Below are 230,686 nucleotides of genomic sequence, written 5' to 3'. Positions count from 1 at the left end.
CGGCTTTGCGGCAAACCTGAACCTGCAGACCAACGGCTCCAAGCAGGTGGTGCAGATCGACTCCAAGGGCGAGATCCGCGGCGTCACGATCACGATGACGAAGACCTGACATTCCCGACCGATTTCGCCGGCCAATAAAAAGGCCCGGTTCCGAACGCTTCGGAACCGGGCCTTTTGTTTTCGATCAATCAAGCCTTCTCGATCGGCGCCGGTTGCCCGCCCTTGCCGCGGAGCCTTTGCGACAGGTTGATCAGGAACATCGAGGTCGGCCGCAGGATGAAGAGGTCCGCGACCAAGGCCGCGACCATCGAGAACGCGCTGAGCCAGCCGAACAGCCGCAGCGACGGCAGGTCGGAGAACACGGTGACGACGAGGCCGCAGGCCAGCACCACCGTAGTCAGGATCAGCGCCGGGCCGACCAGCACCGTGGCGCGCTCCACCGCAAGCTCCGGCGTGACACCGGGCTTGGTCTCCAGCCGCAGGCGATTGAGGAAGTGGATGGTGGCGCTGAGGCCGAGGCCGAACGACACGGTCAACGCCACGACGCTGGCGAATTGCAGCCCCTCCCCGAGCAGCCACAGCACCGTGCCTGACAGCACCACCGGGAAGATACCGGGCAGGATGCAGGAGAACATCACCACGACCGAGCGGAACGCGAGCCCGATGAAGATCGCGACCAGCGCGAACTCCACGGTGAGGCCGCGGTTGAGCTTCTCGATCATGTTGGCGCTGTTGCGCGCGGCAATCACCGACAGGCCGGTCACCGCGATCTCGTAGCCGGGATGCTCCGCGCGGACCTTGTCCAGCGAATGATCGAGCTTGTTCACCACCGGAAGCAACTGGCTCGAATCGAGATCCGGGACGCGGCCCGACACCACGACGGCATCCTGATCCTTCGAGATGAAGCGGCGCACGAGATGCTCGGGAATCACGCTGACATATTCCTTCAGCGTCGCGACATCGTTGCTGCCGGCCTTCTCGGCGAGCCAGCGCCGCAGGGTTTCCAGCGACCAGACGTTGCCGACGCCGGCGCTGTCCTCGACCATCGCGTGAACGTCGGCGATCGTCTTCAGCGTCTCCGGCGAGTAGAGCGATTGGCCCTTGGGGAATTCGATCAGCACATCGACTGGATTGGCGCCGGTCAGCTTGGCGTCGAGCCGGCTCGACGCCTCCACCGCCTGCCGCTTGTCCGGCACCTGGTCGGCGAGCCGGTAGCGCGGCTCGAGATTGGCGTAGATGATGCCGAGGCCGCCGACGACGATCAGCGCGAGCAGGCTGAACAGCCCGGGACGGCCGACCATCCGCACCGCGATCCAGTAGCAGAAATTGCGCAGCGCCTGCACCCCGGCGTCCGCGCTCTGGAACTTGACCGCAAAGACCTTCTCGTTGCGCACCAGCAGGATGCCGAACACCGGCACCAGCGACAGCACCGCGACCAGCGCGATGATGGTCGCCGCAAGCCCGGCCTCGCCGAATTTGCGGATCAGATCGGAATCCGAGAACTGTAGCGCGATGAACGAAATGCCCGCCGTGCCGTGCGTCAGCACGCAGGCCGGGCCGACCACCAGCACCGCGTTCTTGAATGCGGTGAACTTGTCCTGGCCCGCGATCAGCCGGTCGCGCGCCGCGAATGTCAGCTGCATCGAGTCGGAGAAGCTGATCACCATGATGAGCGGCGTCATCACGTTGAGGAACATGTTGAGATTGAAATTGGCCCAGCCGAGGCCGCCGAGCGCGAGCAGGATCGCGATCATCGGCGGGAACGCCGCCGCCACCATGAAGGATATCTTGCGGAAGAAGATGATGGCGATGACGCAGCCGGCGAGGATGCCGAGAATGTTGTAGGTCAGGCCGTCGCGCTCGACCGCATTGCGGATCTCGAGCTGCATGACCGGCACGCCGGACAGCTGGGCGTTGAGCCCGCTGCCGCTGAGATCGTCGGCCATGATCTTCCTGATGTCGCCGACCACCTTGCTGAGCTTGTTGCTGCCAACCACCTCCGGCTCGAGCGACAGCACGACCAGCGCTAGCGTGCCGTCCTCCGACAGCAGCTTGCCGCGGATGATTTCGTTGCTTTTGACGGTCTCGACGAACTTGTCGTAGGCCGCGCCCTCGGGGAGTTCATTGGGGAACAGCGCCGCCGGCAGCTTGCCGGGCTCCGGCGCCTGGCGCGCGGAGAACAGCGACACCAGACCGCGCACACCCTCGACGAGCTGCAGGTCTGTGACCATGTCACGGAGCTTGCCGAGATTGTCGCGCTCGAGCAGCGTCTTGCCTTCGACCACGACGAGGACGTCGAACTCGGTCGCCGGGAAGCGCTTGGTCACCGCCTCATATTGCTTGTAGTCCTTGGATTCGGAACGGAACAGCTGCGACAGCGAGTCGTCGATCTTGATCCGATGCACGCCGAACACCGCGCCGATCAACAACAGGACGAGCACGATGCAGGACAGGATCGGCGCCCGCATCGGGATCAGGCCGAGACGCTCGATCCCGAACGCGATGCTGGGGCCCGACCGCGGCTCTTCGACCTTCTCGACGTGGACCTGACTTTCGGAGTTCTTTTCGAGCATGCCCTGTCCAGTTCTGAAAACGGCTCAATCTGTCTAGCTTGGGTCTAGGGGCGCGAATGAGGCGGGTGAGCGCGGCTTATCGGCGCTAGTCCTTGAAAACACGCGAATATTGACCGGCGCGTGTTTTACCTGTCCGTCCCTTTGCTCGCAAGCGCGAGGGTAGAATCAAATGCGCGGGGAACCGTTGATCCCCACCATTAAGTATCTGATTTGTCACACCCCGGTAGCGCATTCTGTGACGATCCACCGCCGCTTTCATCTTTCAACGCGACCCCCGTCACCCGGCGTGCCAGTCCCTCGCGCACAAGCCACGAGATCCTGAATGCGGCTTCCGGATAACTCAGCCCGGCGCGCTGGATGTTGGAGATGCAGTTGCGGTCGGCATCGGTGAGGCCGATCCGCGGCGCGAAGGTGAGATAGGCGCCAAGGCTGTCGGGCGCGGACAGGCCGGGCCGTTCGCCGATCAACATCACCAGCATGCGCGCGCCGATGATGGCGCCGATCTCGTCACCGAGCGCGACGCGCGCGCCTGACGCGACGATCACCGCACCAGTGTCGACTCCGTCGGCCGCAAGCCGCGGCACGAGGTGCCGGATCAATTCGACGGCGTGCACATTGACCGCGGTCGGCGACAGGCCGTCCCCGATCACGAGGGCGCAGGAGCATGCGGTGATGCCGCACCCCTCCAGCGACCGTCGCGATGCGGAGTCCAGCATGCGTCCGAGATCGGGCCGGCGCAGATAGTCGCGCCGGCCGGGCGCCTGGCTCGACACCTCGTGCGGCGTGATGCCAAGGCCGGCAAGACCGGCCGTAATGCCGCTGACATCGAAGGCCGCGTGAACGGCGTCGCGGGCCCGAGCGTGGTCGAGCGTGAACGAGAGCAGCGCATCAGTCGGCAGGCTGGCTCCGGACCGGCCGAGACCGACACGCGCCGGCGTGAGGTCGCGAAAATCGGGAAGCGACGGGGGCGATGGCGCCGGCGGTGTGGTCATGGTGTCATTCGGCGGGTACGGAAGCCTCGCGCAGCCGGATCGAGTAGTTCGAGGCGTTCTGCCGGCCGCTGGAGGCTGCACGCGCAAACGTGATCAGATGATGCGCAACCAGCGTCGCCGAGATCAGCCCCTCGATGTCGCCACGCTTGAGCCGGCCGAGCGCAAACTTCCAGAACACGCGCTTGTAGTCGCCGAGCACGCCGACCTTCCAGAAGATGTTGCGAAGCATGATCAGGCCGCGCCGGATGTTGGCCCAGCTCTTCATCTCCGGGCTGACCGGCAGCTTGATGCGGTTGGCATAGGTGTAGTTGCATTGATGCAAGTAGCGCTCGAACAGCTTCTCGGGCTGGTAGGCGATCTCCATGCATTTGCGCCAGGAACTGACCACGTCCTCGTAGGGCAGCAGGAACTCGACATTGGAGTCGCGGCCGTCGTCATGGACCAGCCTTCCTGCCTTTTCGAGGCGATCCCACAGCGGCGTCTTCGGCAGCGCCTGCAGCAGGTTGATGGTGAGGAGCGGAATCCGTGACTCCTCGACGAACGAGAGCAGCGCGTCAGCGGTCTGGGGCTTGTCGGTATCGAGCCCCATGATGATGCCGGAGACGACCTCCATGCCGAACGAGTTGATGGTGCGCACGCCCTCCAGGATCGGAACCATCATGTTCTGATCCTTGTGCATCGCCTTCAGCGCGTCGGGATCGGGCGTCTCGATGCCGACGAAGATCGTCACGAAGAAGGCCTCGCGCATCTTCTCCAGGATCTCGGGCCGCTTGGCGATGTTGAGCGTCGCCTCGCACGCGAGGCGCGTGACATAGCCGGTCCGCTTCTGCCACTCGATCAGATGCGGCAGTAGCTCGCTCGCCGCCTTGCGGTTGCCGATGAAGTTGTCGTCGACGAAATAGACGGTGTCGGTCGCGCCGCAGGCGCGCAGCTTGTCGAGCTCGGCGATGATCTGCTGCGGCGACTTCAGGCGCGGATTGCGGCCATAGAGCCCGGGGATGTCGCAGAACTCGCACTGATAGGGGCAGCCCGAGGAAAACTGGATGCTCCCGAGGAAGTACTTCTTGGTTTCGGCGAGCTCATAGGCCGGCAGCGGAAAATCCGTCATCGGCAGGCGGTCGATGGTCTTGAGCACCACCTGCTCGTCCGGACGCCTGGTGTCCTGCTCCAGACGCTTGATCAGCTCATTCGTCGCATCGCCGAGCTCGCCGACATGAAGGTAGTCGAATGAGGGGTAGTAGTCCGGACAGGCACTGACCGACGGGCCGCCGATCGCGACCACCAGATCATGGTCATGCGCGCGGCGGCAGATATCGTTCATCTGCTGGCGCTGGATGTGCATACCGCTGACGAACACCGCGTCCGCCCACTCGAAATCCTCCGTCGTGGCCGGACGCAGATTCTCGTCGACGAAACGGACCGGCCAGTTCTCGGGGAGGTATGCGGCGATCAGCAGCAAGCCCTGCGGCGGCATGAACGCCTTGACGCCGTCGGTCAGGGGGTAGGCGTGCTCGAAGGTCCCAAAGGACGACGTATAGCGCGGAAAGACGCAGAGGATACGCCGTGCTGTCTTTATGCCCTCAGCTCTCATCAATCGACCCCGAAGCACCCGCAAATCTAACCACGGCGCGGAACGCTGGGCCAGAAATTCTTCAACATTGTGGCGCTTACCAACGTCACAACGGTGAGATAGTTGCTCTGCAGAATTTAGCTATCCCGTCAGGTCAAGAGCCTGGCGGCGAGGTCGGGCAGCTGCCCCGCATCGGCAACGAGGCGGAAGTCCTGCCCGGCAAGGCCCACGCTCGCCAGCCAGTCGTCGAATTCGGGCGCCCGCTTCAGGCCGAACAGGTCGCGGACGTAGAGCGCATCGTGAAACGATGTCGACTGATAGTTCAGCATCACGTCATCGGCGCCCGGCACGCCCATGATGAAGTTCACGCCGGCGGCCGCAAGCAGCGTCAGGAGATTGTCCATGTCGTCCTGATCGGCCTCGGCGTGGTTGGTGTAGCAGACGTCGATCCCGAGCGGCAGGCCGAGCAGCTTGCCGCAGAAATGATCCTCGAGCCCGGCGCGGATGATTTCCTTGCCGTCATAGAGGTATTCGGGACCGATGAAGCCGACCACGCTGTTGACGAGCAGCGGATCGAACGCCCGCGCCACCGCGTAGGCCCGCGCCTCGCAGGTCTGCTGGTCGACCTGGTGATGGGCGTTGGCCGACAGGGCCGAGCCCTGCCCGGTCTCGAAATACATGACATTGTCGCCGACCGTGCTGCGGCGGAGCGACAGCCCGGCTTCCCGTGCCTCCCGGAGGAGCGAGAGGTCGACGCCGAAACTGCGGTTGGCCGCCTCGGTGCCAGCGATCGACTGGAACACGAGATCGACCGGCAGCCCCTGTCCGATCAGGCCGAGCGTGGTCGTGACATGGGTCAGCACGCAGCCTTGCGTCGGAATCCCGAGCCGGGTGATGACGTCGTCCAGCAGCCGCAGCAGGGTGCCGATGACGTTCGGATCGTCGCTCGCCGGATTGATGCCGATGCAGGCGTCGCCGGATCCGAGCAGCAGCCCGTCGAGGATCGATGCGGTGATGCCCTTGGCATCGTCGAACGGATGGTTCGGCTGCAGCCGCGTGCTCATTCGCCCGCGCAAGCCGATGGTGTTGCGGAAGCGGGTCGTCACCTCGCATTTCTTCGCGACCAGGATCAGATCCTGGTTGCGCATCAGCTTCGACACTGCCGCCACCATCTCCGGCGTGATGCCGCGCGAGATCCTGTTGATCGCGTCTCCAGTGGCGGCATCCGACAGCAGCCAGTCGCGGAAGCCGCCGACGGTGAGCGACGACACCGGCAGGAAGCCGGCAACGTCGTGGCTGTCGAGGATCAGGCGGGTGACTTCGTCGTCCTCATAGGGGATGACCGGCTCATCGAGGAATTGCTTCAGCGGAACGTTGGCAAGCGCCAGCCGCGCGGCGATCATCTCCGCGGCGCTGTCGGCCGCGATGCCGGCCAAACGGTCGCCGGACCGCGGCGGGGAGGCCTTGGCAAGCAGGATGCGCAGATCGTCGAATGCATAATTGGTGGCGTCGATGGTGTGACGATAGAGCATGGGGATTCGCGTCGAGGCTGGGGACGGCGTAACCTAGCACCTCTTAGCGAAAGTCGTGCCATCAGCTTCTCCCGGTGCGCCGGGGGATGTTGATGAATGATGATGATGGCGGTCCGTCATTCAACACGGCGGCAGACTGAGGGAACCAGACCGCCTCGGCGTGTCTCATAAGACATTGGTATTATTTAGAGATTTTAACGGTTGCGACCGCTACGAAACGCACGCGTTAAGAAATTGTCCATGAAGATTTTGCATAAGCTTTGATTGGCCGAAGGTACTCCCCGGCCTCTTGGAGTGCCCGCAATGCCGTCCCCCGTCACATCCCCCATCTCCACATCCCGGCCTCCAATGGCATCCCGATTCTCGCTTGCTGCCAGGCTGTACTCGACGTTTGCGCTGATTGCGGCGCTGACCGCAGCCATCACCGTCCTGTCCGACTACAACGCGCGGCGCAATGCCGAGCTGACCGCGGCCGTCGACCTCGCAAGCCGCGCCGCGCTCAATGTCGAGCGGGTCAACTCGCTGGTTTACGCGGTGGTGATGGAATCCCGCGGCATCTACATGTCGACCGAACCTCCGGCGGTGAAGAAATACGGCGACGGGCTGCTGGCGTTCAACGACCGCATCCTAGGCGTGGTGAGGAACTGGGAGACCCTGGTGCAGGCCGACGACGCCGCGCAGTTCGCGGTGTTCAAGAAGCGCATCGAGCAATTCATCGAGTTCCGGAAAGAGCTGGTCCGCCGCGGCATCGAAATCGGCGCCGCTGCCGGGCGTGAGTGGGGCGACAACGACGCCAACCGCGACGTGCGCACCGCACTGAACAAGGACCTCGAGGCGCTGTCAAAGGTCTACGCGGAGCGCAGCAAGAAGCTGGCACAACAGACCGACACCAACCGCGAGCTGGCGCTGCTGCTGACCGGGCTCGGCGCGGCGGCCCTGATCGTGGTGGTGCTCGGCGTGCTGATCATCGCCCGCTCGGTGGCGCGGCCACTGTCGCAGATCACCACGACCATCAAGCACGTCGCCGAGGGCGCCGACCATGTCGACGTGCCGCATGTCGGGCGCAGCGACGAAATCGGCGCACTGGCCCGCGCCATCAAGGTCTTCCAGGAGGCGATGAACCGCAATCGCAGCCTGAACGCGCAAGTCGTGCAGGACTCCGAGGCTCGCGACGCCCGCGGCCGGCATATCGAAAGCTTCGTCGAGACATTCCGCGGCACCATCGGTGAGGTGCTCCGCGCGGTGCACGACAACGCTGCTACGATGCGTCAAACCGCGCAGACCATCGCAACCGTCGCGGCGGACGCCAGCGGCCGGACCGTTGCGGCGGCAGGTGCGACCGAACAGGCCTCGAGCAACGTGTCTGCGGTGGCAAGCGCAGCCGAAGAGCTCTCCGCCTCGGTCGAGGAGATCGGCCGCCAGGTCAAGCAGTCGTCGGGGGCGGTCGATCAGGCAGGTGCGCGCACCGACCGGTCGATCACCGAGATCGAGAGCCTTGCCGCCACCACGCAGCGCATCGACGGTGTGCTGAACCTGATCCAGGCGATCGCCGAGCAGACCAACCTGCTCGCGCTCAACGCTACCATCGAAGCCGCCCGCGCCGGCGACGCCGGCCGCGGCTTCGCGGTCGTTGCGCACGAAGTGAAGGCGCTGGCCGGGCAGACCGCCAAGGCAACCGCCGAGATCAGCGAGAATGTCGGCCTGATCCAGGCCTCGACCCGCAACTCGGTGGCCGCCGTGCGCGAGATCGGCCAGGCGGTGCGCGAGATCAGCAACGTCACCGCCAGCATCGCCAGCGCGATCGGCCAGCAGGACGCAGCCACGCGCGAAATCTCCGCCAACGCACAGATGGCCGCTCAGGGCAACGAAACCCTGGTGACGAATGTCGGCTCGCTTCGCGACGACATGGACCAGACCAGCAAGGCTGCGGAATCGGTGCTCGCGGCATCGAACGATCTGACCGCAACCGCCGAGACGCTGTCGCGCGAGGTCGAGCAGTTCTTCCGCAACTTGCGCAGCGATGCCGCCGAGGACCTGCGACGGACCGGAACCTGAACGGATCAGGCGATCCGTCCGGGCCCGGCGTCAGGTTCCGACCAACCTGGAATGGTTAAGACTATCGCAACGCGCGGGCGCAAATTGCCGGTGCTTGCGGTCGCCTTTCTCAATTTGATGCCCCTATAGAAAGTCAAAGTGCGCGGGGGCGCGGGGAAGTGGAAGCGAGCAATGAACGGACTGTTGCCAAAGCCGAGGGCCGTGCCGACCAAACGGCTCCTCGCGCTCGGGGTCGGTCTCGTCTTGTGCTTTTCGGCGATCTGCGCGTCCATTCTCTGGGAGATGGCCGGCAAGGACTATCAGCATGCGAAGGAAGGCGCGACCAACCTCGTCGCCTCCATCGCCAGCGAGATCGACCGCAACATCGAGCTCTATGACCTGTCGCTGCAGGCCGTCGCCGACGGCGTCAAGCTGCCGGAGCTCGGCAAGATCAGCCCGGAGCTTCGCCAGGTCGTGCTGTTCGACCGCGCCGCCACCGCCAAGGATCTCGGCTCGATCCTCGTGCTGAATACGGCGGGAGACGTCACGCTCGATTCCCGGACATTGACGCCGCGGACCGCAAATTTCGCCGATCGGGACTTCTTCCGGGTGCATCAGGCGCGAGCCGACAGCGGACTGTTCATCAGCGCTCCCTGGGTGACTTCAGACGGCGAATATCTGATCAGGCTGAGCCGCCGCATCAGCAATGCCGACGGGTCCTTTGCCGGCGTCGTCGCGGGCAGCATGCGGCTCAGCTATTTCCACAATCTGTTTCGCAAGCTGAGCTTCGGCCTCGGCGATAGCATGGCGTTGTTCAACACCGATGGCGTCATGCTGATGCGAGCACCGTTCGATATCGGCAAGATCGGGCAAAGCATCAAGGACTCACAGGTCTTCAAGCAGTTCCCGGCACGGCAATCCGGCTCGTACATGACGAAATCGATCGTCGATCACGTCAGCCGGCTCTATGTCTTTCAGGCGGTCGGACACCATCCCCTGCTGATCGCCGAGGGCCTCGCGCTCGACGGCATCTATGCCGATTGGTGGCAACAGCTCTGGCTGATCGGAAGCGTGGTGGCGGCGCTCTGTGGCTTCTCGATCGTCCTGATGTTCTACCTGCTGGCCGCTCTCAAACGCCGAGCCGCCGCGGAAAGCCGGCTCGCGCACCTCGCGAACACCGATGCGCTGACAGGCCTCGCCAACCGCCGCCGCCTCGACGATACGCTTGACGTCGAATGGCGGCGTGGCATGCGCGCAAAGTCGCCGGTATCGCTTCTGATGATCGACGTCGATCATTTCAAGACCTTCAATGACACGTACGGCCATCAGGCCGGCGACGCTGTGCTCGCCACTGTGGGACGGTGCATCGCCACCAGCACCAAGCGTGCAACCGATCTCGGCGCGCGCTACGGCGGCGAGGAGTTTTCGGTGTTGCTGCCTGGCATCGGCAAGTCGGGCGCATTGGAAGTTGCCGAGCAGATTCGCGCGAAGCTGACCGCGGCGCGCGAATCCGAGCATGAGTTGCCGACCATCAGCATCGGACTGTCTTGCCTCGTCCCGGATCACGAGCGCACGTCGCGCGATCTGCTCAAGGCCGCGGACCTCGCGCTCTATCAAGCCAAGCATGAAGGCCGCGACCGCGTCATCATCAGCCCGATCGGGTGGGACAAATCGGGCAAGCGGCAGGTCGCCTGATCGAGATCGCGGCGGCGCGGCCGAACGCGCGCCTGTCCCCTCGGCTCACTCCACCGGCAGCACGTCGACGGCGACGCTGAGCTTCTGCTTGCGCGCACCGACGATGACGCCGTCGACCGGCGAGACATCGGCGAAGTCGCGGCCGATGGCGAGAATGATGTGGTCGTTGGCGACCATGAGATCGTTGGTCGGATCGAACCCGACCCAGCCGAGCTCGCTACCGCACCAGACCGACACCCAGGCGTGGGTTGCGTCCGCGCCCTGCAACCGCGGCTGACCCGGCGGCGGAATGGTGCGCAGATAACCGCTGACATAGGCCGCCGGCAGACCGAGGCCGCGAAGCCCCGCGATCATCACATGGGCAAAATCCTGGCAGACGCCGTGGCGCTTCTCGAATACGTCGCGAAGCGGCGTCGATATCACGGTCGCCTTCGGATCGTATTTGAAGTCGCCGCGGATGCGACGCATCAGGTCGGCCGCACCGGCAAGGATGCCACCGCCGGGCGAAAAGCTCGCGGAAGCGTAGGCCGTCACCGGCCGCAGCACCGGCACCAGCGCGCTGGCGAAGACGTAGCCGACCGGCGAGCCCGCATCGAGGCTCAATGCCTCGAACGCGTTGTCGCGCACGCACTCCCAGGGCGGGCTCGCCGCGTCACGCGCCGGCGGCTGCCGCGTTACGGTGACCCGCGAGCGGGAATCGATGCGAAGGCTGCGATGCGCGGTCTCGATCAGGACGCTTTCGGTCAGCGTGCCGAAAAAGTCGCGCCGCGCGGTGCGCTCCGCGGGCTTCGGACGAATCTCGACCGAATGGGAAACCAGTTCCTGCCCGTCGCCGGTGATCGGCTCCAGCCGCAGCGCGCAGCGCGCGAAGCTGACCTGGGTCTCGTAGCTGTAGGTCGTGACGTGACGGATGTCGTAGATCACGCCAGCCCCGTGAGCTTCTCCGGCCGGCTGGCGTTCGGTCCGTGTGGGAAATAATGCAGCCCGACCGAATCGGCGAGGTTGAGCAGATCCTGCTCCAGCGCAAACAGCGTCTTGACGTCGAGGTTGCCGGCTTCGGCCGTCGTCAACATCGCCTCGACCGTAACCGCAAGCCGCTGCGGCCGCTCGATCAGGCCGTGCTCCTTCAGGCTCGGCAGCGCGGCGATATGCTCGTTCAGCGCCTCGACCTGGAATGCGACCGAGCGAGGATTGTAGGGATCGAGCACGGCGAGATCGCGCACCGGCGTGAGCAGCGGCTGCACCAGATAGCGCGAGCGATAGGTGATCTGGCAGTCGACCAGCGTGAGCAGGACGTCGAGATCCTCGTCACCGGCTTCGTCATAGGCGAACTGGCGGGCAAAGCGCGTGGTGTTGATAGCGCGCTCGGCGCGGCGGCCCATCTCGAGGAAGCGCCAGCCCGCCGCGCGGTTCATGTTCTCCTGCGCGAGGCCTGCGAAGCTTGCGAGCTCCTGCAAGGTCAGCTCGGCGGCGCTGACGACGCCGTCATCGTCGTGAACCTCGATCGCGAGCCGATCCGCCATCTCGGTGATGACCTGCCAGGCGTCCGGCGAGAGCCGCTCGCGCAGCGAGGTGGCCGTGCGCTGCGCCGATCGCACCAGCGACAGCGCCGAGCCGAACTTCTCCTCGCTCTGCAACGCTTCGAGCGCGACCTTGGCGGGATTGGCGCGCGCGGTCTGCGAGGCCGCGCTCCAGGTAACCAGCATGCGCTGGATGCGCTCGGCCGAATGCATCGCCGGCGTCGAGCCGGTCGCATTGGCCCGCGCCGGATCGCGCAGCGGCGTGCACAGCGCGCGGATCAAGCGAATGGTCGCTTCGGCGCGCTCGAGATAGCGGCCGAGCCAGAACAGATTGTCGGCGGCGCGGCTCGGCAGCACGCCCGCGATGCGGCGGATGCGGACGGTGTCGACCGCTGGCAGCAAGGTCGAGGTCGCAACCGCCTTGTCGGAGACCACCCAGACGTCGGCGGACACCGCGCCATCGCCCATCGACACCGCGCGCGCATCCGCCCGATCGGCAATCCGGCAGAAGCCGCCAGGCAACACGGTCCAGCCGTTCGGCGTCGCCGCCGCGAACACCCGCAGCACGAACGGACGCGGCGCAATGCGGCCGTTCTCCCACACCGGCGTGGTCGACAGCCGCACCAGCTCCTGTCCGACATAGTCGATGCCGCGATGGCTGATCGCATCCTTCAGGCGGTCGCGGTCCGCAGCCGACAGTTCGCCCGGAAGCACCGGCCCGTGGCCTAGAAAATCCGCAACGCCGCGGCCATAGGCGCCTTCGATTGCGAATTCGTCGAACCGCGACAGCACCTGCTCGCGGGCGGACTTCTGGCCGCACCACCAGGTCGCGATGTTCGGCATCATCAGGTCTTCAGAGAGCAGACGCCGGCACAGGCTGGGCAGGAAGCCGAGCAGCGCCCTTGCCTCCATCACGCCCGAGCCCGGCATGTTGGCGACCACGACGCCGCTCTTGCGCAGCACCTCGACGAGCCCGGGCACGCCGAGATAGGAGGAGGCGTCGAGCTCGAGCGGATCGAGCATGTTGGAATCGACCCGGCGCAGCAGCACGTCGAGCCGCTTCAGCCCGGCAACGGTGCGGATATGGATGCGGTCGCCGGAGACCGCGAGGTCGTCGCCCTCGACCAGCAGGAAGCCGAGATAGCGCGCGAGCGTGGCATGCTCGAAATAGGTCTCGCTGAACGCCCCTGGCGTCAGCAGGCCGATCCGCGGCTCGTCGCGGTCGGCACTGGCCCGCAGCGAATCGCGGAACGCTTCGAAGAACGGCGCGACGCGCTCGACATTCATCGACTTATAGAGGTTGGAGAAGGCGCGCGACAGCACCAGGCGGTTTTCCAGCGCATAGCCGGCGCCCGACGGTGCCTGCGTGCGATCGCCGAGCACCCACCAGCGGCCGTCAGGCCCCCGGCCGATGTCGGCGGCATAGAGATGCAGATAGCGGCCGCCCGGCGGCTTGATGCCGCTGACCGCACGCAGATACTCGCTGCTGCCGGCGATCGCTGCCGCGGGGATGGCACCGTCAGCAACGAGACGGCCCTCGCCGTAGAGATCGGCCAGCACCATTTCCAAGAGCTGCGCGCGCTGCGCGACGCCGGCGGCGAGTTGCCGCCAATCGGCCGCATCGATGATCAGCGGCAGATGGCTGAGCGGCCAGATCCTGTCCGAGGTATCGCCGGGCGCGCGATAGGTGACGCCGGCCTCGCGCAGATGGCGGTCGGCGGAGGCGAAGCGGCGTTCGATATCGGCCGGCGACAGCCCGGCAAAGGCATCGAAGAAGCGCGCCCAGACCGGCCGCGCCGCGCCGTTCTCGGCAATATATTCATCGGGAATGCCGGGCAGACGGACATAGTCGCGGGTCCACTGCGCCATCCGGCGCTGACCGGGACGGGCCCTGCTCTCCTGACTGCTTCCTTGACTGCTTCCTTGGCCACCCGATGCGGTCATTGCACTTCCCCTGCATCCAATTACTGCAGGAGCGGCGTCCGCAAGTCGAGGGTCAACGGAAACTCAATTGTGCGTTCCTCCGGCGGCGGTTCGATCCTGCCGGGGGTATGACCGTGCTCCTGGAAGCGCGCCAGCCGCCGCGCCTCGGCCTCGTAGGAATTGACCGGCTTGGTCTCGTAGTTGCGGCCGCCGGGATGGGCGACATGATAGACGCAGCCGCCGAGCGAGCGGCCGTTCCAGGTATCGATCAGGTCAAACGTCAGCGGCGCGTGCACGGGAATGGTCGGATGCAGGCCGGAGGCCGGCTGCCAGGCCTTGAAGCGCACCCCGGCGACCGCCTCGCCGGCGCGGCCGGTCTCGGTCATCGGCATCCGCCTGCCGTTGCAGGTGATGACGTGGCGGCCCTCGACGAATCCCGTCGCCTTCACCTGCAACCGCTCGACCGAGGAATCGACGTAGCGCACGGTGCCGCCAGCGGTGCCCTCCTCGCCCAGCACGTGCCAGGGCTCGAGCGCCTGCCGCAGCTCGAGGCCGACGCCGCCGTGATGGATGCGGCCGAACGCGGGGAAGCGGAATTCGAGCTGGGCCTGATACCACTCTGGCTCGACGTCATAACCGGATTGCTTGAGCTCGGCGAGCACGCCCACAAAATCCTGCCAGAGGAAATGCGGCAGCATGAAGCGGTCGTGCAGCGCGGTGCCCCAGCGCACGAACTTGCCCTGCTGCGGCTCGCGCCACAGCTTTGCGATCAGTGCGCGGATCAGGAGCTGCTGCGCCAGCGACATCCGCGGGTCGGGCGGCATTTCGAGCGCGCGGAATTCGACCAGGCCGAGCCGGCCGGTCGGACCGTCGGGCGAATAGAGCTTGTCGATACAGATTTCGGCGCGATGGGTGTTGCCGGTGATGTCGACCAGAATGTGCCGGAACAGGCGATCGACCAGCCACAGCGGCGCATCCATGCCCGGCGGCGGCACGTGCGACAGCGCGATCTCGAGTTCATAGAGTCCATCATGCCGCGCCTCGTCAATGCGCGGCGCCTGGCTGGTCGGGCCGATGAACATGCCGGAGAACAGATAGGACAGCGACGGATGCCGCTGCCAGTACAGCACGAGGCTCTTCAGCAGATCGGGCCGGCGCAGGAACGGCGAATCCTCCGGCTTGCTGCCGCCGACCACGATGTGGTTGCCGCCGCCAGTACCGGTGTGGCGGCCATCGATCAGGAAACGGTTGGCCCCGAGCCGCGTCTTCGCGGAGTCCTCATAGAGACCGAGGGTGATGTCGACGGCCTCGCGCCAGCTTTGTGCCGGCTGCACGTTGATCTCGATCACGCCGGGATCCGGCGTCACCTTGATCACCTCGATCCGCGGATCGAACGGCGGCGCGTAGCCTTCGACATGGACTTGCAGTTGCAGCTCTTCAGCGGCAGCTTCGATCGCGGCGATCAGTTCGAGATAATCCTCGACCTTCTCGACCGGCGGCATGAAGGCGCATAGCACGCCATCGCGCACCTCGATCGACATCGCGGTACGCACCGGCAGCGGCTCTTCAATGTCCTTGAGCGCCCGCGTCAGCTCCGGATCGATCTCCCCAAGCGCATCGCGCGGCGCCATCGGATCCCGCTCGATGACGTAGGGAAAATCCTCGGGCGGGACGTGTTCGAGCGAAGCGATCGGAAGCCGCAAGCCCAGCGGGGAATCGCCCGGAAAGAGGAACAGATGGCTGCGCCGGATCTTCCAGCGCTCGCTGCGCCAGCGCGCCGGCACGCGATCGCCGAGCGGGCTCCAGCGCTGGATCGGCAGCATATAGCCTTTCGGCGTGGTCAGACCCTCGTCGAACACCCGCGCCAGCCGTGCGCGCTCTTCCGGATCGGTCAGTTTGGAATTCGCAGGGCTGACATTGGCCGGCAAGCCGGCCTCGCGCTCGAGCCAGAACGCAGTGTCCTCAAAGGCCGGCATGACGTAGTCAGCCTTCAGGCCAAGCCGCGCGGCGATGCCGATTGCGATGCGCTCCGCATCGGCGATCCCAGCTTTGCCCGGATTTTCGACGCAAGCGATCAGGCCGGCATTCTTCCAGATCGGCTTGCCGTCCTTGCGCCAGTAGAGGCCGAACGCCCAGCGCGGCAGGCTCTCGCCGGGATACCATTTGCCCTGGCCATAATGCAGCAGGCCGCCGGGCGCGAACCGCGTGCGCAGCTTGCGGATCAACTCGTCGGCCAGCCCGCGTTTGGTCGGACCGACCGCGGCAACGTTCCACTCCGGCGATTCCAGATCGTCGACCGAGACGAAGGTCGGCTCGCCGCCCATGGTCAGCCGCACGTCGTCCTTCTCCAGGTCGGCATCGACCTGTTCGCCGAGCCGGTCGAGCCGCGCCCAGGATTCATCCGAAAACGGCTTGGTGATCCGCGGCGCCTCGCGGATCCGCTTGACGCTCATCTCGAAGCCGAACTCGACATTGGCGAAGCCCGCGGTGCCGGTCACCGGGGCCGCCGAGCGGTAGTGCGGCGTGGCGCAGACCGGGATGTGTCCCTCACCCGTCAGCATGCCGGAGGTGACGTCGAACCCGATCCAGCCCGCACCCGGCAGATAGACCTCGGCCCAAGCGTGCAGGTCGGTGAAATCGCTCTCGACCTCGCGCGGCCCCTCGAGCGGATCGATGTCGGGCCGCAGCTGAATGAGATATCCGGAGACGAAGCGCGCGGCGAGCCCGAGATGGCGCAGCGCCTGGATCAAGAGCCACGCCGAGTCGCGGCAGGAGCCGGAGCCTGCGGCCAGCGTCTCCTCCGGCGTCTGGATGCCGGCCTCCATGCGGATCACGTAGCCGATCTTCTTCTGCAGCTGCGCGTTCAGCTCGACCAGGAAATTGACGGTCGAGTCGGCCTTGTGCGGAATGTCCTTCAAATAAGCCGCGAGCAACGGCCCCGGTACCTCAGTCTCAAGATAAGGCGCGAGCTCGGTCTTGAGATCGCCGGGGTATTCGAATGGAAAGCTGCCGGCATAGGGCTCGACGAAGAAGTCGAACGGATTGACCACCGTCATCTGTGCGGTGAAGTCGACCTCGACCTTGAGCTCGGTCGCCTTCTCCGGAAACACGTAGCGCGCCAGCCAGTTGCCCTGCGGATCCTGCTGCCAGTTCACGAAATGATTTGATGGCGTGACCTTGAGCGAATAGCTCAGGATCGGCGTGCGGGTATGCGGCGCGGGCCGGAGCCGAATGGTCTGAGGCCCGAGATCGATCGGCCGGTCGTATTTGTAGTGCGTGACGTGATGCAGTGCGACGAAGATCGACACGGACCGAGGACTCCAGCAGCTTTTTTGAGCAGAACACTGGTTCCGGTCGACATCAAGCACTAACAACGGGCAGCGACTGCCCAGGAATTATCCGCCGCGTTGTCCCGACCTCAGCAACTGGCGTGGCTGGTTACCCTCGCCGCTAGCGGCCGATCGCGCCGGATACCTGCGAAGCGAGCTGCTCGGCGAGCGTGTGATAGCCCTCGGGGGTCAAATGCTGGCCATCGGGCTGATGCGGGAGCCCGCCCAGCATCCCGTTAGGAAGCATGATCACCGCGACGCCACGGGCGCTCAGTCGACTTTGGATATCCGCTGTCCGGTCGGGGCTGCCCTTGCGCCGGTCATTGCCGCCCGGCTGTAGAATCACCGCACGGGTCCCGTTCGGGACGGCACCGTCCAGGCGTTGCAGCATCCCTTCCGTGGTGTCGCCATTGATGCCGGCGTTCACGACACGGACGTTCAATCCCTTCGCCCGCAAGATCGCTTCGAGCTGCGCAGGATAGGCCTGGTTGCGCGCCACGCCCTTGCCGTAGGTGTTGCTCGCGCCAAGCGCCACGATGGTTGCGGCGTCGGCTGAACCGACGCCAAGACTCAAGGCGGCCAGGAATGCGAGGCATCCAATGATTCCCAATCGACCCGCGCGCATCTTTCCTCCGTTCAGATCGAAACGCCAGCCTGTAGCCCGGATGGAGCGAAGCGCAATCCGGGAGGCCACGTCAATAGAACTCGTCGTCCCTGCGAAAAGCAGGGACCCATACCGCGTGATTCATCGATGAAAAACGGTGACAGACGCCTTGCACATCACTACGGCCGGTGGTTATGGGTCCCTGCTCCCGTGCGCAATTGCGCACTCGGCAGCGACGACAGCGGAGTGTAAGGCTAGATCGTAGCCCTAAACTACATCGTCGCGCCCAAGACCCACGGCGCGAACTCCGCACCGCCGAAATCAAAGCTCTCGCTCTTGGTCGGCTGGCCCGAGGCGGTCTTGAGGATCAGGTCGAAGATGCGCTGGCCGCATTCCTGCACGCTCTCTTCGCCGTCGAGGATGGTGCCGCAATTGACGTCCATGTCGTCTTCCATCCGCTTGTACATCGGCGTGTTGGTGGCGAGCTTGATCGAGGGTGCGGGCTTGCAGCCGAACACGCTGCCGCGGCCGGTGGTGAAGCAGACGAGGTTGGCGCCGCCGGCGACCTGCCCGGTCGCAGCGACCGGGTCGTAGCCAGGCGTGTCCATGAACACAAAGCCCTTCTTGGTGACGGGCTCGGCGTAGTGCAGGACGTCGACGAGGTTGGTGCTGCCGGCCTTGGCCATCGCACCGAGCGACTTCTCTAGGATCGTGGTGAGGCCGCCGGCCTTGTTGCCGGGGCTTGGATTGGCATTCATCTCGGCGCCTTCGCGCTGGGTGTATTCCTCCCACCAGCGCATCAGGCCGACCAGCTTTTCGCCGACCTCGCGGCTGACGGCGCGGCGGGTCAACAGATGCTCGGCGCCGTAGGTCTCCGGCGTCTCCGAGAGGATCACCGTGCCGCCGTGACGGACGAGCAGGTCGCTGGCCGCGCCGAGCGCTGGATTGGCCGACACGCCTGAGTAGCCATCAGAGCCGCCGCATTGCAGCGCTACGGTGAGCTCGCTTGCCGACACCGCCTCGCGCTTGACCTTGTTGGCGTCGGTGAGCGCCTCCTTCACGAAGGCAACACCGGCTTCCACGGTCTTGCGCGTGCCGCCGACTTCCTGGATGTCCATCGCGCGCAGGCGGCCGGCGAGCTTCTGCTCGGCCATCAGGCCGCCGATCTGGTTCACCTCACAGCCGAGGCCGAGCACGATGACGTTGGAGAAATTGACGTGGCGCGCGTAGCCGCCGAGCGTGCGGCGAAGCAGCGCCAAAGGCTCGTCCTGGGTCATGCCGCAGCCGGTCTTGTGGGTCAGCGCGACGACGCCATCGACATTCGGGAAATCGGCCAGCGGGTTGTCGCCGGTGAACGGATTCTTCTTGAACATGTCGGCGACGATGCCCGCAACGTGGGCGCTGCAATTCACCGAGGTGAGGATGCCGATATAGTTGCGGGTCGCGACGCGGCCGTCGGCGCGGCGGATACCCTCGAAGGTTGCCGGCAGATCGAAGTTCGGCACCGGCTTGACGTCGACGCCATAGGCATAGTCCTTGGCAAAATCACCCATCCCGCAGTTCTGCGTATGCACATGCTGGCCGGGCGCAATCGGCTGGGTCGCGAAGCCGATGATCTGGCCATAGCGCCGGATCGGCTCGCCCTGCGCGATCGGCTTGATCGCGACCTTGTGGCCGGCCGGAATGCGGTCAACCGTGGTAACGCCTTCGGTCACCTCCAGCCCCGGCGGCAGGCTCGCGCGCGCGATCAGGACGCTGTCGTCGGCGTGCAGGCGGATTACTTGTGCCGAGGCCATGGGAGTTCTCCTTCGTCCTTATCTTCACCTCTCCCCGTCCTTTACGGGGAGAGGTCGAATTCTCGCGCAGCGATAATTCGGGTGAGGGGCAAGGCACACGCGCAATCGCAAACAAAGTGCTCGCCGGATGGAGGCCCCTCACCCCAACCTCTCCCCGCAAGAGCGGGGCGAGGGAGCAGAGCTAACATTGCGGACAGACCTTACGCCTTACCGCCGGACTTCTCGCGGGTTTGGTTGACCTGCATCCTGGCGTAGACCTGCATCAGGCCGACTTCGTTCGACAGCGTCACGAGCTTGAAGCCCATGTTGATCGCGCGCACCGCGCCTTCGGCGCCCGAGCAGTGGATGCCGGGATTGAGGCCGCGCTTGCCGCACTCCTTGATGATCTTCTCGTAGATCTTGAGAATCTCCGGCTCGTCGCGATCGAGCTTCGGCACCAGGCCGTAGGAGAAGCCGAGATCGGACGGTCCGATATAGACGCCGTCGATGCCTTCGACATCGAGGATGGCTTCCATGTTCTCGACCGCGGTCTTGGTCTCCATCATCGGCAGCAGCACGATCTCGTCGTTGGCGGTCTGCTGATAGGTGCCGGCCGAGCCGTACATGCCGGCGCGGATCGGGCCGTTGGAGCGCACGCCCTTCGGCGGATACTTGGCATAGGAAACCAGGTTCTTGGCTTCCTGCGGCGTGTTGACCATCGGGCAGATCACGCCATAGGCGCCGCCGTCGAGCACCTTGCCGATGATGCCCGGCTCATTCCAGGGCACGCGGACCATCGGCGTGACGGGATGGGCATGCATCGACTGGAAGCACTGCACCATCGACTGATAATCCTGCACGCCATGCTGCATGTCGACGGTTACGCTGTCGAAGCCGCATTGCGCGATCACTTCGGCCGAGAACCCGGAGGGGATCGCGAGCCACGCGTTCACCACCGCCTTGCCCGATGCCCAGACTTGCTTGACCTTGTTTGCCATTGATCGCGTTTCCCTTTGCGGTTTATTGGGGGACGAGCCTCAGCTGGTCGCCCGCTGGATCGAAACTTCGCTGACGCCGACTTCGCGCGCGGTATTCACTATCGCCGCCCAAGTGTCGTCAGGCAAGGGGATGCCATTCCTGGTGCGATCGGCACGGGTTTTCCGCTCGGGATCGCCCGGAACCAGCACGGACTCCGTGCCAGAGATCGGTTTGGTGGCGCGGATGAAATCGGTGTAGCGGGTGATTTCGCCGTCGAAGAAATTGCTGGTGTCGATCACCTTGGGATCGATGTAGAACGCCATCATGCCGTTGGCGAAGCGCCGGTCCGACGACGTCGCGCCGGTGCCGGTCAGCGCGCCGCCGAGCAGCTCGCAAATGAAGGCGAGGCCCGAGCCCTTGTGGTCGCCGAAAGCACGGATCGCGCCGGTTCCCTTGGTATGGTCGCGCGGTCCGTCCGGCGTGTACGGGCCATACAGCACATGCGGATCCTCGCTCAGCGTGCCGTCGGCATCGACCAACGCGCCGGGCGGCAGCTTCTTGCCGCCACGGCTAGCCACCAGGCACTTGCCCTCGGCGACGACGGAGGTCGCGAAATCGAGCACGATCGGATCCTGGCCCTGCCGCGGAATGCCGACGCAATACGGCGCGGTCGACAGGCGCTTCTCGACGCCGCCGTAAGGCGCGACCAGCAGCGAGCCTGCGGCGGTCACGAAATGAACCGAAACGAGGCCTTCGGCGGCCGCCATTTCGGCCCAGTCGCCGACGCGGCCGAGATGGCCGGAGTTGCGCAGCGCGACCGCCGCAAGCCCTGCCTTCTTGCACTTCTCGATGCCGAGCCTGACCGCGACAGGCGTGACGGTCTGGCCATAGCCGAACTTGCCGTCGACAACGGCGAGCGAGGCCGTGTCGACCACGACCTCGGCGGTCTGGTTCGGCACGATCGAGCCCATCTTCTTCCACCTGACATAGACCGGCACGCGGATCACGCCGTGGCTGTCATGGCCTGTCAGATTCGCGGTCGTCAAATAGGTCGCGATGCGCTTAGCCTCTTCCGGAGAGGACTCCGAATGGGAAAACACTTCGGACACGAAGTTGATGAGATTATCGACCTTGATGGTGACCATGAAAGACTAGCTCGCTCGATGAAGCACAGTGCGTTGTTAAGCGTGGGTTTTGGCGTGACCGCCGAGATAGGCTGCGGCGATGGCTTCATTGCCCCACAATTCGTCGGGCTTGCCGCCCAGCACGATCCGCCCGGTTTCCAGGACGAAACCGTGATCGGCGACCGAAAGTCCCATGCGCGCATTTTGCTCGACGAGCAAGACCGTGGTGTCCTTCCTGATCTGCGAAATGATGCGGAACACCGCCTGCACGATGACAGGCGCCAGCCCGAGCGAAGGTTCATCCAGCAGCAACAGCCGCGGCTTGGCCATCAGGCCGCGCGCCACCGCGACCATCTGCAGCTGGCCGCCGGACAGCGTCCAGCCGAGCGCGTTGGAGAAGGCGCGGATGTCCGGGAACAGGTCGAACATCGCGTCGGCTTCGCGCGAGATCTGCGCGGCCCCGACCTTCCGGTTCGACGCGCCGAGCATGATGTTCTCTTTCACGGTGAGACCCGGGAATACGCGGCGGCCTTCCGGCACATGCGAGATGCCGAGCCGCACGATCGCTTCCGGCCCGAGGCCCGCGATCGAATGACCGTCGAACAGGATGTCGCCGGAGGCGGGTTTGGCGAGGCCGGAGATTGCGCGCAGCGTGGTCGACTTGCCGGCGCCATTGGCGCCGAGCAGCGTGACCACCTGGCCCTGTTCCACGGCGATGGTGACGCCGCGCAGGGCCTCGATCTCGCCGTAGCGGACCACGAGATTGCGGATTTCGAGCAGCGGCATCATTCGCTCCCGAGATAGGCGGAGACGACGTCGGGATGACGCAGCACCGCCATCGACTCGCCGTCCGCGATGCGGCGTCCGAAGTTCAGCACGGTGATGTGCTGGGCGGCTTCCGAGACCAGCGTCATGTCGTGATCGATGATCAGGATGGTGAGGCCCTGGGCCGCGATGCGCTTGAGCAACTCGTGCAGTTCGAGCTTCTCGGTCGAGTTGAGGCCGGCAGCCGGCTCGTCGAGCAACAGCAGCGTCGGGTTCGACGCCAGCGCCCGCGCGATCTCGATCAGGCGCTGATGGCCGTAGGAGAAGCTCGAGATCAACTCGTTGGCGCGGTTGCCGAGGCCGACGAAGGTCAAAGCCTCCATCGCCCGCTCGGTCAGCGCGTCGTCGCCCTTCCCGATCATGGTGTTGCCCGGACGCTCGGCGCCGATCTCGACATTCTCCAGCGCGGTCATCGAGCGGAACAGGCGGATGTTCTGGAAGGTGCGTCCGAGCCCCGCCGCGGTGCGCTGATGCGGCGCCATGCTGGTGATGTCGGTGCCGTCGAGCACGATCTTGCCCGCGGTCGCCTTGTAGAGGCCGGACAAGACGTTCAGCGTCGTGGTCTTGCCGGAGCCGTTGGGTCCGATCAGCGCATGCACGCCGCCGCGCTTCACCGCGATGTCGACGTCATCCACCGCCTTGAGGCCGCCGAAATGCTTCGAGAGCCCGGTGACTTCGAGCACGATGTCGCCGCCGGTCGTCGCAGGCTTGAGCTGGAGCGCTCCGGCAACCGGCGGCGCCTTGGTGTTCGCGCGCCAGCGTGTGAACGCGTCGGACACGAAGCCCCAGATGCCGTCCGGCATGAAGCGGATGATCAGGATCACCGACAGGCCGTAGATCGCGAGGTAGAGGCCCGGCACACTCTTCAGGAAGCGCAGCCATTCCGGGATCAGGATCAACAGCCCGGTGCCGATCGCGGAGCCGATCGGCGAGGCCACGCCGCCGAGCAGCGACATGGTCAGGAACTGAATGGATTCCGCGAACGAGAACTGGTCCGGACTGACATAGGCAAAGCCGCCGGCGAACAGGCCGCCGGCGAGGCCGCCGAGCACTGCGCACACCGCGAAGGCGTAGACCTTGGTGCGGAACACGTCGATGCCGTTGACGCCGGCCGCGAGCTCATTGTCGCGCACCGCGCGCATGGCGCGGCCAAGCTTGGTGTCAGGCAAATGCCAGACCAGATAGCCGACGATCGCAAGCATCGCGACGCAGAAGGCGAGATAGCTTTGCGAGGACTGGAACAGCTCGGGCCGACGAATGTTCGCGATGCCGTCCGGCCCGTGGGTCACGCCGATGGCGTTGATCATCACCAGCGTCACGATCTGCTGGAACGAGATCGTCACCATCGCAAGGTAGTGCCCGCCGAGCCGCAGCGTCGACATGCCCAGAAACGCGCCGGCGACCAGCGTGATCGCGCAGGCGCCGACCAGGCAAAGCCAGAAGTTCAGATGCAGGTCGGCGGTCCCGAGGCCGACGACATAGGCGCCGAAGCCGAAGAACGCGGCCTGCGCCAGGTTGATCTGGCCGCACAGGCCGAGCACGACCGAAAGCCCGAACACCGCGATCGAGAACGTCGTCGCCTGTAGCAGGATGTTGAGGATGTAACCGTCGAACTGCATGCCGGCGGCGAGCGCCACCAGCGCAGCCGCGCCGATGAAATACGGCAGATGGCGGATAATCAGCGGCTTCGAGCGCACGGCCGGCGCCGGAATCATGTTGTCGCTGGCGCTCATGCTTTCTCCGCGACGCGTTCGCCGAAGATGCCCTGCGGCCGGAACACCAGGAAAGCGATCAGCACCAGAAATGCAAAGCCGTCCTTGTACGGCACCGAAATGTAGGCGGCGCCGAACGTCTCGATGACGCCGAGCGCCAGACCGCCGACGATGGCGCCGGCGACATCGCCGAAGCCGCCGATGATGGTCGCGGCAAACGCCTTCAGCGCAATCGTCGAGCCCATCTGGATCGAGACGAACAGCACGGGCGCCACCAGGATGCCTGCGAGACCGCCGAGCACGGCCGAATAGATGAAGGTGATCATGATCATGGTGGGGACGGAAATGCCGAGCAGCGACGCCATCTCCTTGTCCTGCGAGGTCGCCTGCAGTTTCTTGCCGAGCAGCGTCTTCTCGAAGAACCAGAAATTGAACAGCACCAGGAGGATCGTGACGCCGATGATCAACAGATACTGGCTGTCGAGATAGACCGGGCCGAGCTGGATGCCGGGCGTATCGAACCAGCCCTGCAGCACCTGCGGCTGCGGGCCGTAGATCGCCAGCACCGAGTTCGACAGCAGGATCGAGGCGCCGATGGTGGCGATGATGACAGGCAGATAGGTGCGGTGGCGCAGCGGATAATAGACGCCAAGATTGAAGATGACGCCAAACAGCGCCATGCCGGCGAGCGCGATCAGGAACGACAGCCAGTAAGGCCAGCCGAGATCGACCGAGAACACCACCATCAGATAGGCGGCCACCATCGAGAACTCGCCTTGCGCGAAGTTCACCACGTTGGTGGCGCGGAAGATCAGCACGAAACCGAGCGCGACCAGCGCGTAGACCGCGCCGATGCCGATGCCGGTGAACAGCAGTTGTAGAACCAGATCCATGACAGCGCTCGATCAGAACAGTGTGCGCAGAAGATCGGCCTCGCCGGTTTTGCCGGCGAGGCCGAGCCGCGATCAATCGTTGAAGTCGATATGCTTGTCGTAAACGATCTTGCCCTTGTCGTTCTTCACAACATTGTAGCCGTGCAGGCCGTCGCCGTTCTTGTCGAAATTATACTCGCCTTCCGCACCGGCGAATTTCTGCGTCGCCAGGATGGCGTCGCGGATCTTGTTCGGATCGGTCGAGCCGGCCTTGTTGATCGCCGCCGACAGGATGGTGATCGCGTCGTACGGCCAGGCGCTCTGGTTGTCGGGCGCGGTCTTGTAGGCATCACGATAAGACTTGCCGAACGCCTTCGCGGTATCGCTCGAGTCTTCGGCGAAGTCGGCGACCCCATAGGTGCCAAACAGCGCCGGACCGGCGAGCTTGGTCGAGGAGACCGCCACCACCGAGGGCGAGCCGACCCAGGGGATGTTGACGCCGAGCTGGCGCAACTGCCGGGCAAAGATGCCGAGGTCGTTCTCGAAGGTGAAGTAGGTGCCGAGCACGTCGGCTCCGGACTGCTTTACGGCCAGCACGACCGGGGTGAAGTCCTGGCTCTGGTTGGCATAGCCCTGGTCAAGCACCGGCGGCGCGCCGAGCTTGGTCAGCGCCTCGGTGAGTGCCTTGCCGCCCGCAGTACCGAAGGCGTCGGTGGAATGGACGATCGCCCATTTCTTCTTGCCGAGCGTGGTGACGCCGAAATCGGCAATCACGCGGCCGGAATAATTGTCATTCGGGCGGAAGCGGAACAGCCAGGGATTACCGGAATGGGTGAGATCGGGATTGGTGCCGCCGATCATCACCGGCTTGCCGACCTTGATCACGTCGGGCGCCATCGCCTGCACCTGGGTCGAGCGGATCGAACCGAGGAAGGCAACGATGTCGGGCTGCGCGGCAAGCTTGGAGAACGCCAGCACGATGCCCGGATTGGTGGTCTGGTCGTCCTCGATGACGAGTTCGACCTGCTTGCCGAGCACGCCGCCGGCCTTGTTGACCGCGGCCAGCGCCAGCTTGGCGCCGTTCTGGGCCCACAGGCCCTGCTCCGCTGCCGGTCCGGTCACCGGCACGCACATGCCGATCTTGATGGTCGCTCCCTGCGCCCAAGCGCTGCGCATCAGCGCGGGAGCAGCGAGACCTGCCGCCAAGCCGGCGGAAAACTCACGCCTCGTCAGTTTCATTCAATCCTCCCTTTTGGTGCGCCGACTTGCATATCGGCTGCGTTGAAACGAGCTGACGCGTCGATCGAGTGCCTATCCGCAGCCGTCAATCGGCACGACGAACAAACGTGAGCGCCGCTTGCGGCGCACAAGACGCGCAACGGCTGCCATCAATCTGGCGTTTGACATAGCTAAACATGATTGCACATTGCACGCAATAGTCAAAAGTCGCTGGCAACGGTGTGTAAATGCCTGCTACCAGCGACCATGACGGGATCACATGATAGTGTGACCGGCGGGCAGTCATCCATGTCGATTCCAAGAGCGAAATCGCAGACCAGACGAAAACAGCCGGCCTACGCGCTGATCAAGAGCGCATTGGCGAAGCACATCCGGGCCGGTGACGTGCCACCCGGCACGGTTCTCTCCGAATCGGCGATCGCGACCTTGTTCGGCTCGAGCCGCTCGCCGGTACGGCAGGCCTTCGAACAGCTCGAGCACATCGGCCTGGTGCGCCGCTTCGATGGCCGCGGCGTGATCGCCGGCAAGCGCAAGGTCGACCCGCGGCGCGTCCCGATCACGCCGGAGATGTTTGGGCTGACCGACGGCCCCGTCGAGGCGGTGCGCAGCGACGCCTGGGATACGCTCTATTACAAGCTCGAGCGCGAGATCATCTACCGGTCGCTGTTCGGACGCTTCCGCGTCAGCGAGCTCGCATTGGCGCGGCACTTCCGGGTCGGGCGCACGGTTGCGCGCAATTTGCTGCTACGTGCGCAGGCGATCGGAATCCTGGAGAAAGGCGCCAAGGCTCATTGGTATGTCGTGCCGCTTGATGAGGATCGCCTCCGCGACATCTTCGAGGTGCGCGCAACCCTCGAGCCGCTGCTCCTCAAATCCGCTGCGGCGAGGATTCCGACCGCGCTGCTTGACCGGATGGCGGAGCGGCTGCGCGAAGGGATCCAATTCCGCAGCCGCGTCGGCGTCGGCGAGCTCGATGAGATCGAGGGCGACCTCCATATCCGCTGCCTGGGTTACGGCATCAATCGCGAGATGATCGAAGCGCTCAAGCGCACCCATTGCGCTTTCGTGATCGGCAAGCACATCCAGGTCGCCCTGACCGCGCCGCAGATCGATTCCTTCATGGACGAGCATCTGGTGATCATCGAAGCCTTGCGCGCCCGCGACGGCGATACGGCCGCCGCGACGTTGCGCCGCCATATCGAGTGGTCGCACTCCAAGGTTGCCGGCTGGATCGCCGAATTCCGCGCCGTCAACGTGATCTCGCGCGTGCCCTACATGGCGTGAGCGGCATTGCCGCGCATCGCCGCGATTACTCGTCGGCCTCGACTTCGGCGTCATCGGCCAAGCCCATTCCGGCGAGGCTTGCCTCCAGCGCGCCCAGCATCTCGTGCAACTCGGCAAGCTTGCGCGCGCCATATCGTCGTGTGATCTCGGCGTAGATCGCCTCCGACGTCGGCGCCACCGCCTCGATCAGCTTCAACCCCTTGGCCGAGATCGAGACCACCGCGCGCCGCCCGTCGTTCTCCGCCGCCTTGCGCTCGATCAACGCGCGCGCCTCGAGATCACGCAGGATTCGCGACAGGCTCGGGCCGAGCAGAAACGCCACGCGGGCGAGCTCGGTGACCTCGATCTCATCGACCGCGGTGAGCGCACGCAAAATCCGCCACTGCTGCTCGGTCAGTCCGTGATTGCGCAGCGACGGACGGAACTGCCGCATCACCGCCTCGCGCGCACGGAGCAGCGACATCGGCAGCGAGCGCGAGAACTCGCGCATCGGGGTCCGTCGCGACGACGCCTCGTCGCCCTGCCCCGGCCGGTTCTCATCCAACGATTTCTTGCGTGCCATCACTCAGCTCAATCCACAGCAACAAAATTTTGCGTTGCAACATGCCCTGATTCAGTTTGCGCGAATTAACTTAACATGTTAATCATCTCCCGACATCCACTTTTGTGTATCACGCATGGCCCTCTCCAAGGACGATATCCGCGCTGCCGCCGAACGGCTCGACAGTGCGGAAAAGACCCGCAAGCAAATCCGCCAGCTGTCGCTGGAATACCCCCGCATGACCCTCGAAGACGCCTACGCGATTCAGAAGGCCTGGGTCGAGATGAAGGTGGCGCAGGGGCGCGTCGTCAAGGGCCACAAGATCGGCCTGACCTCGAAGGCGATGCAGAGCGCGCTCAATATCGACGAGCCGGATTCCGGCATCCTGCTCGACGACATGTTCTTTGCCGATGGCGGCCTCGTGCCGACCGACCGCTTCATCGCAACCCGCGTCGAGGCCGAGCTTGCCTTCGTGATGAAGCATCGCCTTGCGGGGCCGAACTGCACGCTGTTCGACGTGCTCAACGCCACCGACTTCGTGGTGCCGGCGCTGGAAATCCTGGATACCAGGGTCGAGCGCGTCGACCCCGAGACCAAGGCGACGCGCAAGATCTTCGACACCATCGCCGATAACGCCGCCAATGCCGGTATCGTGCTCGGCGGCCGTCCGATCCGTCCGCTCGAAGCCGATCTGCGCTGGATCGGCGCGCTCTGCTTCCGAAACGGCCAGCTCGAGGAAACCGGTCTGGCCGCGGGCGTATTGAATCATCCGGCGACCGCGGTGGCATGGCTCGCCAACAAGATCGCCCAGAATGGGCTGGCGCTGGAGGCCGGACAAATCGTGCTGGCAGGCTCCTTCATCCGCCCGATCGAGACCCGCAAGGGCGACACCATCCAAGCCGACTACGGACCTTACGGTTCCGTGAGCTGCTACTTCGCCTGACGCACTCAGCAGGAGAGCTGCATGCCGCATTTCACGATTGAATACTCCGCCAATCTCGACGGCCTCGTCGACATGGGCGCGACCGTCGAACTGGTCCGCAAGGCCGCGGTCGAGACCGGCATCTTCCCGCTCGGCGGCATCCGCGTGCGCGCCATCAGATGCGAGCACTACGCGATCGCCGACGGCCGCAAGAATTACGGCTTCCTCGACATGGTGCTGCGGCTGGGCGAAGGCCGCGACCTCGCCGCGCGCAAGAAGGCCGGCGAGCACATCTTCAAGGCGCTGTCGGCCCATCTCGATCCGGTATTCGCCAACAGCAAGTTCGCCCTGTCGTTCGACATGCAGATCAACGACAAGGAAACGAGCTGGAAACGCAACAACATCCACGACGCACTGAAGGTGGAGACGGTCAATGGATAAAGCCACCCCGACATCCACAGCCGACGTGTTCCAGGCCAACCGCGATCGCGCCGGTCCGTTGCTTGCGAAATTAAAAGCCGAAGGCATCGGCCATGTGATCGACGGCAGGGTCGTGCCGGCGGTCTCCGGCCAGACTTTTGAGACGAAATCGCCGATCGATGGCTCGGTACTGGCGACGGTCGCACGTGGCAATGCGGACGATATCGACCGCGCGACAACCGCTGCGTTCAAGGCCTTCAAGGCCTGGCGCGACATGCCGGCGGTACAGCGGCGCAAGCTGCTGCATCGCGTTGCGGACGCGATCGAGGAGCGCGCCGACGACATCGCCGTGCTCGAATGCATCGACACCGGCCAGGCACACCGCTTCATGGCCAAGGCCGCGATCCGCGCCGCCGAGAATTTCCGATTCTTCGCCGACAAATGCGGCGAGGCCCGCGATGGCCTCAACACACCCTCGGACGAGCACTGGAACATCTCGACCCGCGTGCCGATCGGCCCGGTCGGCGTGATCACGCCGTGGAACACGCCGTTCATGCTCTCGACCTGGAAGATCGCGCCCGCGCTCGCTGCCGGCTGCACCGTGGTACACAAGCCGGCGGAATGGTCGCCGGTGACCGCCGACCTCCTGGTCAGGCTGGCCAAGCAGGCCGGCCTGCCGGACGGCGTGTTCAACACCGTGCACGGCTTCGGCGAGGACGCCGGCAAGGCGCTAACCGAGCACCCTGCCATCAAGGCGATCGGCTTCGTCGGCGAGAGCACGACGGGCTCGGCAATCATGGCGCAGGGTGCGCCGACCCTGAAGCGCGTGCATTTCGAACTCGGCGGCAAGAACCCAGTGATCGTGTTCGACGATGCCGATCTCGACCGCGCGCTCGATGCCGTCATGTTCATGATCTACTCGCTCAACGGCGAGCGCTGCACCTCGTCGAGCCGCCTCCTGGTCCAGGAGAGCATCGCCGAAAAGTTCATCGAGAAGCTGACCGCGCGCGTGAAGGCACTCAAGGTCGGTCACCCCCTCGATCCGGCGACCGAGATCGGGCCGCTGATCCACGAACGGCACTTCGCCAAGGTCTGCAGCTATTTCGACGTCGCCAGGCAAGACGGCGCGACGATTGCGGTCGGCGGCAAGCCGCATGACGGTCCGGGCGGCGGGCACTATGTGCAGCCAACCCTCGTCACCGGCGCCAACGCGACCATGCGCGTGGCCCAGCAGGAGGTGTTCGGTCCGTTCCTGACCGTGATCCCGTTCCGCGACGAGGCCGACGCCATCGAGATCGCCAACGGCGTGCAGTACGGCCTCGCCGGCTATGTCTGGACCGGCGACGTGGGCCGCGCGCTGCGCGTCGCGGACGCGCTGGAAGCCGGCATGATCTGGCTCAACTCGGAAAACGTCCGCCACCTGCCGACCCCGTTCGGCGGCATGAAAGCCTCCGGCATCGGCCGCGACGGCGGCGACTACTCGTTCGACTTCTACATGGAAACCAAGCACGTCTCGCTCGCGCGCGGGACGCACAAGATCCAGAAACTGGGAATCTGATTGCACGAGGTTCCGGGGCGCGAAGCGAAGCCGGAACCTCGAGATTCCGGGTTCGATGCTGCGCATCGCCCCGGAATGACGGATAAAATTGAGGGAACACGCCATGCCAGTGCCGACACACGTCTTCGATCCGCCGTTCAACATCATCCGCTGCAGCCATGCCGTGCTCGACGTCACGGATCTGGAGAAGAGCGCCACCTTCTACGAGAAGACCGTCGGCCTCCATATCGAGGACCGCGACGACAAATCGGTGTATCTGCGCGCCAGCGAGGAGCACCAGCATCACTCGGTCGTGCTGCGCAAGGCGGCGAAGGCTGCCTGCAACCGCCTCGGTTTCAAGGTCGGCAATGACGGCGACCTCGACAAGGCGGCCGCCTTCTTCTCCGAGAACGGCATCGCCTACGCCTTCGTCGACCAGCCGTTCCAGGGCCGCACGCTGCAATTCACCGATCCGTTCGGCTTCCAGATCGAGCTCTATGCCACGATGGAGAAGCGCCCGCATCTGTTGCGGCGCTACGATCTCTACAAGGGCTGCCATCCGCAGCGGCTCGACCATTTCAATGTGTTCGCCGCCGAGGTGCAGGACACGGTCGACTTCTACGCCCGGCTCGGCTTCCGCCTCACCGAATATGCCGAGGAGGACGGCGACAACGGCCGCATCGCCGCCGCCTGGATGCATCGCAAGGGCAATGTCCATGACTTCGCCATCACCAACGGCCGTGGCCCGCGCCTGCACCACATCGCCTATTGGGTGCCGACCGCGATGAACATCGTGCATCTCTGCGACGTGATGGCCTCCTCCGGCTTTCTCGCGAACATCGAGCGCGGGCCAGGCCGGCACGGTATTTCGAACGCCTTCTTCCTCTACATTCGCGACCCCGACGGCCACCGCATCGAGCTCTACACCAGCGACTATTTCACCGGCGATCACGACCATGAGCCGCTGCGCTGGTCGCTGCGCGATCCGCGCCGCCAGACGCTGTGGGGCGCACCGGCGCCGCGCTCCTGGTTCGAGGAAGGCTCGACCTTCGCCGGCCACGCGGTGCGCGAGCCCCGCTTCGTCGCCGACGTGCTGGTCGCGGACTGAGGGGCTACCGATGTCAGCCCCTCGCCTCGCCACCTATTCCGTCAACGGCGCCACGCAATATGGCGCCGTCACCGACACCGGTATCGTCGACCTCTCGTCACGCTTCGCCAAGGACTATCCGACGCTGCGTGAGGCGATTGCCGCCGGCGCACTGACCAGGCTCGTGGAGGACGCCGCCAAGCGCGCGCCCGACCACGCGCTCGACGCAGTTGCCTGGCTGCCGCCGATCCTGGTGCCGGACAAGATCATCTGCATCGGCGTCAACTATCCCGACCGCAATGCCGAGTACAAGGACGGCTCGGATGCGCCGAAATATCCCAGCATGTTCCTGCGGGTGCCGCGTTCCTTCGTCGGCCACAACACGCCCGTCGTGCGGCCGCGCATCTCGCCGCAGCTCGACTATGAGGGCGAGCTGGTGCTGGTGATCGGCAAGGCCGGCCGGCATATCCCGGAGAGCGCCGCGCTCGATCACATCGCCGCGATCACGCTCTGCAATGAAGGCACCATCCGCGACTGGGTGCGCCACGCCAAATTCAACGTCACCCAGGGCAAGAACTTCGATTCCACCGGCAGTCTCGGCCCGTGGATCGTGCCTTACACCAGCGAGGCGCAGATCGCCGACATCCGGCTGATCACGCGAGTCAACGGCGAAGTCAGGCAGGACGACCGCACCTCGCGCTTGATCTTCGGCTTCCGCTACCTCATCAACTACATCTCGACCTTCACGACGCTGGTTCCCGGCGACATCATCGTCACGGGGACGCCGACCGGCGCAGGTGCGCGGTTCGATCCGCCGCGCTATCTGAAGCCCGGCGATGTCGTCGAAGTCGAGGCCGAAGGCGTCGGTATCTTGCGCAACGGCGTCGTCGACGAAGCCACCTAACCTCAGAGCAAGTGGACAGTGCCATGACCTCAACATCCGGCGGCGAAGCGATCGTCAACGGCCTCGTCGCCCACGGCGTCGACACCGTGTTCGGCCTGCCCGGCGCGCAGATCTACGGCCTGTTCGATGCCTTCCACCAGGCGCAGCTCAAGGTGATCGGCGCCCGGCATGAGCAGGCCTGCGGCTACATGGCGTTCGGCTATGCCCGCTCCTCTGGCAAGCCCGGCGTGTTCAGCGTCGTGCCCGGTCCCGGCGTGCTCAACGCCTCGGCGGCGCTGCTGACCGCATTCGGCTGCAACGAGCCGGTGCTGTGCCTGACCGGCCAGGTGCCGACCCAATTTCTCGGCAAGGGCCGCGGCCATCTGCACGAGATGCCGGACCAGCTTGCGACGCTGCGCACCTTCGTGAAATGGGCCGACCGGATCGAATATCCTGACAACGCGCCTGCGATGGTGTCGCACGCATTCCAGGAGATGCTGTCGGGCCGGCGCGGCCCGGCTTCGCTGGAGATGCCGTGGGACGTGTTCACCCAGCGCACCCAGGTTGCCCCCGTCAAGCCATTCGATCGATTGCCGGCGCCGCGGCCCGATCCGGACCGCATCAAGGCGGCCGCTGATCTGATCGCCGGCAGCAAGGCGCCGATGATTTTCGTCGGCAGTGGCGCCATCGAGGCCCGCGAGGAGATCCTCGAGCTGGCCGAGATGATCGACGCGCCGGTGGTCGCATTCCGCAGCGGCCGGGGCATTGTCTCCAATGCGCACGAACTCGGGCTCACCATGGCCGCGGCCTACAAGCTGTGGCCAAGGACCGACCTGATGATCGGCATCGGCACCCGCATGGAGCTGCCGACCATGTCGCGCTGGCCTTATCAGCCGGCCGGACTGAAATGCGTGCGGATCGACATCGACCCGGTCGAGCTGCGCCGCTGGCCGGCCGACGCCGGCGTGATCGCGGACGCCAAGGCTGGCACCGCCGACCTCATCGCGGCGGTGCGCAAAGCCGGCTACAGCAAGACCTCGGGCCGCCGCGCGGCGATCCGCGAGGCGACCGCGGCCGCCGAGCAGGAAATCCAGCGCATCCAGCCACAGATGGCCTATCTGAAGATCCTGCGCGAGGTGCTGCCCGCGAACGCCATCGTCACCGACGAGCTGTCGCAGGTCGGCTTCGCCTCCTGGTACGGCTTTCCGATCTACGAGCCGCGCACCTTCGTCACCTCGGGCTATCAGGGCACGCTCGGCTCGGGCTTCCCGACCGCGCTCGGCGCGAAGGTCGCCAACCCGAATAAGCCGGTGGTCGCGATCACCGGCGACGGCGGTTTCATGTTCGGCGTGCAGGAGCTCGCCACCGCCGTGCAGTTCAAGATCGGCGTGGTGACCTTGGTGTTCAACAACAACGCCTATGGCAATGTCCGCCGCGACCAGCGCGAGCGCTTCGACGGCCGTGTCGTCGCCTCCGATTTGGTCAACCCCGATTTCGTCAAGCTCGCGGAGTCCTTTGGCGTCGGCGCCGCGCGCGTCACCTCGCCCGATCATTTCCGCCCCGTGCTGGAGAAGGCGCTGGCCGATGGCGGGCCCTACGTGATCTCGGTGGAAGTGCCGACGGATTCCGAAGTCTCGCCCTGGGCGTTCATCCATCCGGCGAGGAACAACTAGAGCGTTTTCGAGCGAAGTGGACACCGGTTCGCGTGAAGAAACCGCGTCAAAACAAGAATCTAGAGCTTTGGTTCCGATTCAGTCAGAACCAAAGCTCTAGGCGCTCTCCAAGCCGCGTTGCAGCCGCGACGCGGCGATCACCAGCAGGCCGGCGCCGGCGACCGACCAGCAGGCGACCGGCGCCCAGTGCACCAGCGGCGCATAGTCGGGTATCTTCTGCAGGCCGCCGGCCACCGCTGCCATCCGCGCAAAGGTCGCGAGCGCCAGCGCCGAGAACACGAGGCCCGTGACCTTGCCTTCGGCGCCGGTCTCCCCGATCGCAAGCGCTGCGGACACCGCGCTCATCAGCATGCAGCCCCAGGCCGCTCCCGCCATGAACTGCGCCACGATCAGGACGTTGAGGCTGCCGGCAATCTCCGCCGCGACGATGGCGAACGCACCGAGTAGTCCGGCTGCGCCCATCACAATCAGGCCGCCGCGATGCTTGACGACAATGCTCGCCGGAAACATCGCGATGTTGAAACCGATCCAGAACACCGGCATCAGCCATTGCAGATTGTCCGGCCTGGCAAAACGCAAATAGAACGGGACGCTGTTGATGTTGAAGTGCAGCTGATAGCCGAGCGACAGCAGCACCATCGATCCGATCAGGAACATCGGCACCGCCCCGAGCCGCTTGGCCGGTGCCGCAAGCCGCTCGGGCTGCACCTCCTCGGCGATGCGGCGCTCGATCCCTGAGAACGCGAACGCAGTCAGCAGCAGCACGGCGCCGGACAGCACAAATGGCAGCCGCGCGTCATGATCGCGCAGCACGACCCCGAGATAGGGCGAGACCGCACCGGCAATGCCGTAGCCCAGCATCGCGAGCGCGGCGAGGAACGGGACCGAGGGTTGCGCGCGATACTTGCCGAGCAGCGTCAGTGGCGGCGCGCGCAAGGCCGATGATGTGACAGCCCAGATCACGATCAGCGCGATCAGCCAGACCTTCGCGCCAGGCCCGGTCCCGGCCACGTAAGGCAGCGCGACGAAGGCGACGCAGGAGATCGCGGCAAGGATGCCGACGAACAGGCCGAGACGGCCGACCAGGCTCGCAATCCTGTCGGCGGCCATGCCCATCGCGGTGTCGGTGACGGTGAAGATGCCTTGGTCCATCATCAGGATCAGGATGACGGTCGACGGCGCGATGCCGACATCGGCGCACAGCTTGGGCAGATAGATCAGGTAGGTGGTCCAGCCCAGCGTGAACACGAGCTGCAGGACGGCGAGATAGACGCCGGTGCGATTGACCGCGCGGTCGGCCTGGGTGGTCATACGCGAAGTCTAGACCAGCTCTCCCATTTGCGGGAGGCCTTTAGCCTGACTGAAGCGAGGAGGCAAAGGTACGAGCTGCCAAAAATATCGAAAACAACCCCATGCAAAGCAGCAGACGTTCCGCCGGTACTCGGAAAAGCGCTTGACGCGTCGGGCAACTCAATTGTATATTTCCATTATTCCGAAATAGTGCAGCCACCTGCCGCCGCGCAATAGCTAGCGCACCTTGCGGAAAGTCAAATTGATGCGCTGGCGGCCGAGCACGCTGTGCTCACCATCAGCGAGCGCCGCGACGCCGTGATAAAATAGCCGTGACGGCCCGCCCCACACCGCAACGTCGCCATGTTCGAGCCGGTAGCGGCGTGTCGCTGCGCTTCAGGCCACCGAACAGGAAGATCGCCGGCAGCCCGAGCGAAATCGAAACGATCGGTGCGCCGTAGTCGAGCTCGTCCTTGTCCTGATGCAGCGACAATTTTGCGCCGGAGACATAGCGATTGATCAGGCAGGCCTCTGGCGCGAAGCCGTTGAAGCCGGCCTCGGCGGCGGCGCCGGCGGCGAGCCTGCGCAACACCTCCGGCATTTCAGGCCAGGGCTGTCCCGAGTCAGGATCGATTGGATCATAACGATAGCCGCTGGGATCGGAGACCCAGCCGACGCTGCCGCAATTGGTCATCGCGACCGACATCCGGTGGCCGCCCGGCGTGATCAGATGCCGGAACGGCGCCTGCCTGACGATGATGCGCAAGGCCGGGATCAGCTCGGCCTCGAACGGCCGGACAAAGCCGCGCAACAGCACCGCGCCGTCCGCGATGGTCTCGCGCGGCGGCCGGGCATCGCCAATGGTCTCGAACAAATCAGCAGCCACGCCTCTCTCGCACTCACTTTGCATCGTGGAAGATCACGCCAACGGTGTGGCGATGGCCGGACCTGATCCGGCTGACGCCATGGCGCAGATTGACACGATAAGGCCCGCGCGTGCCCTGCACCGGACGATGATGCACGGCAAACGCTACCGCATCGCCCTTGGTCAGCGGCACCACCTCGGGCCGCGACTGCATCCGCGGCCGCTGCTCGGTCAGCACGAACTCGCCGCCGGTGAAATCGCGCCCCGGCTGCGACAGCAGGATCGCGACCTGGATCGGGAATACGTGCTCGCCATAGAGATCCTGGTGCAGGCAGTTGTAGTCGTCCTCGCCATATTGCAGCAGCAGCGGCGTCAGCCTGGTCTGCCCGGCATCATGGCAGCGCTTCAAGAACGCCGCATGCGACGGCGGATAGCTGATCTCGATCCCCATCGTCTCGTTCCAGCGATTGGCGGTCGCGGTCAGCCGCGCATACAGCGCCGGCCGCAGCTCCGCGATCAGGTCTGGCAGCGGATAGGAGAAATATTTGTACTCGCCGCGGCCGAAGCCGTGGCGGCCCATCACGACCCGGCTGCGGAACCGGCTGTCGTCGGGATAGAGCGCGGCGACGTCATCGCATTCCTCCGGCGTCAGCAGGCCGCCAAGGACGGCGCAGCCCTGTCCGTCGAGGTCGGTGGTGATCTGGTCCCAGTCGAGCGCGTCAACGCGGGTGGGAATGCTGGAGGTCGGGCGAGTGATGGTTTTGGCTGTTGCTGTCATGCGAGGGAATCTGGCCCTTGAGCGCAGCTGGCGCCACCCGATTTCCGATCCAAATATGCCGAGAACGCCGCCACAATCACGGCGTCGTCCCTGCGAAAGCAGGGACCCATATGTGGACGGCCCCCGTGGCACAAGAGCTTTCTGGGATTGGTCGGATCGCTGTCATCCATATGTCCGGCCTGTTTGATGCGATCGTGTTGATCGCTGGGCCAAGATGGTTTCCGCGACGCGAGTGCCAAACAACCTGGCGACCTTGTGAAGGCCAATGGGTCCCGCGGCTTGTCTCGCGTTCTGGATCGATCGATCATTCCATCTGCTCTTGCAGCTCCGGTTCGTCCGGCGAGCGCTACGTCCGGCCGGCCGACTTGTTAGGTGACAGCGTTCATGCGTGCGGCATCATAGCTCTCGCCGGTCGCCATCAGCTTCCAGGCGATGCGGGCCACCTTGTTGGCGAGCGCCACGGCCGCAAGCTTCGGCGGCTTGCGCCTGAGCAACGCCACGAGCCAGCGCGAGGGGTGGCCGCGCCCGAGCCTTGCCTGCCGGATCACCGCGGTCGCCCCGGCCACGAGCAGGCGACGCAGGGTCTCGTCGCCAGCGCGGGTGATCTTGCCGAGCCTGGTTTTGCCGGCGGTGGAATGGTCCTTGGGCGTCAGGCCGAGCCAGGCCGCGAACAAGCGGCCGGAGCGGAAGGCGTGCGGGTCCGGCGTCTTCATCACAAGCGAGGTCGCGATGATCGGACCGACCGAGGGGATCTGGGCCAGACGACGGCTTGTGGCGTTGGCCTGGTGCCAGGCCAGCAGCCTGGCCTCGACCGCCTTCAGCTCACCCTGCAACTGCGCATAGTCACGGCCCTGCATGGCGAACAGCTCGCGCGCCATAGCGGGAACGCTCTCGTCCTGCGTGATCCGGGCCAACAGCGGCTCGATCTTGTCCAACCCCTTCGGCGCGATCAGGCCAAACTCCGCCGCGTAGCCGCGGATCGCATTGCTGAGCTGGGTACGGCGGCCGATCAGCCCATCGCGGACACCTGCAAGCATCAGCGCGGCCTGCTGTTCGGCGCTCTTCACCGGCACAAACCGCATCCGCGGTCGGCCCATCGCTTCGCACACCCCATCCGCATCTCGCCCGTCGTTCTTGTTCCGCAGCACATAAGGCTTCACCAACTGCGGCGCTATCAGCTTCACCTCATGGCCAAGCTTGCCAAGCTCGCGCCCCCAGTAATGAGCCGCCCCGCAGGCCTCCATCCCGATCACGGTCGGCGGAAGCTTGGCAAAAAACTCAAGCACCTGCTTGCGCGACAGCTTCTTGCGCAACACCGGCTGTTCCGCCGCGTCAACTCCATGCAGCACAAAAATATGCTTCGACGTATCCATCCCAATACGGATAATCTCTCTCACGGACGGTCTCCTTGTCTGAGATTTACAACAACCTCATTCTGGCACACTGATGCCGTAGGGGGCCGTCCACACCATCAACCACAGGTGCTGGTTGTGAGAAGGCCGTCTGGCCGCGTGCCCTTTGCGAAAGCCGCGGCGTACGGGTCCCTGCTTTCGAAGGGACGGCGCGCGGAGGAAGTGCTGACTAGCTTTCGCCGGGACGACGCGCGGAGAGAGTGTTAGCCGACATTTTCTGGCACGACTTGCGGCGAAATCAGCCCCTGACCGGTAGCGTCACCACGTCGTAGCCGTGGCTGATCTTCCGCTTCAGCACGGGATCTTCCAGTTCGAACTCGAAGCGGCTGGCGGGGCGGATGCCGCCCTTGGCCGCGAAGGTGCCGCCGAACATGGCGCAGCCGTCGGGCAGCGCGCCCTTGTCGAAGCCGCGCGCGATCAGGTCCTTCACCGGCAGCATGTGATCGAGTGTGCCCTCCTGGTAGAGCACGCGCTGACCGCCGATCACGGCCCATGAGCGCAGGATGAGCTGGTCCCAATGATCGATGACGTCCTCGAGCTCCCAGAGTTCAGCCGCCATCGGCTTGTCGCACATCTGCTTCGACACCGTGACGCTGTAGCTCTCGACCTTGCGGTCGGTATGGTCGGAGCCGCAGCCGACGAAGATGCGGCCCTGCCAGCCGATCAGCACGAACTCGACCTCGCCGCTCGAATCCTCGCCGCAGACCTCGATCGTGTCGGCAAAGGTCAGCCGGCGCGCCGAGCAGCGGTAATAGATCGGCGTCGTCGCGGGCCGCGCGATGCCGAGCGCTTCGAGCTCGGCGATGTGCTTGTCGCGCGCCACCGGATCGCGGCCGGTCCAGCCGGCGATCACGGCCTGTTTGATTTCGAGCGTGAGCGGCGTGGCGACGCCCTTGTCATCGACATTGAAGGTGAGATCAAACACGGATGACAGTCTCCATTCCGGCGGCAAGCTCGAAGATGCGGCGATCCGAACCGCCCGCGGCGGCGAGCATCAGGCCGACCGGTGCCTCGCCCTCGCGATGCGCGGGCAGCGAGATGGCGCAGCCGTCGAGCACGTTGATCAGCGAGGGATTGCGCAGCGCGCGCAAATTCTCCGTGGCGAATGCCTTGTCATCGGCGAGGCTCGCAATGGTCGGCGGCAGGTTCGCCGTGGTCGGCAGCACCATTGAGTCGTAGGGCGCGATGCGCGCCTCGGTCCGGGCGATGAAGGAGCGGCGCGCATTGATGAGGTCGATATAGTCGGCCGCCAGAAAGCCCTCGCCGCGCTGGATCCGCACCGCGACGCGGGGATCGTAGATGTCGCCCTTGCTGGCCAGCAGGAAGCGGTGCCAGGCATAGCTCTCGGCCGCGGAAAACCCGCCCTTGGTGTTCATCACGCCGACATCGAGCAGTTCGGGCACCTCGATCCGCTCGATCAAGGCGCCGGCGCGCGACAGCGCCGCCAGCGCGCGCTCAAAGGTCTTTGCGACGGCATCGTCGAGGTCATCGAGCACGACCGTGGTCGGCACCGCGAGCCGCATGCCCTTCACCGGCCGCGGGGTGACCGGCGTCACCGGCTCGTCGGCCAGCACCGCATCGAGCGCGGCGCAGCAGGCGACTGAATTGGCCAGCGGGCCGTAGCTGTCGAGCGTGAACGACAGCGGCACGCCGCCATCGAGCGGAATCCGGCGCTGCGTCGGCTTGTAGCCCACGATGCCGTTGAAGGCGGCTGGAATCCGGCAGGAGCCGCCGGTGTCGGTGCCGAGCGCGCCGAACGCCATGCCGTCGGCGATCGAGACCGCGGCGCCCGAGGACGAGCCGCCGGGCACATGGCCGACGCTCCGGTTCCAGGCGCTCTTCGGCGTGCCGTAATGCGGATTGATGCCGATGCCCGAATAGGCGAACTCGGTCATGTTGGTGCGGCCGATCACGATGAAGCCGGCGCGCTTGAGCCGCGCCACCGCAGGCGCATCGGCATCCGCCGGCGCGGAATCATCCAGCGCCCGGGAGCCTGCGCGCGTCACCTGCCCCTTGATGTCGAACAGGTCCTTGATCGAGACCGGAACGCCGGCAAAGGGCGACGGCGCGGCGTTGGCCTTGCGCAGCCGGTCCATGGCGTCGGCGGCCTCCAGCGCGGCGTCGCGGTCGACGTGGATGAAGGTGCGCTGGCCCTCGCCTGCCGGATCGGCAATCCTGGCGATGCATCGCTCGACGAGCTTGCGGGCGGAGGTCGCGCCGCTGGCGAGGTCGGCGGCAAGGGAGGCGAGTGTCGGATTCTTGGGCATGGCTTTCACTTTACGGCTTGCTGGCTGGCAATTCAAAAAATCTTGCAGCTGATTGTCGCGCGAACCGACGCCGATTTCCAGACCGGTGCGCCGGCATCACTTCAGCCCGAAATAGGCCCGGTGCAGCTCTTCATTGCCGCTCATCTCGGCAACCGTGCCGGAGAAGCGGATCCGGCCGCCTTCTAGCACGAACACGCGGGTGGCAATCTCTAGGAAACCGATATTTTGCTCGGCGATCAAGAGCGCCAAGCCGCGGCCCTGCAGACTCGACAAGGCGCGAAGCACCTCCTTGACGAACAGCGGCGACAGCCCCGCCGAAGGCTCGTCCATGACCAGCAGCTTCGGCTCGGCCGACAGCGCCTTGGCGATGCCCAGCATCTTGCGTTGACCGCCGGACAGGCTGGAGGCCGGGTCGCGGCGCTTGTCGCGCAGCACCGGAAACAGGCCGTACAGTTCGTCGACCCGCGCGCCCGGATTGGCATGGCCGAGCGCCTGCGCGCCGACACGGATGTTCTCCTCAATCGATAGATCGGGGAATACCGCGAGCTCCGACATGTAGGTCATGCCGCGCTTCATGCGATCCGAAGATCGCATCTTGGTGATGTCTTCGCCGCCGAGCTTGATGTGGCCGCTGCGGGCTTCGATCAGGCCGACCAGCGACTTCAGGAAGGTGGTCTTGCCCGCGCCATTGGCGCCGAGCAGCAGCACGGTCTCGCCGGGGCGGACGTCGAGATCGACGCCCCACAACACCTGCATGGTGCCGTAGCCGGCATCAACGCCCTTGGCGTCCAGAAGCGGCGCTGCATCAGTGGGCATGCTCGCCTCCCAGGAACACCTCGATCACCTGCGGCTCGCGCACCGCGGTCGCGAGCGTGCCCTCGAATATCTCCTTGCCTGCATTGAGCACGATGACGCGGTCGGTGATCTGCTCGATGAAGCCCATCAGATGCTCCACCACGATGATCGCCATGCCGGTTGCAGCCAAGGCCTTGATGCGGCCGGCGATCCAGTCGAGCTCCGCTGGGTTGAGACCGGCGGCGAGCTCGTCGAGCAGCAACAAGCGTGGCCGCGTGGCGAGCGCGCGGGTCAGATCGAGCATCTTCTGCTGCGCGCTGTTGAGATCGGCCGCCGGACGGTCGGCGACTTCCTTGAGCCGGTATTCGTCGAGCAGTTCGGCGATCGACGGCGGCGTACCGGTCGCGCCGCCATAGGCCAGCGCCACCTGGATGTTCTCGCGTACCGTGAGCGACAGGAACGGCTTCGGCACCTGGAAGGTACGATTGATGCCGCGGTGAACCAGCTTGTGCGAGGCGATGCCGCCGGAGGACGCGCCGTCGAACACGACCTCACCGCCGTCAGGCGCATAAAGGCCGGAGATCACGTTGATCGCCGTGGTCTTGCCGGAACCGTTCGGACCAACGAGGCCGAGGATCTCGCCCGGCACCACATGGAAGCTTAGGCCATCGAGCGCGTGGAAGCCGCCGAAGCGCTTGACCAGCTTCGAGACCTTGAGGATGGAGTTTTGCTCAGGGGACATGCCACCCCCTGCGCGTTGCCAGCGACACCAGCCCTGCAGGCAGGAACAAAACCAATCCCATGATCAGGAGCCCGTAGATCAGCTGGAAATATTGCGGCGTGGTGAAGCCGATCAGATTGTAGATGCCGTAGAGGATCAGCACGCCGACGATCGGTCCGGTGATGGTGGCGACGCCACCGAACAGCGCGAACACGATCGCGAAGATGCTGAACTCGCCGGAGAACACGTTGTCCGGATAGAACACCGAGACGTACCAGGCGTAGATGCCGCCGGCGAGGCCGGCGACCAGCGCCGAGGCGAGCCAGGCGATCACCCGCATCTTGATGATGTCGACGCCGGCCATCGAGGCCGACACCGCATCCTCGCGCACGGCCTGCAGCGCCAGGCCGAACGATGAGTTCTTGAGATAGACCACCGCGCCAACCGTCAGCGCCATCACGACAACGGCCGCATAATAGGCATGGCTCGGGTTGAAAGTGCCGGTCAGCGACACGCCGTAGGGGCCCTTGGTGATCCCCTCCAGCGCCGGGTTGGCGACGAAGTGCAGCACCGCGAGCGAGGCTGCGAGATTGGCGATCGCAAAATACGCACCCGACAGCCGCAGCAGCGGCGTCAGCAACAGGCCAAGCGCAACCGCGACGGCGCCGCCGACCAGCACGGCCAGCGGCGCCGGCGTCTGCAGATGCATCACCATGATCGCGAAGCCGTAGGCCCCGGCGCCGAAGAAGCCGACATAGCCGAACGGCAGATAGCCGGTGAAGCCATAGATGATGTTCACGCCTTGCGCGAGGATCAGGAAGATCACGAAGTTGAACAGCAGCAGATGGTTTTGATAGACGCCGGGCAGCAGGGCGAACACCACCACCAGCGGCGCCAGGATGAACAGCAGGTGTTTCGAGGCGTTATGCAACGCGCACCCGCCTTCCGAGCAGACCGCTCGGGCGCAACAACAGGATCACGATCAGCAACACATAGGGCAAGAGGTCGGCCCAGGAACTGAGATAGGTTTGCACCAGCATGTAGCAGAGGCCATAGACGACGCCGCCGAGCGCGGTGCCCAGCGGGTTGCCGAGCGAGCCGAGCACGACGATCGCAAACGACGTCACCGTGGCATCGGCGCCGAAGGCCGGCGTCACCGAGCCGAACATGAAGGGTGCGAACACGCCGGCAACCGCGGCGATACCGAGCCCGATGCCGAACGCCGCCGCCGAGACGCGATCGACATCGATGCCGGTCGCCAGGGCCTCGTCGCGCCGTGACATCACCGCACGGGTCAAGGTGCCAAGCCTTGTGTGGTAGAGATAGAGGTACACCAGCGCGATCGCGACGAGGCTGGTGCAGGCCGCGATCACCCAGGGCGCGGGAAAGCCCTGGCCGAAGATCTGGATCGGCCCTGCCCCGCCGGCCTTGCCGCCGAACCACTTGACCTTGATGGTCGTGAACACGGTGCCGAGCAGCCGGCTCTGGATCGAGCGCTCGCTGGTGCCGGCGAAGATCGTGGTGACGGCTTCAATCACCTGCGACAGGCCGAAGAACAGGATGATCGACAGCATTTCCGGGTTGGCCGAGCCCTGCAGGCGCGGCACCAGTACCCAGTAAAGCAGCACGCCCGCCAGCACGAACACCATAAAGGCGAGCGGCACCGCGAACAGCGGGTCGATGCCGGCAATGCCGACCACGCCGAGCGCGATGAAGGCGCCGAGCATCAGGATGTCGCCATGCGCAAGGTTGACGATGCGCATGACGCCGAACACGAGGTTGAGGCCGATGCCGACCAGGCTGAAATACAGCCCGAACAGCACGCCGGCAACGAGCGCATAGGTCATGCTATCGCTCACCGCCGAAGGTTACGCCTGCCGCACTCACCTGCATCACGGCGCCGGATAGATCGGCTTGCCGGTGGCGGTCTCGTGCGGATAGATCGAGACGAACTTGATGTGATCGTGCTCGTCGACCGTGAGCTGGCCGAGCGGCGTCAACTCGCCGATCTGGCCGCCGGTCTCATCCAGCGCGAAGGTGCCGTCCAGGGTCTTGAGCTGGCCGCTGAGCGAGAACACCGCGCGGCGCAGCTCCATCTGCTCGAGGCTGGTCGCAACCGACAGCGTCTTCTCGATCACCAGCGCGGTGGTGTAGCCCGCCACCGCGTTGAAGCCGAACTCCATCTTGCCGTCGTTGTACTTCTTCAGCCAGGCGGTGCGGAAATCCTTCATGGTCATCCCGAAATTGACGGGGTAGTCCAGCTCGGACGGCGGCACATAGGTCCAAACGTGCTCGAGGCCCTTGGCGCCCACGTTCTTCTCCAGCAGCTCGGTCTCGAGACCGGCATAGATCGCGAACAGCATCTTGAACTTGGTGCCGACGTCCTGGACGTTGCGCAGGAAGGCGATGTCGTTCGGCGCGTAGCCGAAATGGATCACCGCGTCGGGATTGGTGTTGCTGATGTTGTTGATGATGACGTTGTAATTGGTGGTCTCGGTCGGGACGCCCTGGTCGTAGACGATCTCGATCGGCGCGCCGGACTCCTTGACGAACTTGCGGAACGCGTTGGCCTGGGTGCCCGTGAACTCGTTGGTCGCGTAGAGGATGGCGATCTTCTTGATGCCGAGGCCCGGGCCGTCATGGCTGATGAAGTCAGCCACCGGCTTCGGCCAGACCGTCGACACCGGATCGGCCATCAGCGCGATGTAGGGATTGTCCTTGGAGAAGAAGCTCGCGCCGGTGCCGGTCTGGTCGAACAGGAACATCTTGTGGTCGCGCGCGATCGCGACCGCGGGCGCCGTCAGGACCGATCCGGAATCGGCGACCAAAAGATCGACCTTATCCTGGGTGACGAGCTGATTATAAAGCGTCGAGGCGGTCGCGGTGTTGCTCTGGTCGTCATAGGAGACGAGCTTGATCGGGATCTTCTTGTCGAACGCCTTCACGAACACGCCACCCTCGGCGTTCTTCTGCTCGACCCACAATTTGAGCGAGCTGTAGACCGGCATCGAGATCGAGGCGTAGCGCCCCGAGGACGCGTAGAGCGTGCCGATCTTGATCTCCGACGGTGCGTCGGCGGCCATCGCCTGCGTGGCAAATGCGAGGCTGCCAGCGAGTGCCGCGCCGATGATCCTCAGCATGATATTATTCCTCCCGGGTATCTTGGACGTCTTGTGGACCGGTCTTCGACGCATCTTGGACCGCGGCCCTTCTACGCGCCGGACCGGAGCGACACAAGCATCGCGGCCTTAGCAATTGTGCGAGGGGCGGAATATGCGGCATGCGCGGGACACAGGCCGCTGCGCGGGGCATGGATGGACCGTTGACGGCCGTTGGTCCGATGGCGCATCAAGACTGTAACGATTTCGGGAGGAGACATCCGACATGGCCGAGCCCGCGCGCGCGAAACCAAAACCGACACCTGAGACCCAGCATTTCTGGGACGGCACCAAGGCCGGCGAGCTGCGCCTGCAGCGCTGTGACGCCTGCGCCAATGTCTACTTTCCGCCGCGGCCGTTCTGCCCCTACTGCGCCTCGCGCAAGGTCTCCGTCTTCAAGGCTACCGGCAAGGGCAAGCTCTACAGCTACGTCATCAACCATCGTCCCGCCGCCCCCGGCTTCACGCCGCCTTACGCGATCGCCATCGTCGAACTCGACGAAGGTCCGCGCATGATGAGCAACATCATCGATTGTCCGCAGACGCCGGAAGCGCTCGAGCTCGACATGAAGCTCGAGGTGGCCTTCGAGGCACTCGACGACAAGATCACCCTTCCTTTGTTCCGCCCGGCAAAGGGGTAACGCAATGCGCAGGAACCAGGTTGCCGTCGTCGGTGCGGCCGAAACCACCGAACTCGGGGTCATCCCGAACATGTCGCAGATCCAGCTGCACGCGGACGCGGCGCTGAATGCGATCGCGGATGCCGGCCTGAAACTGTCCGACATCGACGGCTTCGCCACCGCGGTCGAGACCCCGCAGCAGATGGCGCACTATCTCGGCATCACCCCGACCTGGGTCGACGGCACTTCGGTCGGCGGCTGCTCCTTCATGCTGCATGTCCGCCATGCCGCCGCGGCGATCGAGGCCGGCCTTTGCAAGACCGTGCTGATCACGCATGCCGAGAGCGGCAAGTCGATGATCGGCAAGCAGCCGCGCTTTACCGCACCCGACAGCCTGAACGGCCAGTTCGAGTCACCATTTGGCGTGTACGGACCGCCGAGCATGTTCCCGATTCCGGTACTGCGCTACATGAAGACGCACGGCATCACGCATGAGCAGCTCGCGATGGTCGCCGTCGTGCAGCGCGAATGGGCGGCGAAGAATCCGCGCGCGACTATGAAGGATCCGATCACGGTCGCCGACGTGCTGAACTCGCGGATGATCGCCTATCCGTTCCGGCTCTTGCAATGCTGCCTCGTCACCGACGGCGGCGGCGCGCTGATCCTCACCTCGGCCGATCGCGCCAAGGATTTCCCGCAAAAGCCGGTCTACATCCTCGGCACCGGCGAGAGCGTGGAAACGCCGATGGTCAGCCAGATGAAGACATTTGACTCATCGCGCGCCTTCAAGGTGGCGGGCCCGCTCGCCTTCAAGGAGGCCGGCATCGCCCATAAGGACGTCGACCACCTGATGATCTACGACGCCTTCGCGCATCTGCCGCTCTACGGCCTCGGCGATCTCGGCTTCATGCCGCATGAGGAAACCGGCAAGTTCATCGCCGACGGCAACACCCGACCCGGCGGCAAGCTGCCGCTCAACACCAATGGCGGCGGGCTGAGCTACATGCACTCCGGCATGTACGGCATGTACGCATTGCAGGAGAGCGTGCGGCAGATGCGCGGCATCGCGCCGGCGCAGGTGCCGAATGCGAAGATCTCGGTCTGCCACGGCGTCGGCGGCATGTTCGCCGCGAGTGGCACGATCATCTTTACGAACGAGAAGTAACCCAATCCGTCATTCCGGGGCGCGCAAAGCGCGAACCCGGAATCTCGAGATTCCGGGTCTGGTGCTTCGCACCATCCCGGAATGACGGACAGCAACAAGGAGAACCCACATGGCAAAATCACTGCAGGACAAAGTCATCATCGTCACCGGCGCGGGCCGCGGCATCGGCCGCGAAATTGCGCTGCTCTGCGCGGCGGAAGGCGCCAAGGTCGTGGTCAACGATCCCGGCGGCGCGGCCGACGGTGGCGGCTCGAGCGCGGCGCCCGCCGAGGAAGTGGTCGAGGAGATCAAGAAGCGCGGCGGTACCGCCGTCGCCAATTTCGAGTCGGTGGCGGAGGCCATTCCCGCCAGCAAGATCGTGAAGACCGCGACCGATCATTTCGGCCGGCTCGACGGCGTCGTCAACAATGCCGGCATCCTGCGCGACATGATCTTCCACAAGATGAGCGTGGAAGCCTTCGAGGCCGTCATCAAGGTGCATCTGATGGGCTCGTTCTATGTCAGCCACGCCGCGGCGCGTATCTACCGCGAGCAGGAATCAGGCTCGTTCGTGCACTTCACCTCGACCTCCGGCCTGATCGGCAATTACGGCCAGGCCAACTACGCCGCCGCCAAGCTCGGCATCGTCGGCCTGTCGAAATCGATCGCGCTCGACATGGGCCGCTTCAACGTACGCTCGAACTGCGTGTCGCCGTTCGCCTGGACCCGCATGATCGGCACCATCCCGACCGAGACCGACGCCGAGAAGGCGCGCGTCGAGAAGATCAAGCAGATGGGCCCGGAGAAGATCGCGCCGGTCTGCGCGTATCTGCTCTCGGACGCCGCCAAGGACGTCACCGGGCAGATCTTCGGCGTGCGCATGAACGAGATCTTCCTGTTCGGCCAGCATCGTCCGGTGCGCTCGGTTCATCGCGGCGAAGGCTGGACGCCCGAGACCATTGCCGAACACGGCATGCCGGCGCTGAAGGGATCTTTCGCCAAGCTCGACCGCTCGGCCGACGTCTTCACCTGGGATCCGATCTGACAGGTTTATGAAAAAGTCGCCTCGGCGAACGCCGTGCGCAATCGCGCACGAGGCCGGGGCGACACACTCTTTGGTAGTCTCTTCATAGCGCGCCCGCATTGTGCCCGAATTGCGGGCACATGATCGTTCTCCCGATAACAAAAAGCCTGGGAGGACTTTCGTGACAAATCCAAACAACACTGAACAACACGAGAGCGACGGCGCGAAGGCGTTCGACCGTCGAACCATCTTGCGCGGCGCAACCGCGCTTGCTGCAACTGCGATGGCTGCATCCGATGCTGCAGCGCGCGACTTCGGCCGCAACGCGGAGCCGCAGCGCTATCCCGATCCGGATATCGTCGTGATCGACGACAAGCGCTTCAAGGCCAAGGTCGGCAACACCGCGATCAAGCGGCTGTACACCGGCTGCCTCTGGGCGGAAGGTCCGGCCTGGAACGCGCAGGGCCAGTATCTGGTGTGGAGCGATATCCCGGCCAACCGGCAGTTGCGTTATCTCGACGATGACGGCCACATCTCCGAGCAGTTCCACAAGCCGTCGAACGAGGCCAACGGCTCGACCTTCGATTTCGAAGGCCGCCAGATCACGGCGGAGCGCACGCGGCTGGTGCGTTACGAGCACGACGGAACCGTCACCTCGTTGGCGGAGCAGGCCAATGGCAAGCAGCTCAACGGGCCGAACGACATGGTCGTGCATCCCAACGACAAGTCGATCTGGTTCACCGATCCCGGCTACGGCGCGGTCTCGATCTACGAGGGCCAGCGCGCCAACACCGGCTCGAACCAGCCCTACCAGAAGGAGGCTGTCTACCGCATCGACGCCGCGACCGGGCAGATCACCAAGGTTGCCGACGAACCGTTCAAGCCGAACGGCATCGCCTTCAGCCACGACTACAAGAAGGTCTATGTCTGCGACACCGGCATCACGCACTATCCGAACGCCAAGAACATCGTCTGGCAGTACGACCTCAACGGCGACAAGCTCTCCAACCCGCGCACGCTGATCGACATGACGCTGGACGGCAAGTCAGGCTTCCCCGACGGCATGCGTGTCGACATCGACGGCAACATCTGGGTCGGCGCCGGCTGGGTCGGACCGGGCTATGACGGCGTGCAGGTGTTCGCGCCCGACGGTGCGCGCATCGGCCAGATCCTGCTGCCGGAGACCTGCGCCAACCTCACCTTCGGCGGCAAGAAGCGCAGCCGCCTGTTCATGACCGCAAGCCAGTCGCTCTACGCGGTCTATGTCGAGACCAGAGGCGCGCATAATTGCTGAGGTAAACACGCTGTCGTCCCTGCTTTCGCCGGGACGACACTGTGGCTAGCCGCTATTCCGCAACCCGGCCGAGATCCCGTTGATCGTGATCTGAATCCCGCGCAGCACCTGCTCGTCCGGGTTCTGCGCGCGGTGCTCCTTCAACAGCTCCACCTGCACGTGGTTGAGCGGGTCGAGATAGGGGAAGCGGTTGCGGATGCCGCGTTCCAGCAGCGGGTTGCCCTGCAGCAGCCGGTCGTGGCCCATGATGTCGAGCAGCGTCTCGATCGCAAGATGCCACTCGCGGCGGATCTGGCCGAAGATCTTCTCGCGCAGCGCGACGTCGGGCACCAGCTCAGCATAGCGCGAGGCGATCGCGATCGAGCTCTTCGCCAGCACCATGTCCATGTTGGAGAGCAGCGTCCGGAAGAACGGCCATTCCCTGTAGAGCTCCTGCAGGAACGGCATGCCTTGCTCGGGATGCTCGGCAATCCAGGTCTCGACGGCGCTGCCGAAGCCATACCAGCCCGGCAGCATCAGCCGGCATTGCGCCCAGGAGAACACCCAGGGAATGGCGCGCAGGTCCTCGATCTCGCGGGTCTTCTTGCGCGAGGCCGGACGGCTGCCGATGTTCAAGGTCGCGATCTCGTTGATGACGGTCGAGCCCCAGAAATAGTCGGCGAAGCCTTCGGTCTCATAGACGAGACCGCGATAAGCCTTGAACGCGAGCGCGGAAATTTCCTCCATCGCCTTGAGATATTCGCGGCGTGGCGCGCTCTGCCGCGGCTGCAACAGGCTGGTCTCGAGCGTTGCCGCCGCGAGAATCTCCAGATTGCTGCGACCGACCTCGGCATTGGAATATTTCGAGGAGATGATCTCGCCCTGCTCGGTGATGCGGATCTGGCCGTTCACCGCGCCGCCGGGCTGCGCGATGATCGCATCATAGCTCGGGCCGCCGCCGCGGCCAACCGAACCGCCGCGGCCGTGGAACAGGCGCAGCCGCACGCCGTGGCGCTCGAACACCTCGACGAGGCCGATCTCGGCCTTGTAGAGCTCCCAGCCCGAGGTGACGAAGCCGCCATCCTTGTTGCTGTCGGAATAGCCGAGCATCACCTCCTGCACGCTGCCGAGGCTGTCGACGAGCTTGCGATAGTCGTGCAGCACCAGCATGCGGTCCATGATGCCGCTCGAGGCCTGCAGATCCTCGATGGTCTCGAACAGCGGCACGATGTTGATGGCGCTGCGGCCGGACGGATTGACCAGCCCGACCTCCTTCAGCAGCACCGCCACCTCGAGCATGTCCGACATGCCCTTGCACATCGAGATGATGCACTGGGGGATCACCTCCGGGCCGAACTTGGCATGCGCCTCGGCCGCGGCGCGAAACACGGCGAGCTCGCTCTGGGTCTCCTCGGAATATTTGACGAAGGGCGAGGCCAGCGGCCGCGCGTTGCGCAATTCGCCGAGCAGCAGGCTGACGCGCGCGTCCTCGCCGAGCGCCAGATAGGACATGCCGGGATTTGCGGTGTCGAGCAGCTCGGCGATGGTGCGTTCATGCACCGCCGAGTTCTGGCGGATGTCGAGCCGCGCCAGATGGAAGCCGAAGCAATCCACCGCGCGCCGCAACTGCCGCAGCCGGCCGCGCGCGATCACGCCCGAATTGTTCGCGATCAGCGAGCGATTGAGCACGTCGAGATCGGCCTGGAACTCATTCACGCTCGCATAGGGTTCGGCCTTGCCGACCGGCGGCCGCGTGGTCTCGACCTCGAGCCGCATGGCGGTCGCCGCGAGCCGGGCATAGATGCCGGATACCGCCAGACGATACGGCTCGCCGCTCCGATGCGGAGAGGTGTCGGGCGAGCGCTCGGCGAGGATGCGCAATTCGTCCGAGATGTCGGCGAGATGTGCCGCGAGCGACAGCTCGGCGCCGAGCGTATGCAGCTGTTCGAGATAGAAGCTGAGGACCCGGCTCGACTGCAGCCGCAGCGTGCCGCGCATCACCTCCGCAGTGACGAACGGATTGCCGTCGCGGTCGCCGCCGATCCAGCTTCCCATCCGGAGGAACGAGGCGAGTTCGCCCGCCTCGCCGCCTTCGTTGTTCAGGCGGTCCTCCAGTGCGCAATGCACGCGCGGGACTTCCTGCAGGAAGGTGTAATCGTAGAACGACAGGCCGTTGGCGACCTCGTCGAGCACGGTCAGCTTGGTCCGGCGGAGCAGATTGGTCTGCCACAGCGTCACGACCGCGCGGCGCAGCTGTTCATCGCTGGCTTCGCTCTCCTCCGGCGTCATCTGCAGCCGCTCGCGGCGGTCGAGCAGGTGGGCGATCTCCATCTCGCGGTCCATCGTGCTCTTGCGGCGCACCTCGGTCGGATGCGCGGTCAATACCGGGCTGACCAGCGCGTTCTTGAAGAAGCTGCGCAGGTCGGCCGGGCTGATGCCGGCCTGGCGGGCATGGACCAGCGTCTGCTCCAGCGTGCTCGGCCGCGGCGCCCCGCTGGGGCCGCGGCTGCGCATCTGGCGAATGTTGTTCTGGTCCTCGGCAATGTTGGCGAGGTGGGAGAAATAGCTGAAGGCGCGGACGATCTGCAGCGTCTCGGCAATCGACATGCCGTCGAGGATGCCTTCCAGTTCGCGCCGCGCCAGCTTGTCCTCGTCGCGATGGAACCGGACCGAGGTCTGGCGGATGCGCTCGACCAGGTCGAACACGTCGGCCCCTTCCTGGTCGCGCACGGTGTCGCCCAGCACGCGCCCCAGGAGCCGGATGTCGTTCCGGAGCCGTGCATCCTCCTCTTGTGCCGCCTTCTCAAGGAGACTGGCTTCTGCGGCACTCCTGGCACCGATGTCGGTGTCGGAAGGCATGGTCTGGGGTGACATGGCGGGCTACTCCAGAGGCTGCCGGGTTCCTCCCGAGTGTGCGCTTTTTTTGCCGCAGCGCAAGATGAACTTGGAAGCGGTGCACACTCGGCCGGCGTCCCTGCGAAAGCAGGGAACCATAACCACCGATATCCGAGGTTGGCATCAGACGGGGCCGCAGCTCGCGCAACGGGGAAATCGGTGGTTATAGGTAACGGGTCGCGCTTCGCTTGCCGGGGACGACAGCAAGTTTGCGGCCCTAGATCCTCCGCCCCGCCCGTTCCCAATACGGATCGCGCAGCCGGCGCTTGAAGATTTTTCCGGAATCCTCCCGCGGCAAATTGGTCTGGATCTCGATGTGCTTGGGCACCTTGTAGTCGGCGAGCGCGGTCTTGAGCTGGCCGCGGACGGAGGCGATGTCGAGCGTGACGCCGGGCTGCGGCTCGACCACCGCCATCAGCGCTTCGCCGAACTCGGCGTCGGGAATGCCGAACACCGCGCAATCATGTACGCCGGGCACCGCATGCAGCACGGCCTCGATCTCGGCCGGATAGATGTTGACGCCGCCTGATATCACCATGTCGCGCTTGCGGTCGCAGATGAAGACGTAGCCGTCCGCGTCGATATAGCCGACGTCGCCCGAGGTGATGAATCCCTGCCGGTCGATCTCGGCGCGTTTCTCGGACTTGTTGTGATAGGTGAAATCGGGATTGCCTGCGATCCGCGAGTAGATCTCGCCGATCTGCCCCTGCGGCACCTCCTTGCCGTCGTCGCCGATGAAGCGAAGCTCGGCGCCGGGCGAGATCTTTCCGACCGTGCCGGGCTTCTTCAGCGCGTCCTCGGAATTAGCGAACGTCACCGCACCTGACTCGGTCGAGCCGTAGAATTCGTAGATCACCGGTCCCCACCATTCGATCATGGCGCGCTTGACGTCGGGCGGACAGGGCGCGGCGGCATGGATGATGTGGCGCAGCGACGACATGTCGTACTTCCGGCGCACCTCCTCCGGCAGCTTCATCAGGCGGATGAACATCGTCGGCACCATGAAGATGGTGTCGATCTTCTCGCGCTCGATCAGCTGCAGAAATTCCTCCGCGTCGAAACGCGGCATCAGCACCAGCGCGCCGCCGAGCTTGCCGGAACGCAGCCCGAAGGAATTGGGCGCCGAATGGTAGAGCGGTCCCGGCAGGATCGCGCGCGCTCCCGGCCTCAGGCCGTAGATCATCCCGCGCATCGCTTCCGCATTGGCGGTCTGCTCCGGCGTCGGCGCGAAGCGGCGCACGCCCTTCGGATGGCCTGTCGTGCCCGAGGTGTAGATCATGTTCTGCGGCTGCGGCACCACAGGGCCGTCATAGCGCGGGAACTGCGCCAGCCAGGATTCGAAATCGATCGCGAAATCCGGCGTCGCGAGGTGATCGGGATTGATCTTGTAGTTGGCGAGGATTTCCGGGGGCGTCGGCACGCTGAGCACGGTGACATCGGCTGGGATCGCGCCGCGTAGCGGGTGCAGCATGTCGGCATGGCCGATCAGGACGCGCGTGCCGGAATCCGTCAGCACGTAGTTGATCTCCTCCGGCTTGAAGTGCCAGTTGATCGGCACGCCATAGGCGCCGAGCCGCATCGCCGCGTAGGCCGCCTCGATGAAGGCGATGTCGTTGCGCATCAGCATGCAGACGCTGTCGCCCGGCTTGACGCCGAGCTTGTTCAGGCCGCTCGCAATGCGATCGGTGCGCTCGGCGACCGCAGCGTGATCGCGACGGCGACCGCCGCTGATCATGCCAAGGAAGGGTTGGGACGTTTCCATTTTGTCTTGATCCGATCTCTCGTCGGGTTACGCGGTCATTCCGGGATGGTCCGAAGGACCAGACCCGGAATCTCGAGATTCCGGGTTCGATGCCGCGCATCGCCCCGGAATGACGCGGCGGTCGCTACCCCGCATCCGCAAACCTTGGCGCGCGCTTCTCCAGATTGGCGCGCACGGATTCGGTCTGGTTCGGACTGCCGAGCAACTTCTGCTGCTCGACGGATTCCGCAAGCAGCGCGGCGGCCGGATCGACCGACAGATTGTTCAGCATCCGCTTCGCAGCACGGATCGCATCCGGGCTCTTGCCGGCGATCTCGCGCGCGACCTCGAGCGCGGCGGCGCGCGGATCGTCGCAGACTCGGGTGGCGAGGCCGTAGCTCTGGGCTTCCTGCGCCGAGAAGATCCGGCCGGTAAAGGTGAGCTCGCGCAGGATATCGTCGCGCACGAGGCTCGCGAGGATCGGCGTGCCGGCCATGTCGGGGACGAGGCCCCATTTGATCTCCATGATCGACATCCGCGCATCTCGCGACAGGAAGCGCATGTCGGTGCCGAGCGCGAGCTGGAAGCCGCCGCCGAACGCGACGCCATGGACCGCGGCGATCACGGGCACCGGAAGCTGGCGCCAGCCCCAGACCGCCTGCTGCGCGAAATTGGCTTTGCCATGGGTGCGGATCGTGAGGTCGCGGTTCTCGCCGCCCGGCACTCCGTTACCGCCGTCCTTCATGGCAGCGAACCGGCCCATGTCCAGGCCGGCGCAGAAGGCCCGTCCCTCGCCGGAGAGCACGACCACCCGGACGGCTTTTTCCTTGGAAAGCCGGTCGGTTGCGCCGACCAATGCCTCGAACATCGCGGCATCGAGCGCGTTCATCTTGTCCGCCCGCACCAGGCGGACATCGGCGATACCGTCTGAAATCGATATCGAAACGCGATCTTCCATCATTCCCTCCGCTTTGTTCCCTGAGTTGGCGCTTTACACAAAGGCCGTTGTCCGCTTTTAGTCAATCGACCAATTAACTGACAACCCCCGTGGAGGAAACGATGTTCTCTGATCAGCTTCTTGCCGGGCGGCGCATACTGGTAACCGGTGGTGGCACCGGCCTCGGCAAGGCCATGGCCTCGCGGTTCCTGCAGCTCGGGGCCGAGGTGCATATCTGCGGCCGCCGCAAGAGCGTCTGCGACGAAACCGCCACCGAGTTGATGGCCGAGCATGGCGGGCGCGTGGTCAGCCACGGCGTCGATATCCGCAATGCGATGGCGGTCGACGAGATGATCGAGGCGATCTGGACCACCAGCGGTCCCCTCACCGATCTGATCAACAACGCTGCCGGCAACTTCATCTCGCGCTCGGAAGAGCTCTCCGCGCGAGGGTTCGATGCAGTGGCTAACATCGTGATGCACGGCACCTTCTATGTGACGCACGCGGTGGGCCGGCGCTGGATCGCCGGCGGGCATCGCGGCAATGTGGTGTCGATCACCGTGACCTGGGTGCGCAACGGCTCGCCCTACGTGGTACCGTCGGCGATGAGCAAGTCGGCGATCCATGCCATGACCATGTCGCTTGCGGTCGAATGGGGCCGCCACGGCATCCGCCTCAACACCATCGCGCCTGGCGAGATCCCGACCGAGGGCATGAGCAAGCGCATCAAGCCCGGCGACGAGGCCGGCGCGCGGACCAAGGCGATGAACCCGATGGGCCGGGTCGGCACCATGGAGGAGTTGCAGAACCTTGCGGTGTTCCTGATCTCCGGCGGCTGCGACTGGATCAACGGCGAGACCATCGCCATGGACGGCGCGCAGGCGCTCGCGATGGGCGGCAATTTCTATCAACTCCGCGACTGGAGCGACGACGACTGGACCAAGGCGCGCGAGTCGATCAAGGCCCAGAACGAGAAGGATCGCGCGGCGCGGGGCTGAAGCCCGCGCTTGCGCCTCAACCACCATAGTCGTCCCGGCGAAGACCGGGACCCATAGCCATCGCTCCGCACCGTTGAGCTCGCTGGGGTCCCAGCGTCGCGCCACAATTGCATTCGTGGTTAGGGGTCCCGGCCTTCGCCGGGACGAGAAATAGCGCGGCCACTTCCTCCGTATTGTTTTTCCCGCGCGATGCCGCCACACTCCGCGCAACCAAAACAAGACGTCACGGGGGAAACATGTCCGACGCGCCGAAACTGAGCAACCTTGCCGACATGGTGCGCGACCGCGCCAGCAGCCGCGGCGATGCGCTGGCCTATGAGTTCGAGGGCCGGCAGACCTCCTTCGCCGAGTTCGACATCAAGACCAACCGCGTCGCCAACGCGCTGATCGCGATGGACATCAAGAAAGGCGAGCGGATCGCCTATCTCGGCAAGAACAGCGACTTCTATTTTGAATTGCTGATGGGCGCGATGAAAGCCGGCGTGGTGATGGCGCCGGTGAACTGGCGCCTCGCCGGCCCCGAGGTCGCCTTCATCGTCGACGACTGCAAGGCACCCGTCCTGTTCGTCGGCCCCGAATTCATCACGCAGGCGCGCAGCATCAGGGACAAGCTACCCAGCGTCCGCACCATCATCACGACCGACGGCGGGGCGCCGGAATGGCCCGACTATCTCGCCTGGCGCGACGCGCAGAGCGGCGACGACCCATGCATCGCGATCGAGCCGAAAGACATCGCGATCCAGCTCTATACCTCGGGCACCACGGGCAAGCCGAAGGGCGCGATGCTGTCGCACGCCAATTTCCTCAATCTGGTGCAGAGCGGCAACGAGGCCGAAAAGCCGGAATGGAACCGGTGGACCACCGACGACGTTTCGCTGGTCGCGATGCCGATCTTCCACATCGGCGGCTCCGGCTGGGGCGTGATGGGGCTCTATCATGGCGCTCGCGGCGTGATCGCGCGCGAGTTCGACCCGACCAAGGTGCTCGACTTCTTCGAGCAGTCCGGCATCACCAAGCTGTTCATGGTGCCGGCCGCGATGCAGTTCGTGGTGCGGCAGCCGCGCGCGCGGCAGGTCGACTTTTCCCGTTTGAAGTACATGCTTTATGGCGCCTCGCCGATTCCGGCGGCGCTGCTGAAGGAGTGCATCGAGGTCTTCAAATGCGGCTTCGTGCAGATGTACGGCATGACCGAGACCACCGGGACCATCGTCGCGCTGCCGCCGGAGGATCATGTCGAGGGGCTCGACCGCATGCGCTCCGCCGGCAAGGCGCTGCCCGGCATCGAGCTTGCGATCCTCGATCCGGATGGCAAGCCGCTGCCGCCGGGCCAAGTCGGCGAGATCGCCACTCGCTCCGGCTCCAATATGGCCGGCTACTGGAATCTGCCCGAGGCCACCGCGCGCACCATCGATAGCGACGGCTGGCTGCGCACCGGCGATGCCGGCTACATGGACAGTGACGGCTATCTCTACATCCACGACCGCATCAAGGACATGATCATCTCCGGCGGCGAGAACATCTACCCGGCCGAAGTCGAGAGCGCGCTGTGCGATCACCCGGACGTCGCGGAAGCCGCCGTGATCGGCATTCCCGACGACAAATGGGGCGAGGCGGTGAAGGCGGTGGTGGTGATGAAGCCGGGCAAAAGCGCGACGGCCACCGACATCATCAACTTCACCCGCGAGCGGATTGCCGGCTACAAGACGCCGAAATCGGTGGACTTCATCCCCGCGCTGCCGCGCAACCCGTCGGGCAAGATTTTGCGGCGGAGCCTGCGTGAACCGTATTGGGCGGGCAAGGACCGGCAGGTGAACTAACCTCCCCTGCCGTCCCGGCGAAGGCCGGGACGACGACGGAAGAGAAGCGCTCATCAAGCTTTCTTCATCCTCTCCCGCAGGACGCGCCAGCGCTCCTGCGCTTCCTCCGGCCAGATGTCTCTCCGATCGTAATATTCGGCGAACACCTTGGCGCCCGGCGGGAATGTGACCCAGGGCTGCTTGGACGACGTGAAGATGTGGACATCGGGCGGGCACAGGCTCGGATCATCCAGCGTGCCGACGCGGACGAAGCGCACCGCCGGCCCAGCGCCCGGATAATTGCTCCAGACCGCGACCTTGCAGCGCGGGCAGCGGGCAATCTTCTGCCCCTTGCCGCTCGCCGATGGCGTGTCCACGATCTTGGGCTCGGCCGCGATGTGCTCGACCCGCTCGGCCTCGTACATCGCATTGAGTGCGTGCACGGTGCCGGTCTCCCGCTGGCACCATGTGCAATGGCAGGCATGCACGATCAACGGCCTGCCGGTGAGGCGGTAGCGGATGTTTCTGCAGGTGCATCCACCTTCCATCTCGTGCCGCCTCCCCGGTCATTGCCTCAATGCTTGCCGGCGCCCATGTAGCCGAACAGGAAGCCCGCCACCTTACGCTTCTGGATTTCCTCGCTGCCTTCGGTGATGCGATAGCGGCGGTGATGGCGATAGATGTGCTCGAACGGCTTGTGCCGCGAATAGCCCATGCCGCCATGCACCTGCATCGCGCGGTCGGCGGCCTCGCAGCACAGACGGTTTGCCCAGAAATTGCACATCGAGACCCGGTCGGACAGCGTGTGCTCGACCTGCGCCTGGGTCAGCTGGTCCATCTCCCATGCGGTCTTGCGGATCAACAGCCGCAGCATCTCGGCCTGGGTCGCGAGCTCGACCAGCGGCCACTGGATCGCCTGGTTCTCCGCCAGCGCCTTGCCGAACGGTTTTCGCTCACGGGCATACTTCACACTTTCATTAATGCAATAGACCGCAGCGCCGAGCGAGCTTGCCGCCTGGCGGATGCGGTTCTCGTGCACGAAGCATTGCGCCAGCGACAGGCCGCGGCCGACCTCACCGAACTGCGCATCCTCAGGCACGAACACGTCAGTGAAGCTGACCCGCGGATGATCGGTCGGCATGTTGAAGGTCCACATATACTCCTCGACCTTCACGCCCGCCGATTTCGCCGGCACCAGGAAGCAGGTGATGCCGCGCGGGTCGCCGTCATTGCCCGAAGTGCGGGCAAACAGCGCGCAGTGCGTGGCGACGTGCATGCCGGTGGTCCACATCTTCTCGCCGTTGATGATCCAGCCCTTGACGTTGTCGCGGGTGGCCTGCACCGCCCTGGTCTCCATGTGCGTGGCGTCAGAGCCGTGCTCGGGTTCCGTCAGACCGAATGTGATGCGGTACTTGCCGGTGATCGAGCCGTCGATCATCGCCTTCTGCTCGTCGGTTCCATAGCGGTCGAGCATGGTGACCAGCGGAAGATTGCCGACGATCGAGTGCTCGTTCTGCAGGTCGTTGTGCAGGCCGAGACCTTTCGAGGCAAAATGCTCGCGGATCACAGCCATCCAAAGATTGGAGCCGTCCTTGCCGCCGTAACGTTTCGGGATCGCGAAGCGCAGATGACCCGCTGCATCGGCCAGGTTCTTGACCTTGCGCAGCAGCAATTCCCATTCATGGCGCGGCAGGCCGCCCTTGTCGAAATCGGTGCGCGCCCATTCGCGGCGATGGTCGAAGAAGCGGATGTTGTCGTCAGCCGCTTCCAGCGGCTTGACCTCGCGTTCGATGAAGCGATCGAGCTCGGCGAGATAGGCTGTCAGGTCAGCCGGCAGATTGAAATCCAAGGCGGTCACTCCCGAAGATCTTGTTGATTCTGGTTTTGCGTTTAGGCGCTATCGCACAGGCGCGTTCGGATCGATTAAGGTGAGAAGCACGCCGCCAAGTCAAGCAGGCCGACGAGGCTTGCACGCGCGGTCGCGTTGCGTAATTGGATGGCGCGGAACGAGGTGCAGGCGTTAGGATATCAGCCATATTCTTCGCCGCAGAAAATCGACGGGAGCAAACATGGATCTGAAATTCTCCAAGGTGACGCGCAAGGGTCCCATCACCATCGTGACGCTGTCGCGGCCCGAGGTTTACAACGCGCTGCATATCGACGCGCATTTCGAGCTCAACAAGGTGTTCGACGACTTCTCCGCCGATCCCGAGCAGTGGGTCGCGATCGTCACCGGCGCCGGCGACAAGGCGTTCTGCGCCGGCAACGACCTGAAATGGCAGGCCGCCGGCGGCAAGCGCGGCTGGGACAAGGGCGGCTTCGCCGGGCTGACCAGCCGCTTCGACTGCGACAAGCCGATCATCGCCGCCGTCAATGGCGTCGCAATGGGCGGCGGGTTCGAGATCGCGCTGGCCTGCGACCTGATCATCGCCTCCGAGAATGCGACCTTCGCCCTGCCCGAGCCGCGCGTCGGCCTTGCGGCACTCGCTGGCGGAGTCCACCGCTTGCCGCGCCAGATCGGGCTGAAGCGCGCCATGGGCATGATCCTGACCGCGCGCCATGTCAGCGCCAAGGAGGGTCTCGAGCTCGGCTTCGTCAATGAAGTGGTGCCGCAGGGCGAGGCGCTGGCCGCCGCCGAGCGCTGGGCCGAGACCATCACCAAGAACTCGCCGATGTCGATCCGCGCCTCCAAGCAGGCGATCCAGAAGGGCCTTGAAGTCTCGCTCGAGCAGGCAATGACCGAGCAGCGAGAGTATCCCGCGGTGAAGGCGATGGCCGCGTCGCAGGATTACATCGAAGGCCCGAAGGCGTTTTCAGAGAAGCGCCCGCCGAAGTGGCTCGGGCGGTAGCTGCTCTCTCCACTCGTCGTCCCGGCCGAGTGCGCAATTGCGCACTCGGCCGGGACGACGTTGGATGCATTGCGGCCAATTGAGCGCAGCGATACCCATCAGCGTCATCCGTGGGTCGTGATGGGTATGGCTTGCGCTCTACCAATCCTACTTTCCCAACTCCCTCTTGTAGGACGCGTAGTTCGGCTGATCGACAGCGAGCTTGTCCATCGTGGTCTGCCAGAGATGCTCCGGCAGGCCCGGAGTGTTCAGATCGACCTCGCCGCTTGCGATCTTCTCCGACAGCGCGCGGTTCAGCTCCATCAGCGTGCCGTCGGCGCCGAGCAGCGCCTTCAGCCGTGCGGCCTCCGTCGCGTCACCGGCTTCCGCGAGCGCGAGCTGCCGGGTCACCAGATCGAGCGCATTGATGCCGACGCGCAGTTTGAAGCCGTTGTGGCCCTTGATTACAGGCGCGATCTCGTTGCGCAGGAAATCGGCGACGGCCTTGATCAGTTCGGTGGGTGTCGGTTCGTCCTGCATGTCATTTGCTCTCTTTTTTGCGCATGATCGATTCCGAAAACCAGATGCCGCTTTTCGGGATCATGCGCGCGGAGCCAGCAACCGCAACAGATCGATCTCGGTCTCCGATGCGCGGCGCCCGATCATCGCGCGCTCCATCGAATGATCGGGGCCGGCGCGGAAGCGCTGCATCATTCCGCAGCACATCACGCCCCAGCGCAGCGTGCCCATCACTTCCCAGAACATCACGCGGTCGGGGTCGGCCTTGCGGCCGGCTTCCTCATAGCCTGCGAACAGATCCTCGCGGGTGCCGAAACCGCCGACCGGCTTGTCGATCTCGCCGAAGCGCCAGGAATTGACGCAGATCCAGCCCAGGTCCTCCATGGGATCGCCGAAATGCGCGAGCTCCCAGTCGAGCACCGCGCGCACACCGTCGGGACCGATGATCAGGTTGCCGTGGCGGAAATCGCCATGCACCAGCGTCACCTCGGACGACGGCCCGGGATCGTGATCGCGCAGCCAGCGCAGCGCCAGCTCGAACACCGGCCGCGGCCAGTTGAAGCTGTGATACTCGCGGGAGAGATCCTCGATCTCCCTGGTTGCGGTCAGGCTGCGCAGCTTCGGCAGCTTGGCCTGCGGCAGGCTGTGGATGCCGGCGATGACGCGACCGAGCTGACGGGCCAGGATCGGCCGCGCCTTGGCGAATTCCTCGTCGCGCAAAATTTTCCGCGCGATGGTCTCGCCCTCGACGCGGGCCATGATGAAGCCGCGGCCAAGGCCGTCCTCCGGCGTCAGCACATGCATCACCTTCGGCGACGGCAGGCCCGCGTCATGCGCGAGCTGCATCAGCGTCGCCTCGGCCTCGAGGCCGGCGGCGCGGCCGGGCGCGGCACCGTAGCCCGGCGGCGCGCGGCGCAGGATCGCGCCGACATTGCCGTCCGGGTGCACGATGTCGAACGTCCAGGTCTCCTGGCTGGCGCCGCCGGAGAGCTTCGCGGCGCCGGTGACGCCGGTCGCGCCCGGGTGAAACGCGGCGACGCAGCGCCTGAGTTCGGTCTCGATCATTTGCCCTTGAACTTCGCCGGCCGCTTCTCGAGAAACGCGGTGACGCCTTCCTTGAAATCCTCGGCGCGGCCCGCAATCCGCTGCGACTCGCATTCCAGATTGAGCTGATCTTCGAGAGTGTTTTCCGGGCTGTCCCAATAGAGCTTGCGGATCAGCGACAGCGCGATCGTCGGGCCGTTGGCGAGGTCGTGCGCAAGCTTCATGGTTTCCTCCATCAGCGCGGCGTCGTCATAGACGCGGTTGACGAGGCCCCATTCCAGCGCCTTCTCGGCCGGCAGCCGTTCGCCGAGCAGCGACAGCTCGACCGAGCGCGCCTTGCCGATCAGCCGCGGCAGCAGCCAGGTCGAACCGCAATCCGGCACAAGGCCGATGCGGCGGAACGCCTGCAGGAAATAGGACGAGCGCGCGCACAGGATCAGGTCGCCCATCAATGCAAAACTCATCCCGGCGCCGGCGGCTGGGCCGTTCACCGCCGTCACGATCGGACAGTGCAGCTTACGCAATCGGCGCAGGAACGGATGGAACGCGGTCTCCAGCGCCGCGCCGGCGTTGCTCCTGCCGGGCTTCTGCTGCTGGTTGCGGCCCTGCAGATTGGCGCCGGTACAGAAGGCGCGGCCCGCGCCCGTGATCACCAGGCAGCGCACCTCGTCGCGCTTGTCGTCGATCGCATCGAGCGCCTCGGCAAGCCCGCCCAGCATGTCGATCGAGACTGCGTTCATGACTTCCTGATGGTCGAGTTTGAGGATCGCGACCGATCCGTCGAAGTCGAGCGTGACGTGCTTGAACTGCATGGTTTCCTCTTTAAGTTGTCTTGCTTACGTTGTCTTGGCGGTTGGTACCGCGGTAGGTCGATGGGTCGACCTATATTTGGACCCATATTTGATTTTTGTGCCGGGCTTGTCCATGGTCGACGGCAAGCCCATCCGTGAACGCGTGATTAGCGCGCACCAAACCAAATGGAAACCCCAATGAGTGGCATCTTCGATCTCACCGGCCGCGTCGCTGTCATCACCGGCGGCAATGGCGGAATCGGCCTCGGCATCGCGCAGGCGCTCAACGCTGCCGGCTGCAACGTCGCGATCTGGGGCCGCAACGCGGAAAAAAACGCCAACGCCGCCGCCTCGATGAAGGCCGGCCCCGGCAAGGTCGCCACCCAATTCTGCGACGTCAGCGATCCCGGCTCGGTCAAGACCGCGATGAAGGCGACGCTCGACACCTTCGGCCGCGTCGACGGCTGCTTCGCCAATGCCGGCATCGGCGGCGGCGGACGCCGCTCCTTCATCGACCGCACCGAGGAGGAATGGCGACGGATGTTCGCAACCAATCTCGACGGCGTGTTCCACGTATTCCAGGCTGCGGCACGCCACATGACCGAGCGGTCCGAGGCCGGTGACAAGTTCGGCCGTCTCGTCGCGACCTCGAGCCTCGCCTCGCTGTTCGGCACCGCGCGCAACGAGCACTATGCCGGCACCAAGGCCGCGCTGAACGCGCTGTGCCGCGCGCTCGCCGTCGAACTCGCTCGCCACGGCGTCACCGCGAACGCGATCCTGCCCGGCTGGATCAAGAGCGACATGACCGCCGGCATCATGGCCAACGACAAGTTCGTCGCCAACGTGATGCCGCGCATCCCGGTACGCCGCTTCGGCGAGCCGAGCGATTTCGGCGGCATCGCCGTCTACCTCATGAGCAAGGCGTCGTCCTATCATACGGCGGATTGCTTCGTGATCGACGGTGGGTACACGGCGTTTTGAGTTTCTGCGGCCGCCACATTCACCGCCGTCGTCCCGGCGAAGGCCGGGACCCATATGTGGACGGCCCCCGTGGCACAAGAGCTTTCTGGGATTGGTCGGATCGCTGTCATCCATATGTCCGGCCTGTTTGATGCGATCGTGTTGATCGCTGGGCCAAGATGGTTTCCGCGACGCGAGTGCCAAACAACCTGGCGACCTTGTGAAGGCCAATGGGTCCCGCGGCTTGTCTCGCGTTCTGGATCGATCGATCATTCCATCTGCTCTTGCAGCTCCGGTTCGTCCGGCGAGCGCTACGTCCGGCCGGCCGACCTGTTAGGTGACAGCGTTCATGCGTGCGGCATCATAGCTCTCGCCGGTCGCCATCAGCTTCCAGGCGATGCGGGCCACCTTGTTGGCGAGCGCCACGGCCGCAAGCTTCGGCGGCTTGCGCCTGAGCAACGCCACGAGCCAGCGCGAGGGGTGGCCGCGCCCGAGCCTTGCCTGCCGGATCACCGCGGTCGCCCCGGCCACGAGCAGGCGACGCAGGGTCTCGTCGCCAGCGCGGGTGATCTTGCCGAGCCTGGTTTTGCCGGCGGTGGAATGGTCCTTGGGCGTCAGGCCGAGCCAGGCCGCGAACAAGCGGCCGGAGCGGAAGGCGTGCGGGTCCGGCGTCTTCATCACAAGCGAGGTCGCGATGATCGGACCGACCGAGGGGATCTGGGCCAGACGACGGCTTGTGGCGTTGGCCTGGTGCCAGGCCAGCAGCCTGGCCTCGACCGCCTTCAGCTCACCCTGCAACTGCGCATAGTCACGGCCCTGCATGGCGAACAGCTCGCGCGCCATAGCGGGAACGCTCTCGTCCTGCGTGATCCGGGCCAACAGCGGCTCGATCTTGTCCAACCCCTTCGGCGCGATCAGGCCAAACTCCGCCGCGTAGCCGCGGATCGCATTGCTGAGCTGGGTACGGCGGCCGATCAGCCCATCGCGGACACCTGCAAGCATCAGCGCGGCCTGCTGTTCGGCGCTCTTCACCGGCACAAACCGCATCCGCGGTCGGCCCATCGCTTCGCACACCCCATCCGCATCTCGCCCGTCGTTCTTGTTCCGCAGCACATAAGGCTTCACCAACTGCGGCGCTATCAGCTTCACCTCATGGCCAAGCTTGCCAAGCTCGCGCCCCCAGTAATGAGCCGCCCCGCAGGCCTCCATCCCGATCACGGTCGGCGGAAGCTTGGCAAAAAACTCAAGCACCTGCTTGCGCGACAGCTTCTTGCGCAACACCGGCTGTTCCGCCGCGTCAACTCCATGCAGCACAAAAATATGCTTCGACGTATCCATCCCAATACGGATAATCTCTCTCACGGACGGTCTCCTTGTCTGAGATTTACAACAACCTCATTCTGGCACACTGATGCCGTAGGGGGCCGTCCACACCATCAACCACAGGACGCCGTTGTTGAAGCAAGCTGGGGCCACAGCGTCGTAACGCAATGAGCAACGGTGGTTATGGGTCCCGGGTCGCGCTGCGCTTGCCCGGGACGACATCGAATATGTGGTGCCAAATTGAATCATACATCCGCATCCTCGCGGCGCTGGCGCGTCCGAGTCTTAGGTTAACTTACTCCTCTGATTGAACAGAGGGCGCAGGGAATGCCGGGTGCCGATCGCACCCATGGGCCCCGAGCAAAAGGTGGATGAATGGATTTCGGGCTCGTGCTTCGCACGCCCCGGAATGACGAAAGGAGAGTGCGCAGCGCGATGCAGCGTCGCTTCCGTCGCGGCAAAACTGCTGCTAAGCGTTCGAGCGGCAAGCACGCAACAAAGCGGCTTTGGTCAACAACAGGGAGGATATTTCAGATGTTTTCACACGTGATGGTTGGCACCAACGATCTGGACAAGGCCAAGGCGTTTTATGATGCGCTGCTCGGCACGCTCGATGTCCGGCCGGCCCGGGTCGACGGTCACCGCATTATGTACCTCACCAAGGCCGGCATTTTCATGGTTTCCAAGCCGATCAACGGCGAACCGGCGACGCACGCCAATGGCGGCACGATCGGCTTTGCCTGCTCTTCGCCGGAGCAGGTCGAGGCTTGGCACGCGGCCGGCATCGCCAATGGCGGCAAGACCTGCGAGGACCCGCCGGGCGTGCGGGAAGGCAGCGGCATCAAGCTCTACCTCGCCTATCTGCGCGACCTCGACGGCAACAAGATCTGCGCAATGCATCGGATGATCTAACCGGCATCCGCTCGTCATGGCCGGGCTTGTCCCGGCCATCCACGTCTTCGTTATGTGGAAGACAAAACTTGGATGCCCGGCACAAGGCCGTGCATGACGAGTGTGTGGAAAGACGGCGTTCAAACAACGTTTGAAACGCCATCGCGATATTCCGCGATGCGGTAGGGGTGATCGGAAAATCGGTGCTCGCGCTTCGCGCCGCACGCGTTTATTGTCCGCCGCGAAACGCGCCTTCGCGACGGGAGAAACGACAATGAAGCATGCCTATGTGCCGCGCACCACGAACTACACGCTCAATCCTGGCGACGAGCTCAACGACCTCCGCATGTCGGAAAAGGTCCGTCCGCTCTACGACCATGTGAAGCAGTTCATCCGCGACACGGTCGACCCGATGTCGGTCGAGTTCTATCGCGCCGGCGAGAAGAAGACCGACCGCTGGAGCTTCACGGACGAGCAGCTCGCGATCCTGCAGAAGGCCAAGGACAAGGCAAAGGAAGTCGGTCTCTGGAACTTCTTCCTGCCCGACGCCGAAACCGGCGACGGCCTCAACAACCTCGACTACGCCTATATCGCCGCCGAGTTCGGCAAGAGCCCGCTGGCCTCCGAGACCATGAACTGCTCGGCGCCCGACACCGGCAACATGGAGGTGCTGGAGCGGGTCGGCACCAAGGCGCAGAAGGAGAAGTGGCTGAAGCCGCTGCTGAACGGCGAGATCCGGTCGGCCTATGCGATGACCGAGCCGAACGTCGCCTCCTCCGATGCCAAGAACATCTCGACCACCGCAAAGCTGGTCGGCGACGAGTGGGTGATCAACGGCGAGAAGTATTACATCTCCGGCGCCGGCGACCCGCGCTGCAAGATCATGATCGTGATGGTGAAGACCAATCCCGACGCGGCGCCGAGCAAGCAGCAGTCGCAGATCCTGGTGCCGATCGACACCCCCGGCGTCGAGATCCTCGGCCCGATGCACGTGTTCGGCCATGACCATGCGCCGCGCGGCCACATGCATCTGCGCTTCAACAATGTGAAGGTGCCGAAGGAGAACATGCTGCTCGGCGAAGGCCGCGGCTTCGAGATCTCGCAGGTCCGCCTTGGCCCTGGCCGCATCCATCATTGCATGCGCACCATCGGCAAGGCCGAGAAGGCGCTCGACATGATGGTGCAGCGCGGTCTCACCCGCGAAGCGTTCGGCAAGAAGATCGCCCATCTCGGCGGCAACATGCAGATCATTGCCCAGGCCCGCTGCGAGATCGAAGCGATGCGGTTGATGGTGTTGAAGGCCGCCAAGGCGATGGACGTGCTCGGCAACAAGGAAGCCCGCGTCTGGGTCTCGATGGTCAAGGCCATGGTCCCCGAGCGCGCCTGCAAGGTGATCGACCAGGCGATCCAGATGCACGGTGCCACCGGCATCTCGCAGTGGTCCCCGCTTGGCGAAATGTACCAGGACGTCCGCCATCTGCGCTTCGCCGACGGTCCGGACGAGGTGCACTGGATGGTGGTCGGCCGCCACGAGCTGAGCATGACGTAAGCTTGTCGTCTCCTCCCCGCGTGCGGGGAGACGAACAAGCGGAATCGTAGGGCGGGTTAGCGCAAGCGTAACCCGCCTTTTACTTTCTTGCCCGCTCGCGGCGGGTTACGCTTCGCTAACCCGCCCTACGTTTTCGGACACCCCATGGAATATTCCCCAAGCGACCTCAGCCAGCGCGAACGCTACAAGGTGCTGACCTCCTTCGTGCTGCCGCGGCCGATCGCCTGGGTGACGAGCCTCGGCACGGAAGGCGTGGTCAACGCGGCGCCGTTCTCGTTCTTCAACGTGTTCTGCGAGGACCCGCCGCTCTGCATGTTCGCGGTCAACCGAAGGCCCGACGGCCGCGAGAAGGACACGCTGGTCAATATCCAGCGCCTGGGCGAGTTCGTGGTCAATCTCACCGACGAACCACTGGCGCGCGCGATGCACGAGACTTCGGGCGATTTCCCGCCCGAGATCGGTGAGCCCGACTATCTCGGCCTGAAGCTCGCGCCCTCAAGCAGGATCGCGGTGCCCCGGCTTGCCGACGCGCCTTTCGCGATGGAGTGCAAGACCTGGAAGCTGATCGACGTCAACGGCGATCGCCAGCTGATCATGGGAGAAGGCATCCATTTCCACATCCGCGACGAATTGTGGGACCGTGACGCGATGCGCGTTCACATGGAGCGCTACCATCCGATCGGCCGCATGTTCGCGGACCGCTACTGCCGCACCGACGACCGCGTGGTGTTTCCCGCGGCCGAGGGCGCAAAGAACAAATAGGACAAGACAATGAGCGAAGCATTCCGCGACAATCCGGCACAGAGCCGGTTCGAACTCGAAGTCGATGGCGCTACCGCCTTCGTGGTCTACCGCAAGACGCCGGATACGATCACACTGGTTCACACCGAGGTGCCCCCGGAGCTCGGCGGCCGCGGCATCGGCTCAAAACTCGCCCGCGCGACGCTCGATGCGGTCCGCGCTCAGGGCATCAAGCTCGTCGTGAAGTGCGAGTTCATCCAGGGCTTCATGAAGAAGCATCCGGAGTATGACGATCTGCTGGGGTGACGCGCCGATGCGCAGAGCGGGTTAGCGCAGCGTAACCCGCCGATCTGTCGGGGCATGACGGCGGATTACGCTTGGGTAATCCGCCCTGCAAGCTGCAACGCTACGAGGCCGCCGGCTCGCCGATCTTGTCCTGCGTCCTGGTTTCGAAATCGCCGGCGTCATGGCGCTCGTGGAGCTGGCTCGACGGCTCGCCCCAGGTGCGGTTGACCATGCGGCCGCGCTTCACCGCGGGCCGTGCCGCGATCGCGTCGGTCCAGCGCTGCACGTTCTTGTAATCCTGCACCGAGAGGAATTCGCCGCCGCCATAGAGCAGGCCCTTGGCAAGGCTGCCGTACCACGGCCACACCGCCATGTCGGCGATGGTGTAGACGTCGCCCGCGAGATATTCGTTGTCGGCGAGCCTGCGGTCGAGCACGTCGAGCTGGCGCTTCACCTCCATCGCAAAACGATCGATGGCGTATTCGATCTTGGTCGGCGCATAGGCATAGAAGTGCCCGAAGCCGCCGCCGAGATAAGGCGCCGAGCCCATCTGCCAGAACAACCACGAGAAGGTTTCCGCGCGGGTCTTCACGTCAGTGGGCAGGAACGCGCCGAACTTTTCCGCGAGATAGACCAGGATCGACCCTGACTCGAACACCCGGATCGGCTCGGGCCCGCTGCGGTCCATCAGCGCCGGGATCTTCGAGTTCGGATTGACCGCAACGAAGCCGCTGCCGAACTGGTTGCCGTCGATCTTGATCAGCCAGGCGTCGTATTCCGCGCCCTTGTGGCCCGCCGCAAGCAGCTCCTCCAGCATCACGGTGACCTTGACGCCGTTCGGTGTCGCCAGCGAGTAGAGCTGCAGCGGATGACGGCCGACCGGCAGCTCCTTGTCGTGGGTGGGCCCCGCGATCGGCCGGTTGATGCTGGCGAAGCGTCCGCCGCTCTCCTTGTTCCAGGTCCAGACCTTCGGCGGCTCGTAGGCAGAGGTGTCAGTCACGTCGTTGGCTCCCGGTTTCCGTTTTTCCACGGTGCGGCGACCGCCGCGCCCATCCGCATGCCCGCACTAGATGGTGGGCTCGCCCGGCTTTGCCCAGCCCCGTTGGATCGCATTTTCTACCTTGCGGAATGCGTTGCAAGCGATGCTGCCAAGCAGCGCCTGCACGCAAGATCGCCGCAGCCGAAACCCGCTTGGCTTCGCCGACCGTCATGCGCTAGCGTCGCAGAGGCTGATGCCAACAAGCACAACAAGCAGCCGCCGGGAGAGAACCAGTCCATGAAATCACCGATCTACGACATGCTGGGAATCGACTTCCCCCTGCTCGCCTTCAGCCATTGCCGCGACGTGGTGGCGGCGGTCAGCCGCGCCGGCGGCTTCGGCGTGCTTGGCGCGACCGCGCATTCGCCGGAGACGCTGGAGCAGGAGCTGAAATGGATCGACGCGCATGTCGACGGCAAGCCCTACGGCATCGACGTGCTAATCCCGGAAAACATCTCGACCGCGGGCGAGAAGAACGTCACCTGGAAGAGCCTCGAGGCGCGCGTCTCGCAGGAGCATCGCGACTTCACCCGCAATTTGCTGAAGAAATACGACATCGAGTTGACCAGCCGGAACGTCGCCGACAACCAGCCGCAACCGTTCGATGCCGAGACCGCGCTTCAACTGCTTGACGTCTCGTTCCGCCATCCGATCAGGCTGATCGCCAACGCGCTCGGCGTGCCGCCGAAGGCGATGATCGAGATGGGCCGCAAGCACGGGGTGCCGGTCGCGGCGCTGGTCGGCTCCAAGGAACATGCGCTGCGCCAGGTCGCGGCCGGCGTCGACATCCTGGTCGCGCAGGGCACCGAGGCCGGCGGCCATTGCGGCGAAGTCTCGACCATGGTGCTGGTGCCCGAGGTGATCAAGGCGGTCAGGAAGATTCGCGACGTGCCGGTGCTCGCCGCCGGCGGCATCATGACCGGCAGCCAGATGGCGGCCTGCATGGCGATGGGCGCCGCCGGCGCCTGAACCGGCTCGGTGTGGCTTGCGACCGTGGAGTCGGAGACCTCGGAGATCTTCCGCGAGAAGATGATCGCGGCCTCCTCGCGCGACGCCATCCGCTCGAAGGGCCGAACCGGCAAGCCGGCGCGGCAGCTCCGCTCGGTCTGGACCGACGCCTGGGACCGCTCGCCGGACAGCCCCGGCGCGCTGCCGATGCCGCTGCAAAGCATCATCAGTCGCGACGCGTTCAACGCGATCGACCGCGCAGCTGCGGCCGGCAACGAGAAGGCGCGCGATCTCGTCAGCTACTTCGTCGGCCAGGGTGTCGGCCTGGTCGACAGCGTGAAGTCGGCGGGCGCCGTGGTGCAGGAGTTCAAGGAAGATTTCGTCGAAGCCGTCGAGCACATGAACGCGCTGGTGGCGGAGTAGCGCAAGAGCACAACCGTCCTTGCGAGGAGCGGAGCGACGAAGCAATCCACCCATTCCCCGAGTCAAGACATGGATTGCTTCGCTTCGCTCGCAATGACGCCTAGAACAACCATCGAGCCCAATATCCCAGAGTGAAGCAACAAGAATGTCGAACAGCATCCCCGAAGACCGCATTCCCGTCATCGTCGGCGTCGGCGAGATCGTTGATCGTCCAAAGGACATCGCCGCCGGCCTCGAGCCGCTCACTTTGCTGGAAGAGGCGCTGAAGCGCGCCGAGGCCGACAGCGGCGCAAGACTGCTCTCCGATGTGCAGTCGCTCGACGTCGTCAACTTCCTGAGCTGGCGCTACCGCGATCCCGAGAAGCAGCTGGCGCAGCGGCTCGGCATCGCGCCGGCGCATCTCTATTACGGTCCGGTCGGCGGCGAGAGCCCGATCCGGTACCTGCACGAGGCGGCGCAGCGCATCGCGCGCGGCGAATGCAGCGTTGCCGCGGTCTGTGGCGCGGAGGCGCAGTCGACCGCGACCAAGGCGCAGCGCGCCGGCCTCACATTGCCGTGGACGCCGTTCGCGCATGACGTGGAGGAGCCGAAGCGCGGCGCCGCATTCCAGAAGCCGCTTGCGGTTGCGCTCGGCGTGTTCCGGCCGATCACGGTCTATCCGCTCTATGAGTCCGCGACCTCAGCGCATTGGGGCCAGACGCCGCGCGAGGCGCTGAAGGAGTCCGGCGAGTTGTGGTCCACCTATGCGCGGGTTGCCGCCGATAATCCGAACTCCTGGCTGAAGAAGCGCTTCACCGGCGACGAGATCACCACCGCGACGCCCGATAACCGGATGATCGCCTGGCCGTATACAAAACTGATGGTGGCAAATCCGACGGTGAACATGGGCGGCGCGCTGATCCTGACCAGCCTGGCGAAAGCGCGCGCCGCCGGCGTGCCCGAGGACAAACTGATCTATCCGCTCGGCGGCGCCTCGGCGGAAGAACCGCGCGACTATCTGATCCGCGACCAGTTTGTCGAGAGCCACGCACAGAATGCGGTGCTGAAGGCGGCGATGGACCTCGTCGGCGGCGACGGCAGGAAGTTCGACGCGATTGAACTCTATAGCTGCTTCCCCTGCGTGCCGAAGATGGCGCGCCGGACGCTCGGCCTCGGCGCCGACGTGCAGCCGACCGTGACGGGCGGGCTGACGTTCTTCGGCGCGCCGCTCAACACCTACATGACGCATTCGGCCTGCGCGATGGTGCGCAAGCTGCGCGGCGGCGGCACGCTCGGCCTGCTCTACGGCCAGGGCGGCTTCGTCACCAAGCATCATGGCCTCGTGCTGTCGCGCGCCGCGCCGACGGCCGCGCTCGAGCAGGACACCAGCGTGCAGGCGGAAGCCGACCGCAACAGGCGCAACGTGCCCGACTTCACCGCCGAGGCGACAGGAAAAGGCAAGGTCGAGGCCTTCACCGTGATCTATCGCGCCAACGGCGAGGTCGAGCACGGCGTCACCATGCTGCGCACCGAGGACGGCCGCCGCACGCTCGGCCGCGTCCCGGCGAGCGACACGGCAACGCTGACGTATCTGCAGAACCTCGACCGCACGCCGGTCGGCACCACGGGCAACATCGTCACGGCCAGTGACGGCGTGCGGGAATGGCGGGTGGCTTGAACCACCAACACCGTCATGGCCGGGCTTGTCCCGGCCATCCACGTCTTTGCGCAGCAAAAGGAAGTCGTGGATGCCCGGGACAAGCCCGCGCATGACGTGATGAGCGGGGCTACGCCCTACCCCTTCACGTCCTGCTTTTCAGACGCCGTCGTCGGCTTGCCCTTGGCGCCGACACCGGTCACGCGCACATGATCGCCGTCGGCGAGGCCGTCCGGCGGAGCGGTGATGATGCGGTCGTCGGGGGCGAGGCCCGAGGCGATCTCGATCTCCTTGCCGAGGTCGCGGCCGATCTTCACGGTCTTGAACAGCACCTTGTCATCGGGGCTGACGGTTGCGACCCGCAGGCCGTTGCTGTTGAAGATCAGCGCGCTGGCGGGAATGCTGAGCGGCGCGGCCTCGCGCTGCAAATTGAGCTTCACGCTGGCATAGCTGCCCGGCATCAGCTCGCCGGAGGAGTTGTCGAGCCCGAGTTGCATCCGCGTGGTGCCGGAGGCGACATCGACCGCCTGCGAGGAGGCTTCCACCGTCGCCTGGAACGTGCGGTTCGGGTAATCCGGCAACACCAAGGAGGCCTTGGCGCCGATCTTGATCGCCGGGACGTAGTTCTGCGGCACGTTGACGTAGACGCGCAGCTTGGTGATGTCCGAGATCGTGAACATCGCGGGACCCGAGTTGCCGCCGGCATTGATCAGCGCGCCGACGTCGGTGTCGCGCGAGGTCACCACGCCGTCGAACGGCGCCGTGATCTTCTTGTAACCAGCGAGCGCTTCCAGCCGCTCGACATTGGCCTGGCCGGACCTGACCGCACCGTTCTTGTTGGAGAGGTCGGCAGTGCGCTCGTCGATCTCCTGGGCGGAGACGAAATTCGAGGCGACCAGCGTCTTGCGCCGGGTCAGCGTCGCCTCGGAGAGCTTGGCTGAGGCCTGGGCGCTGGCGAGATCGGCGCGCGCCTGCAACAATTGCTGGTCAAGGTCGGGCGCCTCGATCTCGGCGATCACCTGGCCGGCCTTGACGCGAGCGCCGATGTCGGCGTCCCAGCTCTTGAGATAGCCGGACACCCGCGCGAAGATCGGTGCGCGGGAATAGGCCTCGAGCCGGCCCGGCAGGTCGATCGTGGGGCTCAGCGCCTTGGCGTTCGGCAGCGCCACGGCGACGGTCGGAATGGCCTGGTCGTCGGTCCATTCCTTCAGCCTTGTGTCCTGCTCCTCACGGGCGCGGATGCCGGTGCCGACGATCAGCCCGGCGCCGACCAGTGCAACCACGCCGAATATGCCCAATTTCCGGCGAGACACCGGTGGGCGCTGTTCAGTGGGCTGCATGCGGAATCTCCGATGAGGCGGCGGCTTTGGCGCCTTGCTTCTTGTGTACCATACTGAATACCACGGGAACAAACATCAGCGTCGCGAAGGTTGCAAAGATCAGGCCGCCGATCACGGCGCGGCCGAGCGGCGCGTTCTGCTCGCCGCCCTCGCCGAGCCCCAGCGCCATCGGCGCCATGCCGATGATCATGGCGAGCGCCGTCATCAGCACCGGGCGGAAGCGGACAAATCCGGCCTCCAGCGCGGCCGCGACGGGATCGCCAAGTTCCTCGTAGCGCTCGCGGGCAAAGCTGATCACGAGCACGCTGTTGGCGGTCGCAACGCCCATGCACATGATGGCGCCGGTCAGCGCGGGAACCGACAGCGTGGTCTGGGTCGTGAACAGCATCCAGACGATGCCGGCGAGTGCTGCGGGCAACGCCGTGACGATCACGAACGGGTCCGACCAGGACTGGAAGTTCACCACGATCAGGAAGTAGATCAAGACGACCGCGCCGAGCAGGCCGAACAAGAGGCCGGTGAAGGCCGAGTTCATGGTCTGCACCTGGCCGAGCAGCACCACCGAAGAGCCCTTCGGCACTTCCTTTGCGGTGTCAGCAATCAGCTGGCGCACGTCGGTCGCGACGCCGCCGAGATCGCGGCCTTGCGTCGTGGCATAGATCTGCACCAGCGACTGGATGTCATATTGCGACACCACCGCGCTCGAGGTCGCCCGCTTGATGTCGGCGATGCCGCCGAGGATCGGCGCCTGGGTATTGCCGGTCGCGGTAATCGGCAGCGTCTGCAAAGCGCTCAGCGAGTCGATCTGATATTGCGGCGTCTGCATCACGATCGAGTAGGACACGCCGTTGTCGGGATTGAGATAGTAGGTCGGCGCGACCTGTGAGGAGCCGGCAAGGTTGACGACGAGCGAGTTGGTGACGTCGCGCTCGGTCAGGCCGACATATTGCGCGCGGGTGCGATCGACATCGATGTTGAAGGTCGGATTGTTCGGCGACTGCTGGATCCGTGCATCGGCAATGCCGGGGATGCGCTTGATCTTCGCCAATAGCTTGTTGGCGTAGGCGAAATTGGCGTCGAGATTGGCGCCGCGGATCTGCAAATCGATCGGCGCCGGCGCGCCGAAGTTCAGGATCTGGCTGACGATGTCGGCCGGCAGGAACGCGAAGCTGGTGCCCGGAAACAGCCGCGGCAATTGCTCACGCAGCGTGCGGACATGCTGCTCGGTCGGCTTGTGGCCTTCCTTGAGGCGGATCTGGATGTCGCCGTCCTGCGGACCGATCACGCCGGTGTTGTTGTAGGTCATGTTGATGCCGGAGATCGGCATGCCGATGTTGTCGGTCATGGTCTCGATCTCGCCGGGGACCAGCTTGCGGATCGCCTTCTGGATATCGGCGAGCTGGTTGGCGGTCTCCTCGACACGGGTACCGACCTGGGTGCGGACATGCATCAGGATGTTGCCGGCGTCGACCGACGGGAAGAAGTTGCGGCCGAGAAACGGCACCAGCACGAACGACGCGGCAACCACCGCGAGGAAGCCGCCGACGAACACCTTGCGGTGGCCGAGCGCCATCTCGAGCAGGCCGCGATAGCCGCCACGGATGCGCTCGAACCGCGCCTCGAAGCCGCGCTGGAACCAGACCAGCGGATTGCGCGATTTCGGCGGCGCGCCCTCGTGATGGACATGCGCCTGCAGCAAATAGTTCGCCATGGTCGGCACCAAAGTGCGCGACAGGATGAAAGACCAGATCATCGCGAACATGACCGCTTCGGCCATCGGCACGAACAGGAAGCGCGCCACGCCGGTCAGGAAGAACATCGGCACGAACACGATGCAGATACAGAGCAGCGAGACGAAGGCTGGCGTCACGATCTGGTTGGCGCCGTCGAGGATCGATTGCTCGACCGGTTTGCCCTGCTCGAGATGGTAGTTGATGTTCTCGATCGTCACCGTGGCGTCGTCGACCAGGATGCCGACCGCGAGCGCAAGGCCGCCGAGCGTCATGATGTTCAGCGTCTCGCCGATCAGGGACAGCATGATGATGGCCCCGAGCACCGACAGCGGGATCGACACCGCGATGATGACGGTCGAGCGCCAGCTGCCGAGGAACAGCAGGATCATCACACTGGTGAGCAGCGCGGCGATCACGCCCTCGAAGGCGACACCGGTGATCGCACCGCGGACGAACACCGACTGGTCGCCGATGAAGCCGATCTTCAGCGCGTCCGGCATCTGGTCCTTGACGTCGATCACCTTCTGCTTGATGCCGGAGATAATATCGAGCGTCGAGGTGGCGCCGGCTTTCAGCACCATCATCAGCACCGAACGGTTGCCGTCGACATGGACGATGTTGGTCTGCGGCGGGTTGCCGTCGCGGACGGTGGCGACGTCACGCACATAGACCATTGCACCGTTAACCTGCTTGATCGGCAGGTCGCCGAGTTCCTCCATCCGGAGCGGCGAATTGTTCAAGTTTACGGTGTATTCGAAATTGCCGATCTTCTGCGTGCCGACCGGCGTGATCAGGTTCTGTGCCGCGAGCGTGTTGGCGACGTCCTGGCCGGACAGGCCACGCGCCTGCAGCGCGGTCGAATTGAGATCGATCTGGACCTGGCGCTGCTTGCCGCCGAACGGATACGGGATCGCAGCGCCAGGCACCGTGACCAGCGGCGTGCGCAGCTGGTTGATGCCGATGTCGGCGAGGTTCTGCTCGGTCAGGCCTTCGCCCGACAATGCGACCTGGATGATGGGAACCGTCGAGGCGCTGTAGTTCAGGATCAGCGGCGGCGTCGCGCCCGGCGGCATCTGCTTGAGCAGGGTCTGCGAAATCGCGGTGACCTGCGCGTTGGCGGTGCGGATGTCGACATTGGGCTGGAAGAAGATCTTGATGATGCCGAACCCGTTATACGAGTTGGCGGTGATGTGCTCGATGTCGTTGACCGTCGTGGTCAGCGCGCGCTGAAACGGCGAAGTGATGCGGCCGGCCATCTGGTCGGGCGGCAGGCCGGTGTACTGCCAGACCACGCCGATCACGGGGATACGGATGTCGGGAAAGATGTCGGTCGGCGTGCGCAGTGCGGCCAGCGGTCCGATAATCAAGAGCAGGATCGCGAGCACGACGAAAGTATATGGCCGGCTCAGCGCGATACGGACCAGTGCGATCATAAAAGCAGCATTCCCGAAATGAAGCCCGCCCCGGGCAGAGGAATCGACATTGCAAAAGCCGTTCCGCAGCGGCCGATTTACCCGATGACGGGCAAAACGCCAACCTGCGGAGCCGCGGCGGCCTTCACTTCCTTGGCATAGTACGTGAAGCCGTGCGCTCCGATCGGGTACGCCGGACCCAGTGCCGCCGATCGCGCTCGTATCATCGTCAAAAAAGAGACGGCTCTGCTGCGAATATGCGCCGGCCGAGCACGCTGCTTCGGCCGTCACGAGGCTAGCGCATCGCTGCTCTGCGAAAATGTAAAGTGTGGTGAGCCGGCCGGCTCACCACACCGGGATCGGTTGCCCCGACAACAATGCCTGTATGGCCGAACCGGCGGCGCCGGATCAGGCGGCGCGAACGGCGTTGAGGAACTTGCCGACTTCGAGCTTGAGGCGGCTGCTGTCGCCCGAGAGCGACTGCGCCGCCGGGAGCACCTGGGTCGACGCCGAGCCGGTCACCGTATCCACGCAAGGAAAAATGCCCGGCCTGTCGGCCGGGCATTTTTCGATGGTCAAAGGCGCGCCCGGCCTCAGGCCGCGCGGACGGCGTCGAGGAATTTGCCGACCTCGAGCTTGAGGCGGTTGCTGTCACCCGAAAGCGACTGCGCCGCCGACAGTACCTGGGTCGAAGCCGAGCCGGTTTCGTTGGCGCCGTGCTGCACGTCGGTGATGTTGGCCGAGACCTGCTGGGTGCCCTGCGCCGCCTGCTGCACGTTGCGGGAAATCTCCTGCGTCGCCGCGCCCTGCTCTTCGACCGCGGCGGCGATGGTTGAGGAGATCTCCGACAGCCGCTCGATGGTCGACGAGATCTCCTTGATCGCGCCGACCGACTCCTGGGTTGCGGTCTGGATGCCGGCGATCTGCTGGCCGATCTCGCCGGTCGCCTTCGCGGTCTGCTCGGCCAGCGCCTTCACCTCGGAGGCCACGACCGCGAAGCCACGGCCGGCTTCACCGGCGCGCGCCGCCTCGATGGTGGCGTTCAGCGCCAGCAGATTGGTCTGACCGGCAATCGTGTTGATCAGTTCGACAACGTCGCCGATCCGCGCGGCGGCCTTCGACAGCTCGCTGACCCGATCGTTGGTGGTGCGCGCCTGGCCGACGGCATCGCCCGCCATCCGCGCCGACTCCTGGACCTGGCGGCTGATCTCGGTCACCGACGACGACAGCTCTTCGGTCGCCGACGCCACCGACTGCACGTTGGTCGAGGCCTCCTCGGACGCAGCGGCAACCGAGGTGGTCAGTTCCTGCGACCGCCGTGCGGTCGACGACAGCGTGCTGGCCGAGGCTTCGAGCTGGGTCGAGGCCGATGACACGGTCTGCACGATCTCACCGATCATCTGTTCGAAATTGCGGGTGATGGTATCGACCCGGCGGCCGCGCTCGATCTTGGCCTCGGCATCGGCGGCCGCGGCCTCATCGGCGGCCTTCTTGGCAACCAGGGCTTCCTTGAACACCTGCAGCGTGTCGGCCATCGCGCCGATCTCGGTCTTCTCGCCCTGGTGCGGCACGATTGCGGTGAGGTCACCGCGGCCGAGCGCCTGCATCGGGCTCACGATCGAGGCGATGCCGGAAGTCACGTCGCGGATCATCAGGAAGCCGATACCGGCGCCCACGATGATGACGGCGCCGAGCATGATCGCAAGCAGCATGAACGCTGATGCGTAGCTGTTCGCAGCGTCCTGCGCCGCCTTGTCGGCACCGGCGTTGTTGAGGTCGATATCCTTGCGCAGGATCTCGTCCGCCTCGAGGCCGATCTTGTTCACGGTCTTGGCGTTCAGCTCATGCGCTTCGTGCGGGACCTTGCCGACCTCCTTGCGCGACAGCGCCATCACCTCCTCGGTGCCCTTCTTGTAGCGAGTCCAGGTGTCGACCCATTGATTGTAGAGCGTCCGCTCTTCCGGCGAGGTGATCATCGGCTCGTAGATCGCGCGGACCTTGGTGTTGGCTTCGACCACCGACGCCAGGGTCTTCTCCTGCGCGAGCTTCTCCTCCAGCGTCTCGACCAGCATGTGCTCGCGGATCACGTTGCGGTAGGTGATGACGCCGGCGCGCAGATCCCCAAGCGCACGCACGCTCGGCAGCCAGTTCTTCGTGATATCCACCGTGTTGGCATTGATCGACCGCATGCTCGTGACCGACAGCAGGCCCATGCCCGCCATTGCGACAAGCAGGAAGGACACCACGGCAATGATCTTGGCGCGGATCGAGAATTTGGCGAACATCTTGAGGTCTCTTGGATATCGGGCTCGCGAGGCCCGATCGAATGGCTGGGGGCGCGGCGGAACGCCGTAGACATCAAAGCCAGCCCCCCTCCTTAAGTAGGGTTAATTTGGTTCACCGTTGAACTACGGAGATATCAGTCATCAGACTGACATGGTGCGCGAGAGGCGCATCAAGGCATCAATGCCAGCGCGTCCGAGAAGAACTCCGGCCCGCCGAAATTGCCTGATTTCAGGGCAAGCACCATCTCGCCCTTTCCAGCGCCGACCGCGCGCAGAACCGGCACACCCGCAGCGATTTCCGCCCCGACCAGGAATCCCGGGATACCCAGGCGATCGACCACGGCGCCTGAAGTTTCACCACCGGCGACCACCAGCCTGTGCACACCCGACCGCACCAGCCCCTCCGCGAGGTCGGCCATTGCCTGCTCGATCGCATGTCCGGCTGCATCACGGCCATGACGGGATTGTAGAGCAGCCACCTCCTCCGGAGTCGAGCTGCTGGCGATCAGGATTGGACCCGTACCGAGCCGCTCTTTGGCCCAGGCGAGCGCGCGCTGCGCCTCGTCCTTGCCGGCGATCACCCGCTCGGGGTCGAGGTGCAGGACCGGCATCACCTTCTCGGCGCTGGCGATCTGGCGCAGGGTCGCCTGCGAGCAACTGCCGGCGAGGCAGGCGGCCGGCCCGCCGATCGCTGCGCTGGTCACGGCATTCACGGCAGCCGATTTGGCCTTGCCTGCGGCGACCAGCGCCCGCGCCAATCCTAGCCCGATGCCGGAGGCGCCGACCGAGAGACCGTGATCCAGCGCCACCTGCCCAATGGTTTCGAGGTCGCGGTCGAACACCGCGTCGACGATCGCAGCGCCGATGCCGCTGCGTGCAAGCTCGGCGAGCTTTGCCCGAACGGCCTCGGTGCCGCGGCTCAGCGTCGCCAGATCGACCAGGCCGATCCTGGTCTTGCTCTGGCGCGCCAGCACGCGGACCAGATTGGAATCATGCATCGGGTTGAGCGGATGGTCCTTCAGCGGGCTCTCGTTCAGCGGCACCGAGCCGACGAACAGATTGCCCTGGTAGACGGTGCGGCCGGTTTCCGGGAACGCCGGCGTCACCAGCACGATGCTGTCCCCGGAATCGGCGCGCAGCGCGTCCATCACCGGACCGATATTGCCGGCATCGGTGGAATCGAAGGTCGAGCAGATCTTGAACAGGACGTGCCCGGCGCCGCGGCCGCGCAGCCAGCTCTCCGCGGCGCACGAACGCGTCACGGCAAGGCCGGCCTCGATCGAACGACTCTTCAGCGACACAACGACGGCGTCGACCTCCGGCAGCGCGAGATCGTCGGCGGGCACGCCGATGGTCTGCACCGTGCGCAGGCCAGCGCGGGTCAGCGTGTTGGCGAGGTCGGAGGCGCCGGTATAGTCGTCGGCGATGCAACCGAGTGCGAGTGTCACGGCTTCACTCCGGCATAGGGCTTGAACCAGGCGAGACCGTCGGTGGTCTTGCCGCGCGGATTGTATTCGCAGCCGACAAAGCCGCCGTAACCGAGCCGGTCGAGCTCACCGAACAGGAACGGATAGTTCAGCTCCTCGCCGTCGGGCTCGTTGCGCGAGGGGATCGAGGCGATCTGGATGTGGCCAATGATCGGCATCATCTCGCGCAGTCGCATCGTGACGTCGCCATGGATGATCTGGCAGTGATAGATGTCGAATTGCAATTTCAGGTTCGGGATCTTCAGCTCGCTGATCAGGTCGTACGCGAAGTTGAAATCATTGAGGAAATAGCCGGGCACGTTGCGCGGATTGATCGGCTCGATCACGACGTCGAGGTCGTGCGGCGCGAAGAACTCCGCGGCGTTCGCGACGGATTTGTAGAAGGCTTCGACTGCGCGTCGATCACCGCGGTCAGCGATCCCGGCCATCAGATGCACGCGCTTGACGCCGGTCGCTTGCGCATAAGGCAGCGCGGTCTTCAGGCTCTGCTGCAAATCGGCGAAGCGGTCCGGTAGCGCGGCAAATCCCTTCTCGCCGGCGTTCCAGTCGCCCGGCGGCAGGTTGAACAGCGCCTGCGTCAGCCCGGCAGCCTTCAGCCGCTTGCCGACCTCCTCGGCCGGATGGTCGTAGGGAAACAGGAACTCGACCGCGGTGAAGCCCGCTCTCGCCGCCGCCTCGAAGCGGTCGAGGAACGGGACCTCGTTGAACATCATGGTGAGGTTGGCGGCAAAGCGGGGCATCGCAGGATCCTCTTATTTCGCGCCGGGAAGCTTGGTGCCGGTGACCTGCGCATACATCCGCGCCACCGACGCATCGTCGTCGCGGCCCATGCCGGCGGCCGATGTCATCAGGAACATCTGCAGCGCCGCGGCCGAGATCGGCACCGGGAAGCGCGCATTGCGCGCCATGTCCTGGATGATGCCGAGGTCCTTGACGAAAATCTCGACCGCGCTGCGCGGCGCATAATCGCCGTCGAGCACATGCGGCATGCGGTTCTCGAACATCCAGGAATTGCCGGCGGAGGCCGTGATCACCTCATAGACCTTCCTGATGTCGAGGCCCTGCTTGGCGGCAAAGGCGATCGCCTCGGAGGCGGCGGCAATATGCACACCGGCCAGCAGCTGGTTGATCATCTTGAACGCGGCGCCCTGCCCTGCGGCATCGCCGAGCTCGTAGAGCTTTGCCGCCATCGCATCCAGCGCCGGTCGCGCCTTCGCGAACGCCGCCGGGGTGCCCGAGGCGAGGATCGTCAATTCACCCTGCGCCGCGCGCTGCGCGCCGCCGGAGATCGGCGCATCGAGATAATGCCGGCCGGTCGCCTCGAGTTGTTTCGCAAGGCACCGCGCGATATCTGGGTCCATGGTCGCTGACGATATGAAGACCGCGTCCTTGGCCAGGGTCTCGGCGGCGCCGTCCTTGCCGAACAGGATGGCTTCGGTCTGCGCCGCATTGACGACGACGCTGACGACGATGTCGGCATCCCTGGCCGCTTCGGCCGGCGTTTTCGCGCCCTTGCCGCCGTCGGCCGCGAAGCGCGCGACGGCATCGGCCGAGACGTCGCAGCCGGTCACAACCAAACCGGCGCGCTTGAGCGAGGTCGCCATGCCGTATCCCATCGAGCCCAGCCCGATGACGGCGACGTGCGGTTTTGCGGAACTGGACATGCGGCGATCCTCAAATTTTTACTTGATTGCACATGAAACGGTTTCCACTCTTCCGGATCATGCGCGTTGCTGCTTGCCTATCACGCCTTGGCCGTGCTGCCAAAGCATGAGACAAAGCGGAAAACGGATAGCGCCAAGACAAAACAGGCGGACGAAACCGGGTGGGCAAAAGCGGATGAGCGAAACGAGGCTTCGTGAGGATATCTGCCGCTTCGGCCGCTCGCTGTTCGAGCGCGGGCTGACGCCGGGCTCCTCGGGCAATATCAGCGTCCGGCTCGACGACGGCGGCTGGCTGGTGACGCCGACCAACGCCTCGCTCGGTTTCCTCGATCCGGCGAAGATGTCGCGGCTCGACGGCAATGGCCGCCTCGTCTCCGGCGATGCCCCGACCAAGGAAGTGCCGCTGCACACCGCGCTCTACCAGACCCGCGCCAGCGCCGGCGCGGTGGTGCATCTGCACTCGACCCATTCGGTCGCGCTTTCGATGCTGCCCGAGATCGACCCGCGCGCCGCGCTGCCGGCGATGACGGCCTATTATGTCATGAAATGCGGCCAGACCGCGCTGGTGCCCTATTATCGCCCCGGCGACCCCGCCGTTGCCGATGCAATCAGGGGGCTGGCCGGGAAATATTCATCGGTGCTGCTTGCCAATCACGGCCCCGTCGTCTCCGGCGACACGCTGGAAGCGGCGGTGTTCGCGACCGAGGAACTGGAGGAAACCGCCAAACTCTATCTGCTGCTGCGCGGGCTGAACCCGCGCTATCTCTCGCCCGAACAGGTGGCGGATTTGACGAGGACGTTCGGGCTCGTGCTGCCGGATCACCCTCACTAGATCAAGCAAGGTGAGATATGCGGAGAACAGTCATGATGAGGTTCACGGAATTGGCATTCACAGCGCTGCTCGTCGGCGGCCTGGCGGGATCGACGGCACAGGCCGAGCAGACCCTGCCCGACCTGCTGGCGGTACAGCTGCGCGCGCAAGGCTATGCCTGCGACAAGCCGCTCAAGGCCGAGCGGGACGACAAGCTCTCGAAGCCCGACAACGAGGCCTGGACCTTGACCTGCAGCAACGCGACCTACCGCGTCAGCCGCGTGCCGGATCTTGCCGCGAAGGTCGAGAAGGTCGAAGAGGGCAAAGACAAGTAGTCCGGGCTACGAGCTAGATGTCGCGCGCCACGCACGCCGCCGTCATGCTGAGGTGCGAGCGAAGCGAGCCTCGAAGGATGGCCACAAGCGCCTGTGGCCCATCCTTCGAGGCTCGCCCAGCGGCGCGCCGCGCCGCCGAGCTCGCACCTCAGGATGATGCCGTCGCAAGTAGAACCACTGCTGCTTCTACAGTCCCAGATACGCCTTGCGCACGTCGGGATTGCCGGTGATCTCGGCGGCGGTGCCCTGCATAAGCACGCGGCCGGTTTGTAGGATGTAGGCGCGGTCGGCGATCTCCAGGCACTCGGCCATGCGCTGCTCGACGATCAGGACCGTCATGCCGGCGTCGCGGATGCGCCTCACGGCCTGGAAGATCTCGTCGACCAGCTTCGGCATGATGCCCTGCGACGGCTCGTCGAGCATCAGAAGCCGCGGCCGCGTCATCAGCGCGCGGCCGATCGCGAGCATCTGCTGCTCGCCGCCGGACAAGGTCTCCGCGCGCTGCTCGAGCCGCTCGCCGAGCCGCGGGAACAGCTGGAACACCAGATCGAGCGGCGCGTCGCGGTCGGATTGGCTGCGATAGAGGTAGCTGCCGAGCCGCAGATTGTCGCGCACCGAGAGCCGCGGAAACAGCCGGCGGTTCTCCGGCACGAAGGCGATGCCATCAGCAGTGATGACGTGCTGCGGCTGGCCGTCGATCCGCTTGCCGTCGAAGGTGACGGTGCCCGCGCGCGGCCGCTCGGCGCCGGCGATCGATTTCAGCAGCGTCGACTTGCCCGCACCATTGGCGCCGGCGACGCAGACGATCTCGCCTTTGGTGACGTCGATCGACACCGAAGAGATCGCAACCAGGCCCTGATAGGCGGTGGTGACTTCACGCACCGACAGCATGACGATCCCCGAGATAGGCAGAAATGACTTCTGGATTGCGGACGACCTCGGTCGGCTTGCCCTCGACCAGCACCTTGCCGAGATTGAGCACGATGGCGCGGTCGACCAGCGGCATCACGATCTCCATCACATGCTCGACCATCAGCACGGTGACGCCGGTGGCGCGGACCTTGCGCACCAGCTCGACGCCGGTCTGCGCCTCGACCGGCGTCAGTCCGGTCAGCACCTCGTCGAGCAGCAGCAGCTTCGGTTCGGTGGCGAGCGCACGGGCGACTTCGAGCCGGCGCTTCTCCGACGGGACGAGATCGGCGGCAAGCTTGTCGGCGCGCGCCGCAAGTCCGCAGAACTCCAGGACCTCATAGGCCTTCTGCCGCGCGACGCGCATCTTGGTGTTGCGGATCAGCGCACCGACGATGACGTTGTCGATCACCGTCATGGTCTCGAAGCTCTTGACCACCTGGAAGGTGCGCCCGACGCCGCGCTGGCAGCGCTCCGCCGCCGGCAGCTTGGTCACGTCCTCGCCGTCGAACATGATCGAGCCCTGGGTGGGCGGCAGCACGCCCGCGATCAGATTGAACAGCGTCGATTTGCCGGCCCCGTTCGGGCCGATCAGGCCGACGATCTCGCCGCGCCCGACCGAGATCGAGACGTCGCTGTTAGCGACGAGGCCGCCGAAGCGCTGCCAGACGCCACGGGTTTCCAAGAGCGGCGTTTCCAAGAGTGCCGTCATCGTGCGGCCTCCTTGCGCCCGGACAGCATGCTGAACACGCTGACGAGCCCCTTCGGCAGTGCCAGCGAGATCGCGACGATCAGCGCGCCATAGACGATCAGGTCGACGCCGCGGCCGGAGCCGCCGACAAAGGACCGCGTCAGCTCGGTCAGCGGGATCAGGATCACGGCGCCGAGCACCGGCCCCCACAGCGTGCCGATGCCCCCTAACACCGCGGGCAGCGCCATCAGCAGCGAGAACTGGAAGCCCATCACGCTTTCGGGGTCGATATAGGAGACGAACTGGGCGTAGAAGCTGCCGCCGACGGCAACGAGGAAGGCCGAGACCGCCGCTGCGCCCATCTTCGAATTGAACACGACGACGCCGAGGCTTTCGGCCGCATCCGGATTATCCTTCACCGCGCGCCACCAATAGCCCCATTTGGAATCTTCCAGCCACCAGGTGACGAGCCAGGCAACGCAGGCCAGCGCCAGCGCGAAATAGAAGTACGGCAGCTTCGAGCGCGTGAACTGGAATTTCAGCCAGCTGTCGCCGCGCACCGGGATATCGATACCGAGGGCTGCGCCCGCCCAATCCCAGTTCTGGATCAAGAGCAGCGCGATCTCGGCGATCACGATGGTCGCGATCACGAAATAATGCCCGCGCAGGCGGAAGCAGGGATAGCCGAGCGCCATCGCGATCACGGCGGAGATCGCCCCGCCCGCCAGCATGCCGAACCACGGCAGCACGCCGAACTTGGTGAACAGCAGCGCGGTGGTGTAGGCGCCGAGTCCGAAATACAGCGCATGGCCGAGTGAGATCTGTCCGCAATAGCCGGACAGGATGTTCCAGCTCTGCGACAGCGCGGCATACATCAGGGTCAAGACCATGATGTTCTGGATGTAGACGTCCTTGACGAACAGCGGCACTAACGCTGCGATCACCGCAAGGCAGGCCGCCACGATCAGGTCACGCCTGCGGCGTTGGGCGAAGTGGGTGTCCATCACATCGATCCGAACAGGCCACGCGGGCGGATGAAGACGACCAGGAGATAGACGGCATAGATGCCGACCGATTTCAGCGACGGCGGCAGGATCATCGCGGTGGTCGCCTCGACCAGGCCGACGATGATGCCGCCGGCAAAGGCGCCGAACACGCTGCCGAAGCCGCCGAGCGCCACGGTGACGTAGGCGATCAGCGCAAACGACGCGCCGACGTCGGGATAGACATAGAAGAAGATCGCCATGATGGCGCCGGCCAGGCCGACCAGCGCGGCACCAAGGCCCCAGCCGAGCGCGAACACCCGGTTCTTGTCGATGCCGACCAGCGCCACCGCGCCGGCGTCTTCGCGGGTCGCCTCGAGCGCGCGGCCGAAATCGGTGCGATTGATGAAGAAGTAGAGCGCGACGAAGGCCGCGATCGACAGCATCGCGCCGATCAGCTGCGGCTCCGGCAGATAGATGCCGGCGATCGAGATCGTCTTGCCGCCGACCCAGGAGTTGGTGACGCTGCGGTAGTCGGGCGTGAAGAAGAACTGGGCGAGGCCCCGCATCACGATCGCGAGGCCGAAGGTGGAGAAGATCTGCACCATGCCGGCATTGGCCTTGGCGCGCATCGCGAAGCGGACCACCAGCAGGTAGACCACCGCGCCGAACACGAACAATGCCGCGGCGACCAACGGCGCCGCAAGCAAGGGGTCGATCGCGAAGAACGCGAACAGGAAGAAGGTCGCGTACATCGCGATCATCAGGAACTCGCCGTGCGCGAAATTCACGACGTCCATCAATCCGAAGATCAATGCGAGGCCGGCGGCGATCAGTCCGTAGAGCAGCCCCATCAGGAGGCCGCTCGCCAAACTCTGGATAATGGTCTCGGCTGTCACCGCTGCGCCCCAGTCAACATGTGTCTCCCGCGTCGTCCTGGCGTAGGCCGGGACCCATAACCACAAATGCATCGGTAGAAGGACCAACAACCAATCATCGCAAAACGCCTGCCTGTGTTACGCGATGAGTGCACGCACTCGCGCGGGGGTCCCGGGTCGCGCTTCGCCTGCCCGGGACGACGTAGGGACGCGTCCGAACGATCAGCTGTTCATCGGCCAGATCGCCTCGGAGACGGCGGCCTGTTCCGGGAAGATCGTCACGAAGTTCTTCGCGGTATATTGCAGCAGCACCGGATCGGCGAAATTGTTCTGCCCCATCTCGTCGAACTTCACGCGCCGCCACGGCATGATGGTGACGTCGCCCGGCATGTCGGTGGCGACCAGCGCCTCGCGGATCTTCTCGCCGTCGGTCGACTTGGCGCGGTTGATGGCGTCGGCCATCACGATCAGGCCCATGAACTGGCGCGACGAGTAGTCGTTGAAGTCCTTGCCCGACTTGGCGCGGTACATCTCGTTGATGAGACCGACCATCGGCCGCTTCTGCGCCAGGTCGAGCGAGAAGCTGCCGCGCGAGATCACGCCCTCGAGCTTGTCGCCGACCGCGTCATAGGTCGCCTTCTCCGAGAAGCCGGCATCCTGCGCCATGATGTTCTTCGGCTTGTAGCCGAGCTCGGCCATGGTCTTGACCAGCAGGATCGAGTCGGTGGTGTAGCTCGACGGCATCAGGACGTCGGCATTCGCGGCCTTGAGCTGCTGCACCTCGGCGGTCAGCGACGGCGAATTGGCGCGGTACTTGATGTCGGCCACGATCTTGTAGCCGCGCTCGCCGGCGAGCTTGGTCTGGGCGTTCGCCGAATCGGTGCCGAAGATGGTGTCCTCGTGGAACAGCGCCAGCGTCTCGATCTTCTGGCCCTTCTTCTTCATCGCATCGAAGAAGTCGAACATCGCCGCCGAGAACATCTCGTCATGCGGTGAGGCGCGGAAATAATACTTCAGGCCGCGGCGATGCAAGCTCGGCGAGGAGTTGTCGGCCGAGATGAACGGAACGCCGTAGCGCTCGCAGGTCTGGCTGACGGTGACGGCCACCGCGCTCTGATAGGTGCCGACGACGGCGCAGACCTTCTCCTGCGTGATCAGGCGCTCGGTCTCGGCGCGGCCCTTCTGCGGATCGGCCTGGTGGTCGGCGAACACGAGGCGGACCTTGGCGCCGCCGAGGCCGGACAGGCCTTCGCCCTTGGCGAGCGGCAGCGCGAAATCATAGTTCTTGTTGATGATCTCGGCCGCGGTATTGAAGGCATGCTGCGCGTCGACGCCGATCGCGGCGCTGGAGCCGGACAGCGGATAGATCACGCCGATTGCCACTTCGCTTGTCTGCGCGCGCGCGGCCATCGGACCGAGCGCAGCGGCAGCAGTGGCACCCAGCAACACGTTACGGCGAGAGATCGTCATCGAAATTCCCCTTAGGTCAGCTTGTTATTATCGATGTGATGCTTGTAGCGCGCAGTAAAGCCTCAATGAATTGCACGAATTGCCTATTCAGAGCACAGCCAGCTGCTTGTTCCTGAGATCGGTCACCAGCATCAGGCCCGGCGAATGCGTGATCGCGAACGGCAGCTTCGCACTTGCGATCACCGATTGCGGCGTCACGCCACAGGCCCAGAACACCGGGATCTCGTCATCGGCCACCGGCACCGGATCGCCGTAGTCGGGCTTCGCGATATCCTTGATGCCGATCGCATGCGGGTGGCCGAGATGAACCGGCGCGCCATGCACCGACGGGAAGCGCGAGGTGATCTGCACCGCGCGGATCGCATCCGCCGGCTTGAACGGGCGCATCGACACCACCATCGGTCCCGCGAACGGCCCCGACGGCTGGCAGGCGATGTTGGTCCGATACATTGGCACACGCAGGTTGCGTTCGATGTGACGGATTGGCAGCCCGTCCTCCAGCAGCGCCTCCTCGAACGAATAGGAGCAGCCGAGCACGAAGGTGACGAGATCGTCGCGCCAGTATTTGGTGATGTCGGTCGGCTCGTCCGCCACCTCGCCGTCGCGCCAGACCCGGTAGCGCGGCACGTCGGTGCGGATGTCGAGATCGAGGCCGAGCGCCGGGATTCTGGGATCGCCAACGTCGGACATGCCGATGATCGGGCACGGCTTCGGATTGAGCTGGCAGAAGCGGTGGAAGGCGCCGGCGAGTTTCTCCGGCAGGATCGCCAGATTGCCCTGGACGAAACCGTTGGCGAGCCCGGCCGTGGTGGCCGAGGCCATGCCGTTGCGGCAGGCGCGGCGCGCTTCGACGCTCGCTAGCACCGGCTCCCCCTGAGATCGCTGCACTGCCGCAAAAACAGTCATGGGATTCTCCTGCCCATAATCTCGACAAGGACAAACCAACACCAAGCGTGATATAATGTCTAATCGTCCTTTCTAATCAAAATCGATAAATACAATTTATCGATCGGGGATATGCTTCCAATGACGGACTTCCGCTCGATCGAAACGTTCCTCTGGGTCGTCAAGCTCGGCAGCTTCCGCGGCGCCGCCCAGCGGCTCAACACCACCCAGCCGGCAATCTCCCAGCGCATCGCCCAGCTCGAGCGCGAGATGGGCGTCAAGCTGTTGAACCGGGATCACCGGGTGGCCTCGCCGACGCCGAGCGGACGGCTGATGATGACCTACGCCGAGAAGCTGATTGGTCTGCGTTCGGAGATGATGGCCGAGGTCGGTGACCGCTCGGCGATGCGCGGCGCGCTGCGGCTCGGTGTCGCGGAGACCATCGTGCACACCTGGCTGCCGCGGCTGGTCAAGAGCGTCAACGAGATCTACCCGAACCTGTCGCTGGAGATCGAGGTCGACATCACGCCGAACCTGACCCCGCGACTGCTGGCGCAGGAGATCGAGCTCGCCTTCGTGCTCGGACCGGTCTCGGCATCCGGCGCGCACAATCATGTGCTGTGCGATTACCCGATCGGTTTCCTGGCGAGCCCCTCGCTCGGCCTCGGCTCCGGGCCGGTGGCGCGGCGGGATCTGGCGCGGTTTCCGATCATCACATTTCCGCGCAAGACCCAGCCCTATGAGACCGTACGCGCGCTGTTCAACGCCCCTGACCTGCCGCCGATCCGGCTGCACGCCTCGACCTCGCTCGCGACCGTGATCCACATGGCCAATGAAGGCCTTGGCATTGCGGTGATTCCGTCGGCGATCGTTGAGAACGAGCTGGCCGACGGCCGCTTGCAACTGCTCGATACCGACCTCAAGCTGCCGCCCCTCACCTTCACCGCGAGCTGGCTCGCCTCGCCCGATGCGGTCGCTATCGAGCGCGTCGCTCATCTCGCCAGGCAGATCGCGCAGGCGAGCGTGGCAGTTGACGCGATGGAAGCGGCGCGCCATTGAACGAGTGCCGGATAATCAAACGTCATTCCGGGGCGATGCGTCAGCATCGAACCCGGGATCTCGAGATTCCGGGCCTGGTCCTTCGGACCGCCCCGGAATGACAGCTGAAATGGACTGACGACATGAGCCGAGCCGCGACCAACCTGCAGATCGATTCCGCCCGCCTCTGGGGCACCATTCACGAAACCGCGCAGTTCGGTGCAACGCCAAAGGGCGGCGTGCGGCGGCTGACCCTCAGCACCGAAGACAAGCAGGTGCGCGACTGGTTCCGCAAGGCGTGCGAGAACGCCGGCCTCGAGGTGCAGGTCGATGCGCTCGGCTCGATGTTCGGCTTGCGGAAAGGGCGGGATATGTCGAAGCCGCCGATCGGCGTCGGCTCGCATCTCGACACCCAGCCGACCGGCGGCAAATATGACGGCATCCTCGGCACGCTGGCCGCGCTCGAGATGGTGCGCACGCTCAACGATGCCGGCATCGAGACCGAGCTGCCGATCTGCATCTGCAACTGGACCAACGAGGAAGGCTCGCGCTTTGCGCCGGCGATGATGGCCTCGGCCGCTTATGTCGGCGACTTCACCACCGACGACATTCTGTCGCGCAAGGATGCCGAGGGCGTCACGGTGGCGCAGGCGCTGGACTCGATCGGCTATCGCGGCGATGCCCCGGTCGGCCGCCAGAAGTTCACCAGCTTCGTCGAGTTGCATATCGAACAGGGCCCGATCCTGGAGGCCGAAGGCAAGACCATCGGCGTGGTCGATTCCGGCCAGGGCGTGCTGTGGTACGATGGCAAGATCACAGGTTTCGAGAGCCACGCCGGCTCGACCCCGATGCCACTGCGCCGGGATGCGCTGGCGACGCTGTCGGAGATCGTTCTGGCGATGGAAAGCATTGCCAGGAAGCATGGGCCGAAGGCGGTCGGCACTATCGGCGAGGCGGTGATCGCGAGCCCCTCGCGCAACGTCATTCCCGGCGAGATCGCCTTCACGGTGGATTGCCGCAGCGCCGACGCAGCGATCATGGACGCGCTGGATCGCGATCTCCGGGCTGCGGTCACCGAGATCGCAGCAAGGCGCAAGGTCGAGGTGCAGCTTGATCTCGTCTGGCGCAAGGCGCCGACGCATTTCGACCCGAAGCTGGTCGACGCAGTGGAGAACGCAGCCGAGCAGCTCGGCTATTCGCATCGCCGCATCACCTCCGGCGCCGGCCACGACGCCTGCAACCTCAACACGGTGATGCCGGCGGCGATGGTGTTCGTGCCCTGCAAGGACGGCATCAGCCATAACGAGCTGGAAGACGCCACGCAGACCGATTGCGCCGCCGGCGCCAACGTCCTGATGCATACGGTGCTGGCGCTCGCCGGCGTCGCATCCTGATCATCCCTTCTTCCTTCAATGGAGGCTTTCGTGCGCGCAGTGTTTGTCGACGCCAATGAATCGCTCGCTGTCATCACGGAGCGGCTGGAAAAGCCCGGCGATCCCCAGATGCGGATCAACCGCAACCCGGACATCAAGTCCGAGGACTATCCGGCGGTGCTCGACGGCGCCGAGATCGCAGTGGTCGATCACACCGCGCTGCCGACCGACGTCGCGAAGAAGTGCGCCGGCCTGAAGCATGTCGTGTTCCTCGGCACCGGCGCGCGCAGCTACATGAATCCGGAAGAGCTCGCCGAGCTCGGCATCGCCGTGCATCTGATCAAGGGCTATGGCGACACCGCGGTTGCGGAATCCGCGATCGCGCTGATGTGGTCGTCGGCGCGGGTGATCGCACAGATGGACCGCGAGATGCGCGCCGGCAACTGGCTGCGCGAGGACGGCATGCAGCTCACCGGCAAGACGCTCGGCCTGGTCGGCTTCGGCGGCATCGCCGCCGAGGTCGCCCGCATCGCGCTCGGCAGCGGCATGAAGGTGATTGCCTGGAACCGGTCGCCGAAGAGCCACCCGGGCGTCGACTTCACCGAGCTCGACACGGTGCTGGCAAACAGCGACGTGGTCTCGATCCATCTGCTATTGAACGACGAGACCCGCGGCATGATCACGCGCGACAAGATCGCCAAGATGAAAAAGGGCGTGGTGCTGATCAACACCGCCCGCGGCGCCATCGTCGATGAGCAGGCGATGATCGATGCGCTCAACTCCGGCCAGATCCGCCACGCCGGCCTCGACGTCTACAACATCGAGCCGCTGCCGAAGGATCACCCGCTCACGAAGATCCCGAATGTGACGCTGTCGGCGCATTCCGCGTTCCGCACGCCCGAAGCGAGCGAGAACCTGATCCACGCGGCATGGGAGCATTGCCGACGGATCGTGAAGGGGTAGACCGTAGGGCGGGTTAGCGAAGCGTACCCGCCGACCTTGTGCTCAAGGAAAGAAATGGTGGGCCTTCGGCTGACCCACCCTACGCAGACCGCGAAGCAATCAATATCGACGTCGTCCTGGACAAGCGAGCGTAGCGAGCGCGATCCAGGACCCATTACCACCGGCCTGCGTCATCGCGCAGGGCGGTGGTTAGACCTCTCAAGACAACAAGCATTCGGGGTAATGGGTCCTGGCTTTCGCCAGGACGACCCCATGGTTGACAGCGAACCTAGTCCACCATCTCCGCCACCGCCTTGCCGCACGCCGTGGTGTCGGCGTTGCCGCCGAGGTCGCGGGTGCGCAGCGTGCGTTCGCCGAGCGTGCGCTCGATCGCGCTGACGATGGCGCTAGCTGCCTGCTTCTCGCCGAGGTGCTCCAGCATCATCGCGCCCGACCAGATCATGCCGATCGGATTGGCGATGCCCTGGCCCGCGATGTCAGGCGCCGAGCCGTGCACCGGCTCGAACACCGAGGGGAAATCGCCTTCCGGATTGATGTTGCCCGACGGTGCGATGCCGATCGTGCCGGTGCAGGCAGGGCCGAGGTCGGAGAGGATATCCCCGAACAGATTGGAGCCGACCACGACGTCGAACCAGTCCGGATGCAGCACGAAGTTCGCGGTGAGAATGTCGATGTGGTACTTGTCCCACTTCACACCGGGATACTTCTTGGCCATCGCCTCCACGCGCTCGTCCCAATAGGGCATGGTGATGGAGATGCCGTTCGACTTGGTCGCCGAGGTCAGATGCTTCTTCGGCCGCGACTGCGCGAGATCGAATGCGAATTTCAGGATGCGGTCGACGCCAATGCGGGTCATCACCGTCTGCTGCGTGACGAATTCGCGGTCGGTGTCCGGGAACATACGGCCGCCGACCGAGGAGTATTCACCTTCGGTGTTCTCGCGCACCACCCAGAAATCGATATCGCCGGGCTTGCGGCCTGCCAGCGGCGACGGCACCCCGGGCATCAGCCGCACCGGGCGCAGATTGACGTACTGGTCGAATTCGCGGCGGAACTTGATCAGCGAACCCCACAGCGAAACATGATCCGGGATCTTGGCCGGCCAGCCGACCGCGCCGAAATAGATCGCGTCATGCTTGCCGATCTGGTCCTTCCAGTCGGCCGGCATCATCTCGCCGTTCTTCTCGTAATAGTCGTAGGAGGCGAAGTCGAAATGATCGAACTTTACGTCGACGCCGTGCTTCTTCGCCGCCGCCTCGATGACGCGCAGGCCCTCCGGCATCACTTCCTTGCCGATGCCGTCACCGGGAATGACTGCAATCCGATACTGCTTTTTGCTGCTCATCGAGAACACCCTTGTGATTTGCCCGGCCGGCAATGCCGCCTATCCTGATGGCCCTGCAATGGACCAAACTTCGCGCGAGCGCAACGCTGCAGTGCAGTGTTGACCGCGGCGCGACCCTGCCCCACCAATTTCGCGGACATTCGTTCCTCATACCAAAGCGAGACATCCCATGGATCTGCATCTGCGCGGCAAGCGTGTCCTGATCACCGGCGCCTCCAAGGGCATTGGCGCGGCCGCCGCCGAAGCCTTTGCCGAGGAAGGCGCCAATCTGCTGCTCGCCGCCCGCAACGGCGAGCAATTGAAGGCGCTGGCCGAACGTCTCCGCTCGGCGCATCAGATCGATGCCGCGATCAGCGTCGTCGATCTGCGCAAATCGGAAGATCTGGCGCGATTGGCCAAGGAAGCGGCCGATATCGACATCCTCGTCAACAATGCCGGCGACATCCCGGGAGGCTCGATCGACAAGATCGACGAGGCGACCTGGCGGCACGCCTGGGAGCTCAAGGTGTTCGGCTATGTCAATTTGACCCGCGCGATCTACGCCCAGATGAAGGCGCGCGGCGGCGGTGTGATCGTCAACGATATCGGCGCGGCCGGCGAGAAGTTCGACGCCAATTACATCTGCGGCAGCGCCGGCAACGCAGCGCTGATGTCGTTCACCCGCGCGCTCGGCGGCAAGAGCCTCGCCGACAACATCCGCGTCGTCGGCATCAACCCCGGCCCGGTCGGCACCGACCGCCACGTCACGCTGCTCAAGACCCGCGCCAAGAACCAGTTCGGCGACGAGAGCCGCTACACGGAATTCCAGAAGGGCCTGCCGCTCGGCCGCCCCGCGCATGCGCGCGAGATCGGCGACCTGATGGCGTTCCTGGCCTCCGATCGCGCAGGCTATACGTCGGGCGTGATCTATACGGTGGATGGCGGGCTGACGTCGGGGTGGGGTTGACCCTCTCCGCGTCATTGCGAGCGAAGCGAAGCAATCCATAGTCCCGCAGCGGGAACATGGATTGCTTCGTCGCTTCGCTCCTCGCAATGACGAGTTACCCTGCCGTCCGTTCAAACAACTGCCGGATCAGCGTGGTGATGCGCCCCTGCGGCGCCAGCATCTGATTCATGATCGAGAAATGGTCGGCCCCCGCGACCTCCTCATAGGTCACCGGCAGGCCGTAGCGGGCGCGATGGCCGGCGAAATCGGCGGTCTGCTTGCGCAGCAGCGGCAGTTCGGCGCTGCCGACCACCAGCGACAGCGGTTTTGCCGTGCCACCTTGCTGCATCATGGGCGAATTGCGCCGTGAGGCGGCTTCGTCGAGCCTGAGCTTCTCGTTGAGGTAGGAATGCCTGATCGGCTCGAGGTCATAGATGCCCGAGATCGCCATGCCGGCCCGGACATGGGCGTTCGACAACGCCATCGATGTCAGATGGCCGCCGGCCGACCAGCCCGACACGACGAGACCGTCGGCAGCAGCGCCGAGCGCGGGCAACTGCCCGGCCAGAAAATCGATGCCTGCGTGAATCTCGGCGACGATGTCATCGAGCGTCGCATCCGGCGCCAGCGTGTAGCCGATCAGGGCCACATTGATGCCGTGCGCCAGCGGCCCCTCGGCAAAGATCGTGAACACCTCCTTGGCGCGGGTCTGCCAATAGCCGCCGTGGACGAACAGCAACGTCGGCGCGCGATCGCGGGCTTTGAGGAAATCGATCCGGTTGCGCTCACGCGGACCGTATCGGAGGTCGAGATGCTCGGGATGCTTCTGCCGCAGCGGCGCCGAGCGCTGCTCCCAGCCGGCGGCGATCTCGGCGCTGCCCTTGACGGCAACGCCGTTGTTCAAGCCGAGGTCACGCTCCTGCTGGCTCATCGCGCGCCAGTCCAGCGCGGAAAACAACGCTGCCATCCCTGCCCCTTCGGTTCTCGTCGCATTGCCACGACGGCAGGAAATGTTCTACAGCACAAGCAAACGGAACACATAGGAGCAACGGCGCATGGCTGATCAGGGCTTGGTGAACGAAACGGCATGTACCGTCGTCGAGAAACTGAAAGCCGGTGACGTCACGCCGCTCGATCTGCTCGACGTGCTGGAAAAGCGCATCGCCGAGGTCGACGGCAAAGTCAACGCGCTGCCGACGCTCTGCTTCGACCGCGCCCGCACCCACGCCAAGGCCCTGATGCAGAAGCCGGCAAGCGAGCGCGGCCTGCTCGCGGGTCTTCCGGTCCCGATCAAGGACCTCACCGCCGTCTCCGGCGTGCTGACCACGCTGGGCTCACCGATCTTCAAGGACAACGTTCCGACCAAGTCCGACATCCTGGTCGAGCGCCTCGAACAGAACGGCGGCGTGATCTACGCCAAGTCGAACACCCCGGAATTCGGCGCCGGCGCCAACACCTTCAACGAGGTGTTCGGCCCGACCCGCAATCCCTGGGACACGTCGCGCTCGGCCGCCGGCTCGTCCGGCGGCGCGGCGGCGGCACTGGCGAGCGGCACCGCGTGGCTCGCCCACGGCTCCGACATGGGCGGCAGCTTGCGCAACCCGGCGAGCTTCTGCGGCGTCGTAGGCCTCCGGCCGTCGATCGGCCGCGTCGCGCAGACGCCGAAATTCGCTGTCGACCGCACGCTCGGCCAGCAGGGACCGATGGCGCGCAATGTCCAGGACCTCGCGCTGCTGCTCGACGCGATGAGCGGCGAGCATGCTGCCGATCCGTTGTCGCTGCCGGTGCTGCCGACCTCGTTCCTGTCCGCGGCGCGCTCGAACCAGAAGCCGAAGCGCATCGCCTATTCGCCCGATCTCGGCATCACGCCGGTTGATCCCGAGGTCAAGGCCGTGACCCGCAAAGCCGCGGAGCGCTTCGCGGAAGCCGGCGCGATCGTCGAGGAGGCGCATCCCGACTTCCGCGAGGCCCATGAATGCTTCCACGTGCTGCGCGCATTCGATTTCGCGATCAGCAAGGCCGAATTGCTGCGCACCAAGCGCGACCTGCTCAAGCCCGAAGTGATCTGGAACATCGAGGAAGGGCTGAAGCTCACCGTCGAAAAGCTCGAGCGCGCCGAAGCGCAGCGGGTGGCGATGACCGCGCGTGCGCTTGAATTCTTCGAGAGATACGACCTGCTGCTGGCGCCCGCGACCATCGTGCCGCCATTCCCGGTCGAGAACCGCTATGTCGCCGAATGCGACGGCAAAAAGTTCGATAACTATGTCGAATGGCTCGGCATCGTCTATGCGATCACGCTGGCCTGCTGCCCGGCGCTGTCGCTGCCCTGCGGCTTCACCGCGTCGGGCCTGCCGATCGGTCTGCAGATGGTGGCCAAGCCGCGCGCCGAGGCGCAGCTTTTGGCAGGCGCGAAAGTGCTGGAGGACATTCTGGGCGTGCGCGGCACCACCCCGATCGATCCGCGATCGCCGAGATAAGGCGTTCTACGCCTTTTCTTCCGTCGCATGCAGCGCGACGGTGAGTGCGAGCTTGGTCTGCTCGACGATCTCGTCCATCAGTTCCTCGCGGCTGATCTGGCCGACCTCGCCGGTGAGCAGGCCCTGTTCGGCGAGCATCACGATGCCGTGCAGCCCGGCCCAGATCTTCAGTGCCTGCCGTTCGCGCAACAGCCCGACGGCCGGTGCCTCGAACGACTCGATCAACAGCGCCAGCGTTTCCATCGCTGCCACGTGCAGCTCGCTGCCGACAGGCGCCCAGGCCATGGTTCTGGACGCGAACATCAGCCGGTAGATGCCGTGGCGCTCGAGCCCGAAGGCCAGCGCAGCCTGCGCGAAGCGCGACAGTTTCGAGCCCTTGCCGGGCTGCTCGATCGCCTCGCGCATGATCACGTTGAACTGCCGGAATGCTTCCGCGGTCACCGCCTCCAGCAATGCCTCGCGGTCGGCGAAATGCCGGTACGGCGCCGGCTGCGAGACGCCGAGCTGCCTGGCCAGCGCCTTGATGCTGATCGCTTCGGGGCCACCGAGCTCGACCTCGCGCAACGCGGCCTGAATCAGGGCTTCGCGGAGATCGCCATGGTGATAGGTTTTCAACGGCTTACGAACGATTTGTCCCATTGCGGCAATGATCGCTGAATTTTCGCTTGACGCGCAAGTATGACGATAATGTAATATGCTATAACTTGGCGATCCGGTTAAGAGGCCGGCCGCCCAAGCAAGCTGGAACTTGCATAAACTAAAATGAGGAACCCGGCGCGCCCAACTGTGCGCCAGAGCCGAGGGAGAGTGCTTGCATGTCCAAGCTCAAAATCCGCGTCGACCAGGACAAGTGCCAGGGTCACGCCCGCTGCAAATCGCTCGCCCCCGAACTGTTCGAGCTCGACGAATACGGCAATGCCCATGAAGTTGGCGACGGGACCGTCCCGGCCGGGCTCGAGGACAAGGCCTGGCTCGCGCAGACCAACTGCCCGGAAATCGCGATCGAAGTCACCGAGGAATAGCGGCCAGCAGGGATGGCTGGGTGCCTCCCGTTGAGCCGACCAGCGTTTTGATCGAACGAGAAGGAAACGAGCCGATGTCCGATTCCCCGTCCGCGACCTATCTGCCCGAACATCCCCCGGTCACCGACTGGGTCCATGATTTCGACCATACCGATCCGGTCTGGACCGACGACCCGTTCCCGATCTGGGAGACGCTGCGCACCGCCTCGCCGGTCGTGCACACCGAGCGCTTCCTCGGCTGCTACATGCCGACCACCTATCAGGCGGTGAAGGAGATCGCCTACGACACCGAGCACTTCTCTTCGCGCCGCGTCATCGTGCGCGACGTCCGCCCCGAGATCACCGCCCGTGCGCCGCCGATCACCTCCGATCCGCCGGAGCACAAGCCCGCCAAGCAGGTGCTGCTGCCGCCCTTCACGCCGGACGCGATGAAGCGGCTGGAGCCGCGGGTGCGCGCGATCTGCAACGAGCTGATCGACGAATTCATCGCCGACGGCCGTTGCGACGCCGCGGCGCGCTACACCAAGCACATCCCGGTGCGCGCCATCGCCCACATGCTGGGAATCCCCGAGAAGGACGGCGACCTCTTCATCAAGTGGATCCACCAGATCCTCGAGCTCGGCATCAGGAACGAAGACGAGCTGATGAACGGCGTGCGCGAGATGACCGGCTACTTCATGGCCCATCTCGAGCAGCGCAAGCTTGAGCCGGGCGACGATCTGATCTCGCAGCTGCTGCGGGCCAAGGGCCCCAGCGGCCAGCCGCTGACCGACGAGCACGTGCTCGGCTCGCTGCGGCTGCTCCTGATCGCCGGCATCGACACCACCTGGAGCGCGCTTGGCTCCTCGCTCTGGCACCTCGCCAAGACGCCCGCCGATCGCGAGCGCCTGATTGCGGAGCCGACGCTGATCCCGACCGCGATCGAGGAATTCCTGCGCGCCTATTCGCCGGTGACGATGGCGCGCGAGGTGATGAAGGAAACCACGATCTCCGGCTGCCCGGTCAAAGCGGGCAACATGGTGCTGCTGTCGTTCCCCGCGGCCAACCGTGACCCCGCCATGTTCCCCGACGCGGACAAGGTGGTGATCGACCGCAAGGAGAACCGCCACGCCGCCTTCGGCCTCGGCATCCACCGCTGCGTCGGTTCCAACCTGGCGCGGATGGAGATGCAGGTGGCGATCGAGGAATGGCTGAAGCGGATTCCGGATTTCCGCCTCGACCCGGCCGGCAAGGTCACCTGGTCGGAAGGCACGGTGCGCGGACCGCGTCAACTGCCCGTTCTGTTCGGCAAGAACGCCTAAAGCAACGGGACAGCAGTTACACCGCACCACGCAAATGAGATAGGTTGCCCCGGAATCGCGCCAGAGAATCCGGGGAGGCCTGCCAATGTCCGAACAAACCGCTCAATCCGCGAGCGACCATCTCGACATCCATGACGTCGAGCGGCGGGTCAAGGCGATCTTCATCGGCTCGGTCGGCAATCTCGTCGAGTGGTACGATTTCTACGCCTACACCGCGTTCGCACTGTATTTCGCGCCGGCGTTCTTCCCGCACAGCGATCCGGTGGTGCAGCAGCTCAATGCCGCCGTGCTGTTTGCCGCGACCTTCCTGATGCGCCCGCTCGGCGGCTGGCTATTCGGCTACATCGCCGACCGCTATGGCCGACGGCTGTCGCTGACACTGTCCGTTGTCTGCATGTGCTTCGGCTCGCTGATCATCGCGGGGACGCCGACCTATGCCACCATCGGCATAGCCGCACCGGCGATCCTGGCGCTCGCCCGCATCATCGAGGGCCTGAGCCTCGGCGGCGAGTACGGCGCCAGCGCCACCTATCTCAGCGAGGTCGCTGACGCCAAGCATCGCGGCTTCTATTCGAGCTTCCAGTACGTCACTCTGATCGGCGGCCAGCTCACCGCGATCATCGTGCTGCTGTTGCTGCAGAAGGTGTTCCTGACGCCGGACGAGCTGAAGGCCTGGGGCTGGCGGATTCCGTTCGTGATCGGCGCCATGCTCGCGATCTTCGCGGCGGTGATGCGGCGCGGCCTGCACGAGACCGAGGCGTTCGAGGAGGCCAAGAAGGACTCCAAGCCGACCGGCTCGATCGTCGGCCTCCTGAACTATCCGCGCGAACTGCTGCTGGTGGTCGGCCTCACTGCCGGCGGCACCGCGGCGTTCTATACCTTCACCACCTACATGCAGACCTTCGTGAAGCTGTCGGTCGGCCTCACCGAAGACCAGACCACCTTCGTGATCTTCGGCTCGCTGATCTTCGCGACCTTCCTGCAGCCGATCTATGGCGCGCTGTCCGACCGCATCGGCCGCAAGCCGCTCTTGATCTTCTTCGGCGTCGTCGGCACGCTGGCGACGATCCCGATCCTGACCGCCCTGAAGGAGACCAAGTCGCCCTTCATCGCTTTCCTCCTGATCTGCGGCGCCTGGATCTTCGTCGCCGGCTACACCTCGATCAATGCGATCGTGAAAGCCGAGCTGTTCCCGACCAATGTCCGCGCGCTCGGCGTCGGCCTGCCCTACGCCATCACGGTATCGATCTTCGGCGGCACTGCGCCTGCGGTCGCGCTCTATTTCAAGAGCATCGGGCATGAGGACTGGTTCTACTATTATCTCAGCGGCATGATCTTCCTGTCGCTCTTGATCTATTCGACCATGCGCGACACCAAGCACGACTCCGCGATGCATCGCCACGAATGACGGCACAACGCCGATGACCGACGACGCCGAGCCACCCGAGAGCAAGCTGACGCGCAGCAAGCAGCGCTGGGCGCGCGAGGGCAAGTTCCTCACCGGCAAGACCACTCGCCCTGAGGAGCAGCGCCTGCCGCCGGGCCAGCATCTGACGGCAGACTGGCCGGTGCTCGATCTCGGGCTGATGCCGAACGTGACGCGGGAGCGCTGGCGGCTCGACGTCCACGGCGCGGTCGAGCAGACGATCTACTGGACCTGGCCGCAATTCATGGCGCAGCCGCAGACCCAATTCGTCTCCGACATCCACTGCGTCACCACCTGGTCGCGCTACGACAATCAGTGGGAGGGGCTTGCGACCCGCGACCTGCTCGCCGCCTGCCAGCCGCGCGAGGACGCGCGGTTCGTCGCGCTGCATTCGTATGACGGCTATACGACAAACCTGCCGCTCGAGGATTTTGCCGCCGAGGACGAGCTGCTCGCCCATAGCTGGTCGGGCAAGCCGCTGGAGCAGGAGCATGGCGGCCCGGTGCGGCTGGTCGTGCCGCATCTGTATTTCTGGAAAAGCGCGAAGTGGCTGCAGCGCATCGAATTTTTACCTGCGGATGCGCCCGGCTTCTGGGAGGTGCGCGGCTATCACAATCGCGGTGATCCCTGGGCCGAACAGCGCTATTCTGGCGACTAGGCCCGCGCCTTCACCTCTCCCTTAGGGAGAGGTCGGCGCGAAGCGCCGGGTGAGGGATTAAGGTCTATCGATAGAGCGTTACCCCTCACCCGAATTTCTCGCTACGCTCGAAATTCGACCTCTCCCCATGGGAGAGGTGAAGAATGATCCCGGGAGCCGATGATGCCGCATGAACGCTTTCAATTCACCGGTGTGGGCGGCCATCAGCTTGCCGCCGCGCTTGATACGCCGGACGGCCCGATCAAGGCCCATGCGCTGTTCGCGCACTGCTTCACCTGCGGCAAGGACGTGCTGGCGGCCAAGCGTATCGCGGTTGCGCTCGCCGCCAAGGGCATCGCCACGCTGCGGTTCGACTTCACCGGCCTCGGCTCCAGCGAGGGCGATTTCGCCAATTCGACGTTCACGTCGAACGTCGCCGATCTCGTCCGCGCCGCCGACCATCTGCGCGAGACGCGCGAGGCGCCCGCGATCCTGATCGGCCACAGCCTCGGCGGCGCCGCGATCCTCGCGGCCGCTGGCCGGATCCCCGAGGCGAAGGCGGTCGCCACCATTGCGGCGCCGTCCGATCCCGTCCATGTCACGCATTTTTTCAAGGACAGGATCGAGGACATCCGCGCGCAGGGTGAAGGCGAAGTGTCGCTCGCCGGCCGCCCCTTCCGCATCAAGCGCGAATTCCTCGACGACGTCGCCGAGCAGAATCTGATGGCGCAGGTGACCAGGCTGCACAAGGCGCTGCTGGTCATGCACTCTCCGACCGACGACACCGTCGGCATCGACAACGCCACGCACATCTTCACCTCGGCCAAGCATCCCAAGAGCTTCGTCTCGCTTGCGGGCGCGGATCATCTCCTGAGCGGCAGGCAGGATGCCGCCTATGTCGCCGACGTGATCGGCGCCTGGGCCGAGCGCTACATCGACCTCGCGCCGCAGCCAGCGGCGGACACCGGCAGCGCGCCGCGCAACGTCGTGGTGCAGGAGACCCGCGCCAGCAAATTCCAGCAGACCGTCACGACGGGTCCGCATCGGATGCTGGCCGACGAGCCGGTTGCCGTCGGCGGCCAGGATTCCGGCCCCGGGCCTTACGATTTCCTGCTCACTGGTCTCGGCGCCTGCACTTCGATGACGATGCGGATGTACGCCGACCGCAAGTCGCTGCCGGTCGATCGCATCACCGTAACGCTCCAGCACAACAAGATTTATGCGAAGGATTGCGAGGAGTGCGAGACGCGCGACGGCATGCTGGACCAGATCGACCGCGTGATCAGGATCGAGGGCGACCTCGACGCCGACCAGCGCAAGCGGTTGATGGAGATCGCAGACAAGTGCCCGGTGCACAAGACGCTGACGTCGGAGGTCCGGATCGTCACCCAGGCGGCGGATTAAGCCCTCAACGCAGCGAGACGGGCCGAGCCGTAGCAGCATGTCGGCTGCGTCCCCCTCCCGCCTGCGGGCCGTCGCAGGGGCGCGCTGAAAAATATCGAAAACAACCCCATGCAAAGGTGCCGGCGGCCGCCGGCGTTCGACAAGGCGACTTGACACGCCGGGCAACTCAGAGATATTCTTCTATTATCCAGAAATCGCGCCAGCGCCCCCTCTACCCACGCGCCGGGCGCTTCCCAGTCAGGCAGTTCGCCATGATGCGGACCGCGGCGCCGATCTCGTTCTCGCGCCAGGCCGCGAAGCCGAGCAGCAGGCCGTGGTCGTGCGGCCGCTCCAGTGCGAGGCTCGACAGTGCGCGCACCTCGACCCCGGCTGCGACCAGCCGCGTCACGGCGTTCTGGTCCGCGGCGCCATCCTTGAAGCGGGCAATCAGTTGCATGCCGCCTGGCGGGACTTCGGCCGTGAGCACCGGCTCGAGCTGCCGTGCCAGCGCCGCCGCGAGGTGGTCGCGGCGCGCGCGATAGATCCGCCGCATCCGCCGGACATGCGCCAGGAAATGCCCGTCGGCCATGAAGCCGGCCAGCGCCTCCTGGACGTGCACGGAGGCGATCAGACCGAGATGGCGCTGCGCGATCTCCATCGTCCGTGCCAGTTGTGGCGGCACCACCAGATAGCCGATGCGGATGTCGGCGGTCATCGCCTTGGCGAAGGTGCCGAGATAAAGCACGCGTCCCTCGCGATCGAGCCCTTGCAGGGCCGGCATCGGCCGGCTGTCATAGTGAAACTCGCCATCGTAATCGTCCTCGACGATCCAGGTCTTGCCGGGCTCGGCCGCCGCGAGCAGCTCGGTGCGGCGCGCAACCGGCATCACCCGCCCGGTCGGGTGCTGATGCGAGGGCGTCGAGAAGATCAGCTTCGGCGCGCGCGTCTCGCGCGTCCGCATCATGCCCCATTGATCGAGCCTGACGCCGACGACGTCGGCGCCGGCGGCGCGAAACGCCGCCGCCGCGCCGGGATAGCCGGGATCCTCGGTCCACACCGCATCACCGACAACGATGGTGGTCGCGGCGATCAGCGTCAGCGCCGCCTGCGCCGTCGGCAGGATCAGGACCTGATCGGCCTCGGCGCGCACGCCGCGGCTGACTTCGAGGTAGTCGCGCAAGGCCTCGCGCAGGCTTGGCCGGTTGATCACGGTCTGGTCGTTGAAGCGGCGGCGCAACGCGCTGCGGCGCAGGCAGCGCGCCCAGATCTCGTGCGGAAACTCGCGCGCATCTGCAAGCCCGGGACGAAGCGGCCGGAAATCGGCCTGGTAGGACAGCGGCCAATCCGTGTCGGAGAGCTGCAAGGCCCAGGGCGACAGCTGCGGCTTGCGGGCGGCATCGCGCCGCGGGGCCAGCACCGCCCTGGCGAAGCGCGCCTCGATATCGTCTGACACCACCGGCCGCCGCCGCGCGGCGACGCGCAGATACCCCTCGGCCGCGAGCTGCTCATAGGCATGCGTGACCGTGTTGCGCGACACGTCGAGCTCGGCCGCAAGCGTGCGGCTCGACGGCAGTACGGCCCCGCTCCGGATCCGGCCGCTCGCCATCAGCCCACGCAGCTGCTGCGTCAGCTGCGCGGTCAGCCCGGCATCATCGGCACGCTTCAGCGCGAGCAATTCGGCGAGGATCAATCTGGCTCCTTTGATCTGTCAAATCTGGCTCTTTCGAGAGAGCCAGCGCGATCCTATTCACAAGTGGTATCGCCTGCAAGGATGCCGCCCGTGAACTCATCGCTCTCCGCTGCCAAAGCCGCGGCCTTGTTCATCGTCGTGGTGCTGGCCTGGGGCATCAACTGGTCGGTGACGAAATCGCTGGTCGAGGCCGTGCCGCCGCTGTGGACCGCATCGATCCGCAGCTGGGTCGCCCTGATCGCCCTGCTGGCGATCCTGCGCGCCAGCGGCAATTTGATCATTCCGCGGATCGCCGATGTCCCGGTCGTGCTCAGCGTCGCGCTCTTGCACATGACGTTCTTCTCGACCCTGGTCGCCACCGGCCTGCGCTATCTGCCGGCCAGCAAGGGCGTCGTGCTCGGCTACACCACGCCGCTGTGGGTCGCGCTGGCCGCGGGCGCGGCGCGCACCGAACGGCTCGGCGCGCTCAAGCTCGTCGGCGTCGCGTTGGGACTCGCCGGGCTCTGCGTGATCCTCAATCCGGCATCGCTCGACTGGAGCAATCTGCATGTCATCGCCGGCGCCGGCATGATCATCATTGCCGCGATCTGCTGGGCCGCGAACATCATCTATATCCGCTCGCATCGCTGGATCGCGACGCCGCTGCAGCTGTTGCTGTGGCAGGTGCTGGTTGCGACGGTGGTGCTGACCACGACGGCGCTGGTCACCGAGGGCGTGCCCACGGTGACATGGTCGCCGCACCTCGTGCTGCTGTTCCTCTATTCCGGCTTCATCGGCACGGCGCTGGCCTATTGGGCGATGTCGATGGTCAACAAGAGCCTGCCGGCGCTGACGACCTCGCTCGGCACCACCGCGACGCCGATCGTCGGCATCGTGACCGCGGCGCTGCTGCTCGGCGAGCCGATCGATCTTTCGCTGGCGATTGCCGCGGCGCTGATCGTCGGCGGGATTGCGCTGAGCTCGCTTGCGGACGCGCCGTCGCGCGCCTAGGGCATGATGAAGTTACGCTGAAGCGGTTGACCGCGCATTCGGTCCACCGCTCCCCGACGGCGAGAGGTCGATTGCGCAGCAAATCGGGTGAGGAGCCCTACCGCGAGCCGTTAAACTGCAAGGGTACGCCCACCAATCGATTATGTCCCTTCCTGGCCCGGTAGCTGACCTCCGCGTCGGGCACCGCAATGACCGGCTTAGCGGGCAGAAGCCTTATCCGACAAAGCGCTGTCAAAAAAGATTGATGGGCGAAATCGCCTGCAGCCAAGCCGAATTCTAGACGATCGGTCTAATTTATGGCACCTGGGAAAAGCGCGGTGAAATCAGCTTTGGTTGGGGCTCGGTCGCTACGGAGCGCTGACCTTCAACAAACAACGTCCGCCCACACCTTCACGGTTGGTGGATTTCCAGCATGAGAGGTCACGCATGTTTCGCAATATCGCGCTTGGAATGACGATCGCTCTCGCCGTGCCTCTAACCGTGCCGGTGGCCATTGCGCAGCAAAAGCACCACATCAGCTATGATACGCCGGCAACTCAGACGATATACACCCAACAACACGTCATCGACGTTGGCGACATTCCGGGACATCAAGCTCGGCTCTTCGAAATTCGGCGGACCTATGGTGACGATGCCCCCCTCATCAACGGATCGAGGTTGAAGGAGCAGTGGACACGCGGCATGTCGGACTACATCGACAACAATGGTCCGGCTCTCATCTACAACGTTTGGATACTGGAGAACGGGGAGAAGTTTTTTGTCAGGACATCTCTGGTCGCTCAAAGCAGTGGAGATGGGAAGCTTACGAACATGACATCGGGCGTCATTACCGGTGGCACGGGTAGCCTCGCCAGAATGCGTGGCATCATCAGCAGTCATGGCCCGTCCGAGCCGAAGGCAGGCATCAATGCCAATCAGACGGACATCGACTATTGGATGGAGTGAGAAGGCTTTCGCGATAGGCAATGGACCGGTGAAAAAGTTGCCGGTCCATCATGTCCGTTCTGATGCGGCCTGTCGTGATCAAAAAATGCTCGAAACCAGCCGCTATCTCTGGAGAATTCGCATGCCGCACCGTCGAAACGGGCGAATTGTGTTGTTCTTGTATTGCTTGTTCAGCCTGATCTCGACGGCGCGGCCAGTGAGCGCAGAAGTTACCCGGATCGAGTTCACGTCGAAGCAGCCTTACGGCACATTTCGCGCCGGCGACTATGTGATCTGGCAGGGCAAGATCCGCGGCGACCTATCGCCGCAAGAGGCCATCCCTGGGATCGACAAAGCGCCGCGCAATGAACGCGGGCGCGTCGACTACGCGGCGAAGATCATTCTCATGATGCCGGCGGCTCCGCGCGGGGAAAACGGCGCGTTGCTGGTGGACGTACCCAACCGCGGGCAAGTCTGGGCCGAGGCGATCTACAACTCGCCACGCGACGTGCGGTTTCTCCCGGGAACGCTGGAGCAGGGCACCGGCTTTCTTCAGGACCATGGTTTCGCGGTTGCGGAGGTTTTTTGGGAGCTTGGACAGGGTGCGGACCTGCCTTCGTTCACTGACGCCGATGGCAAGACGCGCTTCGTCGAGGGAGTGGGCTTTGCGATCGTCCGCGATGCCGCGGATTTCTTCGCGCATGCAGCTTCTGACAAGGGTGGAACGCCCAACCCGCTCAAGGGAGCGATCAACCGCGTGCTCGCGAGCGGCAGGTCCCAGGATGGACGATTCCTGAAGACCTTTCTCCTGAACGGCTTCAACATGATGGGCAACCGGCGCATCTTCGACGGAATGCATGTGTTCGTCTCGGCCGCTGGCCTTCTTCCGATCCTGCAGACGGGCCGTGGACCAATGTCGAGCGCCGAGGGGGCTCCCACATTCGACAACCCGGATTTTCCCGGCGTGAATGACGGACCGCTCACGATCGGGGAGATCACGGCCAAGGTCGAGGCGCGCGGCGAGGTGCCTCCGAGGATGATACTCGTGAACTCCACCACGGACTACTATTCGCTGCGCGCTTCGCTTGGCCGCACGGGCGCGTCCGGAACCGCGGATCAGCCACTGCCCGCCAATGTGCGGATGTACGATATCGCGGGAGGCCCGCATGTACCCGCCCCCAAGGCACCGGCCTGCACACTGACGCCGGGGCGCCTCGATTGGTCGCCGCTGTCGCGGGCCCTCCTGCTGCACCTTGATGCCTGGGTAAGCCGCGGCACCGAGCCGCCCGCCAGCGAACTGATGTCGCTTGAAGCCGCGGGCGGCGAGCCACCTGCGCTGCGCGCCCCGACTCGGCTTTCCGCTGCAGTGATACAAGTGCCGAAACGCGATCAGGACGGCAATGCGCTCGGCGGCGTGCGGCTGCCGGATGTCGCGGTGCCGACCGGCACAAATGGCGCCCAGAACCAACCGCAGACATTCACCTGCATGCTGATCGGGTCCTTCTCGCCATTCGCAGCGACGAAAGCGGAACGAGAGCGTACCGGTGACGCCCGCCCGTCGATCGAAGAGCGCTATCACGGCCGCGACGATTACGTGAACCGGATCCGGATCGCCGCCCAGGATCTGCTGGCGCGTGGGTTTCTGCTGCCGGAAGACGCGGCAGTGATCGTTCAGGAAGCCGCGTCGACTAACCTGTTCGCGCCCGCACCAACGAATGCCGAGCCACGTTGAGCGAGCCAAGCCGGAGCTAGGCCTGCCACTGAACTAGTGGATGGAGTGAGAGCGTCTCCGTCACTTGCAGAACGCCGCATCACGGGCAGTTTGCTTTCTCCTAGACGATCGGTCTATTACGATCTGCATGAGCAAGACGCTGCCTCGCCGCCGTCGCGGGCGACCTGCTAAGGAACTTGCCGGCACCAGCGCGACCCGTGACGCGCTGGTCCGTGCAGGTGTCGTTATGCTGACGGAGAAGGGCTATTCCGCGACGGGGATCGAGGAAGTCTTGCGGAGCGTCGACGTGCCAAAGGGGTCGTTCTACCACTACTTTCCGAGCAAAGAGGCATTTGGAGCGGAGCTGATCGACAGCTACGCTGGCTACTTTTCGCGGAAGCTCGACAGCTTCTTCCTGAACGAGCAGCATCCCCCGCTCGAAAGGCTCAGAGGTTTTGCCGACGATGCTACATCCGCCATGAAGCGCTTCCGTTATGCGCGAGGCTGTTTGGTGGGCAATCTTGGGCAGGAGATGAGCGTACTTCCACAATCATTTCGCCAGCAGCTGTTCGATGTGTTCATCGACTGGCAGCAGCGCACTGCCAAGTGCTTGAGAGCTGCCCAGGCTACCGGTGCAATCTCTTCCAACCAAGATTGCGACTGGCTTGCCGAGTTCTTCTGGATCGGTTGGGAGGGCGCCGTTCTTCGCGCCAAACTCGAACGCCGTTCCGAACCGCTTCATTCCTTCTCAAAGGGCTTTTTCAAGCTCCTCGGTGAATGAGTCGTTTTTCGTGTAGATGGCCGAAGGCACAATCCACCACACTATCTCCGTGCCATCATTTCAACCGGCTTGATCGGCCGCTCGCGCCCGGCCGCGAGAGCCTGCCGATCTAGAACATCCCGTTAAGCTGATTGATCTCATGCTCGTTGCAAACGGCGCTCAAACAAGAGCTTCAAGCCGTTGCCAGCGGCCTGACCCGCAGCGCGCCGCGCAGGCCGGCGCCGGCGCCGAGCATGATGCCGGCGATTGCGATGAAGGACGACAGCGACAGCGTCGACAAGCCGGTGAGCCCCTGCCCGACCGAGCAGCCGAACGCCATCACGCCGCCCGCGCCCATCAGCGCGGCGCCGCCTGCCGAGCGCAGCATGTGCCGCGGCGACCGGTAGCCCTCAAGCTGGAAGCGCCCGGTGGCGAGCGCCGTGACCGCGCTGCCGGCAAACACGCCGAACACGGTGACGATGCCGAAATTGAGCGTCGAGCCGGTCGACAGCATGACATATTGCAGGGCGTCGGCGATCGGCGCGATGAAGGTGAGCGAGGTCACCGGCACCGGATTGAAATCATCGGCGCCGAGATAACCGGTCGCGTACCAGCCGCCCGCCACCAGCAGGCCGACGATCAGGCCGGCCGCGATCTGGCCGGGCGATTTCCGGAACGGCGCATGGGCGAAGGCGAAAATGATCAGGACGGCTGATAGCACCGAGGCCGCCACCATCCGCGCCGACACCGCGCCGAGGCCGATGCTTGCCAACAGCGCCGGCGCCGAATTGGCTGATACCGTGGCCTGCGAGGCCTGCACCATCGCGATGCGCATGGGTGCGATCAGGCCCTTCAGCGTCATCTCGGCAAAGATGCCGAGCACGATCACGACCACGAAGGAACGCAGATTGCCGCGCCCGAGCAGCACCAGCGCCCGCGAGCCGCAGCCATTCGACAGCACCATGCCGTAGCCGAACAAGAGCCCGCCGAGGAACATCATCGGCGCCGAGAACGACGGTTGCAGATAGATCGACTTGCCGAGATCGACGAGGCCCGCCGCCGCCAGCAGCTGCGAGGCCGCGATCGCAACCCCCATCGCCAGCGCGTAGGTGCGCACCAGCCGGCCATCGCCGTCCGCCCACCAGCCGCGCAGGCCGCTCATCATGCAGAAGCCGCTGACGAGCCCGACCGAGCCATAGATCAGGCCGATGACCAGGGCGGCGAGGATGACGATCGTGGCGGGGTCCATGACAATCCTTCAATTGCCTTCGTCATTGCGGGCGCAGCGAAAGGCGCGCCGCAAGGCGCGCGGATCGTGGCGGCCAGGCGGCCTCAGCCATGACTAGTCGACTGGCCGATCAATTCAAGGGGCTTGTTGCGGGAGGCCTGCTCAGAGCCGCGGTGGCGGGGCCGTACCCAGAAGCGCTTCGATCGACAGGCCAAGCCCCAGCAATCTGGCATCGCTGCCGACCGGACCGTCGAGCTCGAGCCCGACCGGCAGGCCATCGGGCGTCATGCCGGCATAGAGCGACAGCCCGGGAAGGCCGGCATTGCTGCCGGGATCGGTGTTGCGGATCATGGTGCCGAAGGTCGGCACCGGCTCGCCGCCATTGACCGACATCTCGCCGGACCCGGTCTTCTCGTCGATGACAGGCGCAGGCGCGATCGTGGTCGGAAACAGGATGGCATCCAGCTTGTTGTCCCTGAGATACGCCGCATAGATCGCCTGCAGCGCCGGCCGCCGCACCTTGATCGCATCGTCATAGGCGGCACCGAACGCGTCCGCCGTGATGGCGCCGAACGCGCCGACGACGTCGGGACTGGCGACGCCGGCCGCGATGTCGGACAGCGTGATCCCTTCGATCCCGGAGGCCTTGAGCCAGGCCGGGATATCGGCGATCGGTTCATGCAGCGCGACCACGAAGGACACCTTGCCGTTCTGCTCGAACAGGCCGGGCATATCGACATCGACCAGCACCGCGCCATCAGCCGTGAGCCGCGCGCAGGCTGCGCGGGCGACAGTCTCGACGTCGCGATCGAGGCCGCTCCAGAAACAGGCGGGCATGCCGAGACGCACGCCGCGCAGCGGAATGGCTGACGCCAGCGGCGTGCCTGTGATCACCGCATCGAGCAGCGCGACGTCGGCGACCGTGCGTCCCATCGGGCCGACCGTGTCGCGGGTATGGCTGATCGGAACCACCTGGTTGTCGTCGTGATAGCGCCGCTCGGTGCCGCCATTGCCGACCGAAGGCCTGAGGCCCACGATGCCGGTCAGCGCCGCGGGCACGCGGGTCGAGCCGCCGGTGTCCGACCCGAGGCCGCAGGTGGCGATACGCGCAGCGATCGCCGCCGATGTTCCGCCCGACGAGCCGCCCGGGATCCGGCGCGTGTCGTAGGGATTCCGCACCGGTCCCGCGAACGGCGCGAGATTGGTGCTGGTGATGCCGAAGGCAAGCTCGTGCAGATTGGTCTTGCCGATGACCACAGCACCGGCATCGAGCAGCTTCTGCAGCGACGGCGCATTGCGCGCAGGCCGCGCGTGTTGCAGCGCCGGAGTGCCGCCCGATGTCGGCAGGTCTGACGTGTTGATGTTGTCCTTCACGACGATCGGAAGCCCGGCCAGCACGCCGGTGCGCGTGCCGGCATCGACCTGGCGCGCCGCCGCCAGGGCGCCGTCGCGGTTCAGCATGATGAAGGCGTTGAGGTGCTTGCGCCGCTCCGCGCGATCGAGCGCGGCCTCGACGACGCTGACGGCCGTCACCCTCCGGTCGCGGATATCAGCCACGATCTGCGCAGCGGTTGCTTCGTTGCTATCGGCCATGGAAACCCAGCGCTCTTTGGATTGCGAGCGAGAGGCTATTCTTTCGGCCGCTTGTCGTAAACACGTTTCGCCTTGCCGAGCGAACGTTCCAATGTCTCGGGCGCGACGACGCGGACGCGGGTCGAGATGCCGATCGTGTTCTTGATGAAGGCGGAGACTTTCTCGGCGTGCGCGGTGAGTCCCTCGCCGTCCCAGCTCTCGGGCCGGGCTTCGGCGAGCACCGTCATCTCGTCCATCCGGCCCTCGCGGGTGAGTTCTATAACAAAGTGGCCGCCGCACCAGTCGGTCGCCAGCAGCGCCTCCTCGATCTGGGTCGGGAACACGTTGACGCCGCGCAGGATGATCATGTCGTCGGAGCGGCCGGTCACCTTCTCCATCCGCCGCATGCCGGGCCGCGCCGTGCCGGGCAACAGCCGCGTCAGGTCGCGGGTCCGATAGCGGATGATCGGGAAGGCTTCCTTGGTGAGCGAGGTGAACACCAGTTCGCCCTTCTCGCCGTCGGGCAGCACCTTGCCGGTCAGCGGATCGATCACTTCAGGATAGAAGTGATCCTCCCAGATGTGCAGGCCGTCCTTGGTCTCCACGCATTCCTGCGCGACACCGGGGCCGATCACCTCCGACAGGCCGTAGATATCCGTCGCATCCATGTCGAAGGCCTGCTCGATCTCGACGCGCATCGCGTTGGTCCACGGCTCGGCGCCGAAGATGCCGAACTTGAGCGACGATCTGCGCGGGTCGAGCCCTTGCCGCTTGAACTCGTCGAGGATCGCCAGCATGTAGCTCGGCGTCACCGTGATGATGTCGGGCCGGAAGTCGTTGATGAGCTGCACCTGCCGCTCGGTCATGCCGCCGGAGATCGGGATCACGGTGCAGCCGAGCCGCTCGGCGCCGTAATGCGCGCCGAGGCCGCCGGTGAACAGGCCATAGCCATAGGCATTGTGCATCAGCATGCCCTTGCGGCCGCCGGCGGCGCGGATCGAGCGCGCCATCACATCGGCCCAGGTGTCGATGTCTCCCTTGGTATAGCCGACCACGATCGGCTTGCCCGTGGTGCCCGAGGAGGCATGAACCCGCGCCAGTTGTTCGCGCGGCACCGCGAACATGTTGAAGGGATAATTGTCGCGCAGATCGGTCTTCACCGTGAAGGGAAATTTTGCGAGATCGGAAAGCTGCTTGAAATCGGACGGGTGCACGCCCGCCGCGTCGAACGCCTTCTTGTAGTGCGCGACATTGTCATAGGCGTGCTTCAGCGACCAGGCGAGCCGCCTGGTCTGCAGCGCCATGATCTCGTCGCGCGAGGCGCGTTCGGCCGCATCGAGCTCGGCGTGATAACCGCCGTCCTTGACCTTGAGCTTTGCCGTTGCCATCGACGTTCCCCCTAAAGCCTTATGCCTTGATGTCTGTGTCCGGCAGCCAGCTGCCTTGTATCACGCGCGAATGCCCACGAAACTCGGCGATCACGCTGTCGCCGGCGGTAACGCGCACGTCGTAGATTCCCGAGCGGCCGCTGCGCGAGATCTCGCGCGCGGTCGCCACCAGACGATCGCCGAGCTTGCCGGGCCGGATGAATGTGACGTTGCCCTGCGCCGCCACCGCGCGATCGTTGCGGCTGTTGCAGGCAAAAGCGAAGGCTGAGTCAGCGAGCGTGAAGATGTAGCCGCCATGGCAGATGCGCTGGCCGTTGACCATGTGCGGCAGTATCGTCATCGCCATCACCGCCTGCCCCGGCTTGATCTCGACCAGCTCCATGCCGAGGCCCTTGCTGGCGTCGTCTTCCTTCCACATCGCATCCGCGCAGGCGCGGGCCAAATCTTCCTGCGTCATGTCCTCGGGCGATAGCGTGGCCTTCACGTTCACATTGAACTCCCTGTCTGCGGGCCCGTTGCAACGGGCTTCTTGGCGTCAAATTAGTGTTGGGCGCCGACACCGGGGGTGTCAACGCGCAGAAAGAATTAGACGTGGTCGTAGTCGACCACGACCTTGCCGGAGCACGGCTTGGCCTGGCAGGTGAGGATGAACCCCGCCTTCAGCTCCCACGGCTCCAGCGAATAGTTCAGATCCATCGGTGCCTCGCCTTCGACGAGCTTGGCGCGGCAGGTCGAGCACATGCCGCCCTTGCAGGCGAACGGCAAATCCATGCCGGCGCGCAGCGCGGCATCGAGGATCGACTCGCCGTCGGCCACCGGGACCTCGCGGCGCTTGCCGTCGATGATCAGTCCGGCGATCGCCTTCGGCGGCGCACCGGCCGGCACGACCACCTTCGCGCGCGGCTTGCCGCCGAATTCCGACACGAAGCGCTCGACATGGATGCGCTCTGCGGCGATACCGATTTCGCGGCAGGTCGCCTCGATCGTCTCGCTCATCGCGGCCGGGCCGCAGACGAAGACATGATCGACGGTCGAGGCAGGCACCAGCGAGCGCAGCAGCACCCGCACCTTCTCGCCGTCGAGCCGGCCGTGCAGGATCGGAATGTCCTGCTCTTCACCCGAGATGACGTGGAACACCGACAGCCGCTGCATGAAGCGGTCCTTCAGCTCCTCCAGCGCCTCGCGGAACAACATGCCCTCGGTCGAGCGGTTGCCGTAGAACAGGAAGAAGCGGCTGTCCGGCTCCCGCGCCAGCACGCCCTTGATGATCGAGAGGATCGGCGTGATGCCGCTGCCGGCGGCGAAGCCGACATAGGTCCGCGCCTCGCCGGGCGCATGCGCGATGCCGAAACGGCCGGTCGGCGTCATCACGTCGAGCTCGTCGCCGGCCTTCAGCTCGTCGGCGGCCCAGTTCGAGAAGGCGCCGCCATCGACCTTCTTCACCGCGATGCGCAATTCGCCGTCGTCGGGGCCGGAGCAGATCGAATAGGAACGGCGGACTTCCTCGCCGTCCATCGTGGTGCGCAGCGTCAGATACTGGCCCGGCGTGAAGCGGTAGTCGCCTTGCAGCTCGTCGGGGATCGCAAAAGTCATCGAGATGGCATCCGACGCCTCGCGGCGCAGATCGCTGACGGACAGACGGTGGAATCGTGGGGTCGACATGATCAATGACACTTGAAGTAGTCGAAGGGTTCACGGCAGCTCTTGCAACGCCACAGCGCCTTGCACGAGGTCGAGCCGAATTCGGACAGCAGTTCGGTATCGCCTGACCCGCATTGCGGGCACGGGACCTGCTGCTCGCCGAACAGCGCGCGGCGCGAGGAGCCCGGCAGCGGCGGCGCGATGCCGTACTCCTTCAGCTTGCGTCGGCCGTCCTCGCTCATCCAGTCGGTGGTCCAGGCCGGCGACAACACGGTGCGGACCTTCGGCTGGTGAATGCCCTCGCGTTCCAGCGCAAGCTCGATCTCGAGCGCGATCATGTTCATCGCGGGACAGCCGGAATAGGTCGGCGTGATCGCGACCTCGACATGGCCGTCGTGGACCGCGACATCGCGCAGCACGCCGAGATCGGCGATGGTCAGCACCGGGATTTCGGGATCGACCACCTGCGCAGCCGCGCTCCAGGCGCGCCGGCGCAGATCTGCATCGCTGAGCGCCACCGTCACCATGTTGCCCCCGGAAAGGTCCGCTGCATCGATTGCAGCTCGCTGAGGAGATGGCCGAGATGCTCGCTGTGGCTGCCGGTGCGGCCGCCCTGCTGCATCCAGTTGCCCGATGGCAGCGACAGCGTCGCCTCGTTGACGATGCCGGTGACCGTCTTCAGCCAGCGCGGCTTTAGCGCCGCGGGATCGATCGCGATGCCGTCCTCGATCAGGCCGCGCTCGCTGTCGTCGACCGCGAACATCTCGCCGGTATAGGCCCAGAGATCGTCGATCGCATCCTGCGCGCGGCGGTGGCTCTCCTCGGTGCCGTCGCCGAGACGGACGATCCATTCCGACGAATGCCGCAAATGATAGGCGCTCTCCTTCTCCGACTTCGCCGCGATCGCGGCGAATGTCGGATCGGAAGACGCCATCATCGCGCGCCAGTAGAGATCGGCGAATGCCGCATAGAAGAACTGCCGCACCATGGTGCGGGCAAAGTCGCCGTTCGGCTGTTCGACCAGCAGCAGATTGCGGTACTGCCTGACGTCGCGCAGATAGGCGAACTTGTCTTCGTCGTTGCCTTTGCCTTCGACCTTGGCCGCATACGTGTAGAGTTCGCGGGCCTGGCCAAGCAGGTCGAGACCCATATTGGCGAGCGCCATGTCCTCTTCCAGCGCGGGCGCATGGCCGCACCATTCGGACAGCCGATGGCCGAGGATCAGCGCATCGTCGGCGCGGCGCAGCGCGTAGAGCACCAGCGGCGTTTCGGAGACTGCGATATTGGCGGTTGCCATTTGATCAACTCGCTGGTTTTTTCCGTCATTGCGAGGAGCGGAGCGACGAAGCAATCCACACTTGCTTTGCGGTCCGATGGATTGCTTCGCTTCGCTCGTAACGACGCGGCGAAAGCGAAATCACATATGTCCGACTTCGTCGGGCACGTCGTAGAAGGTCGGATGGCGGTAGATCTTGGATTCCGCCGGCTCGAACATCATGCCCTTCTCGGACGGGTCGGACGCGGTGATCGCGTTCGAGGGCACCACCCAGATCGACAAGCCCTCGCCGCGGCGGGTGTAGATGTCGCGCGCGGCCTGCAGCGCCAGCGTCGAGTCCGCCGCATGCAGCGAGCCGACATGCTTGTGCGCTAGGCCGTTGCGGCTGCGGATGAAGACTTCCCAGAGCGGAACGTTCGGCGTGGCCATCTCTAGCGCTCCCTTATTCTGCGGCTTGCGCGAGCTGGCGGCTCTTGCGCTTCCCGGCATAGGCCATCGCGGCTTCGCGCACCCAGGCGCCTTCCTCATGCGCCTCGCGGCGCGCGGCGAGGCGATCGCGGTTGCAGGGGCCGTTGCCGGCAAGCACCTGCTTGAACTCGTCCCAGTCGATCGGGCTGTGCACCCAATTGCCGTTCTCGTTCTGCTTCATGCCGGGATCGGGAATCGTCAGCCCGAGGAACTCGGCCTGCGGCACGGTGGCGTCGATGAATTTCTGGCGCAGCTCGTCATTAGAGAAGCGCTTGATCTTCCACTTCGTCGAGGTGTCGCTGTGCTGGCTGACCTGGTCCGGCGGGCCGAACATCATCAGCACCGGCCACCACCAGCGATCGAGCGCGTTCTGCGCCATCGCCTTCTGCTCCGCGGTTCCGCGGCACAGCGTCACCATGATCTCAAAACCCTGGCGCTGGTGGAACGACTCTTCCTTGCAGACGCGGATCATCGCGCGCGCATAGGGACCGTAGGAGCAGCGGCACAGCGGGATCTGGTTCATGATCGCGGCGCCATCAACCAGCCAGCCGACGGTGCCGATGTCGGCCCAGGTCAGGGTCGGATAATTGAAGATCGAGGAATATTTCGCCTTGCCCGAGAGCATCGCGTCGACGAGCTCCTCGCGCGAGGTGCCGAGCGTCTCGGCGGCGGCGTAGAGATAGAGCCCGTGGCCGCATTCGTCCTGCACCTTGGCGAGCAGCGCGGCCTTGCGGCGCAGCGACGGCGCACGGGTGATCCAGTTGCCTTCCGGCAGCATGCCGACGATTTCGGAATGGGCGTGCTGGGAAATCTGCCGGGTCAGCGTCTTGCGATAGGCCGCGGGCATCCAGTCGTTCGGCTCGATGCGCTCGTCGGCATCGATGCGGGCCTGGAACTGATTGGCACGGGCGACATCCTCGACGGCGCGATCGTCGCCGTCGGATGAATTGAGCGCCTGCGTATACATGGCCGACCTCCCAGTGTGTTGTTGGGCAGGAATATATAACACAAATTTCTAAATGCAATATATTTCTGTAATATGTTCAGACACCCTCGAAGCGACGCGCCACGGCCCCGTTGGCCTTCGGCAGCGGCCCGTCCTCATTGGTTGCACGGTCGTCAAGCCATTGTTCCGATGGCGGAAGCAGCCCGCGATAGATCTCGCCGCAGAGTTTGCGCGCTGCCCGGCCCGGCCAATCCTTCGGCAACAACTGATACGGCAACAGCGGATCGCGCAGCACGACCCGGCGATAGTGATGGATCAGCAGGATGCGCGCGGTGAAGGCGTCGGCATCGCTAAGCTTTTCGCCCCTGGTGATCCAGCCGTGCAGCGGCTCGAACGTCTTCATGAACTTCAGATAGGCGTCCGCGGTACGATCGAGCGGCCAGCTCTCGCTGAGCAACCTGCGCCCGCTGTCATCCTCCGCGGAGACTTCCAGACGGATCGCGCGCGATGCCTCGCCGGGGATCGGCACGCCCGACGGCGCGACCCACACGCCGGGCAGCGGGCTGCCGAAGCCGGCATTCTTCAACGCCTCGCGCGCGGCATCGCGATCCTCGGCATTGCCGATCAACAGCAGCTCGAAGCGGCCGGTCCAGTCCGACGGCGGCGGATCGTAGATGTGCCTGGTTGCGGTGTCGAAGGTCTGCCGGCCCTTCGCATTCAAGCGATAAAAACTGTTGCGGCCGACCTTGCTGCGCTCGAGCCAGCCGTCGGCGGCAAGCCGCGACATCGCGGTGCGCACCACATTGCCGTCGATGTCGAGCGACTTGAAGAATTCGAGCAGCGTGCCGAGCCACACCGAGCCGCCGCGCGGCACGATGGAATCGCCGAACACGGTGATGATGATCGAGCCCGTGCGTGACGGCTCGCGCTTCAGCTGATCGACGATGCGGGCAAGCGGCTGTGGCATGCCCAACGCATAGCGCGTTTTGTCGATTCACGACAATGCAGCCGCTATAGCTTCTGCCTCTCACCGCAAGCGGGGCGAGGCAAGCACGTCAGCGATTGGGATCCGGATAGACGAAGCTGCGCCAGCCGCTGCGATCGAACGGCGCCCACTCGCCGTCCCTCTGCGCGAGGCGATCGGCGACCGCATAGACGACGGCCGGATGATGGCCCATGCCGCAATGGCTGCTCTCGACCTCGATGCTATCGGTCATCGACGAGGTCTGCTCGCGGCAACCCTGCCAGGCGCAGACGCCGTCGGTGCGGCTGAAGATCGCGGTGGTCGGCACCGGCGGCGCGCTGGCGAGCGAGCCGCCGAAACGCTGGTCCTCTTCGTCGGCACGGCGACCGCTGGCCATCTCGTAGACGCGCCAGGCGTTGGTCGACTTCGGGCCCGCGGCAAACGGGCTGCCGAGGGTGATCACCTGGCGCACGCGCTCAGGCATCATCTTGGCGAGCTGGCGCGCATAGAGACCGCCGAGGCTCCAGCCGATCACCGAGACCGTGCGGCCGCTGGTCTCGTTCATCTCCTGCAGCAGATCGACCATCCCGTCCTGCACGCCGGCGCGAAGCCCGAGGTTGCGGCCCTGGCGCCAGCCGCTGACGGCATAGCCTTTGCTCTTGAGGAAGTCGCGCAGCGGGCGCGTCGACATGTCGGAGGCGATCAGCCCGGGCAGCACCAGCACCGGATGCCCATCGCCGCGCGGCGCGAGGCTCAGCAGCGGCAATGCACCAAGAAAGGCACCGAGCTCGTGAATGGCGCGGCCTTCCAGAAACATCAGTGTCCTGGACGGCGGGCGTAGCATCTGCGCAGCAACGGACATTTCAACTCCTCTTCGGCACGGCCCCTGACGTCTCGGCGGCCGGCAATGGAATCACAGGGATGGGTCAATAGGATTGACGCAAACCCGGCGGAATCGTTCCGCAACGCAACAATCAACCTTGAAAAGCTAGGGAACCGATCACTTTCGTGCAAGCGGCCCAGGTCACACTTGCCACAACTAATGTGGCGCCCGTGCCCAATCGGTCACAGCAGCCGCAGCACATATTCCAGCGTGTAAAGTGCAAGCCCGGCAAGTCCGCCGATCAGCGAGCCGTTGAAGCGGATGTATTGCAGGTCCTTGCCGACATTGACCTCGATCAGGGATATCAATTGCTCCATGTCCCAGCTCTTCATCTGGTCGGCGATGAAGGTCGAGACACCGCTCTTCTGTTCGGCAACGACCGTGCGCAGGATCGCGACCAGGCCCTGGTTGATTTCGGCGCGCAGCTCGACGTCGCCGTCGAGCGCGTCGCCGGCCTCGACAAACATCCGTGCCAGCTGATGCTGCAGCACCTGCGACTCGCCCGAGGCGCTGCGGTCGATGAAATCCTTGACGTTGGCCCAGATGGTGCGTCCGAGATTGGCCAGCTCCGGCCGCGCCATCAGATCGCGCTTGAGACCGTCGATGCGATCGGCGAACGCCTTGTCGCTGCCGAGCCGGTCGACGAACGACAGCAGCATGCGGTCGAACTCGCCGCGGAACGGATGTTGCGGATCGTTACGCACTTCCTCGAAGAATTTCGTGGCCGAGGCGATGATCCGGTTCACCACGAACTTGTCGGCGCGATAGAGCCTCAACAGCGTCGGCATCTCGGCGCGGACCTTGTCGCGGATCACGGCCATGGTCTCCTGCTGCGTCAGCGTCTGGTGCAGCACGCGCAGGATGTCGTCGAGCAGGCCGCCATGCTTGCCCTCCTGCACGAAGCCGCGCAGCGCGCCGGCCGCAAGCGGCGCAAGATCGATCGAGAGCACCTGCGTCGTGACGCGGCGGCTGATGAATTGCATCAAGCCCGAGCTCTCGGTCGCCGCAAACGCTTCGGGCAGCATCCGCAGCACGAAGCGGGCGAGATCCTCGGAACGTTTGCGGTCGCGCAGCCAGTCGGCGATGAAGCTGCCGAAATCGATCTCGCGCAGCTTGGCCTCGACCGGCCCGGATTCCAGAAAATTGTTCTCGATGAATTCGCCGAGCTTCTCGGCGATGCGCTCCTGATTGCTCTGGATGATCGCGGTGTGCGGGATCGGCAGCCCCAGCGGCCGCTTGAACAGCGCGACGACGGCATACCAGTCGGCGAGGCCGCCGATGGTCGCGGCCTCGGCGAATGCCGCGATGAAGCCGAAGGCGGGATGCACCGCAAGCAGCGCCTTCGAGGCGATGAAGATGATGAGGGTGGCCGCCAGCACGCCGGTCGCCAACCACTTCACGCGCCGCAACTCGGCCGCGCGTTCGGCATCGACGGGCGTTGCAATGAGGGCGGCGGGAAGGGTCATGACGGCTTTCGAATGAACGCTAGTTTGACCTAGATACCACACGTACAGGCGTCATCCTGAGGTGCGCGCACTTCGCGCGCCTCGAAGGATGGCCACAAGCACCGTCGCTCGCTCCCATCCTTCGAGGCTCGCTCCGCTCGCACCTCAGGATGACGTCAGAGGAGGCAAAAAAGAAGGCCCGCAAAATGGCGGGCCTTCCAAAAGGGCAGTGGTCAGTGCAAGCGCGATCAGGCGGTCTTGCTGTAGACCTTGGCGAAGTTGTCCTGCGCGGTCTTCGCACCGTCGGTGACGAGCTTGCCGAGATACTCGGTGGTGGCCTTCGCCCGCGAGACGAACAGTTCGCCACGCGCACGGACCATGTCCGACTGGATCTGGGCGGCTTCGCTCAGCGACTTGGCGGAAGCGAGCTTGTCGATACCGGCGAAGAACGCCTCGGCGTCCTGGTAGAGCGCCTGCTGGATGTTGCGGCTGATCTTGGCGGCTTCGGTCACCGAACCGGCAACCGCGGTCTCGATCACGTTGGTCACCTTCTCGGAGCCGGCATACGCGTCGGCGGCGCGGGTCTTGGCGGCCTCGGCCTGCTTCTTCACGAACTCACGGGCGGCTTCCGGAACTTCCATATTCTGGAGCTTGGTGAACGCCTCGGTGACGGGCGCGAAGGCTTCCTTGACGCTGTTCAGCACGGAATTGGTTTCGGTGGTCATTGGGGTCTCTCCATCCTCAGGTTTGAGCTATGGGCTCACCCCGTCCGGATTGGCCCGGGGCAAGGCTGTTGTGTCACAATTCATGGTGCGCCGCAACATCAATGTTGCAGCGCGATATCACGAACCTGTGAACAGCATAAAGATCCGGCAGATTGCCTAAGGAACCAGCGATTTACGGTTTCTAATTACCGCCAACTGCCTCGGACACCCCGTATGCCTCCATCTGCGCCCGGACTTGAGCCACGTTGTGCCCGAGCACGACGATGTCGTGGGTCTTGCCCTCGACGTCGCGGACATGGTCGCGCAGCAGGGCCTCCGCCTTAAAGCCAAGGCTTTCGAACAGCGCGATCGCCGCCCGCTGGTCGACCGTCATCTGCACCGAGAACTTCTCCAGCCCGGCGCCGAGCGCGATGGCGAAGGTCTCCTGCGACAGCGCCCGGCCGACGCCCTGCCCACGCACGTCGAGCGACACCACCATCCGGATCTCGCCGACATGCGGCGACCAGGAGTGCGGATCGCGCACCAGGGTGCCGCAGCCGACCACCTTGCCGTCCTTGATCGCAAGCAGGCTCGTGATGTCGCCGCGCTCGATCTCGTTGATCCAGGCCGACAGCACCTTCGGCTGGCTGATGTTGCGCGGCAGGAACAGCAGATCATGCGTCGGCAGCTTCTGCGCGAAGGCCAGCACCGCGGCCTCGTCGGCCCGCTTCATCAGGCGAAACTCGATGTCGCCCGCCTCGGTCTTGACGTGGCGCGGATAGGAACGTTGTTCGGTCATGTCGATCTCTTGCTCAACCAGGAGTCCAGTTTCGGCCACAGCCGCTTGATTGCATTGGCGCCGGCGACCAGCGAGACGTGACCGCCTTTCAGCATCACCTCCTCCTTGTCCTCGGAGCCGATCTTGGTGATCAGGTGCTTTGCCGCATCATAGGGCACGATGTGGTCGTGCTCGGCGACCGCATGCAGGATCGGCACCTTGATGTCGGCGAGTTTGGCCGCGCGGCCGCCGACCGTCATGGTGTCGTTGTAGAGCTTGTTGTCCCACATCAGGTCCTTGGTGATGGCGCGGAAGTATTCGCCCGCCAGCGGCAGCGTGTCGGTCGCCCAGCGGTCGAACATCCGGTACGACTTGACGAACTCGTCGTTCCAGATGTTGTCCCAGAGCTGGATCTGGCCGACGACGCGCGCGGCCGGCCGCAGCATGTCGAACGATTGCAGGATCAGTTCGGGCGGCATGTTGCCGGTGCTGTCGATCAGGCGGTCGACGTCGAAGTAGCGGCGGTCGGCGAAATTCGAGAACAGCTTCATCTCACGGAAATCGATCGGCGTGGTGAAGCAGATCAGGTTCTTCATCGGCCCGTCGTTGAAGATCGAGCCATAGAGCAGCGACAATACGCCGCCGAAGCAATAGCCGATCACGGAGACTTCCTTTTCACCGGAGTCCTGCTGCACTCGGCGGATCGATTCCGGAATGAAGTCGAGGACGTAGTCCTCCATGCGCAGCGATTTCTCCTCGGGCTTCGGCGCGGTCCAGTCCAGCATGTAGACGTCGAAGCCGCGCTTCAGCAGGAACTCGATGAAGCTCTGCCCCGGCACCAGGTCGAGGATGTAGCCGCGGTTGGTGGTCGCCATCACGATCAGGACCGGCACGCGATAGACCTCACTGGCCTGCGGCCGGTAATGATAGAGGTTCATGGTGCCGCGCGAATACAGCACGTCCTTCGGCGTCGAGCCGAGCTCGGGGCCGGAGCTGGAGAAATACTCGACGCCCTTGATGCTGCGCTGGATCGCACGCTGCACCTCGGACTGTACCCGTTCGGAGATCGAGGCGAAATCAAACCCGGTGGGAGCATTCATTTGCTGTCTCCCTCGGATGGCGGGCGCTTGGTGCGCGGCGGCCGTGGCGTTGCGCCGTAGCCGTCGTCCGGCGCCAGCGAATTGTGGTGCACCTGCTGCAGCAGCGTCTTGATCTCGTTGAGCTGGGTCTCCATCGACTGCAGGCGCTCGGCCATGCCGACGAGCTGGGCGCGACTCGGCAGGTTCATCGCCAGCAGATATTTCTCCATCATCTCGCCGAGCTGCTTCTGCGCGCCCGCCGCGGCGCTGCCGGCCTGATTCATCACCTTGGAGAATTCAGGCGAGCTCATCAACTGGTTGCCGAAGGAGTTGAACCCCTTCTCCATCTCGCCAATCATCGTCTGCCAGATCACGGCAGGGTCGTTGCCCTTGTCGGCCATGAGGCCCTCCTCCACGTCAATTCCGAGCGCTTGTCGCGCTTCCGTTTGTTTGTGCCATACGACACTGTTGCCGCTGATCGGTCAACAGTGCGGCGCGCCCGGCGACGTTGACGCTCTTCTGCGCTGCGTCAATCCGTGGCAGCATGCAGGTTCCTGACCGCGAATCCAGGAGAGGACGCCCGTGACCACGCTCGCCCATCAGTTGCCGCAACTAACCCGCGCCAACGGCATAGACATCTGCTACGAGATTTTTGGCGATGCGAATGCGGAGCCGCTGCTTTTGATCATGGGCCTCGGCGCCCAGATGATCCATTGGGACGACGAATTCTGTCGCCAGCTTGCTGCGCGCGGTTTTCGCGTGATCCGGTTCGACAACAGAGATATCGGCAAGTCCTCCCGCATGAGCGGCGGCAAGCGGCTGACCGCACTTGAACTGCTGAAGCTGCGCTTCCTGAAGGTTCCGGTCGCGGCGCCCTACCGGCTGGCCGACATGGCGCGGGACACGATCGGATTGATGGATGCGCTCGGCATCCGCACCGCGCACCTTGTCGGCGCCTCGATGGGCGGCATGATCGCGCAGGAGGTTGCGATCACCTTCCCCGAGCGCGTGCGCTCGCTGACCTCGATCATGTCGACCACAGGCAATCCAAAGGTGCCGGGACCGACCCGCGAGGCGACCGCGGTGCTGATGGCGCCGCCGCCGAAGAGCAAGGAGGAGTACTACGTGCGTTTCGGCCAGACCTGGAAGGTGCTGCGCAACGGCTCGTTCCCTGAGGATGAGGCACTGGACCCGGAACGTGCGCGGCGCACCTTTGAGCGCGGCCTCAATCCGGAAGGCGTCGGCCGCCAGCTCCGCGCCATCCTCGCCTCCGGCAGCCGCAAGGAGCGCCTGCGCAGCGTCAAGGCACCGACGCTGGTGATCCACGGCACCGTCGATCCGCTGGTGCATCCCGAAGGCGGCAAGGACACCGCGGTCTCGATCCCTGGCGCAAAGCTCGTGATGATCGAAGGCATGGGCCATGCGCTGCCGATCCCGATGTGGCCGCAGATCATCGACGCCATAGACAAGCACGCACATGGGGCCGCGGTGAAGGCGGCGTGAGGCTAGAGCGTTTTCGAGCGAAGTGGATACCGGTTCGCGTCAAGAAAACGCGTCAAAACAAGAATCCAGAGTCCCGTTCCGGTTCAATCGGAACGGGGCTCTAGTATCTCCCGGTAACCATGTGAGCCAGGGGTGCGTTCTTCCGGGCACCCCTTGGACGCTGTAGAGAGCGCAATGCACCGCGCGGGTCGCGCACCATCAGCCTCGGGAGTCCCCAGATGAAGACCATCCTCCGGCCGCGGACAGCCGTCGCCGCTCTCTTGCTCGCGCTTGCGTCTTCCACCGCGATGGCCGCCACCAGCGACGCGCAGCAGGAAGCCAACCGCAAGGTGGTGCTGGCCTTCTACGAGAAGGGGCTGAACCAGAAGGACGCCGACGCGGCGCTCGCCTATGTCGGCAACCGCTATGTGCAGCACAATCCCGGCGCGGCCGACGGTCCCGAAGGCTTCCGCAAGTTCATCGGCTTCCTGCGCGAGAAGTTTCCGAACTCGCACAGCGAGATCAAGCGTTCGTTCGTCGACGGCGACTACGTGATCTTGCACGTCCACGCCGTACGCGAGCCCGGCACCCGCGGCAATGCGATCGTAGACATCTTCAAGCTCGAGGACGGCAAGATCGTCGAGCATTGGGATGTGGTGCAGCCCGTTCCGGAGAATCCTGCGAATAACAACACGATGTTCTGAGCCTCTTCGTCATGGCCGGGCACAGCCGCCCGAAGGACGGCGCCGCTTCCGCTCGCCTATCTCCCCGGCCATGACGGTATTGGGCTTGGCTATCGGCTGCGGCCGAGCCAGCGTTGGGTCGGAAACAGTTGCACGTGCCAGCGCCGCGCTGCCGCGCCCCACACGCCCCTTGGCATGAACAGCATGATCAGGATGGCGAGCGTGCCGAGCACGACCAGATACAGGCTGCCATACTGGGCGAGCCAGGTGACCAGCCCCCACAGCAGGAGCACGCCGACCATCGGGCCTTCGATGGTCCGCACGCCGCCGATCACGACGATGAAGATCACATAGGCGGTCCAGTCGGTGACGCTGAAGGCGGCGTCCGGCGAGATGCGTGCCTTCTGCAGATAGACCACCGCGCCGACCATGCCGGTGGCGAAGGCGACCGCGATCCACAGCACATGGCGAATCCGCGCGGTGCGGACGCCGACGCTGCGCGCGGCCGCTGCGTTGTCGCGGCTTGCCGCCAGCGCGAGGCCATGGCGCGAGCGGATGAAGGCGTAGATGCCGAGCGTGACCAGCACGGCGAGCAGCAGCGCCAGCCAGTAGACCAGCACGTCGCGCGCGGCCGCCGGCCGCAATCCGAGCAGCGCCTGCACCGCCTTCAGCCCGACCATTTGCGACAGTTCGCTCGGCGAGATCGACATCCCGGTGCCGCCGCCGAGCGACTTGAACTGGGCGCAGATCAGCCGCAGCGCTTCAGCGGCCACCCAGCTGCCGATCGCGAAATACGGTCCCTCCAGCCGGAACAGCAACGGGCCGAGCACCGCCGCGATCAGCGCCGCGAACAGCCCGGCCAGCGGGATCGCCGCAACGGGGTCGAGCCCGGCCAGCACGATGCCGCCAAACAGCGCATAGGCGCCGAGCCCGACAAACGCCTGCTGCCCGACCGACACCAGCCCGCCCCACCCGGCCAGCACGTTCCAGAGCTGCGCCAGCGTCAGCATGGTGAAGACGAAGATCAAATCCTGGATCAAATTGCGCGACGCGATCGCGGGCAACGCGGCAAGCACCACGACCAGCGCGATGCCGGCCACCGCGGCAGCGCGCGACAACCGCGTGCCGATCCGAATTTGCCACACCGGCAGATCCGCCGGGCGTTGCTCCCGGCTTGCCGGGACATGGATGCTTTCGACGCTCATGTCCGCCTCGCCGGAAACAGACCGCGCGGCCGCACCATCAGCACGGCAAGGAAGGTGAGATGGCCGGCCAGGATCTGCCATTCCGGATTGATCCGCCCCCCGATCGCCTGCGCCAGCCCAAGCACGATGCCGCCCGCCAGCGTTCCCCACAGACTGCCGAGACCGCCGATGATCACGGCCTCGAACGCATAGAGCAGCCGCGCCGGGCCGATCGACGGATCGAAGCTGGCGCGGATGCCGAACACGACAGCGGCAATCACCGACACCGCGAGCGACAGCCCGACCGCAATGGCGTAGACATTGCGCTCATTGACTCCCATCAATTGCGCGATCGCGGGATTGTCGGCGGTGGCGCGGAAGGCGCGGCCGAGCGAGGTGCGGTAGAAAATGAGCTGCAGCAGCGCGACGGCGGCGATCGCCGTCACCAGCGCCGTGAGCGGCGCCAGTCCGACGCTCAAGCCCGGGGCCAGCGTCACCGACGAGGATTCGAACGCGCCCGCCTGCAGCCGCCGGCTGTCCGCGCCGTAGCCCAGCAGCAACCCGTTCTGGATCACGATCGACAGGCCGAAGGTGACCAGCAGCGGCGGCAGAATGTCGTCGCCGAGCACCCGCTCCAGCACCAGCCGCTGCAGCACGAAGCCGAGCACGAACATCGTCACGACGACCAAGAGGGCTGCGGCCGCAAACGGCAGGCCGAGCGCCGTGGTCGCGCTGAGCACCAGATAGGCCGCGAGCAGGATCAGGTCGCCATGCGCCAGATTGACGAGCCGCATGATGCCGAAGATCAGCGACAGGCCGAGCGCGAACAGCGCATAGACGCCGCCGAGCAGCACGCCCTCGATGATGGTATCGAACCCGCTCATGGCTCCCTCATGCTCCGAAATAGGCCGCGCGGATCGTGTCCTGATCCACATCCTTCGGCCGCCCGCTCAGCGTGACGCGACCTTCCTGCAGGCAATAGAAGCGATCGGCGGCCCGCAGCGCGCGGGCGATGTCCTGTTCGACCAGCACGACCGCGGTGCCGCCCGAACGGATCTGCGGCAGCATGCGGTAGATGTCTTCCACCACGATCGGCGCGAGGCCGAGGCTGATCTCGTCGCACAGCAGGACCTGTGGGTTCGACATCAGCGCGCGGCCGATCGCCACCATCTGCTGCTGGCCGCCCGACAACGCCGTGACGGCGCCGCGCCGCCGCTCCTTCAGCACCGGGAACATCCGGTAGACCGCCGCGAGATCCCACGGCGCGCTGCGTTCGCCGCCATAGGCGCCGATCAGCAAATTCTCCTCGACGCTGAGCGAGGGAAACAGCTGACGGCCCTCGGGGACCAGCGCAAGGCCGAGCCGCACGATGCGGGCGGCGGACGCATCGCCGATCGCCCGACCGCCGAGGCGGATGGCATCGGACCGGTTCTTCACGAGCCCGGCCAGCGACTTCAACATGGTCGATTTGCCGGCGCCGTTGGCGCCGATCACCGCGACCGCCTCGCCTTCGCTCAGCTCGAAGTCGATGCCGAACAGCGCCTGGAAGTCGCCGTAGAACGCATCGAGCGCCGTGACATTGAGCAGCGCAGTCATGCCGGCACTCCCATGTAAATGGTCTCGACCTCGCGCGAGCGCATCACCTCGACCGGCACGCCTTGCGCGACCACCTTGCCGAAGTTCAGCACCACCAACCGCTGCACCACCGCGAGCAGCGCGTGCACCACATGCTCGATCCAGATGATGCCGACGCCTTCGGCGTGGATGGTGCGGATGGTCTCGACCAGTTCGTGACATTCGGCATCGGTGAGACCGCCTGCGATCTCGTCGAGCAGCAGCGTGCGCGGCTTGGTGGCGAGCGCCCGCGCCAGCTCCAGCCGCTTGCGATCGAGCAGCGGCAGGCTGCCCGCAAGCCGGTTGGCCTTGGCTTCGAGGCCGGTCAGATCAAGCATGCGGCCGCAATGCTGGACCGCATCGGCCTCCGAGAGCCCGCCACCGAACAAGGCCGCGACCGCAAGGTTCTCGAACACCGAGAGATGATCGAACGGCTGCGGGATCTGGAACGAACGCCCGATGCCGGCGCGGCAGCGTGCTTCGGGAGCGAGAGCCGTGATGTCGACGCCATCGAGGACGACGCGGCCGGCATCCGGCCGCAGCAGCCCGGTGATCAGGTTAAACAGCGTCGATTTGCCGGCACCGTTCGGCCCGATCACGCCCAGCGCCTCGCCGGACACGAGCGTCAGGTCGATCGCGTCGGCAACGACGATGGCGCCGAACCTTTTCGAGATGGCATGAAGTTCGAGCATGGTCGCCCACTGGATGATTGCGGCGGAAAGAAGATGCGTGGCAATGCCACGCATCTGCTGCCTTCGATTCTTGCTTTCGATTCTTGCCTGCGATGAAGCGCCGACTTGCGCTAGCTCAACGCCTGCATGTCGCCGCCGAGCGGGATCTGCGGCGCCAGCTTGTTGTCCGTGATCACCATGTCGTACTTGTCGCCATTGAGCCGCCACTGGCCGCCGACCAGCGGTGTCTTGGCGATGTTCTTCGCAGCGAATGGCGGCACCGCGCTGGAGCCGAACGCGACCTGGCCCACGATCGTATCGAGCTTGGTGGCGCCGATCGCTTTCGCGAGCGCCGCGCCATCGCCCGGATCGCCGGAGCGCTTGATCGCGTCGATCGCGACCTCGAACAGCGAATGCACGAAGCCGATCGGCTGGGTCCACTGCTTGCCGGAGGCCTGCTCATATCCCTTGGCGAGATCGGCCGCGCTGACGCCGCTGAGGCTCGACTTGTAGGGATGCGTCGGCGTCCACCAGACCTCGGTCGAGATGTTGTTGCCGCCCTTGCCGAGCGCCTGCACCGACGCCGGGAACAGCAACGCCTTGGCGACCGACACGACCTTCGGCTTCAACCCCTTCTGGCGCGCCTGATTCCAGAACGTGGTGAAGTCGGGCGGGATGATCACGCCCGTGATGATCTCGGCATCGGCGCCACGGAAGGCGGCAATCTGCGAGCTGAAATCATCGGTGAGATTCTGGAAGCGGCCGGGATCGGTCAGCTTGAAGCCCTGCTTGGCCATGACAGGCGGGAAGCCGATCGTGGTGTCGCCCCAGGCATTGCCGTCGGCATCGTTCGGAAACAGCGCGCCGACCGATTTGTTGGTCGCGACCTGGCTCCACATGCTGGTGAAGACGCCGATCACGTCCTCGAGGCCCCAGAAATAATGGAAGGTGTAGTCGAACGGCTTCCAGCTCTTGGGGTCGCCGGGATTGGCCTGGCGGCCGATGAAATTGGTCTGCCACGGTGCGACGGTGGAAATGCATGGCACCTGTTCGAGCTCGCACTGCGTCGCCACCGGATTGTTGGTCTCCGGCGTCGCGCCGACCACGATCAGGCTGACATTGTCGCGGATGATCAGTTCCTTGGCGACTTCGGCGGCGCGGTTCGGATTCGATTGGCTGTCCTTGGTCACCACCTCGACCGGATAGGTCTGCGATCCGACCTTGACGCCATCCTTGATGAATTTCCTGAATTCGCCGAGCACGAAATCGTCGGCTTCGGCGAACGCCGCGAGCGGCCCGCTCTTCGGCGAGACATAGCCGATCTTGATCGGCTTGTTGGCGGCTCGGATGGCCGGAGAGAACAACGTGGTCGCGCCTGCGGCGGCGAAACCGCCGGCGATGCTTTGCAGCACGCGGCGGCGATCGAAAGACAATGCGTTCAAGTGGTCGTTGGCGTTCAAATGTTCCTTGGTCATTTTCCCCTCCCTTGAGGCAAGCCGGTTTTCAAGCCGGCTGCCGTTCATTCCGTTCTGAAAATTGCCAGCGCCGCGCCGCATCACGCGGCGGCGACGGACTTCGTTTGCGCCTTCGCGCCGCGGCCGAGGATCTGACCGAACACGTCGAGCAGCACATCGGAGGCATTCCCCGCCGCCTCCCTGGCGCGCCAGGCGACATACATGTCGGGACGCACCAGCACGCAGCCGTCCTCATCGACCTCGCTCTGGCGATACCAGTCGGCATAGATGTCGAGGGCATCGCAGCCTTGCGGGCCGATCGTCACCACATCGAGCGGCAGGCCGTAGGCCTTCTCGACCGCGGCAGCGGCCGCCTTCCAACCGTCGCCGCCGATCCCGGTGAGCAGCGTGAAGCGGCCCTTGCCGGTGAGATCGAGCGTCGACTTCCGCTCGCCCTGATGCTCGACCCAGACATGCGGCAGGTGCGCGCCGGGCCAGGTGGTGGCCTGATAATACAGCTCGTGATCGCGACTGAAGGCCGGCATCGGCGTGCCATCGGACACCACGGCGGTCGACCCGTAGCGTTGGTTCATCTCGACGCCGTGGCAGTTGAACTCGTAGCTCTTGTTGGCGATCGCCTCGTAGAGCTTCTTGCGGCGCGCCTTGCCCTCGGCGGTCGGCGCCTTGCGCGCCGCGATCGCCTTGCGCGCCTCAACCGGATCGGTCGAGGCGACGAGGCCCACCGCCTCGAAGATCGGCGGGAAGTCGCCGATGCTCTTGTTGGCGCGGGTCACGATCTGCTTGCCGACCGGCTGGCGCTCGGCCGAATATGTTTCCAGCAGCGACGGCGCCGCGTGACCCTCGAGCACCAGTTTCAGCTTCCAGCACAGATTGAACGAATCCTGGATCGAGGTGTTGGAGCCGAGGCCGTTGGTCGGCGGATGGCGATGCACGGCGTCGCCGACGCAGAACACGCGGCCGGACGAATAGTGGCCGGCATACATCTCGTTCACGGTCCAGGTCGAGGTGGAGCGCACCTTGACCTCGAGGGTCTCGTCGCCGACGAGATTGCGCACGATCGAGATCGCCTCGTCATTAGAGAGCTTGCGCTCGCCCTGCTCGATATCGTAGCCCCAGATGATCAGCCACTCATTCCATGGCCGCACCATTCGGATCAGGCCGGCACCGATGCCGCCGATCTCGGCACCGGGCTGCAGCACCCAGTACAGCACGCTCGGCCGATGCGCGACGTACTTGCTCAAGTCGGCCTGCACGATGATGTTCATGCTGCCGGCGCGGCCCATCTGGCCCTCCATCGGCAGCCCGATCACTTCGGCGACCCGGCTGCGGCCGCCATCGGCGCCGATCAGATATTTAGCGCGGATCTGATAGGTCTCACCGGACAGGCGATCCTTCACGGTCGCCGTGACGCCGTCGGCATCCTGCACCAGGTCGACGAACTCGGTGTTGAAGCACAGCGAGGTGCCGCGCTGGCCGGCGGCCTCGATCAGGATCGGCTCGAGGAAATTCTGCGGCAGGTCGCAGATGCGCGCGGGACTGGCGAGATCGTAATCAGCCTTGCGCGAGGGATGGTTGCCCCAGGAATACAGCCGGCCGAATTCCTCGCCGGCGAGGCTCTCGCAGAACACGTTGTTGGCCATCAGATGCTGCGGCACGGCCTGCGCGACGGCCTTCTCCTCGAGGCCGAGATCGCGCAGCACCTCCATCGCGCGCTGGTTGGTGATGTGGGCGCGCGGCGTGTCCGCCAGCCAGCCATATTTCGTCACCAGGATATGCTTGACGCCATACATGCCGAGCAGCGCCGCCGCCGTCGCGCCGGCCGGGCCGCTGCCGACGACAAGGACGTCGGTCTCGATCGGTTTGCTGGTCATGGTCCTCTCCTTGGTCGTCTTGTTGGTTGCGATCGTCATTCCGCGGCCATCATCGGCTTCGGCACCAGGCCCGCGCCTGGCTTCATCTGGAAGTCGTAAGTCATCAGATGCCATCGGCCGGAGACCCGCTCGCCGTTGGGCAGCGCCGGCTCGCTGCGCGGCTCGACGCGCGCAATGAGCTCGTCCTTGACGCCGAACACCACGTCGCTGCGCAGATATTCGTCGCCATCGAGGAAGACGTGGGTGATCAGCGGCTCATAGCCCTCAGCCTTGACCAGGAAATGCACATGCGCCGGCCGCATCGGATGGCGTTGCGTGGCGGTGATGAGATCGCCGACCGGGCCATCGGTCGGGATCGGATAGCTGCACGGCAGGATGGTGCGGAAGGAGAAGCGGCCGTCGGCATCGGTGACGAAGCGCGCGCGCAGCGACGGGCCATGAGCCGCATAGTCCGCCTTCTGCGAATCGTAGAAGCCGTCATCGTCGGCGTGCCAGACATCGATCTCGGCACCGGCGAGCGGCTTGCCGGCAAGGTCGGTGACGCGGCTCTGCACGAACATCACTTCACCGTCGATGCCCTCCGAGATGCTGGCGCCGTGCGGTGTGACGCGGTGCTCGCCGACATAGAACGGGCCAAGCACCGTGGTCTCGGTCGCGCCCTCGCGCTCCCGGTGATTGACCGCATCGACCAGCATCGAGACGCCGAGCACGTCGGAGAGCAGGATGAACTCCTGGCGCAGCGGCGTGCAGGTCTGGCCGGTACGGGTCAGGAATTCGATCGCCCGATTCCATTCCTCGAAGGTGAGCTCGGTGCGGCGCACCAGATCGTGCAGCGACTTGACCGTCTCCTCGATGATGAACTTCAGCCGCTTGTTCGGCGTGTTGGCGAAGCTGCTGATCACCTCGTCGGTGAGGTCATGCTCGTTGAAATTGGCCATCGTGTTGTCCTTTGATCTTGAGATGTCAGTGCTGCACGGGCGCATCGCCGCGCCAGGCTGCCGCGATCAGGTCCTGGATCGCGACGCGCTCGACAGGTCTTGGATTGGCATAGGGGTTGCGCACCGCCATCTCGGCAGCGCGCGCGATGCCGTCCTCGGGCATTCCGATGTCGGCCAGTCGGCGCGGCAGCGCGAGCCGGCACGCGAGGTCGAACAGCGCTCGCGGCGCATCCGTCGTACCCAACGCGCGCGCAATCCGGCTCATCGCCTCCGGCGCCGCGGCGGCGTTGTAGGCAGCCGCATGGGGCAGCACGATTGCGTGGGTTTCGGCATGCGGCAGGTTGAACATGCCGCCCAGCACGTGGCAGAGCTTGTGGTGCAGCGACATCCCGACGGCACCGAGGCAGACGCCGCATAGCCACGCGCCATAGAGCGCGTCGCGGCGGGCGCCGGGATCGGCAGGCGCCCTCATGATGCGCGGCAATGCGCGGGCGAGCGCGGCGATGCCGTCCTCCGCCATCAGCGAGGTCAGCGGGTTGGCATCAGGCGCATAAAGCGCCTCGACGGCATGCGCGATTGCGTTCAAGCCGCTGGCGGCGGAGATGTGCGGCGGCAGGCTGACGGTGAGATCGACGTCGTAGATGACGGTGTCCGGCACCAGATCCTGGGAATGCTGCGTGGTCTTGATGCCGTTGCTGGTCTCGCCGAGGATCGGCGTCATCTCCGAACCGGCATAAGTGGTCGGCATCGCGATGTGCGGCAACCCGGTGCGCAGCGACAGCGCCTTGCCGAGCCCGACCGTCGAGCCGCCGCCGATCGCCACCAGCCCATCGATGTCGCGGGACTCCACCATGCGAAGCGCTTCATTGGTGACCTCGACCGGCGTATGCATGCGTGCGCCTGCAAAAAGTCCGGCGAGCCTGTCGCCGAGGCCTGCGCCGAGCCGGCGCCCGAGGTCCCGCTGCTCGCTCGTGGTCAGCACCAGCGCCCGCTTGATGCCAAGCCGCTCGCTCTCCTCGCCAAGCCGCGCCGAGGTGCCGGTGCCGAACACCACGCGATATTGCTGCGAGCAATAGGCAAAGGTGCCCTGGCCGGCATCACCGGCCGCCGCAACGGACGCAATGGATGCGCCTCCGGCATCCGGCATCGCGACACTCATGGCATTTCTCCCAAGCCGGCGAACCGGCAATCTCGTCTTGTTGGGAGAAAGCTAGCGGCGATCGGCTACGGCGCGCCTGCACGAAACCGGAGAAAATCTGCACGAAACCGGAAAAATCATCCGTAGGCTTGGCGCTAGCGCCCCCGCCCGTCCGAGCCGCCCGCTAATGGCTGCGCCGGTATCGCCCCGGCGTCACGCCGGTGAAGCGGCGGAACATGCGGGTGAAGTGCTCCTGATGGGAGAAGCCGCAGGCCAGCGCGATATCGGCGAGGCTCTGCGTCTCGTCGGCGAGCAGCGCCCTGGCGCGCTCGATGCGCAGATTGAGCACGTATTGGTAGGGCGAGACGCCGCTGGTCGCCTTGAACAGGCGCACGAAATATTCGGTGCTGCGGCCGCACAGCTCCGCCAGTTGGTCGAGCCGGATATCGCTATCGAGATTGGCGTCGACGAATTCGCGGATGCGCGCCATCTGCCTGACGCTCAGCAGGTTCGGATGCTTGCCGGCCTCCACGCTCGGCTTGTGGAAATTGATCGCGACGAAGCGGTTGGCGATCGCCTGCGCGATCGGATCGACGAACAGCGACGAAGCCGGCAGGCCGCCGGTGATGGTGTCGCCGATCGCCGCGGCGAGATGCTCCAGCACCGCATCCTGATCGCCGAGCATCGGCGAGAGCCCACCGATCAGGCTCGCCGCCCCGTCCCGGCCCGCGAACAGATCGGAGCGCAGATAGATGTGGGTGGATTCCAGCGCCTCGCGCAGCACCACGTTGCAGGCGTGCCCGGCCGGCAGGAAGAACACCCCTCCGCGCGGGATCTGCCGGGCAACCGACTTGCCGTCCATCACATAGGTGATGTCGACCGGGCCACCCCGGTGCAACACCATCAGATTGTCGGAGAGCGCGTGGAAGTGCCCGTCAAACGGCCGCTCACGCTGGACCGAGGCATACGCGGACGACCAGCCGAGCCCTTCGCTCGAGCCGCGGAATTCGGCCTGGAAACGGTCCAGGATCCCGTGCGTCTCCTGCACCCCAAAATTCGACGTCGCCTGCATCCGACAGACCAAGGGCTCGAGGCTTCGGTGCCGCGAGTGAAACCCAACGGCCCTCGATTTTCAACACAATCGAACCGAACGGCGCTTCTGGAGGTCCTGCTGCGTCGCAATAGCGGCGCCTGCTACTCCTTGACCGCGATCCAGATCACGTGGCGCACGCCGCGGCCTTGGCCGGTGGCGCGGACGGCGACTTCGTTGACGGCGAACCCGGCGCGGGACAGCGATTTCGGGAACTTGGCGTTCGGACCGGACGACCAGACGGCGAGCACGCCGCCGCGCTGCAGCGCCGTGTGGGCGATCTTGAGTCCTGAGATGTCATACAGCGCGTCATTGGCCTTGCGGGTCAGGCCTTCCGGGCCGTTATCGACATCGAGGAGAATGGCATCGTAGGTGCGCGGATTGCGCTCGATCACATCGGCGACATCGACCTCCTGCACGCTCACGCGGGGATCGTTCAGGCTGTCGCCGAAGATCTCGGCCATCGGGCCCCTCGCCCAAGCGACTACTGCCGGCACCAGCTCGGCCACCACGATTTCCGCCTCGGGTCCAAGCACGGTGAGCGCCGCCCGCAGCGTGAAGCCCATGCCGAGGCCGCCGATGAGAAAACGCGGCCGTGCGACCTTCTCGATCTTCTTTGCGGCGAGCGTCGCCAGCGCGGCTTCCGAGCCCGACAGACGGCTGTTCATCAGCTCGTTAGTGCCGAGCATGATCGAGAACTCGCGGCCGCGCCGCATCAGGCGCAATTCACCTTCGGTGCCAGGAATGCGCGCGGTATCGATCTTTTCCCAGGGAATCATGCGGCGGCTTGTAGCATGGCCGGCACGCTTGCCGAAGGCGCGCGGCTAGCCTCCGGCCCAGACGTCGAGCACGTAGCGGTTCCTGGTTCCCATCTCCTCGATCCAGCGCGCGGCGGCGCCAGTGTCGACACCGGTGCGGTCGCGATAGATCGACATCAGGGTCGCCTTGACGTCGGGCTCCATCTTGCCGCCGTCGCCGCAGACATAGACGATCGCGCCCTTCTCGATCAGTTCCCAGACCCGATCCTTCTGCGCGGCGACGAGATGCTGCACATAGGTCTTCGGCCCGTCGGCGCGCGAGAAGGCGGTGTGGAGTTCACCGACGCCATCGGCGGCGAACGCCTTCAGCTCGTCCGCATAGATGAAGTCCTGCTCCGGATGGCGGCAGCCGAAGAACAGCATCGCAGGGCCCAGCGTCGCGCCTTTTGCCTTGCGCGCGGCGCGCTCCTGCAGGAAGCCGCGGAACGGTGCGAGCCCGGTGCCCGGCCCGATCATGATGATCGGCACGGCGTTGTCGTCAGGCAGGCGGAAGCCGGCCTTGGTCTCCTTGATCGTGGCATGGATGGTGTCGCCGGCGCGGCGGCGCGCCAGATAGTTCGAGCAGACGCCCTTGTAGATGCCGCGGCCAGAGCTCGCGGGCGCCTCGACGACGCCGACGGTGACGCTGCAGCGCTGCGCCTCGCCGGCCGGAGACGACGAGATCGAGTAATAGCGCGGTGCCAGCAGCGACAGCATCTCGAGGTAAAGGTGGAACGGCAGCTCGCAGGCCGGATATTCCTCGAGCAGGTCGAACACCGATTTGCGCCTGGCCAGCACCTCGGCGCGATAGCGCCCGGCGGAAGCCTCATCGTCGCCGACATAGGCCATCAGCTTCGGCTTGGTCACCGGGCATCGGGTGTGCTCGGCCATGATCTGGATCTGCTTGCGGGTCGCGACCTGCTGCAACTCGACGAACTCGGTGAGCAGCCGCCCGACCGACACGGCGTTGCCGACCGGCAGTTGCGCGCGGCGGCCTTCCGACACCTGCAGACGGATCTGGTCGGCCGGCAGGAAGCCGAACCGGCGCGCAACGGAATCGACCAGGGTCGGATCGTTGCGCGGCACCACGCTGAGATGATCGCCGACGCGATATTTCAGGCTGGCCGGCAGCTCGACCTCGATATGCCGGGTCGAGCGTTCCGACGGATGGGCACCTTCCTTGGTCTGCAACTCGTTGTTGGCGAGCACCTTCATCGGCACCGCGCCACCCTGCGTCACGATGGTGTTGACCGCGCCCTGCGCCACCGGCTCGATCGCGTAGAGCGGCTCGTCCTCGGCGGTGCGGGTGAAATTCCAGTCGATGCCGAATTCCTTGGTCGCGACCTTCGCGGCCTCCGGGAACCATTTCTGGAACTGGCCGTCGAGATCGCTGCGCGCATCGCCCTCGCCGCGCGGATAGACGGCGCGCGCGCCGTGCTTGGTCAGCTCCTCGTCGATGAAGCGCGGCACCGACTGGTAGGTCGCCGCCCAATCGCTGTTGCCGCAGCCGAACACCGCGTAGCGCACCTTGGCGAAGGCATCCTTCGGCAGGTCGCCTTCCAGCCATTTGACGAATTGCGTCGCATTGTCGGGCGCCGCGCCGTTGTAGGAGGCGCAGATGATCAGGACGCCGCCCTCCTCCGGCAGCTTGCCGACATAGTCGTCCAGCGGACCAAGCCGGGTGGCGAAGCCGTTGATCTCCGACAGATCCGCCATGCGGGTCGCCAGCTCCTCGGCCGAGCCGAGGTTGGAGCCGTAGAGCACCAGCATCGGCGTGTTGTGACCGGGGCGCGTGGTCGGCGCGCGCGGTGCCTTCGGCGCGGCCGCAACGGCGCCCGTGCTGCCGGCGAACGCGCCGCGATCCTTGTCGTCGCGCCGCCGCACCTTGATCCTGAAGCCGTCGGGCTTGACGGTCAGTGTCTCCTTCAGGTGCATCTGGTAGCGATGCACGTCGAGCAGCCTGAAGCGTTGCAGGATCATCCCGATCGCGAGCGCCGCCTCGTGCATGGCAAAGCCGCGGCCGATGCAGGCGCGCTGGCCGTTGCCGAACGGCTTCCAGGCATTGATCGGGCGTTTTGCTTCCGCCTCACGGCTGAAATTCTCGGGATCGAACACGTCAGGGTTCGATCCCCAGACCGAGGGATCGCGATGCAGCGCCATCACCAGAATCGTGATGAAGGTGTTCTTCTTGAGCTTGTACTTGCCGCCGATCGTCTCGTCGTTGAGCGGCGCAATGCCATAGGCCGGCGCCGGCGGCCACAGCCGCAGCGCTTCCTTGAGGCATTGGGTGATGTAGGTGAGCTGCGTCACCTGCTGATAGGTCGGTCTCGCGTCGACGTCGGGACCAAGGACGCGATCGACCTCCTCATAGGCCTTCTTCAGCACCTCGGGATGCTTCAACAGCGCATAGATCGTGCACGACAGCAGGCCGCTGGTGGTCTCGTGGCCGGCGATCAGGAAGGTGTTGATCTGATAGCGGATGTTGACGTCGTCGAGCTGCTCGCCGGTGGCACGATCGACGCCGGTCATCATCGCGGCCAGCATGTCCTTCTTGTCGCTGGTCACGTCGGTATTGCCGCGACGTTCGGCGATGATCTCGTCGACCATCTTGTTCATGAAGGCGACGTCGTCGGCGAGCGTCTTGCGCCGCTTCTGCATCCACAGACCCTCGAGCGGCAGGCCGCGGGTCATCATGATGGTCTCGAGCGAGCGCACCAGCGATTCCACGAACGGGTGGTAGTCGCGGCGGTAGAACGAATTGAAGCGGTAGTCGAAGCCGCACAGCCCGATGGTGTCGAGGGTCAGCGCCGTCATGTCGTGGACGACCTCGATCTCCTCGTCGGCGTTGAGGCGCTCCCATTTCTTGACCAGCTGCTCGGCGATATCGACCATGCTCGGGTGATACGACTGCATGGCGCGGTTGCCGAACGGCTGCATCAGGATGTTGTGCGCCTTGCTCCAGTTCGGCTCCTTGGTGTCGGCGGTGAACAGCCCGTCGCCGCCGACCGCACGCACCCGGCGCAGCGAGCCGCGCACCGCCTTGTCGAAGCGCTTCTCGTCGGAGAGCTCGTCGACCAGATCGTGACCGGAGACGATCACGATCGGCGCGCCCATCATGTCGAGCCAGAAGATCGGCCCGAGCTCCTTGGAGAGCTTCACCAGATGCTGCACCGGCGCGGTCGAGTCCAGCGACAGCATGTTGCCGACCACCGGCTTCGTCGGCGGATGCGGAATCGGACTCAGTCTGTTGCCGGACGCCATCTCGGAAGTGCCCCCTCACTACTCGCCGTCATCCCTGCATAACGGCTTTGCCGTTATTGCTCGAGGAGCGCGCACCGCGCGCGTCTCGAAGGATGGCCGCTTGCTCCAGTCCCCCTCATCCTTCGAGGCGCGCCGAAGCCGGCGCGCACCTCAGGATGACGCCTAGCCGAATTTTCGCTTGCGCCACTCAATCAGCTTGGCGCTGACCTCGTCCGGCTTTTCCTGCTGGGTCCAATGGCCGCTGTCGCGGACCAGATACTTTTCGAGGTCCGGCACCAGCTTCTCCATGCCATCGGCGGCAGACGGCGGCAGCACCGCGTCGTTCTCCGCCATGATCATCAGCGACGGCACCCGCACGTGATGGTCGAGCCCGGCCGAACGTTCCCAGTTGCGGGTGAAGTTGCGATACCAGTTGATGCCGCCGGTGAACCCGGTCTTGCTGAAGGTGTCGACGAACACCTTCTTCTCCTCGGCCGACAGGATCGGCGTCCGCGGATCGTGCTTGGCGTCGTAGTTCGCGATCATCTGCGGGAACGCCAGGTTCAGCCGCGCCGAGGCGCCGACGCCGGCGATCGGCTGTTCCTCCGGTGTGCCCGGCGGGCGCGCCGCCGGCTTGCGCATGAAAGCGTCGAAGGTCTGCTCCACGCGGCTGCCGAAGATGCGGTCGGGCTCGCGCGCCGGATCCTGGAACTGGACGATGTACATCTGGTCGCCGAAACGCTGGCGGAACAGCGCGATCGGGTCCATCGGCGCGCGGTTCAGATGCGGCGTGTTGACGCCGACGACGCCGGCAACCCGCGAAGGATGCCTGAGCGGCATCTGCCAGACGACAAAGCCGCCCCAGTCGTGACCGACGAAGATCGCCTTGTCGATCTTGAGATGGTCGAGCAGGCCGACCAGATCGCCGGTCAGGTGCTCCATGTCGTAGGCCTCGACCGGCTCCGGCCGGTCGGTCGCGCCATAGCCGCGCTGATCCGGGGCGATCACCCGGATGCCGGCTTCACCCAACGCCTTGATCTGGTGGCGCCAGGAGAACGCCAGTTCAGGCCAGCCGTGGCACAGCACCACGGGCGGCGCGTCGGTCCTGGGGCCTGCTTCGTAGAACCCCATGCGGATGCCGTTGGTCTCGGCGAACTGCAGCGGTGGCATTTCGATCATTGACAGGATTCCTATTCGGCCGCGCCCTTGATGTCGGCAGGCGGCGGCGCGAACGCCGCCTCGAGTGCATCGAATTCGAGCGGCAGCATGTCGCACATCACCTGCACATGCGGAATGATGTTGGCACCGACGATGAAGCCGAAATCAAGCTGATCGCGGTAGCTCTGCACGGTGATGTTGAGCGCGATCCCGTGGGTCGAGATCGAGACCGGGAAGATGTGCAGCAGCTCTGCGCCAGCCGCGTACAGCGTCTGCCGCGGACCCGGCACGTTCGACACCGTGATGTTGGTGGCTGGCGGCAGCACATTGGACAGGTCGGATCGGCTGTAGAGCAGCGCCATGATCTGCACCAGGATCGGCGCGCCCAGCAGCGAGATGTTGGAGACCTGCGGCACCAGGGCGCGCAGCGGATGCGACATCTCCTTGGACTTGGTGGACTGCGCGATGATGGTTTCGAGCCGCTTCTTCGGATCCTCGACGTCGGTCGCGATCGAGCAGATCATACCGAACACCTGGTTGTTGGATTCGGCGTTGCCTTCCTCGCGCAGCGAGATCGGCACACCTGCCGTCAGCGACTTGTTCGGCAGCGCGCCCTGGCTGATCAGATAGCGCCGCACCACGCCCGAGGCGAGCGCCAGCACGACGTCGTTGAGCTTGCCGCCCGATGCTTTCGCCAGCGCCTTGGCGCGCGACAGCGAGATCGAGGTGCCGGCAAAGCTGCGCTCCGACGAGATCGCCTTGTTGAGGATGGTCGGCGGCGAGGACATCGCTTGCAGGCTCTCGCGCGACCTGGGATCGGCGATCTTGGCGACCACGTCGGACAGGCTCTTGAGCATGGTCGGCATGGAGCCCGCGAACTTCACCGCGCTCTCGATCTGGAACATGGCATTGTCGAACAGGATCGAGCCGAGGTCGCTCTTGCCGGAGCGCGGCAGTTCCAGGCTCTTTTGCGCGGTGGCGGCCGCTTCGAACGGCTGGGTCCAGAGCTGCTGATAGGCGTCGATCAAATTGGCCGCGATGTCGCGCGGCTCCTGCGCGACCTTTTTGGCACTCGGCGGATCGATCTGCCGCGGCACCGGCGTGAGGTCGTAGATCATGCTGGTCAGCGCCGCGCCGGCGCCGCCGTCGATGCAGGCGTGGTGCATCTTGGAATAGAGCCCGATCTCGTTGTCCTTCATGCCCTCGAAGACGTAGAACTCCCAGAGCGGGCGGGCGCGGTTCAACAGCTTGGCGTGCATCCAGCCGACGATGCGCTCCAGCGTCGCGCGGTCGTGCGGCGCAGGCAGGCTGGCGCGAAAGATGTGGCGGTCGATGTCGAACTGGTCGTCCTCGACCCAGGACGGGTGATCGATGTCGAGCGGCGCCTTCTGCAGGCGCGCCTTGAGGATCGGCGCAATGTGCAGCCGCGAGGCGATCATCGCCTTGAACTCCTCGAAGAAGTCGCCCTTGTAGCCGTCGGGCAGCCGGAAGATCGCCATGCTGCCGACATGCATCGGCATTTCCGGCGTTTCCAGATACAGAAACGATGCGTCCAGCGAGGACAGCTTTTTGGCGTCGCTCATGGTCTCCTCCCGAGAGCCAACTCACGCGGGCGCCTTGGCGGCGCCTCTCGTCGTCTGGTTAGGATAGTGCCTGTTCTGCCGGCCCATAGGCAATGGCAAAGGGGCCCGAGCGGTCAAAATGCCGGAACTCCCCTTCCGGCTGTGCCAGCCGGTCCGCGATCGCCCACAGCGCCGCGGGGTTGACGCCGAGGCCGAGATGGCTGGCCAAATGCACCTCGATGTTCTCGGCGGTCACCGACGGCCGTACCCGTGAGGTCCGCCAATTCACGATGCCGTCGGTGCGGGAATAGATCGAGGTTGCCGGCACCGGCATGTCGCCGGCGATCGCCGCGCGAATCTCGGGAATATCGTCCACCCCCTCGCCGGACAGCAGCTCGTACAGCCGGGTCGCGTTGGTGGCGCGGATATCGTCGGCGAACGGGCTGCCCAGCGTGATGATGGAGCGCACCAGCTCAGGCATCTGCGACGCCAGGTCGCGCGCATAGACGCCGCCGAGGCTCCAGCCGATGATCGAGACCTTGCGCCCCGACGCCTCATGGACCCGCTTCAGCAGGTCGCGCAGCGCAGTCCGCCTGCTGGAGATCCCGCCGAAATTGCGGCCCATGTTCCAGGCGTAGGCGTCATAGCCGAGCTCCTTCAGATAGCGCCGCATCGGCGCCATCGAAAGGTCGCTGGCGAGGAAGCCGGGCAGCGCCAGCACCGGATGACCGTCGCCCTTCGGCGCCTGCATCAGCAGGGGCGACAGCAGCAGGCTCGAATTCAGCTCGAGCACGCCGCGCGCTTCCGCCAGCATCAGGAACAGGCTGGGCGGACGCAACCGGCGTTCGGTCGCATCGACGCTCCCCTTCGCGGCCGCCACTATTTCTTGTCCTTCTTGCCCGCGCCGCCGCCGAAGCCGGCCATCGCCACGAACATGTCCTGGAAGCGCTCGGCGAGCTTGGGATCGAAGGTGAACCAGCTTTGCAGCAACGCTTCCGGCGAAACCTTGTCGATGTTCGACAGCATCTGCTGTTGCAGCCTGTCCATCACCGCGTTCTGCATCGGTGCCACGTCCGGCAGGCCGAAGAACTGCCGCGCTTCAAGGGGCGTACAATCTATCTCGACGTTGACCTTCATATCCGCCTCCTCAAATGCGCCTGGCCCGCCTCAGTATCGCCGGGACGGGGTCGGTCACGCAAGCGAGCCGTACCTGCCCCGATGGATAGTCGGCCTCAATCATCCGTTATGGTCAACCAAACCGTTTGGAACGACGGCTCCAAACCGTTTGGAGCGACCGGCGTCAGCCGGGCTCGCGAGCGATCATTCGTGTGACCGGCAAGCAGCACTCCGAAAGTCGAATGTCACGCGCCCGCGCCAACCGCCTACTCTCCCAGCGCATTCATTGCGCTGCACCCGCGCGAACCGATTAACCCTTTGGGAAATCGCGCTTGCGCGGCCGGTAAACTCTGGCAACATGCATCAATAATACCAGCCGGACAAAGCAGCCGGCGGACAAAAACGGGGACGCGGGATCACATGTCGGTACGTTGGAGTTTGTTTGCGGCGACTGCCGTCGCGCTGGTCGCCCTTGCCTTGCCGGCATCGGCCCAGACACTGAAATATGCCAATCAGGGCGAGCTGAAGTCGCTGGATCCGTACACGCTGAAGGAAACCACGACGATCGCACACCACGCGCACGTCTACGAAGGCCTCACCGCGCGCGACAAGGACCTCAAGATCATCCCGGCGCTGGCGGAAAGCTGGGAGACGCTGAGCCCGACCAAATGGCGCTTCCACCTGCGCAAGGGCGTGAAATTCCACAACGGCGATCCGTTCACCGCCGACGACGTGCTGTTCTCCGCCGACCGCGTCCGCGCCAAGGGCTCCAATTTCCTCAGCAACGTCCCGGCCGACGCCAAGTTCACCAAGGTCGACGACTACACGGTCGACGTGACGCTGGACTCGCCCAATCCCATCCTGACCTCGCAATGGGATAGCTGGTACATCATGGACAAGAAGTGGTGCGAGGAGAACAACGCCGTCGCACCGACGCCTGCCTCCGCGACCACGCCGAGCTACGCGGCGCTGCACGAGAACGGCACCGGCCCCTTCACGATCGAGAGCCATCAGCCCGGCGTGAAGACCGTGTTCAAGGCGTTTCCAGGCTATTGGCGCAAGCCCGAGCATAATCTCCAGGAGATCATCTTCACCCCGATCGGCTCCGACGCCACCCGCGTTGCCGCGCTGCTCTCGGGCGAGGTCGATGTCATCGAGCCGGTTCCGCTGCAGGACATCCAGCGCGTCAATTCCAGCGGCGTCGCCACCGTCATGACCGCGCCGGAGATCCGCACCATCTTCATCGGCATGGACATGGCGCGCGACGAGCTGCTGTACTCCAACGTCAAGGGCAAGAATCCGTTTAAGGACATCAAGGTCCGCGAAGCCTTCTACAAGACGATCGACGTCGATCTGATCAAGACCCGCGTCATGCGCGGCATGTCGACGCCCTCGACGCTGATGATCGCGCCCGAACTCTATCCGCTGTCGAAGGAGTTCACGCGGCCGAAGCTCGATCCCGATGGCGCCAAGAAGCTGCTGGCCGAGGCCGGCTATCCGAACGGCTTCGAAGTCACGATGGATTGCCCGAACGACCGCTACGTCAACGACGCTGCGATCTGCCAGGCGGTGGTCGGCATGCTGGCCCGCATCGGCGTCAAGGTGAACCTGCTGGCGCAGCCGAAGGCACAGTATTTCGCCAAGGTGCTGAAGCCCGGCGGCTACCAGACCTCGTTGTTCATGCTGGGCTGGACGCCTGCGACCTCGGATTCCCACAACGTGCTGCACGACATCCTCGGCTGCCGTGACGATCCGAAGGACTCCACCCGAGGCGAAGCCAATCTCGGCGGCTACTGCAACAAGGAAGTCGACGCGCTCGCCGACAAGGTTCTGGTCGAGACTGACACTGCCAAGCGCGACCAGTTGATCAAGCAGGCCTACGAGATCGTCATCAAGGATTACGGCTACATTCCGCTGCATCAGCAACCGCTGGTGTGGGGCGTGTCGAAAAAGGTCAAATTGACCCAGCGCGCGGACAATCAGGTGCTGCTCTACTGGGCGACCAAACAAGGTGAATAGTGGCTCTAGCGAATTGGGTCCCGGAAGCGCAGGCTTCCGGGACCTCTCGTTTTCCGGTCGCGCAAAGCCGCGCGCCGGACGTCAAAAGCAGTGAAAGGTAGAGATGCTCGCTTTCACTCTTCGCCGCGTGCTGCAGGCGATCGGCGTGATGCTCGCCGTAGGCGTCATTGCGTTCGCGATGTTCCGCTTCGCCGGCGATCCGGTGAGCCAGATCGTCTCGATCGACACCTCGGCCGCGCAGCGCGCTGAAATCCGGCGCTCGCTCGGCCTGGACGATCCCGTGCTGGTGCAGTTCGGCCGCTACTTCATCAATGCGCTGCAGTTCAAGTTCGGCGTGTCCTACCAGTTCCGCCTGCCGGTCTCATCGCTGCTGGCGGAACGGCTGCCGGCGACGCTGGAGCTTGCGATCTGCGCCACGGTGTTCGCCATGATCGCCGGCATCCTGATGGGGGTCTATTCGGCGCTGCGCCGCGACACCGTGCTCGCCAAATTATTCCAGGCGGTGTCGCTGATCGGCATTTCGCTGCCGACCTTCCTGATCGGCATCCTCCTGATCTATCTGTTCGCGGTGACCTTGGGCTGGCTGCCCTCCTTCGGCCGCGGAGAGGTGGTGAAGCTCGGCTGGTGGACCACCGGATTGCTCACCGTCTCCGGCCTGAAGGCGCTGATCATGCCGGCGATCACGCTCGGATTGTTCCAGATGACCCTGATCATGCGGCTGGTGCGCGCCGAAATGCTGGAAGTGCTGCGGACCGACTATATCCGCTTCGCCCGCGCCCGCGGATTGACCACGCGCGCGATCCATTTCGGCCATGCGCTGAAGAACACCCTGGTTCCGGTGATCACGGTCGCCGGCCTGCAGTTTGGCTCGGTTATTGCTTTCTCGATCATCACCGAAACCGTGTTCCAATGGCCGGGCATGGGACTTCTGTTCGTGCAGGCCGTGCAAAACGTCGATATCCCGATCATGGCCGCGTATCTGTTGATGGTCTCGCTGATCTTCGTCACCATCAATCTCGTGGTCGACATCCTCTACACCGTGGTCGATCCGCGCTTGCGCTCGACCATCGGCCGCGCGGCGTGAGGGGGCAACCGATGTCCGACGCCGTCGTCCCCCATCGCTCCGAAGACCACCCGCAGGCGCCTCCCGGCTGGTTCGGGCGCGCGCTCGACAGCGACATCCTCTATTCGTTCCGCCGTTCCAGGCTGACGATGGTCGCCGCCGTGATCACGCTGTTGTTCTTCCTGCTGGCGATCTTTGCGTCATGGCTTGCGGTGCAGAACCCGTTCGATCCGGCGCAGCTGCAGCTGATCAACTCGCGGATCGCGCCGTTGTGGACCGCCGACGGCCAGAGTCCGTTCCTGCTCGGCACCGACGAGCAGGGCCGCGACGTGCTCTCGGCGATCCTCTACGGCCTTCGCATCTCGCTTGCGGTCGGCGTTGCCGGCGTGGTCTTCGCCGGCGCGCTCGGGATCGCCCTCGGGCTGGTCGCCGGTTATTTCGGCGGCGTGGTCGACAGCGTGATCATGCGGATCGCCGACGTCCAGCTCACCTTCCCGGCGATCCTGATCGCGCTCCTGGTCAACGGCGTCGCCAAATCGCTGCTCGGCAACCGGCTCGACGAAATGAGCACGTTCGGCGTGCTGATCATCGCGATCGGCCTCAGTTTCTGGGTGCAATATGCCCGCACCGTGCGCGGCTCGGTCATGGTCGAGAAGAACAAGGACTACGTGGCGGCGGCGCAGCTGATCGGCCTGCCGGCGTCGAAGATCATGCTGCGGCACGTGCTGCCGAACACGATGGGCCCGATCCTGGTCATCGCCACCATCAACCTCGCGCTCGCGATCATCACCGAGGCGACGCTGTCTTTCCTCGGCGCCGGCATGCCCGACACCATGCCCTCGCTCGGCACCCTGATCCGGATCGGCAACAACTACCTGTTTGCCGGCGAATGGTGGATCGTCGCCTTTCCAGGTATCGCACTGGCGGGCCTGATCCTCTCCATCAATCTGCTCGGCGACTGGCTGCGCGACGCGTTGAACCCAAGGCTCCGATGACCCAGCCTGTTCTCTCCGTGCGCAATCTCGAGGTGGAATTCGTCACCCGGCGCGCGACGCTGCGCGCCATCAACGGTGTGTCGTTCGACATCGCCAAGGGCGAGGTGCTCGGTGTGGTCGGCGAGTCCGGCGCCGGCAAGTCGGTCACCGGGCTTGCGGTGATCGGGCTGATCGATCCGCCCGGCCGCATCTCCGGCGGCCAGATCGAGCTGTCGGGCACGCGGATCGACCATCTTCCGCCGGAAGAAATCCGGCGCATCAGGGGCAAGCGGATCGGCATGATCTTCCAGGACCCGCTGACCAGCCTCAATCCGCTCTACCGGATCGGCGACCAGATCATCGAGACGATTCGCACCCACACCAATCTGAACGAAAGCGCCGCGCGCCGGCGCGCCATTGATCTGCTCGCCGAGGTCGGCATCCCCGCGCCGGAGAAGCGCATCGACGGCTACCCGCACGAATTCTCCGGCGGCATGCGCCAGCGCGTTGTCATCGCGCTTGCGATCTGCGCCGAGCCCGAGCTGATCATCGCCGACGAGCCGACCACCGCACTCGATGTCTCGGTGCAGGCGCAGATCATCACGTTGATCAAGCGGCTCGGCCGCGACCACGGCACCGCCGTGATGCTGGTGACCCACGACATGGGCGTGATCGCCGAGACCTGCGACCGCGTCGCGGTGATGTATTCCGGCCGCATCGCCGAGATCGGCCCGGTGCAGGAGGTGGTGCGCAATCCGCTGCATCCTTACGCCAGGGGCTTGATGGGCGCGATCCCGACGCTCGCAGGCGAGGACAAGCGCCTGGTGCAGATCCCGGGCTCGATGCCGCGGCTGTCGGCGATTCCGGCCGGCTGCCCGTTCAATCCGCGCTGTGCGTTTGTCTTCGATCGCTGCCGCGTCGAACGCCCCGAGCCGATCCGGCAGGGCACCCAATCCGTCGCCTGCCATCTGTTCGAGCCGGCGAAGGAGACGGCGGCATGAGCGGGACGCTGATCGAGGTCAAGAACCTGCGCCGCGTCTTCGACGTCTCGAAACCGTGGCTCAACCGCGTGATCGAAGGCGGCCATCTCGAATTCCTGAAGGCCGTCGACGGCGTCAGCTTCGACATCAAGCGCGGCGAGACGTTTGCGCTGGTCGGCGAATCCGGCTCCGGCAAGACCACGGTGGCACGCATGGTGGTCGGCCTGTTGCCGCCGAGCTCGGGTGAAGTCGTCATCGACGGCGTCTCGATGACCGATCCGCGGCAGGCGCAGGCGCGCCGCCGCTTGCGCCGGCGCATCCAGATGGTCTTTCAGGACCCCTATGCCAGCCTCAACCCACGCTACCGGGTCGCCGCCATCGTGGCCGAACCGATCCGCGCCTTCGACCTGATCGCGGGCGAACGCGACATCAAGGCCCGGGTCGGTGAGTTGCTCACGCTGGTCGGCCTGCACCCCGACGACGGCCAAAAATTCCCGCATGAATTTTCCGGCGGCCAGCGCCAGCGCATCGCGATCGCCCGCGCACTGGCGTCGGAAGCCGAGTTCATCGTCTGCGACGAGCCGACGTCGGCGCTCGACGTCTCGGTGCAGGCGCAGATCCTCAATCTGATGCGCGACCTGCAGGACAAGTTCGGCCTGACCTACCTCTTCATCAGCCACAATCTCGCGGTTGTCCGCCACATGGCGAGCCGGATCGGCGTGATGTATCTCGGCCGCATCGTCGAGATCGCCGAGGGCCGAAAATTGTTCGAGAACCCGCGGATGCCCTATACCAAGATGCTGCTCGGCGCGGTTCCGGACCTTGCGATGTCCGGCCGCCAGCGCATCCCGGTCAAGGGCGAGATCCCCAACCCGATCGATCCGCCGCGGGGCTGCGCGTTCAATCCGCGCTGTCCCCTCGCCTTCGATCTCTGCCGCGAGAAGGCGCCGGAACTGATCGACGGCGTCGCCTGCCACGCCGTCAACAGCCCTGCCGCCGCCGTTCCGGCATGATCACGCGGATGGGAGCGGCCATGTCCACCAAGCGGTTGGCATGCCAGCCGGCCTGTGATCAAGTGCGCGCGCCACAAGACCTAGCCGGAAGCGCAGCCCCATGAGCAACGTCAATCCCGATCCGTTCACCACAAGGCCCGAGATCGAAGGCACTTTCGGCGTCGTCACCTCGACCCACTGGATCGCGACCGCCGTCGGCATGGCGGCGTTGGAGAAAGGCGGCAACGCATTCGACGCCGGCGTTGCGGCGGCGTTCACGTTGCAGGTGGTCGAGCCGCATCTGAACGGCCCCGGCGGCGACGTCCCGCTCATCGTGCACGACGTCAAGCGCGGCAAAACCGAAGTGATCTGCGGCCAGGGACCGGCGCCGGCGAAAGCGACGATCGCGCATTATCGCAGCGAAGGCCTCGAAATGGTGCCCGGCACCGGCCTGCTCGCGGCCTGCGTGCCCGGCACGTTCGAAACCTGGATGCTGCTGCTGCGCGACTACGGCACGATGAAGCTGCGCGACGTGCTGGAGCCGGCGATCGCCTATGCCCGCGACGGCCATCCGCTGGTCGAGCGCGCCTCCGCCACCATCAAGACCGTCGAGCAGTTGTTCCGGGAATACTGGCCGACGTCGGCCGAGGTCTATCTGCCTGATGGCGAGGTGCCGAAACCCGGCACCATCTTCACCAACAAGAAGCTCGCGGAGACCTACGCACGCATCCTGACCGAGGCGGAGAGCGCAGGCGGCGACCGCGTGGCGCAGATCGAGCGCGCGCGGCAGGCCTGGTCAAAGGGCTTCGTCGCCGACGCGATCGACAGATTCTGCCGCACCCAGGAGGTGATGGACGTCTCCGGCTCGCCGCATCGCGGCGTGCTGTCGGCCGACGACATGGCGCGCTGGCAGCCGACCATCGAGGCGCCGCTGACCTACGACTACGGCCGCTACACCGTGCAGAAGTGCGGCGTCTGGAGCCAGGGTCCGGTGATGCTGCAGCAGCTCGCGCTGCTGAAGGGTTTTGAGCTCGACGGGCTCGATCCCGCGGGCCCCGACTTCATCCATCTGCAGATCGAAGCCGCCAAGCTTGCCTATGCCGATCGCGAGACGTTCTACGGCGATCCCAAGTTCACTGAGATCCCGATCGAAACGCTGCTGTCCGATGCCTACAACAACGAACGCCGCAAGCTGATCTCGAAGGACAAGGCGTCGCTCGACTTCCGCCCCGGCTCGGTCACAGGCTTCGGCGGCGTCGTGAAGCTGCGACACGCCGAAGGGCATCGCGAGGCGGTCGGCGCCATGGGCGCGGGCGAGCCGACGGTCGGCCGGTTCGGCGAGGTGCGCGGCGACACCGTGCATTTCGACATCATCGACAAGGCCGGCAACATGATCTCGGCGACGCCGTCCGGCGGCTGGCTGCAATCCTCGCCGGTGATTCCCGAGATCGGCTTCTGCCTCGGCAGCCGCGCCCAGATGTTCTGGCTGGAGGAGAACCACCCTGCCTCGCTGGCGCCGGGCAAGCGGCCGCGCACCACGCTGTCGCCGACCATGGCGCTGCGCGACGGCGAGCCGTATCTCTCCTGGGGCTCGCCGGGCGGCGACCAGCAGGATCAGTGGATCACGCAGTTCTTCCTGCGCCATGTCCACGCCAGACTCAATCTACAGGAGGCGATCGACGCGCCGGCCTGGCACTCCGAGCATTTCCCGATCTCGTTCTGGCCGCGCACCTCGCGCCCCGGCGTGCTGGTGCTGGAAAATCGGGTGCCGAAATCGACCATCGACGAGTTGAAGCGCCGCGGCCATGTGGTGGAGATTGGCCCGGATTGGTCGGAAGGCCGCCTCACCGCGGCCTCGAAGGTCGGCCCGCGCCGCCGCGCCGCCGCCAACCCGCGCGGCATGCAGGGTTACGCGGCGGGCCGCTAGACGAGATGACCATCGTATCATGATGACGTCGGATCGAATTACGGGCCAAGCCTCAAACTCCACCTCGCCCCGCTTGCGGGGAGAGGTCGGATCGCATCGAAGATGCGATCCGGGTGAGGGGGAGCCTCCGCAAACCCGACATCTGCCGCTTTCGCGGAACGAGCCCCTCACCCCAACCCTCTCCCCGCGAAGAGCCTATCAGATTCACACATTCTGAAGCCTTAGATTGGCGCCGTATTTGATGGCGTGGAACTTGGCAAGGCCGATGCGGATGACTTTGGGACCCGGCTTGCCGTAGTAGCCGGTCCAGCCGCCGAGGCGTGCGATGACCCAAGCGATAAAGGCCAGGGATCCCTTCGGGTGCGGATTGCGTTGCCGCTCGGTCTTGCCTTCGAGCCGGGCGGAGACGGCTTCGAGGATGGGTTGGTCGTCCGGCTCGAAGGCATCGCTCAGGAGCTGATCCGTGTTGCCGTCGCGGGCCTGGACGAGTTGCTTGATGGTGATGGCCGCAACGGCTGCAGCAGCGACGAAGTTGATCATGGCCTGCGGGTCGCCGATATCGGCTTCCTCTATATCGAAGCCTGCCGTCTTGAGCGTACGGAAGAACTCCTCGATCACCCAACGCGTCCGGTAGAAGCCGACCACTTGACGCGCGTCGTTCAATGTAGCGACAGCGTGGGTAGTCAAAAGCCGCCAATGCACAGGTGCGCTACCGTCTTTCGGCTCCGATACCTCGCGGACATCGACCAGCGTCAGGTGAACCGTCTCGGGCAACGTCGGATCGGCTCCATGGAGCGGCCGGCATACGGCCACCGGCGCGAAGCGCACTGCGAACTCGGTATCGCGCGCGCGCCGTCCTGGTGCGGCGGGGACCGTCATGGCAACGCGCCCTTGTTCGGCCTGGGCGTCGATGAAGGTGAACAGCAAATCCGGGTCTTCTTCGGACCCCTCGATCCGCCGATTCTGGCAGGCCCTCACAACCAATTCGACGTTTTGCGGACGCTTCACGAACAGTTCGTAAAAGTCGCTTTCGCGGTCCGATACCATCGTGACGCTGGCCGCCGCAGCCAGTACCTCACCCGCCCGTTCGCTGCTCTCGATCCATCGTTGCGATTCCTTAGCCGCCGTCGCCCGCTTGCGCCGTGGTGCCAACTCCTCTCGGTTACGGTTCCAGACCTGCATCGAGACCAGACCGAGCAACCCTTGCGTCTCGGCCTCTACCGCCAGTGCCACATGCAGCAACAAACCCGCGGCATTGCCTTTGGCGACCGGTCCGTAGCATTGTCGCGACCGCCGGCCGCCCAAGATCAATTCCGACGTGTCCTGTGCGACAACAACATGCCGACCAGCCGCTCGCTGCCCGGTGAGGTCTCCGGCATGCCGTGACATCTCTGCGGCCGTCACCGACGGATTGTGAAGAAGCCGGCGAAACTGCATCTCGCCCGCACGGTCCTCACCGAGGCGGCGGATGCACGAGCCAGGCCGGGCCACCAGCGCCGCATGCAGCCGCGCCCCCCTTTTTCCAGGCGACGATCGCCAAATCGTCCCAGTCCATATGCCACCCCGGCCATCAAAACCTCCACCGGCTTGCCTACCGATAGAGAATCCCGCTTTACCGCTAATCGCAACCCAGATGTGTGAATGCGATAGCCGCGAAGAGCGGGGAGAGGGAGAAGAGACATCAGATGACCTGGTCGATCATCGCCCGCGACAGCGCCACCGGCCAGCTCGGCATCGCCGTCGCGACGCGGTTCTTCGCGGTCGGCGCCCTCGTGCCGCACATTGCACCGGGGATCGGCGCCATTGCGACGCAGGCGCTGGTCAATCCCTATTACGGCATCGAGGGCCTCGTGCTGCTGCGCGACGGCAAGAGCCCGCACGAGACGATCGCGGCGCTGCTCGCGTCTGACGGCGGCCGCGAGAGCCGGCAGGTGCATGTCATGGACAGCAAGGGCCGGATCGCCGCCCATTCGGGCAAGGATTGCATCGACTGGTTCGGTCATATCGCCGGCGACGGCTTCTCGATCGCCGGCAATATGCTGGCCGGGCCCGCCGTACTCGACGAGACCGCGCGCGTCTATGCCGCGAACGAGAAGCTGCCGTTCGCGGAGCGGCTGATCAAGGCGATGTTCGCCGGCGAGGCGGCCGGCGGCGACAAGCGCGGCAAGCAATCGGCCGCCCTTCTGATCCACGGAACCGAGCAATGGCCGTTGCTCGACCTGCGGGTCGACGACCACGCCGATCCCTTGCGCGAGTTGGAGCGGCTGGAAGCGGTCAGCCGCGAACACTGGGTGCCGTTCCGGAGCTTCATGCCGACCCGCGACAACCCGGCCGGAACCAGCGACCGCACCAAGATCGACGCCGGCATCGCAGCGGCATCGAAGAGCCGCAAATGACCGCCGGGCCGCTGATCGAGATCGAGGGCCTGCGCGTCACCTTCCATGGCGACGACGGCCGCATGACGCATGCCGTCGACAGCGTGGACCTTTCGGTAGCCAACGGTGCCACGCTCGGCCTGGTCGGCGAGTCCGGCTGCGGCAAGAGCGTGACCTCACTTGCGATCATGGGGCTGTTGCCGAAGCAGTCGGCCACGGTCTCCGGCGCGATCCGCTTCGACGGCTTCGACCTGCTCGACGTGCCGGATGCGACCCTGCGCGACCTGCGCGGCAATCGCCTCGCGATGATCTTCCAGGAGCCGATGACTTCGCTCAACCCGAGCTTCACCATCGGCGACCAGATCGCAGAGACCATTTTGCGCCACCGTGGCGGCTCGCGGCGCGCGGCGCGCGAGCGCACCATCGAGCTGCTGCGCCGCGTGCATATCTCCTCGCCCGAGAAGCGCATCGACGAATATCCGCACAAGCTCTCCGGCGGCATGCGCCAGCGCGTGATGATCGCGATGGCGCTGGCCTGCGATCCGCAGCTGCTGATCGCCGACGAGCCGACCACCGCGCTTGACGTCACGCTGCAAGCCCAGATCCTCGATCTGATGCGCGAGCTGAAGGCCGCGAGCGGAGCGGCGATCATCCTGATCACCCACGATCTCGGCGTCGTCGCCGAAGTCTGCGACGAGGTCGCGGTGATGTATGCCGGTGAGATCGTCGAGCGCGCCCCCGTCGACGAGCTGTTTGCCAATCCGCAGCATCCCTACACGGTCGGCCTGCTCGGCTCGATCCCGCGGCTCGACCGCCGCACCAGTCATCTCGCCACCATCGAGGGCATGGTGCCGAACATGGCGAATCCGCCGGTTGGATGCCGCTTTGCCGCGCGCTGCCCGTTCGTGGAGGATGCCTGCACCCGCTCGCCGCCGCCACTCGCGCTGCTGAGCGCGACCCACGCCTCGCGCTGCATCCGCGCGCCCTTGGAGCGGCTGGTATCATGACCGCGCTGCTCGAGGTCGAAGGGCTGGTGAAGCATTTCGTCGCCGAACGCTCGGTGTTCGGCCGGCCGACCGCTTATGTGAAGGCGGTCGACGGCGTCAGCTTCACGGTCGAGGCCGGCAAGACGCTGGCGCTGGTCGGCGAATCCGGCTGCGGCAAATCAACCGTCAGCCGCCTGGTGCTGCGGCTGATCGAGCCGGACGCCGGACGGATCCGCTTCGAAGGTCGCGACCTCGGCGCGCTCAATGCCGAGCAATTGCGCGCGTTCCGCCGCGACGCGCAGCTGATCTTCCAGGACCCCTACGCCTCGCTCAACCCGCGCATGACGGTGAGCCAGATCCTGACCGAGCCGCTGGCACTGCACAATCTCGTCCCGGCGGCGGGACGCCGTGAGCGGGTCGAGGAGCTGTTGCGTCTGGTCGGGCTCGAGCCGCGCTTCGCCCGCCGCTATCCGCACGAATTCTCCGGCGGCCAGCGCCAGCGCATCGCGATTGCCCGTGCGCTCGCGGTCGAGCCGAAGCTGATCGTCTGCGACGAGCCGGTGTCGGCGCTCGATGTCTCGATCCGCTCGCAGATATTGAACTTGCTGCGCGACCTGCAGGATCGCCTGAAGCTCGCCTACATCTTCGTCTCGCACGATCTGGCCGTCGTCAAACATATCGCCGACCGCGTGGCCGTGATGAATCTCGGCACCATCGTCGAGACCGCGGAGGCGCAAGCGCTGTTCGCCGCGCCGCGCCATCCCTACAGCCGCGCGCTGTTGTCGGCGATCCCGGTGCCGAAGCCGCGTGCCAGGCGCAGCCGCATCGTGCTGGAGGGCGAGCTGCCGAGCGCGCTCAATCCACCCTCGGGCTGCCGCTTCCATACCCGCTGCCCCTATGTGATCACGCGCTGCCGCAGCGAAGTGCCGCAGTTGCGCGAAGATGGCACCGGATATGCAACGGCCTGTCACCGAACGGGCGAGCTGCCCGGCGCGGAGGCGATCGTGCCGTCCGATGGCGGGTTCTCACCGACACTGGAAAAGCTGGTGGCGGCGTTCAATACGGCGGAAGCCCCGGGGCGGCCCGGGGTTGTTTCGTAAGGAACAAATGCGCAGGGGATTAAGGGGTTGGCGATGAGATTTTGGCGCTTGGCGGTCCTGATGGCAGCACTCGTGACCTGGTGCGGAACGAGCGCGCGTGCCGAGACCACACTTCGCATCGGGCTCGCCGAGGATCCCGACATCCTCGATCCTTCAATCGGACGCACCTATGTCGGCCGCATCGTCTTTTCGGCCTTCTGCGACAAGCTGTTCGACATTGACGAGAAGCTGAATATCGTTCCGCAACTCGCGCTGTCCTACGAGAACTCGGCTGACGGCAAGGAGATGACGATCAAGCTCCGTCCGGGCGTCAAGTTCCACGACGGTGAGCCGTTCGACGCCGAAGCCGCCAAATTCTCGCTGGAGCGCCATCTGACGCTGCCGACCTCGTTTCGCAAACCGGAACTGGCCGCGCTCGACCATGTCGACGTCGTCGATCCCCTGACTATCAAACTGGTACTCAAGACGCCCTACTCGCCGCTGATCGCCCAGTTGACCGACCGCGCCGGCATGATGGTCTCGCCGAAGGCGGTCAAGGAGGCGGGCGACAAATTCGGGCTGCATCCGGTCTGCGCCGGTCCCTACAAGTTCGTCGAACGCGTGCAGCAGGACCGCATGGTGTTCGAGAAATTTGCCGATTACTGGAACAAGGACAACGTCTTCATCGATCGCATCGTGTTCCTTCCTATCGTCGACGCCACGGTGCGGCTCGCCAATCTGAAATCCGGCGGGCTCGATCTGATCGAGCGCGTGCTCGCAACCGACATCAAGGACGTCCGCGCCGACAAGCGGCTGGTGCTGTCGACCGCCCCCGAACTCGGCTATCTCGGCCTCACCATCAACATCGGCAACGACAAGAGCAAGGGGTCGCTCAGCCAGTCGGAAAAAGTGCGCCAGGCGCTCGACCTGTCAATCGATCGCGAGGCGCTCAACCAGGTCGTCTTCAACGGCGAATTCACGCCGGGCAATCAATGGGTCAGCCCGGTACATCCTTACTATCAGAAGGCGTTTCCGGTTCGGGGACGCGATATTGCCAAGGCCAAGGCGCTGCTGAAGGAGGCCGGCGTCACGCTGCCCGTCGCCATCGACTACATGGTCCCCAAAGGGGCCGAGAACGAAGCCGTGGCCCAGGTCGTGCAGTCGATGGCGGCCGAAGCGGGCTTCGACATCAAGATCCGCGTGGTCGAATTTGCGACGACTTTCAAGCAAGCCCAAGCCGGCGAATTTCAGGTGTTTCAGATCAACTGGAGCGGCCGGATCGATCCTGACGGCAATTCCTATGTCTTCCTGCACACCAAGGCGCCGCAGAACGACGGCGGCTATTCCAACGCGGAAGCTGACAGACTGATGGAAGATGCGCGGCTGATCAACGACCCTGTCCAGCGCAAGGCGATCTACGAGAAGATGACCAAGATCGTGCTCAATGACGAGCCGATCATCTACATCTATCACCGCACACTCCTGATCGCGCACACCACCAAGGTCGAGGGTTACCGGCAGATGCCGGATGGATTGGTGCGCGTGGTCGGGCTGAAATTGAAATGATCGCCACAGCGCAGGGCACGCGGGGCTGCCGATGCTGAACTTCCTCGCCAAACGGCTGGGTCAGCTGATCCCGACGCTGTTCTTCGTCTCGCTCCTGATCTTCTCGCTGCAACATTTGCTGCCCGGCGATCCGGCACTTGTGATGGCCGGCGAGGAGCGCGATCCGCGCCGTCATCGAACAGATCCGCCAGCAGTACCACCTGGATCGATCGATCCCGGTGCAATATGCCTATTGGGTCAAGGGCGTGCTGATGGGCGACTTCGGCGAGTCCCTGCGCAACAAGATGCCGGTGTCGAGCCTGATCGCGCAGAAGCTGCCGGTCACGATGCAAATCGCCAGCATGGCGATCGTGGTCGCCTTCCTGATCGGCATTCCTGCCGGCATCATCTCGGCGGTGAAGAAAGGCACCGCCTGGGATTACGGCGCCAATCTGTTCGCGCTATGGGGTATCTCGACGCCGAATTTCTGGCTCGGCATCATGCTGATCTTCCTGTTCTCCGTCGAACTTGGTTGGCTGCCGGCCTCCGGTTACGTGCCGCTGAGCGAAAACTGGCGCGCGAGCCTCGCCGCATCCGTCATGCCGGCCTTCGTGCTCGGCAATGCGATCGCCGCGATCCTGATGCGGCACACCCGAAGCGCGATGCTGCAGGTGCTCGAGAGCGACTATGTCCGCACCGCGCGCGCCAAGGGCCTGTCCGAGCGCACGGTGATCCTCAAGCATGCGATGCGCAACGCGCTGACGCCGATCATCACGCTCGGCGCGCTCGAGCTTGGCACGCTGCTGTCGGGTGCGGTTCTCACCGAGCAGATCTTCTCGATCCCGGGCTTCGGCAAGCTGATCGTCGATGCCGTGTTCAACCGCGACTATGCGGTCGTGCAGGGCGTGGTGCTGACCACGGCGACGATCTACATCACGCTCAACCTGATCGCCGACATCGCCTACATCCTCGTCAACCCGCGGCTGAGGGGCTGATCGGATGACCGACGCCGTGCTCATTACATCAGCTTCGCTTGCCGCCGCCGAGACGCTGGAGAGCCCGGCACGGCGCGCCGGGCGGCGGCTGATCCGGCGCAAGGGTGCCGTGCTCGGGCTCGCCGTGATCGCGCTCTTTGTTCTGCTCGCCGTCTTCGCGCCGCTGATCGTGCCCTATGATCCGATCGCGACGAGCTGGTCGCTGGTCCGCAAGGCGCCGTCGATGCAGCACTGGTTCGGCACCGATGAGCTCGGCCGCGACGTGCTCGTGCGCGTCGTGTTCGGCGCCCGTGCCTCGCTGCTTGCCGGCGTCATCTCGGTCAGCATCGCGCTTGCGATCGGCGTGCCGCTTGGACTGCTCGCCGGCTATCGCGGCGGCTTCATCGACGCGCTGATCAGCCGCATCACCGATGCGATGCTGGCCTGCCCGTTCCTGATCCTGGCGATCGCGCTCGCCGCCTTTCTCGGGCCGAGCCTCGGCAATGCGATGATCGCGATCGGCGTCTCGGCGACCCCGATCTTCATCCGCCTGACCCGCGGCCAGGTGATGAGCGTCAAGGTCGAGGACTATGTCGAGGCCGCGCGCGCCATGGGAAATCCGCGCTGGCGCATCGCGCTGGTTCACATCCTGCCCAACATCCTGCCGGCTCTCTTGGTGCAGGCCACGCTGTCGATCGCGGCCGCGATCATCGCCGAGGCCGCACTGTCCTTCCTCGGCCTCGGCCAGCAGCCGCCGGCACCGTCCTGGGGCAGCATGCTCAACGCCGCGCAGCGCTTCCTGACCAGCGCGCCATGGATGGCGGTCTGGCCGGGGCTTGCGATCTTCCTGGTCGTGCTGTCGTTCAACCTGGTCGGCGACGGCCTGCGCGACGCGCTCGATCCGAAGGCGCGGTGAGTATTGGTCGTCTGATTCAACTGTCAAACAGCTAGCTCGGTGTCATCACCCGCGCATGCGGGTGATCCAGTATTCCAGAGACGGCGGTGATTGAACCGATGGGCCGCGGCGTACTGGATCGCCCGGTCGAGCCGGGCGATGACGGTTGTGGATGGGATACAGCTTCGCATTCTCGCATCGCGTGCGCTCCTCGCAATGAGGGCGGAAGCTAAATCACCACTTCCCTTAGCACCCGCCGGCAATCCATCTCATATTCGAGATCGACCACCGGCGGACGGCAGAAGTGCCAGGTCAGGCCGGAGCGCGTCGCGCCGCGGCGGACCAGCTCGTCGACGATCACGGGATGGATGTCGTGCACGGTGTAGGCCTGCACCGCTGTCGTCTCCTCCCAGCCGAAGCTGAACTCAGCAAGACGGCGCTCCATCTCGCCGGTGGTGAAGCGGACCTTCTCCCGCCATGCGCCGGGGCTGAGATCGCGGTAGCAAACGATGCGGTCGGGGTAGCTGGCAGTGCCACTGCGGGCTTCGGCGCCACCCGCGATCACGAAGGACGGCGAGGTGCTCGCGCTCGGCCGCGTGAACGAGAACGCATGGAACGACGGCTCGGCCGGCGGATCGATCTCGGGACAGACATTGCTGCGCGCCACCGGATTGATGGTGCCGTCGAACAGGCCCCATTCGGCGAGCGTCTTGACGTAGTGCTGGTTGAAGGCGCGGAAGCCGTCCTCGGTAAAGGCGGCCGGCGAACGCAGTTCGCAGGCGCAGAACGAGGTCAGCGGTCGGCCGGCGTCCTTGATGTAGGCCGCAATGCGCGCAAGACCTTCCGCAAGCGGCACCAGGCGATCGAAGCGCACCCGCTCGATCTCATAGCGGGCGTTCGCCTGCGCACCGCTTGAATATTGGAACACGGCCGGAATGAACCGGTAATTGCCCGCCGCGAATTCGCTCGCCATGCCCGTTTCCTCCAGATCTTGTGAGGAGCATAGCGCTTTCGAGCGAATTGGTCTCCCGGTTCGGGTCAAGAAAACGCGTCAAGCCAAGCAGTGTTCGGCACGCCCATCGGCAAGGCGTTCGCGGGGCAAAGAAAAGGCGGCAGTGGCTTTCGCCAGTGCCGCCTTTCCTGCGAGCATGAGCTTGGAGGGCTCAGGTCGGTTTCAGTGCGCCGCCGCGGCCTTCGAGTTCGTAATCGGCGATCTGCTTGGCACGCTCGGACCGTGCCGCGGCCTGGTGGTCGGTCGCGATCACCGTGTAGACCATCGGCAGCACGAACAGCGTGAACAGCGTGCCGATCGTCATGCCGGTGACGACGACAAGCCCGATCGAGAAGCGGCTGGCGGCACCGGCGCCCGAGGCGGTGAGCAGCGGCAGCAGGCCGGTGACCATGGCCGCCGTCGTCATCAGAATCGGACGCAGACGAATCCGGGCCGACATCTCGATCGCCGAACGGCGGTCCAGTCCCTCCTTGAGCTGCAGTTCGTTGGCGAACTCCACCATCAGGATGCCGTGCTTGGTGATCAGTCCGACCAGCGTCAGCAGGCCGACCTGGGTGTAGATGTTCATGGTGGCGACGCCGAAGAACAGCGGGATCAAGGCGCCGACGATCGCCATCGGCACACTGATCATGATCACGAAGGGATCGCGCAAGCTCTCGAACTGCGCCGCCAGCACCAGGAAGATGATGATGATGGCGAACGCGAAGGTAACCAGCAGCTGGTTGCCTTCGTGGACGTACTGCCGGGAGTCGGCCAGGAAGTCGTAGCTGAAGCCGGACGGCAGCTTCTTGGCTTCACCCTGCAGGAACTCCACCGCCTGCCCCATCGAGACGCCGGGCATCGGCACGGCCTGGAAGGTCGACGAGTTGAGCTGGTTGTAGTGGGTCAGCGCGTTCGGATCGACGCCGGTCTCGACCGTAACCACGGTCGACAGCCGCACCAGCTGCCCGGTCGTGGTCGGGACGTAGTAGTTGTCGAACGATTCCGGTGCGAGCCGGCTGGCGCGCGGCACCTGCGGGATCACCTGATAGGAGCGTCCTTCGAGGTTGAAGCGGTTGACGTAGTTGCCGCCCAGCAGCGTCGCCAGCGCACCACCGATCGACTGCATGGTGATGCCGAGGTCGCTCGCCTTGGAGCGATCGACCTTCACCCGGACCACCGGCTGGTTGAAGTCGAGGTCACTGTCGGTGACGATGAACAGGCCGCTCTTGCGCGCAGCATCCTTCAGCTTGCTCATCTGGTCGAACACCTGCTGGAATCCGGCCGTCGAGGAGATCACCATCTGCACCGGCAGACCGCCGGGACCGCCGGGCAACGGCGGCAGGCTGAACGCGAATGCGCTGACGCCCTCGATCTTCGACAGCTCGGCCTGCACCAGCGGCTGCAGCGCCTGGGCCGAGCGCTTGCGCTCATCCCACGGCTTGAGCAGCATGCCGGCGAAGCCGCCCTGCGGACCGGTGATGCCGTTCAGGATGAACCGCAGGTCGGTCTCGGGGAACTTCTGGAACTCCTTGTCCATCTTGTCGCCGTAGAAATCGATGTAGTCGATGTTGGCGTATTTCGGCGCCTTGGTCACCGCGAACACGATGCCCTGGTCTTCCTGCGGCGCCAGCTCCTTCTGGATGTGCATATAGAGGAAGCCGACCAGACCGAGGATGGTCACGGCGAACAGCGCCGTGATCGGACGGTAGTCGAGCGAACGGTCGAGCTGGCGGCCATAGGCGCGGGTCAACGCGCCGAACACGCGATTGACCAGCCTGGCGAAACGCCCCTCTTCCGCGCTCTTCAGGAACACCGAGCACATCATCGGCGACAGCGTCAGCGCGATCACGCCCGACACGATCACCGAGCCGGCCAGCGTGAAGGCGAATTCGCGGAACAGCGTGCCGGTGACGCCGCCGAGGAAGCCGATCGGCGCGTACACCGCCGCGAGCGTGATCGTCATCGAGACGACCGGGCCCACGATCTCGCGCGCACCTTTCAGCGATGCCTGCACTGGTGGCAGGCCCTCCTCGAGATGTCGATGGATGTTCTCCACCACCACGATGGCGTCGTCGACCACGAGGCCGATCGCCAGCACCATCGCCAGCAGCGTCAGCAGGTTGAAGCTGAAGCCCGCAGCCAGCATCAGGATGCAGACGCCGATCAGCGACAGCGGAATGGTGACGACGGGGATGATCACCGACCGCAGCGAGGCCAGGAACAGGAAGATGACGACAACGACGATCAGGACCGCTTCGGTCAGCGTCTTCTCGACCTCGTCGATCGACGATTGGATGAACTTGGTGGAGTCGTAGGCCACCTTCATCTTCATCGATGGCGGCAGGTTGCGCTCGAGATCGGGGAACAGCGCGCGGACGCCCTTCACCAGGGTCAGCGGGTTGCCTTGCGGCGTCGCCTTGATGCCGATGAAGATCGCATGCTCGCCGTTGAAGGCGACGCTGGCATCCGTGCTCTGCGCCGCGAGCTCCACCGTCGCGATGTCCTCGATGCGCACAAAGCCGCCATCCTTCGCCTTCACGATCATTCGCTTGAACTGATCGATGTTCTGAAGGTCGGTATTGGCCGAGACGTTCGAGACGATGAAGAAGCCCTTGGTCTGGCCGGCGGCCGCCTGGAAGTTGTTGGCGGCGATCGCAGCCGCAACGTCGTTGGGCGACACGCCGCGTCCGGCCATCCGGTTCGGATCGAGCCAGACACGCATCGCAAAGGTTTGTCCGCCCAAAATGTCGGCCGAAGCGACGCCGTCGACCGTCGAGAGCACCGGCTGCACGACGCGGGTCAGATAGTCCGAGATCGCCGATCCGGTCAGCTCTTCGCTGGAGAAGCCGAGATACATCACGGCGATGGTGTCGCCGGTCGCCTTGCTCACGACGGGATCGAAGGCTTCCTTCGGGATCAGATATTTGACCGAGTTGACCTTGGCGAGCACCTCGGTCAGCGCCTGGTTCGGATCGTGATTGAGCTTGACGTAGACCTGGATCGTCGAGGTGCCGAGCACCGAGTTCGACGTCATGTAGTCGACGCCTTCAGCCGAAGCGACGGCCTGCTCGATCGGCGTGGTGATGAAGCCGTTGATCAGCTCGGGCGACGCGCCGGGATATGACGTCGTGATTGTCACGACGGTATTCGACAGGTTCGGATATTGCCGGATCGGCAGCACCATCGCCGCGCGCAAGCCGATCAAGAGGATCAGCAGGCTGACCACGACCGACAGCACCGGGCGCTTGATGAAAATATCAGTGAAGGCCATCGCCAACTCGATTCGTGTTGTCTGCCGGTTGCGGCAACATGTGGCGGAGGGCCAACCGGCCCTCCGGGTTTCATGATCGGGATTAGTAGCGCGGCGGCTCAGCCGGAACCGGCGGCTGCGGATCGTTCGAGATCGCAACAGCCATGCCCGATTGCAGCTTGATCTGGCCGACGGCCACGACCCTGTCCCCGGCCTTCAGGCCCTTGAGGATTTGGACGCGGCCTTCGACACGGTTGCCCGTCTTCACGAAGGTGCGGTCCGCGGTCAGGCTGGTCTTGCCGTCCTCACCCTTCTTCTCGGTGATCAGGAACACCGAGTCGCCGTACAGCGTGTAGTCGACGGCGGTTTCGGGAATGGTCACGACCGGCGGCTTCTCGGGCAGCACGATCGTGGTGGTCGCGAACATGCCGGGCTTGAGGATGCTTTCCGGATTCTGGATCGTCGCCTGCACCCGGATGTTGCGGGTCTCGGTCGCGATCTGCGGCTCGATGGTGGTGATCTTGCCCTCGAAGGTGCGGCCCGGATAGGCGTCGACCGCGACCCGCACGGCCTGGCCGACCTTGATCTGCGAGCTCTGCTTCTCGGTCACGGTCAGGTTGGCGTACAGCACCGACAAATCCGTCAGCGACACGATCTGCGTGCCGGCCGTCAGATACTGGCCGACTTCGACCTGGCGAACGCCGAGATCGCCTTCGAACGGCGCGCGCACCAGCTTCTGGGAGATCAGCGCTTCGGTCTTGGCGATGCCCGCCTTGGCCTGGTCGTAGGTCGCCTGCGCCGTATCGACGGTGGACTGCGGCCCGAACTGGCGCGACGCGAGCTGCTTGGCGCGGTCGAGCTGCTGCTCGCCCACGGTCGCCTGCGCCTTGAAGCTGGCGAGGTCGCCCTGCTCCGGTGCGTCGAACAACTGCACCAGCGGCGTGCCCGCCTTCACATGGCTGCCGGCGGTGAACAGGATCTCGGTGATGCGGCCCGGCACGTCGGTCGTGACATTGACCTGGTGCACGGCGACGAGATCGCCAACGGCGGTCAGCAGATTCGGAATCACCTCGGTCTTCGCCTCGGCGATCGAGACGTTCGACGGCGGCGGCTTATTGTTGGCGAAGAACTGCGCGATCATGTGGCTGCGGAAGGCGTTGAAGCCGACCAGCGCGCCGACCAGCAGGGCCAGCAACAGGCCTACGATGATGAACCAACGCACCAGGCGGACGGGGCGCTTGGCTTGCTTCTCCTTGAGCGGTTGCCCCGAGATGTGGCTTTCGGTCTGAATATTCATGTCATGCACTTTCTGCAGTTACCGACGGTCCTGCGCTCGGCGACGGCTGGCGGCCCAAATGAGTTGAAATTGCGGCTTCGGTAAGTCCGATGCCGCGAAGAATGAACTGACAAAGCTGCCGCTCGGCCGCGGCGGCATCCCCATAGGGGAGACAAGGTGTCGCAGGCAGCTGCGTCAGCGCGCCCATAAGCACGGTATGGTGCGCAAACCAGAACAGGTTGAGCGGCTCGTCGCCGATCCGCGTCGCTTCGCCGGCGGCGATCGCGCGCTCGAGCGAGGCGGCGAAAGTCGGACCGATCAGCTTGCCCACCTTGTCGTAGAGCAGGCGCGCAAACTCGCCGTCGTCGAGATGGCTCGTCACCATCAGCCGCATCCGTTGCGCCTCTTCCTGATCCGGCGCGTCGCGCAGCTGCATGAAGTGGCCGACCATGCCCTGCACCAGTTCGATCAGCGTCGCGGTGGAGGGCTCCTGGCCGAGCAGATGCGCGAGATCGGGATCCGCCTCGCACTCCTCGGCAAGGATTTCGGCGTAGAGCGCAGCCTTCGACGGGAAGTGCTTGAACAACAGCCCTTCCGAAATGGCAGCCGCGGCCGCCACGCTCTTTGTCGTGGTGCCGGCAAAGCCGTTGCGGGCGAAACACCGCTTTGCGGCGCTCAGGATCAACTGACGCCGCAAGTCACTCGTCATGCGTAAGGTAGACATTTGGGTCGTGAGTAATCACTCACTTTACCAAAAGTCAAGGTTCTATTGCACCGCGAAGGTCACTTTATATCGGAGTGTGTCCGATCGACCCTCTGATGCGGTTGACGATATAGGTGCCGTCGCGGCTGGACAGCACGCGCTCCAGATTGGCCCCGTCGATCTTCGCGCTGGCGAACCGTGGCCCCGCCGTAACATCTTGCAAAGACGACGCAAAAGCCTCGACCTCAGCCATCGTGCTGATCGCCCGGCTATCCGCGATTCCGCAGGCTTTGGCAACACCCACGAGATCGGCGGCCCCACCGGTATGGCTGGCCTGGCCGCCGGTCTCCCCATAAGCCTCGTTGTCGAGCACGATGATCGAGAGGTTTTTCGGCTGCTGCAGCGCGACTGTCGCCAAGCTCCCCATCCCCATCAGCATCTCGCCGTCACCGGTGATCACGACGACCGGCAGCGTCGGCTGGGCCAGCGCGAGGCCGAGCCCGATCATCACCGCGCCGCCCATGCCGCCCCAGAGATAGAAGTTGCGATCGTGGTCGCCGGCGGCGGCGATGTCATAGGTCGAGGCACCGAGGCCGCCGATGGCGAAGGCGCCCTTGCGATCCCTCAGCAGTTCGGAAACCACGGCGCGGCGGTCGAGGAGATTGGCTTTGCTCATTTGGTGAAGACCTTTGCCCCGATCAGGCGCTGCGACAGCAGCACGGCAGTTGGCGTGCAGGCGTTGTAGGCTTGCGCTGCGCCGGCCTCGACGACCTCGCGCACCTCGTCCGGACGCGATGCGCGCAGCACCTTGATCCCCGCCAATTCAAGAGTCCCTTGGGTGTTCGAGCCCATCGGCACCTGCCAGGGATTGAACTCGCCCCATTCGCCACGCATCGTCACCAGCGTGAGGAACGGCAAGCGGAAGATCTGCACCAGCGACAGCATGTTGATGCAGTTGCCGACCCCGCTCGACTGCATCAGCAGCACGCCGCGCTGGCCGCCGGCCCAGGCGCCCGCGAGCAGCGCCACGCCTTCCTCCTCGGTGGTCAGCGCAATGCCGCGCATCGAGGACGAACCCAGCACGCGCTCGATCAGCTCTGAATGCCCGGCGTCCGGCACATAGGGCACCTGGCGCACCTCGAAGCGTTGCAAGATCGAAAAGATCTCCTCGGGCCAGGAGGCCGCGGTGTCGGCTCGGGCATGCATCGGCGTTTCCGGTCTCTATTATTTAGCCGCGACTGTAGAGGGGCGCGCGCGCTTCATCAAAGTGCAAAACCGCATATGGCTCTGCGATTTACTCGCATCGCGCGGCGCGCGCCGCGCCATTCCCAGCACGCAAATTCTGTTGCGCCGCCGCCGCCTGCGGCTTACGATAGTTGCAAATGAAACTAATGTGGGTTGGATATCCGCCATGAACGGGCACGCGCGAGAGCTGGCTGACGGCTTCGACCTGGAAAAGCTGACGCCTGACTTCTACGCGAACCCCTACCCGACCTATCGCGCGCTGCGCGAGCACGCGCCGGTCAAGCGGCTGCCGAACGGCTGCTATTTTCTCACCCGGTACGACGACCTCATCGCCGCCTACAAGAACACCAAGACCTTCTCCTCCGACAAGAAGAAGGAGTTCTTGCCGAAATACGGCAACTCGCTGCTCTACGAGCACCACACGACCAGCCTCGTCTTCAACGACCCGCCGGCGCACACCCGCGTGCGGCGATTGATCATGGGCGCCTTGTCGCCGCGGGCGATCGCCGGCATGGAGCCGGACCTGATCGCGCTGGTCGACAGCCTGCTCGACCGGATCGCCGCGAAAGACCGCTTCGAGCTGATCGGCGACTTCGCCTCCGCAATCCCGGTCGAGGTGATCGGCAATCTGCTCGACGTGCCGCACGACGAGCGCGAGCCGCTGCGCGACTGGTCGCTGGCGATTTTGGGTGCGTTGGAGCCGGTGATCGCCAAGGACGCATTCGACCGCGGCAACGATGCGGTGAAGGATTTCCTCGCCTATCTCGAAACCCTGGTCGAAAGGCGCCGCGCCAAGCCGGGCAATCCCGAACGCGACGTGCTGACCCGGTTGATCCAGGGTGAGGACAATGGCGAGCGGCTGACCGCGAAGGAATTGCTGCACAACTGCATCTTTCTGCTCAACGCCGGCCACGAGACCACGACCAACCTGATCGGCAACGGGCTGGTGACGCTCACCCAACATCCCGAAGAGAAGCAGCGGCTGATCGGGCAGCCCGAGCTGATCAAGACCGCTGTCGAGGAGATGCTGCGCTACGAGAGCTCGAACCAGCTCGGCAACCGGATGATCGTGGAGGAGACCGAGCTCGGCGGCATCACGATGCCCCCCGGCACACTGGTCACGCTGTGCATCGGCGCCGCCAACCGCGACCCCGCGCAATTCCCCAACCCGGAAGGCTTCGACGTCGCACGCACGCCGAACCGCCACCTCGCCTTCGGGACCGGCGCGCATCAATGCGCCGGCATGGCGCTGGCGCGCCTCGAAGGCGCCATCGCGATCTCGCGCTTCCTGGCGCGCTTCCCGAACTACGCACTCGACGGCGCGCCGGTGCGCGGCGGCCGGGTGCGCTTCCGCGGCTTCCTCAGCGTGCCCTGCAGCATCAGCGCATGAATTGTCCCCTGCGAATTTGGTTGGCAAGTCCACTTCCCTGTGGAGGAACTGATACCCAAATCAACTGCAGGCACGGATTGATGTAATCTCTCGTGCGCTGCAGCGGGAGTGACGCATGATGAATGCATCGGTCACTGATTTCCTCGCAACCGAAGCGCAGTTCGGCACCCACAATTACGAGCCGATCGGGGTGGTGCTGTCCCGCGGCGAAGGCGTCTGGGTCTGGGACACCGATGGCAACCGGTACCTCGACTGTCTCTCCGCCTATTCGGCTGTGAGCCAGGGCCACTGTCATCCGAAGATCCTGGCAGCAATGATCGAGCAGGCGCATCGACTGACGCTGACCTCGCGTGCCTTCCACAACGACCAGCTCGCCCCCTTCTATCGCGAGCTCGCGGAGCTGACCGGGTCGCACAAGGTACTGCCGATGAACAGCGGCGCCGAGGCGGTGGAGAGCGCGATCAAGTCGGTGCGCAAATGGGCCTATGAGGTCAAGGGCGTGCCGGACGGGCAGGCCGAGATCATCGTCTGCGAAAATAATTTTCACGGACGCACGCTCGGCATCGTCGGCTTCTCGACCGACCCGGGATCCCGCGACCATTTCGGTCCGTTCGCGCCGGGCTTCAAAATCATCCCGTTCGGCGATGCCGCGGCGCTCGAGCAGGCGATCACGGCGAACACCGCGGCTTTCCTGGTCGAGCCGGTCCAGGGCGAGGCCGGCGTCATCATTCCCCCGCCCGGCTATTTCGCCCGCGTGCGCGAGCTGTGCACCGCGCTCAACGTGATGCTCGTGCTCGACGAGATCCAGACCGGGCTCGGCCGCACCGGCAAGCTGCTCGCCGAGCAGCACGAGGGCATAGAGGCCGACGTGACGCTGCTCGGCAAGGCGCTGTCGGGCGGCTTCTATCCGGTGTCGGCGGTGCTCTCCAACAACGCCGTGCTCGGCACGCTGCGGCCGGGCCAGCACGGCTCGACCTTCGGCGGCAACCCGCTTGCATGTGCGGTGGCACGCGCAGCGCTGCGCGTGCTCGTCGAGGAAGGGATGATCGAGAACGCGGCGCAACAGGGCGCGCGCTTTCTCGCCGGATTGCAGGACATCCGCGCCAACGTGATCCGCGAGGTGCGCGGGCGCGGGCTGATGCTGGCGATCGAATTACACCCGGAAGCCGGCGGTGCCCGCCGCTACTGCTCGGTGCTGCAGGCGCGTGGCATCCTCGCCAAGGACACCCACGAGCACACCATTCGCATCGCCCCGCCGCTGGTGATCACGGCCGATCAGGTCGACTGGGCGTTGGAGCGGATCGCGTCTGTCCTCACGCAGGATGTCTCATGACGGTTCCCTGCGTCGGAAGACCGCAGCGCCGGCCGTGGCCAACTAGAACGATTTCGACGTCTGCGCGTTGAAGCCTTGTGGGCAGGGATGGACAGAGAGCCATGCTCATGCGTCCCCGCGGTATTTGTTTTGCTGTGCTTTTGGTTGGTGCCTCGATGCTGTCGGCGAGCGGCGCTGCCGCCCAGCCACACAAGGTTGGAGCCCCCGGCGGGGCACGTCCAGCCGCGCCACCAGCAATGGCGCGTCCCGCGCCGACGGTACACGCCGCCCCGCCCGCAATAGCGAGACCGCCTGCAATGGCTCGGCCACCGGCGATGGCACGGCCGGCAGTACCCGCGTTCCATGCCCCGCAGCGACCGGCAATGGCGCCGCGCCCGGCACCGCATTTCGCCGCACCGTCGGTGCGCCAAGCCCCCCATATCGCTGCGCCGCGGATCGCAACGCATCGACCCGAATTCCGTCGTGGGGCCCCGCTGCAGCGTCAGGCTCCGCATATTGCCGCGCCATCACGCCCGAGCTTACCGTCGCGCTTGAGCGAGCGACCGTCACCGACGGATCGAGTTCAACAGCGCGCGCAGCAGCATCAGCAATTGATCCAGCAACGCCAGCAGGCGGCGCAGCAGCGGCAGCGTGACGCGCTCTCGCACCAGACCGCGGAGCGGCAGACCCGGATCGATCGCCTGCAGCAACGCGTGCAGCAATTGCAGTCGCAAAAGGTCGAAGGCGCACGCGCGCAACGCGTCCATGACCGCGCGCTGCAGGCGCAGAGCCGCCTGTTGCAGCGCGAGCAGCGCTCACAGCGAGCCGACCTTGCCCGTCAGCAGCGATTGGCGCCGGCAACAACGGTTGGGTCCGCCGCAACAACGGTTGGGGCCGCCGCCGCGACCACGGCCGCGACGCAGGCGGCCCAGCGCGAGCGATTTGCCGCACGCTTCCGCGACCAGACAGGTGCGCAAAGCCAGGCGGCGCTTGCGGTGCGCCAAGGCGGCTGGGCGCCCCGGAATGCCTGGCGACGCGGCCACCGCGCGGCGTTCGTGGCGTGGCTTGGCCCGGTGTTCCTGCCTTACGCCTATTCGGACATCTTTGACTACACGTTCTGGTCCTATGCCTACGAGCCCGGCTATTGGGCCTACGCCTATGACGACTTCGTGGACACCGTGTTCTGGGACACCAACAGTCCCTACTCCGCCTATGCCAGCATCAACCCTGGCGACTATCCGGCCACCGCAGGCCGCGATCGGTCCCGTCAACGCGCCGATACGAGTCCGCAGGCAATCAAGCAGTTATGCGGAGAGCCGGACAAGGGCGTCACAGCCTGGCCGCTTGCCGACATCACGCGGGCGGTACGGCCGAACCAGCAGCAGCGCGCGCTACTCGACGAGTTGAAGACATCAGCGGCGAAGGCAGCCGATATCTTCAAGGATTCCTGCGCGGACAGCTATGCCATGACGCCAACCGGCCGCTTGCGGTCGATGCAAAACCGCATCAGCGCGACGCTCGAGACGATCAAGATCGTGCGGCCGGCCCTGGAGAATTTCTACAGCTCGCTCAGCGACGAGCAACAGGCCCGCTTCAATGCGCTCGGTCCACATGTCGGCGAGCGGTCGCCGCAACAGCAAACGACCGCGCAATCCGGGAATTGCGGCGATTCGAAATCCGACATGGCCCAACTGCCGATCAACAGGATCGAGGCCTCGCTTCATCCGGCGGGCAAGCAGAAGGAAGCGCTCGACCGCCTGAGCGATGCGACCAAAAAAGCTATAGCGGACCTGCAGGCAGCCTGCCCGAACGACGTGCCGCTGACGCCAGTCGGCCGGCTGGAGGCGATGCAGCACCGGCTCGAGGCCATGCAGAAGGCCGCGAATTTGATCGAGCCTGCACTGGACAAGTTCTATGCCATGCTGAGCAGCGAGCAGAAGGCCCGCTTCAACACGCTGCAGCAGGTCGCGAGCCCCTGAGACGGCCGGCCGGCGATCTGGATCGCCGGGCGCGCCGGATGTCGGTCCCCATCTTGCCTTTGCGGCCGCCGCGCAGCAATGTCTGGCACCAGCATGCTGATGCGATGCCGAATGACGGGGCGGGAATGAAGCGCGGTTGGATGAGGACTGGCGAGCTACGCGAACGCTGGGGCGATTCCTTGCTGACCGTGCTCACCATCCTGATCCTTGTGATGATGTTCGTGGTGGCGCCCCTGCAGGCGCTCGGCCTGTTCGAATTCCAGATTTTCGAGCTGTTTCTCGCGCTGTTCCTGGTCGGCGGCGTATTCCTGATGTCGGGCAGCGCAATTGCGGTCACCGCGATGCTGGTTGCACTCGCCATGATCGTCACGGGCGGGATCTTGCGGCTGCGCTCGCCCTCGATCCTCGACCTCAATCTGTTCGCGGGCTCGTGGCTGATCGTCGGCATCACCCTGGCCGTGACGGTGGCTCGTGCGACATTTGCGCCGGGCCGCGTGACCTATCATCGCGTGATCGGCGCCGTCTTGCTCTATCTCTCCGTTGCCGTGATCTTCTCGGCACTCTACACCTTCATCGGCACGCTGCTGCCGAAGGCCTTTTCCGGGATGAAGATGGAGGACAGCCCCGCGCTGGCGAACGAGCTGATCTATTTCAGCTTCATGACGCTGACGACCACGGGCTATGGCGACGTCGCTCCGCTGCATCCGATCGCACGCAGCCTATGCAATCTCGAGGCGATCTTCGGCCAGCTCTATCCCGCAACGCTGCTGGCGCGGCTCGTGACGCTGGAGATCACGCACAGCGATCAGGATTCCTAGAGCGCAGCGGCGCTGACGGGATCGACCAAATTTGCTGCATGGCATCTCTTTACCAGGCCTGCGAGCCGATGTGGCCGGCCGGGCGGCTATCTGAACCGCAAGTTTGCGCGGGAGAGCTGGCTGATCGAGGAACATCCCATCAGCCGCATGTCCCGCACCAGCTCCGCCTGCAGCAGACCAAGCGCCCGCTCGACTCCGGCCTGGCCGGCCGATGCCAGCGGATAGAGATAGAAGCGTCCAAGGCCGACGGCCTTGGCGCCGAGCGACAGCGCCTTCAGCACATGGCTGCCCCGCTTGATGCCGCCGTCCATCATCACATCGATCCGGTCGCCCACGGCATCGACGATCTCGGCCAGCTGATCGAACGCCGCCCGCGAGCCGTCGAGCTGCCGGCCGCCGTGATTGGACAGAATGATGCCGGTGCAGCCGATCTCGACCGCGCGTTTGGCATCATCAACCGACATGACGCCCTTCAGGCAGAACTGGCCATTCCACTGCCGGACCATTTGCGCGACGTCGTCCCAAGTCATCGCCGGATCGAGCATTTCCGTGAAATAACGCCCGATCGACATCGCACCGCCGCTCATATCGACATGCTCGTCGAGCTGCGGCAGCTTGAAGCTCTCATGGGTGACGTAGTTGATGGCCCATGCCGGCTTGATGGCGAATTGCAGCATGCCGCCGAGCGTGAGCCTGAAAGGAATCGAAAACCCGGTCCTCAGGTCACGCTCACGGTTGCCGCCGGTGATGCTGTCGACCGTCAACATCATCACGTCGACGCCGGCCTGCTTGGCGCGCTGCATCATCGCCGTGTTCAGGCCTCGGTCCCGGTGAAAATAGAACTGATAGACCTGCGGCGTAGCGTAGGCCTTGCGCAATTCCTCCAGGCTCACGGTACCGAGCGAGGACACGCCAAACATCGTCCCGTATTTCGCCGCGGCGGCAGCGACGGCCCGTTCGCCCTGATGATGAAACAGACGCTGCAGCGCGGTTGGCGAACAATAGAATGGCGTTGCCAGCTTCTGGCCCATCACGGTGACCGAGAGATCGACGTTCTCCACGCCGCGCAGGACATTGGGCACCAGATCGCAACGCTCGAAGCTCGCGGTGTTCTGCCGAAGCGTCGCCTCATCGTCCGCCCCCCCGTCGATGTAATCGAAGATCGGCCCCGGAAGCCGGCGCCTCGCCAGTTCGCGGAAGTCATGGAAATTGTGGCAATCGCTCAAGCGCATGTCGTGCTCCGAAGGTCCGGACCGCGGAGTTCAACGGCCTCCAGTGCCGTTCACACCGACAGCTCCGGAATAACGGGCGCGCTTCGCCTTGTCCACCGAACCGGTGGTTGGGTCAGACCACCGAGCGGTGCCGTTCGATGCAGGTCGTCAGGACCGCATCCATTGGCTTCGTCCACCAGTCATTCGAGAATACCTCGATCTCCGAATAGCCGGCGAAGCCCTGCGCTTCGACCATCGCGCGGACGGATTTGATGTCGATGACGCCATCGCCCATCATGCCGCGATCGTTGAGGATATCCTTGGTCGGCACCAGCCAGTCGCAGACGTGGAACGCGAGCAGGCGATCCTTGCCGGCGCGCGCGATCTGGCTCTTGAGTTCGGGATCCCACCAGATGTGATAGACGTCGAGCGCAACGCCGATCGCACCGGTGCGGCCGGGATCGAGCGCATCGCAGATGTCGAGCGCGTGCTTCGTGGTGTTCACACAGGCGCGGTCGGCGGCATAGGCCGGATGCAACGGTTCGATCGCGAGCGGCAGTTTAGCCTGTTTTGCATACTCCAGCATCTCGGCGATGCCGTCATGCACCTGCGACCGTGCCGCCGCGATATCCTTGGACGCAGCGCTGCCCGGCCGCGAATATTGCGGCAGGCCGCCGACCACGAGCACGATGCAGGGAGCGCCGAGCGCTGCCGCCTCGTCGACCGCCCGTCGGTTGTCGTCGCGCGCCTCGCTGCGATGCGCGCTGTCAGCCGTGAACATGCCGCCGCGGCAATAGCCTGAGAGATCGAGCCCGGCGTCCTTGATCGCGCGCACGGCACGATCGAGGCCGACGGCGGCAACCTGCTCGCGCCAGGGATCGATGGCGCGGATGCCGTGGCGTACGCAGGCCTCAATGATGGCGATGAGATCGCCCTGCTTGCGGACGGTCGCCGTGTTCAGCGACAGCCAGCGATGGTCGTTGGAAAAATCACGCATCAGGCGTCAACGCCCCGCGTGGCCATGATCGCCGCCATTCGGCGCGTCGCTAGCTCCGGATCGGCGAGCAGTCCCGCCCGGTCGGCGAGCCGGAACAACTCGCCGAGATGCAGGGTCGAGCGCGCGCTCTCCTGCCCGCCGACCATCGTGAAATGATCCTGGTGACCGTTGAGGTAAGCCATGAACACGATGCCGGTCTTGTAGAAGCGGGTCGGCGCCTTGAAGATGTGGCGCGACAGCGGCACCGTTGGCCCCAGCACGTCGTGGAAGCCGGCCTCGTCGCCGTCGGCCAACCGCGACAGCGCATAGGACGCCGCCGGCGCAATCGCGTCGAAGATTCCGAGCAGCGCGTGCGAAAATCCCTTGTCGTCGCCGGCGATCAGTTCGGCATAATTGAAGTCGTCGCCGGTGTACATCTTCACGCGCGGATCGAGCCGCCGCCGCATATCGATCTCGCGCTGCTTGTCGAGCAGCGAGACCTTGACGCCATCGACCTTGGCGACATTGGCGTTGATGATCGCAACCGCAATATCCATCGCCTCGTCGAGATCGGCCGTGCCCCAGTAGCCCGACAGAGCCGGATCGAACATGTCGCCGAGCCAGTGAATGATCACGGGCTCACGGACCTGCGACAGCACGCGATCATAGACCTCCGCGTAATCGTCCGCATTCCTGCCAAGTTTTGCCAGCGCGCGCGAGGCCATCAGGATGATGCGTCCCCCCGCTTTCTCGACCGCCGCGATCTGCTCCTCATAGGCGCGGATCACGTCGTCGATCGACCTGGCGTCCTCCACCGCGAGATGGTCGGTGCCGGCGCCGGAGAACACCAGCGCGTTGCCTTTTGCCTTCGCCGCTCTCACCGAGCGCTGGATCAATTCAAGGGAGGTCGCCCAATCGAGGCCCATGCCACGCTGGGCGGTATCCATCGCCTCGGCAACGCCAAGGCCGAGGTCCCAGACGTGCTCGCGGAACGCGATCGTCTTGTCCCAGTCGATCGCGGCCGTCAGCCAGGGATCGACGTCGGCGCGCGGATTGGCGACCACATGGGCGGCAGAGAACGCGACGCGGTTCAACGTGCCCTCGAGCTTCGCCGGAAACGTCCGCGACGCCGCCAGGCGATAGGTCTCGAGACCGCCATCGGCGGTCGGCAGCTTCAGCGACAGCGACGATATCGGCAGGACCGGCTTGTTCATGACAAAGCCCCTTCTCAGACCACGATCGGCGCGACGTCGATCCAGCGTCGCTCCTTCCAGCTCTTCAGCGCGCATTCGGCGAGCTGCACGCCCTTGGCGCCCTCGAGCAGCGTGTATTTGTAGGGCGCATCCTCGCAGACGTGGCGGATGAACATCTCCCACTGCTCCTTGAAGCCGTTGTCGTAGACGACGTTCTCGGGGAGCTTCTGCCAGTCGGCGTAGAAATCGTGCATGCGCTTCTCGTCCGGATTCCACACCGGCCGCGGCGTCGCCTGACGTGCCTGGATCATGCAGTCTGTCAGGCCCGCCACCGCCGAGCCATGGGTGCCGTCGACCTGGAAGGTGACGAGATCGTCGCGATAGACCCGCGTCACCCAGCTCATGTTGATATGGGCGATCACGCCGCCTTTCAACTTGAAGGTGGCGTAGGCGGAATCGTCGGCGGTCGCGTGGTACTGCTTCCCCTTCTCGTCATAGCGCTCGGGGATATCTGTCGTCCCGATGCAGATCACGCTCTCGACTTCGCCAAAGAGATTGTCGAGCACGTAGCGCCAGTGGCAGACCATATCCAGAATGATGCCGCCGCCATCCTCGGCGCGGTAGTTCCAGGACGGCCGTTGTGCCTCCTGCCAGCCTCCCTCGAACACCCAATAGCCGAATTCGCCGCGCACCGAGAGCATGCGGCCGAAGAAGCCGGAATCGCGCAGGAAGGCGAGCTTCTTCAGGCCGGGCAGGAATAGCTTGTCCTGCACCGTGCCGTGCTTGAGCCCCTTGGCATTGGCGAGCTTCACGACCGCAACGGCTTCTTCGAGATTGGTCGCGATCGGCTTCTCGCAATAGACATGCTTGCCGGCATTGATCGCCTTGGTCAGCAGCGAAGGCCGCGCCTGCGTCGTTGCTGCGTCGAAGAACACGGTGTCGTCTTTGTCGGCCAGCGCGCGATCGAGATCGGTGGCGTGGCGCTCGATGTTGAAGCGCTTGGCCAGGCTAGCGACCTTCTCGGCATCGCGGCCGACCAGGATCGGATCGGGCATGATGCGGTCGCCGTTCGCGAGCAGCACGCCGCCCTGCTCGCGGATCGCAACGATCGAGCGGATCAGATGTTGGTTGAGACCCATCCGGCCCGTAATACCGTTCATGATCAGGCCGAGGCGTTTGGTCGTCATGCTGTCTGCTCCTGCGAAACACGTTGTGTCGGCCGCTTGAGCGGCTGCATGGTGGACCAGTCCGGATGGATAGAACTGGCAAAGCCCGGCGCAGTGGCGATCGATCCGGTCAGGAGATCGCCGTCATGGATCGCGAGGCGGACCTTGCCGCCCGCGCGCCTGTAGAGATCCGGATGCGCGGTGAGGAAAGCCTCGGCCTCATCGGCCGGGGTGTCGGCAAAGCCGTCGACGTAATGATGTCCATTGCGTTCGGCATGGGTGACGCCGATCAGCGCCCCGAGCGCGAGATCCTGCTGCACGCCGAGCCCGGCCTGACAGGTCAGGTCCTCGCCGCTGATGAAATAGTGGTCGCCATCGACACTCCACGCCGCCGCGCGGGTCGCATTGATGATCGACTTGTAGATGCCCTTGCACGATTTCGAGGAGATGCCGCGATAGCCGAGCGCCCGCGCCTCCGGGAACGCATCGTAGGAATCGTCGGCCTCGTCGATGATGAAGCTGCGCGCGCCCAATGCCCCGAGCGGCGAGGCTTTGGTGATGTCGCGCGGCATCGGCTGCTCGATGTAGAGCAGGTTTGCCGCGATCGGTTCAAGCGCCGCATCGTGGTCGAGCCGGTCGACCAGCGCGCCCAGTGCGGCGAGGTCGGCATACTGCTCGTTGGCATCGAGCGTGACTTTAGTGGCGTAAGGCAGCCTTGCGAGCTCGCTGCCGATCCGCGCCAGCCGCGCCGCGTCATGGGCGGGATCGCCGTTCAGCTTGAGCTTGAAATAGCGCGCACCGGCATTCTCGCCTGCGTCGGCGACGCCGCCCTCGCCTTCAACCTTGTCGTCCATCCCGACCGTATGCCTGACGGCGACACGATCGAGCCGCTTGCGGGTCGCAACGAACCGCGCGACGGCCGCGTCGTCGAGATCGGGCGTCAGCCGTGCGTCGATGCCAGCGATATTGCCGGTCATGCCATCAAAGACGTTCGCGCCGGCCGCGCGCAACAGCGCATCCAGGATCGCCTTGTCGATCTCGGCCGGGCCAAAGCCGGCGGCGAGCGGTGGAATGTCCTCCGCAGCGCAGGCCGCAACCTGCGGGCCGATACACAAAGCATGCAACCCGAACGCGGTCTCAAAACTCCAGTTCGCCAGATAGAGCTCGCGGGCAATCGCAAGCGAACGGCGCAGGCCGTCGAGCGACTGCGCCTCGGTCAGATGCGGCCGCTTGTCGAACCATTTCGGCGCCAGCATTTCGGCGCTGGCGCCGGTGGCGCGGCCCTTGCCTTCCACCTCGATCTCGACCCGCACGAACAACTGCGTCGACGCGGTGATCGTCACGGCGCCGAAGCGGAACGGCCGGGCGAACACCAGCGGCCGTTCGAAGAAGGCGATATCGTTGACTTTGAGGCGAAGCGGCATTGGAGACTCGGGTGTTAGTCCAGCGACCCCTGCGTGAAGAAATGCTTCCGGATCCGTTGCACCAGCTCGGTGAAGACGGGATCGGACATCGTCTCGAGCGAGCGCGGCCGCGGCATCGGCACGTCATAGATCGCGGCGATCGCGCCGGGCCGCTCGGTCATGACAAGCACCCGGTCGGCGAGGAACACGGCCTCGGGAATCGAGTGCGTGATCAACAGCACGGTCTTGCCGGTCTCGCGCTGGATGCGCATCAGCTCGACATTCATCCGCTCGCGCGTCATGGCGTCGAGCGCGCCGAACGGCTCGTCCATCAGCATGATCTTCGGATCATGCACCAGCGCGCGGCAGATCGAGGCGCGTTGCTGCATGCCGCCGGACAGCTGCCAGGGTAGCTTCTTCTCGAAACCCTCGAGCCCGACCAGCTTCAGCAGCGCCTTGGCGCGGGCAAGATACTTGTCCCGCGGCAGCTGCTTCATGTCGATCGGCAGCATCACGTTGGAAAGGATGTTGCGCCACGGCAGCAGCAGGGCATTCTGGAACACGATGCCGACATTGCCGTGCGGCCTGGTCACGGGCTCGCCGTCGACCAGCACCTCACCCGTCGTCGGCGGCAACAAACCCGAAATCATCTTGAGCAGCGTGGACTTGCCGCAGCCGGAGGGCCCGACCACGACAAAGAACTCGCCGTCATTGATGGTGAAATCGAGTGGCCGCAGCGACGGCACGTCGCCGTCGCGCGAACGGTAGGTCTTCGATACGCCCGACAGCTTGATGCCCGGCGTGGCACCGGCCGCGCGGTCTGATACCAGGCGCAGATGCGCGGCGGGCTGCTCGGCAGCGCTCTTGATCGCCGATTTCATGGCTTATGAATTACCCTTCGGCAGATAGTCGTTGGTGTAGAACGCCTTCGGATTGGCCTTGGCCTTGGCGTCGAGGCCGCCATATTCGACCATCAGATTGACCGACTCCGTCATGTTCTGATCGGTGACCTGGAACGGCCGCTTGGTCTTGGTCTCCGACGTGCGATAGAGCGGGATCGTCAGCTCAAAACCCTGCGTCAGCGTGTCGATCTTGCCGCCCTTCGGGTTGGCGTCAAGGATCGACTGCGCGGCCGCCTTCGGCTCTTTCTCCGCGGCTTCCACCGCCTTGGTGGTCGCCGACATGAAGCGGCGGACGAGGTCGGCATTGGCCTTCACATAGTCCGAGTTCGCGATGATGCCCGACGACACCATGTTGATGCCGTAGTCGGCGAACTTGATCGGATAGACGTCCTTGCCGGTGGCATCCTTGATCTTCATCGACTGGTCCATGACGTAGCCGAGCAGCAGATCGGCCTGGCCGTTGATGACGGCGTTGAGCTTGGTCTGGCCGTCGCCGGCAACGGTCTGGAAGTCGCTTTCCCTCAGCCCGGTCTTCTTCAGGAACAGCGGCCAGATCTGCGTCATCGAATCCGCCGGCGTGATCGCGACCGTCTTGCCCTTGATGTCCTCCGGCTTCCTGATGTTCTTGTCGACGAAGCTCATCGCCGACATCGGGCTGGTCTGCAGCAGCACGCCGGTTGCGATGACAGGCGCGCCCTTCACCGCGGCGCGCATCATCGTGGGCACGTCGACATAGCCGAAATCGGCGGTCTTGGCCGCCACCGCCTGCGTGGTCGCGGCCGAGCCGCGGCCTTCCTGGATCTCGAGGTCGATGCCCTCAGTGGCATAGATGCCCTTGGCCTTGCCGTAATAGAACGGCGCGTGCTCGCCATAGACGTACCAGTTCAACATCAGCAAGACCTTGTCGGCCGCGGACACGGGCGCCACCGCAAGCGCGGTCCAGGCCAATGCGGCGCCGGCGACCGCAATCAAACGCTTCATGGTTGTTCTCCCTTTATGGTACCGCGGTCCTTGTGTGGGCCGCTTGTCCGGTTGCTGCGCTAGGACGCGAAGATGATGTCGTCGCGCTGGCTGACGTGCCAGGGGATCACCAGCCGCTCGATGCGGTCGACGATCCAGAACAGGATGACGCCGAGCAGCGCCAGGATCACCAGCGCGGCGAACATCGTCGGCAAATCGAAGGTGCCGATCGAGCGCTGCATCACGTAGCCGATGCCGGAATTGGAGCCGACGAACTCGCCCACCACCGCGCCGACCACGGCGAGCGTCACCGACACCTTCAGGCCGGAGAAGATCGCAGGCATCGCGTGCGGCAGGTTGACCGCGCAGAACACCTTGAAGCGGCTGCCTTGCATCGCGCGCGCCAGGTCGACCATGTCGGGATCGACCGACTTGAAGCCCTGCACCGCCGAGACCACGACGGGGAAGAAGCCGAGCAGGAATGCGGAAATCACCTTGGGGATGATGCCGAAGCCGAACCACACCACGAACAGCGGCGCGATCGCGATCTTCGGCACCGATTGGGAGAACACCAAGAGCGGATAGACGTAGCTCTCGACCGTCTTCGAGCCCGCGATCAGCATCGCTGTGGGAATGCCGAACAGTGCCGAGAGCAGGAAACCGCAGATCGTCGCATAGGTGGTCGGCCAGGACTGCCGCAGCAACTCCGGCCAGTCGCTCCACAGCACCGCGACGACGTCGCCGGGCGACGGGATCTGATAGGCCGGGATGTGGAACAGCCGGATCGCGAGGTCCCAGGCCACCACAATGACCACCAGGAACAGGAACGGACGTACCCACGCCGCATTCAGCACCTTCGACACGCCCGAAGGGCTTTTTGCCTCCGCCACGTCACGCTCCCTTCTAGTCTCTCTCGTTCGTGTAGAAATTAACCCGTTGGATAAATACTGTCCAGCCCCTGACGCGCGGCAAAATCACGCCGAAACACGCTACTTTCGTCAGGCGAGATTTTTGATGGTCGGTAGTCCGGATGAAGCCAACGGGTCGCGCGAACGCGCGCCCGATGGCTCCGTCCGGGCTACGGCGTCATTGCGAGCGGAGCGAAGCAATCCATTTCCTCCGCGTGTTGCGGCATGGATTGCTTCGTCGCTCTGCTCCTCGCAATGACGGTCGTGGCGAGCTCGGGAACTTAAACCACGCGGTGTTCCGCGGCGTGCCGCACCGGCATCGCGCCAAACGCTGCGGTGGACTTGCCGGTCAGCGCCGCCAGCACCAGCGCGGTCATGTGCTCGAGCCGCTCGTCGCGGGCGTCCTTCTTGAGCAGGTCGCGGCCGAAGATCACGCTCAGCGTGGCGCTGTTGGAGAGATAAAAGAACGCCATCCCGGCGATCGAGATATAGAGTTGCACTGGATCGACTGCGTCGCGGAAATCGCCGCTCTCGACCCCGCGCGTCACCACGGTGCGGATCATCTCGACAAAGGGCGAGTGCATCGACTTGACCTTGGTCGAGCGCTTCAGGTGCTTTGCCTTGGCGAGGTTTTCCGTGTTCAGCAACGCCAGGAACTCGGGATTGCGCAGAAAATAGTTCCAGGTGAAGTGGATCAGGCGCGCGATCGCCTCGGGCGGGTCGAGATGCTCGAGATCGAGCGTGCGCTCCTCGGCGCGGATCTTCTCGTAGGCACCCTCAAGCACCTCGAGATAGAGATCCTCCTTATTGCCGACGTGGTAGTACAGCATGCGCTTGTTGGCGTCGGCATTGGCTGCGATGCGGTCGACCCGCGCGCCGGCGAGGCCATGGGCGGCGAATTCCTGCTTGGCCGCCTCGAGAATCCGCAGCCGCATCCCCTGGGGGTCACGCTGCCATCTCTGTATCCGCTTTGCTTTGGCCAAATCGATCGCCCGTGATGCTGAATTGATGAATGTAGCATGACGCGCGGCGTTTGAGAACGAATGTTGTCGTGACGGCCATGCGGGAATATTTCTCGCAGCGACAGCTTTCGTCATTCCCCGGTGCGCAATTGCGCACCTGAGGGCGCGTCCCTTGGCGCGAGCCCGGAATCCATTCATCCGCAGAACATGTGGCTCGATGGATTCCGGGCTCGTGCTACGCACGCCCCGGAACGACCAAGGAAATGCCCGCGGTGCACGCTGTCGTGACGACGCGCGCATGAAACGCGGCCTAGTCTGGCTTTCCCTGCGAGGGCTGCACCAGGAGCGTCGGCACGCCGCACGTGCCGTTGCGCACCGTCATCACGCGCGTGCCGGGCTTGCGGCCGGTGCGAATCTCCGAGACGCCGGCGGCAACCAGCCGCGCGCGCGTAGCATCGATATCGGTGACGCGCCAGCAGATGCCGCGCAGCCGGTCCGGCGCGTCCGTCTCCGCCTTGTTTTCCTTGCCCGGCCGGTGCGTGACCTCTACCACGAGGTCACCGCAGCGGAAGAACATCAGCCGGCCCCACTCGGGATGCGACCGGTCGAGCGCCATGTCGAGCCCGAGCCGCGCGCCGTAGAGTGCGGCCGCTCGCTCCGAGTCGGCGGTCGAGACCACCACATGATCCATCGCGGTGATCGAGGCCGGCGTGGTGCGCACCGACAGAGGCCGCTCCTGCGCCCGCTCCAGGAAGAACATGCGCACCCCCCGCGTCGCATCTGTCGCCGCGCGCGTGCGCTTCCACGACAGCGTGGCGCCGCTGGTCTCATCGCGGCTCTCGACCTCGGCGACGGGCTCGGGCTTCAGGGTCAGCCGCTCGAGCCTGCGGTGTGTCCTGGCGATATCGCTCGTGCGGAAGCAGAGGCTTGCAAGCCCCTCGCCTTGTGTGACGAGCGCACTGCGGACGCGCTGGGCGGCATCGTCATCGCCGCGAGGCGCCATCAATTCCAGCGTCGTGTTGTCGAGCGTGAACAGCACGCGGTCGGCGCCGTCGCCGCTGTTGCGCCAGGCCGGCGCTCTCGCGAACAGCGCCTCATAGGCGGCGCTGGCGGCAGCAATGTCGCTCGTGAGGACGACGACATGATCGAGACCGGTAATCATGGCTCTGGCCTCCCTGAATCTGCCGTCATTGTGCTTCTCCTTCGAATCCCGGAACCGCGGCCTGCCGCCGGCCGTTATGCGGCATACCAGAACAGGCCGGCACATCCATCATCTCTACCTGTAAACCAAGCAGGGTTGCGAATAATTTCAGCGATATCGGCCGATCAGCGGTGCTAGTCTGATGTTCGGCCGGGACCACACCAAGCGATCACGGGAAGCGAATGCAGGCTCTCTTCATTGGACAGACCTATATCGACGTCACCTTCATCACGGATCACATGCCTGTCGGCGACGAGAAGCACGTTGCGGACGCCTATGCGGTGTCGTTCGGCGGCAACGCGGTGACCGCGGCGTTCTGCTGCGCCAAGCTCGGCATCGAACCGGACCTGATCGCCACCATGGCCAATGACTGGCTGGGACGGATGTTCTGGGACATGGCCGACAGGTACGGCATCTCGTTCCATCCCCGCAAGGTGAACTCCTCCTCGCTGTCCTTCATCATGCCCAACGACGGCAAGCGCGCCATCGTCCGCTGCCGCGACGACCAGCACATCCACCCCTTTCCGCTGCTGAATATCAAGGGCTGCCGCGCGCTGCACATCGACGGCCACCAGCCGGACGCCGCGATCCATTATGCGAAGCTCTGCCGTGAGGACGGTATCCTGACCTCGCTCGACGGCGGCGGCCTGCGCACCAACACCCACGAGCTGCTCGCATTCATCGACGTCGCGATCGTCGCCGAACGACTGTGCGAGCAGATGGACAAGACGCCGGAGCAGATGCTCGACTATCTCAAGAGCCGCGGCTGCCGGGTCGGCGGCATCACCATGGGTGAGCGCGGCCTGCTCTGGTACGACGAGGCGGGCACGGTGCAAACGCTGCCGGCACTGCCGATTCCGCGCAAGCGCGTGATCGACACCAACGGCGCCGGCGACGTCTTCCATGGCGCCTACATCTATTCCTATCTCGCCAATCCCGGCAAAGCCTGGCATGAGCATTTCGAGTTCGCGCGCGCTGCGTCGACCTACAAGATCCAGAAGCTCGGCAACGAGGCCGGCCTGCCGACGCTCGCCGACATCGAGGCAGTCAAGCAGGAGTTCGGCGCCGCGGTCTGACAGGACGGAGTGGGGTTGGGCATGGGGCGCGTCTTCGTCGCCGGCAGCATCAATATGGACGTGGTGGCGACCGCCGAGCGCCATCCGCGGATCGGCGAGACCGTCGCCGGCGAGGCCGTGCTGTATTTTCCTGGCGGCAAGGGCGCCAACCAGGCGGTAGCATCGGCCAAGCAGGGCGTGCCGACCACGCTGGTCGGCCGGCTCGGCACCGATGCGTTCGGCAAGGAGCTGCGAACCTTCCTTGCCGCGCAGGGCGTCGATCTCACTTTCGTCAAGGACACCGCCGGCACGCATTCAGGCACGGCGATCATCACGCTTGCCAATGCCGACAACACTATCGTCGTCGTGCCGGGCGCCAACGGGCTGGTCGATGCCGATGATGTCGCAGCCCCCGTGCTTGCGAAGGGTGACGTCGCGGTCAGCCAATTCGAGATCCCGCTGCCGACGATCGCCGCATTCTTCAGCCGCGCCCGCGCCGCCGGTGCCACCACCATCCTCAATCCGGCGCCGGCGAAACAGGCCGACAAGGCGCTACTCGATCTCGTCGACGTCCTGATCCTCAACGAGACCGAGCTTGGCCTGCTCACGGGAGCGGAGCTGCGCGACAGCGACGACCCGTCCCGCTTCGCCGAGGCGGCACGGACCTTGGGGCGTGGCAAGATCGTCTGCGTCACGCTCGGCAAGCGCGGCGTGCTGGCGCTGGTCGAGGACCAACCGCTGCTCGTGCCGGGACGCGAGGTCAAGGCCGTCGACACCACAGGCGCCGGCGATTGCTTCGTCGGCGCCCTCGCCTCGCAGCTCGCCATCGGCAAGCCGCTTGGCGACACGCTGGCTTACGCCAACATTGCCGCCTCGATCTGCGTGCAACGGATGGGGGCCGCGCCGTCGATGCCGACGGCGCGCGAGGTGACTGCTATTCTCTCCCCGGGTCGTCCCGGCCGAGTGCGCGATTGCGCACGGAGCCGGGACCCATAACCACCGGCTACAATTTGGGGCACGCGCGTAGTAACTGCGTACGGCTCCGCCAATGACCGCCGCGGAGTATGGTCCCGGCTTTCGCCGGGACCACGCTTACATTTGCGCCAGCGCACTCTTCAAATCAAAGCTCGCATCCGCCGCCTGCTCCGGTGTGATCGAGCCACCCGCGCCGAGCAGCCGGCGGCCGAACATGTGATCGCCGGCGCGATTGACCGACTCGATGCCGAGCAGCCTGTCGCCACGATAGCAGAACGCAGAGAACGCCCCCTGCGCGCGGTCGCCGCGCACCACGACGCGATCGTACCCGGTGGTGAGACCCGCCATCTGCAGCTTGTCGGGGCCCTGGTCGCTCCAGAACCACGGCAGGCCGTCATAGACCTCGGTCTTGCCGGTCAGCCGTGACGCTACGCAGCGCGCATGGTCGGTCGCGTTCTGCACCGACTCCAGCCGCAGCGACCCGCCGAAGCGCTTGCTGGTGTAGAGCGCGCAATCGCCGATCGCGGAGACATTCGGATCGGCAGTCGAAAGATGCTCGTCGACGATGATGCCGGATGCGACCGGCAGGCCGGCCTCCGCGGCGAGCTCGACATTCGGCAGCACGCCGACGCCGACCACGACGAGATCGGCCGGGATGTGCGTGCCGTTGCTCAGGCTGACGCCGGTGACCTTGGCGCCATCGGCCTCGATCGCCGTGACCTGCACCCCGAGGTGGATCCGGATGCCGGCCGCGCCGTGGCGCGACTGCGAGAACTCGGAGATCTCCGCAGTCACCGCGCGAGCCATCACGCGCGAGGCGAGCTCGACCACGTCGACCTCGAGACCCTTGGCCCGCGCGGTGGCCGCGAATTCGAGCCCGATGAAGCCCGCGCCGATCACGACGACGCGCATGCCGGGTGCGAGCAAATCGCGCAGCGCCTGGCTCTCGTCGAGGATACGCAGGTAGCGGACGGCGTCGAGCTTTGCGTTGGGAATATCGAGCAGCCGGTTCCGCGCACCGGTCGCGAACACCAGATGGCCGTAGTCGAGCGACGTGCCGGAGGCGAGCGCCACCTTCCGCGCGTTGCGGTCGACCGCATGGGCGTGATCGGTGATCAGCTCGATCTTGTTGTCCTGGTAGAACTTGTCGGGCCGGAACATCAGGGTTTCGGGCCCGCCGGTCCCCTTCAGGTAGGCCTTCGACAAAGGCGGCCGCTGGTACGGCAAATGGCCCTCGTCATTGATCAGGGCGATGCGCTCGGCGAAGCCGGCCTGGCGCAACGACGCCGCGAGCTGGAAGCCGGCATGTCCGGCGCCGACGATGATGACCGAGCCTGTCATCGGAACAACCCAAATACGCGCGAGCAGGAGTGACCCATGCCGTTTCCTCTTGTCGATGTTAGCTTGCGTGCCCCGTCACCACAGCGCTCGTGTCTGCGTACCGAAGGCGCGCGCTATTTGGCCCCATGGCTCGCGCTGATGCAAGGGGGTCTCCGGCAAATCTGGCCACCCGAAAAGCCCCCTCCGAGCCCCTGCCGGATTGCCACAGCTCCCGCCAAGGCCTTAAATGTCCGGAAATAACAAGCCCAAGGTCTTCAAAATGCCCGATCCCGCCTCCCCCAATGACCCCGCTTTGCTCCGCATCGACGGCGCCATCGCGACCATCACGCTGAACCGGCCGGCCGCGTTCAACGCGATCGACATGACGATCGCCAAAAAGCTCGAGCAGCTCGGCGCCGAGGTCGAAGCCAACAAGGACATCCGCGTGCTGGTCATCGAGGGCGAAGGCCGCGCCTTCTGCGCCGGCGGCGATCTGCAGACCATCGGTGCTGCGACCCAAGCCAACAACATCGCGCCCGTGGTCGGCGAGATGCTTCACCACTATCACGCCTTCATCGAGACGGTTCGGCGGATGCCGAAGATCGTGCTGTCCAGCGTGCACGGGTCGGCAGCCGGCGCCGGCATGGGCCTCGCCTTCGTGACTGACCTGTGCATCGCCGCGGAGGATGCCCGTTTCACGCCCGCCTATGCCAAGATCGGCGTATCGCCGGACGGCGGCAGCACGGTCGGCATCGCCGGCACCGTCGGGACACGTCGCGCGCTGCAGATTTTCCTCGCCGAGGATGGCTTCACCGCGCAGCAAGCCTATGAATGGGGACTGGTCGTCAAGACCGTCCCCGCGGCCGAGCTGAAGGCGGCCACCCGGCAGCTCGCCGAGCGCCTGGCGAAAAATCCGCCGGCCGCGATCGCTGGGACCAAGTCGCTGGTCTATCAGGCCGCCACCACGCCGACCAAGCAGCAGCTCGATGCCGAGGAACACAAGATCATCACGTCGATGCATACCGACGATTTCCGCGTCGCGGTGAAGAAGTTCACCAGCAAGTCGAAGTAGAGGGTGGGCTAGTTCGGGCAGATGTATCCGGTGCCGCCGGGTGCCTTGAAGCAACCGACCGATTCCGGGATCACCTGCTTGGGCAGCCACAGCACGACCTTCGGGAAATAGATCGTGAAGCAGATCGTGACCAGGAACACGACGTAGATCGGCAGCGCCGCCCGCAACGCTTTTGCAAAGCTGATGCCGACGAACTTCGAGGCCATCAGCAGCACGAGCCCGTAGGGCGGTGTGATCAGGCCGAAGGCTAGTGTCGCGATCAGCACGACGCCCATATGCACGCCATTGATGTCCCCCGCCTGGGTCAGCGCGTTCACCAGCGGCATGAAGATGATGATGGTCGGCACCGGCTCGATGAAGTCGCCGACCACGGTGAACAGCAGCACCATCAGCAGCATGATGAGGTGCGGATCGTTGCCCGCGATCGAAGTGATCCAGTCGGCGATGTAGATGGCGCCGCGCAGATAGGCCAGCATCCAGCCGAATGCGTTCGCCGCGCCGATCGTGATCAGCGGCAGCGAGAAGATCAGACCGGCCAGGCAGAAGTCATACGGGATCTTTTTCAAGTGCCCGCGGTTCAGCGCCGGGATCACGACGAGGATGATGTAGGCGACCGCCACCACGCCGGCCTCGGTCGGCGTGAACCAGCCGGTCAGGATGCCGCCGAGCAGGATCACCGGGATCATCAGCGGCAGCGCGGCGTCACCGGCGGCGAACGCGATCTGGCGCAGCGGCGCTCGCGGCTTGCGCAGGCCCGACGGGCCGAAGAAATAGCAATAGATCATGAGCCCGAAGCCGATCATCAGCCCGGGAACCACCCCAGCCATGAACAGGCCGGCGATCGAGACGTTGCCGACCGCGCCATAGACCACGGCCGTGATGCTCGGCGGCACCAGCGCCGCGATCGTCGAGGCCGAGGCGATGATCGCGGCGATGAAGGCCGGCTCATAGCCCTCCCGCCGCATCGGCCCGCCGAGCGCCCTGCTCATCACAGCGACATCGGCGGTGGTCGAGCCCGACATTTCCGAGAAGAACATGCTGAACACGACGACGACCTGCGACAGCCCGCCCCTGATATGACCGACCAGCGAGACCGACAGGTTGGCAATGCGGACCACGACATTCGCCGAGCTCATGAGCTCGCCGACCAGCAGGAAGAACGGGATCGCCAGCAGCGCCTCGGAATCGACGCCGTCAAAGATCTTCTGGATGATCGCGGCGAGCGATACATCCGACAGCATTGCGCCGACGAATACGCCCGCCATCAGCGAGAACGGCACCGGCACGCCGAGATAACCGAAGAACAGGAAGCAGGACGACATCAACACCAGCACGACCGGTGCGCTCACGGCTGCACTCCCGTGGTCGCACTGGTGTTGATCGCGGGAATCGCAAGATCCTCGTCCGGCGGCTCCGGATGCTCAAATCCGTTGCGGATGCCGTTGACGAGCTGCTCGACCGTGAACAGGCCGATCAGGATGCCGGACAGTGGAATCACCGCATAGAGCGATGCGATCGGCGTACCGGACGGCAGCCGGAAACTGCCGAAGCCGCGAAGGTAATTTTGATAACCGTACCAGACCAGGCAAAAAGCAACGCCCAGCACCACCAGTCGGATGACGACCTCGACGACCAGCCGCGACCTGCCATGCATCGCCTCCGAGAGCGCGGTGAGATAGAGATGGTCGTTGCGCCTGGTCGCGACCGCGGCGCCAATGAAGATCGCGTAGATGAACAGCGTCGAGGTCACCTCCTGCAGCCACAGCCAGGGATGACCGATGGTGCGCGTGGCGATGTCGGCGGTCACCGAGAGCGAGAAACCGAAGCACAACAGGCCGCACAGCATCATCAGGATCAGCTCGAGCCGATCCAGCGCCCGCCATTTCAGATGCCGCTGCCGTTGCAGCACCAGTCTGTCGGCGATGGCCATGGCTCAAATTTCCCCGTCGTCCCAGCGAAGGCCGGGACCCATTACCCCCGGCTCGAGTTGGTTGCAGAACGGCAGCAGCCCAATCGCCTAGCTTGATAGGCCGCGGCGTATGGGTCCCGGCTTTCGCCGGGACGACGCATGAAGCGGACTAGTTGATGGCGCGGATCAGGTTCTTGATCTTCTCCGCGTGCGGGCCGAGCTCCTTGGCGAGCTTGTCGAGATAGGGATCGGCGATCGCGGTGAAGCTCTTCTTGTCCACGTCATCGACCACCTTGACGCCGAACGACTTCAGCTTGGTCAGCGCATTCCGCTCCAGCTCGAAGGCTTTCTGCGGCTCTTTGGCGCTGACCTCGTTGGCGGCGGCCTGCACCCATTGCTTCTGCTCGGCGGAGAGGCTCTGCCACAGCTTGTCGGAGACGAACAGCAGGGCATTGTTGGCCTCGTGCTCGGTGATCGACAGCACGGGCGCGACCTCATAGTGCTTGTTGACGAGATAGACGTTGATGCTGTTCTCGGCGGCGTCGACCACGCCGGTCTGCAGCGAGGTGTAGACGCTGCCGAACGGCATATGCACCGTCTGCGCGCCATAGGCCGGGAACATGGTGTCCTCGGTCGCGGTCGCCTGCACCCGCACCTTCACGCCCTTTAGGTCGCCGACGTTGTGGATTTCCCTCTTGCTGTAGATGTGGCGCACGCCCTGCGAACCGGTGCCGATCACATGCAGGCCCTGCGCGGTCTCGTCGATCATCGTCCTGATGGCGTCGAACACCTGCGGGTCCGCCAGCGCCTTGATCACATGGGCGTCGTTGCGGAACAGGAAGTGCAGCGACATCACGCCGGCCTGCGGCGAGATCGTCGCCGTGTTGGCGGAGGAGACGATCGCGAACTCGATATCGCCTGATTTCACGAGCTGCAGCAGCTGCGGCTCCTGGCCGAGCTGCGCGCCGGGATATTGGTCGACGATCATCGTTCCCTTGCTCAATTCCTTGAGCTTCTCGGCGAACAGATCGCCGGCGACCGAATAGCCAGTGTTGCGTGGCTGGTCGTAGGCGAAGCGGAAGTGCTTGACCTCCTGCGCGCCGACGCACGCCGGCAGCAGCAACGCTGCCGCGGCCATGGCGATCCCGACGATCCTGGCTGAATAGCCCATCGCGACGTTCCCCCTGTTTTTGATTGACGCGATCATCCCACCAGTCCGACGGGATTGTCAATAAAACAGAGACAGTTGAACGCCCACAGGCGCAATCACGTACTGCGTCACTCGAATTATCGATAATTCGGCAATTGCGCCGAACGGCGCTCGCTACTTCCCCTTGGCGCGCATGAAGTCGAAATCGCAGCCCTCGTCGGCCTGCAGGATCGTTTCATTGAAGAGATGCGCGTAACCGCGGTTGGCCCAGTCCGGCGTGCCGGCAGGGGCGAGCGCGGCGCGGCGCTTCTGCAGTTCGGCCTCGTCGACCAGGAGATCGATGCTGCGCTTGGCGACATCGAGCCGGATCATGTCGCCGTTCTGCACTAGACCCAGCGGACCGCCGACGGCGGACTCCGGCGTGATGTGCAGCACGATCGTGCCGAACGCAGTGCCGCTCATCCGCGCATCGGAGATGCGGACCATGTCCTTCACGCCGGTGCGCGCAAGCTTCTTCGGGATCGGCAGATAGCCCGCCTCCGGCATGCCGGGGGCCCCCTTCGGGCCGGCGTTGCGTAGCACCAGCACGTCGTCGGCGGTCACGTCGAGCTCGGGATCGTCGACGCGCAGCGTCATGTCCTCAACCGACTCGAACACCACGGCACGGCCGGTGTGCTGCAAGAGCTTTGGGCTCGCCGCCGACTGCTTGATGACAGCACCGCGCGGCGCGAGATTGCCGTGCAGGATCGCCATCGCGCCCTCGGACTTGATCGGGTTCGCCTTGGAGCGGATTGCATCCTGCCCCGGCACGTCCTCCGCGCCGGCCACAACCTCGCGCAAGGTCTGACCGGTGATGGTCCTGGCATCGAGGTCGATGAGGTCGCCGAGCTGCGCCATCAGCTTCGGCACGCCACCGGCATGATGGAAATGCTCCATGTAGTGTTCGCCCGACGGCTTGAGGTCGACCAGCACCGGCACTTCGCGGCCAAGCTTGTCGAACGCCTCGAGATCGATCTTGTAAGGCGAGCGGTTGGCAATCGCCGTGAGATGAATGAGCCCGTTGGTCGAGCCGCCGATCGCCTGCAATACGACCTGGGCGTTGCGGAACGACGACGGCGTCAGGATCTCGCTCGGCTTCGGCCCCTTGGTCTTCGCCATTTCGGCGGCGACGCGTCCGCTGGCCTCCGCGGAGCGGAAGCGCTCGGCATGCGGCGCCGGGATCGTCGCGCTCATCGGCAGCGACAGGCCGAGCGCTTCGGTGATGCAGGCCATGGTGGAAGCCGTGCCCATCACCATGCAGGTGCCGACCGACGGCGCGAGACGGCCGTTCACGGCCTCGATCTCGACATCGTCGATCTCGCCGGCGCGATACTTGCCCCACAGCCGGCGGCAATCGGTACAGGCTCCCAGCACCTCGCCCTTGTGATGGCCGACCACCATCGGCCCGACCGGGATCACCACCGTCGGCAGATCGGCGCTGATGGCGGCCATGATCTGTGCCGGCAGGGTCTTGTCGCAGCCGCCGATCACGATCACCGCATCCATCGGCTGGGCGCGGATCATCTCCTCGGTATCCATCGCCATCAGGTTGCGCAGGTACATCGAGGTCGGATGCGCAAAACTCTCGGCGATCGAGATGGTCGGGAACACGAACGGCATCGCACCCGACAGCATCACACCGCGCTTCACCGCTTCGATGATCTGCGGAACGTTGCCGTGGCAGGGATTGTAGTCGCTGTAGGTGTTGGTGATACCGACGATCGGGCGATTGAGCGCATCGTCCGAATAGCCCATCGCCTTGATGAACGCCTTGCGCAGGAACAGCGAGAAGCCGGCGTCGCCATAGCTGGTCAGTCCCTTGCGAAGTCCGTCGGCCATTTTCTTCTCTTCCCGTGTGTTCGTTGGCCGCACTTAAGGAGCAGCAGGAATTATTGTCAATATGAGATAATCTGGCGGAGAAGCCCAGTTGGCCTGCGGCAAAATCGCCCCCATTATTGACAATGGCCATGACGTCATGCTGACCTCAGGCACCGAACCGAAGCCGAGAGCGCATGAAAGCCGAGCCCGCCTTGCCCGAACTCCAGGCCCCCTCGCGAGAGGAGGAACAGGCGGAAGTGATCCGCCGGCTGGAGGAGGACATCATCTTCGGCCGCTTCGCGCCCGGCCTGCGGCTGGTCGAGGATACCCTGATGCAGCGCTACGGCGCGAGCCGGCATTTCGTCCGCCAGGCGCTGTTCCAGCTCGAACGCCAGGGCATCGTGCTGCGCGAGAAGAATGTCGGCGCCACGGTGCGGTTCTATTCGGCCGAGGAAGTGCGGCAAATCTACGAGGTGCGTGAGATGCTGACGCGCCAGGCCGCACTGATGATCGCCCTGCCCGCGCCGGTCAGCCTGATCGAGCAATTGAGCGAGCTGCAACGGCATTACTGCCTCAAGGCCGACGCGCAGGACATGCGCGGCATTCACGAAACCAACGATGCATTCCACCTCGCGCTGTTCTCGGCCTGCGGCAATCCCTACCTCGTCCACTCGCTGCAGGACTACATGAACCTGACGTTGCCGATGCGCGCCAAGAACCTCGCCGACAGCGAAGGCCTCGCATTGTCGCGCCGCCAGCACGAATTGATGATCGAGCTCTTGAGGGGCCGCGACAGCTGGGCGCTGGCGCAACTCTGCGTCGATCACATGCAGTACAGCAAGGCGGATTATCTCGTCCGCATCTCCAACGACAAAAAGCCGCAATAGCGCGATACGCGGCCTGCTCGTGAAGGAGACGGCGATGCGCTACGTGGCTTTGTTGATAGGATCGATCGCCGTGCAGCTCGCGCTTGGCGGAATTGCCAACGCGACCGACCCGCGCGCGGCCGAGCTCACCTATGAGCCCTGGACCAAGACCTGCCTGACCGAGGCGAGTTGCTTCGTCGCTGCCGCCGCGCGCGGCCAGTGCGCGCCGTCTGGCGGCTCCATCAGCGTCTCGCCGCAGACCAGCACGCGCGCACTGCTTACCGCGAATGTCGGAACGCGGACCATGCTGGAAGGCACGATCAGCCTCCGCATCGATCAGGACGAACCGATGCAGATCGCCAGGACGCACTGCTACACGCTCGGTTGCGGCGGCACGCTGGAGGCCAATGGCGAGCTGATCGATCGGCTGAAACACGCGCAAGCGATTGTGGTGGAAGCGAAGAACCTGACCGGGCAGAAGATCAGCCTCAATTTCCCGCTCGCCCACTTCTCCCAGACCTATGATGGGCCCGGCAGCGCACCCAACGCATCCGGGCAAAGCTCGAGCGAGCCGCAGCGCCAGCACACCGAGGCCGTGAAGCAACTGCCGCAATGCGACGACTGATCATTTCTTCCAGTCGATCACCCTCGTCCTGTCGCCGTCGAACTCCATGCTGCAGAACGTGCCGCCCTGGTAATAATCGCCGACGGGATCCCGCGGCAACTTGGCCTGCTCGGCCATCGCGTGCTCGCGGAAGTCTTCGCCACGACCGCTCGGACGATAGCCGAGATCGTAGGCGCGGTGATTGTCCCACCACGAGCGCTCGTTGTGGGACGCACCATACAGCACCTCGAAATGAATGTCGGGATGTTCGAGCCCGATCCGGCAGAGCTGCACCAGATCTTCCGGCTTGAGCCAGATCGAGAGCCTGCGGTGATCGAGCGGCGCTTCGCCGAAATTGCCGATCCGGATGCAGGTCACCTTGATGCCGTGCTTGTCGGCATAGAGCGCGCCGACGCCTTCGCCGAACACCTTGCTGACACCGTAGCGGCTGTCCGGCCGCGCGGTGACATCGGCGCCGATACGGTGATGGCGCGGGTAAAAGCCGACCGCGTGATTGGATGAGGCGAAGATCACGCGCTTGACGCCCTGCTTGCGCGCCGCCTCGAACAGATTGTAGCAGCCGATGATGTTGGCCTGCAGGATCGCATCCCAGGAACCTTCGACCGAATAGCCGCCGAAATGCAGGATGCCGTCGACGCCCTCGCAGATCGCCTCGACCTCTGCGAGGTCGGCGAGATCGGCCGCCTTGAACTTTTCGTTGCTGCCGAGATCGGAGGGCTTCTTGATGTCGCTCAGCAGGAGATCCGGATAGATCGGCGGCAGCAGCTTGCGCAGGCTGGTGCCGATTCCACCCGATGCGCCGGTCATCAATATGCGTGGCATGCCGTCCCTCGTCTTTCCTGTTTGCTCAAGGGGATCATTGGACCGAATTGCGGTCGCAGGCCGACAATGATAGCAAACCATGCGCTCAAGGAAACACCATCGAAACACAACAACGAGAACAGCAAATGTCCGATGTTCATTCCGCCGGCTGGCGTCCCGCGACCTGCTATCCCGATCCCGCGATCCACGCACTCGACCCGCGCTTCGAGAAATACTGGCTGAAGCTCTCCGCCGTTGAGCGCATCGCCACCGGCCTGCGCTGGGCCGAAGGCCCGGTGTGGTTCGGCGACGGCCGCTATCTGTTGTGCAGCGACATCCCGAACCAGCGCATCCTCAAATGGGAAGAAGAGACCGGCGCGGTCAGCATCTTCCGCAAGCCGTCGAACTTCGCCAACGGCAACACCCGCGATCGCCAGGGCCGGCTGATCACCTGCGAGCATGGCGGGCGCCGCGTGGTGCGCACCGAATATGACGGATCGATCACCGTGCTGATCGATTCCTTCGGTGGCAAGCGGCTGAACTCGCCGAACGACGTCGTGGTGAAATCCGACGGCGCGATCTGGTTCACCGATCCGATCTTCGGCCTGCTCGGCAATTACGAGGGCTACAAAGCCGATCCGGAGATCGAGCCCAACGTCTACCGGCTCGATCCCGAAACCGGCAAGGCCAGCATCGTCGCCGAGGGCGTGCTCGGCCCGAACGGACTGTGCTTCTCGCCGGGCGAGAAGATCCTCTATGTCGTGGAATCCCGCGGCGAGCCGAACCGCAAGATCCTTGCCTATGACGTTTCCGCCGACGGCAAGACGATCGCGAACAAGCGCGTGTTCATCGATGCCGGCCATGGCACGCCCGACGGCATGCGCTGCGACATCGACGGCAATCTGTGGTGCGGCTGGGGCATGGGCGATCCCGAGCTCGACGGCGTCGTCGTGTTCGCGCCCGACGGCGTCATGATCGGCCGCATCGCGCTGCCGGAGCGCTGCGCCAACCTCTGCTTCGGCGGACTGAAGCGCAACCGCCTGTTCATGGCGGCCAGCCAGTCGATCTATGCGCTCTACGTCAACACCCAAGGCGCGCTCGGCGGTTAGAAGGCAAAGAGGACAAAGTCTCCTCCAAACGTCTGACGCCGGAGCGGTTGTTCGCCCCGGCGTCAGAATCTTGTCTCTCGTGGCTCGGCTTACGCGGCGTTGTAGCCGGCGACCGCCTTGGCCTCGAGATATTCTTCCAGACCGTAACGGCCCCACTCGCGGCCGTTGCCGGACTGCTTGTAGCCACCGAACGGCGCGGAGCGCTCGTTCGGCACGCCCTGCAGGTTGACGTTGCCGGCGCGGATCTGGCGGCCGACGCGGCGCGCGGTCTCCACAGTGTCGGCCGAGACGTAACCGGCGAGACCATAGGGCGTGTCGTTGGCGATCTTCACCGCCTCAGCCTCGTCCTTGGCGCCGAGGATGGTCAGCACTGGTCCGAAGATTTCCTCGCGGGCGATCGTCATGTCGTTGGTGACGTCGGCGAAGATGGTCGGGCGGACATAGAAGCCCTTGTTGACGCCCTCGGGCAGGCCCGGGCCACCGGCGACGAGCGTTGCGCCCTCGTCGATGCCCTTCTGGATCAGCGCCTGGATCTTGTCCCACTGGCCGCGGTTGACGACCGGTCCGATGGTGGTGCCGTCGGCACGCGGATCGCCAGCCTTGGTCTTGTCGGCGACGCCCTTCGCGATCGCGGCGACTTCCTTCATCTTGGAGAGCGGCACGATCATGCGCGACGGCGCGTTGCAGGACTGGCCCGAGTTGTTGAACATGTGCATCACGCCGCCGGTCACCGCCTTGGTGAGGTCAGCACCCTCGAGGATCACGTTCGGCGACTTGCCGCCGAGCTCCTGGCTGACGCGCTTCACGGTCGGCGCAGCACGCTTGGCGACATCGACACCGGCGCGGGTCGAGCCGGTGAACGAGATCATGTCGATGTCCGGGTGCTCGCTCATCGCCGCACCCACCTCCGGGCCGAGGCCGTTGAGGAGGTTGAACACGCCCTTCGGCACGCCGGCTTCATGGAGGATTTCCGCGAAGATCAGCGCCGAGGTCGGGGTGAACTCCGAGGGCTTCAGGATCATGGTGCAGCCGGCGGCGAGCGCGGGCGCGACCTTGCAGGCGATCTGGTTGAGCGGCCAGTTCCAGGGCGTGATCATGCCGACGACGCCGACCGGCTCGCGCACGATCACGGCGGTCCCCATGGTCTCCTCGAACTCGTACTTCTTGAGCACTTCGAGGGTGTTCATGAGATGGCCGAGGCCGGCACCGGCCTGGAGCTTTTCGGCCATCGGCAGCGGAGCACCCATCTCGTCGGAGACGGCGGCGCCGATCTCCTTCATGCGGCCCTTGTAGACCTCGACGATCTTGGTGAGCAGCGCGATGCGCTCCTCGCGGCTGGTCCGGGAATAGGTCTCGAACGCGCGCTTGGCGGCGGCAACTGCCTTGTCGACATCGGCCTTGGAGCCGAGTGCAACCTCATACATCGCTTCTTCGGTCGCCGGATTGACGACGGGGGTGGACTTGCCATTGACGACCGGATCGACCCAGGCGCCATCGATGTAGAATTGCATACGATTGACCATCGGAAACCTCTTGTAGGGGGCGTATGGATAAGGGGAACGGAAAGCGTTCGGCAGGCATCCTTGCACGAAAGCAGGGCGAATTGAACCCGCCATATGCGGGGCGCGGCTCGTGCACGCCCACGGCATATAATGTCGCAGGCAAGCGAGTGACAAGACTTCTTCACCCTCCCCTGGAGGGTGAAACTACACCGCCATCTTGCGATGCCGCACCGGGGCGCCGACCGAGAGGCTTTCCGCCGCATCGATGATGGCGTTGGCGTCGATGCCATAGTGCCGGTAGAGGTCTCCGATCGTCCCGGTCTGGCCGAAATGCTCCACGCCGAGCGCCTCGACCCGATGGCCGCGCACGCTGCCGAGCCAGCCGAGCGAGGCCGGATGGCCATCGATCACGGTCACGATGCCGCAGTCGCGACCAAGCGGCGCCAGCATGCGCTCGATATGACTCAAATGCTGCGTGCCTCGGCGGTCGCGGCGCAAATTCCGCGCGGCGGACCAACCCGCATAGAGCCGGTCGGCGGAGGTTACCGCCAGGAGACCGACATCGCGGTGGCTCTCGCCGATCAGGCCGACCGCCTCGATCGCTTCCGGCGCGACGGTGCCGGTATACGCAACAACGATGTCGCAGTTCGGGCCCGGCTTGCGCATCCAGTAGGCGCCATCGGTGATGTCGCGCTGCAGGTCCGGTGTCATGATCCGCTGCGGTTGCTCCAGCGTCCGGGTCGAGAGTCGCAAGTAAACCGAACCGCCCTCTGCACCCTCGCGCTGCATGTGGCCAAACCCCCAGCCCATGATCACGGCAAGTTCATCGACGAAGGCCGGATCGAACGAGGCAAGGCCATCCTGCCCCATCCCGATCAGCGGCGTCTTGATCGACTGATGCGCGCCGCCTTCCGGCGCCAGCGAGATGCCCGACGGCGTCGCCGCCACCATGAAACGGGCGTCCTGGTAGCAGGCATAGTTCAAGGCATCGAGGCCGCGCTCGATGAAGGGATCGTACAACGTGCCGACCGGCAGCAGCCGCGCGCCGTTGATTTGGTGCGACAGGCCGAGCGCCGAGAGCATGATGAACAAGTTCATCTCGGCGATGCCGAGTTCGAGATGCTGGCCCTTCGGCGAATATTCCCAGGTGTAGGCTGACGGGATCTTCTCCTGCCGGAACAGGTCGTGGTTCTCCGCCTTCGCAAACAGGCCGCGGCGGTTGACCCAGGCACCGAGATTGGTCGACACCGTGACGTCGGGCGAAACGGTGACGATGCGCGATGCAAGCTCGCTGTCGCCGCGCGCCAGCTCATGCAGCACGAGGCCAAAGCCCTGCTGCGTCGACATCTGCGCGGAGGCCTTGAAGGTCAGCCGCTCCGGCACGTCGATTTCAGGCGCCGAGAGACGACGGCGTCCCTCGCGGTTGAACGGCGCCTCGGCCAGGAACGCCTCGAGCTTCGCGGGCTCCTGAGACAGGCCCTCGAACTTGTCCCACTCGTGGCCGGTGCGGATGTTCTGCGCGGCGCGCCACTTCTCCATCTGCGTCACCGTCATCAGGCCGGCGTGGTTGTCCTTGTGGCCCTGCATCGGCAGGCCGACGCCCTTGATGGTGTAGGCGATGAAGCACACCGGACGATCGTGGTCGATCGCCTCGAAGGCCTCGATCATGCTCGCCATGTCGTGGCCGCCGAGGTTCGACATCAGCGCCAGCAGCTCGTCATCGCTGCGGCGATCGATCAGCGCCGACACGTCGCCCTGGTCGCCGATATCGTCGCGCAGATGCTTGCGGAACGCCGCGCCGCCCTGGAAGCAGAGCGCCGCGTACATCTGGTTCGGGCAATTGTCGATCCAGCGCCGCAGCGCCTCGCCGCCCGGCTCGGCAAACGCCTCGAGCATCAGCTTGCCGTATTTTACGATCACCACGTCCCAGCCGAAATTGCGGAACATGGTTTCGAACTTGGCCCACAGTCCCTCGCGCACCACGGCGTCGAGCGACTGCCTGTTATAGTCGACCACCCACCAGGTGTTGCGCAGACCGTGCTTCCAGCCCTCGAGCAGCGCCTCGAAGATGTTGCCCTCGTCCATCTCGGCGTCGCCGACCAGCGCGATCATGCGGCCCTCGGGCCGGTCCTTCAGCCAGCCGTGAGCCTTGACGTAGTCCTGCACCAGCGAGGCGAACAGCGTCTGCGCCACGCCGAGGCCGACCGAACCGGTGGAGAAGTCGACGTCGTCGGTGTCCTTGGTGCGCGACGGATAGGACTGCGCGCCCTTGTAGCCGCGAAAATTCTCCAGCTTGTCGCGGGTCTGATGGCCGAACAGATACTGGATCGCATGGAAAACCGGGCTCGCATGCGGCTTCACCGCGACGCGGTCCTGCGGGCGCAGCACCGAGAAGTAAAGCGCCGACATGATGTTGGCGAGCGAGGCCGACGAGGCCTGATGGCCGCCGACCTTCAGTCCGTCGGTCGAGGGCCGCACATGGTTGGCGTGATGGATAGTCCACGACGACAGCCACAGCACCTTGCGGGCCAGGGCTGTGAGCATGTCGAGGCGTTCAGGCGCGATTCCCATGGCAATGCTCCGGGCGATATCTCGGATGTTACTGCCGCGGGGGCCGCCGAAAATCTCAATTCCGCGCGACAGCACAGGAAAAATTGGGATAAATTCCCACGATCCCGCCTTAACCAACGAGTTCATCCCAATGCCTGCCCTCGACGCCATCGACCGCAAGATCCTGAGTCTGCTCCAGACCGACAGCCGCATGACCATGCAGGAGCTCGCCGACAAGGTCGGGCTGTCGGTGTCGCCCTGCCACCGCCGGGTCAAGCTGCTCGAGGAGCGCGGCGTCATCAGCCGCTATATCGCAACCGTCGACCAGAAATCGCTCGGGCTGCACGTCTCGGTCTTCATCTCGATCAAGCTCGCGCGGCAGAAGGAGGAAGACCTCAACCGCTTCGCGCGCGCGATCTCGAAATGGGACGAGGTGCTCGAGTGCTATCTGATGACCGGCAATCGCGACTACCTGCTGCGCGTGGTCGCCGCCGACCTCTCCTCCTATGAGGCGTTCCTGAAGAACAAGCTGACCCGGCTCGACGGCATCGCCTCGATCGAGTCGAGCTTTGCGCTGAGCCAGGTGAAGTATTCGACGGCGTTGCCGGTGTGAGGGCGCTGGTTTTGAGCCTCGCTGGCACCAAGACCACACTGTCGTCCCGGCGAAGGCCGGGCCCCATACGCGGCAGCAAGCGTTGTAGGCGGGACTCGCCGTTCCAGCATCGCGCAACAAGCAGCATTTGGGGTTATGGGTCCCGGCCTTCGCCGGGACGACAGCGAGGGTGTGGCGCGGTTTGTCAGTCAAACATCCACATTCTCGCGACATGATCTGTCCGAGTTTTGCATTTCGTTTCGCCCTCCCTTGAAGAGGGCGCAGGGAAAGCCGGGTGCCGATCGCACCCATGGGCCCCGAGCAATGGGTAGAAAGCTCGGGGGTAGGACCACAGGTGTAACCGGAGCAATCCGGCTTTCCCTGCGCGATGGGTTACGGCTTACTTCGTGCTCTCCCCGGCGAGACTGGGCTTGTTTGTCACCGTCTCCGCAAAAACGCTTGCGCGTTTTGCGGGGAGACACCTACCACTAGGGCGTCGGAACCACACGACTTCACCGTCCGCCTCACGCGCACTCGTCAGTTGCACGATCGGCGTCCACCGCATCTCGACCCACGTTCGTGACGACCGCGAAGCGCCCCTCGATTGGGTGAGACGGGCAATCTATAGCACTAAGTTGCGATTCTGATAAAGCGAAATATTTCTATAGGTCTTGCGCCGTCGGGCAACTCAGTGATTGGCATTCGGCCAGACACCCGCTGCTGCAGCATTCGCCGGCTCGCAAAGCTCATTGCTTTCGCTGAGAATCTAATCGCGTACCAGTAATCCGACATTCAATCTCGCGGTCCGCGACAATTCATAAGCCGTTTTCATAAGTCCATACGAATTCACCCACCTAATCGCATGGCGGCCCGTTCAATATAACAGTCCCGACAGGCAGTGATCGCCTCGATCGGTCGGCAGGACAAATCCTCTCGCGACAGCGGGAACTTGGTTCGTCGCAGGTGCGCCCGAGCGGACCGATACTCGGGATGTCCGTCACAGGAGATTCCCGTGAAGCCTTACATCGCCGCTTTCGCATTGCTGTCGCTGGCGTCGATGGCACCCGCAACCACAACGGAGACCGCGATGACCGGATCGAAGCCGATGCTGACCTCTGACGAATTGCGCAAGGTCGCTCCCGCGCTCGACGCCTACACCCATAACCGTCTTCTCGGCGATGTCTGGAAGCGCCCCGGGCTCGCGCCGCGCGATCGCAGCATCGTCACGCTGGCAGCGTTGATTGCGCGCAACCAGACCATCGAGCTATCGTATCATTTCAATTTGGCGCTCGATAACGGCGTCAAGCCGCGCGAGATTTCGGAGATCATCACCCACCTCGCCTTCTATGCCGGCTGGGCCAATGCGATGTCGGCGGTCGCCGTTGCAAAAGACGTCTTCGCTGCCCGCAATATCGGCGCCGAAGAGCTGCCCGCTGTCGCGGTGACGTTGCTGCCGATCAACGAAGCGGCCGAGGCACAACGCGCCACTTTCGTCGAGGAACAGTTCGGCGCGACGTTTCCGGGGGTCGTGCAATACACCACCGATGTGCTGTTCCGTGATCTGTGGCTACGACCGGATCTCGCACCGAGAGATCGCAGCCTGGTCACCGTGAGCGCCTTGATCGCCAATGGGCAGACCGCGCAGCTGACGCCGCACCTCAACCGGGCGATGGATAACGGCCTGACTCAGACCGAGGCCTCGGAGGCGATCACGCAACTGGCGTTCTATGTCGGCTGGCCGAACGTGTTTTCGGCGATGCCCGTCGCGAAAGATGTCTTTGCAAGACGTCCCCACTGAGGTCAAAGGCACTCGTCATGAACATATCGTTTGACAACCAGGTTGCCCTCGTCACCGGCGCGGGATCGGGGCTCGGCCTTGCGGCAGCGAAGGCCTTTGCAGAGGCGGGCGCAGCGGTGGTGCTGGCCGACATCAACGAAATGGCGGTGGCGTCCGCCGCCGCGGAATTATCCGCCCGGGGGCACAAGACCCTCGCCATCCGATGCGACGTCGCCAACGATGCGGAGGTCGAAGCGATGGTGGAACGCACCGTCGCCACCTTCGGGCGGCTCGATGCGGCCTACAACAACGCCGGCATTCAGAACGTGGTCGCGGAAGCCGCGGAGGCGTCCCGGGAGGATTTTGACCGCGTCATGAGTGTCAATCTCCGCGGCGTCTGGAGCTGCATGAAGTTCGAGCTACGCCAGATGCTGAGGCAAGGCAGCGGCGCCATCGTCAACTGCTCGTCGATCGGAGGATTGGTCGGCGGCGCGAAACGCGGAAGCTACCAGGCCTCCAAGCACGGGGTGCTTGGCCTGACCAAGAGCGCGGCGCTGGACTATGCGGCGAAAGGCATCCGGATCAACGCAGTTTGTCCGGGTATCATCCATACGGCGATGCTCGACAGGATGATGCAAACCCAGGCCGACGCTCTTGGTGCTATGCTGAAGGACGTCCCGATCGGCCGGCTCGGCCGACCGGAGGAGATCGCGAACGCCGTGCTCTGGCTGTGCAGCTCCGCCGCCAGCTTTATGGTCGGTCATGCGCTGACAGTGGATGGCGGGTATACGATCCGATGAGAGCAGACATCGGAGCTTTACCTCGCCCTTGAGGTGAACAAATTCCGCAGCGAGCGAAACCATCGCGCTAGGCGCGATGCCGCAGCGCTTCGACAAGCAGCGCGAATGCTGCAGATGGCTGGCGCCGGCTGGGGTAATAGAGATGGTAGCCCGGATAAGGAGCGCACCAGTCCTCGAGCACCCGCTTGAGACGGCCCTTGTTGATGTACGGTTGAACCAGGCCTTCCGGCAGGTAGGTCAAACCGAGACCTGCGAGCGCCGCTTCGAGCATCTGGCTCGTGGTGTTGAAGAACAGCTGGCCCTCGACCCTCACCTTGAGTTCCCGCGCGCCCTTCTCGAATTCCCAGGCGTATAGCCCGCCGTGGGTGGGCAGGCGAAGATTGACGCAATTGTGCTCGACCAGCTCCTGCGGCGTTTTCGGCTCGCGTCGGTTCCGGAAATAGGACGGTGAGCCGACCACCGCCATGCGCGCATCGGGTCCGATGCGCACCGCAATCATGTCCTTGGCGACCTGCTCGCCATCGCGCACGCCGGCGTCGAAACGCTCAGTGACGATGTCGGTCAGGCCGTAGTCGCAGATGATCTCGACCTTGATGTCCGGATACGAGCGCAGAAGCTTGGCAAGTTTCGGCAGCAACACGGCGTTGGTGGCGTATTCGGTGGCGGTGATGCGGATGGTGCCGGAGGGCCTTTCGCTCAACTCGCTCAGGGCAGCAAGCTCGGCCTCGATTTCCGCGAGGCGCGGACCGATGCTGCGCAGCAGCCGCTCCCCCGCCGCGGTCGGCGAGACACTGCGCGTGGTGCGGGTCAGGAGACGCAGCTTCAGGCGCGCCTCGAGCTGCTTGATGGTGTAGCTGAGCGCGGATTGCGAAACGCCGAGCTTGGCGGCGGCCTTGGTGAAGCTGCCCTCGCGGGCGACGATCACGAAAGCCGAGAGATCATCGAGATGGCCGCGCTTCATTTATCGAGCCTGTTTCTAAGTCCATGCTGATTATAGCGGCTAGTCGTTATAGCCGCATGCATTAAATCCAGTGCAGGCGGTGACCTCGATAGCGTCGCCTTGTGAGCAGACGGAACCATGGTCAATGGATCGATCGGACACGCGGCTCCTGCGCGGAAAAAGCGCGGCAGTCACGCGAAGGCAAATGCTGGCGGTTGCAGGCGGCCTCGTGGTTGGGGCCTCGCACAGCGACCTTGCCGCCGCTCCGGCCGCACCGGACCTGACAGAGAAAAGGATGAGAGCGATGGATATCAAACGCAGCGGCTCACGTCCCTCAGGCAAGGGGCCTGAGGCCTGGTTCACCGGCGCGGTCCGCGTCGATCCGCTGTTCCAGGTCGGCGATCCCGCTCGTATCAACGGCGGCCACGTCACCTTCGAGCCCGGCGCCCGCACCATGTGGCACACCCATCCGCTCGGCCAGACCCTGATCGTCACGTCAGGTCTCGGCTGGGTGCAAAGCGCGGGCGGACCCGTCGAGGAGATTCGTCCCGGCGACGTCGTCTGGTTTCCGCCTGGCGAGAAGCACTGGCATGGCGCGACGACGACGACCGCAATGACGCATATCGCCATCACGGAATCGCGCGACGGCAAGAATGTCGACTGGCTGGAAAAGGTCAGCGACGAGCAATACCGCAAGTGAAAGGAAATTCACCATGAACCCCACCTACGACTTTGCCGGCCAGGTCGCCCTCGTCACAGGCGCGAGCTCCGGCTTGGGTGCGGCGACCGCCAAGGCGTTCGCCAAGGCCGGGGCTGCCGTGGTCCTGATCGACCGAAGCGAGGAGAGACTGAACGCAGTCGCTCGAGAACTGACTTCCGCCGGCGCCAAAGCGATCGCCATTGTTGGCGACGTGTCGGACGAGACGCTGGCCAAGACTGCGGTCGATCGCGCGGTCGCGCAGTTCGGCCGGCTCGACATGGCCTACAACAATGCCGGCATTCTCGGCCCAATGTGCCCGATGAGCGAGGAGACCGGCGACGGGTATGACGACGTGCCGCAAGTGAACCTGCGCGGCGTCTGGACCTTCATGAAGCACGAGTTGCTTCAGATGAAGCGACAGCGCAGCGGCGCCATCGTGAATTGTTCGTCGCTCGGAGGGCTGGTGGGTTTGCCCGGCCGCGCCGCCTATCACGCCAGCAAACATGGGGTGATCGGCCTGACCAAGAGCGCCGCGCTCGATGTCGCCGCCGAAGGCATCCGGGTCAACGCGATTTGCCCGGGCTGCATCGAGACGCCGATGGGCGACGCCATCGATCCCGACGCGATGAAGGAATTCCTGAAGCAACAGCCGATCGGCCGGATGGGCAAGCCCGACGAGGTTGCCGCCGCCGTGCTGTGGCTATGCAGTCCCGCCGCGAGCCTGATCCTTGGCGTTGCGCTGCCCGTCGACGGGGGTTTCGTTGCACACTGACCCAGGAGCGCTGATAGGTAAAACCGTGAGGTCCAGGGCTCGCATTCGTCGCTGGTGCGCATGCGGCTGACGGGCCGTGGCCCGGTAATAGTGACGATCTCGTCGCTTGTGGGTGAAGCTCTCACCCTTGACGTCGCGATTCTCCACCGGAGCGGACGCCCTCGCCGCAGGTCCCGCGCTGCAAATTAAATCGTCGCGACCGGATCGTCGCGGGAACCCGGCAGCGGCCTTCGATGTTGATGTCAGGCATCACTGAGTATCCGAAGGGTGAGGAAAGATGCTGAGGGCTGCCCGCTGCAGACACACCGTGTTGGCGCTTGCCACAATCCTCGCGGTCGCGGCATCGGCTGCGCTGCTCGCAGGCAGCGCCGATGCTGCCCGCGGTGGCGGTGGCGGCCACGGCGGTGGAGGTCATGGCGGTGGCGGTGGCGGCTTTCATGGCGGCGGGGGCGGATTCCATGGTGGCGGCGGTGGCTTTCATGGAGGCGGAGGCGGCTTCCACGGTGGTGGATTCCACGGCGGCGGATTTCACGCCAGCGGCGCTCGTGGCGGCGGCTTTCACACCATTCATCCCGCTGCAAGAGGAGGCACGAGGCTCAGCGGCGGCTCCGCTGCCCGTCATTCCCAATTCCGTCCAGCCGCTCACGCTGCGCGCACCGCGCCGAACGTAGCTGCCGGCCAACGTGCCGCCTCACCCGCTGCGATGCGGCACAATGCGAGCGCCGTGGGACACGCGTTGGCCTCACGCCAGATCAGCACCGCCCTGCGCCAGCCTGGCGGCTTGCGCAATCCAATGACGCGCGCCGCGATCACGACTGCCGCCGCCGGAGCCGCCATGGGTGGCGTTGGGTGGTGGCGCCATCCGAATGGCGGCTATGGCTGGGTCGGCCCGATCTTCTGGCCCTATGCCTATTACGATCTTTATGACTACGCCTGGTGGGGCGGGGGCTATGACCCGTACTTCTGGGATTACGGCTATGGCGATCTGTATGCCGGCCTGTTCGGTCCCTATGACTACGATGCCTTGAGCGGCTATGCCTATTACTTGCCCGGCTATGCCGGTCCCCGGCCGCCGGCCACGGGTCGATCGCGCGCCACCGCTCAGACCACAACCCTTGCCGACATGTGCGGCAGCGACAGAAGCGATATCGCCGGCTTCCCGATCGAGCAGTTCCGCGGCGCCATTCAACCCAATGCGGAGCAGAGCACCGCGCTCGACGACCTCGCCAGCGCATCGCAGAAGGCATCCGCGACCATTCTCAATTCATGCCCCAAGGACGTGCCGCTGACGGCGCCGAGCCGCCTCGCCGCGATGCAGCAGCGCCTCCAGGCCATGCGCGACGCAGTCGGGATTCTTCAGCCGGCGCTGGAGAGGTTCTATGGGCTGCTCAGTGACGATCAGAAAGCGAAGGTGACCGCGCTGGTGGCAGATCAGCACCGCGGCCAGCACGAGGCGACGGCGGACAACGGCAACTGCAATATGGCGCAGCCCGCCGCCATCGCATGGCCCGGCGACATCATCGAACGCAACGTCAAGCCAACCGATGCACAGCGGGCGAGCCTCGATGCCTTGCGGGACGCTGCGACAAAGGCTGAGGACACATTGAAATCGTCCTGTCCGCCCACCGATGCGCGCACGCCACCGGCACGCCTTGCGGCGGTCGGAGCGAGACTCGATTCCATGCTTCAGGCGATCGGAACGGTACGTCCGGCCGTGGACACTTTCTACAGCGCGCTCAGTGACGAGCAGAAGGCCGCGTTCGACGCTGTTGGCCCCGAGCGGGACGGCGGCAGGAGCGCGATGGCCGCCGCAGGCGGTGACGAACCGCCGCGAAGCCGTCATCGCCGCCATCACCATCATGGCCCAAATGTCGGCGGCATGATCTTCCGGATGATCGGCTTGTAAGGCTCGCCATCGCCTCGCGTCTAGGGTGGTGACATCATCCCACGATGTCTCAGCGTGGCAACCAGCCGGAGCAACCAGGCTACGGCGCGATCCACATGCCAACCACAATGATGGCCAGTGCGACGGCAATCACCAGCATATCGGTCGTGAGCCAATCGGGCATTCCATTCGATGGCTGCTCGCTCATGTCCGCGACTCCTTCTGTTCGCGTCGAGCCCGTATGCTGAAGCGAAGCAGCGCGAACGAGGATGAACTGGATCACATAAGGGCGCGACAAGCGGTCGCGCCGAATTTCATGCATCCGCGCGCCCTCAAGTTGCAGCACGCGATTGATCTGCCGCGCAGGTTTCTGAACATGTTCGACAACGCCGGCGGCGTCAGCAAAGCCGAGCATATCATCCGCAGGATGGGTAGAGCGCAGTAGTAGGATGGGTAGAGCGCAGCGAAACCCATCATTTGTGCCGAGGATACATTTGTATCGTGGATACGAGTCGATGGGTTTCGCTTCGCTCTACCCATCCTACTCAGCGCAGCTACACCGTCCTCACAGCACCTTGCGCTGTGCGAGGTTCTTCATCAGCGCGCCAACGCCGAATGTCCAGGGCTCGCATTCATCGCTGCCCCGCATGCGGTTGACGAGCTTGCCGAGCTGGGGTGCTTCGATGGTGACGATGTCGTCGCGCTTGTGGGTAAAACCCTCACCCTTGGCGTCGCGGTCCTTGACCGGCGCGAACATCGTGCCGAGGAACAGCGCAAAGCCGTCGGGATATTGATGCACAGGCCCGATGGTCTGGGCGACCAGATCGGTCGGGTCGCGGCTGATCTTGGAGATCGAGGAATGGCCCTCGAGCACGAAGCCGTCCGCGCCCTTCACGGTGAGGCCGACATCCATCCTCCTGACGTCGTCGAGCGAGAAGGTCCCGTCGAACAGCCGCAGCAGCGGGCCGATCGCGCAGGAGGCGTTGTTATCCTTGGCCTTCGACAGCAAGAGCGCCGAGCGGCCCTCAAAATCGCGCAGGTTGACGTCGTTGCCGAGCGCTGCGCCGACGATCTTGCCGGCGCCGGAGACGACAAGCACGACCTCCGGCTCGGGATTGTTCCAGGTGGATTTCGGATGCAGGCCGGCATCCATGCCCGTGCCGACCGAGGACAGCGTCGGCGCCTTGGTGAACACTTCGGCGTCGGGGCCGATGCCGACCTCCAGATACTGGCTCCAGGCATTCTGGTCGATCAGCACCTGCTTCAACCGCATCGCCGGCTCGGAGCCCGGCTTCAGCTTGGAGAGGTCGTCGCCGACCAGCCGCACCACCTCCTTGCGGATTGCCTCCGCCGACGACGGGTTGCCGCGTGCCCGCTCCTCGATCACGCGCTCCAGCATCGAGATCGCGAAGGTAACGCCGGCGGCCTTCAGCACCTGCAGGTCGACCGGCGCGAGCAGATGCGGTCTTGTCGCGTCGCGGCCATCGGGCGGCGTGTTGGCGAGGATCGCCTCGAAATCGCCGATCCGCTCGCCATGCGTGGCACGCAACGCGGCCGCAGGATCGGCTTCCTCGCACAGCGCGCTCACGGTGGGGAAGCGCGCGGTGACGTCGAACACGCCGTCGCCCCGCACCGCGACCACGGCGGGTCCGCCCGCCTGCGGCAGCCAGACCCGTCCGACCAGCGTACCGGCGGTGCCGTCCTCGGGCAGGACGTCTTTTGGCGTGAGCGAAATCATCGGCGTCTCCTTTTTTGATCTTGTCATCGCTTGTTAGCACAGTCCCGCCGGCTGCGTGAAACAGCGGTCTTGCCAATGTCATAGAGTGGTAACATCGCCCGTCAATGCTCCCGCCGATCGATCTAGCACTCCGAAAGACGGACCTTCATGACCGCCTCCGACCTCACCGACGAAGCCGCCCGCGACGAAGCCTTGCGCGCCCGCATCCACCAGGAGATGGCCGACAGCCTCGACGAGGAACTCGAGCTCGAGCTCGACGACGTGAGGCTCGACGAGTTCGAGCACGACGGGGCCGCCGGAAACCCGTCGATCGATCGCAAGCTCTACTTCCGCGAATTGCTGCGGCTGCAGGGCGAGCTGGTCAAGCTGCAGGACTGGGTGCAGCACGAGAAGCAGAAGGTCGTCGTGCTGTTCGAGGGCCGCGATTCCGCCGGCAAGGGCGGCGTCATCAAGCGCATCACGCAGCGGCTCAACCCGCGCATCTGCCGCGTCGCGGCGCTGCCGGCGCCGAACGAGCGCGAACGCACGCAATGGTACTTCCAGCGCTACGTCTCGCATCTGCCGGCCGGCGGCGAGATCGTGCTGTTCGACCGCAGCTGGTACAACCGCGCCGGCGTCGAGAAGGTGATGGGGTTCTGCAACGACGAGCAGTATGAGGAGTTCTTCAGGTCGGTGCCGGAATTCGAGCTCATGCTGATCCGCTCCGGCATCATCCTGCTGAAATACTGGTTCTCGATCACCGACGAGGAACAGGCGTTCCGCTTCTCGATGCGGATCCACGATCCGCTGAAGCAGTGGAAGCTGAGCCCGATTGATGTCGAGGCGCGGACCCGCTGGGAGCTCTACACCAAGGCCAAGGAGACCATGCTGGAGCGCACGCACCTGCAGGACTCGCCGTGGTGGATCGTCGATGCCGTCGACAAGAAGCGTGCCCGGCTGAACTGCATCTCGCATCTGTTGACCCAGATCCCCTATCAGCAGGTCACGCACCAACCGGTGGTGCTGCCGCCGCGGGTCCGCAACCCCGACTATCACCGCGGCCCGATCCCGCCGGAGATGTACGTGCCGGGAACGTATTGATCGGACCACGTGCACGCTCTGCCCCCTCTCCCGCTTGCGGGGGAGGTGAAGAGCAAGAGACAGCCACCCCTCGCCTACCAATGGCGCAGGCGCCCGCTATTGCTGACGCCCGATCCCGACGCTAGGCTTCCCCCGATCTGGTGCAGGGAGGCCCGCTTGACTCAATCCGACGACATCGCAATTTCCGAAGATCGCCGCGACGCGCTGCGCTATGCGCTCGGGATCGGCAGCGGCGCGGCGCTCGCGGCCGTCATGGCAACCCCGGCCGCAGCGCAGACCCAGGCCGACAACACGCTCGACCGGATCAGGGCCAACAAGACGCTGCGGATCGCGGTGCTGCCGGGCGAGCTGCCCTATTTCAACAAGGACCTCGCCACCGGCACCTGGTCCGGCTTCTCGATCGAGATGGCGAACGACCTTGCCAAGCTGCTCGACGTCAAGCTGGAATATGTCGAGTCGACGTATGGCAATTCAATCCTCGATCTGCAGGCCAACAAGATCGACCTCGGCTTTGCGCTCAACCCGACCCCGCAGCGGGCGCTGGTGGTGGATTTCACCAACCTGGTGTTCCCACATCCGTTCGGCGCGATGCTGAAGAAGGGCCTCGAAGCCAAGACCTGGGCCGACATCAACAAGCCCGAGGTCAAGATCGCGGTCGACGTCGGCTCGGCCAACGAGGCGGTGGCCCGGCGCTTTGCGCCGAACGCCACCATCAAGTCGCTGAAGTCGCGCGACGAGGTGATGCTGGAAATGTCGTCGGGCCGCGTCGATTGCGTGGTCAACGCGCTGGTGCTCGGGCTGACCGCGATCGCCAAGAACCCGAACCTCGGCACCTACAAGATCCTGGCCTCGCCCTCGGTGACGATTGCCAGCGGCACGGCGGTGCGACGCGAACAGGACAAGCGCTGGCGCGATTTCCTGTCAGTGTGGATCGACTACAACCGCGGCATCGGCCAGATGCGCGAATGGTTCGTCAAGGGCCTCGGCCTCGCCGGCGTCAAGCCGGAGGACGTGCCGGTGGAGCTGAGTATCTGAGGTAATTGCCAAGACGGTAGTGATCTCCCTCTCCCGCTTGCGGGAGAGGGTCGGGGTGGGGGTGTCGCCACAAGCGACGCTCTTCGTGTGGAGAAAACTCCCACCCGGATCGCATCTAACGATGGGCTCCGACCTCCCCCGCAAGCGACCCGCAAGCGGGAGAGGTGAAGCAAGTCACACCTTGTCGTAGGTCAGCCCGCGCTCCAGCCGGCGCGCGACCAGTGTCGAGGGAAACAGGATCGCAAAATAGATCAGCGCCACGATGGTGTAGACCTCGAGCGGCCGGTAGGTGTCGGCGTTGATCAGCGTGGCGTTGTAGACGAGATCGGGCACCGCGATGATCGAGACCAGCGAGGTGTTCTTCAGCTGCGTCACCGACTGGTTGACATAGGGCGCCATCATCGGCTTCAGCGCCTGCGGCAGGATTACGAGCCGCATCAGGCGCCAGCCGCGGAAACCGAGCGCCTTCGCGGCGTCCCACTGCCCGACCGGCACGCTCTCGATCGAGCCGCGCACGATCTCGGCATAGAACGCGCCGCCATAGAGCGACAGCACGCTGACGGCTGCGACATGCGCCGGGATGTTGACGCCGATCACGACCGGAAACGCGTAGTAGAACCAGATGATCTGCACCAGCAGCGGCGTGCAGCGGAAGGCTTCGATATAGGCGATCAGGAGCCAGTCGATCACCGGAATCCGCCGCAGCCGCAGCATGCCGACGATCAGGCCGATCAAGGTGCCCAGGATGATGGTGCCGATCGTGTAGGCCATGGTCCAGCCGAGCCCGAGCCAGAACAGATGGCTGTACTTGGCGAGGATCCCGAAATCCCAGACGTAGTTCATCCTGCCCCTCGGTTGCCACGCGGCTTGCGCGCGCCTTGCGTTCCCAGCATCGCAGGCGGCCTCGGGCAAGTCACGCGATATACCGGCCCGGCGAAAATGCCTTCACCTCGAACGGCGGCGCGGCACCCGCGATCATTGCCGCGACCGCGGCGCCCGTTCCGGGACCGGTGGTGAAGCCGATATGCTGGTTGCCGAAGGCGAGCCAGAGACCGCGATGCCGCGGCGCTGGCCCGATCATCGGCAGGCTGTCGGGCAACGTCGGCCGCGCGCCGCGCCAGCGCTCGCCGACCGCTTCGCCGAATTCGACCACGCTGCGCGCCATCGGCACCACTGCCTCGAGCTGCGCATAGTTCGACGGCGCGTCGCGCGCGGTCAGCTCGACGCCGCTGGTGACGCGAACGCCCTGCTCCATCGGCGTCATCAGAAATGCCCCCTCCGCATCATGGATCGGCCGCAGCAATTTGCGTGCCGGGTTCGGCACGAAATGCTGGTGATAGCCGCGCTCGAACGCCAGCGGCACGCGATAGCCGAGCGGCCGCAGCAGTTCGGCCGACCACGGGCCGAGCGCGACCACGACGTGGCGCGCGGCGATCTCGCCGTCGGCAAGCTGCACGCGCCAGCCGCCGTCTTGTTGCTCGATCCGCCGGATCTCGGATTGCCGCACCGTACCGCCGCTGGCGGCGAGCATCTGCGCATAGGCCTTGACCACCGCGCCGGGTGAATCGACCGATGCCGTCTGGGTGTGCAGCAGGCCCGTGCTATAGGCAGGGACGATGTTCGGCTCGAGCGCGGAGATCGCCTGGCGGTCGAGCACCTCGCTTTTGATGCCGAATTCGGCGAGCGCTGCCTGCTCGGCCTTGGCGGTCGCGAGCCCGTCGCCGCGCCAGGCCTTGAGCCAGCCGGTTTCTCTGATGCGATGGCCGGCGCCCGCCTGCACGATCCAGTCGCGATGCAGCGCCAGCGACGTCCCGACCAGGCCGTGCAGCGCGGCGGCGCGCGGCCTGGTCTGCGACGGTGTCGCGGCGGCGAGGAAGCGGATCACCCAGCCGGCGTTGGCGACCGCCCACGGAAGATTCCAGCGCAGCGCCGGATGCGTGTTGGTGAGATATTTCGGCAGGTTCTTCAAAAGCTGTGGCGTGTTGAGCGGCAGGATCGAGCCGGACGAGATGATGCCGGCATTGCCGTAGGAGGTCTCGCTGCCCGGCTCGCGGCGGTCGACGACGACGACGGAGAGACCGCGCTGCCGTGCGGCAAGGCCGGCCGAGACGCCGACCATGCCGGCGCCGAGCACGACGACGTCAGCCTGCTGTGCGGACGCGTCCTCGCTCATGCCGTCACATCAAGGTCAGGCCCCCATCGACCGGCAGCGTGGCGCCGGTGATGTGGCCCGCTTCCCGCGACAGCAGGAACGCGACGACGCCGGCGACCTCGTCGGGCACGGCCAGCCGCTGCATCGGATTGGCTTTCGCCACCCGCTCCCAGGTCGCGGTGTCCAGCGCGCCGAACAGGCCGGGATCCTTGCGCGTGTAGCCGGGCATCACGGCATTTGAGGTGGCACCTGACGCTGCGAGCTCGATTGCGAGCGACTTCACCAGCACTTCGAGCGCGGCCTTGGCGGCAGCCGATCCCGGATAGGTCGCGCCGGGCACGAAACGATGCGGCCCGAAACTCGAGACCGCGACGACGCGGCCCTGCGCGCTGCGCGCGAGGTCGGCCAGCGCGGCCGCCGCGATCTCGTGGAATGCCGCCGCCATCACCGCAAAAGCGCGCTCCAGCGCCGCGCGCGGCAGGCTGGCGAAATCACGGCGATCGGCAAAGCCCGCGGCGTGCACGATGCTGTCGATCGGCCCGAATGCGGCGCGCGCAGCCGCGACCAGCGACGCGCCGGCGCCGGCCACGGCGAGATCGCCGGTAGAGACCGCGACCTTGGCGCCCATGCTGCGGCACTCCTCTGCGACCGAATTCAGCCGCGCGAGCCCGCTGGCCTCGGCGCCCTGGCCATGCAGCATCAGCCCCTGATCGGGGCCGGCCAGCCGGCGCGCAACCGCGGCGCCGATGCCGGAGCCGCCTCCCGTAATGATTGAAACGCGCATGAGATGGGTGCTGTCAGTGCATAAGAGACAGCGAACTATAGGTTCGGTCCCGCGAAATGCAAATCGCGCGACGCCGTCAGCAACTCAACGCCACGGCTCGACCAGGATCTTGGTGTGCGCCTCGGGATTGGCGAGATCGGCAAAGGCCTGCGCGACGCCGTCGATGCCGACGCGGCCGGTGACCAGCGATGCGGCATCGACCTGGCCTTCCGCGATCAGACGCAGCGAATAGGCGAACTCCTCCGGCGTGTAGCCGAGCACGTACTGGACGTTGAGCTCCTTGATGATGCCGAGCATCGGCTCGGACTTGTCGGTCTCCATGCAGACCCCGACCACGACGACACGGGCGCTGCGCGGGGCGCCCTCGAACACCTGCTGCAACACGCCGGGCACGCCGACGCATTCGAAGATCAGCGCGGGCTTCAGCGGCGGCAGCAGCGCTTGCATCGGCGGCCGCGCCGCCTTCTCTGCCTCGGTCATCTGGGCGTGCTCGGCCCAGCTCGCATAAGGCTGCGTCTTGGCGGGATCGACCACGACATCGGCGCCCATCTTCTCGGCGAGCAGCCGCCGCGCCGGCGAGTAGTCGGCGGCAACGATCGGGCCGAGCCCCTTGATCTTCAGCGCCGCAATCACCGCAAGGCCGACCGGTCCGCAACCGATCACCAGCGGCACCTCGCCGCCCCTGATGTCGGCCATCGCCACCGCATGGACGCCGACCGCAAGCGGCTCGGTGAGCGCGGCGTGCTCGGCGGCGAGCCCGTTCGGCACTTCGAGCAGCAGCGGCTCGCTGAGCAGCATCTGCTCGGCATAGCCGCCGAGATAGTCGTTGGAATAGCCGATGCCCTTCGGGCCTTCCGGCGTCAGCAGCGCCGGCAGCGAGCAGACGCGCGTGCCGGGCTTCAGCTTGCGCGTGGTGCCCGGGCCGTAATCGAGGATCTCGCAGCAGAATTCGTGGCCGAACACGACGTCGCGCGACAAATCCATCGGCGTGCGGCCGGGCAGGAACTTGCTCAGCTCCACCATCCGGTGGGCATGCTTGCGTGCGTGCAGATCGGAACCGCAGATGCCGCAGGCGAGCGATTTGACCAGCACCTGGCCGGCACCCGGCTTCGGTTCCGGCATCTGGTCGACGACAATCTCGCCGTTTCTGAAGATCGCTGCGCGCATGTTCCCTCCCGCGTGGGTTTCTTCCCACATTTTGAAGCGTATTTCGTCCCGCGAAATACACTGTCGCGGATTAAGTCAAGGACAGGCTTTCGCTGCGGCAGGCTATAGCGCGGAGGGTCACCACGCATAGCGCATAACGCCCTTGCCGGCGTAGGACTGGGTGACGTTGGAGAATTCACCCTCGAAGGTCGCAGCCGCCGACCAGCCGTTGCGCCACTTGATCTCCGCCGAGGCCGTGGTCAGCGCGGACTCGCTGGCTTGCGCCGCACCGTTGACCACGAAGGCCGCGCCCGGGAGCGTTTGGAACACGGCCGCGGCGCTGCGGTCGGGGTTGAAGTCATGCGCCCAGGCGACGCGGCCGCGCAGCGTCACGATGCCGCCGTCGACCGCAAAAGACTTGTCGCTGCGCAGGCCGAGCTCGCTCCTGACGTCGGTGACGCTCTTTGCGGCATAATTGAGCGCGAAGGCGCCGCCGCCGGAGACGACGCTCTCCGCATAGTTCGGCAGCTCGAAGCTGGTGAACTGGGCCGCCGCGTAAGGCGTCAGCCCGATCCACGGCGTAGCAGTGCGATAACCACCCTCGAGCCGACCCGACCACGCATTGGCATTGAAGTTTGCACGCAGATGATCGACGCCCGCAGCAGTGACGATCCGGTCGGTGGTGATGTCCTGCCAGCCATAGGCGAGTGCTGCGCTCAGGTACGCCGCACCGACGGTGTGACGGACGAACGCGCCGGCCTGGAACAGGTCCGAGCGGCCCCAGCCGAGACCGTTGACGCTGAAGCTGGTGGCGCCACCGGAGAGCGCAAAGCCGGCAATGGTGTTCGGCGAGAAGCGGTAGTCGGCGCCGATCGCGGTGCCATAGATACTGCTGCTGCTGTTGTTCGAGCCCAGCACCGCATTGCCGTTGGTGGTCTGCGAGCCGCCGTAACCTGCCGCCCAGATGCTCCAGCGCTGCGCGAAGTCGAGCGGCGGCGCCGGCGCCTTGGTGTAGATCGCCGCCAGCGCATCGCGCGGCTCGGTCTTGCGCGCCGCAGTGGCCAGCGACGCGCTCTCCTCGGTAAACGGCGTGGCGCCCACGCCGCCACCAAAACCGCCATCGCGTCCGGCGACGAACGGATCGGTCAACAGACCAAGGAACTGGTTCATCGCGTTGAACGTCGTCTGCTGCGATCCGGTCGCGCCCTCGCCCGAGGCCTGCGTCAGGCCATTCGGCGACAGTCCCGCGAACGCCGCGCTGATGCCGCCATTGGCATTGAAGAAGTTCTGCAGCGTGGTGGCGACATTGCCCTGGTTGATATTGAGCTTCGACTTCGCGGCATAGTCGAGCGCGAAGTTGAGGTATGTGTTCCTGGCGTCGTAGCCGAGCGTCGCGACGAGCCCCGACGGCAGCCCGGTTGAATCGACGCCGGCGAACACGCCGTTGCGGCCGCCGTCCGCTGACAGGATGGTGTATTGCTTCATCACCGTGCTGCCGGCAGCGACACTGACGCCGACCGAACCGGCGAGCGTCGCGGCACCAGCCACCTTGGCAAAGGTCGAGGTGCTCGCATTGAGCCCGACGAGATAGAGCGCTCCGGACTGGAACACGAGATTGCCGGCCACATTCAGGAAGCTGCCCGGGGTCGCGTTGCCGGGCAGCAGGATGCCACCGCTTGCGATCGTCGTGTTGCCGACGGTGCCGATACCGGAAAGCGCGCCGCCCGAATTCACCGTCACCGAGCTCGACGATACGATCGAGCCGTCGACTTGCAGGATGCCGCCATTGATAACGGTGGTGCCGGTATAGGTGTTGAGGCCCGACAGGGTCAGCGTGCCGCTGCCGGTCTTTTCCAGATTGCCGGGCCCGGTCGGGCCGCAACCGCAGGGATCGAAATCGGCGATCACGCCGCTGACATTGGTCGAGAGATTGTTGCCGCCGACCGTGAGCGTGTTGCCGGCACCGATATAGTAGATACCTGAGCCCGCGATCGAGCCTGCCGTGATGCGGCCGTCGCCGCCAGGCCCAAGGCTGCCGCCGAAATCCACAAAGCCGGTGCCGTTGGTGATGAATTGCGCCGTGCCGCCGGTCGCGTTGTCGAAGAACTTGACGTTCGCACCGCTCTCGGTGGTGATGGTGGCGTTTCCGGCGGTGGCATATGCACCGAAGATCAGGAAGCCGCCGGAATGGTTGGTGATCGTCGCGTTGCCCGCGGTCGGTGCCTCTGTCATGCTGAAGCCCGACGTACCGAAATAGGTGTTGCCGCTGTTGTCGATCGTTGCGTTCGCCGCAGCGCTGTTCTGGAAGAAGCCGGTGAAGCCGGTAGCGCTCGTAATGATCGTCGCCGACGCGGCCGACGAGAACTCGAAGAACTGCGTCGAGCCTCCGTTGGCGCCGTTGGTGATGGTGGCCTGACCCGCATTGGCGTGGCCGAGGAACACAACGCCGCCGCCGTCCTGGTTGTTGAACACGGCCTTGCCGGCGGTACTGGTGTCCGAGCCGCCGGGAGGACCAAGCGCGTCGCCGAATACCACGGTGCCGCCATTGGTGTTGTTGAATGTGGCATTGCCGGCCGAGCTGGTGTCGCGAAAGATCGTGAGAGCGCCGTTGCTGTTGCTCACAGAGGCATTGCCGGCGGTGCTGCTGTCACGAAACTGCGTGATGCCGAAATTCTCGTTGGCGATTATCGCCGTCGACGCCGTCGTGGAATTGTGGAACGTCGTGGTGGCGACCCCGTTGAAGCCGTCGTTGACGATCTTGGTGATGCCCGACGTGTCGGCGTTGACGATGTCGAACTTGCCGTCGACGTTGACCTGGCCGACGATCGAGGCAGTGTGGCCGGCGTCGCCGAGTTGCAACGTCGCGCAATCGCAGATCGTGGTGCCGCCGGTATAGGTGTTGGTGCCGATCAACACCACGCGACCGAGGCCGCCTGAAGCGTCCAGCACCGTCAGCTTGCCGGGGCCGTTGCCGTCAGCGATGTTGCCGGCGATCGTGAGCGTCACGCCGTTCGCGTCGATCGCGCTGCCGGTGGCAGACGTGTTGATCCTGAAATTATTGCTGAAGGTCAGGTGACTGAGGCCGTCGGCCTGGAATGCCGCGTTGTCCAGCGTGACCGTGCCTGATCCGACCGACTTGTTGTTGGTGACGACAACGGTCGTGTCGACCACCAGCGTGCCGCCCGTGTAGGTGTTGGCGCCGGAGAGCTGGACGTTGGACACGCCGGACGCGGACGAGTCGATCAAGCGCAGAACGCCCGCGCCTGCACCATCGGCGATCACGCCCTGAAGATTGACCTGGGCGCCGTTCGCATCGACCGCGCCGGCGGCCGCGTTGACCGCGATGTTGTTGGAAAAGGCAACGCTCGAGACCGTCGGCGACTGCATCTGGAAGGTGCCGCCGTTCAGCGTGATGGTGCCGGTGCCGACCGAATTGGCGTTGGTCACCTGCACCGTACCGGCCGAGATCAGCGTGCCACCGGTGTAGCCGTTGGTGCCCGCAAGTACCAACGTGCTGTTGCCGAGCTGCTGCACCATCACCCCTGGGGCAAGTCCGTCGTTGATGTTGGCGTTGATGGTGATGGTCTGGCCGTTGTTGGCCCGGTTAATCAAACCGCCGGTTGGCCCCGCCAGAGCGAAGTTAACCGGATTGCCGCCGATCGTGTACGACCGCGAATTGGCGGTGAAAGTCCAGGAGTCCGGCAGCATCAGACCGGCACCGATGGTGACCGTCGCCGATCCCGTCGAATCGAAAATGGCAGATTGGGTTGGGAGGATCGGCGGCGCACCGGGCGACGTCGTCGACCAGTTGGTCGGGAGTTGGTAGTCGGCTGTGCCCGTCGTGCTGCCGCTGCCACCCCACGTGAAGCTCTGGGCTTGCGCCGAGTTGACCGCGAACAGGCTCACAGCCGCCGAGACGCAGGCCGCCAAGGCCATCACACCGCGAGACGACCGACCAAACGAGACAAAGAACAAACCAAAATGCACGTGCACCGCCCCAAGCGCTCTCCGGCGCTGTTGGGGTCAGGTTAGCATGCGGCCAACTGCGGATTGCCGTTTGTTTCCGAAATCCGTCGATTCGGCCTTCGCGAGATCGAAGTTTCGGCCCGACTGTTGTACACCCGCAACGCTAGCAGAGGTTGGATTCGCAACCAGCGCACGATTTGCGGTACCGCGGTCAGGCGTTTGGCGACGGCTCGCTGGCCACGGCGAGCAACTGCGAGCGGCGCATGCGCTCGCGGTGCGCGGTGTAGAGGCCGGAAGCGACGATGAAGCCGGCGCCGAGGATGGTCCAGCGATCGGGGACTTCGCCGAAGATCAGGAAGCCGAGGATGCTGACCCAGAGCAGCTGCGTGTAGGAGAACGGTGCCAGCACCGAGGCATCGCCGTAGCGGAACGCCAGCACGACGATCCACTGTCCGACGGTGGACGCAACGCCGATCAGGATGCCGAACATGATGTCGTGCCAGCTCGGCGTGACCCAGACGAACGGCACCAGCGCGCTGACGATGGCGACGCCGACAATCGACGAATAGGTCATCACGGTGATCAGGCGTTCGCTGCCGCTCATCATGCGCGTCAGGATCAGCGTGGCGGCCCAGGCCAGCGCCGAGACGATCGGGAAGATCGCGGCGGGATGGAAGGCGCTGGTGCCCGGTCGCAGGATGATGAACACACCGGCGAGGCCAACCGCGGTTGCAATCCAGCGTCGCATGCCAACCTTCTCACCAAGGAAAGCGATCGACAGCGCGGTGACGAACAGCGGCGAGACGAAACTGGTGGCCGAGGCCTCGGCGATCGGCAGGAAGCCCAGCCCCGTGATGAAGATCAAGGAGGAGCCGAGCAGCGCTGCGCCGCGCAGCACGTGCAGGCCGGGACGGCTGCTGCGCAGCGCGAACAACGGCGTGCCCGGCAGCATCGCCGGCGTCATGATCAGCGCGAACACCAGGAAGCGGATCCAGGCGATCTCGATCGAAGGCAGCGAGGACGACAGATATTTCGCGGTGACGTCGGAGGTGCCCAAAAACACCGTCGACAGCAGGATCAGCGCAATGCCCTTGAACGGACTGTCGGTGCGGGCCGGCGCCTTGCGTGCAACAGACGTTTTCGCGGGCAATGAGAGAGGAACGCTGTCCAGCCTGGCGGCTACGGCGGGGGGCGGTGTCACGGCAATCTCGGAGGCAAAATAAGGGGAATCTGCTGTTCGTACAAAACGCCAATTCCGCCCAAGAACAATGCCCGAAAACGGGACTCCGATATGCACCAGCGCGCGCGACCGCCCGCCGCAGCCTGTGCGCGGCCGCATCTGCAACAGTTTGTTAAGAACTGTGTGGAGCGGAGCTTGAGTGAACCCCGCGAACTAGAGCATCGGCAGCGAGCGCGGCTTCGGCCCGCGCGGGAACGCCGCGTCGAGCGCGGCGATTTCGTCGCCGCTGAGCTTGAGCGTTCCCGCCGCGGCATTCTCCGCCGCGTGGTCCGCGTTCGACGCCTTCGGGATCGCGAGCACCGGCGGCAGCCGCGTGAGAAAGCTCAACGCGACCTGGCGTGGTGTCGCCTGGTGCGTCTGCGCGATCGATTGCAGCACCGCTCCGGATTTGCTCGACAGCGCGGGAAAATCATTGTGGCCGAACGGCGAATAGGCGACCACGGCCACGCCATGCTGCGCGCACCACGGGATCACGGCGTGCTCGATGGCGCGCTCGCGCAGATGGTAGAGCACTTGGTTGCAGGCGATCTTGCCCTCGCCCGCGACATCGAGCAGTTCATCGAGATCGGCTGCGTCGAAATTGCTGACGCCCCATGAACAGATCTTGCCGGCCGCGATCAATTCGTCGAACGCCGCGACCGTCTCGGCGAGCGGATAGGTTCCGCGCCAATGCAGCAGGTAGCAATCGAGGCGATCGGTCTTCAGCCGCTTCAGCGAGCGCTCGCAGGCGGTGATGGCGCCGCGCCGCGAGGCGTTGCTCGGCAGGACCTTCGAGACCAGGAATAACTCGTCGCGGCGGCCGGCGATCGCGTCCGCGATCACGAGCTCGGCGTCGCCATACATCTCGGCGGTGTCGATATGCGTCATGCCGGCGTCGATACCGCGCTTCAGCGCAGCGATTGCCGCCTTGCGGTCACCGCGATCGAGATACCAGGTGCCCTGCCCGATCACCGAGACCTGCGGGCCGTTGTTGCCGAATTTTCTTGTCTGCACGGGTTGCCCTTGTTCGCGCTAAAGCCACACGCGAAGGATAGTCGAATAAGGCATCGATGTCTCCCCACCCGTCGTCCCTGCGAAAGCAGGGACTCATAGCCACCGAACGCTGTTGTCGAGAACGCTGTGGCCACAGCGTTCTTCAATTCAAAAACTTGTGGTTATGGGTCCCGGGTCAAACCCGGGACGACATCTGTTTTGTGGTGCTCACTGTGCCAACAATTCAAACGTTGAGATTCATCCACACCGCCTTCGGCTCCGTGAAATTGTCGAGCGCAGCGGTGCCGTGCTCGCGGCCGAGGCCGGAGTCGCGTTCGCCGCCCCATGGCAACCGCACGTCGGTATAGCCATAGGTGTTGATCCACACTGTACCGGCGCGGGCCTTCCTGGCGAAGCGCTGCACGCGGCCCATGTCGGCGCTCCAGACGCCGGCAGCGAGGCTGTAGGCGGTGCCGTTTGCGATGCGCAGCGCATCGGCCTCGTCCTTGAACTTGATCACGCTGACGACGGGACCGAAGATCTCCTCCTGCGAGATCCGCATCACGTGCGCGACATTGGCGAACACCGCGGGGCTGATGAAATAGCCGCGGTCGCCGACGCGCGCGCCGCCGGTGGCGAGTTGCGCGCCCTCGTTCTTGCCGATCTCGACATAGTCGAGGATCGAGCGCATCTGCTTCTCGGAGATGACCGGCCCGAGCGCGGTGGCGCGATCCGCGGGATCGCCGATGCGCAGCGCTTCGGCGCGGGCGACCAGGCGCTCGACCACCTCGTCATAGGCGTTCTCCTGCACCAGCACGCGCGAGCCGGCCGAGCAGACCTGCCCGGCATTGAAGAAGATGCCGGCCGCGGCAGCCTTGGCGGCGGCCTCGAGATTGGCGTCGTCGAAGATCACATTGGCGGACTTGCCGCCGAGCTCGAGGGAGACCCGTTTGAAGTTGCCAGCGGCGCCCTTCATGATGCCGCGGCCGACGCCGGGCGAACCGGTGAACGTCACCTTGTCGACGTCGGGATGATTGACCAGCGCGTCGCCGACGACGCGGCCGGGGCCGGTCACGATGTTGAGCACGCCCTTCGGCAATCCGGCCTCGAGCGCGAGCTCGCCGATCCGCAGCGCCGACAGCGAGGTCAGCTCGGCCGGCTTCATCACCACCGTGCAGCCGCAGGCCAGTGCCGGCGCCAGCTTCCACATGCCGATCATCAGCGGGAAATTCCACGGCACGATCGCGGCGACCACGCCGACCGGCTCGCGCACCGTATAGGTCAGCGCGTCGTCGCGCGTCGAAACCACATCGCCGCTGATCTTGTCGGCCCAGCCGGCGTAGTAGGTCAGCGTGTCGATGGCGGCCGGGAAATCCTGGCGCAGCACCGCCGATATCGGCTTGCCGGCATCGAGGCTTTCCAGGGCTGCGATCCCGTCCGTGTGCTGCTTGAGCAGCTCGGCCCATTTCAAGAGGATATGGCCGCGCTCGGCGGCGCGCATGGTCCGCCACGGGCCTTCGAAGGCGCGGCGTGCAGCGGCGACCGCGCGGTCGACATCCGCCTCATTGCCTTCGGCGATGGTCGCGATCACCTGCTCGGTGGCAGGATTGAGGGACTTGAAGGCCTTTCCGGACAGCGAGCGGACACGGGTACCGTCGATCAGCAACAGCTCGTCCCGGACGGTCGGGGTCTGGCTGAAGTCGCGCTCATAGTCATATGCAACCGACATCATATTTCCTCCTGGGTTATGACTCAACGTAGGAGGCTATGATGCGCAGTAAATATGATATCTTGTGCCTATAGGTATACCAGGATATGAAGTCGACTTCATAGGTGTTGGCCACGATGCTGCAGATCGAGATCGAGACCGTCTGGCGCTTCCGGAAAGGAAGCTCGCCGCAGACCGCGGTCGTGATGCTCGGCATCCTCAACGAGATCAGGAAGACCGGGAAGATCACCAGCGCCGCCAGCGACGCGCATCTGTCCTATCGCCATGTCTGGAACCTGATCGAGCAATGGTCCACCTTCTTCGGCGTGCCGCTGGTGGAGACCCAGCGCGGCAAGGGCTCGAAGCTGACGCCGTTCGGCGAGAAGCTGGTGTGGGCCGGCGAGCGCATGCAGGCGCGACTCGGATTGCAGCTCGAGAACCTCGCGCAGGAACTGGTGACCGAGATCAAACCATTCCTCGCGCAGCGGCCGCAGGTCATCCGGGTTCATGCCAGCCACGGCTTTGCCGTGTCCAAGCTGCGCGAGTTCCTCGATCGCGAAGGCGGCGTGGGCGTCGACCTCCGCTACGTCAGCAACCAGAACTCACTGGTCTCGCTGGCGCAGGGCGCCTGCGATCTCTCCGGCGTGCATCTGCCACACGGCGAACTGCGCGCGCGGGGCATCAAGGCCTGCCGGGAATGGCTCGACCCGCGTGAGGACCGCGTAATCAATTTCGTCACGCGCGAGATGGGCCTGATGGTCAAGCGCGGCAACCCGCTGAAGATCACCTCGCTGAAGGACCTGGTCGAGCGCAAGGCCCGCTTCGTCAACCGCGACCATGATTCCGGCACGCGGCTGCTGTTCGATCAATTGCTGACGCTGCACAAGATCCCACAAAGCCGGATCAATGGCGCCCAGCACATGGAGTTCACCCATGCCGCGGTCGCCGCCTATGTCGCAAGCGGCATGGCGGACGCGAGTTTTGGCGTCGAGGCCGCCGCACGGCAGTTCGGGCTCGATTTCATCCGGCTGCTCACGGAGGACTATTTCTTCGTCTGCAAGCGCGCGTTCCTCGAGACCGAGCCGATGCAGCGCGTGCTCGACATCATGAAGAGCAGCGAGTTTCACAAGGCCGTGGGCGCACTCCCCGGCTATGTCGCCTCGAATACCGGCGCTGTCAGCGGCGTGAAGGATTTTCTCGACAAGATGCATTCCGACCGCTGATCAGCCTGTGCCTTGGCGGCTGGACTCGTCGCGATCCGCCGCGCTATATTTTAATTTATATAGCGAAAAAACTGGACGTTGCCGATGCGACCACCCCGCTCCATCCGCCATGTCGCGTTCGACAGCGCGCTTCGTTCCGGCGCCGGCGCGCGAGCGAGCTGCTATCGGTCCAGCCCGCTGATATCGGCGACCAGCACCGTGCCCGTCACCGATTCCGTGATGTAGAGCCGGTCACGGTTGGCGCCGCCGATCGCGACATTGGTGCAGCTCTGGCCGGCGCAGGACTTGATCCGCGCGATGCACTCGCCGTTTGGAGCGAACACGAAGACGTGGCCGAGCGAGGCGTGCGCGACAAACAGCCGCCCGGCGCCGTCTATCGTCAGACCGTCGGGTCCGCTCGGGCCGAACAGCGTGCAGAAACGGCCGACCTTGGACACGCTGCCGTCCTTCATGAGCGGCGCGCGCCACACCGCATTGTCGCGGGTCATGGCGACGAACAGCACCGCCTCGTGCGGATCGAGCACTAAGCCGTTCGGGCTGATGCCGGTGTCGATCAGGCAGTCGAGCTGCCCGCTGGTTCTCAAGCGATAGACGCGGCCGGTCGGATCGTGCAGCCCGGTCTGGCCCTGGTCGGTGAAGTAGATGTCGCCGTTCGAGGCGATGTGCAGATCGTTGCAGCCGCGGAACGATTCCGAATTGCGCGAGCGCAGCAGCGGCGTGACCTCGCCCGATCTGGCATCGAGCTCCATCAGCCCGTGCCGGTAGTCGGCGATCAGGATGCGGCCCATCGGATCGATCTTCAGCCCGTTCGGCCAGCCGTCATATTCGGCGACCTGCGTCCATGACCTGTCCGGCGCAATCCTGAAGATGCGGCCGAATGGAATATCGACGATGTAGAGATTGCCGGCGGCATCGAACGACGGTCCCTCGATGAAGCAGTCAGTCACCGCGCCCGGCCGGTTGGCGTCGGCCCATTCGCTCACCACCTTGCGGCGGAATTCGGCCGGCACGGCGGAGAAGACTTCGGTCGGGATCAGTTTCGGCGGCGTTTCCAGGAACATCATTATTGGTTCACCCGTTGGCGGAGCGGGTGGACCTTAAATCGTTCTGTACGTCATTGCGAGGAGCGACAGCGACGAAGCAATCCACATCTTGGCGAGCGGAGGTATGGATTGCTTCGCTTCGCTCGCAACGACGGGGATGGATATTCAGTTGCTAGCGGAACTGATTTCGTGCGGCGAGGGCCGACGACGACTGCCCTACTCCGCCGCCTGCGCGCCGCCATAGGCTTCCGAAATCATGTAGCCGGACAGCGTGCCGTAGGCCGCGGTCCATGCGGCGGCGACGTCAGGCGTCCAGGCTTCGCCGAGGCCCTTCTCCAAGGTCCACAGCAATGCGCCGCCGACCACCGGATAATGCTCGGGCCTCGCGCCATAGCCGACATGGCGCTTGGCGAGCGCACTCGCGGCGGGTAGCACTGACGATAGATTGCTCAATCCGTTGACGACGACGGCAAGCGTTCCCATCAGCTTCTTGCGCTGCTCGGTCATGTCAGAAGGAAACATCGCCTTCACGCCGGGCGCGACCTCGAACAGGCGGTCGTAGAAGATGACTGCCGCCTGCTCCGAGATCGGTGCGACCTTGGCGAAGGTCTGCTGGACGAGGTTGACCTGGTCTTCCGTCATGTGTGCCTCCGTGCACGCTGCTTCCTCGCCGCGCCATTGCGGCGAGGCAGAAAAGGCTCTCACGTAAGCGAGGCGCTGCTCATGCCGCCTCGACGAAGCTGTGGCGCTCGTAGAGGAATTCGAGCACGCGCTGCCGGCACTTCAGGTAGCCGGGGTTGGTCGCGAGCTCGAGCCGCTTGCGCGGGCGCGCCAGGGGCACCTCGAGCACCTCACCGATCCGCGCGCTCGGGCCGTTGGTCATCATGACGATGCGGTCCGACAGCAGCACAGCCTCGTCGACGTCGTGGGTGATCATCAGGATGGTGTTGCTGAGCTTCTGATGCAGCGCCATCACCGAATCCTGCAGATGCGCCCGGGTCAGCGCGTCGAGCGCGCCGAACGGCTCGTCGAGCAGCAGCACCTTCGGCTCCATCGCAAGCGCACGCGCGATGCCGACGCGCTGCTTCATGCCGCCGGAAATCTCGCTCGGCCGCTTGTCCTTGGCATGCGCCATCTGCACCAGACTGAGATTGTGCATCACCCAGGCGTCGCGCTCGGCCTTGCTCTTGCTCCTTGCAAACACCTTGTCGACGCCGAGCTTGACGTTCTCGTAGACGGTCAGCCACGGCAGCAGGCTGTGGTTCTGGAATACGACGGCGCGATCCGGCCCCGGCGCGTTGACCTCGCGGTTCTCCAGCAGCACGCCACCATTGGTGGCGCCGGTGAGGCCCGCCACGATGTTGAGCAAAGTCGACTTGCCGCAGCCGGAATGGCCGATGATCGAGACGTATTCGCCCTTCTCGATCGTCAGGTTGATGTCCTTCAGAACCTCGGTGGTGGCGCTGCCGCGAGTGAAGGTCTTGTCGATGTGGTCGAGCTTCAGATAAGCCTGCATGACTTGTCCCTCAGTTCGCAGCCGTGCCGCGGGTCACGATCCTGCCCAGCCCCGCGATCAGGCGGTCGAGCACGAAGCCGATGATGCCGACATAGAACAGCGCCAGGATGATTTCGCTGATGTGCGAGGAATTCCACGCGTCCCAGATGAAGAAGCCAATGCCGACGCCGCCGATCAGCATTTCCGCGGCGACGATCGCGAGCCAGGACAGTCCGATGCCGATGCGCAGGCCGGTGAATATGTAGGGCGCGGCCGCCGGGATCATGATCTTGGTGAAGAACTCCAGCGGATTGAGTTGCACCACGGCAGCGACGTTACAGTAGTCCTGCGGAATGTTGCGGATGCCGACCGCGGTGTTGATGATGATCGGCCACACCGAGGTGATGAAGATGACGAAGATCGCCGAGGGCTGGCCGTCGCGGAATGCGGCGAGCGAGAGCGGCAGCCAGGCGAGCGGCGGGATGGTGCGCAGCACCTGGAACAGCGGATCGAGCCCGCGCATCGCCCAGACCGACTGGCCGACGAGCGTGCCGAGCGCGATGCCCGCGATCGCGGCCAGCGAATAGCCGTAGGCGACGCGCTGCAGGCTGGCGGAGAGGTGCCAGAACAGACCCTTGTCGATGCCGCCATTGTCGAAGAACGGATCGAGGATCAGCTCCCTGGTGTCCTTGAACACTTTGGAAGGCGGCGGCAGGCTGGAGCCGGCGCGCCGGCAGATCAGCTCCCACACCACCAGCAGCAGCGCGACCACGATCAGCGGCGGCACCACACGCGCCGCGGTCTCCTTCGCCATCTTTGCGTAGGTCTCGGCGCGCGGTGCGCGCTTTGGCGTCATGGTGACGACCGGCGCCGCGGCAGCGGCCTGCGGGATCGCCACCGCTGACACTTCGGTCTTCATGGCAGGCATCGACATTGACAGACAATCTCCGTGGTCAAAGGGAGAGCCGCGCGATGCGCGCGGCTCCACTCACATCAGACGTCGACACGCTTGATGGACAGCGACTTCAGGTAAGCGGCGGGATCGACGGGATCGAACACCTTGCCGTCGAAGAAGGTCTCCTTGCCGCGCGAGGTCGAGGCTGGAATCTCCGATGCCGGCACGCCGAGCTCCTTGGCGGCTTCCTTCCAGAGATCCTCGCGGTTGACCTTGGCGATCAGCGCCTTGGTGTCGAAACCCGCCTCGTACTTGCCCCAGCGGATGTCCTCGGTCAGGAACCAGAGGTCGTGGCTCTGATAGGGGTAGGATGCGTTGTCCTTCCAGAACCGCATCTGCTGCGGCGAGTTCTCGACCACCCGGCCGGTGCCGTAGTCGAACTTGCCCTTCATCCGGTCGGTGATGTCCTCGACCGGACAGTTGATCCACTGCCGCTTGGCGCAGATCGCCGCGGTCTCCTCGCGGTTCTCCGCCTTCTCGCACCACTGCTGGGCTTCCATCACCGCCATCAGCAGCGCCTTCGCGGCCTTCGGGTTCTTGTCGACCCAGGCGGCGCGCAGGCCGAACGACTTCTCCGGATGCTTGTCCCAGAGCTCGCCGGTGGTGATCGCGGTGTAGCCGATCTCCTGATGGATCAGCTGCAGATTCCACGGCTCGCAGACGCAGAAGCAATCCATCGTGCCGACCTTCATGTTGGCCACCATCTGCGGCGGCGGCACCACGATGGTCTCGATGTCCTTGTCGGGATCGATGCCGCCGGCGGCGAGCCAGTAGCGGATCCAGAGATCGTGCGTGCCGCCCGGGAAGGTCATCGCGGCCTTCACCGCCTTGCCGGAGGCCTTCTTCTTCTCCAGCGCCGCCTTGAACGGCGTGGTGTCGATGCCGACCTTGAGATCGGCATATTCCTTGGCGACCGAGATGCACTGACCGTTCAGATTGAGCCGCGCCATGACGTACATCGGTGTCGGCTGATTGTTCTGCGTCACCTTGCCGGCCGAGATCAGATACGGCATCGGGGTCAGGATATGCGCGCCGTCGATGCCGTTGCCCTCGGAGCCGAGCACGAGATTGTCGCGCGTGGTGCCCCACGAGGCCTGCTTCTGCACCTCGACATCAGGCATGCCGTATTTGGCGAAGATGCCCTTCTCCTTGGCGACGAACAGCGGCGAGGCATCGGTGAGCGCGATGAAGCCGAGCTTGGCGCCCTTCACTTCCGGACCCGCGCCCTGAGCGAATGCACCAGCGGGGAAATTGAGCTTCGCTGCGGCGAGCAGCGCGGCGGCGCCGCCGGTTGCCTTCAGGAGCTGGCGACGGCTGATCGCGCGGCCTCGGGGCGTGTTGCTGGGCTTGGTCATCGGTCGTCCTTTGCGTCGTTGCGTCACGGTGTTGCGTCTTTGCGTCGAGCACCGTTCATCGGGTGGCGACGCGCGCAGGGCGCAAAAGGGCATGCACCGGGGAGGCCCCGGTCTGGCGGCGTCAGAAATCCGATGGGGTGGCCTCGAGGGACGGCTTCAATGGCGTCGGCACCTGACCATTCAAGCCTTGTGCCAAGCTACCGCAGTGCAAAAATTGATTTTATTGCAATGTTTTGCGCAACTTGCCGCAGCGCGCGCGGAGTCTCTGCGCGCTGCCAAAAAATGCGATTCGCCCAATTATTATGC

At 64.9% G+C, this 230,686-nt stretch carries 198 protein-coding genes and 3 pseudogenes (1 of these 201 only partly in view); 74 read left to right on the top strand and 127 right to left on the bottom strand.

The window, feature by feature from the left end; translation table 11 throughout:
- Positions 1-109, top strand: partial view of a hypothetical protein gene (locus HU230_RS05330; RefSeq protein ID WP_176532591.1) — the 3' portion only. It extends 395 nt beyond the left edge of the window; the window shows 109 of its 504 coding nt (coding positions 396-504); the start codon falls outside the window, past its left edge; its stop codon occupies positions 107-109.
- 79 nt (positions 110-188) lie between these two features.
- On the opposite strand, the gene HU230_RS05325 is transcribed toward HU230_RS05330, so the two are convergent.
- The 4 genes from HU230_RS05325 to HU230_RS05310 all read right to left on the bottom strand — a co-directional run bounded on the left by HU230_RS05325 (position 189) and on the right by HU230_RS05310 (position 6,667).
- Positions 189-2,573: an efflux RND transporter permease subunit gene (locus HU230_RS05325; RefSeq protein WP_176532592.1), complete on the bottom strand. Its 2,385-nt coding sequence runs from the start codon at positions 2,571-2,573 to the stop codon at positions 189-191.
- Positions 2,574-2,770: 197 nt separating this feature from the next.
- Positions 2,771-3,565, bottom strand: a complete 795-nt coding sequence (gene eutC, locus HU230_RS05320) for an ethanolamine ammonia-lyase subunit EutC (protein WP_176532593.1) — start codon at positions 3,563-3,565, stop codon at positions 2,771-2,773.
- Between the two features lie 4 nt (positions 3,566-3,569).
- Complete coding sequence (locus tag HU230_RS05315; protein ID WP_176532594.1) at positions 3,570-5,156, bottom strand: B12-binding domain-containing radical SAM protein; 1,587 nt, start codon at positions 5,154-5,156, stop codon at positions 3,570-3,572.
- Between the two features lie 128 nt (positions 5,157-5,284).
- The gene (locus HU230_RS05310) at positions 5,285-6,667 is read right to left on the bottom strand and encodes an ethanolamine ammonia-lyase subunit EutB (protein ID WP_176532595.1); all 1,383 of its coding nucleotides are present in this window, start codon (positions 6,665-6,667) and stop codon (positions 5,285-5,287) included.
- 348 nt (positions 6,668-7,015) lie between these two features.
- Between HU230_RS05310 and HU230_RS05305 the strand changes: the two genes are divergently transcribed.
- Positions 7,016-8,722 (top strand): methyl-accepting chemotaxis protein, encoded by a 1,707-nt coding sequence (locus HU230_RS05305; RefSeq protein ID WP_176532596.1) that lies wholly within the window; start codon positions 7,016-7,018, stop codon positions 8,720-8,722.
- Positions 8,723-8,893: 171 nt separating this feature from the next.
- Positions 8,894-10,396 (top strand): sensor domain-containing diguanylate cyclase, encoded by a 1,503-nt coding sequence (locus HU230_RS05300; RefSeq protein WP_176532597.1) that lies wholly within the window; start codon positions 8,894-8,896, stop codon positions 10,394-10,396.
- 45 nt (positions 10,397-10,441) lie between these two features.
- On the opposite strand, the gene HU230_RS05295 is transcribed toward HU230_RS05300, so the two are convergent.
- The 11 genes from HU230_RS05295 to HU230_RS05245 form a co-directional block, all read right to left on the bottom strand.
- Positions 10,442-11,320, bottom strand: coding sequence for a transglutaminase family protein (locus HU230_RS05295; protein ID WP_176532598.1), 879 nt, complete (start codon positions 11,318-11,320; stop codon positions 10,442-10,444).
- Positions 11,317-13,860 (bottom strand): circularly permuted type 2 ATP-grasp protein, encoded by a 2,544-nt coding sequence (locus HU230_RS05290; RefSeq protein ID WP_176532599.1) that lies wholly within the window; start codon positions 13,858-13,860, stop codon positions 11,317-11,319. Before HU230_RS05290 ends, HU230_RS05295 begins: the two co-directional genes overlap by 4 nt.
- 20 nt (positions 13,861-13,880) lie before the next feature.
- A complete protein-coding gene (locus tag HU230_RS05285; RefSeq protein ID WP_176532600.1) occupies positions 13,881-17,147 on the bottom strand; it encodes a transglutaminase family protein in 3,267 nt (1,088 codons plus the stop codon).
- A gap of 142 nt (positions 17,148-17,289) precedes the next feature.
- The gene (locus HU230_RS05280) at positions 17,290-17,793 is read right to left on the bottom strand and encodes a GDSL-type esterase/lipase family protein (RefSeq protein ID WP_224943001.1); all 504 of its coding nucleotides are present in this window, start codon (positions 17,791-17,793) and stop codon (positions 17,290-17,292) included.
- A 251-nt stretch (positions 17,794-18,044) separates the two neighbouring features.
- Positions 18,045-19,568, bottom strand: coding sequence for a UxaA family hydrolase (locus tag HU230_RS05275; RefSeq protein WP_176532601.1), 1,524 nt, complete (start codon positions 19,566-19,568; stop codon positions 18,045-18,047).
- A gap of 200 nt (positions 19,569-19,768) precedes the next feature.
- Positions 19,769-20,545 (bottom strand): HpcH/HpaI aldolase family protein, encoded by a 777-nt coding sequence (locus HU230_RS05270; protein ID WP_092125098.1) that lies wholly within the window; start codon positions 20,543-20,545, stop codon positions 19,769-19,771.
- 39 nt (positions 20,546-20,584) lie between these two features.
- On the bottom strand, positions 20,585-21,670 hold the full coding sequence (locus HU230_RS05265; RefSeq protein WP_176532602.1) for a malate/lactate/ureidoglycolate dehydrogenase: 1,086 nt from the start codon (positions 21,668-21,670) through the stop codon (positions 20,585-20,587).
- Positions 21,671-21,706: 36 nt separating this feature from the next.
- Positions 21,707-22,435, bottom strand: coding sequence for an ABC transporter ATP-binding protein (locus tag HU230_RS05260; protein WP_176532603.1), 729 nt, complete (start codon positions 22,433-22,435; stop codon positions 21,707-21,709).
- On the bottom strand, positions 22,435-24,207 hold the full coding sequence (locus tag HU230_RS05255; protein WP_176532604.1) for a branched-chain amino acid ABC transporter ATP-binding protein/permease: 1,773 nt from the start codon (positions 24,205-24,207) through the stop codon (positions 22,435-22,437). Before HU230_RS05255 ends, HU230_RS05260 begins: the two co-directional genes overlap by 1 nt.
- Positions 24,204-25,079, bottom strand: coding sequence for a branched-chain amino acid ABC transporter permease (locus HU230_RS05250; protein WP_176532605.1), 876 nt, complete (start codon positions 25,077-25,079; stop codon positions 24,204-24,206). Before HU230_RS05250 ends, HU230_RS05255 begins: the two co-directional genes overlap by 4 nt.
- A 72-nt stretch (positions 25,080-25,151) precedes the next feature.
- Positions 25,152-26,297 carry an ABC transporter substrate-binding protein gene (locus HU230_RS05245; protein WP_176532606.1) on the bottom strand — a complete coding sequence of 382 codons (1,146 nt, stop codon included), beginning with the start codon at positions 26,295-26,297 and terminating at the stop codon, positions 25,152-25,154.
- 180 nt (positions 26,298-26,477) lie between these two features.
- Between HU230_RS05245 and HU230_RS05240 the strand changes: the two genes are divergently transcribed.
- Complete coding sequence (locus HU230_RS05240; RefSeq protein ID WP_224943000.1) at positions 26,478-27,581, top strand: GntR family transcriptional regulator; 1,104 nt, start codon at positions 26,478-26,480, stop codon at positions 27,579-27,581.
- Positions 27,582-27,606: 25 nt separating this feature from the next.
- Here HU230_RS05240 and hpaR read toward each other — a convergent pair whose 3' ends face one another.
- The gene (gene hpaR / locus HU230_RS05235; protein WP_176532607.1) at positions 27,607-28,143 is read right to left on the bottom strand and encodes a homoprotocatechuate degradation operon regulator HpaR; all 537 of its coding nucleotides are present in this window, start codon (positions 28,141-28,143) and stop codon (positions 27,607-27,609) included.
- Between the two features lie 115 nt (positions 28,144-28,258).
- Between hpaR and hpaH the strand changes: the two genes are divergently transcribed.
- From hpaH to HU230_RS05205, 6 genes are all read left to right on the top strand, one after another.
- Entirely contained in the window at positions 28,259-29,065 is an 807-nt protein-coding gene (hpaH, locus tag HU230_RS05230; RefSeq protein ID WP_176532608.1) for a 2-oxo-hept-4-ene-1,7-dioate hydratase, read from the top strand.
- Between the two features lie 21 nt (positions 29,066-29,086).
- The gene (locus HU230_RS05225; protein WP_092125091.1) at positions 29,087-29,485 is read left to right on the top strand and encodes a 5-carboxymethyl-2-hydroxymuconate Delta-isomerase; all 399 of its coding nucleotides are present in this window, start codon (positions 29,087-29,089) and stop codon (positions 29,483-29,485) included.
- Positions 29,478-31,022: a 5-carboxymethyl-2-hydroxymuconate semialdehyde dehydrogenase gene (hpaE, locus tag HU230_RS05220; protein ID WP_176532609.1), complete on the top strand. Its 1,545-nt coding sequence runs from the start codon at positions 29,478-29,480 to the stop codon at positions 31,020-31,022. The genes HU230_RS05225 and hpaE overlap by 8 nt, the downstream gene beginning before the upstream one ends.
- Positions 31,023-31,125: 103 nt before the next feature.
- Complete coding sequence (gene hpaD / locus HU230_RS05215; RefSeq protein ID WP_176532610.1) at positions 31,126-32,109, top strand: 3,4-dihydroxyphenylacetate 2,3-dioxygenase; 984 nt, start codon at positions 31,126-31,128, stop codon at positions 32,107-32,109.
- Positions 32,110-32,119: 10 nt separating this feature from the next.
- Entirely contained in the window at positions 32,120-32,992 is an 873-nt protein-coding gene (locus HU230_RS05210) for a fumarylacetoacetate hydrolase family protein (RefSeq protein ID WP_176532611.1), read from the top strand.
- 23 nt (positions 32,993-33,015) lie between these two features.
- A complete protein-coding gene (locus HU230_RS05205; RefSeq protein WP_176532612.1) occupies positions 33,016-34,644 on the top strand; it encodes a thiamine pyrophosphate-dependent enzyme in 1,629 nt (542 codons plus the stop codon).
- Between the two features lie 96 nt (positions 34,645-34,740).
- On the opposite strand, the gene HU230_RS05200 is transcribed toward HU230_RS05205, so the two are convergent.
- The 11 genes and pseudogenes from HU230_RS05200 to HU230_RS05150 form a co-directional block, all read right to left on the bottom strand.
- Entirely contained in the window at positions 34,741-35,955 is a 1,215-nt protein-coding gene (locus tag HU230_RS05200) for an MFS transporter (RefSeq protein WP_176532613.1), read from the bottom strand.
- Positions 35,956-36,171: 216 nt separating this feature from the next.
- A pseudogene (gene alkB / locus HU230_RS05195) lies at positions 36,172-36,820 on the bottom strand (DNA oxidative demethylase AlkB).
- 13 nt (positions 36,821-36,833) lie between these two features.
- Positions 36,834-37,577, bottom strand: a complete 744-nt coding sequence (locus tag HU230_RS05190; RefSeq protein ID WP_176532614.1) for a 2OG-Fe(II) oxygenase — start codon at positions 37,575-37,577, stop codon at positions 36,834-36,836.
- Positions 37,578-37,945: 368 nt separating this feature from the next.
- Positions 37,946-38,974, bottom strand: coding sequence for an IS110 family RNA-guided transposase (locus HU230_RS05185; RefSeq protein WP_176528479.1), 1,029 nt, complete (start codon positions 38,972-38,974; stop codon positions 37,946-37,948).
- Positions 38,975-39,227: 253 nt separating this feature from the next.
- On the bottom strand, positions 39,228-39,914 hold the full coding sequence (locus HU230_RS05180; RefSeq protein ID WP_176532615.1) for a DUF2848 domain-containing protein: 687 nt from the start codon (positions 39,912-39,914) through the stop codon (positions 39,228-39,230).
- Positions 39,907-41,256, bottom strand: coding sequence for an amidase (locus HU230_RS05175; RefSeq protein WP_176532616.1), 1,350 nt, complete (start codon positions 41,254-41,256; stop codon positions 39,907-39,909). The genes HU230_RS05180 and HU230_RS05175 overlap by 8 nt, the downstream gene beginning before the upstream one ends.
- Positions 41,257-41,352: 96 nt before the next feature.
- The gene (locus HU230_RS05170; protein ID WP_176532617.1) at positions 41,353-42,072 is read right to left on the bottom strand and encodes an ABC transporter ATP-binding protein; all 720 of its coding nucleotides are present in this window, start codon (positions 42,070-42,072) and stop codon (positions 41,353-41,355) included.
- On the bottom strand, positions 42,062-42,793 hold the full coding sequence (locus HU230_RS05165; protein ID WP_176532618.1) for an ABC transporter ATP-binding protein: 732 nt from the start codon (positions 42,791-42,793) through the stop codon (positions 42,062-42,064). Before HU230_RS05165 ends, HU230_RS05170 begins: the two co-directional genes overlap by 11 nt.
- The gene (locus tag HU230_RS05160; protein WP_176532619.1) at positions 42,783-43,703 is read right to left on the bottom strand and encodes a branched-chain amino acid ABC transporter permease; all 921 of its coding nucleotides are present in this window, start codon (positions 43,701-43,703) and stop codon (positions 42,783-42,785) included. Before HU230_RS05160 ends, HU230_RS05165 begins: the two co-directional genes overlap by 11 nt.
- Positions 43,696-44,619, bottom strand: a complete 924-nt coding sequence (locus tag HU230_RS05155; RefSeq protein ID WP_092125078.1) for a branched-chain amino acid ABC transporter permease — start codon at positions 44,617-44,619, stop codon at positions 43,696-43,698. The genes HU230_RS05160 and HU230_RS05155 overlap by 8 nt, the downstream gene beginning before the upstream one ends.
- Before the next feature lie 45 nt (positions 44,620-44,664).
- Positions 44,665-45,912 carry an amino acid ABC transporter substrate-binding protein gene (locus HU230_RS05150; RefSeq protein ID WP_176532620.1) on the bottom strand — a complete coding sequence of 416 codons (1,248 nt, stop codon included), beginning with the start codon at positions 45,910-45,912 and terminating at the stop codon, positions 44,665-44,667.
- Positions 45,913-46,156: 244 nt separating this feature from the next.
- Between HU230_RS05150 and HU230_RS05145 the strand changes: the two genes are divergently transcribed.
- The 4 genes from HU230_RS05145 to HU230_RS05130 all read left to right on the top strand — a co-directional run bounded on the left by HU230_RS05145 (position 46,157) and on the right by HU230_RS05130 (position 50,011).
- A complete protein-coding gene (locus HU230_RS05145; protein ID WP_176532621.1) occupies positions 46,157-46,570 on the top strand; it encodes a Zn-ribbon domain-containing OB-fold protein in 414 nt (137 codons plus the stop codon).
- A 4-nt stretch (positions 46,571-46,574) separates the two neighbouring features.
- Positions 46,575-47,714: a thiolase C-terminal domain-containing protein gene (locus HU230_RS05140; RefSeq protein WP_176532622.1), complete on the top strand. Its 1,140-nt coding sequence runs from the start codon at positions 46,575-46,577 to the stop codon at positions 47,712-47,714.
- Between the two features lie 109 nt (positions 47,715-47,823).
- The gene (locus HU230_RS05135; RefSeq protein WP_028338734.1) at positions 47,824-48,738 is read left to right on the top strand and encodes an SDR family oxidoreductase; all 915 of its coding nucleotides are present in this window, start codon (positions 47,824-47,826) and stop codon (positions 48,736-48,738) included.
- Positions 48,739-48,898: 160 nt separating this feature from the next.
- Positions 48,899-50,011 (top strand): SMP-30/gluconolactonase/LRE family protein, encoded by a 1,113-nt coding sequence (locus HU230_RS05130; protein WP_176532623.1) that lies wholly within the window; start codon positions 48,899-48,901, stop codon positions 50,009-50,011.
- Positions 50,012-50,056: 45 nt separating this feature from the next.
- On the opposite strand, the gene ppc is transcribed toward HU230_RS05130, so the two are convergent.
- The 3 genes from ppc to HU230_RS05115 form a co-directional block, all read right to left on the bottom strand.
- Entirely contained in the window at positions 50,057-52,864 is a 2,808-nt protein-coding gene (ppc, locus tag HU230_RS05125; RefSeq protein WP_176532624.1) for a phosphoenolpyruvate carboxylase, read from the bottom strand.
- 238 nt (positions 52,865-53,102) lie between these two features.
- Positions 53,103-54,647 carry an acyl-CoA synthetase gene (locus HU230_RS05120; protein ID WP_176532625.1) on the bottom strand — a complete coding sequence of 515 codons (1,545 nt, stop codon included), beginning with the start codon at positions 54,645-54,647 and terminating at the stop codon, positions 53,103-53,105.
- 124 nt (positions 54,648-54,771) lie between these two features.
- Complete coding sequence (locus HU230_RS05115; protein ID WP_176532626.1) at positions 54,772-55,584, bottom strand: crotonase/enoyl-CoA hydratase family protein; 813 nt, start codon at positions 55,582-55,584, stop codon at positions 54,772-54,774.
- A gap of 101 nt (positions 55,585-55,685) precedes the next feature.
- Between HU230_RS05115 and HU230_RS05110 the strand changes: the two genes are divergently transcribed.
- The gene (locus HU230_RS05110; protein ID WP_176532627.1) at positions 55,686-56,561 is read left to right on the top strand and encodes an SDR family oxidoreductase; all 876 of its coding nucleotides are present in this window, start codon (positions 55,686-55,688) and stop codon (positions 56,559-56,561) included.
- 236 nt (positions 56,562-56,797) lie between these two features.
- Positions 56,798-58,378, top strand: a complete 1,581-nt coding sequence (locus tag HU230_RS05105; protein ID WP_176532628.1) for a fatty acid--CoA ligase — start codon at positions 56,798-56,800, stop codon at positions 58,376-58,378.
- A gap of 53 nt (positions 58,379-58,431) precedes the next feature.
- Here the strand turns inward: HU230_RS05105 and HU230_RS05100 are convergent, their stop codons facing one another.
- Positions 58,432-58,905: a GFA family protein gene (locus HU230_RS05100; RefSeq protein WP_176532629.1), complete on the bottom strand. Its 474-nt coding sequence runs from the start codon at positions 58,903-58,905 to the stop codon at positions 58,432-58,434.
- A gap of 26 nt (positions 58,906-58,931) precedes the next feature.
- Positions 58,932-60,206 carry an acyl-CoA dehydrogenase family protein gene (locus HU230_RS05095; protein ID WP_176532630.1) on the bottom strand — a complete coding sequence of 425 codons (1,275 nt, stop codon included), beginning with the start codon at positions 60,204-60,206 and terminating at the stop codon, positions 58,932-58,934.
- Between the two features lie 220 nt (positions 60,207-60,426).
- On the opposite strand from HU230_RS05095, the gene HU230_RS05090 reads away from it, so the two are divergent.
- Positions 60,427-61,206 carry an enoyl-CoA hydratase-related protein gene (locus HU230_RS05090; protein ID WP_176532631.1) on the top strand — a complete coding sequence of 260 codons (780 nt, stop codon included), beginning with the start codon at positions 60,427-60,429 and terminating at the stop codon, positions 61,204-61,206.
- Between the two features lie 147 nt (positions 61,207-61,353).
- Here the strand turns inward: HU230_RS05090 and HU230_RS05085 are convergent, their stop codons facing one another.
- The 3 genes from HU230_RS05085 to HU230_RS05075 are packed head-to-tail and all read right to left on the bottom strand — an operon-like array spanning position 61,354 to position 63,560.
- Positions 61,354-61,725: a DUF6285 domain-containing protein gene (locus HU230_RS05085; protein ID WP_176532632.1), complete on the bottom strand. Its 372-nt coding sequence runs from the start codon at positions 61,723-61,725 to the stop codon at positions 61,354-61,356.
- Between the two features lie 60 nt (positions 61,726-61,785).
- Complete coding sequence (locus HU230_RS05080) at positions 61,786-62,769, bottom strand: phosphotransferase family protein (protein WP_176532633.1); 984 nt, start codon at positions 62,767-62,769, stop codon at positions 61,786-61,788.
- Positions 62,766-63,560 (bottom strand): enoyl-CoA hydratase/isomerase, encoded by a 795-nt coding sequence (locus HU230_RS05075; protein ID WP_176532634.1) that lies wholly within the window; start codon positions 63,558-63,560, stop codon positions 62,766-62,768. The genes HU230_RS05080 and HU230_RS05075 overlap by 4 nt, the downstream gene beginning before the upstream one ends.
- Positions 63,561-63,737: 177 nt before the next feature.
- Here HU230_RS05075 and HU230_RS05070 point away from each other — a divergent pair, with 177 nt between their 5' ends.
- A complete protein-coding gene (locus HU230_RS05070) occupies positions 63,738-64,520 on the top strand; it encodes an SDR family NAD(P)-dependent oxidoreductase (protein WP_050626170.1) in 783 nt (260 codons plus the stop codon).
- A gap of 312 nt (positions 64,521-64,832) precedes the next feature.
- Here HU230_RS05070 and HU230_RS05065 read toward each other — a convergent pair whose 3' ends face one another.
- Positions 64,833-65,861: an IS110 family RNA-guided transposase gene (locus HU230_RS05065; RefSeq protein WP_176528479.1), complete on the bottom strand. Its 1,029-nt coding sequence runs from the start codon at positions 65,859-65,861 to the stop codon at positions 64,833-64,835.
- A 495-nt stretch (positions 65,862-66,356) separates the two neighbouring features.
- On the opposite strand from HU230_RS05065, the gene HU230_RS05060 reads away from it, so the two are divergent.
- The 4 genes from HU230_RS05060 to HU230_RS05045 all read left to right on the top strand — a co-directional run bounded on the left by HU230_RS05060 (position 66,357) and on the right by HU230_RS05045 (position 69,309).
- Positions 66,357-66,734, top strand: coding sequence for a VOC family protein (locus HU230_RS05060; protein ID WP_176532635.1), 378 nt, complete (start codon positions 66,357-66,359; stop codon positions 66,732-66,734).
- 253 nt (positions 66,735-66,987) lie between these two features.
- Positions 66,988-68,262 carry an acyl-CoA dehydrogenase family protein gene (locus HU230_RS05055; RefSeq protein WP_176532636.1) on the top strand — a complete coding sequence of 425 codons (1,275 nt, stop codon included), beginning with the start codon at positions 66,988-66,990 and terminating at the stop codon, positions 68,260-68,262.
- A 144-nt stretch (positions 68,263-68,406) separates the two neighbouring features.
- Positions 68,407-69,024, top strand: a complete 618-nt coding sequence (locus tag HU230_RS05050; protein ID WP_176532637.1) for a flavin reductase family protein — start codon at positions 68,407-68,409, stop codon at positions 69,022-69,024.
- Positions 69,025-69,033: 9 nt separating this feature from the next.
- A complete protein-coding gene (locus tag HU230_RS05045; protein ID WP_176532638.1) occupies positions 69,034-69,309 on the top strand; it encodes a GNAT family N-acetyltransferase in 276 nt (91 codons plus the stop codon).
- A gap of 100 nt (positions 69,310-69,409) precedes the next feature.
- Here the strand turns inward: HU230_RS05045 and yghU are convergent, their stop codons facing one another.
- On the bottom strand, positions 69,410-70,288 hold the full coding sequence (yghU, locus tag HU230_RS05040) for a glutathione-dependent disulfide-bond oxidoreductase (protein WP_176532639.1): 879 nt from the start codon (positions 70,286-70,288) through the stop codon (positions 69,410-69,412).
- A 276-nt stretch (positions 70,289-70,564) separates the two neighbouring features.
- Here yghU and HU230_RS43820 point away from each other — a divergent pair.
- Both HU230_RS43820 and HU230_RS05025 read left to right on the top strand, forming a co-directional pair.
- A pseudogene (locus tag HU230_RS43820) lies at positions 70,565-71,698 on the top strand (nitronate monooxygenase).
- 145 nt (positions 71,699-71,843) lie between these two features.
- Positions 71,844-73,355 carry an acetyl-CoA acetyltransferase gene (locus HU230_RS05025; protein ID WP_176532640.1) on the top strand — a complete coding sequence of 504 codons (1,512 nt, stop codon included), beginning with the start codon at positions 71,844-71,846 and terminating at the stop codon, positions 73,353-73,355.
- A gap of 116 nt (positions 73,356-73,471) precedes the next feature.
- Here the strand turns inward: HU230_RS05025 and HU230_RS05020 are convergent, their stop codons facing one another.
- From HU230_RS05020 to ltnD, 7 genes are all read right to left on the bottom strand, one after another.
- Entirely contained in the window at positions 73,472-74,674 is a 1,203-nt protein-coding gene (locus HU230_RS05020; protein WP_176532641.1) for an efflux RND transporter periplasmic adaptor subunit, read from the bottom strand.
- On the bottom strand, positions 74,661-77,840 hold the full coding sequence (locus HU230_RS05015; RefSeq protein WP_176532642.1) for an efflux RND transporter permease subunit: 3,180 nt from the start codon (positions 77,838-77,840) through the stop codon (positions 74,661-74,663). Before HU230_RS05015 ends, HU230_RS05020 begins: the two co-directional genes overlap by 14 nt.
- Positions 77,841-78,227: 387 nt before the next feature.
- Entirely contained in the window at positions 78,228-78,350 is a 123-nt protein-coding gene (locus tag HU230_RS43585) for a hypothetical protein (RefSeq protein ID WP_275949081.1), read from the bottom strand.
- Positions 78,351-78,412: 62 nt separating this feature from the next.
- The gene (locus HU230_RS05010) at positions 78,413-80,104 is read right to left on the bottom strand and encodes a methyl-accepting chemotaxis protein (protein ID WP_173641665.1); all 1,692 of its coding nucleotides are present in this window, start codon (positions 80,102-80,104) and stop codon (positions 78,413-78,415) included.
- Positions 80,105-80,274: 170 nt separating this feature from the next.
- A complete protein-coding gene (otnK, locus tag HU230_RS05005) occupies positions 80,275-81,552 on the bottom strand; it encodes a 3-oxo-tetronate kinase (protein WP_176532643.1) in 1,278 nt (425 codons plus the stop codon).
- Positions 81,549-82,331, bottom strand: a complete 783-nt coding sequence (otnI, locus tag HU230_RS05000) for a 2-oxo-tetronate isomerase (protein WP_176532644.1) — start codon at positions 82,329-82,331, stop codon at positions 81,549-81,551. Before otnI ends, otnK begins: the two co-directional genes overlap by 4 nt.
- A gap of 12 nt (positions 82,332-82,343) precedes the next feature.
- Positions 82,344-83,255 (bottom strand): L-threonate dehydrogenase, encoded by a 912-nt coding sequence (gene ltnD / locus HU230_RS04995; protein WP_176532645.1) that lies wholly within the window; start codon positions 83,253-83,255, stop codon positions 82,344-82,346.
- A gap of 175 nt (positions 83,256-83,430) precedes the next feature.
- Here ltnD and otnC point away from each other — a divergent pair, with 175 nt between their 5' ends.
- Positions 83,431-84,087, top strand: a complete 657-nt coding sequence (gene otnC, locus HU230_RS04990; protein ID WP_176532646.1) for a 3-oxo-tetronate 4-phosphate decarboxylase — start codon at positions 83,431-83,433, stop codon at positions 84,085-84,087.
- A 32-nt stretch (positions 84,088-84,119) separates the two neighbouring features.
- Complete coding sequence (locus HU230_RS04985; RefSeq protein ID WP_176532647.1) at positions 84,120-84,401, top strand: hypothetical protein; 282 nt, start codon at positions 84,120-84,122, stop codon at positions 84,399-84,401.
- A 186-nt stretch (positions 84,402-84,587) separates the two neighbouring features.
- Here HU230_RS04985 and HU230_RS04980 read toward each other — a convergent pair whose 3' ends face one another.
- From HU230_RS04980 to HU230_RS04955, 6 genes are all read right to left on the bottom strand, one after another.
- The gene (locus HU230_RS04980; RefSeq protein ID WP_176532648.1) at positions 84,588-85,292 is read right to left on the bottom strand and encodes an ABC transporter ATP-binding protein; all 705 of its coding nucleotides are present in this window, start codon (positions 85,290-85,292) and stop codon (positions 84,588-84,590) included.
- Complete coding sequence (locus HU230_RS04975) at positions 85,276-86,022, bottom strand: ABC transporter ATP-binding protein (RefSeq protein ID WP_176532649.1); 747 nt, start codon at positions 86,020-86,022, stop codon at positions 85,276-85,278. Before HU230_RS04975 ends, HU230_RS04980 begins: the two co-directional genes overlap by 17 nt.
- Positions 86,019-87,005, bottom strand: a complete 987-nt coding sequence (locus tag HU230_RS04970; RefSeq protein WP_176532650.1) for a branched-chain amino acid ABC transporter permease — start codon at positions 87,003-87,005, stop codon at positions 86,019-86,021. The genes HU230_RS04975 and HU230_RS04970 overlap by 4 nt, the downstream gene beginning before the upstream one ends.
- On the bottom strand, positions 87,005-87,838 hold the full coding sequence (locus HU230_RS04965; protein ID WP_229164536.1) for a branched-chain amino acid ABC transporter permease: 834 nt from the start codon (positions 87,836-87,838) through the stop codon (positions 87,005-87,007). The genes HU230_RS04970 and HU230_RS04965 overlap by 1 nt, the downstream gene beginning before the upstream one ends.
- Positions 87,839-88,084: 246 nt before the next feature.
- Positions 88,085-89,332 (bottom strand): ABC transporter substrate-binding protein, encoded by a 1,248-nt coding sequence (locus HU230_RS04960; RefSeq protein WP_176532652.1) that lies wholly within the window; start codon positions 89,330-89,332, stop codon positions 88,085-88,087.
- 87 nt (positions 89,333-89,419) lie between these two features.
- On the bottom strand, positions 89,420-90,238 hold the full coding sequence (locus tag HU230_RS04955) for a putative hydro-lyase (RefSeq protein WP_176532653.1): 819 nt from the start codon (positions 90,236-90,238) through the stop codon (positions 89,420-89,422).
- 120 nt (positions 90,239-90,358) lie between these two features.
- Between HU230_RS04955 and HU230_RS04950 the strand changes: the two genes are divergently transcribed.
- The 3 genes from HU230_RS04950 to HU230_RS04940 all read left to right on the top strand — a co-directional run bounded on the left by HU230_RS04950 (position 90,359) and on the right by HU230_RS04940 (position 93,591).
- Positions 90,359-91,276 (top strand): LysR family transcriptional regulator, encoded by a 918-nt coding sequence (locus HU230_RS04950; RefSeq protein ID WP_176532654.1) that lies wholly within the window; start codon positions 90,359-90,361, stop codon positions 91,274-91,276.
- Positions 91,277-91,398: 122 nt separating this feature from the next.
- Entirely contained in the window at positions 91,399-92,649 is a 1,251-nt protein-coding gene (locus tag HU230_RS04945; RefSeq protein ID WP_176532655.1) for a Zn-dependent hydrolase, read from the top strand.
- A gap of 30 nt (positions 92,650-92,679) precedes the next feature.
- On the top strand, positions 92,680-93,591 hold the full coding sequence (locus HU230_RS04940; RefSeq protein ID WP_176532656.1) for an NAD(P)-dependent oxidoreductase: 912 nt from the start codon (positions 92,680-92,682) through the stop codon (positions 93,589-93,591).
- Positions 93,592-93,859: 268 nt separating this feature from the next.
- On the opposite strand, the gene HU230_RS04935 is transcribed toward HU230_RS04940, so the two are convergent.
- Entirely contained in the window at positions 93,860-94,936 is a 1,077-nt protein-coding gene (locus tag HU230_RS04935; protein WP_176532657.1) for a tartrate dehydrogenase, read from the bottom strand.
- 169 nt (positions 94,937-95,105) lie between these two features.
- Between HU230_RS04935 and HU230_RS04930 the strand changes: the two genes are divergently transcribed.
- Entirely contained in the window at positions 95,106-95,882 is a 777-nt protein-coding gene (locus HU230_RS04930; protein ID WP_176532658.1) for an SDR family oxidoreductase, read from the top strand.
- Positions 95,883-95,976: 94 nt separating this feature from the next.
- Here HU230_RS04930 and HU230_RS04925 read toward each other — a convergent pair whose 3' ends face one another.
- A complete protein-coding gene (locus HU230_RS04925) occupies positions 95,977-96,828 on the bottom strand; it encodes an alpha/beta hydrolase (protein WP_176532659.1) in 852 nt (283 codons plus the stop codon).
- 88 nt (positions 96,829-96,916) lie between these two features.
- On the opposite strand from HU230_RS04925, the gene HU230_RS04920 reads away from it, so the two are divergent.
- Positions 96,917-98,338 carry an amidase gene (locus HU230_RS04920; RefSeq protein WP_176532660.1) on the top strand — a complete coding sequence of 474 codons (1,422 nt, stop codon included), beginning with the start codon at positions 96,917-96,919 and terminating at the stop codon, positions 98,336-98,338.
- Between the two features lie 6 nt (positions 98,339-98,344).
- Here the strand turns inward: HU230_RS04920 and HU230_RS04915 are convergent, their stop codons facing one another.
- Complete coding sequence (locus tag HU230_RS04915) at positions 98,345-98,977, bottom strand: TetR/AcrR family transcriptional regulator (protein ID WP_176532661.1); 633 nt, start codon at positions 98,975-98,977, stop codon at positions 98,345-98,347.
- A 176-nt stretch (positions 98,978-99,153) separates the two neighbouring features.
- Between HU230_RS04915 and HU230_RS04910 the strand changes: the two genes are divergently transcribed.
- The 5 genes from HU230_RS04910 (at position 99,154) to HU230_RS04890 (ending at position 104,128) form a co-directional block, all read left to right on the top strand.
- Positions 99,154-99,360, top strand: a complete 207-nt coding sequence (locus tag HU230_RS04910) for a ferredoxin (protein ID WP_038387982.1) — start codon at positions 99,154-99,156, stop codon at positions 99,358-99,360.
- Between the two features lie 74 nt (positions 99,361-99,434).
- Positions 99,435-100,661: a cytochrome P450 gene (locus HU230_RS04905; protein ID WP_176532662.1), complete on the top strand. Its 1,227-nt coding sequence runs from the start codon at positions 99,435-99,437 to the stop codon at positions 100,659-100,661.
- Between the two features lie 85 nt (positions 100,662-100,746).
- Entirely contained in the window at positions 100,747-102,069 is a 1,323-nt protein-coding gene (locus tag HU230_RS04900; protein ID WP_176532663.1) for an MFS transporter, read from the top strand.
- Positions 102,070-102,082: 13 nt separating this feature from the next.
- Positions 102,083-102,745, top strand: coding sequence for a sulfite oxidase-like oxidoreductase (locus tag HU230_RS04895; protein ID WP_176532664.1), 663 nt, complete (start codon positions 102,083-102,085; stop codon positions 102,743-102,745).
- Positions 102,746-102,907: 162 nt separating this feature from the next.
- Entirely contained in the window at positions 102,908-104,128 is a 1,221-nt protein-coding gene (locus HU230_RS04890) for a bifunctional alpha/beta hydrolase/OsmC family protein (RefSeq protein ID WP_176532665.1), read from the top strand.
- Between the two features lie 211 nt (positions 104,129-104,339).
- On the opposite strand, the gene pdxR is transcribed toward HU230_RS04890, so the two are convergent.
- The gene (gene pdxR, locus HU230_RS04885; RefSeq protein ID WP_176532666.1) at positions 104,340-105,797 is read right to left on the bottom strand and encodes a MocR-like pyridoxine biosynthesis transcription factor PdxR; all 1,458 of its coding nucleotides are present in this window, start codon (positions 105,795-105,797) and stop codon (positions 104,340-104,342) included.
- 81 nt (positions 105,798-105,878) lie between these two features.
- Here pdxR and HU230_RS04880 point away from each other — a divergent pair, with 81 nt between their 5' ends.
- The 4 genes from HU230_RS04880 (at position 105,879) to acuR (ending at position 110,203) form a co-directional block, all read left to right on the top strand.
- Positions 105,879-106,787 carry a DMT family transporter gene (locus HU230_RS04880; RefSeq protein ID WP_176532667.1) on the top strand — a complete coding sequence of 303 codons (909 nt, stop codon included), beginning with the start codon at positions 105,879-105,881 and terminating at the stop codon, positions 106,785-106,787.
- Between the two features lie 426 nt (positions 106,788-107,213).
- A complete protein-coding gene (locus HU230_RS04875) occupies positions 107,214-107,732 on the top strand; it encodes a hypothetical protein (RefSeq protein WP_176532668.1) in 519 nt (172 codons plus the stop codon).
- A gap of 85 nt (positions 107,733-107,817) precedes the next feature.
- Entirely contained in the window at positions 107,818-109,443 is a 1,626-nt protein-coding gene (locus HU230_RS04870) for an alpha/beta hydrolase domain-containing protein (RefSeq protein ID WP_176532669.1), read from the top strand.
- Positions 109,444-109,570: 127 nt separating this feature from the next.
- Positions 109,571-110,203 (top strand): acrylate utilization transcriptional regulator AcuR, encoded by a 633-nt coding sequence (acuR, locus tag HU230_RS04865; RefSeq protein ID WP_176532670.1) that lies wholly within the window; start codon positions 109,571-109,573, stop codon positions 110,201-110,203.
- A gap of 172 nt (positions 110,204-110,375) precedes the next feature.
- On the opposite strand, the gene HU230_RS04860 is transcribed toward acuR, so the two are convergent.
- The 16 genes from HU230_RS04860 to HU230_RS04785 all read right to left on the bottom strand — a co-directional run bounded on the left by HU230_RS04860 (position 110,376) and on the right by HU230_RS04785 (position 124,955).
- A complete protein-coding gene (locus HU230_RS04860) occupies positions 110,376-111,431 on the bottom strand; it encodes a YeeE/YedE family protein (protein WP_176532671.1) in 1,056 nt (351 codons plus the stop codon).
- A 141-nt stretch (positions 111,432-111,572) separates the two neighbouring features.
- On the bottom strand, positions 111,573-113,003 hold the full coding sequence (iaaH, locus tag HU230_RS04855) for an indoleacetamide hydrolase (RefSeq protein ID WP_176532672.1): 1,431 nt from the start codon (positions 113,001-113,003) through the stop codon (positions 111,573-111,575).
- Positions 113,004-113,038: 35 nt separating this feature from the next.
- Complete coding sequence (gene paaK / locus HU230_RS04850; RefSeq protein WP_176532673.1) at positions 113,039-114,370, bottom strand: phenylacetate--CoA ligase PaaK; 1,332 nt, start codon at positions 114,368-114,370, stop codon at positions 113,039-113,041.
- 19 nt (positions 114,371-114,389) lie between these two features.
- Entirely contained in the window at positions 114,390-114,860 is a 471-nt protein-coding gene (gene paaI, locus HU230_RS04845) for a hydroxyphenylacetyl-CoA thioesterase PaaI (protein WP_176532674.1), read from the bottom strand.
- A gap of 95 nt (positions 114,861-114,955) precedes the next feature.
- Entirely contained in the window at positions 114,956-116,032 is a 1,077-nt protein-coding gene (gene paaE, locus HU230_RS04840) for a 1,2-phenylacetyl-CoA epoxidase subunit PaaE (RefSeq protein WP_176532675.1), read from the bottom strand.
- A gap of 2 nt (positions 116,033-116,034) precedes the next feature.
- Positions 116,035-116,538 carry a 1,2-phenylacetyl-CoA epoxidase subunit PaaD gene (gene paaD / locus HU230_RS04835; protein ID WP_176532676.1) on the bottom strand — a complete coding sequence of 168 codons (504 nt, stop codon included), beginning with the start codon at positions 116,536-116,538 and terminating at the stop codon, positions 116,035-116,037.
- Entirely contained in the window at positions 116,532-117,308 is a 777-nt protein-coding gene (paaC, locus tag HU230_RS04830; protein WP_176532677.1) for a 1,2-phenylacetyl-CoA epoxidase subunit PaaC, read from the bottom strand. The genes paaD and paaC overlap by 7 nt, the downstream gene beginning before the upstream one ends.
- A gap of 120 nt (positions 117,309-117,428) precedes the next feature.
- Positions 117,429-117,716 carry a 1,2-phenylacetyl-CoA epoxidase subunit PaaB gene (paaB, locus tag HU230_RS04825; RefSeq protein WP_024579339.1) on the bottom strand — a complete coding sequence of 96 codons (288 nt, stop codon included), beginning with the start codon at positions 117,714-117,716 and terminating at the stop codon, positions 117,429-117,431.
- 13 nt (positions 117,717-117,729) lie between these two features.
- Positions 117,730-118,722: a 1,2-phenylacetyl-CoA epoxidase subunit PaaA gene (gene paaA, locus HU230_RS04820; protein ID WP_176532678.1), complete on the bottom strand. Its 993-nt coding sequence runs from the start codon at positions 118,720-118,722 to the stop codon at positions 117,730-117,732.
- A gap of 76 nt (positions 118,723-118,798) precedes the next feature.
- Complete coding sequence (gene paaX / locus HU230_RS04815) at positions 118,799-119,668, bottom strand: phenylacetic acid degradation operon negative regulatory protein PaaX (protein WP_176532679.1); 870 nt, start codon at positions 119,666-119,668, stop codon at positions 118,799-118,801.
- An 88-nt stretch (positions 119,669-119,756) separates the two neighbouring features.
- Positions 119,757-120,527 (bottom strand): esterase/lipase family protein, encoded by a 771-nt coding sequence (locus tag HU230_RS04810; protein ID WP_176532680.1) that lies wholly within the window; start codon positions 120,525-120,527, stop codon positions 119,757-119,759.
- Positions 120,528-120,730: 203 nt separating this feature from the next.
- Positions 120,731-122,014 carry a DUF445 domain-containing protein gene (locus tag HU230_RS04805; protein WP_176532681.1) on the bottom strand — a complete coding sequence of 428 codons (1,284 nt, stop codon included), beginning with the start codon at positions 122,012-122,014 and terminating at the stop codon, positions 120,731-120,733.
- A gap of 227 nt (positions 122,015-122,241) precedes the next feature.
- The gene (locus HU230_RS04800) at positions 122,242-122,718 is read right to left on the bottom strand and encodes a phasin (RefSeq protein ID WP_176532682.1); all 477 of its coding nucleotides are present in this window, start codon (positions 122,716-122,718) and stop codon (positions 122,242-122,244) included.
- A 181-nt stretch (positions 122,719-122,899) separates the two neighbouring features.
- Complete coding sequence (locus HU230_RS04795) at positions 122,900-123,496, bottom strand: GNAT family N-acetyltransferase (protein ID WP_176532683.1); 597 nt, start codon at positions 123,494-123,496, stop codon at positions 122,900-122,902.
- Positions 123,493-124,575: a PHA/PHB synthase family protein gene (locus tag HU230_RS04790; protein WP_176532684.1), complete on the bottom strand. Its 1,083-nt coding sequence runs from the start codon at positions 124,573-124,575 to the stop codon at positions 123,493-123,495. The genes HU230_RS04795 and HU230_RS04790 overlap by 4 nt, the downstream gene beginning before the upstream one ends.
- A complete protein-coding gene (locus tag HU230_RS04785) occupies positions 124,572-124,955 on the bottom strand; it encodes a hypothetical protein (protein WP_176532685.1) in 384 nt (127 codons plus the stop codon). The genes HU230_RS04790 and HU230_RS04785 overlap by 4 nt, the downstream gene beginning before the upstream one ends.
- 181 nt (positions 124,956-125,136) lie before the next feature.
- Here HU230_RS04785 and HU230_RS04780 point away from each other — a divergent pair, with 181 nt between their 5' ends.
- Both HU230_RS04780 and HU230_RS04775 read left to right on the top strand, forming a co-directional pair.
- The gene (locus tag HU230_RS04780) at positions 125,137-126,057 is read left to right on the top strand and encodes an alpha/beta fold hydrolase (protein ID WP_176532686.1); all 921 of its coding nucleotides are present in this window, start codon (positions 125,137-125,139) and stop codon (positions 126,055-126,057) included.
- A 287-nt stretch (positions 126,058-126,344) separates the two neighbouring features.
- Complete coding sequence (locus HU230_RS04775) at positions 126,345-126,740, top strand: nuclear transport factor 2 family protein (RefSeq protein WP_420840928.1); 396 nt, start codon at positions 126,345-126,347, stop codon at positions 126,738-126,740.
- An 89-nt stretch (positions 126,741-126,829) separates the two neighbouring features.
- On the opposite strand, the gene HU230_RS04770 is transcribed toward HU230_RS04775, so the two are convergent.
- From HU230_RS04770 to HU230_RS04700, 15 genes are all read right to left on the bottom strand, one after another.
- Complete coding sequence (locus tag HU230_RS04770; RefSeq protein WP_176532688.1) at positions 126,830-127,924, bottom strand: branched-chain amino acid ABC transporter permease; 1,095 nt, start codon at positions 127,922-127,924, stop codon at positions 126,830-126,832.
- The gene (locus tag HU230_RS04765) at positions 127,921-128,787 is read right to left on the bottom strand and encodes a branched-chain amino acid ABC transporter permease (protein WP_176532689.1); all 867 of its coding nucleotides are present in this window, start codon (positions 128,785-128,787) and stop codon (positions 127,921-127,923) included. Before HU230_RS04765 ends, HU230_RS04770 begins: the two co-directional genes overlap by 4 nt.
- Before the next feature lie 7 nt (positions 128,788-128,794).
- The gene (locus HU230_RS04760; RefSeq protein ID WP_176532690.1) at positions 128,795-129,499 is read right to left on the bottom strand and encodes an ABC transporter ATP-binding protein; all 705 of its coding nucleotides are present in this window, start codon (positions 129,497-129,499) and stop codon (positions 128,795-128,797) included.
- A complete protein-coding gene (locus HU230_RS04755; protein ID WP_224942995.1) occupies positions 129,496-130,263 on the bottom strand; it encodes an ABC transporter ATP-binding protein in 768 nt (255 codons plus the stop codon). The genes HU230_RS04760 and HU230_RS04755 overlap by 4 nt, the downstream gene beginning before the upstream one ends.
- A 56-nt stretch (positions 130,264-130,319) precedes the next feature.
- Complete coding sequence (locus tag HU230_RS04750; RefSeq protein WP_176532691.1) at positions 130,320-131,663, bottom strand: ABC transporter substrate-binding protein; 1,344 nt, start codon at positions 131,661-131,663, stop codon at positions 130,320-130,322.
- An 80-nt stretch (positions 131,664-131,743) separates the two neighbouring features.
- Positions 131,744-133,534: an FAD-dependent oxidoreductase gene (locus HU230_RS04745; RefSeq protein ID WP_176532692.1), complete on the bottom strand. Its 1,791-nt coding sequence runs from the start codon at positions 133,532-133,534 to the stop codon at positions 131,744-131,746.
- Positions 133,535-133,569: 35 nt separating this feature from the next.
- A complete protein-coding gene (locus HU230_RS04740) occupies positions 133,570-134,472 on the bottom strand; it encodes an intradiol ring-cleavage dioxygenase (RefSeq protein ID WP_176532693.1) in 903 nt (300 codons plus the stop codon).
- A 25-nt stretch (positions 134,473-134,497) separates the two neighbouring features.
- On the bottom strand, positions 134,498-135,619 hold the full coding sequence (locus tag HU230_RS04735) for a maleylacetate reductase (RefSeq protein ID WP_176535143.1): 1,122 nt from the start codon (positions 135,617-135,619) through the stop codon (positions 134,498-134,500).
- A 175-nt stretch (positions 135,620-135,794) separates the two neighbouring features.
- Positions 135,795-136,658 (bottom strand): helix-turn-helix domain-containing protein, encoded by an 864-nt coding sequence (locus HU230_RS04730; protein WP_176532694.1) that lies wholly within the window; start codon positions 136,656-136,658, stop codon positions 135,795-135,797.
- A gap of 146 nt (positions 136,659-136,804) precedes the next feature.
- Positions 136,805-137,479, bottom strand: a complete 675-nt coding sequence (locus HU230_RS04725; RefSeq protein ID WP_176532695.1) for a polyamine aminopropyltransferase — start codon at positions 137,477-137,479, stop codon at positions 136,805-136,807.
- A gap of 45 nt (positions 137,480-137,524) precedes the next feature.
- Complete coding sequence (locus HU230_RS04720) at positions 137,525-140,758, bottom strand: bifunctional cytochrome P450/NADPH--P450 reductase (protein WP_176532696.1); 3,234 nt, start codon at positions 140,756-140,758, stop codon at positions 137,525-137,527.
- 162 nt (positions 140,759-140,920) lie between these two features.
- Positions 140,921-141,916 (bottom strand): alpha/beta fold hydrolase, encoded by a 996-nt coding sequence (locus HU230_RS04715; RefSeq protein ID WP_176532697.1) that lies wholly within the window; start codon positions 141,914-141,916, stop codon positions 140,921-140,923.
- 11 nt (positions 141,917-141,927) lie between these two features.
- Positions 141,928-143,478 (bottom strand): WS/DGAT/MGAT family O-acyltransferase, encoded by a 1,551-nt coding sequence (locus HU230_RS04710; protein ID WP_176532698.1) that lies wholly within the window; start codon positions 143,476-143,478, stop codon positions 141,928-141,930.
- A 58-nt stretch (positions 143,479-143,536) separates the two neighbouring features.
- Positions 143,537-144,271: an alpha/beta fold hydrolase gene (locus HU230_RS04705; protein WP_224944113.1), complete on the bottom strand. Its 735-nt coding sequence runs from the start codon at positions 144,269-144,271 to the stop codon at positions 143,537-143,539.
- A gap of 65 nt (positions 144,272-144,336) precedes the next feature.
- The gene (locus HU230_RS04700; protein ID WP_092125001.1) at positions 144,337-144,594 is read right to left on the bottom strand and encodes a DUF6489 family protein; all 258 of its coding nucleotides are present in this window, start codon (positions 144,592-144,594) and stop codon (positions 144,337-144,339) included.
- Between the two features lie 399 nt (positions 144,595-144,993).
- Between HU230_RS04700 and HU230_RS04695 the strand changes: the two genes are divergently transcribed.
- The 6 genes from HU230_RS04695 (at position 144,994) to HU230_RS04670 (ending at position 152,528) form a co-directional block, all read left to right on the top strand.
- Positions 144,994-146,592 (top strand): ABC transporter substrate-binding protein, encoded by a 1,599-nt coding sequence (locus HU230_RS04695; RefSeq protein WP_176532700.1) that lies wholly within the window; start codon positions 144,994-144,996, stop codon positions 146,590-146,592.
- Between the two features lie 103 nt (positions 146,593-146,695).
- Complete coding sequence (locus HU230_RS04690; protein WP_176532701.1) at positions 146,696-147,676, top strand: ABC transporter permease; 981 nt, start codon at positions 146,696-146,698, stop codon at positions 147,674-147,676.
- A gap of 11 nt (positions 147,677-147,687) precedes the next feature.
- Positions 147,688-148,650 (top strand): ABC transporter permease, encoded by a 963-nt coding sequence (locus tag HU230_RS04685; protein ID WP_176532702.1) that lies wholly within the window; start codon positions 147,688-147,690, stop codon positions 148,648-148,650.
- The gene (locus tag HU230_RS04680) at positions 148,647-149,630 is read left to right on the top strand and encodes an ABC transporter ATP-binding protein (RefSeq protein ID WP_176532703.1); all 984 of its coding nucleotides are present in this window, start codon (positions 148,647-148,649) and stop codon (positions 149,628-149,630) included. Before HU230_RS04685 ends, HU230_RS04680 begins: the two co-directional genes overlap by 4 nt.
- A complete protein-coding gene (locus HU230_RS04675; protein ID WP_176532704.1) occupies positions 149,627-150,622 on the top strand; it encodes an ABC transporter ATP-binding protein in 996 nt (331 codons plus the stop codon). The genes HU230_RS04680 and HU230_RS04675 overlap by 4 nt, the downstream gene beginning before the upstream one ends.
- A 100-nt stretch (positions 150,623-150,722) precedes the next feature.
- A complete protein-coding gene (locus HU230_RS04670; RefSeq protein ID WP_176532705.1) occupies positions 150,723-152,528 on the top strand; it encodes a gamma-glutamyltransferase family protein in 1,806 nt (601 codons plus the stop codon).
- 204 nt (positions 152,529-152,732) lie between these two features.
- On the opposite strand, the gene HU230_RS04665 is transcribed toward HU230_RS04670, so the two are convergent.
- Entirely contained in the window at positions 152,733-154,019 is a 1,287-nt protein-coding gene (locus HU230_RS04665; RefSeq protein WP_224942992.1) for an IS4 family transposase, read from the bottom strand.
- Positions 154,020-154,213: 194 nt separating this feature from the next.
- Between HU230_RS04665 and HU230_RS04660 the strand changes: the two genes are divergently transcribed.
- From HU230_RS04660 to HU230_RS04635, 6 genes and pseudogenes are all read left to right on the top strand, one after another.
- Positions 154,214-154,924: a DUF1028 domain-containing protein gene (locus HU230_RS04660; RefSeq protein ID WP_176532707.1), complete on the top strand. Its 711-nt coding sequence runs from the start codon at positions 154,214-154,216 to the stop codon at positions 154,922-154,924.
- Positions 154,921-155,910 (top strand): ABC transporter ATP-binding protein, encoded by a 990-nt coding sequence (locus HU230_RS04655; protein ID WP_176532708.1) that lies wholly within the window; start codon positions 154,921-154,923, stop codon positions 155,908-155,910. Before HU230_RS04660 ends, HU230_RS04655 begins: the two co-directional genes overlap by 4 nt.
- Positions 155,907-156,989, top strand: a complete 1,083-nt coding sequence (locus HU230_RS04650; protein ID WP_176532709.1) for an ABC transporter ATP-binding protein — start codon at positions 155,907-155,909, stop codon at positions 156,987-156,989. Before HU230_RS04655 ends, HU230_RS04650 begins: the two co-directional genes overlap by 4 nt.
- Before the next feature lie 33 nt (positions 156,990-157,022).
- The gene (locus tag HU230_RS04645; protein WP_176532710.1) at positions 157,023-158,534 is read left to right on the top strand and encodes an ABC transporter substrate-binding protein; all 1,512 of its coding nucleotides are present in this window, start codon (positions 157,023-157,025) and stop codon (positions 158,532-158,534) included.
- A gap of 31 nt (positions 158,535-158,565) precedes the next feature.
- Positions 158,566-159,508, top strand: a pseudogene (locus HU230_RS04640) (ABC transporter permease).
- A 4-nt stretch (positions 159,509-159,512) separates the two neighbouring features.
- A complete protein-coding gene (locus HU230_RS04635; protein ID WP_176532711.1) occupies positions 159,513-160,403 on the top strand; it encodes an ABC transporter permease in 891 nt (296 codons plus the stop codon).
- A 208-nt stretch (positions 160,404-160,611) separates the two neighbouring features.
- On the opposite strand, the gene cnbZ is transcribed toward HU230_RS04635, so the two are convergent.
- The 6 genes from cnbZ to HU230_RS04605 form a co-directional block, all read right to left on the bottom strand.
- The gene (gene cnbZ, locus HU230_RS04630) at positions 160,612-161,355 is read right to left on the bottom strand and encodes a 2-amino-5-chloromuconate deaminase CnbZ (protein ID WP_176532712.1); all 744 of its coding nucleotides are present in this window, start codon (positions 161,353-161,355) and stop codon (positions 160,612-160,614) included.
- 190 nt (positions 161,356-161,545) lie between these two features.
- Positions 161,546-164,647 (bottom strand): multidrug efflux RND transporter permease subunit, encoded by a 3,102-nt coding sequence (locus HU230_RS04625; protein WP_176532713.1) that lies wholly within the window; start codon positions 164,645-164,647, stop codon positions 161,546-161,548.
- A gap of 82 nt (positions 164,648-164,729) precedes the next feature.
- A complete protein-coding gene (locus tag HU230_RS04620; RefSeq protein ID WP_176532714.1) occupies positions 164,730-165,923 on the bottom strand; it encodes an efflux RND transporter periplasmic adaptor subunit in 1,194 nt (397 codons plus the stop codon).
- A gap of 1 nt (position 165,924) precedes the next feature.
- The gene (locus HU230_RS04615; RefSeq protein ID WP_173641598.1) at positions 165,925-166,626 is read right to left on the bottom strand and encodes a TetR/AcrR family transcriptional regulator; all 702 of its coding nucleotides are present in this window, start codon (positions 166,624-166,626) and stop codon (positions 165,925-165,927) included.
- A 64-nt stretch (positions 166,627-166,690) separates the two neighbouring features.
- On the bottom strand, positions 166,691-167,281 hold the full coding sequence (locus HU230_RS04610) for a thiamine pyrophosphate-dependent enzyme (RefSeq protein WP_176532715.1): 591 nt from the start codon (positions 167,279-167,281) through the stop codon (positions 166,691-166,693).
- Positions 167,278-167,811 carry a thiamine pyrophosphate-binding protein gene (locus HU230_RS04605; RefSeq protein WP_176532716.1) on the bottom strand — a complete coding sequence of 178 codons (534 nt, stop codon included), beginning with the start codon at positions 167,809-167,811 and terminating at the stop codon, positions 167,278-167,280. Before HU230_RS04605 ends, HU230_RS04610 begins: the two co-directional genes overlap by 4 nt.
- A gap of 205 nt (positions 167,812-168,016) precedes the next feature.
- On the opposite strand from HU230_RS04605, the gene HU230_RS04600 reads away from it, so the two are divergent.
- A complete protein-coding gene (locus HU230_RS04600; protein ID WP_176532717.1) occupies positions 168,017-169,240 on the top strand; it encodes a cytochrome P450 in 1,224 nt (407 codons plus the stop codon).
- A 118-nt stretch (positions 169,241-169,358) separates the two neighbouring features.
- Entirely contained in the window at positions 169,359-170,573 is a 1,215-nt protein-coding gene (gene rocD, locus HU230_RS04595) for an ornithine--oxo-acid transaminase (protein WP_176535144.1), read from the top strand.
- Between the two features lie 545 nt (positions 170,574-171,118).
- Here the strand turns inward: rocD and HU230_RS04590 are convergent.
- Positions 171,119-171,319: a hypothetical protein gene (locus HU230_RS04590; RefSeq protein WP_224942989.1), complete on the bottom strand. Its 201-nt coding sequence runs from the start codon at positions 171,317-171,319 to the stop codon at positions 171,119-171,121.
- A gap of 30 nt (positions 171,320-171,349) precedes the next feature.
- Between HU230_RS04590 and HU230_RS04585 the strand changes: the two genes are divergently transcribed.
- Both HU230_RS04585 and HU230_RS04580 read left to right on the top strand, forming a co-directional pair.
- Complete coding sequence (locus HU230_RS04585; protein WP_224942986.1) at positions 171,350-172,531, top strand: Spy/CpxP family protein refolding chaperone; 1,182 nt, start codon at positions 171,350-171,352, stop codon at positions 172,529-172,531.
- Between the two features lie 140 nt (positions 172,532-172,671).
- Positions 172,672-173,349 carry a potassium channel family protein gene (locus HU230_RS04580; protein ID WP_224942983.1) on the top strand — a complete coding sequence of 226 codons (678 nt, stop codon included), beginning with the start codon at positions 172,672-172,674 and terminating at the stop codon, positions 173,347-173,349.
- Positions 173,350-173,435: 86 nt separating this feature from the next.
- Here the strand turns inward: HU230_RS04580 and HU230_RS04575 are convergent, their stop codons facing one another.
- From HU230_RS04575 to HU230_RS04530, 10 genes are all read right to left on the bottom strand, one after another.
- The gene (locus HU230_RS04575; protein WP_176532719.1) at positions 173,436-174,581 is read right to left on the bottom strand and encodes an alpha-hydroxy acid oxidase; all 1,146 of its coding nucleotides are present in this window, start codon (positions 174,579-174,581) and stop codon (positions 173,436-173,438) included.
- Positions 174,582-174,693: 112 nt separating this feature from the next.
- Entirely contained in the window at positions 174,694-175,557 is an 864-nt protein-coding gene (locus HU230_RS04570; RefSeq protein ID WP_176532720.1) for a sugar phosphate isomerase/epimerase family protein, read from the bottom strand.
- A complete protein-coding gene (locus HU230_RS04565) occupies positions 175,557-176,750 on the bottom strand; it encodes a dihydrodipicolinate synthase family protein (RefSeq protein WP_176532721.1) in 1,194 nt (397 codons plus the stop codon). The genes HU230_RS04570 and HU230_RS04565 overlap by 1 nt, the downstream gene beginning before the upstream one ends.
- Positions 176,751-176,764: 14 nt before the next feature.
- Entirely contained in the window at positions 176,765-177,916 is a 1,152-nt protein-coding gene (locus HU230_RS04560) for a Gfo/Idh/MocA family protein (RefSeq protein WP_176532722.1), read from the bottom strand.
- The gene (locus HU230_RS04555; RefSeq protein ID WP_176532723.1) at positions 177,913-179,319 is read right to left on the bottom strand and encodes an enolase-like domain-containing protein; all 1,407 of its coding nucleotides are present in this window, start codon (positions 179,317-179,319) and stop codon (positions 177,913-177,915) included. Before HU230_RS04555 ends, HU230_RS04560 begins: the two co-directional genes overlap by 4 nt.
- A gap of 14 nt (positions 179,320-179,333) precedes the next feature.
- Entirely contained in the window at positions 179,334-180,179 is an 846-nt protein-coding gene (locus HU230_RS04550) for an ABC transporter ATP-binding protein (protein WP_176532724.1), read from the bottom strand.
- Positions 180,180-180,182: 3 nt separating this feature from the next.
- Complete coding sequence (locus HU230_RS04545; protein WP_176532725.1) at positions 180,183-181,181, bottom strand: ABC transporter substrate-binding protein; 999 nt, start codon at positions 181,179-181,181, stop codon at positions 180,183-180,185.
- Positions 181,182-181,240: 59 nt separating this feature from the next.
- Positions 181,241-182,050, bottom strand: coding sequence for an ABC transporter permease (locus HU230_RS04540; protein ID WP_092124973.1), 810 nt, complete (start codon positions 182,048-182,050; stop codon positions 181,241-181,243).
- 299 nt (positions 182,051-182,349) lie between these two features.
- A complete protein-coding gene (locus HU230_RS04535) occupies positions 182,350-183,003 on the bottom strand; it encodes a TetR/AcrR family transcriptional regulator (protein WP_224924315.1) in 654 nt (217 codons plus the stop codon).
- Positions 183,004-183,340: 337 nt separating this feature from the next.
- A complete protein-coding gene (locus HU230_RS04530; RefSeq protein ID WP_176532727.1) occupies positions 183,341-184,192 on the bottom strand; it encodes a VOC family protein in 852 nt (283 codons plus the stop codon).
- Between the two features lie 221 nt (positions 184,193-184,413).
- On the opposite strand from HU230_RS04530, the gene HU230_RS04525 reads away from it, so the two are divergent.
- Both HU230_RS04525 and HU230_RS04520 read left to right on the top strand, forming a co-directional pair.
- Positions 184,414-185,307 carry a sugar kinase gene (locus HU230_RS04525; RefSeq protein ID WP_176532728.1) on the top strand — a complete coding sequence of 298 codons (894 nt, stop codon included), beginning with the start codon at positions 184,414-184,416 and terminating at the stop codon, positions 185,305-185,307.
- 21 nt (positions 185,308-185,328) lie between these two features.
- The gene (locus tag HU230_RS04520; RefSeq protein ID WP_176532729.1) at positions 185,329-186,282 is read left to right on the top strand and encodes a ribokinase; all 954 of its coding nucleotides are present in this window, start codon (positions 185,329-185,331) and stop codon (positions 186,280-186,282) included.
- Between the two features lie 96 nt (positions 186,283-186,378).
- Here HU230_RS04520 and HU230_RS04515 read toward each other — a convergent pair whose 3' ends face one another.
- On the bottom strand, positions 186,379-187,602 hold the full coding sequence (locus tag HU230_RS04515) for an NAD(P)/FAD-dependent oxidoreductase (RefSeq protein ID WP_176532730.1): 1,224 nt from the start codon (positions 187,600-187,602) through the stop codon (positions 186,379-186,381).
- 259 nt (positions 187,603-187,861) lie between these two features.
- On the opposite strand from HU230_RS04515, the gene HU230_RS04510 reads away from it, so the two are divergent.
- Entirely contained in the window at positions 187,862-188,653 is a 792-nt protein-coding gene (locus HU230_RS04510) for an enoyl-CoA hydratase/isomerase family protein (protein ID WP_176535146.1), read from the top strand.
- Positions 188,654-188,661: 8 nt separating this feature from the next.
- Here HU230_RS04510 and HU230_RS04505 read toward each other — a convergent pair whose 3' ends face one another.
- The 4 genes from HU230_RS04505 to HU230_RS04490 form a co-directional block, all read right to left on the bottom strand.
- The gene (locus HU230_RS04505; protein WP_176532731.1) at positions 188,662-190,002 is read right to left on the bottom strand and encodes a TRAP transporter large permease; all 1,341 of its coding nucleotides are present in this window, start codon (positions 190,000-190,002) and stop codon (positions 188,662-188,664) included.
- Positions 189,999-190,583 carry a TRAP transporter small permease gene (locus HU230_RS04500; protein WP_176532732.1) on the bottom strand — a complete coding sequence of 195 codons (585 nt, stop codon included), beginning with the start codon at positions 190,581-190,583 and terminating at the stop codon, positions 189,999-190,001. Before HU230_RS04500 ends, HU230_RS04505 begins: the two co-directional genes overlap by 4 nt.
- 148 nt (positions 190,584-190,731) lie before the next feature.
- Entirely contained in the window at positions 190,732-191,700 is a 969-nt protein-coding gene (locus HU230_RS04495) for a TRAP transporter substrate-binding protein (RefSeq protein ID WP_224944099.1), read from the bottom strand.
- Positions 191,701-191,886: 186 nt separating this feature from the next.
- The gene (locus tag HU230_RS04490) at positions 191,887-193,590 is read right to left on the bottom strand and encodes an IlvD/Edd family dehydratase (RefSeq protein ID WP_176532734.1); all 1,704 of its coding nucleotides are present in this window, start codon (positions 193,588-193,590) and stop codon (positions 191,887-191,889) included.
- Between the two features lie 173 nt (positions 193,591-193,763).
- Here HU230_RS04490 and HU230_RS04485 point away from each other — a divergent pair, with 173 nt between their 5' ends.
- Together HU230_RS04485 and HU230_RS04480 are read left to right on the top strand one after the other, a co-directional pair.
- Entirely contained in the window at positions 193,764-194,456 is a 693-nt protein-coding gene (locus tag HU230_RS04485) for a GntR family transcriptional regulator (RefSeq protein ID WP_176532735.1), read from the top strand.
- A 34-nt stretch (positions 194,457-194,490) separates the two neighbouring features.
- The gene (locus tag HU230_RS04480) at positions 194,491-195,060 is read left to right on the top strand and encodes an invasion associated locus B family protein (RefSeq protein WP_176532736.1); all 570 of its coding nucleotides are present in this window, start codon (positions 194,491-194,493) and stop codon (positions 195,058-195,060) included.
- Here HU230_RS04480 and HU230_RS04475 read toward each other — a convergent pair whose 3' ends face one another.
- The gene (locus HU230_RS04475; protein ID WP_176532737.1) at positions 195,061-195,882 is read right to left on the bottom strand and encodes an NAD-dependent epimerase/dehydratase family protein; all 822 of its coding nucleotides are present in this window, start codon (positions 195,880-195,882) and stop codon (positions 195,061-195,063) included.
- A 125-nt stretch (positions 195,883-196,007) separates the two neighbouring features.
- On the opposite strand from HU230_RS04475, the gene HU230_RS04470 reads away from it, so the two are divergent.
- Positions 196,008-196,970, top strand: a complete 963-nt coding sequence (locus HU230_RS04470; RefSeq protein ID WP_176532738.1) for an SMP-30/gluconolactonase/LRE family protein — start codon at positions 196,008-196,010, stop codon at positions 196,968-196,970.
- Positions 196,971-197,059: 89 nt separating this feature from the next.
- Here HU230_RS04470 and HU230_RS04465 read toward each other — a convergent pair whose 3' ends face one another.
- Together HU230_RS04465 and HU230_RS04460 are read right to left on the bottom strand one after the other, a co-directional pair.
- The gene (locus tag HU230_RS04465; protein ID WP_176532739.1) at positions 197,060-198,493 is read right to left on the bottom strand and encodes an aldehyde dehydrogenase family protein; all 1,434 of its coding nucleotides are present in this window, start codon (positions 198,491-198,493) and stop codon (positions 197,060-197,062) included.
- 183 nt (positions 198,494-198,676) lie between these two features.
- The gene (locus HU230_RS04460) at positions 198,677-201,043 is read right to left on the bottom strand and encodes a transketolase (RefSeq protein ID WP_176532740.1); all 2,367 of its coding nucleotides are present in this window, start codon (positions 201,041-201,043) and stop codon (positions 198,677-198,679) included.
- Positions 201,044-201,173: 130 nt separating this feature from the next.
- Here HU230_RS04460 and HU230_RS04455 point away from each other — a divergent pair, with 130 nt between their 5' ends.
- The 3 genes from HU230_RS04455 to HU230_RS04445 all read left to right on the top strand — a co-directional run bounded on the left by HU230_RS04455 (position 201,174) and on the right by HU230_RS04445 (position 204,191).
- Positions 201,174-201,635 (top strand): Lrp/AsnC family transcriptional regulator, encoded by a 462-nt coding sequence (locus HU230_RS04455; protein WP_024579268.1) that lies wholly within the window; start codon positions 201,174-201,176, stop codon positions 201,633-201,635.
- 991 nt (positions 201,636-202,626) lie between these two features.
- Positions 202,627-203,412: a carboxymuconolactone decarboxylase family protein gene (locus HU230_RS04450; protein WP_420840839.1), complete on the top strand. Its 786-nt coding sequence runs from the start codon at positions 202,627-202,629 to the stop codon at positions 203,410-203,412.
- A 17-nt stretch (positions 203,413-203,429) separates the two neighbouring features.
- On the top strand, positions 203,430-204,191 hold the full coding sequence (locus tag HU230_RS04445; protein WP_176532741.1) for a glucose 1-dehydrogenase: 762 nt from the start codon (positions 203,430-203,432) through the stop codon (positions 204,189-204,191).
- 67 nt (positions 204,192-204,258) lie between these two features.
- Here the strand turns inward: HU230_RS04445 and HU230_RS04440 are convergent, their stop codons facing one another.
- Positions 204,259-205,152, bottom strand: a complete 894-nt coding sequence (locus tag HU230_RS04440; protein ID WP_176532742.1) for a LysR family transcriptional regulator — start codon at positions 205,150-205,152, stop codon at positions 204,259-204,261.
- Between the two features lie 283 nt (positions 205,153-205,435).
- On the opposite strand from HU230_RS04440, the gene HU230_RS04435 reads away from it, so the two are divergent.
- The 4 genes from HU230_RS04435 to HU230_RS04425 all read left to right on the top strand — a co-directional run bounded on the left by HU230_RS04435 (position 205,436) and on the right by HU230_RS04425 (position 208,509).
- Positions 205,436-205,831, top strand: coding sequence for a (R)-mandelonitrile lyase (locus tag HU230_RS04435; RefSeq protein WP_210284276.1), 396 nt, complete (start codon positions 205,436-205,438; stop codon positions 205,829-205,831).
- 13 nt (positions 205,832-205,844) lie between these two features.
- A complete protein-coding gene (locus HU230_RS04430) occupies positions 205,845-206,603 on the top strand; it encodes an SDR family NAD(P)-dependent oxidoreductase (RefSeq protein WP_176532744.1) in 759 nt (252 codons plus the stop codon).
- 371 nt (positions 206,604-206,974) lie between these two features.
- Positions 206,975-207,274, top strand: a complete 300-nt coding sequence (locus HU230_RS43810; RefSeq protein WP_338077360.1) for a hypothetical protein — start codon at positions 206,975-206,977, stop codon at positions 207,272-207,274.
- Between the two features lie 65 nt (positions 207,275-207,339).
- A complete protein-coding gene (locus HU230_RS04425) occupies positions 207,340-208,509 on the top strand; it encodes a Spy/CpxP family protein refolding chaperone (protein ID WP_338077359.1) in 1,170 nt (389 codons plus the stop codon).
- A gap of 79 nt (positions 208,510-208,588) precedes the next feature.
- On the opposite strand, the gene HU230_RS04420 is transcribed toward HU230_RS04425, so the two are convergent.
- Complete coding sequence (locus HU230_RS04420; RefSeq protein WP_224924312.1) at positions 208,589-208,903, bottom strand: hypothetical protein; 315 nt, start codon at positions 208,901-208,903, stop codon at positions 208,589-208,591.
- A gap of 150 nt (positions 208,904-209,053) precedes the next feature.
- Complete coding sequence (locus tag HU230_RS04415; RefSeq protein ID WP_176532746.1) at positions 209,054-210,226, bottom strand: fumarylacetoacetate hydrolase family protein; 1,173 nt, start codon at positions 210,224-210,226, stop codon at positions 209,054-209,056.
- Between the two features lie 147 nt (positions 210,227-210,373).
- Here HU230_RS04415 and ppk2 point away from each other — a divergent pair, with 147 nt between their 5' ends.
- A complete protein-coding gene (gene ppk2, locus HU230_RS04410) occupies positions 210,374-211,306 on the top strand; it encodes a polyphosphate kinase 2 (RefSeq protein WP_176532747.1) in 933 nt (310 codons plus the stop codon).
- A 156-nt stretch (positions 211,307-211,462) separates the two neighbouring features.
- Positions 211,463-212,341, top strand: a complete 879-nt coding sequence (locus HU230_RS04405) for a transporter substrate-binding domain-containing protein (protein WP_176532748.1) — start codon at positions 211,463-211,465, stop codon at positions 212,339-212,341.
- Positions 212,342-212,515: 174 nt separating this feature from the next.
- On the opposite strand, the gene HU230_RS04400 is transcribed toward HU230_RS04405, so the two are convergent.
- The 8 genes from HU230_RS04400 to HU230_RS04365 form a co-directional block, all read right to left on the bottom strand.
- On the bottom strand, positions 212,516-213,184 hold the full coding sequence (locus tag HU230_RS04400) for an amino acid ABC transporter permease (protein WP_176532749.1): 669 nt from the start codon (positions 213,182-213,184) through the stop codon (positions 212,516-212,518).
- 70 nt (positions 213,185-213,254) lie between these two features.
- Complete coding sequence (locus HU230_RS04395; RefSeq protein ID WP_176532750.1) at positions 213,255-214,514, bottom strand: NAD(P)/FAD-dependent oxidoreductase; 1,260 nt, start codon at positions 214,512-214,514, stop codon at positions 213,255-213,257.
- Between the two features lie 4 nt (positions 214,515-214,518).
- Entirely contained in the window at positions 214,519-215,277 is a 759-nt protein-coding gene (locus HU230_RS04390) for an SDR family NAD(P)-dependent oxidoreductase (RefSeq protein WP_176532751.1), read from the bottom strand.
- Between the two features lie 84 nt (positions 215,278-215,361).
- Complete coding sequence (locus tag HU230_RS04385) at positions 215,362-216,444, bottom strand: zinc-binding dehydrogenase (RefSeq protein WP_176532752.1); 1,083 nt, start codon at positions 216,442-216,444, stop codon at positions 215,362-215,364.
- A gap of 117 nt (positions 216,445-216,561) precedes the next feature.
- Positions 216,562-220,359, bottom strand: a complete 3,798-nt coding sequence (locus HU230_RS04380; protein ID WP_176532753.1) for an autotransporter domain-containing protein — start codon at positions 220,357-220,359, stop codon at positions 216,562-216,564.
- A 241-nt stretch (positions 220,360-220,600) separates the two neighbouring features.
- Positions 220,601-221,590, bottom strand: a complete 990-nt coding sequence (locus tag HU230_RS04375; protein WP_420840838.1) for a DMT family transporter — start codon at positions 221,588-221,590, stop codon at positions 220,601-220,603.
- Between the two features lie 192 nt (positions 221,591-221,782).
- On the bottom strand, positions 221,783-222,622 hold the full coding sequence (locus HU230_RS04370; RefSeq protein ID WP_176532754.1) for an aldo/keto reductase: 840 nt from the start codon (positions 222,620-222,622) through the stop codon (positions 221,783-221,785).
- 223 nt (positions 222,623-222,845) lie between these two features.
- Positions 222,846-224,330 carry an aldehyde dehydrogenase family protein gene (locus HU230_RS04365; protein ID WP_176532755.1) on the bottom strand — a complete coding sequence of 495 codons (1,485 nt, stop codon included), beginning with the start codon at positions 224,328-224,330 and terminating at the stop codon, positions 222,846-222,848.
- 116 nt (positions 224,331-224,446) lie between these two features.
- On the opposite strand from HU230_RS04365, the gene HU230_RS04360 reads away from it, so the two are divergent.
- Positions 224,447-225,532 carry a substrate-binding domain-containing protein gene (locus HU230_RS04360; protein WP_176532756.1) on the top strand — a complete coding sequence of 362 codons (1,086 nt, stop codon included), beginning with the start codon at positions 224,447-224,449 and terminating at the stop codon, positions 225,530-225,532.
- A 161-nt stretch (positions 225,533-225,693) separates the two neighbouring features.
- Here the strand turns inward: HU230_RS04360 and HU230_RS04355 are convergent, their stop codons facing one another.
- The 5 genes from HU230_RS04355 to HU230_RS04335 form a co-directional block, all read right to left on the bottom strand.
- Positions 225,694-226,596, bottom strand: a complete 903-nt coding sequence (locus tag HU230_RS04355; RefSeq protein WP_176532757.1) for an SMP-30/gluconolactonase/LRE family protein — start codon at positions 226,594-226,596, stop codon at positions 225,694-225,696.
- A gap of 195 nt (positions 226,597-226,791) precedes the next feature.
- Complete coding sequence (locus HU230_RS04350; protein WP_176532758.1) at positions 226,792-227,217, bottom strand: globin family protein; 426 nt, start codon at positions 227,215-227,217, stop codon at positions 226,792-226,794.
- Positions 227,218-227,296: 79 nt separating this feature from the next.
- Positions 227,297-228,091, bottom strand: coding sequence for an ABC transporter ATP-binding protein (locus tag HU230_RS04345; RefSeq protein ID WP_176532759.1), 795 nt, complete (start codon positions 228,089-228,091; stop codon positions 227,297-227,299).
- A 10-nt stretch (positions 228,092-228,101) separates the two neighbouring features.
- Positions 228,102-229,004 (bottom strand): nitrate ABC transporter permease, encoded by a 903-nt coding sequence (gene ntrB / locus HU230_RS04340; protein WP_176532760.1) that lies wholly within the window; start codon positions 229,002-229,004, stop codon positions 228,102-228,104.
- Between the two features lie 59 nt (positions 229,005-229,063).
- The gene (locus HU230_RS04335; RefSeq protein ID WP_176532761.1) at positions 229,064-230,380 is read right to left on the bottom strand and encodes a CmpA/NrtA family ABC transporter substrate-binding protein; all 1,317 of its coding nucleotides are present in this window, start codon (positions 230,378-230,380) and stop codon (positions 229,064-229,066) included.
- Between the last annotated feature and the right edge of the window lie 306 nt (positions 230,381-230,686).

This window comes from Bradyrhizobium quebecense, assembly GCF_013373795.3.
Lineage (GTDB): Bacteria > Pseudomonadota > Alphaproteobacteria > Rhizobiales > Xanthobacteraceae > Bradyrhizobium > Bradyrhizobium quebecense.
The sequence above is the reverse complement of the archived record's forward strand: the minus strand, read 5'-3'. Positions and strand labels throughout refer to the sequence as shown.

Coding starts and splice junctions, on each gene's coding strand:
- HU230_RS05325 (WP_176532592.1), bottom strand. CDS start 2,573: ATGCTCGAAAAGAACTCCGAAAGTCAGGTCCACGTCGAGAAGGTCGAA.
- eutC (WP_176532593.1), bottom strand. CDS start 3,565: ATGACCACACCGCCGGCGCCATCGCCCCCGTCGCTTCCCGATTTTCGC.
- HU230_RS05315 (WP_176532594.1), bottom strand. CDS start 5,156: ATGAGAGCTGAGGGCATAAAGACAGCACGGCGTATCCTCTGCGTCTTT.
- HU230_RS05310 (WP_176532595.1), bottom strand. CDS start 6,667: ATGCTCTATCGTCACACCATCGACGCCACCAATTATGCATTCGACGAT.
- HU230_RS05305 (WP_176532596.1), top strand. CDS start 7,016: ATGGCATCCCGATTCTCGCTTGCTGCCAGGCTGTACTCGACGTTTGCG.
- HU230_RS05300 (WP_176532597.1), top strand. CDS start 8,894: ATGAACGGACTGTTGCCAAAGCCGAGGGCCGTGCCGACCAAACGGCTC.
- HU230_RS05290 (WP_176532599.1), bottom strand. CDS start 13,860: ATGACCGCATCGGGTGGCCAAGGAAGCAGTCAAGGAAGCAGTCAGGAG.
- HU230_RS05280 (WP_224943001.1), bottom strand. CDS start 17,793: ATGCGCGCGGGTCGATTGGGAATCATTGGATGCCTCGCATTCCTGGCC.
- HU230_RS05275 (WP_176532601.1), bottom strand. CDS start 19,568: ATGGCCTCGGCACAAGTAATCCGCCTGCACGCCGACGACAGCGTCCTG.
- HU230_RS05270 (WP_092125098.1), bottom strand. CDS start 20,545: ATGGCAAACAAGGTCAAGCAAGTCTGGGCATCGGGCAAGGCGGTGGTG.
- HU230_RS05265 (WP_176532602.1), bottom strand. CDS start 21,670: ATGGTCACCATCAAGGTCGATAATCTCATCAACTTCGTGTCCGAAGTG.
- HU230_RS05260 (WP_176532603.1), bottom strand. CDS start 22,435: ATGCCGCTGCTCGAAATCCGCAATCTCGTGGTCCGCTACGGCGAGATC.
- HU230_RS05255 (WP_176532604.1), bottom strand. CDS start 24,207: ATGAGCGCCAGCGACAACATGATTCCGGCGCCGGCCGTGCGCTCGAAG.
- HU230_RS05250 (WP_176532605.1), bottom strand. CDS start 25,079: ATGGATCTGGTTCTACAACTGCTGTTCACCGGCATCGGCATCGGCGCG.
- HU230_RS05245 (WP_176532606.1), bottom strand. CDS start 26,297: ATGAAACTGACGAGGCGTGAGTTTTCCGCCGGCTTGGCGGCAGGTCTC.
- hpaR (WP_176532607.1), bottom strand. CDS start 28,143: ATGGCACGCAAGAAATCGTTGGATGAGAACCGGCCGGGGCAGGGCGAC.
- hpaH (WP_176532608.1), top strand. CDS start 28,259: ATGGCCCTCTCCAAGGACGATATCCGCGCTGCCGCCGAACGGCTCGAC.
- HU230_RS05225 (WP_092125091.1), top strand. CDS start 29,087: ATGCCGCATTTCACGATTGAATACTCCGCCAATCTCGACGGCCTCGTC.
- hpaE (WP_176532609.1), top strand. CDS start 29,478: ATGGATAAAGCCACCCCGACATCCACAGCCGACGTGTTCCAGGCCAAC.
- hpaD (WP_176532610.1), top strand. CDS start 31,126: ATGCCAGTGCCGACACACGTCTTCGATCCGCCGTTCAACATCATCCGC.
- HU230_RS05210 (WP_176532611.1), top strand. CDS start 32,120: ATGTCAGCCCCTCGCCTCGCCACCTATTCCGTCAACGGCGCCACGCAA.
- HU230_RS05205 (WP_176532612.1), top strand. CDS start 33,016: ATGACCTCAACATCCGGCGGCGAAGCGATCGTCAACGGCCTCGTCGCC.
- HU230_RS05200 (WP_176532613.1), bottom strand. CDS start 35,955: ATGACCACCCAGGCCGACCGCGCGGTCAATCGCACCGGCGTCTATCTC.
- HU230_RS05190 (WP_176532614.1), bottom strand. CDS start 37,577: ATGACAGCAACAGCCAAAACCATCACTCGCCCGACCTCCAGCATTCCC.
- HU230_RS05175 (WP_176532616.1), bottom strand. CDS start 41,256: ATGCCCAAGAATCCGACACTCGCCTCCCTTGCCGCCGACCTCGCCAGC.
- HU230_RS05170 (WP_176532617.1), bottom strand. CDS start 42,072: ATGCCCACTGATGCAGCGCCGCTTCTGGACGCCAAGGGCGTTGATGCC.
- HU230_RS05165 (WP_176532618.1), bottom strand. CDS start 42,793: ATGTCCCCTGAGCAAAACTCCATCCTCAAGGTCTCGAAGCTGGTCAAG.
- HU230_RS05155 (WP_092125078.1), bottom strand. CDS start 44,619: ATGACCTATGCGCTCGTTGCCGGCGTGCTGTTCGGGCTGTATTTCAGC.
- HU230_RS05150 (WP_176532620.1), bottom strand. CDS start 45,912: ATGCTGAGGATCATCGGCGCGGCACTCGCTGGCAGCCTCGCATTTGCC.
- HU230_RS05145 (WP_176532621.1), top strand. CDS start 46,157: ATGGCCGAGCCCGCGCGCGCGAAACCAAAACCGACACCTGAGACCCAG.
- HU230_RS05140 (WP_176532622.1), top strand. CDS start 46,575: ATGCGCAGGAACCAGGTTGCCGTCGTCGGTGCGGCCGAAACCACCGAA.
- HU230_RS05135 (WP_028338734.1), top strand. CDS start 47,824: ATGGCAAAATCACTGCAGGACAAAGTCATCATCGTCACCGGCGCGGGC.
- ppc (WP_176532624.1), bottom strand. CDS start 52,864: ATGTCACCCCAGACCATGCCTTCCGACACCGACATCGGTGCCAGGAGT.
- HU230_RS05120 (WP_176532625.1), bottom strand. CDS start 54,647: ATGGAAACGTCCCAACCCTTCCTTGGCATGATCAGCGGCGGTCGCCGT.
- HU230_RS05115 (WP_176532626.1), bottom strand. CDS start 55,584: ATGGAAGATCGCGTTTCGATATCGATTTCAGACGGTATCGCCGATGTC.
- HU230_RS05110 (WP_176532627.1), top strand. CDS start 55,686: ATGTTCTCTGATCAGCTTCTTGCCGGGCGGCGCATACTGGTAACCGGT.
- HU230_RS05105 (WP_176532628.1), top strand. CDS start 56,798: ATGTCCGACGCGCCGAAACTGAGCAACCTTGCCGACATGGTGCGCGAC.
- HU230_RS05100 (WP_176532629.1), bottom strand. CDS start 58,905: ATGGAAGGTGGATGCACCTGCAGAAACATCCGCTACCGCCTCACCGGC.
- HU230_RS05090 (WP_176532631.1), top strand. CDS start 60,427: ATGGATCTGAAATTCTCCAAGGTGACGCGCAAGGGTCCCATCACCATC.
- HU230_RS05085 (WP_176532632.1), bottom strand. CDS start 61,725: ATGCAGGACGAACCGACACCCACCGAACTGATCAAGGCCGTCGCCGAT.
- HU230_RS05080 (WP_176532633.1), bottom strand. CDS start 62,769: ATGATCGAGACCGAACTCAGGCGCTGCGTCGCCGCGTTTCACCCGGGC.
- HU230_RS05075 (WP_176532634.1), bottom strand. CDS start 63,560: ATGCAGTTCAAGCACGTCACGCTCGACTTCGACGGATCGGTCGCGATC.
- HU230_RS05070 (WP_050626170.1), top strand. CDS start 63,738: ATGAGTGGCATCTTCGATCTCACCGGCCGCGTCGCTGTCATCACCGGC.
- HU230_RS05060 (WP_176532635.1), top strand. CDS start 66,357: ATGTTTTCACACGTGATGGTTGGCACCAACGATCTGGACAAGGCCAAG.
- HU230_RS05055 (WP_176532636.1), top strand. CDS start 66,988: ATGAAGCATGCCTATGTGCCGCGCACCACGAACTACACGCTCAATCCT.
- HU230_RS05050 (WP_176532637.1), top strand. CDS start 68,407: ATGGAATATTCCCCAAGCGACCTCAGCCAGCGCGAACGCTACAAGGTG.
- HU230_RS05045 (WP_176532638.1), top strand. CDS start 69,034: ATGAGCGAAGCATTCCGCGACAATCCGGCACAGAGCCGGTTCGAACTC.
- HU230_RS05025 (WP_176532640.1), top strand. CDS start 71,844: ATGTCGAACAGCATCCCCGAAGACCGCATTCCCGTCATCGTCGGCGTC.
- HU230_RS05020 (WP_176532641.1), bottom strand. CDS start 74,674: ATGCAGCCCACTGAACAGCGCCCACCGGTGTCTCGCCGGAAATTGGGC.
- HU230_RS05015 (WP_176532642.1), bottom strand. CDS start 77,840: ATGATCGCACTGGTCCGTATCGCGCTGAGCCGGCCATATACTTTCGTC.
- HU230_RS05010 (WP_173641665.1), bottom strand. CDS start 80,104: ATGTTCGCCAAATTCTCGATCCGCGCCAAGATCATTGCCGTGGTGTCC.
- otnI (WP_176532644.1), bottom strand. CDS start 82,331: ATGCCCCGCTTTGCCGCCAACCTCACCATGATGTTCAACGAGGTCCCG.
- ltnD (WP_176532645.1), bottom strand. CDS start 83,255: ATGTCCAGTTCCGCAAAACCGCACGTCGCCGTCATCGGGCTGGGCTCG.
- otnC (WP_176532646.1), top strand. CDS start 83,431: ATGAGCGAAACGAGGCTTCGTGAGGATATCTGCCGCTTCGGCCGCTCG.
- HU230_RS04985 (WP_176532647.1), top strand. CDS start 84,120: ATGATGAGGTTCACGGAATTGGCATTCACAGCGCTGCTCGTCGGCGGC.
- HU230_RS04980 (WP_176532648.1), bottom strand. CDS start 85,292: ATGCTGTCGGTGCGTGAAGTCACCACCGCCTATCAGGGCCTGGTTGCG.
- HU230_RS04975 (WP_176532649.1), bottom strand. CDS start 86,022: ATGACGGCACTCTTGGAAACGCCGCTCTTGGAAACCCGTGGCGTCTGG.
- HU230_RS04970 (WP_176532650.1), bottom strand. CDS start 87,005: ATGGACACCCACTTCGCCCAACGCCGCAGGCGTGACCTGATCGTGGCG.
- HU230_RS04965 (WP_229164536.1), bottom strand. CDS start 87,838: ATGGGGCTGCTCTACGGACTGATCGCCGCCGGCCTCGCATTGATCTTC.
- HU230_RS04960 (WP_176532652.1), bottom strand. CDS start 89,332: ATGACGATCTCTCGCCGTAACGTGTTGCTGGGTGCCACTGCTGCCGCT.
- HU230_RS04955 (WP_176532653.1), bottom strand. CDS start 90,238: ATGACTGTTTTTGCGGCAGTGCAGCGATCTCAGGGGGAGCCGGTGCTA.
- HU230_RS04950 (WP_176532654.1), top strand. CDS start 90,359: ATGACGGACTTCCGCTCGATCGAAACGTTCCTCTGGGTCGTCAAGCTC.
- HU230_RS04945 (WP_176532655.1), top strand. CDS start 91,399: ATGAGCCGAGCCGCGACCAACCTGCAGATCGATTCCGCCCGCCTCTGG.
- HU230_RS04935 (WP_176532657.1), bottom strand. CDS start 94,936: ATGAGCAGCAAAAAGCAGTATCGGATTGCAGTCATTCCCGGTGACGGC.
- HU230_RS04930 (WP_176532658.1), top strand. CDS start 95,106: ATGGATCTGCATCTGCGCGGCAAGCGTGTCCTGATCACCGGCGCCTCC.
- HU230_RS04925 (WP_176532659.1), bottom strand. CDS start 96,828: ATGGCAGCGTTGTTTTCCGCGCTGGACTGGCGCGCGATGAGCCAGCAG.
- HU230_RS04920 (WP_176532660.1), top strand. CDS start 96,917: ATGGCTGATCAGGGCTTGGTGAACGAAACGGCATGTACCGTCGTCGAG.
- HU230_RS04915 (WP_176532661.1), bottom strand. CDS start 98,977: ATGGGACAAATCGTTCGTAAGCCGTTGAAAACCTATCACCATGGCGAT.
- HU230_RS04910 (WP_038387982.1), top strand. CDS start 99,154: ATGTCCAAGCTCAAAATCCGCGTCGACCAGGACAAGTGCCAGGGTCAC.
- HU230_RS04905 (WP_176532662.1), top strand. CDS start 99,435: ATGTCCGATTCCCCGTCCGCGACCTATCTGCCCGAACATCCCCCGGTC.
- HU230_RS04900 (WP_176532663.1), top strand. CDS start 100,747: ATGTCCGAACAAACCGCTCAATCCGCGAGCGACCATCTCGACATCCAT.
- HU230_RS04895 (WP_176532664.1), top strand. CDS start 102,083: ATGACCGACGACGCCGAGCCACCCGAGAGCAAGCTGACGCGCAGCAAG.
- HU230_RS04890 (WP_176532665.1), top strand. CDS start 102,908: ATGCCGCATGAACGCTTTCAATTCACCGGTGTGGGCGGCCATCAGCTT.
- HU230_RS04880 (WP_176532667.1), top strand. CDS start 105,879: ATGCCGCCCGTGAACTCATCGCTCTCCGCTGCCAAAGCCGCGGCCTTG.
- HU230_RS04875 (WP_176532668.1), top strand. CDS start 107,214: ATGTTTCGCAATATCGCGCTTGGAATGACGATCGCTCTCGCCGTGCCT.
- HU230_RS04870 (WP_176532669.1), top strand. CDS start 107,818: ATGCTCGAAACCAGCCGCTATCTCTGGAGAATTCGCATGCCGCACCGT.
- acuR (WP_176532670.1), top strand. CDS start 109,571: ATGAGCAAGACGCTGCCTCGCCGCCGTCGCGGGCGACCTGCTAAGGAA.
- HU230_RS04860 (WP_176532671.1), bottom strand. CDS start 111,431: ATGGACCCCGCCACGATCGTCATCCTCGCCGCCCTGGTCATCGGCCTG.
- iaaH (WP_176532672.1), bottom strand. CDS start 113,003: ATGGCCGATAGCAACGAAGCAACCGCTGCGCAGATCGTGGCTGATATC.
- paaK (WP_176532673.1), bottom strand. CDS start 114,370: ATGGCAACGGCAAAGCTCAAGGTCAAGGACGGCGGTTATCACGCCGAG.
- paaE (WP_176532675.1), bottom strand. CDS start 116,032: ATGTCGACCCCACGATTCCACCGTCTGTCCGTCAGCGATCTGCGCCGC.
- paaD (WP_176532676.1), bottom strand. CDS start 116,538: ATGGTGACGGTGGCGCTCAGCGATGCAGATCTGCGCCGGCGCGCCTGG.
- paaC (WP_176532677.1), bottom strand. CDS start 117,308: ATGGCAACCGCCAATATCGCAGTCTCCGAAACGCCGCTGGTGCTCTAC.
- paaB (WP_024579339.1), bottom strand. CDS start 117,716: ATGGCCACGCCGAACGTTCCGCTCTGGGAAGTCTTCATCCGCAGCCGC.
- paaA (WP_176532678.1), bottom strand. CDS start 118,722: ATGTATACGCAGGCGCTCAATTCATCCGACGGCGACGATCGCGCCGTC.
- paaX (WP_176532679.1), bottom strand. CDS start 119,668: ATGCCACAGCCGCTTGCCCGCATCGTCGATCAGCTGAAGCGCGAGCCG.
- HU230_RS04810 (WP_176532680.1), bottom strand. CDS start 120,527: ATGTCCGTTGCTGCGCAGATGCTACGCCCGCCGTCCAGGACACTGATG.
- HU230_RS04805 (WP_176532681.1), bottom strand. CDS start 122,014: ATGACCCTTCCCGCCGCCCTCATTGCAACGCCCGTCGATGCCGAACGC.
- HU230_RS04800 (WP_176532682.1), bottom strand. CDS start 122,718: ATGACCACCGAAACCAATTCCGTGCTGAACAGCGTCAAGGAAGCCTTC.
- HU230_RS04795 (WP_176532683.1), bottom strand. CDS start 123,496: ATGACCGAACAACGTTCCTATCCGCGCCACGTCAAGACCGAGGCGGGC.
- HU230_RS04790 (WP_176532684.1), bottom strand. CDS start 124,575: ATGAATGCTCCCACCGGGTTTGATTTCGCCTCGATCTCCGAACGGGTA.
- HU230_RS04785 (WP_176532685.1), bottom strand. CDS start 124,955: ATGGCCGACAAGGGCAACGACCCTGCCGTGATCTGGCAGACGATGATT.
- HU230_RS04775 (WP_420840928.1), top strand. CDS start 126,345: ATGGCCGCCACCAGCGACGCGCAGCAGGAAGCCAACCGCAAGGTGGTG.
- HU230_RS04770 (WP_176532688.1), bottom strand. CDS start 127,924: ATGAGCGTCGAAAGCATCCATGTCCCGGCAAGCCGGGAGCAACGCCCG.
- HU230_RS04765 (WP_176532689.1), bottom strand. CDS start 128,787: ATGAGCGGGTTCGATACCATCATCGAGGGCGTGCTGCTCGGCGGCGTC.
- HU230_RS04760 (WP_176532690.1), bottom strand. CDS start 129,499: ATGACTGCGCTGCTCAATGTCACGGCGCTCGATGCGTTCTACGGCGAC.
- HU230_RS04755 (WP_224942995.1), bottom strand. CDS start 130,263: ATGCGTGGCATTGCCACGCATCTTCTTTCCGCCGCAATCATCCAGTGG.
- HU230_RS04750 (WP_176532691.1), bottom strand. CDS start 131,663: ATGACCAAGGAACATTTGAACGCCAACGACCACTTGAACGCATTGTCT.
- HU230_RS04745 (WP_176532692.1), bottom strand. CDS start 133,534: ATGACCAGCAAACCGATCGAGACCGACGTCCTTGTCGTCGGCAGCGGC.
- HU230_RS04740 (WP_176532693.1), bottom strand. CDS start 134,472: ATGGCCAATTTCAACGAGCATGACCTCACCGACGAGGTGATCAGCAGC.
- HU230_RS04735 (WP_176535143.1), bottom strand. CDS start 135,619: ATGCCGGATGCCGGAGGCGCATCCATTGCGTCCGTTGCGGCGGCCGGT.
- HU230_RS04725 (WP_176532695.1), bottom strand. CDS start 137,479: ATGATTCCCTGGGAAAAGATCGATACCGCGCGCATTCCTGGCACCGAA.
- HU230_RS04720 (WP_176532696.1), bottom strand. CDS start 140,758: ATGGCGTCCGGCAACAGACTGAGTCCGATTCCGCATCCGCCGACGAAG.
- HU230_RS04715 (WP_176532697.1), bottom strand. CDS start 141,916: ATGATCGAAATGCCACCGCTGCAGTTCGCCGAGACCAACGGCATCCGC.
- HU230_RS04710 (WP_176532698.1), bottom strand. CDS start 143,478: ATGAGCGACGCCAAAAAGCTGTCCTCGCTGGACGCATCGTTTCTGTAT.
- HU230_RS04705 (WP_224944113.1), bottom strand. CDS start 144,271: ATGCTGGCGGAAGCGCGCGGCGTGCTCGAGCTGAATTCGAGCCTGCTG.
- HU230_RS04700 (WP_092125001.1), bottom strand. CDS start 144,594: ATGAAGGTCAACGTCGAGATAGATTGTACGCCCCTTGAAGCGCGGCAG.
- HU230_RS04695 (WP_176532700.1), top strand. CDS start 144,994: ATGTCGGTACGTTGGAGTTTGTTTGCGGCGACTGCCGTCGCGCTGGTC.
- HU230_RS04690 (WP_176532701.1), top strand. CDS start 146,696: ATGCTCGCTTTCACTCTTCGCCGCGTGCTGCAGGCGATCGGCGTGATG.
- HU230_RS04685 (WP_176532702.1), top strand. CDS start 147,688: ATGTCCGACGCCGTCGTCCCCCATCGCTCCGAAGACCACCCGCAGGCG.
- HU230_RS04680 (WP_176532703.1), top strand. CDS start 148,647: ATGACCCAGCCTGTTCTCTCCGTGCGCAATCTCGAGGTGGAATTCGTC.
- HU230_RS04675 (WP_176532704.1), top strand. CDS start 149,627: ATGAGCGGGACGCTGATCGAGGTCAAGAACCTGCGCCGCGTCTTCGAC.
- HU230_RS04670 (WP_176532705.1), top strand. CDS start 150,723: ATGAGCAACGTCAATCCCGATCCGTTCACCACAAGGCCCGAGATCGAA.
- HU230_RS04660 (WP_176532707.1), top strand. CDS start 154,214: ATGACCTGGTCGATCATCGCCCGCGACAGCGCCACCGGCCAGCTCGGC.
- HU230_RS04655 (WP_176532708.1), top strand. CDS start 154,921: ATGACCGCCGGGCCGCTGATCGAGATCGAGGGCCTGCGCGTCACCTTC.
- HU230_RS04650 (WP_176532709.1), top strand. CDS start 155,907: ATGACCGCGCTGCTCGAGGTCGAAGGGCTGGTGAAGCATTTCGTCGCC.
- HU230_RS04645 (WP_176532710.1), top strand. CDS start 157,023: ATGAGATTTTGGCGCTTGGCGGTCCTGATGGCAGCACTCGTGACCTGG.
- HU230_RS04635 (WP_176532711.1), top strand. CDS start 159,513: ATGACCGACGCCGTGCTCATTACATCAGCTTCGCTTGCCGCCGCCGAG.
- cnbZ (WP_176532712.1), bottom strand. CDS start 161,355: ATGGCGAGCGAATTCGCGGCGGGCAATTACCGGTTCATTCCGGCCGTG.
- HU230_RS04625 (WP_176532713.1), bottom strand. CDS start 164,647: ATGGCCTTCACTGATATTTTCATCAAGCGCCCGGTGCTGTCGGTCGTG.
- HU230_RS04620 (WP_176532714.1), bottom strand. CDS start 165,923: ATGAATATTCAGACCGAAAGCCACATCTCGGGGCAACCGCTCAAGGAG.
- HU230_RS04615 (WP_173641598.1), bottom strand. CDS start 166,626: ATGTCTACCTTACGCATGACGAGTGACTTGCGGCGTCAGTTGATCCTG.
- HU230_RS04610 (WP_176532715.1), bottom strand. CDS start 167,281: ATGAGCAAAGCCAATCTCCTCGACCGCCGCGCCGTGGTTTCCGAACTG.
- HU230_RS04605 (WP_176532716.1), bottom strand. CDS start 167,811: ATGCATGCCCGAGCCGACACCGCGGCCTCCTGGCCCGAGGAGATCTTT.
- HU230_RS04600 (WP_176532717.1), top strand. CDS start 168,017: ATGAACGGGCACGCGCGAGAGCTGGCTGACGGCTTCGACCTGGAAAAG.
- rocD (WP_176535144.1), top strand. CDS start 169,359: ATGAATGCATCGGTCACTGATTTCCTCGCAACCGAAGCGCAGTTCGGC.
- HU230_RS04590 (WP_224942989.1), bottom strand. CDS start 171,319: ATGGACGCGTTGCGCGCGTGCGCCTTCGACCTTTTGCGACTGCAATTG.
- HU230_RS04580 (WP_224942983.1), top strand. CDS start 172,672: ATGAGGACTGGCGAGCTACGCGAACGCTGGGGCGATTCCTTGCTGACC.
- HU230_RS04575 (WP_176532719.1), bottom strand. CDS start 174,581: ATGCGCTTGAGCGATTGCCACAATTTCCATGACTTCCGCGAACTGGCG.
- HU230_RS04570 (WP_176532720.1), bottom strand. CDS start 175,557: ATGCGTGATTTTTCCAACGACCATCGCTGGCTGTCGCTGAACACGGCG.
- HU230_RS04565 (WP_176532721.1), bottom strand. CDS start 176,750: ATGAACAAGCCGGTCCTGCCGATATCGTCGCTGTCGCTGAAGCTGCCG.
- HU230_RS04560 (WP_176532722.1), bottom strand. CDS start 177,916: ATGACGACCAAACGCCTCGGCCTGATCATGAACGGTATTACGGGCCGG.
- HU230_RS04555 (WP_176532723.1), bottom strand. CDS start 179,319: ATGCCGCTTCGCCTCAAAGTCAACGATATCGCCTTCTTCGAACGGCCG.
- HU230_RS04550 (WP_176532724.1), bottom strand. CDS start 180,179: ATGAAATCGGCGATCAAGAGCGCTGCCGAGCAGCCCGCCGCGCATCTG.
- HU230_RS04545 (WP_176532725.1), bottom strand. CDS start 181,181: ATGAAGCGTTTGATTGCGGTCGCCGGCGCCGCATTGGCCTGGACCGCG.
- HU230_RS04535 (WP_224924315.1), bottom strand. CDS start 183,003: ATGCGGCTGCGGATTCTCGAGGCGGCCAAGCAGGAATTCGCCGCCCAT.
- HU230_RS04530 (WP_176532727.1), bottom strand. CDS start 184,192: ATGATTACCGGTCTCGATCATGTCGTCGTCCTCACGAGCGACATTGCT.
- HU230_RS04525 (WP_176532728.1), top strand. CDS start 184,414: ATGCAGGCTCTCTTCATTGGACAGACCTATATCGACGTCACCTTCATC.
- HU230_RS04520 (WP_176532729.1), top strand. CDS start 185,329: ATGGGGCGCGTCTTCGTCGCCGGCAGCATCAATATGGACGTGGTGGCG.
- HU230_RS04515 (WP_176532730.1), bottom strand. CDS start 187,602: ATGACAGGCTCGGTCATCATCGTCGGCGCCGGACATGCCGGCTTCCAG.
- HU230_RS04510 (WP_176535146.1), top strand. CDS start 187,862: ATGCCCGATCCCGCCTCCCCCAATGACCCCGCTTTGCTCCGCATCGAC.
- HU230_RS04500 (WP_176532732.1), bottom strand. CDS start 190,583: ATGGCCATCGCCGACAGACTGGTGCTGCAACGGCAGCGGCATCTGAAA.
- HU230_RS04495 (WP_224944099.1), bottom strand. CDS start 191,700: ATGGCCGCGGCAGCGTTGCTGCTGCCGGCGTGCGTCGGCGCGCAGGAG.
- HU230_RS04490 (WP_176532734.1), bottom strand. CDS start 193,590: ATGGCCGACGGACTTCGCAAGGGACTGACCAGCTATGGCGACGCCGGC.
- HU230_RS04485 (WP_176532735.1), top strand. CDS start 193,764: ATGAAAGCCGAGCCCGCCTTGCCCGAACTCCAGGCCCCCTCGCGAGAG.
- HU230_RS04480 (WP_176532736.1), top strand. CDS start 194,491: ATGCGCTACGTGGCTTTGTTGATAGGATCGATCGCCGTGCAGCTCGCG.
- HU230_RS04475 (WP_176532737.1), bottom strand. CDS start 195,882: ATGCCACGCATATTGATGACCGGCGCATCGGGTGGAATCGGCACCAGC.
- HU230_RS04470 (WP_176532738.1), top strand. CDS start 196,008: ATGTCCGATGTTCATTCCGCCGGCTGGCGTCCCGCGACCTGCTATCCC.
- HU230_RS04465 (WP_176532739.1), bottom strand. CDS start 198,493: ATGGTCAATCGTATGCAATTCTACATCGATGGCGCCTGGGTCGATCCG.
- HU230_RS04460 (WP_176532740.1), bottom strand. CDS start 201,043: ATGGGAATCGCGCCTGAACGCCTCGACATGCTCACAGCCCTGGCCCGC.
- HU230_RS04455 (WP_024579268.1), top strand. CDS start 201,174: ATGCCTGCCCTCGACGCCATCGACCGCAAGATCCTGAGTCTGCTCCAG.
- HU230_RS04445 (WP_176532741.1), top strand. CDS start 203,430: ATGAACATATCGTTTGACAACCAGGTTGCCCTCGTCACCGGCGCGGGA.
- HU230_RS04440 (WP_176532742.1), bottom strand. CDS start 205,152: ATGAAGCGCGGCCATCTCGATGATCTCTCGGCTTTCGTGATCGTCGCC.
- HU230_RS04435 (WP_210284276.1), top strand. CDS start 205,436: ATGGATATCAAACGCAGCGGCTCACGTCCCTCAGGCAAGGGGCCTGAG.
- HU230_RS04430 (WP_176532744.1), top strand. CDS start 205,845: ATGAACCCCACCTACGACTTTGCCGGCCAGGTCGCCCTCGTCACAGGC.
- HU230_RS43810 (WP_338077360.1), top strand. CDS start 206,975: ATGCTGCCCGCGGTGGCGGTGGCGGCCACGGCGGTGGAGGTCATGGCG.
- HU230_RS04420 (WP_224924312.1), bottom strand. CDS start 208,903: ATGCTCGGCTTTGCTGACGCCGCCGGCGTTGTCGAACATGTTCAGAAA.
- HU230_RS04415 (WP_176532746.1), bottom strand. CDS start 210,226: ATGATTTCGCTCACGCCAAAAGACGTCCTGCCCGAGGACGGCACCGCC.
- ppk2 (WP_176532747.1), top strand. CDS start 210,374: ATGACCGCCTCCGACCTCACCGACGAAGCCGCCCGCGACGAAGCCTTG.
- HU230_RS04400 (WP_176532749.1), bottom strand. CDS start 213,184: ATGAACTACGTCTGGGATTTCGGGATCCTCGCCAAGTACAGCCATCTG.
- HU230_RS04395 (WP_176532750.1), bottom strand. CDS start 214,514: ATGAGCGAGGACGCGTCCGCACAGCAGGCTGACGTCGTCGTGCTCGGC.
- HU230_RS04390 (WP_176532751.1), bottom strand. CDS start 215,277: ATGCGCGTTTCAATCATTACGGGAGGCGGCTCCGGCATCGGCGCCGCG.
- HU230_RS04385 (WP_176532752.1), bottom strand. CDS start 216,444: ATGCGCGCAGCGATCTTCAGAAACGGCGAGATTGTCGTCGACCAGATG.
- HU230_RS04380 (WP_176532753.1), bottom strand. CDS start 220,359: ATGGCCTTGGCGGCCTGCGTCTCGGCGGCTGTGAGCCTGTTCGCGGTC.
- HU230_RS04365 (WP_176532755.1), bottom strand. CDS start 224,330: ATGTCGGTTGCATATGACTATGAGCGCGACTTCAGCCAGACCCCGACC.
- HU230_RS04360 (WP_176532756.1), top strand. CDS start 224,447: ATGCTGCAGATCGAGATCGAGACCGTCTGGCGCTTCCGGAAAGGAAGC.
- HU230_RS04355 (WP_176532757.1), bottom strand. CDS start 226,596: ATGATGTTCCTGGAAACGCCGCCGAAACTGATCCCGACCGAAGTCTTC.
- HU230_RS04350 (WP_176532758.1), bottom strand. CDS start 227,217: ATGACGGAAGACCAGGTCAACCTCGTCCAGCAGACCTTCGCCAAGGTC.
- HU230_RS04345 (WP_176532759.1), bottom strand. CDS start 228,091: ATGCAGGCTTATCTGAAGCTCGACCACATCGACAAGACCTTCACTCGC.
- ntrB (WP_176532760.1), bottom strand. CDS start 229,004: ATGTCGATGCCTGCCATGAAGACCGAAGTGTCAGCGGTGGCGATCCCG.
- HU230_RS04335 (WP_176532761.1), bottom strand. CDS start 230,380: ATGACCAAGCCCAGCAACACGCCCCGAGGCCGCGCGATCAGCCGTCGC.